The sequence below is a fragment of the Bacteriovorax sp. PP10 genome, assembly GCF_035013165.1.
Taxonomy (GTDB): Bacteria; Bdellovibrionota; Bacteriovoracia; order Bacteriovoracales; family Bacteriovoracaceae; genus Bacteriovorax; species Bacteriovorax antarcticus.
In genome coordinates, this window is record NZ_JAYGJQ010000002.1 from 575,980 (window position 1) to 806,665 (window position 230,686).

General features: G+C 37.8%; 224 protein-coding genes, 1 tRNA gene and 1 other RNA gene (2 of these 226 running past the window's edge). 148 read left to right on the plus strand and 78 right to left on the minus strand.

From position 1 onward, the window contains the following. The 5 genes from miaB to SHI21_RS12750 form a co-directional block, all read left to right on the plus strand. Positions 1–1,058 carry the 3' portion of a tRNA (N6-isopentenyl adenosine(37)-C2)-methylthiotransferase MiaB gene (gene miaB / locus SHI21_RS12730; protein WP_323576974.1) on the plus strand. The gene continues 421 nt to the left of window position 1, outside the view, so only the last 1,058 of its 1,479 coding nucleotides appear in the window; its start codon lies beyond the left edge, outside the window; its stop codon occupies positions 1,056–1,058. A gap of 167 nt (positions 1,059–1,225) precedes the next feature. Continuing rightward, the gene (locus SHI21_RS12735) at positions 1,226–1,837 is read left to right on the plus strand and encodes a hypothetical protein (RefSeq protein WP_323576975.1); all 612 of its coding nucleotides are present in this window, start codon (positions 1,226–1,228) and stop codon (positions 1,835–1,837) included. Continuing rightward, a complete protein-coding gene (locus tag SHI21_RS12740) occupies positions 1,825–2,901 on the plus strand; it encodes an aminopeptidase (RefSeq protein WP_323576976.1) in 1,077 nt (358 codons plus the stop codon). Before SHI21_RS12735 ends, SHI21_RS12740 begins: the two co-directional genes overlap by 13 nt. Before the next feature lie 9 nt (positions 2,902–2,910). Beyond that, the gene (locus SHI21_RS12745) at positions 2,911–3,858 is read left to right on the plus strand and encodes an ATP-grasp domain-containing protein (RefSeq protein WP_323576977.1); all 948 of its coding nucleotides are present in this window, start codon (positions 2,911–2,913) and stop codon (positions 3,856–3,858) included. A gap of 11 nt (positions 3,859–3,869) precedes the next feature. Continuing rightward, entirely contained in the window at positions 3,870–4,133 is a 264-nt protein-coding gene (locus tag SHI21_RS12750; RefSeq protein WP_323576978.1) for a hypothetical protein, read from the plus strand. On the opposite strand, the gene SHI21_RS12755 is transcribed toward SHI21_RS12750, so the two are convergent. The 3 genes from SHI21_RS12755 to SHI21_RS12765 all read right to left on the minus strand — a co-directional run bounded on the left by SHI21_RS12755 (position 4,130) and on the right by SHI21_RS12765 (position 7,164). Next, positions 4,130–5,674 carry a methyl-accepting chemotaxis protein gene (locus SHI21_RS12755; RefSeq protein ID WP_323576979.1) on the minus strand — a complete coding sequence of 515 codons (1,545 nt, stop codon included), beginning with the start codon at positions 5,672–5,674 and terminating at the stop codon, positions 4,130–4,132. The genes SHI21_RS12750 and SHI21_RS12755 overlap by 4 nt on opposite strands. Before the next feature lie 24 nt (positions 5,675–5,698). Further along, complete coding sequence (locus SHI21_RS12760; protein ID WP_323576980.1) at positions 5,699–6,238, minus strand: hypothetical protein; 540 nt, start codon at positions 6,236–6,238, stop codon at positions 5,699–5,701. A gap of 155 nt (positions 6,239–6,393) precedes the next feature. Next, entirely contained in the window at positions 6,394–7,164 is a 771-nt protein-coding gene (locus SHI21_RS12765; RefSeq protein ID WP_323576981.1) for a hypothetical protein, read from the minus strand. 206 nt (positions 7,165–7,370) lie between these two features. On the opposite strand from SHI21_RS12765, the gene SHI21_RS12770 reads away from it, so the two are divergent. Next, positions 7,371–7,868, plus strand: a complete 498-nt coding sequence (locus SHI21_RS12770) for a hypothetical protein (RefSeq protein WP_323576982.1) — start codon at positions 7,371–7,373, stop codon at positions 7,866–7,868. A gap of 10 nt (positions 7,869–7,878) precedes the next feature. Further along, positions 7,879–8,322, plus strand: coding sequence for a hypothetical protein (locus tag SHI21_RS12775; protein ID WP_323576983.1), 444 nt, complete (start codon positions 7,879–7,881; stop codon positions 8,320–8,322). Here SHI21_RS12775 and SHI21_RS12780 read toward each other — a convergent pair. Beyond that, positions 8,315–9,274 carry a hypothetical protein gene (locus SHI21_RS12780; RefSeq protein WP_323576984.1) on the minus strand — a complete coding sequence of 320 codons (960 nt, stop codon included), beginning with the start codon at positions 9,272–9,274 and terminating at the stop codon, positions 8,315–8,317. The genes SHI21_RS12775 and SHI21_RS12780 overlap by 8 nt on opposite strands. 127 nt (positions 9,275–9,401) lie before the next feature. On the opposite strand from SHI21_RS12780, the gene SHI21_RS12785 reads away from it, so the two are divergent. Further along, positions 9,402–10,856 carry an ATP-binding protein gene (locus SHI21_RS12785; RefSeq protein ID WP_323576985.1) on the plus strand — a complete coding sequence of 485 codons (1,455 nt, stop codon included), beginning with the start codon at positions 9,402–9,404 and terminating at the stop codon, positions 10,854–10,856. Here the strand turns inward: SHI21_RS12785 and SHI21_RS12790 are convergent. After that, the gene (locus tag SHI21_RS12790) at positions 10,849–13,650 is read right to left on the minus strand and encodes a hypothetical protein (RefSeq protein WP_323576986.1); all 2,802 of its coding nucleotides are present in this window, start codon (positions 13,648–13,650) and stop codon (positions 10,849–10,851) included. The genes SHI21_RS12785 and SHI21_RS12790 overlap by 8 nt on opposite strands. Positions 13,651–13,896: 246 nt before the next feature. On the opposite strand from SHI21_RS12790, the gene SHI21_RS12795 reads away from it, so the two are divergent. The 11 genes from SHI21_RS12795 (at position 13,897) to SHI21_RS12845 (ending at position 32,268) form a co-directional block, all read left to right on the plus strand. Further along, a complete protein-coding gene (locus SHI21_RS12795) occupies positions 13,897–14,460 on the plus strand; it encodes a hypothetical protein (RefSeq protein WP_323576987.1) in 564 nt (187 codons plus the stop codon). Positions 14,461–14,489: 29 nt separating this feature from the next. Next, entirely contained in the window at positions 14,490–15,098 is a 609-nt protein-coding gene (locus SHI21_RS12800; RefSeq protein WP_323576988.1) for an RsmD family RNA methyltransferase, read from the plus strand. Between the two features lie 97 nt (positions 15,099–15,195). Beyond that, entirely contained in the window at positions 15,196–16,428 is a 1,233-nt protein-coding gene (locus SHI21_RS12805) for a pyridoxal phosphate-dependent aminotransferase (RefSeq protein ID WP_323576989.1), read from the plus strand. 69 nt (positions 16,429–16,497) lie between these two features. Continuing rightward, a complete protein-coding gene (locus SHI21_RS12810; RefSeq protein WP_323576990.1) occupies positions 16,498–17,478 on the plus strand; it encodes a hypothetical protein in 981 nt (326 codons plus the stop codon). Further along, on the plus strand, positions 17,478–18,623 hold the full coding sequence (locus SHI21_RS12815) for a hypothetical protein (RefSeq protein ID WP_323576991.1): 1,146 nt from the start codon (positions 17,478–17,480) through the stop codon (positions 18,621–18,623). Before SHI21_RS12810 ends, SHI21_RS12815 begins: the two co-directional genes overlap by 1 nt. 84 nt (positions 18,624–18,707) lie before the next feature. After that, entirely contained in the window at positions 18,708–20,018 is a 1,311-nt protein-coding gene (locus SHI21_RS12820; protein ID WP_323576992.1) for a PhoH family protein, read from the plus strand. Positions 20,019–20,025: 7 nt separating this feature from the next. Beyond that, the gene (locus SHI21_RS12825; protein ID WP_323576993.1) at positions 20,026–20,595 is read left to right on the plus strand and encodes a PilZ domain-containing protein; all 570 of its coding nucleotides are present in this window, start codon (positions 20,026–20,028) and stop codon (positions 20,593–20,595) included. 264 nt (positions 20,596–20,859) lie between these two features. Then, a complete protein-coding gene (locus SHI21_RS12830) occupies positions 20,860–26,649 on the plus strand; it encodes a beta strand repeat-containing protein (RefSeq protein WP_323576994.1) in 5,790 nt (1,929 codons plus the stop codon). Beyond that, a complete protein-coding gene (locus tag SHI21_RS12835) occupies positions 26,650–28,818 on the plus strand; it encodes a delta-60 repeat domain-containing protein (protein WP_323576995.1) in 2,169 nt (722 codons plus the stop codon). Between the two features lie 172 nt (positions 28,819–28,990). Continuing rightward, on the plus strand, positions 28,991–31,162 hold the full coding sequence (locus SHI21_RS12840) for a beta strand repeat-containing protein (protein ID WP_323576996.1): 2,172 nt from the start codon (positions 28,991–28,993) through the stop codon (positions 31,160–31,162). A gap of 113 nt (positions 31,163–31,275) precedes the next feature. After that, positions 31,276–32,268, plus strand: a complete 993-nt coding sequence (locus tag SHI21_RS12845) for a hypothetical protein (protein ID WP_323576997.1) — start codon at positions 31,276–31,278, stop codon at positions 32,266–32,268. 176 nt (positions 32,269–32,444) lie between these two features. Here the strand turns inward: SHI21_RS12845 and SHI21_RS12850 are convergent, their stop codons facing one another. Then, positions 32,445–32,726, minus strand: coding sequence for a hypothetical protein (locus SHI21_RS12850; protein ID WP_323576998.1), 282 nt, complete (start codon positions 32,724–32,726; stop codon positions 32,445–32,447). A gap of 491 nt (positions 32,727–33,217) precedes the next feature. Between SHI21_RS12850 and SHI21_RS12855 the strand changes: the two genes are divergently transcribed. The 5 genes from SHI21_RS12855 (at position 33,218) to SHI21_RS12875 (ending at position 41,500) form a co-directional block, all read left to right on the plus strand. Beyond that, positions 33,218–33,838, plus strand: a complete 621-nt coding sequence (locus tag SHI21_RS12855) for an ATP-dependent Clp protease proteolytic subunit (protein WP_323576999.1) — start codon at positions 33,218–33,220, stop codon at positions 33,836–33,838. A gap of 53 nt (positions 33,839–33,891) precedes the next feature. Continuing rightward, the gene (clpX, locus tag SHI21_RS12860; RefSeq protein WP_323577000.1) at positions 33,892–35,205 is read left to right on the plus strand and encodes an ATP-dependent Clp protease ATP-binding subunit ClpX; all 1,314 of its coding nucleotides are present in this window, start codon (positions 33,892–33,894) and stop codon (positions 35,203–35,205) included. 488 nt (positions 35,206–35,693) lie between these two features. Further along, positions 35,694–37,271, plus strand: a complete 1,578-nt coding sequence (locus SHI21_RS12865; RefSeq protein ID WP_323577001.1) for a HAMP domain-containing methyl-accepting chemotaxis protein — start codon at positions 35,694–35,696, stop codon at positions 37,269–37,271. Positions 37,272–37,601: 330 nt separating this feature from the next. Further along, on the plus strand, positions 37,602–40,016 hold the full coding sequence (gene lon / locus SHI21_RS12870) for an endopeptidase La (RefSeq protein ID WP_323577002.1): 2,415 nt from the start codon (positions 37,602–37,604) through the stop codon (positions 40,014–40,016). A 209-nt stretch (positions 40,017–40,225) separates the two neighbouring features. Continuing rightward, positions 40,226–41,500 (plus strand): HD-GYP domain-containing protein, encoded by a 1,275-nt coding sequence (locus SHI21_RS12875; RefSeq protein WP_323577003.1) that lies wholly within the window; start codon positions 40,226–40,228, stop codon positions 41,498–41,500. Between the two features lie 28 nt (positions 41,501–41,528). On the opposite strand, the gene SHI21_RS12880 is transcribed toward SHI21_RS12875, so the two are convergent. Continuing rightward, a complete protein-coding gene (locus SHI21_RS12880) occupies positions 41,529–41,954 on the minus strand; it encodes a hypothetical protein (RefSeq protein ID WP_323577004.1) in 426 nt (141 codons plus the stop codon). Positions 41,955–42,211: 257 nt separating this feature from the next. Here SHI21_RS12880 and SHI21_RS12885 point away from each other — a divergent pair. Both SHI21_RS12885 and SHI21_RS12890 read left to right on the plus strand, forming a co-directional pair. Continuing rightward, positions 42,212–42,287 (plus strand) — tRNA-Val (locus SHI21_RS12885). Positions 42,288–42,362: 75 nt separating this feature from the next. Then, positions 42,363–43,058 carry a hypothetical protein gene (locus tag SHI21_RS12890; RefSeq protein ID WP_323577005.1) on the plus strand — a complete coding sequence of 232 codons (696 nt, stop codon included), beginning with the start codon at positions 42,363–42,365 and terminating at the stop codon, positions 43,056–43,058. A 4-nt stretch (positions 43,059–43,062) separates the two neighbouring features. Here SHI21_RS12890 and SHI21_RS12895 read toward each other — a convergent pair whose 3' ends face one another. Beyond that, positions 43,063–43,641, minus strand: coding sequence for a MarC family protein (locus SHI21_RS12895; protein WP_323577006.1), 579 nt, complete (start codon positions 43,639–43,641; stop codon positions 43,063–43,065). 113 nt (positions 43,642–43,754) lie between these two features. Here SHI21_RS12895 and SHI21_RS12900 point away from each other — a divergent pair, with 113 nt between their 5' ends. Further along, complete coding sequence (locus SHI21_RS12900; protein WP_323577007.1) at positions 43,755–45,026, plus strand: L,D-transpeptidase; 1,272 nt, start codon at positions 43,755–43,757, stop codon at positions 45,024–45,026. Between the two features lie 144 nt (positions 45,027–45,170). Then, entirely contained in the window at positions 45,171–45,962 is a 792-nt protein-coding gene (locus tag SHI21_RS12905) for a phosphatase domain-containing protein (protein ID WP_323577008.1), read from the plus strand. Here the strand turns inward: SHI21_RS12905 and SHI21_RS12910 are convergent, their stop codons facing one another. The 3 genes from SHI21_RS12910 to SHI21_RS12920 are packed head-to-tail and all read right to left on the minus strand — an operon-like array spanning position 45,963 to position 48,594. Beyond that, the gene (locus SHI21_RS12910; RefSeq protein WP_323577009.1) at positions 45,963–46,358 is read right to left on the minus strand and encodes a cytidine deaminase; all 396 of its coding nucleotides are present in this window, start codon (positions 46,356–46,358) and stop codon (positions 45,963–45,965) included. A 13-nt stretch (positions 46,359–46,371) separates the two neighbouring features. Beyond that, positions 46,372–47,193, minus strand: a complete 822-nt coding sequence (locus SHI21_RS12915) for a purine-nucleoside phosphorylase (protein ID WP_323577010.1) — start codon at positions 47,191–47,193, stop codon at positions 46,372–46,374. Positions 47,194–47,196: 3 nt separating this feature from the next. Further along, entirely contained in the window at positions 47,197–48,594 is a 1,398-nt protein-coding gene (locus tag SHI21_RS12920; RefSeq protein WP_323577011.1) for a thymidine phosphorylase, read from the minus strand. 119 nt (positions 48,595–48,713) lie between these two features. Between SHI21_RS12920 and SHI21_RS12925 the strand changes: the two genes are divergently transcribed. The 11 genes from SHI21_RS12925 to SHI21_RS12975 all read left to right on the plus strand — a co-directional run bounded on the left by SHI21_RS12925 (position 48,714) and on the right by SHI21_RS12975 (position 57,303). Next, complete coding sequence (locus SHI21_RS12925) at positions 48,714–49,130, plus strand: hypothetical protein (protein ID WP_323577012.1); 417 nt, start codon at positions 48,714–48,716, stop codon at positions 49,128–49,130. Positions 49,131–49,247: 117 nt separating this feature from the next. Beyond that, complete coding sequence (locus SHI21_RS12930; RefSeq protein WP_323577013.1) at positions 49,248–50,843, plus strand: Rne/Rng family ribonuclease; 1,596 nt, start codon at positions 49,248–49,250, stop codon at positions 50,841–50,843. 5 nt (positions 50,844–50,848) lie between these two features. After that, positions 50,849–51,430, plus strand: coding sequence for a GNAT family N-acetyltransferase (locus SHI21_RS12935; RefSeq protein ID WP_323577014.1), 582 nt, complete (start codon positions 50,849–50,851; stop codon positions 51,428–51,430). Continuing rightward, entirely contained in the window at positions 51,424–52,281 is an 858-nt protein-coding gene (locus tag SHI21_RS12940) for a carbon-nitrogen hydrolase family protein (RefSeq protein ID WP_323577015.1), read from the plus strand. The genes SHI21_RS12935 and SHI21_RS12940 overlap by 7 nt, the downstream gene beginning before the upstream one ends. A gap of 129 nt (positions 52,282–52,410) precedes the next feature. Next, complete coding sequence (locus SHI21_RS12945; protein ID WP_323577016.1) at positions 52,411–53,667, plus strand: NAD(P)/FAD-dependent oxidoreductase; 1,257 nt, start codon at positions 52,411–52,413, stop codon at positions 53,665–53,667. Beyond that, positions 53,661–54,419, plus strand: coding sequence for a DUF1365 domain-containing protein (locus tag SHI21_RS12950; RefSeq protein ID WP_323577017.1), 759 nt, complete (start codon positions 53,661–53,663; stop codon positions 54,417–54,419). The genes SHI21_RS12945 and SHI21_RS12950 overlap by 7 nt, the downstream gene beginning before the upstream one ends. Then, a complete protein-coding gene (locus SHI21_RS12955) occupies positions 54,409–55,593 on the plus strand; it encodes a cyclopropane-fatty-acyl-phospholipid synthase family protein (RefSeq protein WP_323577018.1) in 1,185 nt (394 codons plus the stop codon). The genes SHI21_RS12950 and SHI21_RS12955 overlap by 11 nt, the downstream gene beginning before the upstream one ends. Positions 55,594–55,674: 81 nt before the next feature. After that, positions 55,675–56,067 (plus strand): MerR family transcriptional regulator, encoded by a 393-nt coding sequence (locus SHI21_RS12960; protein WP_323577019.1) that lies wholly within the window; start codon positions 55,675–55,677, stop codon positions 56,065–56,067. 66 nt (positions 56,068–56,133) lie between these two features. Continuing rightward, a complete protein-coding gene (locus SHI21_RS12965) occupies positions 56,134–56,574 on the plus strand; it encodes a hypothetical protein (RefSeq protein WP_323577020.1) in 441 nt (146 codons plus the stop codon). 194 nt (positions 56,575–56,768) lie between these two features. Further along, positions 56,769–57,044 (plus strand): type II toxin-antitoxin system mRNA interferase toxin, RelE/StbE family, encoded by a 276-nt coding sequence (locus SHI21_RS12970; protein ID WP_323577021.1) that lies wholly within the window; start codon positions 56,769–56,771, stop codon positions 57,042–57,044. Beyond that, entirely contained in the window at positions 57,034–57,303 is a 270-nt protein-coding gene (locus SHI21_RS12975; RefSeq protein ID WP_323577022.1) for a helix-turn-helix transcriptional regulator, read from the plus strand. The genes SHI21_RS12970 and SHI21_RS12975 overlap by 11 nt, the downstream gene beginning before the upstream one ends. A gap of 26 nt (positions 57,304–57,329) precedes the next feature. Here the strand turns inward: SHI21_RS12975 and ileS are convergent, their stop codons facing one another. Continuing rightward, positions 57,330–60,485: an isoleucine--tRNA ligase gene (ileS, locus tag SHI21_RS12980; RefSeq protein ID WP_323577023.1), complete on the minus strand. Its 3,156-nt coding sequence runs from the start codon at positions 60,483–60,485 to the stop codon at positions 57,330–57,332. 107 nt (positions 60,486–60,592) lie between these two features. On the opposite strand from ileS, the gene SHI21_RS12985 reads away from it, so the two are divergent. Both SHI21_RS12985 and SHI21_RS12990 read left to right on the plus strand, forming a co-directional pair. Then, on the plus strand, positions 60,593–62,035 hold the full coding sequence (locus SHI21_RS12985; RefSeq protein ID WP_323577024.1) for a hypothetical protein: 1,443 nt from the start codon (positions 60,593–60,595) through the stop codon (positions 62,033–62,035). After that, positions 62,022–62,639: a Maf family protein gene (locus tag SHI21_RS12990; RefSeq protein WP_323577025.1), complete on the plus strand. Its 618-nt coding sequence runs from the start codon at positions 62,022–62,024 to the stop codon at positions 62,637–62,639. The genes SHI21_RS12985 and SHI21_RS12990 overlap by 14 nt, the downstream gene beginning before the upstream one ends. A 2-nt stretch (positions 62,640–62,641) precedes the next feature. Here SHI21_RS12990 and SHI21_RS12995 read toward each other — a convergent pair whose 3' ends face one another. Next, entirely contained in the window at positions 62,642–62,836 is a 195-nt protein-coding gene (locus SHI21_RS12995; protein ID WP_323577026.1) for a hypothetical protein, read from the minus strand. A gap of 352 nt (positions 62,837–63,188) precedes the next feature. Between SHI21_RS12995 and SHI21_RS13000 the strand changes: the two genes are divergently transcribed. Genes SHI21_RS13000 through SHI21_RS13020 form a run of 5 tightly spaced genes read left to right on the plus strand, consistent with a single transcriptional unit; the run spans position 63,189 to position 68,537 of the window. Then, positions 63,189–64,169: a TRAP transporter TatT component family protein gene (locus SHI21_RS13000; protein WP_323577027.1), complete on the plus strand. Its 981-nt coding sequence runs from the start codon at positions 63,189–63,191 to the stop codon at positions 64,167–64,169. 24 nt (positions 64,170–64,193) lie between these two features. Then, on the plus strand, positions 64,194–65,165 hold the full coding sequence (locus tag SHI21_RS13005) for a TRAP transporter substrate-binding protein (RefSeq protein ID WP_323577028.1): 972 nt from the start codon (positions 64,194–64,196) through the stop codon (positions 65,163–65,165). An 11-nt stretch (positions 65,166–65,176) separates the two neighbouring features. Further along, positions 65,177–65,695, plus strand: a complete 519-nt coding sequence (locus SHI21_RS13010; RefSeq protein WP_323577029.1) for a TRAP transporter small permease — start codon at positions 65,177–65,179, stop codon at positions 65,693–65,695. After that, entirely contained in the window at positions 65,692–66,954 is a 1,263-nt protein-coding gene (locus tag SHI21_RS13015; RefSeq protein WP_323577030.1) for a TRAP transporter large permease, read from the plus strand. The genes SHI21_RS13010 and SHI21_RS13015 overlap by 4 nt, the downstream gene beginning before the upstream one ends. Next, positions 66,954–68,537, plus strand: a complete 1,584-nt coding sequence (locus tag SHI21_RS13020) for a hypothetical protein (protein ID WP_323577031.1) — start codon at positions 66,954–66,956, stop codon at positions 68,535–68,537. The genes SHI21_RS13015 and SHI21_RS13020 overlap by 1 nt, the downstream gene beginning before the upstream one ends. Before the next feature lie 55 nt (positions 68,538–68,592). Here the strand turns inward: SHI21_RS13020 and SHI21_RS13025 are convergent, their stop codons facing one another. Together SHI21_RS13025 and SHI21_RS13030 are read right to left on the minus strand one after the other, a co-directional pair. Next, complete coding sequence (locus tag SHI21_RS13025; protein WP_323577032.1) at positions 68,593–69,240, minus strand: hypothetical protein; 648 nt, start codon at positions 69,238–69,240, stop codon at positions 68,593–68,595. Positions 69,241–69,485: 245 nt separating this feature from the next. Next, on the minus strand, positions 69,486–70,157 hold the full coding sequence (locus tag SHI21_RS13030) for an HAD family hydrolase (protein WP_323577033.1): 672 nt from the start codon (positions 70,155–70,157) through the stop codon (positions 69,486–69,488). Between the two features lie 68 nt (positions 70,158–70,225). On the opposite strand from SHI21_RS13030, the gene SHI21_RS13035 reads away from it, so the two are divergent. Both SHI21_RS13035 and SHI21_RS13040 read left to right on the plus strand, forming a co-directional pair. Then, a complete protein-coding gene (locus SHI21_RS13035) occupies positions 70,226–70,693 on the plus strand; it encodes a hypothetical protein (protein ID WP_323577034.1) in 468 nt (155 codons plus the stop codon). Between the two features lie 9 nt (positions 70,694–70,702). Beyond that, a complete protein-coding gene (locus SHI21_RS13040; protein ID WP_323577035.1) occupies positions 70,703–71,545 on the plus strand; it encodes a sterol desaturase family protein in 843 nt (280 codons plus the stop codon). Positions 71,546–71,552: 7 nt separating this feature from the next. Here the strand turns inward: SHI21_RS13040 and SHI21_RS13045 are convergent, their stop codons facing one another. Further along, a complete protein-coding gene (locus SHI21_RS13045) occupies positions 71,553–72,566 on the minus strand; it encodes a DHH family phosphoesterase (RefSeq protein ID WP_323577036.1) in 1,014 nt (337 codons plus the stop codon). A 159-nt stretch (positions 72,567–72,725) separates the two neighbouring features. Between SHI21_RS13045 and SHI21_RS13050 the strand changes: the two genes are divergently transcribed. From SHI21_RS13050 to SHI21_RS13090, 9 genes are all read left to right on the plus strand, one after another. Continuing rightward, the gene (locus SHI21_RS13050) at positions 72,726–73,571 is read left to right on the plus strand and encodes an ABC transporter ATP-binding protein (RefSeq protein ID WP_323577037.1); all 846 of its coding nucleotides are present in this window, start codon (positions 72,726–72,728) and stop codon (positions 73,569–73,571) included. Beyond that, a complete protein-coding gene (locus tag SHI21_RS13055) occupies positions 73,568–74,311 on the plus strand; it encodes an ABC transporter permease subunit (protein ID WP_323577038.1) in 744 nt (247 codons plus the stop codon). Before SHI21_RS13050 ends, SHI21_RS13055 begins: the two co-directional genes overlap by 4 nt. Positions 74,312–74,321: 10 nt before the next feature. Next, a complete protein-coding gene (locus tag SHI21_RS13060) occupies positions 74,322–75,863 on the plus strand; it encodes a GldG family protein (RefSeq protein ID WP_323577039.1) in 1,542 nt (513 codons plus the stop codon). A gap of 2 nt (positions 75,864–75,865) precedes the next feature. Beyond that, complete coding sequence (locus tag SHI21_RS13065; RefSeq protein WP_323577040.1) at positions 75,866–77,278, plus strand: hypothetical protein; 1,413 nt, start codon at positions 75,866–75,868, stop codon at positions 77,276–77,278. Then, entirely contained in the window at positions 77,275–77,892 is a 618-nt protein-coding gene (locus SHI21_RS13070) for a hypothetical protein (RefSeq protein ID WP_323577041.1), read from the plus strand. The genes SHI21_RS13065 and SHI21_RS13070 overlap by 4 nt, the downstream gene beginning before the upstream one ends. Positions 77,893–78,014: 122 nt before the next feature. Next, positions 78,015–78,653, plus strand: coding sequence for a thymidine kinase (locus SHI21_RS13075; RefSeq protein WP_323577042.1), 639 nt, complete (start codon positions 78,015–78,017; stop codon positions 78,651–78,653). Between the two features lie 42 nt (positions 78,654–78,695). Then, on the plus strand, positions 78,696–79,223 hold the full coding sequence (gene hpt / locus SHI21_RS13080) for a hypoxanthine phosphoribosyltransferase (RefSeq protein ID WP_323577043.1): 528 nt from the start codon (positions 78,696–78,698) through the stop codon (positions 79,221–79,223). Next, positions 79,216–80,229 carry a GHMP family kinase ATP-binding protein gene (locus SHI21_RS13085; protein WP_323577044.1) on the plus strand — a complete coding sequence of 338 codons (1,014 nt, stop codon included), beginning with the start codon at positions 79,216–79,218 and terminating at the stop codon, positions 80,227–80,229. Before hpt ends, SHI21_RS13085 begins: the two co-directional genes overlap by 8 nt. Then, the gene (locus SHI21_RS13090; protein ID WP_323577045.1) at positions 80,226–81,182 is read left to right on the plus strand and encodes a hypothetical protein; all 957 of its coding nucleotides are present in this window, start codon (positions 80,226–80,228) and stop codon (positions 81,180–81,182) included. Before SHI21_RS13085 ends, SHI21_RS13090 begins: the two co-directional genes overlap by 4 nt. Here SHI21_RS13090 and SHI21_RS13095 read toward each other — a convergent pair whose 3' ends face one another. Both SHI21_RS13095 and SHI21_RS13100 read right to left on the minus strand, forming a co-directional pair. After that, positions 81,183–81,653, minus strand: coding sequence for a hypothetical protein (locus SHI21_RS13095; RefSeq protein WP_323577046.1), 471 nt, complete (start codon positions 81,651–81,653; stop codon positions 81,183–81,185). It abuts the gene before it with no gap. Beyond that, entirely contained in the window at positions 81,650–82,171 is a 522-nt protein-coding gene (locus tag SHI21_RS13100) for an RNA polymerase sigma factor (protein WP_323577047.1), read from the minus strand. Before SHI21_RS13100 ends, SHI21_RS13095 begins: the two co-directional genes overlap by 4 nt. Before the next feature lie 97 nt (positions 82,172–82,268). On the opposite strand from SHI21_RS13100, the gene SHI21_RS13105 reads away from it, so the two are divergent. From SHI21_RS13105 to SHI21_RS13115, 3 genes are read left to right on the plus strand one after another with little or no spacing between them, the layout of a single operon-like run. Further along, on the plus strand, positions 82,269–82,913 hold the full coding sequence (locus SHI21_RS13105) for a hypothetical protein (protein ID WP_323577048.1): 645 nt from the start codon (positions 82,269–82,271) through the stop codon (positions 82,911–82,913). 10 nt (positions 82,914–82,923) lie between these two features. After that, positions 82,924–83,199, plus strand: coding sequence for a heavy-metal-associated domain-containing protein (locus tag SHI21_RS13110; protein WP_323577049.1), 276 nt, complete (start codon positions 82,924–82,926; stop codon positions 83,197–83,199). Then, positions 83,186–83,569 carry a hypothetical protein gene (locus SHI21_RS13115; RefSeq protein WP_323577050.1) on the plus strand — a complete coding sequence of 128 codons (384 nt, stop codon included), beginning with the start codon at positions 83,186–83,188 and terminating at the stop codon, positions 83,567–83,569. The genes SHI21_RS13110 and SHI21_RS13115 overlap by 14 nt, the downstream gene beginning before the upstream one ends. Here SHI21_RS13115 and SHI21_RS13120 read toward each other — a convergent pair. After that, entirely contained in the window at positions 83,529–83,954 is a 426-nt protein-coding gene (locus tag SHI21_RS13120; protein WP_323577051.1) for a hypothetical protein, read from the minus strand. The genes SHI21_RS13115 and SHI21_RS13120 overlap by 41 nt on opposite strands. A gap of 77 nt (positions 83,955–84,031) precedes the next feature. Between SHI21_RS13120 and SHI21_RS13125 the strand changes: the two genes are divergently transcribed. Continuing rightward, positions 84,032–84,310 (plus strand): hypothetical protein, encoded by a 279-nt coding sequence (locus SHI21_RS13125; RefSeq protein ID WP_323577052.1) that lies wholly within the window; start codon positions 84,032–84,034, stop codon positions 84,308–84,310. Between the two features lies 1 nt (position 84,311). On the opposite strand, the gene smpB is transcribed toward SHI21_RS13125, so the two are convergent. Genes smpB through tsaD form a run of 4 tightly spaced genes read right to left on the minus strand, consistent with a single transcriptional unit; the run spans position 84,312 to position 87,953 of the window. Then, entirely contained in the window at positions 84,312–84,764 is a 453-nt protein-coding gene (gene smpB / locus SHI21_RS13130) for an SsrA-binding protein SmpB (protein WP_323577053.1), read from the minus strand. Positions 84,765–84,766: 2 nt separating this feature from the next. Further along, positions 84,767–86,077: an OmpP1/FadL family transporter gene (locus SHI21_RS13135; protein WP_323577054.1), complete on the minus strand. Its 1,311-nt coding sequence runs from the start codon at positions 86,075–86,077 to the stop codon at positions 84,767–84,769. Continuing rightward, positions 86,074–86,889, minus strand: a complete 816-nt coding sequence (gene rsmA / locus SHI21_RS13140) for a 16S rRNA (adenine(1518)-N(6)/adenine(1519)-N(6))-dimethyltransferase RsmA (protein WP_323577055.1) — start codon at positions 86,887–86,889, stop codon at positions 86,074–86,076. The genes SHI21_RS13135 and rsmA overlap by 4 nt, the downstream gene beginning before the upstream one ends. Beyond that, the gene (gene tsaD / locus SHI21_RS13145; RefSeq protein WP_323577056.1) at positions 86,889–87,953 is read right to left on the minus strand and encodes a tRNA (adenosine(37)-N6)-threonylcarbamoyltransferase complex transferase subunit TsaD; all 1,065 of its coding nucleotides are present in this window, start codon (positions 87,951–87,953) and stop codon (positions 86,889–86,891) included. Before tsaD ends, rsmA begins: the two co-directional genes overlap by 1 nt. 92 nt (positions 87,954–88,045) lie before the next feature. Here tsaD and SHI21_RS13150 point away from each other — a divergent pair, with 92 nt between their 5' ends. The 9 genes from SHI21_RS13150 to SHI21_RS13185 all read left to right on the plus strand — a co-directional run bounded on the left by SHI21_RS13150 (position 88,046) and on the right by SHI21_RS13185 (position 99,229). Further along, positions 88,046–88,516 (plus strand): DUF3015 family protein, encoded by a 471-nt coding sequence (locus SHI21_RS13150; protein WP_323577057.1) that lies wholly within the window; start codon positions 88,046–88,048, stop codon positions 88,514–88,516. Between the two features lie 175 nt (positions 88,517–88,691). After that, positions 88,692–90,464, plus strand: coding sequence for an Lnb N-terminal periplasmic domain-containing protein (locus SHI21_RS13155; RefSeq protein WP_323577058.1), 1,773 nt, complete (start codon positions 88,692–88,694; stop codon positions 90,462–90,464). Next, positions 90,448–91,257: an alpha/beta hydrolase gene (locus SHI21_RS13160; RefSeq protein WP_323577059.1), complete on the plus strand. Its 810-nt coding sequence runs from the start codon at positions 90,448–90,450 to the stop codon at positions 91,255–91,257. Before SHI21_RS13155 ends, SHI21_RS13160 begins: the two co-directional genes overlap by 17 nt. A 246-nt stretch (positions 91,258–91,503) precedes the next feature. After that, on the plus strand, positions 91,504–91,587 hold the full coding sequence (gene kdpF / locus SHI21_RS20695) for a K(+)-transporting ATPase subunit F (RefSeq protein WP_410198829.1): 84 nt from the start codon (positions 91,504–91,506) through the stop codon (positions 91,585–91,587). 9 nt (positions 91,588–91,596) lie between these two features. Next, on the plus strand, positions 91,597–93,288 hold the full coding sequence (gene kdpA, locus SHI21_RS13165; RefSeq protein ID WP_323577060.1) for a potassium-transporting ATPase subunit KdpA: 1,692 nt from the start codon (positions 91,597–91,599) through the stop codon (positions 93,286–93,288). A gap of 11 nt (positions 93,289–93,299) precedes the next feature. Further along, positions 93,300–95,318, plus strand: coding sequence for a potassium-transporting ATPase subunit KdpB (gene kdpB / locus SHI21_RS13170; protein WP_323577061.1), 2,019 nt, complete (start codon positions 93,300–93,302; stop codon positions 95,316–95,318). A gap of 9 nt (positions 95,319–95,327) precedes the next feature. Continuing rightward, positions 95,328–95,864 (plus strand): potassium-transporting ATPase subunit KdpC, encoded by a 537-nt coding sequence (gene kdpC, locus SHI21_RS13175; RefSeq protein ID WP_323577062.1) that lies wholly within the window; start codon positions 95,328–95,330, stop codon positions 95,862–95,864. After that, positions 95,857–98,553: a sensor histidine kinase KdpD gene (locus SHI21_RS13180; protein ID WP_323577063.1), complete on the plus strand. Its 2,697-nt coding sequence runs from the start codon at positions 95,857–95,859 to the stop codon at positions 98,551–98,553. Before kdpC ends, SHI21_RS13180 begins: the two co-directional genes overlap by 8 nt. After that, positions 98,546–99,229: a response regulator gene (locus SHI21_RS13185; protein ID WP_323577064.1), complete on the plus strand. Its 684-nt coding sequence runs from the start codon at positions 98,546–98,548 to the stop codon at positions 99,227–99,229. The genes SHI21_RS13180 and SHI21_RS13185 overlap by 8 nt, the downstream gene beginning before the upstream one ends. Here the strand turns inward: SHI21_RS13185 and SHI21_RS13190 are convergent. The 4 genes from SHI21_RS13190 to SHI21_RS13205 are packed head-to-tail and all read right to left on the minus strand — an operon-like array spanning position 99,221 to position 102,065. Then, positions 99,221–99,904 (minus strand): polysaccharide deacetylase family protein, encoded by a 684-nt coding sequence (locus SHI21_RS13190; RefSeq protein WP_323577065.1) that lies wholly within the window; start codon positions 99,902–99,904, stop codon positions 99,221–99,223. The genes SHI21_RS13185 and SHI21_RS13190 overlap by 9 nt on opposite strands. After that, complete coding sequence (locus SHI21_RS13195) at positions 99,894–100,625, minus strand: beta-ketoacyl synthase chain length factor (protein ID WP_323577066.1); 732 nt, start codon at positions 100,623–100,625, stop codon at positions 99,894–99,896. The genes SHI21_RS13190 and SHI21_RS13195 overlap by 11 nt, the downstream gene beginning before the upstream one ends. Next, positions 100,618–101,805, minus strand: coding sequence for a beta-ketoacyl synthase N-terminal-like domain-containing protein (locus tag SHI21_RS13200; protein WP_323577067.1), 1,188 nt, complete (start codon positions 101,803–101,805; stop codon positions 100,618–100,620). Before SHI21_RS13200 ends, SHI21_RS13195 begins: the two co-directional genes overlap by 8 nt. After that, on the minus strand, positions 101,805–102,065 hold the full coding sequence (locus tag SHI21_RS13205) for an acyl carrier protein (protein WP_323577068.1): 261 nt from the start codon (positions 102,063–102,065) through the stop codon (positions 101,805–101,807). Before SHI21_RS13205 ends, SHI21_RS13200 begins: the two co-directional genes overlap by 1 nt. 87 nt (positions 102,066–102,152) lie before the next feature. On the opposite strand from SHI21_RS13205, the gene SHI21_RS13210 reads away from it, so the two are divergent. Genes SHI21_RS13210 through SHI21_RS13225 form a run of 4 tightly spaced genes read left to right on the plus strand, consistent with a single transcriptional unit; the run spans position 102,153 to position 106,885 of the window. Then, positions 102,153–102,722: a LolA family protein gene (locus SHI21_RS13210; protein WP_323577069.1), complete on the plus strand. Its 570-nt coding sequence runs from the start codon at positions 102,153–102,155 to the stop codon at positions 102,720–102,722. Continuing rightward, the gene (locus tag SHI21_RS13215; RefSeq protein ID WP_323577070.1) at positions 102,712–104,832 is read left to right on the plus strand and encodes an MMPL family transporter; all 2,121 of its coding nucleotides are present in this window, start codon (positions 102,712–102,714) and stop codon (positions 104,830–104,832) included. Before SHI21_RS13210 ends, SHI21_RS13215 begins: the two co-directional genes overlap by 11 nt. Then, positions 104,829–106,403 (plus strand): C45 family peptidase, encoded by a 1,575-nt coding sequence (locus tag SHI21_RS13220; protein ID WP_323577071.1) that lies wholly within the window; start codon positions 104,829–104,831, stop codon positions 106,401–106,403. The genes SHI21_RS13215 and SHI21_RS13220 overlap by 4 nt, the downstream gene beginning before the upstream one ends. Then, positions 106,400–106,885 carry a hypothetical protein gene (locus tag SHI21_RS13225; protein ID WP_323577073.1) on the plus strand — a complete coding sequence of 162 codons (486 nt, stop codon included), beginning with the start codon at positions 106,400–106,402 and terminating at the stop codon, positions 106,883–106,885. Before SHI21_RS13220 ends, SHI21_RS13225 begins: the two co-directional genes overlap by 4 nt. 113 nt (positions 106,886–106,998) lie before the next feature. Here SHI21_RS13225 and SHI21_RS13230 read toward each other — a convergent pair whose 3' ends face one another. After that, the gene (locus SHI21_RS13230) at positions 106,999–109,032 is read right to left on the minus strand and encodes an LpxL/LpxP family acyltransferase (protein ID WP_323577074.1); all 2,034 of its coding nucleotides are present in this window, start codon (positions 109,030–109,032) and stop codon (positions 106,999–107,001) included. Beyond that, positions 109,029–109,784 (minus strand): 1-acyl-sn-glycerol-3-phosphate acyltransferase, encoded by a 756-nt coding sequence (locus SHI21_RS13235; protein WP_323577075.1) that lies wholly within the window; start codon positions 109,782–109,784, stop codon positions 109,029–109,031. The genes SHI21_RS13230 and SHI21_RS13235 overlap by 4 nt, the downstream gene beginning before the upstream one ends. Positions 109,785–109,815: 31 nt before the next feature. Here SHI21_RS13235 and SHI21_RS13240 point away from each other — a divergent pair, with 31 nt between their 5' ends. Genes SHI21_RS13240 through SHI21_RS13255 form a run of 4 tightly spaced genes read left to right on the plus strand, consistent with a single transcriptional unit; the run spans position 109,816 to position 113,572 of the window. Beyond that, positions 109,816–110,562, plus strand: a complete 747-nt coding sequence (locus SHI21_RS13240) for an SDR family oxidoreductase (RefSeq protein WP_323577077.1) — start codon at positions 109,816–109,818, stop codon at positions 110,560–110,562. Beyond that, on the plus strand, positions 110,559–112,040 hold the full coding sequence (locus SHI21_RS13245) for a phytoene desaturase family protein (protein ID WP_323577078.1): 1,482 nt from the start codon (positions 110,559–110,561) through the stop codon (positions 112,038–112,040). Before SHI21_RS13240 ends, SHI21_RS13245 begins: the two co-directional genes overlap by 4 nt. A 22-nt stretch (positions 112,041–112,062) precedes the next feature. After that, entirely contained in the window at positions 112,063–113,319 is a 1,257-nt protein-coding gene (locus SHI21_RS13250) for a beta-ketoacyl-[acyl-carrier-protein] synthase family protein (RefSeq protein ID WP_323577079.1), read from the plus strand. Positions 113,320–113,326: 7 nt separating this feature from the next. Continuing rightward, positions 113,327–113,572 (plus strand): acyl carrier protein, encoded by a 246-nt coding sequence (locus tag SHI21_RS13255; RefSeq protein WP_323577081.1) that lies wholly within the window; start codon positions 113,327–113,329, stop codon positions 113,570–113,572. Here SHI21_RS13255 and SHI21_RS13260 read toward each other — a convergent pair. After that, positions 113,565–113,933: an ApeI family dehydratase gene (locus tag SHI21_RS13260; RefSeq protein WP_323577082.1), complete on the minus strand. Its 369-nt coding sequence runs from the start codon at positions 113,931–113,933 to the stop codon at positions 113,565–113,567. The genes SHI21_RS13255 and SHI21_RS13260 overlap by 8 nt on opposite strands. Before the next feature lie 27 nt (positions 113,934–113,960). Here SHI21_RS13260 and SHI21_RS13265 point away from each other — a divergent pair, with 27 nt between their 5' ends. Genes SHI21_RS13265 through SHI21_RS13290 form a run of 6 tightly spaced genes read left to right on the plus strand, consistent with a single transcriptional unit; the run spans position 113,961 to position 120,072 of the window. Beyond that, complete coding sequence (locus tag SHI21_RS13265; RefSeq protein WP_323577084.1) at positions 113,961–115,103, plus strand: beta-ketoacyl synthase N-terminal-like domain-containing protein; 1,143 nt, start codon at positions 113,961–113,963, stop codon at positions 115,101–115,103. Then, positions 115,100–115,654, plus strand: a complete 555-nt coding sequence (locus tag SHI21_RS13270; protein ID WP_323577085.1) for a hypothetical protein — start codon at positions 115,100–115,102, stop codon at positions 115,652–115,654. Before SHI21_RS13265 ends, SHI21_RS13270 begins: the two co-directional genes overlap by 4 nt. Continuing rightward, a complete protein-coding gene (locus tag SHI21_RS13275; protein WP_323577086.1) occupies positions 115,654–117,219 on the plus strand; it encodes an HAL/PAL/TAL family ammonia-lyase in 1,566 nt (521 codons plus the stop codon). The genes SHI21_RS13270 and SHI21_RS13275 overlap by 1 nt, the downstream gene beginning before the upstream one ends. Next, a complete protein-coding gene (locus SHI21_RS13280; RefSeq protein WP_323577088.1) occupies positions 117,206–118,396 on the plus strand; it encodes an NAD(P)/FAD-dependent oxidoreductase in 1,191 nt (396 codons plus the stop codon). The genes SHI21_RS13275 and SHI21_RS13280 overlap by 14 nt, the downstream gene beginning before the upstream one ends. Continuing rightward, the gene (locus tag SHI21_RS13285; RefSeq protein WP_323577089.1) at positions 118,397–119,638 is read left to right on the plus strand and encodes a class I adenylate-forming enzyme family protein; all 1,242 of its coding nucleotides are present in this window, start codon (positions 118,397–118,399) and stop codon (positions 119,636–119,638) included. Next, positions 119,635–120,072 (plus strand): hypothetical protein, encoded by a 438-nt coding sequence (locus SHI21_RS13290; RefSeq protein WP_323577090.1) that lies wholly within the window; start codon positions 119,635–119,637, stop codon positions 120,070–120,072. Before SHI21_RS13285 ends, SHI21_RS13290 begins: the two co-directional genes overlap by 4 nt. On the opposite strand, the gene SHI21_RS13295 is transcribed toward SHI21_RS13290, so the two are convergent. Genes SHI21_RS13295 through pal form a run of 6 tightly spaced genes read right to left on the minus strand, consistent with a single transcriptional unit; the run spans position 120,058 to position 125,059 of the window. Next, positions 120,058–121,284, minus strand: coding sequence for a serine hydrolase domain-containing protein (locus SHI21_RS13295; RefSeq protein ID WP_323577091.1), 1,227 nt, complete (start codon positions 121,282–121,284; stop codon positions 120,058–120,060). The two genes, SHI21_RS13290 and SHI21_RS13295, sit on opposite strands and share 15 nt — an antisense overlap. Positions 121,285–121,289: 5 nt before the next feature. Then, complete coding sequence (locus SHI21_RS13300) at positions 121,290–121,733, minus strand: hypothetical protein (protein ID WP_323577092.1); 444 nt, start codon at positions 121,731–121,733, stop codon at positions 121,290–121,292. Positions 121,734–121,742: 9 nt separating this feature from the next. Beyond that, positions 121,743–123,332, minus strand: coding sequence for a multiheme c-type cytochrome (locus SHI21_RS13305; RefSeq protein ID WP_323577093.1), 1,590 nt, complete (start codon positions 123,330–123,332; stop codon positions 121,743–121,745). A 25-nt stretch (positions 123,333–123,357) separates the two neighbouring features. After that, a complete protein-coding gene (locus SHI21_RS13310; RefSeq protein WP_323577095.1) occupies positions 123,358–124,170 on the minus strand; it encodes a tetratricopeptide repeat protein in 813 nt (270 codons plus the stop codon). 45 nt (positions 124,171–124,215) lie between these two features. Further along, positions 124,216–124,518 carry a DUF4398 domain-containing protein gene (locus tag SHI21_RS13315; protein ID WP_323577097.1) on the minus strand — a complete coding sequence of 101 codons (303 nt, stop codon included), beginning with the start codon at positions 124,516–124,518 and terminating at the stop codon, positions 124,216–124,218. A gap of 16 nt (positions 124,519–124,534) precedes the next feature. Beyond that, a complete protein-coding gene (gene pal / locus SHI21_RS13320) occupies positions 124,535–125,059 on the minus strand; it encodes a peptidoglycan-associated lipoprotein Pal (RefSeq protein ID WP_323577099.1) in 525 nt (174 codons plus the stop codon). Between the two features lie 112 nt (positions 125,060–125,171). Here pal and SHI21_RS13325 point away from each other — a divergent pair, with 112 nt between their 5' ends. Beyond that, complete coding sequence (locus SHI21_RS13325) at positions 125,172–128,027, plus strand: hypothetical protein (protein ID WP_323577100.1); 2,856 nt, start codon at positions 125,172–125,174, stop codon at positions 128,025–128,027. Here the strand turns inward: SHI21_RS13325 and SHI21_RS13330 are convergent. Both SHI21_RS13330 and SHI21_RS13335 read right to left on the minus strand, forming a co-directional pair. Then, positions 128,024–128,374 carry a YkvA family protein gene (locus SHI21_RS13330; protein ID WP_323577101.1) on the minus strand — a complete coding sequence of 117 codons (351 nt, stop codon included), beginning with the start codon at positions 128,372–128,374 and terminating at the stop codon, positions 128,024–128,026. The genes SHI21_RS13325 and SHI21_RS13330 overlap by 4 nt on opposite strands. Positions 128,375–128,395: 21 nt before the next feature. Then, complete coding sequence (locus tag SHI21_RS13335; protein WP_323577103.1) at positions 128,396–128,830, minus strand: hypothetical protein; 435 nt, start codon at positions 128,828–128,830, stop codon at positions 128,396–128,398. A 151-nt stretch (positions 128,831–128,981) separates the two neighbouring features. Here SHI21_RS13335 and SHI21_RS13340 point away from each other — a divergent pair, with 151 nt between their 5' ends. From SHI21_RS13340 to SHI21_RS13355, 4 genes are all read left to right on the plus strand, one after another. Beyond that, positions 128,982–129,830: a hypothetical protein gene (locus tag SHI21_RS13340; RefSeq protein WP_323577104.1), complete on the plus strand. Its 849-nt coding sequence runs from the start codon at positions 128,982–128,984 to the stop codon at positions 129,828–129,830. A gap of 82 nt (positions 129,831–129,912) precedes the next feature. Continuing rightward, positions 129,913–130,311: an FHA domain-containing protein gene (locus SHI21_RS13345; protein WP_323577105.1), complete on the plus strand. Its 399-nt coding sequence runs from the start codon at positions 129,913–129,915 to the stop codon at positions 130,309–130,311. A gap of 45 nt (positions 130,312–130,356) precedes the next feature. After that, positions 130,357–130,730: a transfer-messenger RNA gene (gene ssrA / locus SHI21_RS13350) on the plus strand. Between the two features lie 287 nt (positions 130,731–131,017). Then, positions 131,018–134,167 (plus strand): type ISP restriction/modification enzyme, encoded by a 3,150-nt coding sequence (locus tag SHI21_RS13355; RefSeq protein ID WP_323577106.1) that lies wholly within the window; start codon positions 131,018–131,020, stop codon positions 134,165–134,167. Between the two features lie 543 nt (positions 134,168–134,710). Here the strand turns inward: SHI21_RS13355 and SHI21_RS13360 are convergent. Together SHI21_RS13360 and SHI21_RS13365 are read right to left on the minus strand one after the other, a co-directional pair. Further along, positions 134,711–135,709, minus strand: coding sequence for a hypothetical protein (locus SHI21_RS13360; RefSeq protein WP_323577108.1), 999 nt, complete (start codon positions 135,707–135,709; stop codon positions 134,711–134,713). A gap of 87 nt (positions 135,710–135,796) precedes the next feature. Beyond that, the gene (locus SHI21_RS13365; RefSeq protein ID WP_323577109.1) at positions 135,797–136,588 is read right to left on the minus strand and encodes a hypothetical protein; all 792 of its coding nucleotides are present in this window, start codon (positions 136,586–136,588) and stop codon (positions 135,797–135,799) included. Between the two features lie 456 nt (positions 136,589–137,044). Here SHI21_RS13365 and SHI21_RS13370 point away from each other — a divergent pair, with 456 nt between their 5' ends. From SHI21_RS13370 to SHI21_RS13385, 4 genes are all read left to right on the plus strand, one after another. Continuing rightward, positions 137,045–137,959, plus strand: a complete 915-nt coding sequence (locus SHI21_RS13370) for a retron St85 family effector protein (RefSeq protein ID WP_323577111.1) — start codon at positions 137,045–137,047, stop codon at positions 137,957–137,959. Further along, positions 137,956–138,939, plus strand: a complete 984-nt coding sequence (locus SHI21_RS13375; RefSeq protein WP_323577113.1) for a reverse transcriptase domain-containing protein — start codon at positions 137,956–137,958, stop codon at positions 138,937–138,939. The genes SHI21_RS13370 and SHI21_RS13375 overlap by 4 nt, the downstream gene beginning before the upstream one ends. A gap of 539 nt (positions 138,940–139,478) precedes the next feature. Next, positions 139,479–140,381 (plus strand): hypothetical protein, encoded by a 903-nt coding sequence (locus SHI21_RS13380; protein ID WP_323577115.1) that lies wholly within the window; start codon positions 139,479–139,481, stop codon positions 140,379–140,381. A gap of 332 nt (positions 140,382–140,713) precedes the next feature. Continuing rightward, a complete protein-coding gene (locus SHI21_RS13385; protein ID WP_323577117.1) occupies positions 140,714–142,615 on the plus strand; it encodes an NACHT domain-containing protein in 1,902 nt (633 codons plus the stop codon). A 133-nt stretch (positions 142,616–142,748) separates the two neighbouring features. On the opposite strand, the gene recQ is transcribed toward SHI21_RS13385, so the two are convergent. The 3 genes from recQ to SHI21_RS13400 all read right to left on the minus strand — a co-directional run bounded on the left by recQ (position 142,749) and on the right by SHI21_RS13400 (position 146,917). Next, positions 142,749–144,548, minus strand: a complete 1,800-nt coding sequence (gene recQ / locus SHI21_RS13390; RefSeq protein WP_323577118.1) for a DNA helicase RecQ — start codon at positions 144,546–144,548, stop codon at positions 142,749–142,751. A gap of 51 nt (positions 144,549–144,599) precedes the next feature. Further along, positions 144,600–145,718, minus strand: a complete 1,119-nt coding sequence (locus SHI21_RS13395; RefSeq protein ID WP_323577120.1) for a DUF2252 family protein — start codon at positions 145,716–145,718, stop codon at positions 144,600–144,602. 116 nt (positions 145,719–145,834) lie between these two features. After that, a complete protein-coding gene (locus SHI21_RS13400) occupies positions 145,835–146,917 on the minus strand; it encodes a lactonase family protein (protein WP_323577122.1) in 1,083 nt (360 codons plus the stop codon). Positions 146,918–147,282: 365 nt separating this feature from the next. On the opposite strand from SHI21_RS13400, the gene SHI21_RS13405 reads away from it, so the two are divergent. After that, positions 147,283–148,770, plus strand: coding sequence for a hypothetical protein (locus SHI21_RS13405; RefSeq protein ID WP_323577124.1), 1,488 nt, complete (start codon positions 147,283–147,285; stop codon positions 148,768–148,770). A 142-nt stretch (positions 148,771–148,912) separates the two neighbouring features. On the opposite strand, the gene SHI21_RS13410 is transcribed toward SHI21_RS13405, so the two are convergent. From SHI21_RS13410 to SHI21_RS13420, 3 genes are all read right to left on the minus strand, one after another. Beyond that, positions 148,913–149,494, minus strand: a complete 582-nt coding sequence (locus SHI21_RS13410) for a hypothetical protein (RefSeq protein ID WP_323577125.1) — start codon at positions 149,492–149,494, stop codon at positions 148,913–148,915. Between the two features lie 83 nt (positions 149,495–149,577). Further along, entirely contained in the window at positions 149,578–150,699 is a 1,122-nt protein-coding gene (locus SHI21_RS13415; RefSeq protein ID WP_323577126.1) for a hypothetical protein, read from the minus strand. 153 nt (positions 150,700–150,852) lie between these two features. After that, positions 150,853–151,944 carry a DUF2914 domain-containing protein gene (locus SHI21_RS13420; protein ID WP_323577128.1) on the minus strand — a complete coding sequence of 364 codons (1,092 nt, stop codon included), beginning with the start codon at positions 151,942–151,944 and terminating at the stop codon, positions 150,853–150,855. 162 nt (positions 151,945–152,106) lie between these two features. On the opposite strand from SHI21_RS13420, the gene SHI21_RS13425 reads away from it, so the two are divergent. Both SHI21_RS13425 and SHI21_RS13430 read left to right on the plus strand, forming a co-directional pair. Next, a complete protein-coding gene (locus SHI21_RS13425) occupies positions 152,107–153,210 on the plus strand; it encodes a hypothetical protein (RefSeq protein ID WP_323577130.1) in 1,104 nt (367 codons plus the stop codon). After that, a complete protein-coding gene (locus SHI21_RS13430; RefSeq protein WP_323577131.1) occupies positions 153,210–153,746 on the plus strand; it encodes a hypothetical protein in 537 nt (178 codons plus the stop codon). The genes SHI21_RS13425 and SHI21_RS13430 overlap by 1 nt, the downstream gene beginning before the upstream one ends. Before the next feature lie 54 nt (positions 153,747–153,800). Here SHI21_RS13430 and SHI21_RS13435 read toward each other — a convergent pair whose 3' ends face one another. Further along, positions 153,801–154,712 carry an alpha/beta fold hydrolase gene (locus SHI21_RS13435; protein WP_323577133.1) on the minus strand — a complete coding sequence of 304 codons (912 nt, stop codon included), beginning with the start codon at positions 154,710–154,712 and terminating at the stop codon, positions 153,801–153,803. A gap of 93 nt (positions 154,713–154,805) precedes the next feature. Here SHI21_RS13435 and SHI21_RS13440 point away from each other — a divergent pair, with 93 nt between their 5' ends. Beyond that, positions 154,806–155,705 (plus strand): LysR family transcriptional regulator, encoded by a 900-nt coding sequence (locus SHI21_RS13440; protein ID WP_323577135.1) that lies wholly within the window; start codon positions 154,806–154,808, stop codon positions 155,703–155,705. 50 nt (positions 155,706–155,755) lie between these two features. On the opposite strand, the gene SHI21_RS13445 is transcribed toward SHI21_RS13440, so the two are convergent. Further along, positions 155,756–156,685, minus strand: a complete 930-nt coding sequence (locus SHI21_RS13445; protein WP_323577139.1) for a class I SAM-dependent methyltransferase — start codon at positions 156,683–156,685, stop codon at positions 155,756–155,758. A 186-nt stretch (positions 156,686–156,871) separates the two neighbouring features. On the opposite strand from SHI21_RS13445, the gene SHI21_RS13450 reads away from it, so the two are divergent. Further along, positions 156,872–157,606, plus strand: coding sequence for a substrate-binding periplasmic protein (locus SHI21_RS13450; RefSeq protein ID WP_323577140.1), 735 nt, complete (start codon positions 156,872–156,874; stop codon positions 157,604–157,606). Positions 157,607–157,718: 112 nt separating this feature from the next. Beyond that, a complete protein-coding gene (locus SHI21_RS13455) occupies positions 157,719–158,210 on the plus strand; it encodes a hypothetical protein (RefSeq protein ID WP_323577141.1) in 492 nt (163 codons plus the stop codon). Positions 158,211–158,275: 65 nt separating this feature from the next. Here SHI21_RS13455 and SHI21_RS13460 read toward each other — a convergent pair whose 3' ends face one another. Next, positions 158,276–158,863 carry a hypothetical protein gene (locus tag SHI21_RS13460; protein ID WP_323577143.1) on the minus strand — a complete coding sequence of 196 codons (588 nt, stop codon included), beginning with the start codon at positions 158,861–158,863 and terminating at the stop codon, positions 158,276–158,278. 358 nt (positions 158,864–159,221) lie between these two features. Here SHI21_RS13460 and SHI21_RS13465 point away from each other — a divergent pair, with 358 nt between their 5' ends. Further along, entirely contained in the window at positions 159,222–159,998 is a 777-nt protein-coding gene (locus SHI21_RS13465; protein ID WP_323577144.1) for a trypsin-like serine peptidase, read from the plus strand. A 52-nt stretch (positions 159,999–160,050) separates the two neighbouring features. After that, the gene (locus SHI21_RS13470) at positions 160,051–160,926 is read left to right on the plus strand and encodes a 3'-5' exonuclease (protein WP_323577146.1); all 876 of its coding nucleotides are present in this window, start codon (positions 160,051–160,053) and stop codon (positions 160,924–160,926) included. 85 nt (positions 160,927–161,011) lie between these two features. On the opposite strand, the gene SHI21_RS13475 is transcribed toward SHI21_RS13470, so the two are convergent. The 3 genes from SHI21_RS13475 to SHI21_RS13485 all read right to left on the minus strand — a co-directional run bounded on the left by SHI21_RS13475 (position 161,012) and on the right by SHI21_RS13485 (position 162,903). Continuing rightward, positions 161,012–161,335: a hypothetical protein gene (locus tag SHI21_RS13475; protein ID WP_323577147.1), complete on the minus strand. Its 324-nt coding sequence runs from the start codon at positions 161,333–161,335 to the stop codon at positions 161,012–161,014. 155 nt (positions 161,336–161,490) lie between these two features. Further along, positions 161,491–161,832 (minus strand): hypothetical protein, encoded by a 342-nt coding sequence (locus SHI21_RS13480; protein ID WP_323577149.1) that lies wholly within the window; start codon positions 161,830–161,832, stop codon positions 161,491–161,493. Between the two features lie 228 nt (positions 161,833–162,060). Further along, a complete protein-coding gene (locus SHI21_RS13485) occupies positions 162,061–162,903 on the minus strand; it encodes a hypothetical protein (RefSeq protein ID WP_323577150.1) in 843 nt (280 codons plus the stop codon). A 150-nt stretch (positions 162,904–163,053) separates the two neighbouring features. Between SHI21_RS13485 and SHI21_RS13490 the strand changes: the two genes are divergently transcribed. Genes SHI21_RS13490 through SHI21_RS13505 form a run of 4 tightly spaced genes read left to right on the plus strand, consistent with a single transcriptional unit; the run spans position 163,054 to position 167,176 of the window. Continuing rightward, positions 163,054–163,848: a patatin-like phospholipase family protein gene (locus tag SHI21_RS13490; protein ID WP_323577151.1), complete on the plus strand. Its 795-nt coding sequence runs from the start codon at positions 163,054–163,056 to the stop codon at positions 163,846–163,848. 10 nt (positions 163,849–163,858) lie between these two features. After that, positions 163,859–165,616, plus strand: coding sequence for an ABC transporter substrate-binding protein (locus tag SHI21_RS13495; RefSeq protein ID WP_323577152.1), 1,758 nt, complete (start codon positions 163,859–163,861; stop codon positions 165,614–165,616). Positions 165,617–165,671: 55 nt separating this feature from the next. Then, positions 165,672–166,319, plus strand: coding sequence for a hypothetical protein (locus SHI21_RS13500; RefSeq protein ID WP_323577153.1), 648 nt, complete (start codon positions 165,672–165,674; stop codon positions 166,317–166,319). Next, entirely contained in the window at positions 166,319–167,176 is an 858-nt protein-coding gene (locus tag SHI21_RS13505; RefSeq protein ID WP_323577155.1) for a J domain-containing protein, read from the plus strand. Before SHI21_RS13500 ends, SHI21_RS13505 begins: the two co-directional genes overlap by 1 nt. Here the strand turns inward: SHI21_RS13505 and SHI21_RS13510 are convergent. Further along, positions 167,166–167,390, minus strand: a complete 225-nt coding sequence (locus tag SHI21_RS13510; RefSeq protein ID WP_323577156.1) for a hypervirulence associated TUDOR domain-containing protein — start codon at positions 167,388–167,390, stop codon at positions 167,166–167,168. The genes SHI21_RS13505 and SHI21_RS13510 overlap by 11 nt on opposite strands. Before the next feature lie 214 nt (positions 167,391–167,604). On the opposite strand from SHI21_RS13510, the gene SHI21_RS13515 reads away from it, so the two are divergent. The 4 genes from SHI21_RS13515 (at position 167,605) to SHI21_RS13530 (ending at position 170,481) form a co-directional block, all read left to right on the plus strand. Next, complete coding sequence (locus SHI21_RS13515; RefSeq protein WP_323577157.1) at positions 167,605–168,342, plus strand: phage tail protein; 738 nt, start codon at positions 167,605–167,607, stop codon at positions 168,340–168,342. A gap of 213 nt (positions 168,343–168,555) precedes the next feature. Continuing rightward, entirely contained in the window at positions 168,556–168,933 is a 378-nt protein-coding gene (locus SHI21_RS13520; protein ID WP_323577159.1) for a hypothetical protein, read from the plus strand. Positions 168,934–169,024: 91 nt separating this feature from the next. After that, positions 169,025–169,927: a M14 family metallopeptidase gene (locus tag SHI21_RS13525; RefSeq protein ID WP_323577161.1), complete on the plus strand. Its 903-nt coding sequence runs from the start codon at positions 169,025–169,027 to the stop codon at positions 169,925–169,927. 311 nt (positions 169,928–170,238) lie between these two features. Further along, entirely contained in the window at positions 170,239–170,481 is a 243-nt protein-coding gene (locus tag SHI21_RS13530; RefSeq protein WP_323577163.1) for a hypothetical protein, read from the plus strand. Positions 170,482–170,530: 49 nt separating this feature from the next. On the opposite strand, the gene SHI21_RS13535 is transcribed toward SHI21_RS13530, so the two are convergent. After that, complete coding sequence (locus tag SHI21_RS13535) at positions 170,531–170,962, minus strand: CBS domain-containing protein (protein WP_323577165.1); 432 nt, start codon at positions 170,960–170,962, stop codon at positions 170,531–170,533. Positions 170,963–171,144: 182 nt separating this feature from the next. Then, positions 171,145–172,671: a fibronectin type III domain-containing protein gene (locus SHI21_RS13540; RefSeq protein WP_323577167.1), complete on the minus strand. Its 1,527-nt coding sequence runs from the start codon at positions 172,669–172,671 to the stop codon at positions 171,145–171,147. Between the two features lie 329 nt (positions 172,672–173,000). Between SHI21_RS13540 and SHI21_RS13545 the strand changes: the two genes are divergently transcribed. From SHI21_RS13545 to SHI21_RS13560, 4 genes are all read left to right on the plus strand, one after another. Beyond that, complete coding sequence (locus SHI21_RS13545) at positions 173,001–173,504, plus strand: hypothetical protein (RefSeq protein WP_323577168.1); 504 nt, start codon at positions 173,001–173,003, stop codon at positions 173,502–173,504. A 107-nt stretch (positions 173,505–173,611) separates the two neighbouring features. Beyond that, positions 173,612–174,049: a hypothetical protein gene (locus SHI21_RS13550; protein ID WP_323577170.1), complete on the plus strand. Its 438-nt coding sequence runs from the start codon at positions 173,612–173,614 to the stop codon at positions 174,047–174,049. A 163-nt stretch (positions 174,050–174,212) separates the two neighbouring features. Beyond that, positions 174,213–174,782, plus strand: coding sequence for a DUF1554 domain-containing protein (locus SHI21_RS13555; protein ID WP_323577171.1), 570 nt, complete (start codon positions 174,213–174,215; stop codon positions 174,780–174,782). 45 nt (positions 174,783–174,827) lie between these two features. Continuing rightward, positions 174,828–175,454, plus strand: coding sequence for a response regulator transcription factor (locus SHI21_RS13560; RefSeq protein WP_323577173.1), 627 nt, complete (start codon positions 174,828–174,830; stop codon positions 175,452–175,454). On the opposite strand, the gene SHI21_RS13565 is transcribed toward SHI21_RS13560, so the two are convergent. Beyond that, positions 175,432–175,602: a hypothetical protein gene (locus SHI21_RS13565; RefSeq protein ID WP_323578345.1), complete on the minus strand. Its 171-nt coding sequence runs from the start codon at positions 175,600–175,602 to the stop codon at positions 175,432–175,434. The two genes, SHI21_RS13560 and SHI21_RS13565, sit on opposite strands and share 23 nt — an antisense overlap. On the opposite strand from SHI21_RS13565, the gene SHI21_RS13570 reads away from it, so the two are divergent. Next, positions 175,541–177,154: an ATP-binding protein gene (locus tag SHI21_RS13570; protein ID WP_323578342.1), complete on the plus strand. Its 1,614-nt coding sequence runs from the start codon at positions 175,541–175,543 to the stop codon at positions 177,152–177,154. The two genes, SHI21_RS13565 and SHI21_RS13570, sit on opposite strands and share 62 nt — an antisense overlap. A gap of 33 nt (positions 177,155–177,187) precedes the next feature. Here SHI21_RS13570 and katG read toward each other — a convergent pair whose 3' ends face one another. Continuing rightward, the gene (katG, locus tag SHI21_RS13575; protein ID WP_323577174.1) at positions 177,188–179,353 is read right to left on the minus strand and encodes a catalase/peroxidase HPI; all 2,166 of its coding nucleotides are present in this window, start codon (positions 179,351–179,353) and stop codon (positions 177,188–177,190) included. Positions 179,354–179,600: 247 nt separating this feature from the next. On the opposite strand from katG, the gene SHI21_RS13580 reads away from it, so the two are divergent. Beyond that, positions 179,601–180,029, plus strand: a complete 429-nt coding sequence (locus tag SHI21_RS13580; RefSeq protein WP_323577175.1) for a cold-shock protein — start codon at positions 179,601–179,603, stop codon at positions 180,027–180,029. Positions 180,030–180,035: 6 nt separating this feature from the next. On the opposite strand, the gene SHI21_RS13585 is transcribed toward SHI21_RS13580, so the two are convergent. The 3 genes from SHI21_RS13585 to SHI21_RS13595 form a co-directional block, all read right to left on the minus strand. Continuing rightward, positions 180,036–180,527 carry a hypothetical protein gene (locus SHI21_RS13585; protein WP_323577176.1) on the minus strand — a complete coding sequence of 164 codons (492 nt, stop codon included), beginning with the start codon at positions 180,525–180,527 and terminating at the stop codon, positions 180,036–180,038. 53 nt (positions 180,528–180,580) lie between these two features. Then, positions 180,581–181,846, minus strand: a complete 1,266-nt coding sequence (locus tag SHI21_RS13590; protein WP_323577178.1) for an outer membrane protein — start codon at positions 181,844–181,846, stop codon at positions 180,581–180,583. A gap of 127 nt (positions 181,847–181,973) precedes the next feature. Next, positions 181,974–182,327, minus strand: coding sequence for a DUF4156 domain-containing protein (locus tag SHI21_RS13595; RefSeq protein ID WP_323577179.1), 354 nt, complete (start codon positions 182,325–182,327; stop codon positions 181,974–181,976). A gap of 178 nt (positions 182,328–182,505) precedes the next feature. Between SHI21_RS13595 and SHI21_RS13600 the strand changes: the two genes are divergently transcribed. Continuing rightward, positions 182,506–183,237, plus strand: coding sequence for a S1 family peptidase (locus SHI21_RS13600; protein WP_323577180.1), 732 nt, complete (start codon positions 182,506–182,508; stop codon positions 183,235–183,237). A 2-nt stretch (positions 183,238–183,239) separates the two neighbouring features. On the opposite strand, the gene SHI21_RS13605 is transcribed toward SHI21_RS13600, so the two are convergent. Continuing rightward, positions 183,240–183,554, minus strand: coding sequence for a helix-turn-helix transcriptional regulator (locus SHI21_RS13605; RefSeq protein WP_323577182.1), 315 nt, complete (start codon positions 183,552–183,554; stop codon positions 183,240–183,242). Between the two features lie 622 nt (positions 183,555–184,176). Here SHI21_RS13605 and SHI21_RS13610 point away from each other — a divergent pair. Further along, positions 184,177–186,414: an AAA family ATPase gene (locus tag SHI21_RS13610; RefSeq protein ID WP_323577183.1), complete on the plus strand. Its 2,238-nt coding sequence runs from the start codon at positions 184,177–184,179 to the stop codon at positions 186,412–186,414. Positions 186,415–186,422: 8 nt separating this feature from the next. On the opposite strand, the gene SHI21_RS13615 is transcribed toward SHI21_RS13610, so the two are convergent. Further along, on the minus strand, positions 186,423–187,388 hold the full coding sequence (locus SHI21_RS13615; protein WP_323577185.1) for a WYL domain-containing protein: 966 nt from the start codon (positions 187,386–187,388) through the stop codon (positions 186,423–186,425). Positions 187,389–187,520: 132 nt separating this feature from the next. Between SHI21_RS13615 and SHI21_RS13620 the strand changes: the two genes are divergently transcribed. From SHI21_RS13620 to SHI21_RS13630, 3 genes are read left to right on the plus strand one after another with little or no spacing between them, the layout of a single operon-like run. Beyond that, positions 187,521–189,413 carry a DUF2779 domain-containing protein gene (locus SHI21_RS13620; protein ID WP_323577186.1) on the plus strand — a complete coding sequence of 631 codons (1,893 nt, stop codon included), beginning with the start codon at positions 187,521–187,523 and terminating at the stop codon, positions 189,411–189,413. Next, positions 189,400–192,072 (plus strand): DUF262 domain-containing protein, encoded by a 2,673-nt coding sequence (locus tag SHI21_RS13625; protein WP_323577187.1) that lies wholly within the window; start codon positions 189,400–189,402, stop codon positions 192,070–192,072. Before SHI21_RS13620 ends, SHI21_RS13625 begins: the two co-directional genes overlap by 14 nt. A 40-nt stretch (positions 192,073–192,112) precedes the next feature. Next, on the plus strand, positions 192,113–193,228 hold the full coding sequence (locus tag SHI21_RS13630) for an HNH endonuclease (protein ID WP_323577188.1): 1,116 nt from the start codon (positions 192,113–192,115) through the stop codon (positions 193,226–193,228). Positions 193,229–193,284: 56 nt separating this feature from the next. Here the strand turns inward: SHI21_RS13630 and SHI21_RS13635 are convergent, their stop codons facing one another. The 3 genes from SHI21_RS13635 to SHI21_RS13645 form a co-directional block, all read right to left on the minus strand. Further along, positions 193,285–193,941, minus strand: a complete 657-nt coding sequence (locus SHI21_RS13635; protein ID WP_323577189.1) for a hypothetical protein — start codon at positions 193,939–193,941, stop codon at positions 193,285–193,287. A 3-nt stretch (positions 193,942–193,944) separates the two neighbouring features. Then, positions 193,945–194,958 carry a hypothetical protein gene (locus SHI21_RS13640; protein ID WP_323577191.1) on the minus strand — a complete coding sequence of 338 codons (1,014 nt, stop codon included), beginning with the start codon at positions 194,956–194,958 and terminating at the stop codon, positions 193,945–193,947. Between the two features lie 272 nt (positions 194,959–195,230). Next, positions 195,231–195,854: a TetR/AcrR family transcriptional regulator gene (locus tag SHI21_RS13645; protein ID WP_323577192.1), complete on the minus strand. Its 624-nt coding sequence runs from the start codon at positions 195,852–195,854 to the stop codon at positions 195,231–195,233. A gap of 79 nt (positions 195,855–195,933) precedes the next feature. Between SHI21_RS13645 and SHI21_RS13650 the strand changes: the two genes are divergently transcribed. From SHI21_RS13650 to SHI21_RS13670, 5 genes are all read left to right on the plus strand, one after another. Beyond that, positions 195,934–196,443, plus strand: coding sequence for an SRPBCC family protein (locus SHI21_RS13650; RefSeq protein WP_323577194.1), 510 nt, complete (start codon positions 195,934–195,936; stop codon positions 196,441–196,443). Positions 196,444–196,452: 9 nt separating this feature from the next. Then, positions 196,453–196,866, plus strand: a complete 414-nt coding sequence (locus SHI21_RS13655; protein ID WP_323577195.1) for a VOC family protein — start codon at positions 196,453–196,455, stop codon at positions 196,864–196,866. Between the two features lie 9 nt (positions 196,867–196,875). Further along, the gene (locus tag SHI21_RS13660; RefSeq protein WP_323577197.1) at positions 196,876–197,478 is read left to right on the plus strand and encodes a glutathione S-transferase family protein; all 603 of its coding nucleotides are present in this window, start codon (positions 196,876–196,878) and stop codon (positions 197,476–197,478) included. Beyond that, positions 197,479–197,952, plus strand: a complete 474-nt coding sequence (locus SHI21_RS13665) for an SRPBCC family protein (RefSeq protein ID WP_323577198.1) — start codon at positions 197,479–197,481, stop codon at positions 197,950–197,952. A 191-nt stretch (positions 197,953–198,143) separates the two neighbouring features. Continuing rightward, a complete protein-coding gene (locus tag SHI21_RS13670; protein WP_323577200.1) occupies positions 198,144–198,671 on the plus strand; it encodes an SRPBCC family protein in 528 nt (175 codons plus the stop codon). 35 nt (positions 198,672–198,706) lie between these two features. Here the strand turns inward: SHI21_RS13670 and SHI21_RS13675 are convergent, their stop codons facing one another. Both SHI21_RS13675 and SHI21_RS13680 read right to left on the minus strand, forming a co-directional pair. Next, a complete protein-coding gene (locus tag SHI21_RS13675) occupies positions 198,707–199,714 on the minus strand; it encodes an ABC transporter permease (RefSeq protein WP_323577201.1) in 1,008 nt (335 codons plus the stop codon). Then, a complete protein-coding gene (locus SHI21_RS13680) occupies positions 199,711–200,391 on the minus strand; it encodes an ABC transporter ATP-binding protein (RefSeq protein WP_323577203.1) in 681 nt (226 codons plus the stop codon). The genes SHI21_RS13675 and SHI21_RS13680 overlap by 4 nt, the downstream gene beginning before the upstream one ends. A 256-nt stretch (positions 200,392–200,647) precedes the next feature. Here SHI21_RS13680 and SHI21_RS13685 point away from each other — a divergent pair, with 256 nt between their 5' ends. Both SHI21_RS13685 and SHI21_RS13690 read left to right on the plus strand, forming a co-directional pair. Continuing rightward, the gene (locus tag SHI21_RS13685) at positions 200,648–201,271 is read left to right on the plus strand and encodes a 3'-5' exonuclease (RefSeq protein WP_323577205.1); all 624 of its coding nucleotides are present in this window, start codon (positions 200,648–200,650) and stop codon (positions 201,269–201,271) included. Between the two features lie 67 nt (positions 201,272–201,338). Continuing rightward, on the plus strand, positions 201,339–201,845 hold the full coding sequence (locus SHI21_RS13690) for a hypothetical protein (RefSeq protein ID WP_323577207.1): 507 nt from the start codon (positions 201,339–201,341) through the stop codon (positions 201,843–201,845). A gap of 15 nt (positions 201,846–201,860) precedes the next feature. On the opposite strand, the gene SHI21_RS13695 is transcribed toward SHI21_RS13690, so the two are convergent. The 3 genes from SHI21_RS13695 to SHI21_RS13705 all read right to left on the minus strand — a co-directional run bounded on the left by SHI21_RS13695 (position 201,861) and on the right by SHI21_RS13705 (position 203,347). Then, on the minus strand, positions 201,861–202,175 hold the full coding sequence (locus tag SHI21_RS13695; RefSeq protein WP_323577209.1) for a helix-turn-helix domain-containing protein: 315 nt from the start codon (positions 202,173–202,175) through the stop codon (positions 201,861–201,863). Further along, positions 202,165–202,446, minus strand: coding sequence for a type II toxin-antitoxin system mRNA interferase toxin, RelE/StbE family (locus SHI21_RS13700; RefSeq protein WP_323577210.1), 282 nt, complete (start codon positions 202,444–202,446; stop codon positions 202,165–202,167). Before SHI21_RS13700 ends, SHI21_RS13695 begins: the two co-directional genes overlap by 11 nt. Positions 202,447–202,672: 226 nt before the next feature. Then, positions 202,673–203,347 (minus strand): hypothetical protein, encoded by a 675-nt coding sequence (locus SHI21_RS13705; RefSeq protein WP_323577211.1) that lies wholly within the window; start codon positions 203,345–203,347, stop codon positions 202,673–202,675. Between the two features lie 152 nt (positions 203,348–203,499). On the opposite strand from SHI21_RS13705, the gene SHI21_RS13710 reads away from it, so the two are divergent. Both SHI21_RS13710 and SHI21_RS13715 read left to right on the plus strand, forming a co-directional pair. After that, on the plus strand, positions 203,500–204,378 hold the full coding sequence (locus SHI21_RS13710) for a PhzF family phenazine biosynthesis protein (protein WP_323577213.1): 879 nt from the start codon (positions 203,500–203,502) through the stop codon (positions 204,376–204,378). A gap of 104 nt (positions 204,379–204,482) precedes the next feature. Further along, positions 204,483–204,986: an SRPBCC family protein gene (locus SHI21_RS13715; protein WP_323577215.1), complete on the plus strand. Its 504-nt coding sequence runs from the start codon at positions 204,483–204,485 to the stop codon at positions 204,984–204,986. A 52-nt stretch (positions 204,987–205,038) separates the two neighbouring features. On the opposite strand, the gene SHI21_RS13720 is transcribed toward SHI21_RS13715, so the two are convergent. Further along, on the minus strand, positions 205,039–207,177 hold the full coding sequence (locus SHI21_RS13720) for a FecR family protein (protein ID WP_323577217.1): 2,139 nt from the start codon (positions 207,175–207,177) through the stop codon (positions 205,039–205,041). Positions 207,178–207,242: 65 nt separating this feature from the next. Next, complete coding sequence (locus SHI21_RS13725; RefSeq protein ID WP_323577218.1) at positions 207,243–207,374, minus strand: hypothetical protein; 132 nt, start codon at positions 207,372–207,374, stop codon at positions 207,243–207,245. A 63-nt stretch (positions 207,375–207,437) separates the two neighbouring features. On the opposite strand from SHI21_RS13725, the gene SHI21_RS13730 reads away from it, so the two are divergent. After that, a complete protein-coding gene (locus SHI21_RS13730; protein ID WP_323577219.1) occupies positions 207,438–207,728 on the plus strand; it encodes a hypothetical protein in 291 nt (96 codons plus the stop codon). Positions 207,729–207,766: 38 nt separating this feature from the next. On the opposite strand, the gene SHI21_RS13735 is transcribed toward SHI21_RS13730, so the two are convergent. Then, positions 207,767–208,255: a methylated-DNA--[protein]-cysteine S-methyltransferase gene (locus tag SHI21_RS13735; protein WP_323577221.1), complete on the minus strand. Its 489-nt coding sequence runs from the start codon at positions 208,253–208,255 to the stop codon at positions 207,767–207,769. A 163-nt stretch (positions 208,256–208,418) separates the two neighbouring features. Between SHI21_RS13735 and SHI21_RS13740 the strand changes: the two genes are divergently transcribed. Then, entirely contained in the window at positions 208,419–209,789 is a 1,371-nt protein-coding gene (locus SHI21_RS13740; RefSeq protein WP_323577223.1) for an alpha/beta family hydrolase, read from the plus strand. A 49-nt stretch (positions 209,790–209,838) separates the two neighbouring features. Here SHI21_RS13740 and SHI21_RS13745 read toward each other — a convergent pair whose 3' ends face one another. The 3 genes from SHI21_RS13745 to SHI21_RS13755 all read right to left on the minus strand — a co-directional run bounded on the left by SHI21_RS13745 (position 209,839) and on the right by SHI21_RS13755 (position 211,119). Then, positions 209,839–210,315: a hypothetical protein gene (locus SHI21_RS13745; RefSeq protein ID WP_323577225.1), complete on the minus strand. Its 477-nt coding sequence runs from the start codon at positions 210,313–210,315 to the stop codon at positions 209,839–209,841. A gap of 153 nt (positions 210,316–210,468) precedes the next feature. Then, a complete protein-coding gene (locus tag SHI21_RS13750; RefSeq protein ID WP_323577226.1) occupies positions 210,469–210,735 on the minus strand; it encodes a hypothetical protein in 267 nt (88 codons plus the stop codon). Between the two features lie 30 nt (positions 210,736–210,765). Further along, the gene (locus SHI21_RS13755) at positions 210,766–211,119 is read right to left on the minus strand and encodes a hypothetical protein (protein ID WP_323577227.1); all 354 of its coding nucleotides are present in this window, start codon (positions 211,117–211,119) and stop codon (positions 210,766–210,768) included. 237 nt (positions 211,120–211,356) lie between these two features. Between SHI21_RS13755 and SHI21_RS13760 the strand changes: the two genes are divergently transcribed. The 13 genes from SHI21_RS13760 (at position 211,357) to SHI21_RS13820 (ending at position 224,894) form a co-directional block, all read left to right on the plus strand. Continuing rightward, positions 211,357–212,112: a hypothetical protein gene (locus SHI21_RS13760; protein ID WP_323577228.1), complete on the plus strand. Its 756-nt coding sequence runs from the start codon at positions 211,357–211,359 to the stop codon at positions 212,110–212,112. A gap of 2 nt (positions 212,113–212,114) precedes the next feature. Continuing rightward, positions 212,115–212,645 carry a P-loop NTPase family protein gene (locus SHI21_RS13765; RefSeq protein WP_323577229.1) on the plus strand — a complete coding sequence of 177 codons (531 nt, stop codon included), beginning with the start codon at positions 212,115–212,117 and terminating at the stop codon, positions 212,643–212,645. 193 nt (positions 212,646–212,838) lie between these two features. Further along, positions 212,839–214,314, plus strand: coding sequence for an aldehyde dehydrogenase family protein (locus SHI21_RS13770; RefSeq protein ID WP_323577230.1), 1,476 nt, complete (start codon positions 212,839–212,841; stop codon positions 214,312–214,314). 15 nt (positions 214,315–214,329) lie between these two features. Then, positions 214,330–215,601 (plus strand): GTP cyclohydrolase II, encoded by a 1,272-nt coding sequence (locus tag SHI21_RS13775; protein WP_323577232.1) that lies wholly within the window; start codon positions 214,330–214,332, stop codon positions 215,599–215,601. Next, a complete protein-coding gene (locus SHI21_RS13780) occupies positions 215,594–216,805 on the plus strand; it encodes a URC4/urg3 family protein (RefSeq protein ID WP_323577233.1) in 1,212 nt (403 codons plus the stop codon). The genes SHI21_RS13775 and SHI21_RS13780 overlap by 8 nt, the downstream gene beginning before the upstream one ends. 21 nt (positions 216,806–216,826) lie before the next feature. Continuing rightward, positions 216,827–217,459: a uracil phosphoribosyltransferase gene (gene upp, locus SHI21_RS13785; RefSeq protein ID WP_323577234.1), complete on the plus strand. Its 633-nt coding sequence runs from the start codon at positions 216,827–216,829 to the stop codon at positions 217,457–217,459. 10 nt (positions 217,460–217,469) lie between these two features. Continuing rightward, the gene (gene udk / locus SHI21_RS13790) at positions 217,470–218,075 is read left to right on the plus strand and encodes a uridine kinase (protein ID WP_323577235.1); all 606 of its coding nucleotides are present in this window, start codon (positions 217,470–217,472) and stop codon (positions 218,073–218,075) included. Between the two features lie 120 nt (positions 218,076–218,195). Further along, positions 218,196–218,714 carry a hypothetical protein gene (locus SHI21_RS13795; protein WP_323577237.1) on the plus strand — a complete coding sequence of 173 codons (519 nt, stop codon included), beginning with the start codon at positions 218,196–218,198 and terminating at the stop codon, positions 218,712–218,714. Beyond that, on the plus strand, positions 218,711–219,451 hold the full coding sequence (locus SHI21_RS13800) for a transporter substrate-binding domain-containing protein (protein WP_323577239.1): 741 nt from the start codon (positions 218,711–218,713) through the stop codon (positions 219,449–219,451). Before SHI21_RS13795 ends, SHI21_RS13800 begins: the two co-directional genes overlap by 4 nt. 157 nt (positions 219,452–219,608) lie before the next feature. Further along, positions 219,609–220,871, plus strand: a complete 1,263-nt coding sequence (locus SHI21_RS13805) for an APC family permease (RefSeq protein ID WP_323577241.1) — start codon at positions 219,609–219,611, stop codon at positions 220,869–220,871. 144 nt (positions 220,872–221,015) lie between these two features. Next, the gene (locus tag SHI21_RS13810; RefSeq protein WP_323577243.1) at positions 221,016–222,428 is read left to right on the plus strand and encodes a L,D-transpeptidase; all 1,413 of its coding nucleotides are present in this window, start codon (positions 221,016–221,018) and stop codon (positions 222,426–222,428) included. 64 nt (positions 222,429–222,492) lie between these two features. Further along, a complete protein-coding gene (locus tag SHI21_RS13815; protein WP_323577245.1) occupies positions 222,493–223,479 on the plus strand; it encodes an arginase family protein in 987 nt (328 codons plus the stop codon). A 113-nt stretch (positions 223,480–223,592) separates the two neighbouring features. Further along, positions 223,593–224,894, plus strand: a complete 1,302-nt coding sequence (locus tag SHI21_RS13820) for a cyclopropane-fatty-acyl-phospholipid synthase family protein (RefSeq protein WP_323577247.1) — start codon at positions 223,593–223,595, stop codon at positions 224,892–224,894. A gap of 30 nt (positions 224,895–224,924) precedes the next feature. Here SHI21_RS13820 and SHI21_RS13825 read toward each other — a convergent pair whose 3' ends face one another. Together SHI21_RS13825 and SHI21_RS13830 are read right to left on the minus strand one after the other, a co-directional pair. Then, positions 224,925–226,739: a M3 family oligoendopeptidase gene (locus SHI21_RS13825; protein ID WP_323577248.1), complete on the minus strand. Its 1,815-nt coding sequence runs from the start codon at positions 226,737–226,739 to the stop codon at positions 224,925–224,927. Between the two features lie 117 nt (positions 226,740–226,856). Beyond that, positions 226,857–227,720 (minus strand): pirin family protein, encoded by an 864-nt coding sequence (locus SHI21_RS13830; protein ID WP_323577249.1) that lies wholly within the window; start codon positions 227,718–227,720, stop codon positions 226,857–226,859. A 182-nt stretch (positions 227,721–227,902) separates the two neighbouring features. Between SHI21_RS13830 and SHI21_RS13835 the strand changes: the two genes are divergently transcribed. The 4 genes from SHI21_RS13835 to SHI21_RS13850 all read left to right on the plus strand — a co-directional run. Next, positions 227,903–228,757, plus strand: coding sequence for a sulfite exporter TauE/SafE family protein (locus SHI21_RS13835; RefSeq protein ID WP_323577250.1), 855 nt, complete (start codon positions 227,903–227,905; stop codon positions 228,755–228,757). Next, positions 228,754–229,035, plus strand: a complete 282-nt coding sequence (locus SHI21_RS13840) for a DUF1634 domain-containing protein (protein ID WP_323577251.1) — start codon at positions 228,754–228,756, stop codon at positions 229,033–229,035. The genes SHI21_RS13835 and SHI21_RS13840 overlap by 4 nt, the downstream gene beginning before the upstream one ends. A 97-nt stretch (positions 229,036–229,132) precedes the next feature. Further along, the gene (locus tag SHI21_RS13845) at positions 229,133–229,765 is read left to right on the plus strand and encodes an NAD(P)H-dependent oxidoreductase (protein WP_323577252.1); all 633 of its coding nucleotides are present in this window, start codon (positions 229,133–229,135) and stop codon (positions 229,763–229,765) included. Between the two features lie 138 nt (positions 229,766–229,903). Then, on the plus strand, positions 229,904–230,686 hold the 5' portion of the coding sequence (locus tag SHI21_RS13850) for a M23 family metallopeptidase (RefSeq protein WP_323577253.1). Its footprint extends 339 nt past the window's final position; the window shows 783 of its 1,122 coding nt (coding positions 1–783); it begins with the start codon at positions 229,904–229,906; its stop codon lies beyond the right edge, outside the window.

Consider the following 230,686-nt stretch of genomic DNA (forward strand, 5'->3'; position numbering starts at 1 on the left):
ACGTTATCGATACGATCAACGATATGGTCTTCCGTGTTTATGCCGGGGACTCAAAGTTCACGATCAATTCATGGGATCGCTCAGAAAACTTTTCGATCGAAACGAAAGTCTCTGCCGACTCTCCACAAGCATTCGTAAACATCATTAAAGGCTGTAATAAGTATTGTACGTACTGTATTGTCCCATACACACGCGGAAAAGAAAGAAGCCGTCTAATGGCCGAAGTAGTAGAGGACGTTAGAAAGCTGGTTAAGTACCAAGGCATTCAAGAGGTCACTCTTTTAGGTCAGAACGTAAACTCATACGGAAAAGAAAATGGAGAGACTCTTGCCATGCTTATTACTGAGCTGGACAAGATCGACGGCCTTGAACTGATCCGTTACACGACTTCTCATCCATACGATGTCTCTGATGAACTGATCGCGGTTCACGGAACGTCTAAAAAATTGTCAAAACACCTTCACCTTCCAGTTCAGTCAGGATCGGCAACGGTTCTAGAAAGAATGCACCGTGAATATACACCAGAGCACTACCTTGGACTTCTTGAAAAACTAAGAGCAGCTCAACCAGAGATCGTTTTATCGACAGATATTATTGCTGGTTTCGTAAACGAGACGGAAGAAGAGCACCAGGATACTTTGGATCTTCTATCAAAAGCTCAATTCGACTTCATTTACTCATACACTTATTCGCCAAGAGCTAAAACTCGCGCCGATAAAATGGAAGATCTACTTCCGGTTGATGTAAAAGGAGCGAGACTTCGCCAGATTCAGGCCCACCAATTAGATATCCAAAATAAAATTCACCAGACGATGATCGGAAAAACTTATCGCATGCTTGTGGATTCTGATGGCCACATGGGTGGTACAAAAAAATGGAAAGGGCGTACAAACTGTAACAGAATCGTCCACTTTGTTCCTGAAACCATCGAACAAGATTACAAATGGCATTGGGTTGACGTTAAAATCACGTCGGCAACTGCACTTTCTTGCCAAGGTGAGCTGGTGAAAGATCTTGGAAAGACAGCTCCTTCGTTATCTCAATCTTTACTTCAATAGCTAACTGAAAAAATGCTCCAGTGGAGCATTTTTATTAGTTTAAGTTCAAGTAAAGCAATAAATTTCGTTTTAAGAGTTCAGTTAGCAAGTACCTTCGAGGGGGAAAATCTTCCCCCTCTCAATAATAAGACTTACAAATTGATAGAATAGATCCTGAAGGGGATCCTATGAAAAATCTATTATTCGTCATGCTCGCCATATTTCCAATTTCAAGTTTTGCTATCGTGAACGAAGTCGCTTTCGACTTTGGGTACGACCGCACGGTATATGGGACTTCGAGGCAAAATAATACTGTGACCAGAAGTTATTCAGGTGTTCTTTCAACTTATATTTTCGATTACACCGCTATCGACTTAAGTGCTTCACGCACTCAGGATACTACTTCAGAAAATGAACGTTATACTGTGGCGACCGGAATTGATTTAGTCGGCCAGCAAAACCGTGTTCGTTCCTCTGTTTATGGAATCGGGCTTAAGCAAATGTTTGCTCCAAGAACGGCCAGACTTATTCCTGGTATCTCGGTGGGGTATGCAAAGCAATTTTTAGACTATGAATCAGATGTTACAGTTGAAGATACAGTTTCCAAAGCTCGCTTGAAGATCAATAATGGTACTAAGAAGCAAAGAATCGATTCAGTATTCGGAACTTTTTCACTCCAATTAAGAATGACTGAGAGATTATCTTTAAAAGGATCTGTTAAGACATTATTTCCGGCCTTCGAAATGGATAAAGCGCGCGATAACGTTAAATATGCATTCGGCTTTTCATGGGTATTTTAAAAAAAGTATTAAAACTTACTATTCTTGTGACTCTACTTCTGACCTTTGGGGTGAGTTGCGCTAAATTTAATTATCTCTACGAGCAGGGAATGGGGCAGATGGCGCTGCTTTCGACCGGAAAAGATAATAAAGATGTCCTAAAAAACGTCCGAGTGTCAAAAACTCAGAAAGAAAAAATCAAAAAGATCGAAGAACTCAAAAAATACTTCTATAGATACTGGGAAAAGAAAGAAACCAGGATTTATTCTCAGACAACAATGCTCAAGCAGAGGGCCGTTACCTATCTTGTCATTGTTTCGCCTCATCAAGAAATTAAAGCAATGGATAATTGCTTTCCACTCATGGGATGTTTTCCTTATTTAGGATTTTTTAATTTAAATTCGGCCAAACAATTTGCTAAAGAGCAAGAAGTTGAAGATATGGTGACCTGGATTCGCCCGGTTTATGCTTATTCAACATTAGGCTATTTTACTGACACCATTCTTTCTTCGTTTTTTGAATATGATGATTACGAATTATCAGAGCTTATTTTTCATGAACTCTTCCATACGATCTTTTTTGTGAAGAATCAGGTCGATCTAAATGAAAACTTAGCAATGTATTTTTCAGAGCACATGCTGGAGCAGTATTACATTTCTATTAATCAAACAGAGTATATGAAGTTTGAGCAGAAAAAAGATGCGGACAATAAACAGATCAAAACTTTAGTGGTTCATTTAGCTAGCGAATTACAGAATCTATATAAGAGCCTTCTGCCAAAAACCAAAGAAGAATCAGATGCTATTTTAAATGAGTTTCTAGAAGACAGATTTAAAGTTGAGGTTATGAAAAAGTGCCAAGCACTGGATATACAGCCTAAAGATTGTTTCCCTCTTGAACGTAAATGGAATAACGCAAGTTTCGCTGCCTTTTTAACCTATGAGAAGAAGTCTAATGACCTGGCAAGTCTTCAAAAAAAGCTTGGGCTTGATTTAAAAGGCTACTATAATTGGATTGCTAAGAAGTACGATGATTTCCTCGAGCAAGATGAGGAAAAAGACTTCGAGGTGTTCCTCTTTAAATAGGTCAATCTCATGAAACACATTCTCTTTATCGATCCCATTGAAAAACTAAATCCAAAAAAAGACAGTACTCTAATGCTTGCTACGACAATGAAAGAGCAGGGAATTGAAGTTTATCTTCTTTTTGAAAAAGACTTTTATGTTTCAAATAAAGCAAAGAGCATCCTGAAGCTTTATAATTTTGAGTCGCACTTCTATGAAGATGGCGCTTATTTAAAGTCATTCGAGCTAAAAGAGTCGGTGAGTTTAGAACTACACAAAAATGATATGATTCACATGAGGATTGATCCTCCTTTCGATACTAGATACCTTCGTTACCTTTGGATGCTTCGTTATTACACGCTTCAAGGGATTAAAGTTGTGAACTCACCAGATGGGATTTTACGATTTAACGAAAAACTTCACGCTTATACTCAGAAATCTTCACTTGAATCTTACGTTGGAAGCAGCGTGGACGGATTCATGCAGTTTGTGGAGATCATGAAGAAGGATCATCAGGAACTTATTCTAAAACCGCTGGATATGTATCAAGGTTTTGGAGTTGAGAAAGTTTCGATCAATGATGCTAATTTAGCTTTTAGATTTGAAGAAAAAGTAAAAGAGAATAATGGAGCTATCGTAGCGCAGCCGTTTTGTGCTGATGTTGTGAATGGTGAGATTAGATCGCTTTATTTTAAAGGAAAAGAGCTGGGATCGATTTTAAAAGTTCCGAAGAAAGGGGAGTTCCTGGCGAATATTGCTCAAGGGGCGGCCTTTCATGCGATTGAGTTAACTCCAGCGATGAAGAAAGAGTGTGATGATATTTGTGCTGAGCTGATGGCCGAAGGTGTGGACTGGGTTGCTTTTGATATTATGGGGAACCATGTGTCGGAGATCAATATTACTTGTCCGGGGTTGTTGGTTGAAGTGAGTTTTGCGCATAAGAAGAATTTTGGGTTGGATATTATCAAGGCGCTTTAGGATACTTTTAATTGATGGCTTTTTATATAAAATATTTAATTTCATTTGTGATGGTTCCATTGGGAATTTGGATTGTTGGAAAAGATTTAAAGAAGCATGACCAAATTATGAAAGACCTTAAAAAAGAATTAAGGGAAGAGGAATCAAGGAAAAATTTATTAATGCCTTACCGAAGAAGCATCGCTGCTGCAGGAGGAATTATTATTATTGTTGGCTGCAAGTTTTTTTATCAAGGAACAACCGATGTTCTAAGATTAATCGGCTGGATTGATTAGCTGGCCTTATTTCCATCAAGCATAGTCATTAATTCATCCACAACTTGCCCAAGCGACTCAGACTGCTCGCCAAGTTTAGCTGACATTTGCTGCGATTCCTGCGCCACTCTCTGACTATTATTAGCAACATCATTCAACTGAAGCATCGATTTATTCACTTCTTCAATCCCTTTACTTTGCTCTTGGGTTCCATTGTTAATTTCTTCTAAAATACTGCAAATATTCTCTGATTCAGCACTGATCTGATCGAAGATGATATTGCAATTTTCAGCGTTTCTATTTCCTTCAACAATCGTATCTTTTCCACTCTCCACGATCGTTATCATCGAAGATTGTGAGTGCTTTACGATGTCATTAACTCTTTGAACACTTGAATTGAGAAGCTTTGAAATCTCATCAGCAGACTGGCCACTCATCACGGCAAGTTTACCAATTTCTTCCGCAACAACTGCGAATCCTTTTCCATTTTCTCCAGCGCGAGCGGCTTCAACAGAAGCATTAAAAGACAGGAGTTTTGTCTGGAAAACGATGTCATTGATGACTTTCGTTTTATCATCGATATCTTTAATAACTGCGATTACTTCAGCAAACTCAGCATCATTTCTATTGATCTGATCAATCATGTGTTTATTAGAGTCGCTAATCTGATTTATTGATTTAATCATCTGAGAAATCGCTGATTTTCCTTCTGTGATTTTCGTCTGACTTTGTTTGGCGTTTTTAGTAGAGATCATAACGTTGTTGCGGTTAATTTCTGTCATAGACGAAATCTCTTGAACCGCTTGAGATGTTGCCTGAATACTCGCATTCTGGTGATTCGATGACTCCGATAAGAAGTCACTTGTTGTTCCTACTTTCGTAGAGGTTTCATGGAGAGTAGAGGTACTTCCATTTAATTTTTCTGAGATCTGCTTTAGTACCTGAACCAGTCCTTTTCTAAATGAAAGACCACCTAGGATGATCACAAAAATCATGAAGGCACTTGAGGCAATGATAGCAATTTTTAACTGTAGTGCTTGCTCTTGAGATTTTTTAATTGAAGCTTCGGCGTCTTTTTTGATAGTTTCGCCACGAGCTTCCAGTTCTGTCATTGATTGAAGATAAATGGGACTTACATCCTGAATAAAGTATTCAATCGCTTCGGCCGTTTTTCCCAGAAGTATTTTTTTGTCGATAAGTTCAGTTACTTTCTCCTGATATTGTTTATCGAGTGCGGCTACTTTTTGGCAGTCAAAACGACATTTTTCGATATCACCTGAAACTTCTTTGATTTTGTCTTTGATCTTAATAATTGAAGCTTCAAGAACGTCCGGGTCTTTCTCGGTTAAAAGAGGTGAGAGACCTGATTGAACTGAAGAGATATCGATAGAAAGCTCAATAATGCTTGTGCTACTTCCAGTGCCCTCTTCAGTAGCAGCAAGAAGTTCATTCATATTTTTCTGAATGTAGATCACGGTAAAAAGAGATGAAAGGAAGCTAAGTAATACAACTCCAAAAACAATAAATAATAAATATTTCTGTAATCCAAATTTCTTAAGCATCTTTCATCTCTGTGAGTGTTCTAATTATTTAAGTTTCGTAACTGAAAATCCAACAACCATTGATCCGATCGCTTTACCACCGTCCATAACTGGAACAGCGACCTGAACACTTTTTAGTCCAGTAGAGTCGTCCATTTCAACAGATCCTTGCCATACCTTACCGGCCATTGGATCGTCGTGTTTTGGTTTTCCTTTGTGTGACCAGTTTGATGTTTTAGATAAGAACGCAACTTTTGTTCCGTCAGCAGCATTAACAAACATCTCTGTCGTCATTTCAGTTTTTTTAGATTTTAAAAATTCAGCTAGAGGATTCTTGCTGAAGTAACGTACTTTTGGATCAAGAACAGGAAGGTCTTTCCACTTATCCTGAGTCATGTCTTTATAGTCTGCAAGAGCTGTCGCGTTTACAGCTTTAACTGCTTCAACAACTTTTGGATCAGATCCCATTTTTTTTAGTTCTTCTACTTTAGCTGCAAGAGCAGTTGTTTGCTCTGGTGTAAGTGCTTCAGCAAAAGCGCTCGTTGCAAGAAACGTCGTTAGCATAACGCTCAAGAAAAATTTCATGATGACTCCTATTAGATTAGAAAGGTTGCAGGCTTATCGAGATAAATTTAAGGAACTGTTTAGCAGTGGAGTAGATTGAGACAAAATTAAGGTATTTAAATAAAAAAAAGAGAGGATGAACCTCTCTTTTTATATTCGTAATTTTTTTTGATTAACTATGGAAGGTCGTAAGTTGAATCAGTCGAGTATTCAAGTGTAATCCCTGCACAGCTTGTAAGTGCATCTGGGTAAGCTGAAGAAACAACCAGTGGGATACTTCCCCAATATGTTCCAGCAGTACATGCAGCTTTTTCGTTAGCAGATAATGATCCGTAAGCAGCATTACATCTATGGTCAGTTGCAATACCTACAACTTCTAAAATGTATGGTTCAGTTGTTCCACCAGGAATTGAAAGCGCTGTTTTTGTAGAGTAAGCACCAACCTTCGCAGTAATTTCTTTATAAGTTGTAATTGAATCGATCGTTCTTCTTAACATTAAATAAACTTTCACTCTGGTAAAATTGTAGGCCATTGGACCTGAACATAATCTTCCTTGTGCTGAACGTGCATTCGCGTTTGGATATGAAGGTTTAATTCTTACTTTAAAAGTAGCATCAGTGACAAAGCTGTTTTGAGAGTATGTGCTTGGAAGACTTGTTCTAGAAGACCATAAAACAGGTCCGATAGAAACACCTGTACTCGTCGAAGTTCCACTTAGGGTAAAAGTAGGAATGTCAGATCTATAACAAGAAGTTGCATCAGCTCTATAAACACCATCACATCCATCTAGTGTCTGGTTTCCTGTACTAAGATCGATTGTCCCAGTACCAGTAGAAGAATTACTAGTTGAACTCGATTTTTTATTAGTCGAAGTTTTCTGCTGGCAACCAACGGCCATCATCAAAACTAAGGTCATAAAAAGCGATGTCTTCATTAAATTTTTCATAAAATATTCCTGCCTATTAAGGTCACTCTTGATACTAATCGACCGTTTCAGTAAATTTCTTGAAAATTAAATGTATCTTAAGCTTATTTGATCTTACTCTTGTTGTAAGGGCTTGAATCCACGTCGGCGTCCTAGTTGTAAACAATTTGGGACAGGAGTAGAATATAGAGATCGGGACCAAGGACTGGCCGATTCAAGAATGAGACATGAAAACTTTAGAACTCGAAAAACTAATCCAAAATTTAAGCACTGAACTTTACAGCTTCGCTTTTATTTTGATCCCAGACGACCTTCAGGCAACACAACTGATGATTGATTCAGTTAGCGCATTTATTATTCAGAAGAGAACTCTGATTGATAAGTGGAGTTCTACGAGTGAGTCGGAACTGGTTCACAATTCTAAAGATATCAAAATCCATCTTTATAGATCAATGTATGAACTTGCAAAAAAGCGCTACAACCAATTGCGTATGAGTTTTAAATCCATCGAAGACAATTCGGGATTTTTTGCTCTGGAATTTGATGATAAGGCAGCTCTATTTTTAAAAGAGAGAACTGACTTTCCCATGGATGTAATAGAATTTATTTTGGGACAATCGCGCGGCGAAGTCCTGGCACACTTATACTCAGCTCGTATTAAAATGGTCAACAATGTACCAGCTCATTCTGAAGCAATTCAAAATGATGTTAGAAACCACAACTAAGGATTAATGATTGGATAGGCGTAACGTTCAGGTTTTATCAGCTTCTGGAAATTCACTTAAATCTTGTATACACACTAAAAGCATTTTCTCTTTAATTGATCTTGATTTCGAAGACGAAGCTTTTGTCAGCATTAACAAACATGCAGACAAATGCGAAGCATGTAGTACGGCACTAAAGAATTTTGAACTACAAAATCAACAAGCGACATTTTTCATTCCTAAACCTCAGATTGATGCTGATACAAAAGCGTCTTTTGAGAGGGAAGTGCACGATGTGTTCAGAGTTTTTGAACTCAATGAAAAAGAGCAACTGCGTTTAAAAATCAAAAAGAAGATTAAGAATATCGATACAGCAGGTACTGAATTTCTAAAAAACTTAAGCTCAAAAAACATGATCAAGACCTACGTACTTGGATTAATGCTTTTTGTGGTTCTAAGACAATTCTTTAGTTAATTTGTAATTGATAAAAAATTGAAAATTGCTTGCGGTTTTTTGTAAAAACCTTAGGTGGATTGGGCTGAGTTAACTGCTTTAGAGTCTCTTCAAAGAAGTAGTGAAGGTCATCGTTCTCAGACGACTTAATAATCTTCACTGTCACAATATTTCCATTCTCATCGTAGTCGATTTTCCCAATGAGTAAGTGCTTTTTATCGAAGACACTGGCAAGACCTGGTCTTTCGATCACGATCTTTTCATAGTTAGCATAAATTTTTGAAAAGTAATTTTGGTAGCTTCTTACATAAAAAGAGTAATAGGCCTTCTCATCAGAGTTTAACTCATCTTCTGAAACACCTTCTGGTCTCTCATAGCGGATTTCGAAATTTGAAATTCTATCTGTCGCTTTATTTTGTGGGGCCGTGAAGTTTTTAGCGGCCTGAGTTTTTAAAATTTCCTGCTCTGCCGAAGGACGAATGACTTTTTCAGCTCGTGGATTAAAGTAAAAATGGCCTGGATCTGTTGAAGGAGTTGCTCCTAAAAGTTTCTGTGCCATTGGGTTTTGTGGCTTGAGAGTTGGCGGCTCAATCGGTTTTTTTGCCATTTCGGGTTTAGGTAAAACGGGTGCAAGTTTTTCCAAAGACAGGGCCGGGGCCTGACCTGGACTTCCTTTTTGAGCTTTTGACGGAGGTGGACTCGGACGTTTGATGGCAAGATCCGGTCGCTGCAAATCTTTTTTTCCGTTCTTAATTCCCACACGTCTGATCTTTTCAACTTCACTTTGATTAATAAAATCAATCTTATCTAACTTAATTGGACGAGTTTCTGTCTTCGCAATCTTTGAAAGCAAGGCCTTGTACTCGGAATTATTTAAATCACTGTGAACAAAGGAAAGAATTGCCGCATGGAGGATAAGTGCAGCAAGAAGGGCGTAGTAAAATTTAGATTTAGAATCGGTATTCCTGATCATTTCGATATCTTACAACTTCCTCCTAGGAAAACACAGGTATTTTTATCCTATATGTTGACCGAAATTCGGGGGGGAGTAGAATTATAGAGGGCGAGAATGTCCTAAACTTTGCAAGGATTGCAATTTCATGAAAAAGCTAATTAATGTTCTGGAAAATAAGAGAAGCATCGCAGGCCTTTTTATATTGGCAGGATTGATCTTCACTACATACAGCATTCAAGAAAATTCCGGACAGGTGAAACGTCTTACAAATTTTGAAAGTGGAATTCAAACTTGTTTTACAAGAGTGAATCAAACATACACTGCCAATCTTTTAGGTGACACAACATCCACTTACCTTACACAAAATTTCCAAAATTTAACTGAAGAGTGCCTTGCAGAAGGAATTTTAACAGTTGAAAATTCTTTCCAGAAAGAGCTTTCGGGAACAGCAAAACTTCTAAGCAACCTTGCTTCTAACGTTCACTGGTTCCATGAAGATATCCTTGCACCAAACGGAGCAAAAAATTTTGCTGCTAACGCGGGGGCAAGAGATGTTGGGTCTCGTTTTGAAAAAATCGAAACGACTAAAGATGAAATTTTAGAATCGACAAACACTTACAAAACTCAGATAACTAATTCACAAAACGTACAAAAGAATTTTTTCTTCATCTCAGCGACTCTTTTAGTTATACTAATGATTGCTGAATATATGGGACTGACTCGTCGTCGCCTTTCAAACAATGCTCGTGAAAACGAAGCTCACGCTGAACTTCTTAATAATGGGGGAGGAGCGAGTGTTAAGGTTGGCGAAATTATCAGAGTGGCCCTTGAACAAAACAACCTGATGAACTGCTCTAAGCTTTTCTCAAACTTTCATGCTTATGCTATTTCGGAAAAGGGTAGAAATAAAATGTCTCTGGAAACTTTAGTGACTCCAATGGGAGTCGACTCTAAAAAAGCGGCCTTCACGATTGATAAAATCTGGGAAGACGACTCGATCGGTGTTTCTGCAGATAATACTGCGGCCATCAAACTTCATAACATCAATCTTGAGAGTATGAGCTCAAACGTAGTTGATTTACTTGCTGAGAAACTATTCTCACAAGGTGTGCAAATCGATATGAATATCTCTGAGACGCTGGAAGTATGTGCTCGTCAGGAAGAACTAGAGCAAACTCTATTTCATTTATTCTCATACGCTATCAATTCAACTCAATCATCTAATAATGGTGAGAAGAATATCTCAGTTTTCGCTCATAAACTGGGTGACGTTGTGGCCTTCGATCTTATCCACTCAGGTGGCGGATTTGAAGAAGCAATCCTTAAACAAAGAGTTGGTTTAGGAGATACAGGGACGGCCCTGGATCTTGACCTTCAAATTTGTCAGTCATTATTAAATGAAGTTCAGGCAAAAATCCAACTGGATAACAAGCTTGATCAGAATGGAGATGTGATTGGTGGACGAGTAAAAATCATCTTTAAAGCAGCTGTCGCTTCTACTGAAACAGGTATTAATCAGGGACGTCTGGTTGATTTAAAAGTGGGAAGTAAAAAAGAAATTCTGGCGGCGATGTCATCAGAGTCTAGTTCAACTATCTAGAAACCTCAGATCTTAAAATATTAGCAATCAGCTCTTCTGATTCTTTCAGAAGGGCAGTTTGTGTTGTCTTTAAATTCTCAAAACTTTTTGTCGTTTCAAGTAAATCTTTAATCGTTGGAACTTTAAGGTTTAGTAGAATATCAGCGATCTTAATCCCATTAGCAGTCTGAAGAATAAACTTAATGAAATGAATCATTACAGCTGTTGAATGAAGATGAATAACGTCTTTATCCTGGTTTTTGAATACCAACACAGACATATCATCAGTCGTTAAAATCTTCATGCTTGTAAGCGGAAGTTGAAGATCCTGATTGTTTTTAATCTTATATTCAACGTAAACGTCGTCATTTTTTGGATAAATGGCATACGACTTAAGCTTCATCAGTTCATTGGAAATAAGTGGATTACTGAAGTTATAGCTTTGTGGTTTTCCGTCTTCCAGCTCTTCAACCAAAGTCTTCACTTGTAATTTAAAGTGCGAAACAAGGCTTAAAAGATGCCAAGGATAAACCTTAGAGTGTTCTGCAACCTGATTTTTTACAGCGTTGAATTTCGATCTTAATTCATCCGGGTGGAAGTTTCTTAGATCGTTTGTATCCAGGTCTAAAAAGTTAAACTGAGTTTTCAAGTTAGCTGGCATGAACTGAGTTGAAGCAAAAAAGTTCGGAACTAAAAGTGATCTTAGTTTTGCTTTTAATTTTGCCGGCCCATCACTTAATTGAAGTTGAATGATCTGGTGACCTAACATTGAAGAGAAGTACTCTCTGAAAACGTTAAGGTTGATTGCCGGGTGCTTTGGAATTAATCCAAAATAGTAATAGAAAGCTGTTCCGTATTGGTTGAGCTTTCCTCTGTAGGCATCGATCGGTGAAAGTTCAATTTTCACGTCCATCGGGTCGTTTTGGTTAACGATTAATAGAAGAGGGTATTGTCTTTCAGGTCCTGATTTAAGGCCTAATAGAGACGCTGATATACTTTGTTTTTCAGCATTGAAGTCATCGTGAGCGATCAATTCAATATTGAAGAAAGTGTCTAGTGATGTAGAGCTTTTTGTCAGGTTCTTGAAGAAACTAGGGTGTGGAAGATGTCCTGCATCTTTGCTTGCTACTGAAGAAACTAATTTTCCGTCCATGATAGCGTCAGTGTGGAATTCAAAGAAAATATCTTTTTCAATTTCATTAACGAAGATCGGAGACGTGATTGGGTTTTTGTTTTTAATAAAAGTCTGAAGCTCTTCAACCAGTTTATTGAACTTGTTGAATCGTGTCAGGTTACCGCGGAATTCAAATGATAGACATGTCTCTTTCATTTTGCGGTTCACTTCAAACAGGTGTTTGTTTAAAGCTGGTTCAGCTGTTCTTCTTGTTAATACGTAAGCGTAATGAGCGATTTCGCCCTTACCTTTTAGCTCTTCCATATTCAGACTTGCTTCGACTTTAAAGTCTTTTAAAAGCTGCTCAACACGGTCAGAGTGTGATGGAACAAAGAGTTTTTGGTTTGTGAAAACGTAAACGATCGCATCTTTTTTCAGGTAAGCTTTTTGGGCCTGGATCTGTTGAATTAAAAAGTGGTGCGGGTTCGTTTTTGGAAGCTCAGTCAGGTTTAAAACAATACGGCTATAAAGTGTATCGTTTGAAGAAGGAATCTCACCAAGGTTAAAAAACGATGGTTGAGCAAGACCGTCATCCGGTGAGTTCTTATATTTTTCGCGCATGATTTTACAAATGAACGGGATGATCTCGTATTTGTGTTCAGCTGCGATTCTTGTAAGGAAACTTAGGAATTGAAGTTCCTGGCAGATCTTTAAGAACTGACCATCGATAAATTCCAGTCCTTCGAACTCTGGACAAATTAAATTGTTCCATTGAGAAATTTTAACGTTGGTATCCTGAGCAAGCCAGTGAGACAGGGCCATCGATGAAACGTGGTTTCCTGCAAAACGTGTGTTGATTGTTTTTGGAAGAACACACAGTTTCTCATTCGAGAACATTTTCTTTTGGCTTTTGCTTTCTGGTTTTAACCATGTCGGGAACTTGATTAACAGTTCGTTAACTAATAAACCGAATGATAAGTGAGAAAGCGAGTGAGAGTAGTTTCTGATCGAGTAAATCTTATCGTCTTTTGGTGTAGAGATAATTTTAATTAATTCAGTTAACGTCACACCTTCGAAAGCGTCTTTTAATTTTAATAGTGAATCTTTGTACTCATTTGTCGGACGGTACCAGCTGTACTGGTTGATCTGAAGTGAATCGCAAAGAAGTTCAGTTGAACTGTCTTTAACAAAGATTTTCCCTAAGAACGACAGTGGGTTCATCAGAACGTCTTCAGTAACATTCAAGCGGTGTTCTTTAGCTAAATCCATAATGAATTTAATTCTAAATAAATAAATCGCTACAGCTCTGAAGCAGTGAACTTTTAAAAAGTCGTCGATAGATTTTTTAAGGGGAGAAGTCTCATCCTGAACGTGCAGCCAGAAATCCTGGTGCTGAGTCAGCAGACTTGTATCTAGTTTGGCGTACTCAGCAAAATGCAAAAATTCATTGTAAGTTTGCAGCTTCATCGACTTGCTTGTTGAACAAGTTTTTTTAAATAAGGCCTGAGCATCAATTGAAAGATTGCTTAAAGAATTTTTGATGACGATTGCCGAAGCAGTGATCAGGCCTTCGCCTTTCCAGCCCGGAATAAAAAATTCAGAAGGATTAAACTGGGCAATAGTCGACGTCTCATCACGAAGTGATGACGTTTGGCCTGCTTCCGGCCATGACTGTTGTGGTTTAACGTTGTTGTAATCCAACTTTTTAATCCTAAAAAATAACCAACCAAATTAATTTGTTTTTGGCATAAAATAGTTACAAAACTGAAACCGGAAGTCATGGAAAAAATTCATTTTTTGAAGATTTTTTTCAATATAAGCCTAAGGATTTACTGGGATATGAGAAACATCTAAAGAACTCTACAAAGTTGGTCGATAAGTTGGCAATAAACCCGCATTAAATGCGTAGTTTCATTAGTGGTTTTTTGTTTTTTACGAGGGGCGTCTATGGACGATATTTTTGACGATGTAGATTCAATTTTAGATGGCGACGTTTCTTCTGAAGAGGAAACAACGAACTTTAATGAATCAGAACTTCACGACATTATGTCTGAAATTGAAGACCTCGAAAAAGAATTCGAAGCTGAAGATGTGCCTATGACTCTTCAAGAAAAAATCGATGCAGAGTTGGCGATGGAGCTTGAAGAAGCAGCATCTGAAACATCAGCTGTCGTTGAAGCGACTCCTCTTGCAGAAGTCGTAGAGACTAAAGCGCAGGTTCTTGCTTTCGAAAAAGTAGCGCCAGTTGCAGTGGCGACACCATCAACAAATACATCATCAGGCGTGAGTTTTGCGGCCCACGGTCAAATGAGTCTGAATCTGGATTTCATGGTAGGGCAGGAAACTGCAAAGCTTACTATCGATCCGGTGAAAGGCCTTGTAGTTACTTTATCTGGCGTTGAGCTTTGTATCAGCGAAGATTCGGGATGCACTGTCTCGATGGAAAATGGAATGAAATTTACTATTCCGCTGACTTCATCTGCAAATTCTACTAAAAAGAAATCAGCTTAATTTCTTTTTAGTGGAGCATAAGAGCTAAAGTGAGTATAAAAATTCTAGGTGGGTTCGCCCGCGGCCAGATTCTTGACGTTCCAAAGGGTGATTTGATTCGCCCGACATCTATCATGCTCAGAAGAAGAATTTATGATTTTTATCAAGACTTAGGTGATGTCACTTTTGTTGATTTATGTGCTGGTTCCGGAGCGATGGCGTTTGAAGCGTGGTCGAGAGGGGCAAAGCGAGTTTTTATCAATGAAGTGAACCGTCATGTTCTAAAAATTTTAGAAGAAAATAGAGAGAATTTACTGGTTCGCAATCACCATAAAAAAACTGGCGAGATCCACTGTTCATATTTTCCGGCAGAGAAATGGATCAAAACTTTTCGAGCTGAATATGAAAAATTTAGTGAAGCCGAAAAAGGTGAGACGGTTATATTCTTAGATCCTCCTTACTCAGAAAAACATATTTATTTAGATATCGTAAAATTCCTCAAAGAAGAGTCTTGGTATTTTGGTCAACTTTGGATTGAATCAGATCCTAAAAAAGGGTTGAGTCAGGCGCAGATAAGTGAGTTGGGACTTACTCCTGCTAAGGTTTACGAACAAGGCGATAACTTCATCTACGTGACAAATTTTCCACAACAAACCTAAAAAATGCGTTAGCATTTTTACTAGTGATAAAAAAAGGATGAGTCTGACTGCTTTTTTAAGAGTTAGGTTTGTCTCTCTACTAGTTTGAAGGAATTGTATGGAATTGAGCTCTCGTGTAAAAGGCATGGCCGAAAGTGTAACTTTAAAACTCAACTCAAAAGCAGTTGAGCTAAGTGAAGCTGGAGTGCAGGTCTACAATCTGACAGCAGGACAACTTCCATTCCGTCCACCACAAGGTTTTTTAGATGCCATCAGAGATGAACTCGACTTTTTAAAGTCGTATCAATACAGCCCTGTTGCAGGCTTCGTCGATCTTAGAAAAAAAATCGTTCACCACATTGAAGAGACTCGCGGAATTAATTTTTCAGCAGCTGAGCTTGATGGTGAAGCTTTTGATTGTGTTATTTCTAACGGTGCCAAACACTCGATCTCAAATATTTTAGGTGCCATTGTTGATCCAGGAGATGAAGTCATTATCATCGCACCTTACTGGATTTCTTACCCTGAAATGATCAAGTTCTGCAGGGGAGTTCCGGTTATTGTTCAATCATCAATCTTTGATGTTTTTACACCGCCACTTCAAGAAATTAGAAAAGCTATTTCAGAAAAAACCAAAGCAATCATCATTAATAGCCCGAACAATCCAGCTGGTGTTCACTACTCAAATGAGTGGATGAGTGACTTCGCTGATTTACTTTTAGAGTATCCACATGTGGCCGTGATCAGTGATGAAATTTATTTCGAAGTTTGTTATTACGATCCAAAACCAACATATTTTTATCAGAAAAAACCTGAACTATTAAAGCGCACAATCATCGTTGACGGGATCTCAAAGGCCTTCGCTTCAACAGGTCTGCGTATCGGATATTGTGTTGGACCGAAGAATATTTGCAAGGGGATCGAGAACCTTCAAGGACAGTTAACCAGCAGTGCAAACTCACTGGTTCAACGTGCGATGATGAGTTACAACTTCGCCAACTCATCTCAGTTTTTAATTCCAGTTAAAGATCACTTGAGAGACAACGCGACGATTATTCGCGAAAAATTAAAAGATAACAATCTGATGAAATGCTGGTATCAGCCGACTTCAGCTTTTTATTTCATGATCGATTTCACTCAGACACCAGTCTTTAAAAAATACCAAATCGATAAAAACGACAAGACAGACTACGCAGTAAAAATCTGTGAAGACATGTTAAATAGTTTGGGTGTCGTCATAGTTCCAGGGACAGATTTCGGAATGATGAATTCCGCTCGAATTAGTCTGGTACTGCATAAGGAAGTGTTTTCAGAGGCGATTACGAAGATCGTGCACTTCCTGAATCACTAAAGACGGAGAAATATTCCCCTAATATCATGTTGTGCCCTGTGAAGGCATAATATTATGAGGGGTACTTTGATGTCATTTCGCTCTATCAAATCAACATTTCTAATTGCAGTTTTAATGCTGTCGTTTTCTTGTGGGAAAAGTAAAGAGCAAGAAGTTAAAGATGCTATTTTAAGTGCGAATATTTATCTAAGTACAAGACAGTGTCAGCCAGCGATTGATTTACTTGAATCAATGGGAAGACAAAATACTAATGCTCTTTATTTAAAAACTCTATCGACAGGTTATGCATGTAGAGCAGGCTATTCGACAACTTCTTTTTTCGCTGATGATATTTCAAAGACTGCAACTCCATCACCACTTGGTGGAATGACGACTTATAAAACATCACTTGTGACAACGACATCTCCTTTAACCGATGATTCAAGCTTTAGAGATTTACAGACTGCTATTGATATCTTGCTTTATGCTGGAGGAATTGCGGAAACCACAGATCCAAGCGCCTCTGAACGAGCGAAGCATTTTTCTTTTAATCAGGCCGGTGATATTAACTCACAACTTGCTTTTATGATGTTAGTGCAAACTGGAAAATTAATGAAAGTTTATGCTGATACAAATGCTGCTGGCGTGAAAGGTGGTGGAAGTGGATCTAATACGTGTTTTACAGATTACACAACGACAGATCCTTTAGTAAAGGCCTATCTCTTAACAGGTAACACTGGTGTATGCGTAACAGACAATTCTTCTAATACTCAGCTAGCTTTAGGTGTATCAGACCGTCGCAAAAGATTATGTGAAGGGACCGTTTTACTTAATAATATTCTAGATATTCTTCCAAGCGTAATTGCAACAGCGGGTGGGGGAAAGTTGGATGACATCACAACAATCACAACTCAAATTAATGCCAAGAAAGCGGCCCTTGAAGGAATTGATCCAGACTTTACTCCCACAGCAACAGTTTTAAGCCAGACTAATTGTGAAAATGATTCAGATATAGATGAAATAACACTCTCTTCTTATTATGCAGTTTTCTTCGAGAGTTTAGTCAAATAATGAAAAAAACCTTCTTAATTCTATTCATCTTACTGAGTAACACTGAAGTTTTTTCTCAAGAGATTGGTTACATCGGAAGAAGCCCTCGCGCCCAATTAATGGGAGATGCTTACACCGCAATTGCTGATGACGAATACACTTTATTTTATAACCCAGCTTCATTGGGAAGAAATAAAGGCGTATCTCTTACACCGATTAATCCAAGTCTCGGTGGAACTAATGCTATAAAAGATACAGATAGATTCAAAGATTTTCCCAAGAGTGATCCTTCGGCGATTGCCGATAGAATTTTAAATTATCCGGTTTCTCTTCAGGCATCAGTTTTTCCAGGTTTAAAAATGGCAGGATTTGGAATGAGTCTCTTTGCCAGTTCAAAAACGAACATGGTTTTAAGAAATGCCATTCATCCAATCTTAGATGTTGATTACCGTTATGACCGTGGTTTTATCGCTGGATATGCTCATAATATTGGAAGTGGAGCTTTTGCTTCAAGAATCAAAAAATCAGCTAAGCAAAAAATTGTAACCGGGCAGAGAGTTTCATTTGGGATCGCCGTTAAGCATATCAACCGTGAAGGGATGAGTGATCAATACGATCTTTTTGGAACGACACTACTTAATAAGATCAACTCTGGATCAACTAGCATGAGCGATCTTAAAGAGGCCTTAGGTTACTCAAAAGGAAAAGCTTGGGGAGTAGACCTTGGAACAGAGTACGCTTACGCTCGCGGACGCGGCCTTTTCACAGCTGGTTTCTCAATATTAGATATCGGTGACACTCGTTTCAAAAAGACTGAAGGGATTGGAGAAGTTCCCAATCAAGCAATGTCGATCAATACAGGTATCGCTTATAAAGAAGACTTCGGATTATTCGACTACACATTATCCGCAGATCTTCGCCCGTTAAATAGCACCGAAGCCTTCGCACGCAAGTTTCACTTTGGTTCTGAATTCTCTTTTCCTCTCATTACATTGAACGCCGGATGGAGTGAAGGTTATGTTTCTTACGGTGGATCAGTTAAGTTATGGCCAGTAAAACTCACTGCCGGATTCTACGGTATCGAAGTGGGTTCAAAATTCCGTGAACAGGAAGCCAAAAGATTCATTGTTTATATTAGTCTTTTTGACTTTTCTTTCGACATCTAATTCTCTACAATTTTTATCAAGAGACATCGAAATCAAGTAAATTAACTGACTGTTTCGCTCTGTCTTTAATACACGGAGGTATTGTTGAAAAAGACTTATGTACTGGACACTAACGTCCTTCTTTTTGACCCTGCTGCATTTAGAAAATTTGGCAAAAATACAGTCTTTATCCCTCTTATCGTTATCGAAGAAATTGATCGTTTCAAAAAAGATCAAAATGAGAACGGAAGAAATGCGAGAAACTTTTCACGCTTCATTGATGATTTAAGATCTCAAGGTGCACTATCTAATGGTGTAACTCTAGAGAGCGGTGGAACACTTATTGTGTCTGTCGATCTTTACGTAAATGATAAATCACTTCCAATTGATGTAACTTTAAATGACAACTTGATTCTGTCGAGTGCCCTTGCTCTAAAGCTTAAAGGTGAAGACGTTCTTCTTGTTACTAAAGATATCAACCTTCGTTTAAAAGCAGATATCTTAGGTGTTCCGGCAGATGACTACGGTCAGATGGATGTAACGTTTGAAGAGCTTTACTCTGGGCAAAGAACTTTTGAAATCTCTGGTGAGAGATTAAAAGAATATGAAGCCAATCGTTTTCTTGCACTAGATGAAGATGAATCTTTAGGTGTTTTTCCTAACGAATATTTTGTTCTTCAAGAATTTCACAATCCAAGAAGAAGACTTCTGGGAAGATTCCACGCTGGGAAAAAAGGAATTGTTCCTCTAATTTCTCTTCGTGAAGGTATTTGGGGAATTTACCCAAAGAACGTTGAACAACAATTCGCCCTGGATTCTTTATTAAATGATGAGATCGCTCTTGTGTCTCTAGTTGGTAAAGCTGGTACTGGTAAAACATTATTAGCAATCGCAGCTGGTCTTGAAAAAGCAATCGTTCAGGGGAAATACTCTCGTTTACTAGTTTCTCGTCCAATCCAGCCGATGGGACGCGACCTTGGTTATTTACCAGGTGACGTAAATGAAAAGTTAGCTCCATGGATGCAGCCGATTTTTGACAACATGGACTTCCTATTCAACCAGAATAGAAAACAAGCAGGGACTTCATACGAAGAACTTATCAACCAAGGTATGTTACACGTTGAACCTCTGACTTATATCCGTGGTCGCTCGATCCCAGGTCAGTACTTGATTGTCGATGAAGCACAGAACTTGTCTCCGCACGAAGTAAAAACAATTGTTACAAGAGCGGGAGAAGGAACAAAGATCGTATTAACAGGTGACCCTCAGCAGATCGATAGTCCATACCTGGATGAAACGAATAATGGTTTAGCTTACGTTGTTGAACGTTTAAAAACTGAAGATATTATTGCTCACACAACATTAAGAGTAGGTGAGAGATCTCCACTATCAGAAGTGGCCTCAAAACTTCTATAAGGTTTAAATGTCTGATCCGCGACTGCAAAGAAAATTTTTACGTGCTCCCCTTAAATCAACTGCACTATATGTTGATGGGGAGCATGTCTTTAAAGCACGTACACTGAATCTTTCAGAAGGTGGACTGCTGTTATCTGAACTTCCACATATTCCTGAAATCAATTCTCTTCCAATTGCTGTTAACCTGATTCAGTATCCGCGTTTTCAGGGAATGTCGCTTGATGATGTGAAACAACTTTCAACTGATGATTTCGCACGCACAATTATTAAAACGAAAGTGCGTATGGTGAGATCATTTGAAAATCAAAGTAACGTTGATAAAGTTTTTATCAACTTTATTGGATGTGAGTTTTACAATCCTGATCCGGAGTTTAAACTTGCAGTGTTTTCTTATGTAGAAACATTCGCTAAGAACACAGTTTATCTTTTAAGTTTATTTGAATCGCTCGGGAATCGTACTGAGCAATTAGAGCTCTTAAGAAGTGTGGCCCATCTTCTAGGTTATGATCGTCGAATGAAGGTTCCTCTCTTACGAGCGAAGGTTTTACACGATTATCAAAGTCTCGGAAGTCTTTAATAAATCATTCGGTATACAAATAAATTAGACGCAAATTAAGGACTTTGAGAAGTGATGCTCATTTGTAGGGCTATTGTCCGGATAAATTTTCCTCATTCCACTAAGCATAATTTTGCTTATCCATGAAAATACAGGAACTCTTAAGATTGTAAATAAATAATATTAAATAGATACCTACGTATAGGTTTTTCTAAGGTCATAAAATTAATTTTGTTGTTTATATTCCATGAAAATAAACAGGATTCGACGATAATCATAATTACTATGGTTAAAATAAAAACGATTTATCGACATCAGCTATTTACCTTTTTGACCCTCACGCTATCAGTCTTTATAGCAGGATGTGTTCCTAAGAGTAAGATCTCAGTCAATATCCCCAAACTAGGAATAACTGATTTAAGTATCAGTATTACAAATGTTAAAGTCGTTAATCATCAAATCATCATTACTGGACATAATCTAAATACAGTTACTAATTTCAAAATACGTGAAGGTGCAACTAATAATGTCCTTCAGATCGAATCACAAACTAAAACTTCACTTGTGGCCAATACTATTTCGAACGTAACTTTTGCGGCCGGAAGAGTGTTTGATTTTATTTTATCGAATGCTAGTGCAGCTTCAACTTTTACAGTTGATTTCTCTCTTTGTGATTCAACACTTGGTGGAAAGAGCATTGCTTGTAATATTGCACCAACAGACAAACAAGTTTTATCTTATGATGCTGCCACAGGAAAGTGGAGACCTCGTTCGGTAAATGGACTTGGTTATAAAGGAGTATGGGGTTCACTTCCAGCTCTACCGGCAGTCGGAGCATTAGTTCCAGGTGACTATTTTATTATTAATGTTGCTCATGGTGCATTCAACGTTGGGGACTGGATTGTTCTTAATGATGATGGTGTGACATTTGAGCAGGTTGAAAATTCAACAACAATCGTAAGTGTATTTGGTAGAAGCGGAGCTATCGTAGCTACTAAAAACGATTACCACTTAGATTTAATGGGTGATGTCGATTTAACGACGAGTCCTCCGATTGTAGGAGATGGTCTTGTCTATAATGGTGTGAAGTGGGTTGCTGGACCTGTGACTAGTGCCGGAGCAACTGGGGCCGCTGGAGGAGACTTAAGCGGAACTTATCCAAACCCAACAATCGGTAACAATAAAATTACAGATGCTCATATTGCAAACGCTGCGATCTCACAAACAAAGATCAATGGTCTTGCGACATCACTGTCCGGAAAAGAACCAAGCATTACAGCAGCAGCAACTACAACGTATTTTCGTGGCGATAAAACATTTGTCACTTTAAATACAACTGTAGTTGCTGAGGGGACAAATTTATATTTTACAAATGCCAGAGCACTTGGTGTTCCGCTAGCAGGATTTAATAATGCTTTAACGGGACAAGTGGCCGCAACGGATTCAGTACTGCAGGCATTCGGAAGAGTTCAAAATCAAATTAACTCTCTGACTAGTGGTGGATCAAATTATTTAATTAAAAATGCTCCGGATACTTTATCGGGTGCAATCTCTCTTACGAATGTCATCACTGCCACAGGCGCAGGTGACATTGTTGTTAACAGCGTTCCTCTAACAATGACTTCGGCAGTTAATAAAACTTATGCTGATGGAAAATTAGACAAAACTGCAGGTGGAACTGTTGCTGGTGTTGTGACTCTTGATAACGATTTAAAAGTTAAAGGTGGAACGAATTACGTGACAATTAAAGGTCATGCAACTTCTGCCAATTATAATTTAGTACTACCTTCAACAGCTGGTACAGCAGGATATGTTTTATCAACTGATGGAAGTGGAAACACTTCATGGATCACTGCCGCTGGTGGTGGAGCTCCAACTGGAGCTGCAGGTGGAGACTTAAGCGGGACTTATCCAAACCCAACAATCACAGCACTTGATGCTGCTAAAGTTGGTGGTGGAGCCGTTTCAAATACAGAGTTCAGTTATCTTGATGGAGTGACGAGTTCAATTCAAACTCAGTTAACTGCAAAAGAGCCAGCGATCACAGCTGCTGCAACGACAACTTATCTTCGTGGTGATAAAACTTTCGTTACTTTAAATTCAACAGTGGTTCCAGAAGGAACAAATTTATATTTTACAAATGCCAGAGCACTTGGACTTGTCTTAGCTGGTTTCGATAATACGTTAACAGGTCAAGTGGCCGCGACTGATACAATGTTGCAGGCATTCGGAAGAGTTCAAAATCAAATTAATTCACTTTCAAGCGGTGGAACAAATTATTTAATTAAAAATGGCCCGGATACAATCTCTGGAGCGATCACTCTTACAAGTGTGATCTCTGCGACAAGCACAGGGGATTTACTTGTTAATAGTGTTCCTCTTACATCAACATCAGCAGTGAATAAGACTTATGCTGATGGAAAATTAGATAAGACTGCTGGTGGAACAGTTGCTGGAGTGGTGACTCTTGATAATGATTTAAAAGTTAAGGGTGGAACGAATTACGTGACAATTAAAGGTCACGCAACTTCTGCCAATTATAATTTTGTTCTACCTTCAACAGCAGGTACGGCCGGATATGTTTTATCAACTGATGGGAGTGGAAACACTTCATGGGTAACAGTTGGTGGTGGAGGCGCTCCATCAGGAGCTGCAGGTGGAGACTTAAGTGGAACTTATCCAAACCCAACTATCACAGCACTTGATGCTGCTAAAGTTGGTGGTGGAGCCGTTTCAAATACAGAGTTTAGTTATCTTGATGGAGTAACGAGTTCAATTCAAACTCAGTTAACTGCAAAAGAGCCAGCGATCACAGCTGCTGCAACGACAACTTATCTTCGTGGTGATAAAACTTTCGTTACTTTAAATACAACAGTGGTTCCAGAAGGAACAAATTTATATTTTACAAATGCCAGAGCACTAGGACTTGTCTTAGCTGGTTTTGATAATACGCTAACAGGTCAAGTGGCCGCGACTGATACAATGCTGGAAGCATTCGGAAGAGTTCAAAATCAAATTAATTCACTTTCAAGTGGTGGATCAAATTATTTAATTAAAAATGCTCCAGATACTCTTTCAGGGGCCATCTCTCTTACTAACGTGATCACGGCCACAGGCGCAGGTGATATTGTTGTTAACAGCGTTCCCCTAACAATGACTTCTGCAGTTAACAAAACTTATGCTGATGGAAAGTTAGACAAGACCGCTGGCGGGACAGTTGCTGGTGTTGTGACTCTTGATAATGATTTAAAAGTTAAAGGTGGAACGAATTATGTGACGATTAAAGGTCACGCAACTTCTGCCAATTATAATTTAGTCTTGCCTTCAACAGCTGGTACAGCAGGATATGTTTTATCAACTGATGGAAGTGGAAACACTTCATGGATCACTGCCGCTGGTGGTGGAGCTCCAACTGGAGCGGCCGGTGGAGATTTAAGTGGAACTTATCCAAACCCAACAATCACAGCACTTGATGCTGCTAAAGTTGGTGGTGGGGCCGTTTCAAATACAGAGTTTAGTTATCTTGATGGAGTAACGAGCTCAATTCAAACTCAATTAAATGCAAAACTATCTGCTGAAACTGATCCGTCGGTTACAGCTTTCGCCAAGGCCGCTCTGCCAAATTGTTCTGCTGGCCAGGTTTTAAAAGGTGATGGAACAAGTTTAACTTGTGTGACTGATAATGCCGGAGCAGGAGCGTACACAGGTGGAAATAATTTTGTTGTTGTAACAGATGGGTCAGGAGCTCTTAGTGACTCAACTATAACAACTACCAAGTTAGGTTATTTAAGTGGTGTGTCTTCTGACATCCAAACTCAATTAAATGCTAAACAAGCTACGATCAGTAAAACAACTACACAAGATGTAAGTAAGATTCGTATCTATGGCGCGAACGCTACAAATTACGTAGAGCTAACAGCTGCGACATTAACAGGAAACAGAAGTCTTATTTTTCCAGATTCAGATGGAACTAATGGACAAGTTTTATCTACAAATGGTTCAGGTACTTTAAGTTGGTCAACTGTAGGTGGCGGTCCAACTGGAGCTGCTGGTGGAGACTTAAGCGGAACTTATCCAAACCCAACGATCACAGCACTTGATGCTGCTAAAGTTGGTGGTGGTGCCGTTTCAAATACAGAGTTCAGTTATCTTGATGGAGTAACGAGTTCAATTCAAACTCAGTTAACTGCAAAAGAGCCAGCGATCACAGCTGCTGCAACGACAACTTATCTTCGTGGTGATAAAACTTTCGTTACTTTAAATACAACAGTAGTTCCAGAAGGAACAAATTTATATTTTACAAATGCCAGAGCACTAGGACTTGTCTTAACTGGTTTTGATAATACGTTAACAGGTCAAGTGGCCGCGACTGATACAATGTTGCAGGCATTTGGAAGAGTTCAAAATCAAATTAATTCACTTTCAAGTGGTGGATCAAATTATTTAATTAAAAATGGCCCGGATACTTTATCTGGTGCAATCACTCTTACTAATGTTATTACAGCATCAGGTGCAGGGGATATTATTGTTAACAGTGTTCCTCTAACAATGACTTCGGCAGTTAACAAAACTTATGCTGATGGAAAGTTAGATAAGGCCGCTGGTGGAACAGTTGCTGGAGTTGTGACTCTTGATAATGATTTAAAAATTAAAGGTGGATCAAACTACGTGACGATTAAAGGTCATGCCACTTCTGCTGCTTATAATTTAGTATTACCATCTAGTGCTGGAACAGCAGGATATGTTTTATCAACTGATGGAAGTGGAAACACTTCATGGATCACTGCCGCTGGTGGTGGAGCTCCAACTGGAGCGGCCGGTGGAGATTTAAGTGGAACTTATCCAAACCCAACAATCACAGCACTTGATGCTGCTAAGGTTGGTGGTGGGGCCGTTTCAAATGCAGAGTTCAGTTATTTAGACGGAGTGACAAGTTCAATTCAAACTCAGTTAGCTGCAAAACAAGCTACGATCAGTAAAACAACTACACAAGACGTAAGTAAAATTCGTATCTATGGTGCCAATGCTACAAATTACGTAGAGCTTTCAGCTGCGACATTAACTGGAAATAGAAGTCTTATTTTTCCAGACTCAGATGGAACTACCGGACAAGCTTTAACGACAAATGGTTCTGGTGTATTAAGCTGGACAACAGTAAGTGGTGGTGGTGCTCCGACTGGAGCTGCAGGTGGAGACTTAAGCGGAACTTATCCAAACCCAACAATCACAGCGCTTGATGCTGCCAAAGTTGGTGGTGGGGCCGTTTCAAATACTGAGTATAGTTATCTAGATGGAGTAACGAGCTCAATTCAAACTCAATTAACTGGAAAAGAACCTGCAATCACTGCAGGAACGACAGCACAATATCTTCGTGGTGATAAATCGCTTGCAACTTTTGCTACTGATGTAAGAGCAACAACTCTTACTGGATTATCATCGACAGCAGGAACAATTGCAGCAGGTGATACTGTTCTCGCTGCATTTGGAAAAATGCTAAACACTCAGTCTGATTATGTTTCTAAATCTGGTTCTACTACAGTTACCGGAAGTTTTAATATCGTAGGGATCACGGCCTTCTTAAATATTCCTACTCCAACTGGAGCAACGCTTAATGAAGCGGCCAACGTTGATTATGTAAAAACATATGTAGATGCTTATGGGCAGTGGACGAAGAGTGGAAGTGATGCTTATCGCTCAACTGGTAACGTCAGTATCGGTTCAACTCCAGTGACAAATACAAAACTAAACGTTGAAGGACAGATAAGATCAAAATCTTTTTCTGGGACTACAGGGGCCATCGATTGGGCCAATGGGAACTCAGGAACAACTAGTTATAGTTGTGCTGCAAACCTAACTTTCGCCAATCTTCGTGATGGTGGTAGTTATATTCTGGCCGTCACTAGTACAGCGACGACTCAATGTAGTTTTAGTACAACAACAACAGGTGATGATGCTGGAACCGTTTCTTATCGTTTTATTCCAGCAAATGCTGTTCGAACAGCAAGTACACATACAATTTATTCATTACAAAGAATTGGTTCAGTTGTCTATGTTTCATGGATAACAGGATTTTAAATGTTAAAATATATTTCAATTTTTTTATTTTTCATTAGTACTAATCTTTACGCTCAAAGAGTGAATATTGGTTTTTGGAAACCTGCTGCTACAGTTAGTTGTACTGTAACTTATGGGCCAGCCGTTAGTGTAAATGGTGAAGTTAGAACCATGTTAGTTGATGGAACAACAACTTATATCGGTGGAAGTTTTACAACTGTTCAAGGTGTTGCTCGAAAAAATCTAGCAGCGATTGATTCTACAGGTGCTGTATTACCTTTTAATCCTAATGTGAACGAAAGAGTACAGGCATTAGCAATGTCTGGAACTACGTTATATGCTGGCGGATATTTTACCGCGGTAAATGATATGATTGATACTCAGGGGACTCAGATTAATGCTGCTGGAGTTGTTAATACCGCTTTTCCATCAGTGAATGGATTTGTCGGAGCTGCTATTCCCGATGGAGCTGGTGGTTGGTATATCGGTGGCTATTTTACTCAGGTTGGAGGTGTTGCTCGCAATAGAATAGCTCGAATCAATAGTGATGGAACTCTTCATCCTTTTAATCCAAATGCTAATAATGATGTTTATACTCTAGCTCTTTCTGGAACAACTTTGTATGTAGGTGGAATTTTTACAAATATCGCCGGCGTAGGACGAACTCGAATAGCTGCGATTGATACAACTCTGGACACTGCTAATGCGACAGCTTGGAATCCAGGTGCAACAGGTGGTTCAGGTTACGTTAATACCATGATTGTTTCCGGTACAACTTTGTATATCGGTGGAAAATTTTCAACGGCAGGTGGAGTATCAAGAACTAATATCGCGGCACTTGATATGACAGTTAACACTTCTAATGCGACAGCTTGGAATCCTGGTGCGAATAGTGACGTATGGACGATGGCACTCTCGGGTACAACTTTATATGTCGGTGGAAAATTTTCTACACTTGGCGGGGCAGCCAGAAATAGTCTAGGGGCAGTTGATACAACCATTAACACTGCGAATGCGACTGCGTTTAATCCAGGTCCAAACAATTCCGTTAGGACGATATTAATTTCTGGGACAACTTTATATGTTGGTGGATATTTCAATAGCATTGGAGGCCAGTCAAGGTATTATATCGCGGCCGTTGATACTACAACTTCTAATGCGACAGCTTGGGATCCAGATGCATATGATTACGTCGAAGGTTTAGGACTGTCTGGTACAACTTTATATGTCGCTGGAAGTTTTAAATTAATCGGTGGGCAAACAAGAAGTGGATTAGCGGCCCTTGATACAACTGTTAATACTAATAATGCGACATCGTGGAATCCAAATGCCGGTGGTGACGCTTTTACAATAGGAATGTCTGGCACAGATGTATATGTCGGTGGAAACTTTACAAGCATCGGTGGAACAATAAGAAATTTCGTTGCAGCGTTTGATACAACAGTTGCCACGGCCAATTATACAGCTTGGAATCCTGGTGCAAATGGCTTTGTCTATGCACTCACTTTGTCCGGCACAACATTGTATGCAGGTGGAGGATTTTGGAAGTTAGGAGGATCAAATCGTAATTACATTGGAGCTCTGAATACAGGAAGTAACACTGCAACCTCATGGAACCCAAGTGCAGATTGGTATATTTATTCTTTAGTACTTTCCGGGACAACTATGTATGCCGGTGGAGAATTTACAGTAATCGGTGGGCAATCAAGAAGTAAAATAGCAGCACTGAATACAGCAAATAATAATGCAACTTCTTGGAACCCATATGGAGATGATTTTGTTGAAACGATGGCACTTTCTGGGACAACTATGTATGTCGGAGGAAATTTTACATATCTCGGTGGTCAATCAAGAAGTAAAATAGCAGCGCTGGATACGACAGTTGCTACAGGTAATGCGACAGCTTGGAATCCAGGTGCAAATGATTTAGTGATGGGTGTAGCAGTGGATGGTACAAAATTATATGTCGCTGGGAAGTTTACAACCATAGCTGGAGTCACAAGAAATCGATTAGCGGTTCTTAATACAACAATTAATACTAGTAATGCGCTAGCATGGGATCCCAATGCAAATGCACAGATGAATAACGTAACGGTGAATGGGGCAACTTTGCAAGCAGGAGGAATATTCACTTCGCTCGGAGGTTCTGGTACTCGCGCAGGATTTGCAACAATGAATACTTGCCCTTAAAAATTAATTACTCAAGAATACTGTTGTAAAATAAATATTTTTCTCTTGATTGCAATTAGTTCATAACTCAAACTATATAAAACATCTGTGAACGCTTCAAAGTTCACATACAATTTATTCATTTAAAAAATTAGATTAGTTTTTTATATTTCATGAATTAAAGGATTTAAAAATGGCAAAATTTTTTGCAATTTTTTTAATTTTGATAAGCACAAATCTTTACGCTCAAAGAGTTAATATTGGATTCTGGAAAGGAACCGCTCTTCCAAGTTGCACTGTAACTTATGGCCCGGCAGTAAAAGTAGTTGGTGAAGTTAGAACCACGTTAGTTGATGGAACAACAACTTATATTGGTGGTGAGTTTACAACTGTTCAAGGTGTTGCTCGAAATAATTTAGCCGCGATTGATGCTACCGGAGCAGTTCTACCTTTTAATCCTAATCTAAATGGTTTAGTGCAGTCATTGCAAATGTCAGGAACTACCTTATACGCTGGTGGCATGTTTACAACTGTTGGCGATTATATGGCGACCCAAGGGGCCACTGTTAATTCTTCTGGAGTTGTTAATATCGCTTTTCCTGCAGTTACTAATGGAAAGATCTCTGTTGTAATACCTGATGGAGCAGGTGGCTGGTATATCGGTGGTAATTTTACGAAGATTGGACTAGCAACTCGCCGTGGAATCGCACGCATCAATAGCGATGGCAGCTTACATAATTTTGCCTCCAATACTAACGGTACAGTTATGGCCTTAGCTCTTTCTGGAGGTACGTTATATGCCGGCGGGGACTTTATCGTTATTGGGACTCAAGGTAGAAATAGAGTAGCAGCACTTGATGCAACCACGGGAACTCCGACAAGTTGGAATCCAAATATAAATGGTGATGTTTATAGTTTAGCAATTTCGGGCACAACTTTGTATATCGGTGGGGATTTTACAAGGGTAGCTAGCACGGTAGTAAGAAATAGAATAGCGGCACTTGATACAACAGTGGATACTGGTGTTACGACAGCGACAGCTTGGAATCCAAACGCAAGCGGCATTGTACGTACTTTAGCGATGTCTGGCACAACCTTATATGCTGGTGGGAACTTTGTCACAATTGATGGGCAATCAAGAAATTATCTGGCCGCACTCGATACAACAGTTACTACTAGTATCGCGACTGCTTTTGATCCCAGTCCTAATAGCGAAGTACATACGTTATTGCTTTCTGGTACAACTTTATTTGCAGGTGGATTTTTTACAAGTATTGGGGGACAGGCAAGAAATTATATAGCGGCCATCAATACAACACTTAACACTGCCAATGCGACAGCTTGGAATCCAAACGCAGGTTCTTACGTTGAAAATTTAGCACTTTCTGGCACAACTTTGTATACAGCAGGACAGTTTCTCAGCATCGGTGGGAAAGTAAGAAACCGACTAGCGGCGCTCGATACAACAGTTGATACAAATAATGCGACAACATGGAATCCAAATCCAAACAACACTGTCTGGGCCGTAGCGGCCTCTGGTTCCGATGTGTATGTAGGTGGAGATTTTTTACAAATTGGTGGAACAGCAAGAAATCGCATCGGTGCATTTGATACAACTATTAATACAAGCAATATGACATCGTGGGATCCTGGTTCAGATGGTTTAGTTTATACACTCTTGGTGTCTGGATCGAATATATATGCAGGTGGAGAATTTTTAAATATTGGTGGAGCAGCTCGAAATAGAATAGCTGCAATTGATTTGACTACTGGGGCCGCGACAGCTTGGAATCCAAATTCTAATAATAAGATTTATACACTGGCAATGTCCGGTACAACTTTGTATGTAGGTGGACAGTTTACTAATATTGGTGGGGCAGCTCGAAGTAGAATTGCTGCTCTTGATACAACCACGGGAGTTGCGACAAGTTGGAATCCAGACGCTGCTGATTATATTGAAACGATGGCACTCACTGGAACAACCTTGTATATCGGAGGAGATTTTACATTAGTTGGTGGGCAAGTAAGAAACCGATTAGCTGCTCTCGATACGACTGTTGATACTAATAATGCGACAGCTTGGAATCCCAACGTAAATTCGTATGTAACGGGTCTCGCAGTTAGTGGGACAACGGTATATGTCGGTGGAGGTTTTTCAACTATAGCGGGAGTCACAAGAAATAATATAGCGGCGATTAGTACAATAACTAATAGTAGTAATGCGCTGGCGTGGAATCCAAATGCAAATACAGATGTAAATAACATAACGGTGTCAGGTACAACAGTAATGGCCGGAGGATCTTTTACTACGCTTGGTGGATCCAGCACTCGAGCAGGCTATGCAACTATGAACACTTGTCCTTAAAAAATAAAAACACTCAGTTATTTATATTCACAAAAGAATATTTTATCCTTGATCGAAATTAGTTCATAGCTCAAACTATGTTCAATACATTTTCATATCAAGGATTGATATTTATGAAAGCTCTCACTCTTGCGACAGTATGTCTTCTTGCAACTTCTTCTTATGCTCAGGATACTTATAACCAGCCAGCAATGCCGGTAGCGAATCCAACACCAGCTCCAACGACAACAACAATCATTACGCCTGCACCTCAGGCCGCTCCAGTAGTTCTACCAGGACCTCCTCCTGTTCCTCAAAATCAGGCCGTTGCTCCTGCTGTATTTTACGCTCCAGCATCAGGAGATAGAACGGTAACTCCTCAAGCTTTGGAAGTTGAAGTGCCGGTGTACGCACCTTCTCAAATAAAAGCTAAAGTACAAAAAATTTATACAGAAATATCAACATCGCAATTTTTCGTAGAGCTTAATCCACTAAGCTTAAAAATTTCAACACTGGATTTTCAATCCAATTATATGGAAGATGGAAATCGTGCACTGGAGTTTGATACAAATGATTTTAAGGCCCGCTTAGTGCCTCTCGATTTTAAATTTGGATTTGAAAATCAGGGATGGGGGAGCTTTGCAGAGGTTCTCATTTCTGATGGAGAAGACTCTTCGGATCTTACTATTTATGCAAAACTTGGAGAACACAAACTTGGTGGAGGAATGGTTTTAAGCAGCTACGATTATGATGCAAAAATTAAACGTTTTGGAGCGACGACTGGAACAGGTTCAGCTAATTCAGTGGAAGTCGGATCCTATTTCTATGCTTCATTTCAATTAAGCAATGACGATTCTATTTCTGTTGAACAATGGAATAAGATTGGTGGTTTTTATGAAGATACATCAGGCGGTGGCGTGACGGTTAAAGGCGTTTCATTTGTCTTTAATCCTGCTTTAGATATTATGTTCAAAATCAATCCCAAGCTGCAAATTGGTACAGGGATGGAGTTTGAATACAGAAGATTTAGTGGCGATGTTCAAGTGAATAGTCTTCCAAAACGTGATGGAGTTGGAAATTCATTCAGCTTTGAATTGAATCTGATTAAAACAAAATTTCTGTTTTAAATCGGTTTAGAGGGCCTTTGTGGCCCTCGTGATAATACAGTCGCGCCCATCAATTGCAGGCCGATATAGAGCTAGTAATGGCTTTTCAGAGTGCTTTTAAAATTGAATTGAAATAGGTGAGTGATTGATTAGAAATTCTCTTCCTCTAATGGTCAGAGGAAGAGAGTTGCCACTTCTTAGTGAAGCTTGTCTTCGATAGATTTCTTTAGATCCTTAACCGAGTCTGCCAGGTGTCTTGATTCTTTTTCCAAACGTAACGTGAACTCATTCATCATGACTCTCGTTTTAGAAAACAGGTCTTCCACTTCTTCACTGCGCTTCAACTGATCCATCAGGCTGTCTGATTCGTTAATAAGATCATTGAAACTTAAAACTTTAAGGTAATCAGAGAAGTTTCCTTCTCTCTTTTGGTTTTTCCACTGATCTAGTCTGACTAGATTTTCCCCGTCGATATTCATTTGTTCCCATCCCCCAAAGATTTGTCAGTCCTTATCCACCACCCAGGACGACTTTTCAATTTTAATTTCGGGGACTGAAGAAATTACAAGATAAGTTCAAGGTAGCTAAGAGAAATATTGTAGAAAACCATTTTTCCCTATGAAGAATTTACTTTCTAATTAAGAATTCCTTTCTCTAAACTTTGATTGTGTGTCTTCAAAAGTTGGTTTTTGACCAAAAAGGTGAGGAATGAATCAGGTCAGATGCAAGTTTGAGTGCTTTGATCAGGCCTTGCATTCATTAAACTCGATAAAATATAACTAGGGAAAGGTAGGTTCGCAATTGCTAGAACTTCCTCTAAATGTCCATAAAAACCTGAGAAACTAGGTACTTATACCTTGTCCTTTTTTGTTAAAAGAGTAAGCTTTATATCTAAAGATCTTAGAGTCCTGTGCCGATAAATTAACGAAATGTAATAAAAAACGAATTAACCGTTTCCGTGGAGAAAAAAATGGATCCAAAAGCCTATATTCCTAATCCAATTGTTATTGAACAAACTGCGAGAGGGGAGAGACAATACGATATTTATTCAAGACTTCTTCTGGATAGAATCGTGTTTTTGGGAACAGAAGTTAACGATACAGTAGCTAACCTTCTGATTGCTCAGATGCTTTTTCTAGAACAGTCTGATTCAGAAGCGCCAATTCACTTTTATATCAATAGCCCAGGGGGATCGGTTTACGCTGGTCTTGGGATTTACGATATTATGCAACACATTTCATGCCCGGTTTATACGTACTGCGTAGGTATGGCCGCTAGTATGGGGTCTTTACTTTTAACTGCAGGAGCAGCAGGATTCAGACATTCAATGCCACATTCGCGCATTATGATTCACCAGCCATTAGGTGGAGCACGCGGACAGGCTTCTGACATCCAGATTCAAGCAAATGAAATCCAAGATCTAAAGAAGCAATTAAATGGTATCTACGTTCGTCACTCTTCATCAGGAATGACAATGGATAGAATTGAAAAAGAAACTGACCGTGACAACTACCTTAGCCCATACAAAGCAATTGAACTTGGGTTGATCGACGTTGTTATTGATAAATCAGAAAGAAAAATTAAAAAGTAATTGAGAAAATATAAATAGGTCAGTTGTGTTTCGCGAGTATAAGGAAAATTAAAATGACAAAAGAAAAAGCAAATTTCGGAAGTGCTCTTCACTGTAACTTCTGTGGGAAATCACAAAAAGAAGTTAAAAAGCTGATCGCAGGTCCAGGATGTTATATTTGTGATGAATGTATCGAACTATGTAATGACATCATTTTTGAGGACTCTCAAAAAAGTAGTGCAAAAGCAGTAGTTGATAATGTTCCTAAACCTCATGAGATTAAAGCTCACTTGGATAACTATGTTATCGGTCAGGACAGAGCTAAAAAAATCATCTCAGTAGCGGTTCACAACCACTATAAGAGAATTGCTCACAAGACTGGTGACTCACGTAAAGGTGATGCAGTTGAACTGGCGAAATCAAACATTCTTCTAGCGGGGCCAACAGGTTCTGGTAAGACGTTGATCGCTCAGTCACTTGCAAAATTCCTAAACGTTCCTTTCGCTATCGCTGACGCTACTTCATTAACTGAAGCAGGGTACGTAGGGGAAGACGTTGAGAACATCATCCTTAACCTTTTACAAAACTGTGACTTCGATGTTGAGCGTGCTCAACGCGGAATCGTGTACATCGATGAGATCGATAAGATCGCTCGTAAATCTGAAAACCCATCGATCACTCGTGACGTTTCAGGTGAAGGTGTTCAGCAGGCACTTCTAAAAATCGTAGAAGGAACGATTGCTTCTGTTCCGCCAAAAGGTGGACGTAAGCATCCTCAACAAGAATTCATTCAAGTTGATACAAAAAATATCCTTTTCATCTGTGCGGGAGCTTTCGTAGGTCTGGATAAGATCATCGAAAAACGTATGACGAAAAGACCAATGGGATTAATCGCTGAGAAATCAGAAGCAGAGCAATCTGTGATTGAAAAACTTGGTGGGATCGAGCCTGAGGATCTTTCAAGATTCGGTTTAATTCCAGAGTTCATCGGACGTCTTCCAGTAAACGCTATGCTTACTGAACTAGATGAAGCCGCTCTTGTTTCAATTTTAACTGAGCCAAAAAATGCTCTTACAAAACAATACGCAAAACTTTTTGAGTACGAAGGGATTGAACTAGAGTTCGAACCAGCAGCACTTAAAGAAGTAGCTCGCCAGGCACTTGATAGAAAGACCGGAGCACGTGGTTTAAGAGCGATTTTAGAGCAGTCTATGTTAGATGTTATGTACGATGTTCCAGCAAACGAAAAGGTTTGTAAGGTTATCATTACTGTTGAATCAGTAACTGGTAGAGGAACTCCGAAAGTTGTTGAAGGGCCAAGAAAAACTCCAGCTGTAACATCGGGAACAGCGACAGTAGCTCCGAAGAAAAACATCGAATCAGCTTAAGTTTACAAAAATTAAAATGATTTCAAAGAGGCCACCTTCGGGGGGCCTTTTTTTTTGAGTCGCGATCTAGTTAACATGAATTAAAAGCATTAAATATGCCCTTAAAGGCCACAAACGATCTGACAGCGATAAAATGGTCTAAGATGGCCAATAAGCAGCTAAAAAGGGCCCACACACTTACAAACGATAGAAAACAGCAACTGAAGCCAAGTTAATGAGATTCTAATTAAAACTCAAAAAATGGTCATAAATTTAAAATGTTTTTTTTTAAAGCATACTCATTTATGAATGAGTTTATGAAGGAAACTTGACAGTTGTGCACCACTAGTAAAAAAATCAAAAAAATAATTTTTTCTTCCTATAAAAAGGCCACTTTGAGAGGCAGTTTTATTCTAAACTGAATTTGTCAAAAATTAAGTTTCAATTAATTTTTTCACTATGACCCTTAACCGATAATGATTAAGTACAGAGAACATACAGGGGATATTATGTTTAAAAACAAAAGTTTGAACTTCAAATTGAGAGCTTCTTTTGGATGCTTAATTTTATTACTTCTTTTTATCGGTGGAGTGAATATTCAGATGTTGAAAAAGACTTCATCTGAGTATGAGCATGTAACGAAGATAAACCTTCAAAACTCGATTTCACTAAAAAACCTTGATTCAGGTTCGCGTGAAACTTTAAGAAGAATGCTTCAATACACTATAAGAGGAAATGAAGAAAAGGATTTTGAAAGAATTGATAAGGCCATTGCTGAGCAATTGGAAATTTATGAAAAGGCCCGTGTTAAATATGAAGCAGTACCTTTTGTAGAAGGTGAAGCAGAGCTTTATAAGAATGTGAATGATAACTGGCAGGCGATGCAACCATTGTTTAAAGAGATGCCTCAATATGCAAAATCTAAGAAAGAAGAGGATCAGATAAAGTTTGGAAATATGTATAGACATGATTTAAAGACATCTCGAGACTCTTTTTTCGCAGCACTTGATAAATTAACAAATTTTCAAATTCAGCAATCAGAAATCTGGTCAGCAAAAGCAGAAGAGACATCGGCCATGGCAGATAAGATCACGATGGTTACAGTGGCCCTTGGAATTATCTTTGGAAGTTTTATTGCCTACTTTATTTCAACTGGTCTTACAACTCAGCTTCGCAATCTGGCCATTAGTTTATCAGAAGGATCAGAAACGGTGTCGAAAGCGTCAGATAGTATCGCCCATTCAAGCGAAGAGCTTTCTTCAAGCGTAAACGAGCAGGCCGCTGCAATTCAAGAGACAACAGCTTCTACAGAAGAGCTCTCGGCAATGGTAAAAAAGAACCAGGAAAATGCTTTTCAATCGAATATTGTTTCTAAGAAAAGTGCTGATGCGGCCAATCTTGGAAAGCAATCAGTTGAACAAATGATTACGGCCATCGAAGATATCCACCAGTCAAACCAAAACATGATGACGTCGGTTGAGCATAGTAACTCTAATATTGAAGAGATCATCAAAGTTATTCATGAAATTTCTAATAAGACTAAAGTCATTAACGAAATCGTTTTTCAAACTAAGCTTCTTTCATTCAATGCTTCAGTAGAAGCAGCACGTGCGGGAGAACATGGAAAAGGATTTTCGGTGGTAGCTGAAGAGATTGGAAATCTGGCAACTATGAGTGGAACTGCTGCTCAGGAAATTGCTACAATGCTTGGAGAGAGTACAACAAAAGTTGTGTCAATTGTTAACACTACTAAGTCAGAAGTGGGAGCATTGATGGTCGAAGGAAAGAAAAAAGTTGAGATGGGAATCACTGTCGCAAAACGATGCAATGATGTTCTCGATGATATCGTAGGGCACGTTCAAGAAGTCGATACGATGGTCTCTGATATCACTGTTGCTTCAGAGGAGCAGAGTAAAGGGATTATCGAAATTTCAAAGGCAATGGGACAATTAGATCAGGCCACACAAATGAATGCGGACTCTTCAAGACAGATGGCCTTCTCTGCAGAAGAGCTTTCCGGGCAGTCTCGCAAGTTAAATGGGCTTGTAGAAGACCTGAAGAACACCGTCGAGGGTAAAGTAGGCTAAAAAATTCACAGTTAAATTCAGTCGGATATAGGTGCATTTTTGCACCTATACGACTGGTTTTTATTCAACTTACACTTCCTTACAATCTGCCCCTACAAACAAATTCAGGAAATACATTTAGTTAGCGTGTAGATGGTTTTAATACACTATAAAAACTAGTCATATTCAATTTGTTTTATTGTCGAAAAAAAGCAATTTATACCATTTCTTTTATTTTGCAAAAGGAACGATTTATATGTCATCATTTTATTAGACCCTCCATATCCCAAAAGGAAATCAGGAAGTGAGCCTAGGGATAGGGAGGAGGTAACAAATAGTGCAGGAGGTACTATGTCTCAAGGTTTTTCAGAGTCTAAAAAGTTCCCATTATTACCACTTAGGGACATGATCATTTTTCCACACATGGTAGTACCTCTATTCGTGGGGAGAGAAAAATCAATCTCTGCTTTAGAAGAAGCACAAAGAAACAACAATGAAATTTTTCTAGTCACACAAAAAGACGCCAGCGTTCTAAATCCGGACCGCGAAGATATCTATGAAACAGGTGTTGTAGTCAACATCATTCAGATGCTTCGTCTTCCAGACAATACTGTAAAAGTATTGATCGAAGGAAAGTACCGCGCAAAAATCAAAACTTTTGAATCGGGTAGCGAAGGCTATTTCGCGGAAGTCGAGAAATGCGTTTCAGAAACGAAGGACCCAGTTACTCTTGAAGCTACCATCAGAAGCATCAAAGGAATCTTTGAACAGTATGTGAAGCTAAATAAGAGAATTCCGCCTGAGCTTTTGATGAGCATTTCTTCGATTACGGATCCTTCTCGCTTAGCAGATATCATGGTTGCTCACTTAACTATGAAAATTTCTGAGAAACAAGAAATCCTTGAAGCAGTTGAAGTAGGAAGACGTTTAGAACTTCTACTTGAAAAAATGCAAGGTGAAATCGAAATCATCAACGTTGAAAGACGTATCCGTACGAGAGTAAAAACTCAGATGGAAAAGTCGCAGAAAGAATACTATTTGAATGAGCAAATGAACGCTATTCAAAAAGAGCTTGGGCAAAAAGACGACGGTAAGACTGATATCCAGGAAATGGAAGAAAAGCTTGCTGCTAAGAAAATGCCAGAAGAAGCTCGTGAGAAAACTGCGAAAGAAATTAAAAAACTTAAATCAATGTCTCCAATGTCAGCTGAATCAGCTGTTGTTAGAAACTACGTTGATTGGATGCTTTCACTTCCGTGGGATGAGTACACTACAGATAACAACTCTGTTGCTCGTGCAAAAGAAATTCTTGATGACCACCATTACGGAATGAAAGATGTAAAAGAAAGAATCACAGAATATCTTGCTGTTCGTTCACTTCTAAAAGGTGAAGGAAAAGGAACTATTCTATGTCTATCAGGACCTCCAGGTGTTGGTAAGACATCTATCGCTAAGTCTCTTGCTGAATCTCTAGGAAGATCATTCCAACGTATCGCCCTTGGTGGAGTACGTGATGAATCTGAAATCCGCGGACACAGAAGAACTTACGTAGGAGCAATGCCAGGTAAGATCATGATGGCCATGAAAAAGGCCGGAACATCTAATCCACTTATCCTATTAGATGAGATCGATAAAATGTCATCTGATATGCGTGGCGATCCTTCAGCAGCAATGCTTGAAGTATTAGATCCTGAGCAAAACAAAAACTTTGCTGATCACTATATCGAAGTTGAATACGATCTTTCGAAAGTTATGTTCGTAATGACAGCTAACGATTTAGGAAAAATCCCAGGTCCACTAAGAGACCGTATGGAAATCATCCATTTATCTGGTTACACTCCACAAGAGAAACTAGAAATTGGGAAACGTTACTTACTGAAAAAAGCAGTAGCAGCTAACGGATTAACAGAGCACGAAGTACAAATTGGTGATTCATGTATGACTGATGTCATCCGTGGATGGTCAAAAGAAGCTGGTGTTCGTGAGTTCGAAAGATTGCTTAACACTGTAGTAAGAAAAATCGCTACTGAAGTTGTAACGAAAGAAGTACCAGCTGGGAAAAAATTCAATGTAACTTCAAAACAACTTGCTAAATATCTTGGACCTCGTCGTTTCGACCAGACAGATATCGAAAGCGGAGCTCAAGTTGGTCTGGTAAACGGATTAGCATGGACGTCAGTTGGTGGTGAACTTCTTCACATTGAAGTAGTAACTGTAGAAGGAAATGGAAAAATCCAAATCACTGGTAAGTTAGGTGAAGTAATGCAAGAGTCGGCGAAAGCAGCTCTTTCTTACGTGAGAGCAATCTCTCCAAAACTTGGAATCAGTGCTGAATGGTATACAAAGAACGATATCCATATTCACGTACCAGAAGGAGCGACTCCAAAAGACGGACCTTCAGCGGGTGTGACAATGGTTACAGCTCTAACATCAGCGATCACGGGAATTGCAGTTCGTCAGGACGTAGCAATGACTGGAGAGGTGACAATTAGAGGTAGAGTACTTCCAATCGGTGGTCTAAAAGAAAAACTTCTTGCTGCTAAACACGCAGGAGTTAAAACGGTTATCATTCCAGCTAGAAACGTAAAAGATTTAGCTGATATTCCTGAAGAGATTCAATCAGGACTGGAAATTTTTCCATGTGACCATGTAGACCAAGTATTAAAAGTTGCTCTAGATCTTACGAACCCAGAAAAGTTCCTTCAAGCAGTTACTCCGAACCTTACGGTTGTGGAAGGTGCAAGAGGAATGGAAGTCGCTAACTAAAATTTTCTGAAACACTTTTTTAATAATCGGGCCTCCTTTGGGAGGCCCTTTTAGTTTGTGATACATACTTCATGTTACGATAAGGTATGACTCAAGTATTAATTGCATTCAATGACAATCAGCTACTCGCCAATGAAATTCAATCCTACCTTTCTGAAAGTTTTGGATTCGAAGTTATCGTACGCTACGATCTTTTAGACACTCTAACCATGTTAGAAATATTTTCTGAAATAGATATCGTTATCTGTACTGAAAGTTTCTCCACTAAAATTTTTGAAAACCTGATTAAAAATTACGAAGAATCCAAAAAGGCCATCGATGTCCTGGTATTAGGAAATGTGAGAACACCTTACCCACAGGCCAGGTCAATTAAGTATCCATCAAGTCCAAGAAAGATCATTAATTCACTAAAAGAGATTTTAGGTATAAAGGACGAAGTAGAAGAGCAGGGCGATGTTAAGTTGCGCACCTTAGTTGGTGAAGCCCCGGCAGCGATAACATACTCTGCTATTAACAGGCTCTATTTTAAAGAATTACATCAAGTAAAATTTCCTTTCAATGTTTATAGCAGAATAAAAAAGAATAGCGGGTTTGAGTACCTCTTAAAAATTTCAGCAGGGGCGACATTATCAGAAAATGAGATGGAAAGGCTGATGCTTCGAACAGGTAAAGAATTTTTCGTCATGGATAAAAACTTTGAAGAGGCTTCTTTATTTTTGCATGAAAATTTAATGAATAAGTTTCATCAAGAAAATATAACAACTGAAAAAAAGATGCATCTCAACTCTGATTGTTTTGAAATCATTATGGATCTTTTTAAAAATGAAACAATAGATAAGTCGATTTCTATAGTTGTAAAACAACTTATTAGTTCATGGAAGCAGGCAATCGTCGATCCGGAATCCTTGAATAACTTTATAAGTAACCCCATTAATAAAAAACTGTTTTATGGTTACAGACATAGTTATATGACTTGTTTGTTAATGCTTCAGTGCTCTAAGCATTTTGTCTTCAGGATTGAAAGAATCGAAATTAAAATGCTCTATCTATGTTTATTTCATGACATGACTCTTCAAAATGAACGCCTGCTAAAGCTTCATCATAATTTCGAAAAAGAACGTGGACAGTTATCCGAAGAGGAAATGATTATAGTGCTAGAGCACTCTCATCGGGCAGCGCTCAAGTTGGAGTCGATGATCAATTCTCCAGAAGAGCTGATTTCGCTGATTCGAGAACACCATGGAATGAAGAGTGGCAAAATGTTTGCGGATAATCTTAGTTTAAGTATTTCACCGTTAAATATGGTTTTTATGGTGGTTGAGGATTTTGTCACAAATTTCATAAATGCTTGGGATAAGTCAGCGGATGAGAATTTAGCACAAGAGCAGATAGGCGTGATAGTAAATGAGTTAAAAGTTAAATACAGTAAACTAATTTATAAAGATGCAGTAGATGCCTTAGAAAAAATAGTGAATGCCGGATAACTAATTACCCGGCATTCAAATTTAAAAATTACTTAGCAACATTACAAGTAGCGTATGAACTTAAATCATCGCCTCTGTGGTTTGTAGCGATTGTTGAAATGTAAACTTCAACTTCATCGTTATCATTCGTTGTCATGTTAAGAACCTTAGCAGCACCTTGAAGATAGTGAGGTGCAGTTAATTTTTGAGTAGCTGATACTTCACCTGTCACTTCATTAACTGAATAGTTTGAAGATGAATCTACAACTGTAAATCCAACTGAGTTTTTCTTAGTTGTGATGAAAACTGAAACAGCGTCTGAAGCTGTTACAACTTTAACTGAACATTTTTCAGTCCCGTTAGTTCCGTAGTATTCACCGTTAGCAAGTAGTGCCGTTACCGCAGTAGTAGCTGGAGTTGCTGCCATTGCAGAAGCAGATAGAGCAAAAGTCATAGCAAGTAATAATGATTTCATTAAAATTCCCCTCGTGAAATTAATCTTGGTTTTTATTAGATTTGTTTTTTTGTGATTTATCGTAGAAAAAATAATGCGACAAGCTCACGGGCCGAAAGCTTAGGGGATCGGGAATTAATTACACAATTCCCTCAAGGTGCCCTCATAAGAGACTGAAAATAATATTCATTGTTTAAATTTTTTTTCAAAATGCTGATTTTTAGAATTGACATATCTTAGGGCTTTGACTATCTTTGACACCATTCAAGTATGGAAATGGGAGTTTAGCTCAGCTGGTAGAGCGCTACCCTTACAAGGTAGATGCCGGGGGTTCGAGCCCCTCAACTCCCACCATTTTGTTACTTGTCCGACCTTCATCCCTAATCAAAAAATCCTTTAAATTAACAAAGTCTCAATGCATAATGAATTATGTTTATTAAATCTATTCATACTTATGTTGCAATTATTGGTGCCTTGGCGCTCTTCCAAGCAAATGCTCGCGCAGAAGATTTAGTTAATCAGACTGCATCCGTAAGTCTGGGCTATGTAATCGCAAAATATAAATTATCCGCATCTAATGTCGATCAAACCATTGATAGTGATACCTTGAAGTTAAAAGGGGCCTACTCGAGACTTCTTAATCTTAAGTACGTTCTTTTTTCTACGGCCCAACTTTATAAAGTGACGATGGCAGACTCGGCAACAAACTCAGAAAAAAATGAACTGATGGGTGGATTAGAAGTAGGTGTGAGGTATTTAATTAACCCGCGCTTTTCAGCAACTCTAAGTGGAGAGCTTCAGCGTCTGGTGTTTTTTAAAGCTAATAACACGACTGTATCAGGCGGCGGGCACTGGTCGCCAACTATAAGTGCGGCCGGATTCTATCAGGCCATTTCACGCGAACGCTTCAGCATCATCCCTTCAGTCAAAGCATCGCTGATTCTAGGAGCAGGAGACAGTAAGACGGGAATCGCTTATCTGGTGAATGCCACTTATAACCATTATTTGCCAGAATTAAGGCTAAGCGCCTCGTTAGGGTATGAATCCCGTACGCAAAAGTACAATGAGCTTAAATTGACTGAATCAGGCCCACAATTGACGGTTGGTGTAGGGAAGTCGTTTTAAGATTCTAGATTCCGACAATGTTCTTTTTAATTAAACGAATCGCCATGGCCAGAAGGATTGTTCCAAAGAACTTTCTTAGAATGATGCTTCCAGTGACTCCCACTTTTTTATCGATAAAAGCAGAAGCTCTCAACACAAAAAAGACAAAGATCAGGTTAAAGAAGACTCCCAGGATAATATTGATCCTGTGGTATTCAGCGTTCAATGAAATAAGTGTTGTCATTGATCCGGCACCCGCAATTAACGGGAAGGCCAGAGGAACGATAGGAGACGATTGAGAAAGTTGAGGATCGTGTTTGAAGATTTCAATGTTCAAGACCATTTCTAATCCAAGAAAGAACATGATCAGACCACCGGCAACGGCGAAGGATTGAACATCAACTCCAAAAAGAGTCAGGATGGACTCACCAATAAACAAAAAAGAATAAAGAAGAAGACCAGACACAATGGTGATCTTTAAAGCATCTATTTTTTTAAATTTTCTTTTCAGGTCAATAATGAATGGCAAGGCACCAAGGATATCGATGACCGAGAATAGAATAAGTGTAACTGAGAAGAATTCTTTGAAATTTATTGCATCCATATAGTGATGCTAACTCATTATCTGTAAAAAATACACTGACATAGATTTGTTTTTTAAATTCGCCCCCGGCCTGATACATGAAGGTTAACTTAAGCTTTCCCAGGGGGGATATTATGATTAGAAACATTTTTGTTTCATCAACATTAGCAGTCGTTTTAGCATTGGGAGCACAACCTGCTTCAGCTGGACTTCTTGATGGCATATTTGCTAACAAATACGAAATTACGCTTCCAGAAGAAGCAGTAAACAAAGTTATTGGTGTAAGACTTGAAGACGTTGTTAATAACTTTTCAAACCTTGTTCCAGGACTTGTGAATCTTTCAAACCACGTTAAAAAAAATCCAGCTCTATTCTTTAAGAACGGAGAAGTTCTGGTTGTTCATAATGTTTTCATGAGTAAACTTCCGGAAAACAGAGATGGACAGGTAACGGTTAACCTTACTGCATATGTTAAGTATAAAGGTGTATCGAACTTCGAAAAATTAACAGTTAACTATAGCAACCGCGCTTTAACTCCAGCTGATTTATCAATCGTAACTGACGAAGTGATCAACTTAAAAACTATGGCCTTCAAGGTTCAAGTTGGTTTAGTTGATAGAAAAGTGATCGTGACTGACGATGCTGATAAAGTAAAAATGGTTTTCCCTAACGGTGTTGGTGGATTCGACGAAGGTGTTTTAAACGAAGGAACTGTAAGTCTTCTTACTCCACGTTTCCACAATGGATTTCTTGACCAAAGAGCAGTTATCTCTAAAAGAGAAAAGCCAAGATACTTCGATGGAAAGCCTTTCATCAGAATCTTAAAAGGACCTTCGCTAGTTGACGATATGACAGCAATCGGATTTCACACTGAAATCAACGATGAATTCGTAAGAGGATTTGACTCTCACGGATGTATGAGACTTCGTCTTCCGGATTTAATGATGCTTCACGATCTAATTATGGATGGTGGTGTTCAACAAACTCCAATCACTGTTCTTTATAGAACAAAAGATCAGGCAGATCACCCTGCTGGAAAGAGAAACAAGCTCTACAAAACAGTTTCAAACACTGGAACAGTAGAAAGCCCATTCTTTCCTCTTGATAAGGACAATTTAGTTCAACTTAGATACAAAGAAGCAGTAGCTCCAATGGATAAGTTAGTTGACCTTAAAGACGATAACTACGAAGACGTGTTCAGCTACGATACTCAGCTTCAGCTACAAGACCAGAATGCTCGTCGTAAAAATGAGTGTAAGGCAAAACTTATGGCCGGTAAGATCGGAACAAAAGAAAAAGACATGGAAGCTTGTTTGAACGCTGGTAAACGCCAGGGATCAGCAACTGACGGGATCTATAGAAAGTGGATGGGAATTGGATATATCGGAAGCCCAGACCTGTTTTAATTAAGAAAAAAGTTTCTGTCCTAGAATATATAAGGCCTTAGAAGATTGATAAATTTTACATGATCTGAGTTAAAGAACCATAACTTGGATCATAATAAGAGATATCTTTTTTTTAAGGTCTTTTTTTATTTTAAGGAACTCGTTATGAAAACTACCATTTTTTCGTTCTGCGCTCTTCTTGTATTATCTTTTAACTCTGCATCCGCGAGGACAGTTGTTATTAGTGATATCGACGACACAATCAAAATGACAGGTGTTTTAAATAACAAACTTCATGTTGGATTTAACGGACTATTTAGTAAAAGAGCATTCGCTGGAATGAGCGAGTTGTATCATGAGTATCACGATAGAGGGTACGGTATTTATTATGTAAGTGGATCTCCTAAGATGATCGATTGTCGCATTGAAGACTTCCTGGTTGAAAAAGACTTTCCTCAAGCAGATCAAAGATTCTTAAAAGATAAAATCAGCAGCGATACATATAAATTTAAAATGGAATCGATTAGAAATGTTATCGCCAAAGAAAATCCAACAAGCCTTATTCTAATTGGTGATGATACGGAACACGATCCAGATGTTTATAATGATATTTCAAAAGAGTATCCTGGATTAGTAGAGGCCATCTATATCCGTGCAGTTCAAGATGCAAAATTGCCAGTAAGTACATTGATGAGAAATTTCTTTTCTTCAGTTGAAATCGCCGCTAATGAAATGATCAGAGGTGAGTTGGATTATAAAGGATTAGATAATGTTGCTAATGGCTTTGTTGAACAAACTAAGGACAGTGGAATTCAGTTAGATGACTTCTACTGCCCAAAATCTGGAAGAGATGAAATTAATAATTTAATGTCACATAGCAAATTATCAGATACAAAAATTGTTAAGCTTTTATTGCGCGTTCAAAATAAAATCATGAAGACGTGTAAAGACAGATAATTATTTTGTAAGGTGATCTGGCGTAAACGATAACGGCATTAAGTCTGAAAACTTCATGACTGTTTCTTTTCCGGCCACGTCACCAATGATAACTTCCATATCACTCGTTGCGAACTCACTCATTACCTGACGGCACATTCCACATGGTGGCCATCCTTCTTTGGTATACACATACACTTTTTTGATTTGCATTTTTTTGTCTGAAACAGCTTTCAGGATAGCTACGCGTTCAGCACAGATTGTTCCACCGTAACTTGCGTTTTCGATATTGCATCCAGTGTAGATACTTCCGTCGCTCATTTCAATCGCACTACCAACTTTGGCGTGAGAGTAAGGAGAGTAGGCAGCTTCTGAAGCTTCTTGAGCTTTTTGACGAAGGACTTTTTTGATTTCCATATTTACTTCCTTACTAAAATTTAGCGATGGCATTGTTTAGAAGAGCTGTGAAGTTATCCATAACTTTTAGCGCTTCGTCTTTAATGTCTTCATGTTTTAATTTTTGATCGATGATACCAGCACCCATGTTTGTTACACATGAGATCCCACAAACTTTAAGTCCAATGTGGTTAGCGATAATCACTTCGTGAACTGTACTCATACCAACAACATCACCACCAAGAATTCTGAACATTTTGATTTCAGCTGGTGTCTCATAAGTTGGCCCTAGAACTCCCATGTACACACCTTGCTGAGTTTTGATTTTTAAATCAGCACTCACTTTTCCTAGTGTATCGATTAATTCCTGGTTGAAAGCGTGACCCATATCAGGGAAGCGAGGTCCCATTGATTCATCGTTTGGCCCCATTAGTGGGTTTCTTCCTGTGAAATTGATTTGATCAGTTAAGATCACCAGATCACCAGGTTTATAACCTAAGTTCACACCACCAGCAGCGTTTGTTAAAACAACTGTGTCGATACCAAGTTTATGAAGAACGCGGATAGGGTAAACAACGTCGGCCATATCGTGACCTTCGTATAAGTGGAAGCGGCCTTGAAGAGCTGCAACTTCGACACCGTTAACTGTTCCCAGGATCAGTTTTCCATCGTGGCCTTGAACTGTGACTTTTTTGAAGTGTGGGATGTCGTTGTACGAGATGATGGTTTTGTTTTCCATCTTCTCAACGAAATCTCCCAATCCTGATCCTAAAACCACTCCAACTTTTGGAGAGCATTTTTTGATTGAGTGAATGTACGCGACTGTCTGATCTAATTTTTCTTTAAGAGCTTGCATATTTTACTTCTTTGCCTTTTTTGCAGGAGCTTTAGTTTTTGCCTTAGCTTTTGCAGGTGTTTTTTTAACTGGTGCAAACTTCGTCTGCACTTCAATGATTAATTTTTTCTTAGCGCGAGGTTTAGTTGCACTGATTGTAATATCTCTCGAATTTACAAGTAATGCGATTTCCTCAGCGATCTTCATTTGGTGGTCGTGGCAGTGAATCGTCATCAGGCTTTCACCCTTAGAAACTTTATCACCAATTTTTTTGTTCATAACGAAACCAACTGCGAAGTCGATTTTATCTCCGGTTTTTTGTCTTCCACCACCTAAGCGTACGCAGTGTTTTCCAAGTTCCGTACATTCCATCTTTGTAATGAATCCAGCTTTCTTTGATTTTACTTCGAAAGTTGATTCTGTTTGTGGAAGCAGGTCGTAGTTATCGACAACGTGAGCGTCTCCACCTTGGTTCGAAATAAGTTCACGGAATTTTTCTAGAGCACTTCCATCATCAATAGATGCTTGTGCTTTTTTAATACCGTCTTTAAGTGTTTTTGAAAGTCCGGCAAGATAAATCATCCCACCAGCAAGAGCAACTGAGAGTTCAGTTAAATCTTTTGGACCACGACCTTTTAATGTCTCGATACTTTCAATAATCTCTAGCGAGTTTCCAACAGCTAGACCTAATGGCTCTGACATATCAGTAATCATCGTCATCATGTTTTTATCAAAACGTAATCCGGTTTTTCTAATACTGTCTGCTAATTTTTTAGCGTCACTTAATTTTGACATGAAAGCACCGTTACCAGTCTTAATGTCCATGACGATCCCTTTAGCACCTTCAGCAAGTTTTTTACTCATGATTGAAGCAGTGATTAGGGGAATAGATTCTACAGTTGCTGTTACATCTCTTAGAGCATAGATTTTTTTATCAGCAGGTGCGATGTCTTTTGTTTGTCCGATAAGAACTAAACCGCGCTCTTTTAAAAGGCGTTCAAATTCCTCGAGAGGTAAATCTGTTTTGAAACCTTTGATAGATTCAATTTTATCGATTGTTCCACCAGTGTGACCAAGGCCACGACCTGCAATCATTGGAACTTTTACACCACAAGCAGCTGCGATAGGCGCCAGGATGAAAGAAGCTTTGTCGCCAACTCCACCGGTAGAGTGTTTGTCGATATAGTGCTGTTCTGGAAAGTTGAGAACTTTACCCGAGTATAACATTGCATCGGTCAAGTATGAGGTTTCTTCAATGTCCATTCCACATAGGAAAATGGCCATTAAAAGTGCGCTCATTTGATAGTCTTCAATGTAGCCTTCAGTAAGACCAGTGATGAACCAGTTGATTTCTTCTTTAGTAAGTCTTCCTTTATCTCGTTTCTTTTGTATAATGGAATAAGCTGAGAATTGTTGAGTCATGGATCCCTTATTTGGTTTTGGTTTAATCGCTAAAAAATTGAGTAAGAGGGAGATTATAATAAATTGACTCACGAAAATCAAAAATAATGCGTGGCAAAGGTTCAAGGAAAAAAAATCAAATGAAATCTCTATTAACTTTAATTATAACTGCAGTGATTCTTATTAATCCAACTCAACAAGTTTATGCGCAAGACAACACGTCGCAAACGGGAGTTTTGGATGAGTCGCTTGCTGACTTAACTTTAGTTTTAGGGGCCGGAGCGGTTGGTGCTATTCTTGGTCTATCGACACTGTCATTCGTAGATAAACCTAAGGATAAGTTAGAAAATGTTGCTATTGGTGGTGCTGTTGGGATCGTTGTTGGGGTAGGGATTGCTCTTTTTGGGCAAGCTACAAAACAAACTGCGGTTATCACGCAATCAGCTCCTCAGGATGCAAATTCAGTTGAAAGCTACGCTCGCCTAGATTTCTCAAAGCAGAAAATTGCTGAGTCCTATTTAGTTCAACCTACTGTTGGTTACAATTTTAGCTTCTAGTTCGCTCTCTAACTTTTTTTTAAATTTTTTTTAGAAAAGCGCGACATTTTCCTCCTTTGTATCTTCGTTCTTCATAAGGTATCCTGAATAAGATTTGTAAGATTTAAAGGATTTATCATGGCCAAACAGTTAATTATCAACCAGACACTCAATGAGTGTCGGGCAGCTCTTATTGAGAACGGTGAAATTCTCGATTTTTTAATGGAGCGTTCTTTTCACCATAACCCAGAAAATAATCATGTCGATTTTCCGTTTGTAGGGGATATCTACAAAGGAAAAGTTGTGCGCGTTCTTCCCGGAATGCAGTCAGCTTTCGTTGATATTGGTTATGAGAAAGCAGCTTTTCTCTATGTAGACGACGCTTACATTCCGACTATCGAAGAACAACGAGATATGGCGGAAAAAAGTAAAAAGTCTCTGGAAGGAAAAGACCGTCTTGGAGAAATTATTCCAGACGAGCTTTCAACTTTATCAGAAGCCGTTAACATGCGCTTTCGTCCGGATGTGAGTATTGAATCTTTCATCAAGGAAGGAGACGAAATTTTAGTTCAGGTGGCAAAAGAGCCGATCTCAACTAAAGGGCCGCGTGTTACCAGACACATCACTTTCGCCGGAAGACATATCGTATTCATGCCATTCATTGAGCACACTGGTGTTTCAAGAAGAATTGAAAGCGAAAAAGAGCGCGAACGTTTAAAAGAAATTTTAGAAACAGTAAGACCGGAAGGAACTGGAGTTATCGCTCGTACAGTTGCAGAAGGACAAAGCTATAAGACACTAAAGTTCGACTTCAATATGCTAGTGAAGATCTGGAAAGATGTTTCAAAGAAAGCTGAGAAGGTAAGAGCTCCAACTGTTGTTCACCAGGATTTAAGTTTCATTCAAAGAGTCTTCCGTGACATTACGGATGAAGATGTTGATGAAATCATCCTGGATTCAAAAGACAATTTAAAAGAAGCTGAAAAGTTCGTGCAGAAGTTCCTTCCTACAATGAAAGGAAAGTTCAAACACTATGCTGATGAGTCGATTCCTATTTTTGAAAAATTCGGGATTGATTTAGAAGTAGAGCGCGCGATTGATAACAAAGTATTCTTGAAATCAGGTGGATCACTTAACATCGATCAAACGGAAGCTCTTGTTTCTGTCGACGTTAATACTGGTAAATACATCGGAAGAAAAACTTTCGAAGAGACGATTTTGAAAACGAACCTTGAAGCAGTTAAAGAGATTGCTTACCAGTTACGTTTAAGAAATTGCGGTGGGATCATCATTATCGATTTCATCGATATGGAAAAAGAAGAAAATAGAATTACTGTCTACAATGCTTTACTAGAAGCATTGAAGAAAGATAGAGCAAAGACTAACGTACTTCCGATTTCAGGCCTTGGTCTGGTTGAGATGACTCGTAAGAGAACACGTGACACTTTATCTCGCATTATGTGTGAGCCATGTCCTTACTGTGAAGGGACGGGAAGAGTGAAGTCTACGTTGTCGGTTTGTTATGAACTGATTCGTGAACTAAACAAGGTACTGGCTAAATCAAAAGGGACAAAAGTTTCAATCTACGCTCACCCTGAGGTGACGGCGACTTTAACTGGCGAAGACTTTGATTTGATCGATACACTTGAAGAAGCTCACGGTAAGTCGATTCAGATTCGTTCTGAAAACAACTACCACATCGAACAATACGAAATTTTTCCACAAGAGTATTAAAGGTTATGAGAGTTGAGAGTTTTTATTATAAAGACATCTTAGCTCTCATCCCCAAGCTTGCCGAACTCCGCATAAAAGTTTTTCGTGATTACCCTTATCTTTATGAAGGCAGTCTTGATTACGAAAAAAATTACCTGAAAATTTATACATCAAGTACCCAGAGTGTAATCGTCGCTGCTTTTGACGGCGATGAACTCGTTGGGGCCGCAACAGCGATTCCTCTTCGTGATGAAGCAGACTACATTCAAAAACCGTTTTTAGATGCGGGGATAGATGTCACTGAGATTTACTATTTCGGTGAGAGTGTTCTTTTAAAAGAGTACAGAGGTCAGGGGATTGGTCATAAGTTTTTTGAAGGAAGAGAATCGGCCGCTTTAAAATTTGGTTTTCATACGACTTGTTTTTGTGCAGTGGAGAGACCGGCAGGTCATCCAATGATGCCAGCTGATTATAGTCCGCTTGATGAGTTCTGGAAGAAACGTGGCTACGCCAAACATAATGAATTAAGAAGTGAGTTCTCATGGCCGGATATCGGAGAAATTGAAGAAACACTAAAGCCTATGATCTATTGGATGAAACAATGTTAAAAATAGCAGCAGCTCAGTATTTACTTAGTCCTCATAACTCGCTTGAAGATTTTAAAATCAGCGTAGAAAAATGGGTGAAAGAAGCAAGTGATAATGGGGCCAGGCTATTAGTTTTCCCCGAGTATGGATCAATTGAGTTAGTTTCGCTCTTATCAGAAGAAGTTCAAAAAAATTTAGCTCAGCAATTAAGTGACATTCAAAATTTTAGAGATGAATTCATCCAGCTTTATGTTGAACTTGCCAAGAAGTACGACGTTTATATTGTGGCCCCAAGTTTTCCATGGCTAGAAACTCCAGATTTTTTTGTGAACCGCGCTTTTTTAATCAATCCTAATGGGCTTTACAGCTATCAGGATAAACAGATGATGACTCGCTTTGAAGATGAGCAGTGGATGGTTTCAACACCAAAAGAGAAGGTTTTAAACTCATTTGATGTTGATGGCGTGAAAGTGGGAATTTCCATTTGTTTTGATGTTGAGTTTCCGGATTTCGCTCGCGAACTTGCAGCTGAAGGTGTGGAAGTTTTAGTGGCACCATCATGCACAGAAGGTTTGGCAGGGATGAACCGTATCCACGTAGGAGCTCGCGCTCGCGCACTTGAAAATCAATTTTATGTTGTCGTTTCTCAAACAGTCGGGATGGTTCATTATTCAGAGGCCATCGATAAAAACACTGGAATGGCCGCAATTTATTCGACATGTGATTTAGGTTTTCCTGACGATGGAATTATTGTTCAGGGAACGTTAAATGTTCCGCAATGGGTTTACGCTGAAATCAACACAAAACTGGTTGAAGACGTACGAAAAAATGGCCATGTTTTTAATTTTCAAAAGATCAAAGCTTTAAGATAACCTTTTTAAATTAAGGGCTTTGACACTGGTTGGACGAGCGCTGTCTACGCCTTGTCTCAACAAAAACCGAATACATTAATGCTATAAATTCTAAGAGGATTTAATTTCTTTCTCCCTTAGGAATTTATAATGAAAATTGCCGTTATTGGATCAGGAATTTCAGGCTTATCGAGTGCATGGTTATTAAACCGCACAGAAGGCCATGAAGTGACTTTATTTGAGTCTATGGATTACCTTGGTGGTCATTCAAACACAGTCGACGTAACGCTAAATGGAGTAACGAGTCCAGTGGACACTGGCTTTCTTGTTCACAACCCCAACACATACCCAAACCTGATTGCTTTTTTAAAACTGCTGAATGTCGAGGTGATTGAATCTGATATGACTTTCAGTGTGAAGTTAGGCGAGAGAAAAATTGAATGGGCCGGAACAAATTTAAGAACAGTTTTTTCTCAAAAGAAAAATTTAATAAGCCCTTCATTTTGGAAAATGATTTTAGATATCATGCATTTTAATAAAAATGTTCATGCTTACCTGGAAGAATCACGCCATAAGAAATTAAGTCTTGGTGAACTCTTACATGAAAAACAATACTCACGTGAGTTTTGTGACTGGTACCTGATTCCCATGGGAGCGGCGATCTGGTCAACATCAACTGAAGACATGAAAAAATTTCCGGCCGAGAATTTTATTCAGTTCGGGATTAACCATTCCTTGTTTCAGGTAGAAGGCAGGCCTGTCTGGAGAACTATTAAAAATGGTTCGCGTGAATATGTTAAGAAGATAGCTAAAGATCTACCGCGTGTTTTTCTCAACGAGCCGGTACTTGCAGTAAGACGTGGTGAAAAAGTTGAAGTCGTGACAACACAGAGAACTGAATTTTTTGATAAGGTTATCTTTGCGACCCATACTGATATAACGGCCAGTATTCTTCAGGATGCAACTCCTGCTGAAAAACAAATTTTAAGAAAAGTTGAGTACTCGGAGAATATCGCTTATTTGCATTACGATGAATCACACTTACCGGATTCAAAGAATGTCTGGTCAGCGTGGAATTATTTTAGTGAGACGGATGCTAATAGCAAGCAAGCAGTGGCCGTGAGTTATTTAATTTCGAAACTGCAGCCGCTTCCTTTTAAAGTCCCCATTATTGTGACACTCAATCCGGTAAGAGTTCCAGATCCATCAAAAACAATTAAGACTATTATTTATCATCATCCTTTGTTTGATCAGAAGGCGATTGATGCTCAAAAAATGTTATCTGAGATTCAGGGAGAAAATCATACTTACTTTGCGGGAGCGTGGTGCGGGTATGGATTTCATGAAGATGGTTTAAAGTCCGGCATTGCTGTCGCAAAAATGCTGGGAGCGAAAATCCCATGGTAAACAATTATATTGTTGAAGGGGCGGTCTACCATGAGAGGCTGAAGCCCTTTAATCACAAATTTTTATATAATGTTTTTCTTTTAAAATTTCCCTTGGATGAAATCGAACAATTGAAGAGTCCGTTATTTTCCTTTAATCGCTTTAATTTGTTTTCTTTTTATTTCAAAGATTACCTCGATGGAAGTGACAGGCCTTTAAAGCAAAAAATTCAAGAGGTATTAAATGCTGAAGGGATTAAAGCAGAAGGGAAGATTGTCCTGCAGACCATTCCTCGTATTTTAGGATACGGGTTTAATCCGGTGAGCTTTTGGTACATCTATGATCTGGAAGACAAACTTGAGGCCATCTTATCAGAAGTGAATAATACTTTTGGTGATAGACACTATTATCTGCTCCAAGGATTTTCTGAATATAAAAGAATCACCATGCAGAAGGTTTTTCATGTATCGCCATTTTTTGATATCGAAGGTGAGTATCAGTTTTCTTTTACCCCAAAGAGTGTTGTGATCAATTATTTTGATCCTAAAGAGAATGATTATTTTTTCAAGAGCACTTTAAATGTAGTTCACAGTAGAGAATTTTCTACGAAAAATTTATTAAAAATGTTTTTTAAATACCCCATGATGACTTTTGTTGTGATGGGAAGAATTCATTGGCAAGCAGTAAAGCTCTTTTTTAAAAAGGCACAGTTTTTTTCTCATCCACCGCCACCAGAGAAAATATTATCTAAGGAAGTACGTCATGATGGGTAAACATTCATTTAAAACAAAATTATTTTTAAAGATTATGGACCAGATCCAGGTCGGACACTTTGCTTTGGTTATGCCTGATGGTGAAAAGAGAGACTATCACGGAAAAATACCAGGCAGGCGAGGAGAATTAATTATTCATGACTATGCGGCCATTTCTAAAATTGTGGCAAGTGGAGATATCGGTCTAGCAGAAGCTTATCGCGATGGCATGATTGATTCACCGGATATGACGGCATTACTGCTTCTGTGTATTGAAAATCAGAGTGCACTGGAGGCCGTATTCAGAGGAAATTTCTTCGGGATGATTTATTATCGTCTTCGCCATCTTTTTAGAGGAAATTCAAGAAAGGGGAGTAAGAAAAATATTGAAGCTCACTACGATCTTGGAAATAGTTTTTATAAATTATGGCTCGATCCAACTATGACTTATTCTGCGGCGATTTTTAAACACGCAGATGAGTCTCTTGAAGAAGCTCAGAGAAATAAATACCAAAGAATCATTGATACGCTCAAACCTAAGAGTACGGACCATATTCTCGAAGTAGGTTGTGGATGGGGAGCATTTGCGACAATGGCCGCATTTCAGACGGGGTGCAAGGTAACTTGCCTCACACTGTCACAAGAGCAGTACCAATATGCCACAGACCTAGTACGTAAAATGGGGCTAGATACTCAAGTAACCATTAAAATCTGTGATTATCGCGATGAGATAGGTACCTATGATCACATTGTCTCGATTGAGATGATTGAAGCTGTTGGCGAAGAATACTGGGAGCAATATTTCGACATGATTGAGGCCAAACTTCGTCCTGGCGGGAAAGCAATGCTGCAATCAATTTATATTGTGGATGATTTATTTGATAACTATAGAAAATCAACAGACTTCATCCAACAGTACATTTTCCCTGGGGGAATGGTACTAGCTCCGCAGGTTTTCGAGAAGTATTCAGTAAAAAACAACTTAGAGATTAAGGACTTTTATAAGTTCGGATTAGATTACGCTCAAACACTTAATTTATGGAGAAAAGAATTTAAAGAGAAGTATGAACAGGTAAAACAAATCGGTTTTGACGACGCTTTTTTAAAGATATGGGACTTTTATTACATTTACTGTGAAGCAGGCTTTTTATCACGCAGGATTGATGTGGCACAGATCGTGCTTGAGAAAAGATAAGAAAATCTCAAGGGGGTTTGCTGTGAGTCTATGTAATTGTTGTTTTTGTCACAGATTTCAATAAAAAAGGAAGGTACTGACATGTTTCCAATCAACGTTGTAGAAAAAGAAACCAACATAAGTAAATATTTACTTAGAATGTGGGAACGCCGTTATTCTTTCCCAAGACCTGAGCGCGATCAAAAAGGCGAAAGAGTCTACACGAGCGACGACATTGAAAAATTAAAGCTGGTAAAGAAGCTGATGGAAGAAGGTTATAGACCTTCAAAAATCATCGATCAGGCACTTCCAGAACTGCGTGAGTTATCCAAGTCATTTGCGGCCAATAAAACCGCTCCAGAGGCCGATATTGTGGTCCTGGTGACGAGTTCTGATCTTGAAGAAGACGTCATTCGTGCCCTGGGAAATCATCAGGTTAGAAAGATCATTGTGATCAACGGCCAGGATGATATTCAAAAGTTAAATTTACATTAAGGAAGTCGATACTCTTTGACTGAAATTAGGGGACAAGGTAACTTGTCCCTAATTTTGGAGGGTATTATGAAAACTTTAATTGCAACTGCATTGATGATTCTTTCGATTTCTTCTTTTGGTGCTGAACTTGGATCTGTGGATTCTTTTTTATCGGTTCTTCCAGTAGGTAGCTACTTAGGACATGACGATAAAGGCGTTGAGTGCGTAGTGAATGTTAATGAAGTTAACTTTCCTGCAAAAGCACTTTTAGTTTCAGCAACTAATGACAAAAATAAAACTACAAAAGTAATTAAAGACGGGTCTGAATTTGTTTTCAGAGCTTATAAGCAAGAGTTTATTCAGACTGATCGTTATTATGTTGATGCTTCTAGAAACGCTTATGTTGAGAAGATTGTGAGAACGGTTAATGCTGGTATAAATCGTTTGTATGTTGTGGTGTCGAGTGAAGTGACGATTAATAGAGATCGCAGTGTTGAAACTGTTGAATGTGTTGTTAATCCTAAATAGTTCTTCAAATAAAATTTTTAAGATTTAAAATGCAGCTTAGGCTGCATTTTTTTTGTCCATTTATCATTTTTTGATCTCCATCTATATTTCATATTTTAAAATCCAATACTTAAAGACTAAGCCCATCTAGGCTCCGTGCTATTTCTTAGTTGATATTGACTTGTACGTAAAAAATACGTACTTTGAGGTGTGGCTTGGAAATTATCTACACAAAAAAAGCTGTAAAAAACATTGAGAAATTACCAAAGCATATCCAAGCAAAAATGTTTTTTTGGCTAGATTTAATAGATGATGTGGGGCCAGTTATGTCCCGCAAGTATCCAGGCTTTAATGATGAAGCTCTTCATGGAAAAAGAAAGGGGCAGCGATCTGTCAGACTATCAAAAGGGTACAGATTATTTTATCAAGAGCTGCCGTGTGAGTATGCAGTCCTTATTGAAATATTAGAGGTAAATAAACATGACTATTAAAAAACCGAATTTAGGATTGGCATTATTTATAAAAAGTCATCGTTTAGGGGAAGAACTTACTCAAGCTCAGATGGCAAAATGTCTTGGAATATCTAAGCAAAGATTAAGTGATATTGAAAATGATCGAAACAATGTAAGTATTAAATTATGTCAGAAGTTTGCGAAAAAGTTAGGCTTTCCAGCAGAATGGTTAGTTAAGCTTGCGCTTCAAGATCAAATTAATAAAGCAAAGCTAAATCTAAAAGTAGTTCATATATAAAAAAAGGGAGCCGAAGCTCCCTTTTTTTAAACTTTCGTTATAACAAAACTGCCAACCACTTCATCATCGATATTCACTTCTACCGATAATCCAGAAAGAGTTGCTTGAGCTTTAATTGCCTGAGCTAACGTTTGATCCTGGATATACTTCGAGTGAGTCGGGCTCGACATAATTTCATTGAATTTATCGTTACCTTTAAAATCAATATTAATTCTGTCGTCAACTTTTAGGTTGATTGTCTTTCTTTGTTTTTGAATAGCACTTGAGATCTCTCTCGCAGTCCCTTCATCAATCAGAGTCTGATCAAGTTTCGTATCAATATCAACCGAGATAAAGCGGTTACTCATCGCTTCTGTCCCTTCTTTTGCTTCTCTAAAAATTAAGATCTCTTCCGGGAAGAATTTTACATCTTCGATCATCAGTGACCCTTCATCTTCAAGCTCGATTAAAGCAGCACCGTCTAGTTTTTCAATTAGTGCTTTGTATTTACCCATTTCTTTCCCAAGTTTTTTACCTAGAAGAGGAAGGTTCGCTTTAGCGTATAGCTTGATGAATTTAGATTCATCGTGAGACAGCTCAATGTGTTTAACGTTTAGTTCAGTCTGGATGTACTCAGAAAGTTTATTGATTTCCTGAAGTAATTTTTCATCTTTGTGAATGATCGTTAAGCGCTTAAGCGGAGTCTTAACTTTAATCTGAACTTGATTTCTCTTCTGTCTTCCAAGAAGGATAATCTGTTGCATTCTTCCAACGGCCACTTCAAGGTCGCTGTTGATTAGTGTTTCGTCAGCAATTGGGTAAGAGCAAAGGTGAACTGAAAGTGGTTCAGCTTTATTCATCTTACGAAGCTCTTGGAATACGTGTTCAGAGAAGAATGGAGTGAATGGTGCCATTGAAATTGTAAGCTCTCTTAGAGCTGTATACAGAGTCGAGTAGGCAGCACACTTATCATCGTTAAGGCCGTCTCCCCAGAAGCGAGCACGGTTAAGTCTGATGTACCAGTTTGTTAAGTCTTCAATGAAAGTAAATAGGGCCGGTACAACGTTGTACAGGTGATACTCTTCCATTTCTTTTGTAATATTTTTCTTCATTGTTTGAAGGTTAGATAATAACCATCTATCAACGATGTTGTCTGAAGTTTTGAAGTTTTCAACTGGCGACCATCCATCAACTTCCGCGTATGTCTGGAAGAATTTGAATGAGTTTTGCCATGGAAGAAGTGCTTTTCTTACCATGTCTTTTACACCAGAGTCCACGAAGCGTTGCTCTTCACCTTTTACTAACCCTGAGTTGATTAGATAAAGTCTTAAAGCATCAGCACCGAATGATTCCATTAAATTTTCTGGTGGCGTGTAGTTGTTTAAACTCTTAGACATTTTTTTACCGTCTTCGGCCATAACCAGACCGTTAACGATAACGTTTTTGAAAGCGGGCTTGTCATATAAAGCTGCCGATAAAACTGTTAGAGTGTAAAACCATCCACGAGTTTGATCTAAACCTTCAGCAATGAATTCAGCTGGGAATCCATTTTCGAACATTTCTTTATTTTCAAAAGGGTAGTGAAGTTGAGCGTATGGCATTGAACCAGACTCAAACCAGCAGTCTAGTACTTCTGGAATTCTTCTATAAACACCTTCTTCACCTTCGTGAGTAAACGTTAAGTCATCAACACTTTCTTTGTGAAGGTCAGTAACTTTTGTTCCTGTACGAAGGTATAGATCATCGATTGAACTGATGCAAATTCTGTTGTTTGTTTTATCGTTGATCCAGATAGGAATCGGTGTTCCCCAAATTCTGTTTCTTGAAATTGACCAGTCACGAGAACCTTCAAGCCATTTACCGAAGCGGCCTTCTTTAATGTGAGAAGGAGTCCAGTTGATTTGAGCGTTCGCAGCTAATAAGCGGTCTTTGATTTTTTCTACAGCTACATACCAAGATGGAATTGCTTTGTAGATTAATGGAGTATCTGAACGTGGGCAGAATGGGTAACTGTGAACAAGAACGCCTTGATCATAAAGTTTCCCTTCGTCTTTTAATTTTTTGATAATGTCTTTATCAGCAGTCTTAACGTGAACACCAACGAAGTCTGTGACTTCTGCTGTGAACTTTCCTGCGTCGTCTACCGGACACTCAAGAGCAGAAATTCCCGCTTCTTTCATAATACGATTATCGTCTTCCCCAAATGCAGGAGCGATGTGAACGATACCTGTACCGTCAGTTGTTGTAACGTATCCGTCGTTTAATACAACGAAGGCTCCAACGTCTGCATCTTTTTTGAAGTATGGAAACAATGGCTCGTAACGAAGACCTTTTAATTCAGCACCCGTGTGAGTTGAAAGAACTTCATAGTTTCTTTTCTTCGAGTAAGCTTCAACTCGCTCTTTTGCGATGATGAACTTAATGTCTTTATCTTTATCGTGAATTTTTACGTATTCAATTTCCGGACCCATACATAGAGCAAGGTTCGATGGAAGTGTCCAAGGAGTTGTCGTCCATGCAGCGATATGGAAGTCTTGGTCTTTTACTTTGAAGAGAACAGTAACCGCCGGGTCTTGAACGTCCTGGTAGTTTGAACTTGCTTCGAAGTTTGAAAGTACTGTTCCTAATGCTGTTGAGAAAGGAACAACTTTTGTTCCTTGATAGATTAAATCTTTATCCCAAAGTTGTCCGATAACCCACCAAACAGATTCCATGAATTCTGGATCCATTGTTTTGTAATCGTTTTCGAAATCAACCCAACGGCCGATTCTTGTGATTGTGCGTTCCCACTCTGAAGTGAAACGTTGAACAATTGAGCGACACTCATCGTTGTAACCTTTTACACCAAGTTGTTTAACTGCATCTTGAGCAGACATACCTAATTTTTTATCGATCTGATGTTCGATTGGAAGACCATGACAGTCCCAACCAAAACGTCTTTCAACGTAGCGACCTTTCATCGTGAAGTATCTTGGAATGATATCCTTTAACGTTGAAGCGAGAAGGTGACCGTGGTGAGGAAGACCTGTTGCAAATGGAGGCCCATCATAGAAAATATAGGGTTTACCTTTTCTCGTTTGATCTAGCGACTTCTTGAAAATTTCATTTTCTTTCCAAAAATCCAAAATCTTGTGTTCGCTCTTAACGAAAGAAAAAGAGGTATTCTCCGATTCATTTACTTCGGTATTGACATCATTTGACACGTGCAAGGCTCCTTACTGTTGATTCACGGTGCAAATTTTATCATTAAGAGGGGGATTTTGGAAGTGATTAGCTACACTTCTAGAGGGAGAATGCCGAATAATGATGTATGAAAATGAATCTTCTCACTGCATTGATTGTCTTAACGACTAGCTTCTTTTTTGAAGTGCGTGCGGATGAACCAAAGGTTCCCGCCAAAGTCGAATTCAAAGATCAAAAGCAAAGTGTCACGCCTTGGGGGAGTATCCCGTTGAATTCTTTTTTATCATTCAAAGAATGGAAGGAAGAAAGTGATATTAGGGACCAGGTTCCTGAATGGGAAAAGATCATCAGAGAGAGAAACCACCGTGAATTAGTGGGCCGCATTTACCAATGTATTGGAACGTGCCGCATTGATCGTGGGGAGAGCTTTTTTAATGGCTCACACCGCACAGGTCTATACGAAGGCGATGAGATTCAGACGGTAGGCGATAGTTACGCTTGGATCTTTTTGTTTGATGGGACGATGGTGAGACTGTCTCCGAGATCATCAATAACTTTTAATGAATTGAACATTGGTGTAAATGAAAATTTTTTGAACGCGAGATTTAACGCCGGAAATATTTTGTGGTTGTCTCGTAATGAACAGACTTACCAAGAAAGCAATGTCAGAGAAACTGACGTGATGTTTTTCCCTTATGCTGAATATGAATCTCTGCCGATTACTGAAAAGAAATTGTATATGGAAGACGATTTAATTGAGTTGCTTGCAGAGAGTAAGTCGCAATTAAATCATTACAAATCTTTGAATGAAGCGGTTCTTGCCAATAATAAAAGAACACATGGAAAACCGACTTATGCTTTTTTAGTTATGCCCAATGCAACACTCATGGGAGTTTCTCCAAGTGTAGAAGTGGTGACGTTAATTGGTGGAAAAACATTTCTAAAAAAACGATCATCACAGACTTTAGGTTTAGACGTAAAAGATGAAATTCCCAATGATGTTTTTTTACAACTAAGGGGTTTTGATAATAAAACGCTGACAACAATCCAGGATGATTTATGGATTACTGTCGATGAAAAAGGGCGCAATTACGCTCAAAGTGAAGACGTGCGCTGGCTTGATGTTGGTGAATTTATCACCAGAAGAATTCCTAGTATTATGCTTGGACGTGAAATCTTTTTAAAACGTTATTCAGAATTTGCTTTCAGAGAAAAATACGATCCGGTTGTTCTTGCGAGGGCCGATGGTTATCGCATGTGGGGCAAACTGACATCAACTGAAGGCGCTCCAAAAGATGATCTTGAGCTTCGTTTGGAATTCTTAAAAGAGTATTTCAGAAGAGTCGAGACTTCCAATCTCCTTACCAGTTCACGTTTTAGAGAGCGTTTTGAAAAACGCGGAGAAACAAATGTAACTACAGAGTATGGTAATTACTTTTTTATCACTGCACTCAACAAATATTACAAGTTTGGCGAAGTCTTAAACGAAAAATCTAATGACAAAGAAACCGGAGAAGTTTTAAACTCAACAACAAAACTTCTTTGGAAAAAAATGCATGGAATCAGGTAAATTTAGTCTTGTACTGGGATCTCAAAGTCCTAGAAGAAAAGAGCTGCTGTCGTGGCTTAATATCCCTTTTAAAATTATCACAGCTGATCTGGCCGAGATCTCAAGCGAGACGGTGTCTGAAAAGATTGCGATGGATATTGCTTCTCAAAAAGCACACGCTGTTTTAGCTCAGGCAAGTGCCGTGTTAAATCCTTTCATCATTTCATCGGACACGATTGTTGTTTTAGATGAGAAACTTTATGGCAAACCAAAAGACAGAGACGACGCCAGAGTGATTTTGTCTGAGCTTTCAGATAAAACTCACAAGGTGGTAACGGGAGTAAGCTTTTTATTCCACGATAAAAATACCAATAAAATGCGTGAGCATCTTTTCTATGATCTTACTGAAGTGACTTTTAATGAGATTACGAATGATTTGATGGAGAGTTACATTGCGACAGGGGATTCATTGGATAAAGCGGGAGCTTACGGTATCCAAGGCCCTAGCTTAACCTTTATTTCAAAGGTCAATGGTAGTTACTCGAACGTAGTCGGCTTCCCGCTTGATAAAGTCGTAAGTGAGCTTGCCATCATCTTAGGTGATGACTGGAAAAAGAACTTCTAATCCTATCTCGATTTTTTAGCAAACGTAGGCTTGAAGCTATTGTTCTTCTTAACAGACTTCGTAGGTCTTAAGCTAAGAGTTTTCATAGCGTTCGTTGCCTTGTCTACAGCTTTAGAAGAGACGTTTCTTCCAATAGACGTGGCCTTCGAGTAGGTAGTTTCTTCAATTGAAATCGTTGTTTGGTTGTCAGTAGTCATTGCATCCTCTTTTGTTAAATCAGTTAATGTTTGAAAACGGTTTTTTCTGTAACCATTTCAACCAATAACAAATTCCCAGAGGAGTGTTGTAGAAGGTTCGAGTAGGTTACTTACTAGGTAAAGTCGCCAATAGGTTTCTCCTTTTAATAAGAGCAAAACCGACTAAAGTACTCCCTTATCGGTTTTGATTACTAAGTTCTTAAGTGAATTATACTCCTCATCACACCTTTTTCCTACCCCCCCTGTAATAGGCAAACTTTCCCATTGTGATTCGGTTGTAAATCATTGAAATGTAGGGCAATCTAATAAGCAAAATGGATTTTATATTGCCAACAAAACAAGGAAAGCTTGTATGAATAAGCTTCGTTTAATCGTAGCGACTGTCACTTTCGGGACCCTGTTATCTTCATGTTCGACATTCAATAAAGCAGCCGTAGGTGGATCTTCCGACCTTATCTACAATGCAAGTAATGCTCTTCTTGGTGAATCAAACTTCGATATTTTCAAAAATGGTGTAGCTGGAAATCTGGTATTGATTGAAGGTCTACTTGCCCAATCTCCTAGGAATCAAAATCTCCTGGCAACTCTGAATAAGGGTTATGCAGGTTATGCATTTGCAGTGAATGAAACGCAAATGAATGAAGAAGAGTGGAGTGAGGCCAAAACTGAAGATGGAAAAAAGCAGGCCTTGTTTAATTACACGCGTTCGCTTAATTTTGGGATTCGTTATTTAAAAGAAGAAGGGATTGAGTTTAGCGATATCATTGCCCGCATGAATGAGCCGCAAGGAATTCACCAGATTTTAGATAAGAAGTTAAGCGACGATAAACGCGATTTAGAAGTGGTACTTTTTACTGCTCAATCGTTTGCTGCTTTAGTTAATCTACAAAAAGATAATATGGGATTTGTTTCTCAACTTTCGGCCGCAAAAGGAATGTTTGATTGGGTTTGCCAAAAAGATCCATCAATCAACTACGGGACTTGCGATATTTTCTACGGAGCATATGAAGCGGGAAGACCTACTATGCTTGGTGGGAATCCACAAAAAGGGCGTGATATTTTTCTTAAGGCCATCAGCAAGCATCCACACAACTGGTTGATCAGAACGAGTTACATGCAGTTTTATTTAATTCCACAAAATGATGAAGACGGATTCAAAGAACAAATGCTTGCTCTAAAAGTTTTCAATGAAGAGTTTAGCAGATACTACATCTTCGATAATGAATCGAGAGTAGAAGGGCCGTGGACCAGAGAAGAAGGCCTGCGTTTTTATCAGACGCTCGCACTTAAAAGATATGACTTAATGACACATTTTCAAAAGAAGTTTTTTTAATAGGCATAAAAAAAGGTATTACAAATGAAAACAATTTTACTCTCTCTGACAATGCTCGCATCTCTTAATCTTCACGCTGCGGTTAAAGTAGGGGTTCTTGCTCCTGAAGGAACTGGTTGGGCAAAAAATATTAAGAAGATGGCCTCTGAAATTAAAGACGCTACCAAGGGTAACGTTGAATTTAAAATCTACTACGGTGGATCTCAAGGTGATGAGCAGGACGTTTTAAGAAAAATCAGAATTGGACAACTTCAAGGTGGGATCTTTACTGGAAAGACTCTTGGAGAAATCAATGGTGACGTTCGTGTTATCGAAATCCCATTCACATTTAATCACAACCGTGAAAAAGCTCTAAGAACTCTTCAGGCAATGGAGCCGTTCTTTGATCAAAAATTCGCAGAGAAGAAATTTAAAAGTTTAGCGACTTTTGAAATTGGTCAGGTTTACTTTGTAACTCAAAAGAAAGTGACTGATCTAAACGGAATTAAGAACTTAAAAATCTGGTCATGGGATGGAGATCCAATCGTAACAAATATGTTTGAATCAATGAACCTTACAGGTGTTCCTCTAGCTCTACCGGACGTTCTTGCATCTTTATCGACAGGAATCATCGACGCTGCTTACGCTCCACCAATCGGGATGATTGCTCTTCAGTGGAACACAAAAGTTAAGTACATGATCGATTTCCCGGTTTCTTACTCAATTGGTGCTTTCGTTATTACAAGTGATGCATGGGCAAAAGTAAGTCCAGCTGATCAGAAACTTACAATGGAAATTGCTAAGAAGTATGAAAAAGAAATCAACCTTGGAAACGCAAAAGATAACGAAGATGCACTAGCTGCTATGAAAGCTCAGAAAATTGAATTCGTAAAATTTAGTGATGCTGAAATTAAAGTGGCCCAAGGTTATAGAAATGCCATGGTTAAGAAATTAACTGGAAAGTTATTTACTCCAGATGCATTAAAGAAACTTGAAGCAGAAATAGCTAAGAAATAGGGGATACTCTAGTGATAGTATTTAAAAAAATAGATAATTTCATTGATAAGTTCGCATCGTTCTTTTTAGTTCTATGTGTGCTTTCGGTTTTATTTTTAAGTTCAGGTGCCATCATCCTTAGATGGTTTCACATCAATCTTTATTGGATTGACTCTTTTGTCCGTCACACTGTATTTCTGTCTGCCTTCTTAGGTGGAGTAGTGGCAACGGGAAGATCAAACCATATTGCGATTGATTTAATCAGTAAATTTTTAGAATTAAAAAAGAAAGAGCACGCTCGTATCATCATTCATAGAATCATTTTAGTTTGTTCAGGGATCATCCTATTGTGGCTTTTTAAAGCTTCAATGGATTTCATGAAGATCGAAATGGAATTTAGCAAAGAAGAGTTCTGGGGAATTGGAAGTGGATACTTAGTTGGGATCATCCCGGTTGGAGTAGCGTTGATGACGATCAGATTCTTTACATTGTTTATCATCAGTTTTGATAAAGATGCACCGGCACTTCATAGCGTGGGAGAAATTAAATGAGTGGAATTGTAGCTACAGTCGGGATTTGCTTACTGGCAAGTCTTGGAATCCCTTTATTTATCATTATGACTCTCGCATCTCTTGTCGCTTTTTCTATGGCCGATGTTAACGTTTCAATTGTGGCGCAGGAGATTTATAAAATCGCTGCTCAACCAACAATTGTAACGATTCCTCTTTTTACTTTTGCCGGATACCTGATTGCTGAAAGTAAATCTCCACAAAGATTAATGAGACTTGCTGAAACTGGTTTAGGCTGGATTCCTGGTGGGATCTCAATCGTGACTCTAATTGTGTGCGCATTTTTTACGGCCTTCACGGGAGCGTCTGGAGTAACGATCATCGCTCTTGGTGGTGTTATTTATCCGATCTTAATTAAAGAAGGGTACTCAGAAAAGTTCACGCTTGGAACAATCACAGCTTCTGGATCTCTTGGATTATTATTTCCTCCATCACTACCCATCATCCTTTATGGAATGGTAGGGAAGGTTGATATTGATAAATTGTTTAAGGCCGGGATCATTCCTGGTTTTGTTATCATCATGATCCTTGGAGCATGGTCGATTTATAACGGGCCTAAAAATTTAGAAACAAGAAAGTTTATTTTAAAAGATTTTTTAAGTGCACTAAAAGAAGCATGGTTAGAAGCGATTCTGCCGGTTGCTGTTTTAGTGGGTATCTACGGTGGATTCACGACTGTAACTGAAGCTGCGGCCTTTACAGCTCTGTATGTTCTTATCGTAGAAGTGCTAGTCTACAAAGATTTAAACCTGTTTAAAGATGTTCCTAAGATTGCAGTCGATGCAATGAGCTTAGTTGCTGCGATCCTTCTGGTTCTTTGTTGCGCTCTTGCTTTCACTAACTGGATGGTTGATGAAGACATTCCTCTAAAGATCTTTGATCTAATGAGAACTCACATCGACAACAAGTACACTTTCTTACTGTTCTTAAATATCTTCTTACTAATCGTTGGATCGGTAATGGATATCTTCAGTGCGATCGTAGTAGTTGTTCCTTTAATCCTACCAATCGCTCGTGACTTCGGAGTTGATCCGGTTCACATGGCGATGATCTTCTTAACAAACCTTGAAATTGGATACCTTCACCCGCCCATTGGGATTAACCTCTTTATTGCGAGTAACAGGTTTAAGAAACCCATTACGGCACTCTATGCGGCCTCGATACCGTTTCTGGTGTTAATGGTTATTGCACTGGCCATTATTACTTATGTGCCGTCTCTAAGTTTATTCTGGTTTCAATAATGATTAGTGCCCAAAAAATTAAATCAATTGTCCTAACTCTCGCCGTGCTTAGTAGCACGGCGGTTTTTAGTGCAGAAGATAATAATTTAAATGAATACTACCTTGGTGTATTCATGGGTGAAAAGAAAACTCCCAACTATTCAGGCCCTCTTGACCCTCGCACTGAAATTTCATCGGGCGGTCTTATTTTATTAGATGATATTTTTAAAGACCAATACCTGAATCAACAGATTCAGGATGTACCTTTTTCACTTCACCGTTACTGGTTTAATGAAGTGGTAGAGAAGTCGACTTGTCCTGATTCTACACTTAATGAGAATATGGATTATATCCGTTATCTCTACCGTCTGGTGACGATGAGTTATTTATTTGAAGGGGTAAAACTCAACAATAAAATGGCCAGTCAATTAGGTGGAAAGAATATTTGCTCGATCTCTTTTAAAGATGTCTTTCAGGGGTGTACTCCTGAATCGACGGATATGAAGAAGTTCTATGAAAGAGTGTATGGGAAATTTGTAAACGAGATTGAAAAGTCTCACACGCCACAGTTGTCTAAAAAAGATATGGCCACATTTATCGATGAGTTTCAGGGATCGACGTCACTGACGAGTAACCCGACATTCTCGAGACTACATGACTGGTGTATCGCTAATAAGAAAAATTGCAGAGCTCTTAAAATTGAAGAAATCAAAGAGGCCTTAGGTGGCTTTTGTAATGATGATAAAAAAATGATGAAAGTCCTTTGTTCTGAAAAGGATAACTTTTATGGACTCTCAGGAATTAGCATTGCGACTGACCTGATTAAAACATCAAATGCTTTTAACTTGATCAACCAAACGGGGATGGGGGAAGAGTGTTTACGTCGTTATGGAAAATTATTTCAAGGTAAAGAGTCGCCTTATGCGTCTTTATCAAAGCAGTACCCATTAATGTATTCTTACCTGTTAAAAAATAATACGACTTATCCACAAGGTGAATTGTTTCTTCCAGGGGCACTTAAAGAATTTGATATGAAAGGTCTGAGTGACTTTTTATCTGCGCTTAAACCGCCAAAGGTTGAGCCTGTAGTCATTGTAAGGCCGAAACCTAAACCGAAGCCAAAACCGGTTGTGGTGATAGCTCCTAAAGTAGAAGAGAAAGCTCCTGAAGTGGTTCCAGTGGTGGTCGCTGAGCCTGAAAAACCACATGTTTCAGAATTTGAGCATGGGGTTCTAGAGATGAAAGAAAAAAATCTTTCTTCATACTCATTGGATATGGATACTTTTAGGGATGACTTCGAATTTACGTCGGCGATGATTGCGGAATTGTCAGGGCCTATTAAGAAATTCCAGACTAGATCGGCATTAAACGATATGAAGTCTTATGATCTACTGGGGTCAGCGGAAGCGCCGGTTGGATTAGTGTTTTTGAAGTTTTTAATTGATACTGAAAATCATCAAGGTCTCTATAACATTGTTCAGGTTTTAGGAGAGAAGTTTTACGTCTCAAATGATATTGAGAAAAAGACGACTGCTCATTACATCGAACTGAAGAATGATGCTTCTACTAAAAATCGCTGGACTATTATCATGCTTAAAAAATAAAAAACCCGGAAGAACTCCGGGTTTTTTTATAAAGAATATATCGGGAAAGAATTTTCTATTTATATTTTTTAGCTACAGATTTCAGCTGAGTTTGCGTCGTTGAGCTCATGTCCAGCATTAAAAGAATCCCAGCGTTTTCACCGTTTGCATCTTCTCCAACAAGCGAGATATTTCCGATGCGGTCTTTACCTGTATAGTATCTAGCAGTAATGATCGATGTTCCGATTCCTAAAGTCTTCACCGGGATGAACACCCCGAAAACCTTTGGGCCTAAGTAGAAACCCATGTTTTTAAACTTTTCGATTGAAAAAGCTACCGCAGGTAACTTTCCACCGGCAACACCCGGAAGGGAGCGCCCACCAGGCAGAGTTGCCGGGTTTAGTTGTTGAAGGCTTGTATTAAAAACGTCTTGAAGAGAAACACTGATGGCCATAAGTGTACCAGCAGATGCTAAGTCAGGAGAGATTTCCAGGTACGAATTTGGGTACTTTGGAATGTTGTAACGAAGTCCACCATCAAGTTGAAGGCCATCGAATACCATCGAGATTAAAACATTGTCTTGAACTAGAGTCACAGACATGTTGCTTACTCCAGGAACCTGGATGTTTGAAGCACTAGTACCATCACCACATGAAGTAGACAGGATACCAGCTGTAAGTGCGACTGAGAGAACGAGAGCTTTTGTGTTTGAGAAAATATTCATTTTTGATCCACGAGAAAGCTTGCTGTGATTTTTCTTAACAACGAATTCAACTTGAGCGGACGTACCGTAGAAAACTCACAAACGTATTCAAATTTTTGTATTGCAAGATTACAAGTGAATGGTGTGAACTTCAACGGACGCAAGTGTGAATCCATTTTTAATAGGTTAGGAAAACTAAATAATAAAAAATCTGCCCACAATTAGTGGTTCTTTAAGATAGGGTCCGATAAATACAGGAAAAATATTTAAATCAAGAAGTCGACCACCTCAACATATTCACCCTCAATTGTTTGAGAGGAAGTTGTGTGAGCGAAGGCCATGATTCTGACGACCGAAGCACGAGAAGCGTATGCAGATTTAATTCCAGTGGGAGAGTCTTCGAAGATAATTGTACTATCGTAAGTTGTTCCCAATCTTTTCATTGCTTCAAGATAAGGATCTGGATGAGGTTTTGTCAGTACCGTTTGATTTCTTCCCATTTGAAGTTCCACGAATTTATCGATGCCAAAACATTTAAGAGTTTCAAGCACGATGATGTCTTCACTTGCACTAACGACAGCGCATTTTTTATTTTCATCTTTTAGGTGTTGTAAAAAAGGGAAGAGTCCTGGAGTGATGTAGTTTTCTTTTTCGTGATCAGGAAGATTATTAAAGAGCTTTATTAACTGAAAGTTTTTTTGCTCGATACATTTATCAATTTCGGCATCAGTTAAATGCGGGCAAACTGTTTTTAAAACGATGTGATCGGTCATTCCGTAGAATTGATCGATTGTGGCCATAAGGTCTACTTCAACACCAAGATCGCGTAAAACGATGACGGCCGCTTTGGCATGCAGAGGCTCAGTATTAACTAATGTCCCATCCATATCAAAGATAATCACGTCTTTATGTTTTACCAGAGCTTTTAGGTCAGTCATGTTTTGCCTGCTAATGTTATTCATCAAAATAAGCTATCATTGTACATAGAGCGAACCGGGATTACACCATGAAAATCTTTCCAAAAGACTCGACAGTAAATACTTCTGCGCCAGCGCAAAGGGCCACTACTACTAAAGAGGGCAGTCCTTCTAAAAAGAAAGTCGCTGCACCAGTAAAAAAAGAAATGAGCGCGGCGGCGATTAAAGAAAAATTAGCGGCACACGTAGAAACTTCTGACGCTGCAAAAAACATGGCCATTAAAAATACTAAGAGATTAGGTGATAATTTTATGAGTGATACAATCAAGCCGATTGTAGACACTGTCTCTGTTGATGCACCAAAGCTTGGAGCCGCGTCCGGTGAAGAAGAAATCAAAACACCAAATACAAAAGATTTAACAATCAAGAGTGATATTGCACTCAATGATCCAAAAGACACTAACACTCAGGAAAAGCTGAAAACGGCTTTAACCAGAGGTGCATTTAACTTTAACCCTAAAGAGCGTGAAGCTCTCGAAAAAATCTTAGCAGGCTAATCAATTAATATGTCGAAATATATTATTTATCCATTTATTGTTGGTTGCGGATTTTTTATTTATTTTTTGCTATGGAAGTTCACGACACTATCAGTGGTCTTACTTCCTAGTGTGAGTTTCTTTGCATTCCTTCCCATCGTTTTATATTTTGAACATAAGTACCCATTCAAAGAAGAGTGGAATCATAATCTTGGTGATTTTAAAGCAGACGTGATCACCACACTTATTATTCTTCCAGTGCTGACGGGAGCGATTGAAAAGATAGAATTGTATATGAACGATTCATTTTTACGTTTTTCATGGGCAGAGCATTTTTCTTTCTGGCATCAGTTCTGGATTGTTTTTTTCACCAGCGAATTTTTATTCTATTGGTATCACCGCTATTCTCATAAGCAAAAAACTCTATTGAAATACCATAGTGTCCATCATGGTGCGGGCAGAATGTACTGGGCCAATTCCGGAAGATTCCATTTTATGGACATCATTATTCAGTTCATTATTTATTTTATTCCAATTTATTTATTTAAGGCCTCGGTCGATGTTGCAGCGATGCTTTTAATGATTACGGCCGTAACTGGAACGATGGAGCATGCAAACATCAGATACTCGACAATCTATTTATCGTATTTTTTTAATACAGGTGAACTTCACCATCTTCATCACTCGCCGGATATCAAGGTGTGTAATAAGAACTTTGGTAAAGTGACAATTATTTTTGATTTGATTTTTGGGACATACATGAAGTCGGAAGAGACTCGTGAAAATCTAAAACCAGGTCTGCCATTTAACAAATACATGCCAGTTGATCTATTAGGTCAATTGAAGTTTCCCTTCGTAAATTCTAAGAAATAAAAAAAGATTAAGAATGACCTTTTGCGAGTTCTTTCGCTTCAGTCATAAGAAGCATTTCGTGAAGCTTATCAACAGTGGTCTTGATAACTGAATCAAGAGTTCCTTTGATGATTGCTGCAGCAGAGTGATCGTGACCACCACCACCAAGAGCGCGTGCCATAATTCCTACATCCACAGTACCGATTGATCTAAGTGAAACTTTGATCTCCGCTCCCATTTCTCTAAACATTAAAGCGACTTTGATATTATCTAAAACCAAAAGATGGTTGATGAAAGCTAGAGTGTCTTCAGTGTCTACGTGAAATTTTTCTAAAAGGTCTTCTGTTAGTGTTAACCAAGCGACTTTTTCGTCTTTCGTCGTGTGAGCACTTGCCAGGACTTTTCCTAAAAGCTTCATATACGTAAGCTTTTTAGTTCCGTAGATCATATTGTAAGCATGCGGTGGACGCACGCCTGTATCCATCAAACTTCCAATCAAACGGTGAGTGTTACCAGTCACAGTTGGATAACGGAAACTTGAAGTATCAATTAAAATTGCAGTGTAAAGAGGTAATGCCATCTCGCGGTTAAGCGGAATACCAAGAGACTGGATCAGTTCTCCAGCTAGTTCACCAGTTGCTGCTTTACTCGTATCGATACAGTTTTCTTCCATCACTTCTTTCGGGCATGGATGGTGATCGATAAATAATAAACTTGGAGCAGTTAGTGCGATAGCTTTCATACCATCACCGATACGCTCAAGAGAGTTTGTATCAGTCACAATGAACAGATCAATTTCTGCTTCAGCGTAGAAAGACATATATTCTGAGCGAGAAATAACAGTATTGTCGGGGTCCAGGTATCTGTAGCGCTCAAGAAGGGGCTCTTCGTTTACACAAATAGCATTCTTTCCTTGAGATCTCAGTGCCAGACATAGAGCGATTTCACTCCCGATTCCATCAGCATCAGGAATGATGTGAGTAGAGATCACGATGTTGTCAGCTTTTTGAGTGAAGAATTTAAATCGTTCAGTAATATTCATAGCAATAATAATTTACACTAAATTTTTTTCAATTGCTGTAATTTTTGTTACGATTTTCCTGATAAGTCGTCTTTTTATTGGCTTTTTACTAAATAACAGCGTGGTCCTATGGAATTAGCGATTGAAATTGAGAATTTGTGCAAGTCCTATCCTGGACGCATGGCTTTAGATAATATTTCCTTCTCCGTCAAAAAAGGAAGTATTCATGGATTTCTTGGGCCTAACGGCGCAGGTAAATCTACGACAATGAAAATTTTAAGTGGTCTCATTCCTGAAACGAGTGGCCGCTATAAAGTGAATGGGAAAGTAGGATTTCTTCCAGAACATCCTCCGGTTTATCCCAACATGTCAGTGTATGATTATTTAAAGTTTGTGTTTTCCATTTACGCAGGTGCAGTAAACGAAGCGCGCATTGATGAAGTCATGTCAAAAACAGGACTTACCGATGTCAGTTCTCGCCTCATTGGGAATTTATCTAAGGGATACCAACAAAGAGTGGGTATTGCCCAGGCCATTATTCATTCACCAGAAATTATCATCCTTGATGAGCCAACAGTGGGTCTTGACCCTGTTGCTATCGCGGATATCAGGTCTCTTATTTTAGAATTAAAAAAAGAGCACACCGTTTTATTTTCATCTCACCAGCTTCACGATGTTGAACTTCTTTGTTCAGATATCACACTTATTAATCGTGGAGAGATTGTTGTCTCAGGTGCGATTGATACGATTCTTGCCAGCTTAAAAACGAATATGATTTTAAAGGCGAGAGTGCAGAATTTTTCAGAAGAACAAAAAAAGAAACTCATCAGCACCTTTGGTGTGGATTCAATAGAAGTGACTCAGGATCTTGAACAAAAAAATACATTGTTAAAAATTGCGACTAAAGGCAAGGCCGATATTCGCGCTGAACTTGCACGCCACTTAGTAGATCCATCGATTGGACTATTGGAGTTTATGGAAGAGCGTGGGGATTTAGAAGATTTATTTAAACGGATGCACGAATGATTTATACAAAAAAAGTCATGATTTTAGCTCGAAAGGAATTGAAGGATGCTTTTTCTTCTCCTCTTATTTACATTTTATCTGGGCTCTTCTCGCTGATGATGGGATGGTTATTTTTTAACTATCTGATCCAGTCAACACAGATGACGACCACGACGATGACCCAAGGGGTGATTACACCGATCTTCGGGAATATCAATTTTATTTTTATTTTCTTATGCCCTCTGATCACGATGAGATCGTTTGCAGAAGAAAAGAAACAGTTCACATTGGATCTTCTTTTAAGATCAGAACTAACAGAGATGCAGATCATTCTTGGGAAATTTATTTCCAACGTGGCCATGGTTCTCTTCATGTTATCGCTGACACTTTTATTCCCGTTGATTCTTTCATTTTCTGGTTACAGTGACTGGGGAGTAGTTGCCAGTTCATACCTGGGGATTGTGTTGTCTCTTATGGCCTACACAGCAGTCGGATTATTTTGCTCAAGCCTGACAGATAATCAAATCGTGGCCAGCCTTTTAACTTTTTGTATTTTACTTGGGTCAATGCTTTTGGTTATTTCAGTGAATGCGACAAATAATTATTTATTCGCTCTACTGGTTCAGTACACGACGATTCCTTTTCACTATGAAGGGTTCACTCGTGGAGTGCTCAAGTCCTACAGCTTTGTGTACTTTGCCTGCTATTTAACGTTTTTCTTTTTATTAACCCTGAAGTCTCTTCAGTCGAGAAAATGGTAAGGGGATAAAAATGAAAATGAAAAAATGGTATAATGTTTTACTCGCAATCGTGACCAGCATTCTTTATCTGGTGGTTGTGGCCCTGTGGATTTCGATTCCAGATGAGTTGACACTGAATCTTGCAGTGACTGTGCTGGCGATGGCCGTGACTCTTGTTTTAATCTTCTTAAACCGTCTTCCTTTGAGTGTTTATTATCACAGTAACCAATTTAAAAAGCTTCAAGAGACCATTGTCTTTTTTGGGCTTTTATTTTGTATTTTTGGAGTAGTGAACTACTGGACTTATAAACATCCTAAGCAGTTAGATCTTTCAGTTATCAAGCTGAACTCTCTAACGGATCAAACGAAGAATATTTTAAAAGAGATGAATGAGCCTCTGACTTTTAAAATGTTTGCCAGAAAGAATGATTCACTGGCGTGGATGGCCTTATTAGAATTCTACCGCACAGAAAAAAATAATATTCAGATTGAAAAGATCGATATTGATGTTCGTCCGGATTTAGTAGGGGATTATCACATTAGTGATGCTGCGACGTTGGTGATTGAGTATAAAGGCAAGCGCCAGAATGTAACGGAGAGAGATGAATTAAATATCACGAATGCTTTAATTAAGATTTCTCGCGGAAGTGACCCGGTTGTGTACTTTGTTCAAGGGCACGGCGAAGGGGATATCAATTCTCAGGAAAATGAAGGTTTAAAGTTTATCTATGAGACGGCGAAAAACTCAGCACTTGATATCAGACAGATTAATCTATTAAGCACTCAGGAAATTCCATACGATGCTAAAGCACTTGTTCTGTGGGGCCCTAAAACTGCGCTTCAACCAAGTGAAGTGGATGTCATCAAGAGATTCTTAGAGAGAAAAGGGAATCTGATGATTGCCCTTGATCCGGATCTTAACGGCGATCATTTTGAAAATGTCAGAGCTCTAATGCGCAATTATAAGATCATTATGAGAAACGATATGATCATTGATCGTAAGAGTTTCGTAAATGGATCTAATGGATCAATTCCACTAGTAGATCATTTTGATAACAGCATTGAGATTACAAAAAACTTTAAGGGACAGATTTTCTTCCCATTAGTTTCTTCTCTTGAGCAAATCCCAGATGAGATTCTTCCAGGTGTTAAGGGGGTCGTGAAGACGATTACTGGTTCAACTCCTTTTCCGGATTCATGGGGAGAGACGAGCTTAAAAGAAATGGCCGCTCAGGATATGAGTTATACAAAAGGGACTGATAAACCAGGGCCGCTTTATATGACGATGTCGTACGAGAGTCCCGATAATAGAATTGTGGCCTTTGGTAACTCAACTTTTGTTATCAATGCTTATTCTAAGTTTGGAGCAAACTATACATTCTTCTTAAACTCACTTTCATGGACAGTGGGCGAAGACAGATTGATCTCGTTTAACCTGCCAATCGTTCAAAGTCAGCCGATCTTTATTTCAGCACCTCAAATGGGAATTATTTTTTACTTCTCAGTATTGTTTTCGCCATTAGTTCTCTTTGGATTAGCGGTCTATATGTACAGAAGAAAAAGAGACAGATAGTTATGAAAGAAAAAATTCTTAAGCACAAAAACCTCGCACTTTTTTTAGTTTTAGTCCTGGCACTTGCCGGGACTTATATTTTTGAAGAAAAAAGTAACCGTACTGCAGAAGCTGAGCATGCTAAAAAAACTCAGTTATTAGATACGGAAAAACTAGGGGACATTCAGGGGATTCAAGGGATTAAGTTGAACTTTGAAAAAAGAGGAAATCTCTTTTTTGATAAGGACACAAACCTGCAATTATCTGAGCCAAGGCTTGATGAGTTCTTTCAGATTCTCGCTGGGCTAAAAGTTAAGACATTTTTAAACCAAGCTGAAGTCGCTAAAGTCGGAATGAATTTTTATATTCCTGATCCTTCAATGAAGATGACGTTTCGTTTTGAAAAAGGTGAGCTGACTTTTACATTGGGGAAAAAACTGGATTTCGATCAGTCGTTCTATATGGAAGTGACGAGAGATGGTGTCTCTCAAGTCGTGATCGTGAATGATGAATCACCAGACCCAAGTGTTTACCAAAGTGATGAAGAGTATAAAAAATCAGATGTTAAATATAAGCGCATACAAATCGTTTTCCTTTTAACTAACAAATACTTCTACGACACCAGAGTCTTTAAAGAATTTAAATACACAGATGAGAGAATTAACTTTAAGACGATTTCTATCGCTACGTTTAGAAATAAAAAATATGCCATTGATTTTGAAAAATCTCAAACGATTCCACCTCCACCAAAGGGGATTGGTTACTACGAAGACAATTGGGTTTCCTTCCTGGAGTTTTTAACGAAGCTTGAAGGAAAAAATCTTTATTACCCGGCCGATCCAAAACTTCTGACAGAAATTCTTTCAGAGTTTGAAGTGGTGGATAGAGAAGGGCGCAAGTACACGCTGGATGTTTATAAGAAATACGGTGAAGAATCGGGCTACTTTTTGAAGACGACTTTAGACAATATCGTTTATCAGTTAAAACCTGCAGATGCTCAGTACTTCTTTGTGAATGTACAGGATTTCTGGCAGAAACGAATTATGCCAAAAGAAAAAGAGTTCAATTTTAAAATTACGTTTCTGGATAACCAAACAGAGACGGTAAAGATCTCTGACAAGGAACTTTTCAAAGTAATGCCTACGGATTCCAGATTCACAGAAGGAACAATCCGCGCACTAGAGTTTAAAAGACTGATCGAATTTTTTAAGACAGAAGGAAATCACGTCACAGAATTAACGGAAAGTCCGAGTGAGATACTCAAGAAAAATATCCTGAGAGTTCAGTTTGATAATAGAAATTTGAGTGTTATCCTAGATGAGAATGGCGCGAGTATAGTAGATTTTGATCAGAAGATCATGGTCCATTATTATCTTGGGGCCAAACTTCCATTTAGTATTAAACACGAAGATTACTTTATAGCAGCGAAAAAATGATTCAATCACTCTCTCTTTTTTTTCATACGTTCCTAGCTCCCACTAAACGCTCAGTTGATGGGGAGAGAATAACGTATTTTGAAGTGATGGGGATTTCGTGGTCTCTGCACATCATTTATGCTTTTTACTCGATCTTTGCCCTTTACCTGGGGATCGTGAGTTATGAGTATCTTTCAAACTCACAAAGCTACACCCATTTATTATTCGAATCATTCTCTGTAACGACTCAGAAAATCTCTTTGATGATGACGCTCGTTCAGGTAATTTTTTATCCCTTCATTTTCCAATTCGCTTTTAAGTTCTGGGCCTATCTTTTAAGATTTTTTGCTCAGATTTTTGACTACGATGGGGACCGTGAACTGGATGTGGAGATCGAAGAGTTATTAAACTCGATTTTTACGGCCAATATCTTCTTAATCATTCCTATTTTTGGAAGTGTCCTTAGTACTTTGGCCCAAGCGTATTACATGTTCATTGGTCTGCGTGCAAAATTAGGATTTACGAGAGTGCAAGCAGTTTTAGTGCTTATGACGCCACTATTTTTGATGTTTTTAATCACTGTACTCATCGCGTCTTACTTTACGCTCCTAATCTCGCTGCTGCTAACAACTTAAATTTTGTTGATGTTAGAAATTGCTAGTGAAACCTCATTGAAAACTTTGATTTGATCTGCCAAGATGGCAGAACACACACACAATTGTTACTGATATTTTTGAGACATTTTGGGGAGAAATCTATGACTCTATTTGCAGGGATGACAGGTAGTTCTGGGAGTATTGAGGTCGTTTGCGGTCCGATGTTTTCTGGGAAGACCGAAGAGCTAATTCGTAGACTAAAAAGAGCGCAGATTGCTCGCCAAAAAGTTCAAATCTTTAAACCAGCTATTGATAATCGTTATCATGAAACTGAAGTTGTTTCACACTCTTCACTTTCAATTGAAGCGACTCCAGTAAATACATCAATCGAAATTCTGCAAAAAGTTTACGATTCAACGAGAGTTGTAGGGATTGATGAAGTTCAATTCTTCGACGAAAACATCTCTGTGGTAGTTGAGAAACTAGCTCGTAGAGGGATTCGTGTGATCATGGCAGGCCTTGACCAGGACTATATGGGAAAACCATTTGGGCCGATGGCAAACCTTCTAGCGATCGCTGACAGTGTTGATAAAATTCACGCTATCTGTACTGTTTGTGGAGCTCCGGCACCTAAAACTTTCAGAAAAAATCCCAATAATACTGACCAGGTTTTAGTTGGTGAGACTGATTTGTACGAAGCGCGCTGCCGTGCTCACGCTGATTTCTTCGGTGAAGACCAGGATCAGTTAGCATTCTTCGTGAATTTAAACGAGTCTCGTTCCAAAACTCAAAATTTATAGTACACTTATAGGCATTATCACTTCCTCCCCATAAGGATTAGGATGACTCAGAGTAATGCCTCTATCGGTGAATTCATTTCAGAAGCTAAAATCCAGGCGCGAGTTAAAGAACTTGCAGCGATGATTAACAAAGACTACGCAGGTCAGGAAGTTATCATTGTTGGTGTTTTGAATGGTTCATTTATTTTCTGCGCGGATTTATTCCGTCATCTTACCATTCCATGCCAAATTGAATTCGTCTCTCTAAGCTCTTACGAAGGAACTGAAAGTTCTGGTGAAGTGAGTTTTAGAATGGACGTTAAACAATCACTGGTTGGAAAAAACGTGATTCTAGTCGAAGACATCGTCGATACGGGTCTGACGATTACTTTTTTACTAAAACACATGAAGTTAAAAAACCTTAAGAGTTTAAAGCTGTGTTCACTGCTACTAAAGCGTGCGCGCTTAAAAGTAGAAGTGCCAGTGGATTACTTAGGATTTGATATTGAAGATAAATTTGTAATTGGTTATGGATTGGATTTTGATGGTCGCTACCGTGAACTTCCATATATTGGAGTGTACGGTGAGTAAGATAACGACAGTAGAGGGTTCAGTTCGCGTAGATTTACTAGGGGGAACCCTGGATCTGGTGCCTATTAATTTAATTCTTCCAGATGTTGTTACATTGAATCTAGCGACGTCATTAAAAGCAAAAGTTGTGATCACACCGATTGATTTTGATGGTGTTGAAATCGTTTCAAAAGATTATAAGACAACTGATAAGTTTAACTCGAGAGATTTCACTGCTGAGAATTTCCAGAATAAGTTTTTTGGAAACCTTGAGTTCATCGCTCGCATTTTACATTTATTTGGGCTTCATTCAGGTGTTCGCATGGAACTTGAATCTGGATCACCTCCAGGTGCTGGTCTTGGTGGATCGTCTGCCATGGGAGTGACTTGTTATTCTGCTATCGCCACTCACATGAAAATTCCTTACGAGAGAGTGGAAGCCATTCAGAAAGTGAATGCGATTGAAGCTCTTATTATTGATTGCCCAGCTGGTTATCAAGACTATTACCCTGCTTTATTTGGAGGAGTACTAGGATTAAAACCAAGCCCGGGAAGAGTTGAAGTGATTCAGCTTTTTACAGAAGAATTAAAAGAAATTTTAGAAAGCCACGTGACACTTGTTTACTCAGGTGAAACGAGAAACTCTGGAATTAATAACTGGGAAGTTTATAAAGCATTTTTTAACAAAGATGCAGCGGTAAGAGCAGGCCTTGCTGAAATAGCCAACCTTTCTAACAAAGCTCTTAAAGCAATCCAGTCAAAAAACTATGAGGCCTTAATTCCATTAATTGGAGCTGAAGGTGAAGAGAGAAGAAAATTATTTCCAGGGATTTTAACTCAGAATATGAATCAACTTCATATGGTTTTAAAAGATCAGGGACCTCACTTCGGAATGAAAATTTGTGGAGCAGGTGGTGGAGGATGTTTCCTTATCACTCACAGGCCATCAGATAGAGAATACATTGATCAGTTACTAGCTAAGTTCCAAATGAAACGTCTGCCGTTTAAAGTGGAGAGACCCCTTTGACTGAAATAAGCAACATCGGAAGCTTGAGCATGAAAGGTGGAAGGAACGATAACTTCTACTTCTGTCTGATTGAGTACTTTCCCGATAGCAAAAGATGGTTCTTAAAATCTCTTTTACCCGTAAAGGAAGAAGAGGCCGCTGATAGCAACGAAGCGATTCATGCCTGGATCTCAAATTTCAACATTAAGCAGTTGGTTGTGGATTTTCCTCTTTCAAAACCTGTGAGCGAGTCGAATAACTACGATGATCAAGGGGTTTTGAAATGCTCGGACAATACTCTGGAGATCGTGCAGGAAAAAATCAAACATCTTTTAGATGAAGACCAAAGACTTGTGAACGAAAATCCTAAGCGCTATGAGCAGGAAAGAAATAAGGCCGATGAGATCGTCTATAACCGCGATATTTTCTCGAAAGAGACAGCTCATCACCTTCTATCAAGATCATTTAAGAGACGCCTTAAAAAGGGCTTTCTTCCTTACTGGAACCGCTCGCTGGATTTCTGGGTTTGGAAATACTACTACGATCAGATTTTAGAACTCTTCAATACGTCTTTTGATTCATTTGGAAACGTTTCATTAATGATTCTTTTCCGCTTCAACTATATTAAGCGTCAGTTCCCAAAGGACCTGGAGTTTTTTGAAGCGAATGAACAGATTATTTTAGTTGAGTTACTAAGAGCTAAAATCATCCTGAAAAAAGACATTTCACTTTTAAATGACGTGGATATCGGAATTGAAGCAAGACTTGATACGATTAAAAAGATTGAAAGCAAGCTTGATATCTTTATCTATAATCACGACCTGGAAATTCTGGTAAAAAATCCTAGAGCTTTCGATTCATTCTTGTTGGCGCTGGCAGGACAAAACGTTCTTCAAAAGAAGAATGTAAAGTTGCCTGACTGGACGAAACCAGAAGATACAAAGTTCATCATTCCTAATTTTCACTTAGATTAATTAAGCGCGAGCTAGAATTCGGCCGCTCACTTCAAGTGTCATCACTACACCGGTGATGGCACCGATTAACCATAACATTGAGAACTCTAAGAAGAAGTTGGGATTCATAATTCCGAAGAATCCGATTGAGCTTAGAATTAAGGCAGCAGCAGCTAGAGTTTTATGAAACTTTAGAGCGCGGATTTCGTCACGTTGTAAAACGATTGCGGCCATGGCCGTTGAAGTGGCCGTGAAGAAGAGTCCACATAGGAAATAACAAGCAGGCATACCAAAAACCATGAACTCGTTCATTAGGTTAACTGGAAGCTTGAAGATTTTAAATCCGAACTGAGGGCACACTGAAAGAGTGATAACTGCTGTCAGTAAATGAACAGAAAATAGTTTCAAAATCAAATGACTAAGTTTTGGATGAAGTTTGGCACGAACAGTCCCCAGGATTTGTTCTGTAATATGATTTGGTATTTTATTCATAGTGCTTCACCTTTTTTTAAACGCCCCACCATGCGGCTGAGAGTTTTTCTTAAAGAGACTTCGCTCTTATTAACGATCTTGGCAATTTCCTGATACGAGAGTTCATCAATGAACTTCATCTCTAAAAGTTCCTGTTGATCGCTGTCTAGATTTTTAAGTAGAGACATATCAACTTCCGAGGACTCAAGGACTTCAGGTTCATAATTGGCCATTCGGTCCTGGTATCTTTTGTTGGCCCTGAAATAATCCAATGCCTGTGTTCTTGCAATGACAAAAAGCCATTGCTCGAACTTATACTTAGCGCTGTAAAGGTGCTTGCTTTCGTGAATCTTGATAAAAACTTTCTGCAATAAATCTTCACCATCGACAGAGTTTTTAACTTTTTTATTCAGGAAATTAAACACGCGCTGACTGTAACGAGAGTAAAGCTCATTAAAAGCAGCGTAGGCTTCATCGGGTGAATGTGTTTGGTATCGGAGCATAAGCTCTTCTGCCGTTATTTCTTTTAAGTCTCTCAAGTAGATCCCTGAAGCCCTTTTCTAATAGGTATACGTCACAAATTTGAAATGTGTGACGTATGGTTATTGATTCACATAATCTTAGCAAGGGGCGGACGTGTTCACCAAACTTTTAACAGTTAGTTGTCTATTTTTATCCATTATGGGGACGAAAGCAGAAGCGCATCCTGTGGCATTTGCAGGGTCTTACTCCATTATGACCTGGAACAGTAAGGAGATGAGCGACTGGATGTTCACTCATAGCTTTACATCGAATTATTCACTTGCGGCCCGCTACCTGCGCCTTGATACCAAAGATGGGGAGAGAACTTTCTATATTCCTCAGGTGAACTTCCTGCTTAAAAGATGGAATGAACTTGATAGCCAGGCCAACATTTATTTGAGTCTTGGGCATGGGGGAGAGAAAGTTAACTCGTCATTTAAAAACACATCATCAGTTGCACTAGAAACTGATTGGGAATCAAGAAAATACTATGTGTCTTTTAGAGAAGACGTTTTAATTTCACATAAAAATTCAGACCGAAATGTTTATCAGACTAAGGTTCGCGCCGGTTTTGCTCCTTACTTAGCTGAATTTAACGAAATGAATACCTGGTTTATTTTACAAGGGGATACTTCCAATACAATGGATAAAGACTTTAAGCTTACTCCGTTTATCAGACTCTTTTATCACAACGTCCTGACTGAATTCGGTGTGAGTTCAAAAGGCGATGCTCAATTTAACTTTATGGTTCACTTCTAAGGAGATATAGATGAAAACATTACTAATGGTCCTGGCACTGACTCTAACGACAACGGCCTTTGCTGCTGAAAAAATTGAAATCACAGTAAAAGGAATGGTTTGTTCATTCTGTTCACAAGGGATTACAAAAAAGTTCAATGAAGAAAAAGTAAAAAGTGTAAACGTTGATTTAGGAAAACACCTTGTCACTTTAGAGCTTAATGAAGGCCAAAAACTTTCAAGTGAAAGAATCACGGAAATCTTAACAGACTCAGGATACGGAGTAGAAAAAATTGAAATCAAATAACGATTTACAAAAAAACATCTGGATTTCATTTTTTAGTTTATTCACTTCGATGAGCACACTTATCTGTTGTGCGCTTCCGGCCTTATTTGTTTCAATAGGGTTGGGCGCGACGATGGTGGGATTGGTGACAACTTTTCCTTCACTCATCTGGCTTTCGGAAAATAAACTACCGGTCTTTGCCGGGTCATTTCTCATGTTGAGTTTTAGCTCTTATATGCAATACCGAGCGCGCTTCTTGCCGTGCCCGATTGATCCGAATGAAGCACGTGCTTGTACGACGGCCAGAATGTGGTCGAAGCGCATAACGATCTTTTCAATTGTTGTTTGGGTTATAGGGGCGAGCTTTGCACTATTGCCGATGATTCTTTAAGTAATTTAGAAAACACGTAATACCCGCCAATGTAAATGAGCATTGGCAGTAGGGCGTAAGCAGAACTTAGCACCGCTATAACAAATGCCACGACAAATCCAAACACCGCAAAGAATTTCAAGTAGAGATAGGCCGCTCTTTTTTTCTTCCAGGCCATGATGTAAACCACAGTTTGAGCAGCAAGAAATAACAAGAGAGCAAAGGTCAGGCTTTGCAGTAGCACTTTATAAAGCTGGATTTGGAAGTCTGGAGAGTCGACTTTCCCTTCAAGATTGTGAGTGTAGCGCCCGTAGTTGGTCGCTCTAAAATAGAGCCAGGCAATCAGAGTCAAGTCCGTTAGGTAACAGCATGCCATCGCCAGTTTTTTTTGTTGAGATCTATTCATCCTCAAAGTATAGGAATTTTAAAAATTAATGGATAGTTTTTTGATGTTTTAATTTTAAAATTGGCGATAATTGACTCATGAAGAAAATTTTTATCGTCCTTTTAGTTACCATCATCTCCACAGCAGTAGGTTTATACTTCAGACCGAGTTATGCCTTAATCGGCCAGCTTGATTGGATCAATGTACTTACCAAAGGTTATTTCGTGGGTTCTATTTCAGGGTTTTTCAGCCAGGGCTATCTGGATGAATCATTCTGGTACGTCATGAGATACACGATGGGGGGACTCATTGTAGGAATGATCTTAATGTCGTTTGTTGGTGGATCGAAGAGTTCGGGAAAAGCGAAAAAGAAATAGGCTAGTCGTTATAGTCTCTTCTTTGTAGTTTTCTCTGCACATCTTTCTCTTTATCAGACTCACGTTTATCGTGAAGTTTCTTTCCTTTCCCTAAAGCAAATTCAAGTTTCACTTTTGAGTCTTTGAAATAAATTTTAGTTACGACTAGAGCGAGTTGCTGAGTTTTCATCTCGTGATGAATACGATTGATTTCAACGCGATTTAAGAGCAATTTTTTAATCCTGCTCTCTGAGTGGTTATTGATGTTTCCGAAGGCGTACATCGGTATCATGACGTTATAGGCCCATACTTCACCGTTGCCATCGATTGCAACGTAAGCTTCCGATAAAGAAACTTTTCCTTCGCGCAGAACTTTAAGTTCTGTCCCTTGTAACATGATGCCCGCTTCAAAAGTTTCTTTTAAAGAATAATCGAAGCCTGCACGTTTATTTGTCCCGATGATTTTAATGCTCATATTTAAAAATTAAATTTCACTCCCATACTTCCAGCTAGGATATACCCGCCAATATCGTAGCCAGGGGCCCCGATTTTTGGTCCTGCCGTTCCATTTTCCTGGTTCGCACTTTTTGTAACGTGCTTATCCATAATATGATGATACTGAAGAGACGCTCCTAAGTGAACATCTTTCGACCAAATGACCATACGATATTGAATTCCCCCCGTTCCAATCACGGTGTCAGCGTCGATTGAATTTCCACTGCCGCTGAAATCTCCCTTTAGTGGAGTCATACGGTATTGCGCACCTAAAAGTGTGCTCCATCTGTTAGTGATATTGTATTTAACTCCAACTCTTGGATTGATCGTGTCTCTAGTTTGAAGTTTTTCATAGTTCGCACTTGGAACAATAACCCCACCGTTTTTTACTACTTCCATTGTCGGAGCTTTGTAGTTAGTCCACATCTGGTACTCAAGACCAGCGTAGTACTCAAAGTTGCCGCCAGAAAATTGTGTTCCTAGACGGAAAGTGTGTGGATCATAAAAAATCATCGAGTTCATCGACGAATCAAAAAGTGCCAGAGAAGGGTTAGTGATTTCCCCGTGAACGATGGCCTTAAGATTCGATTTCATCTCTTGTTGGTAAGTGAAGTATGCCGTCATGAAGTCAAAGCGTTTTGTCACAGAAACAATAGCACCTAGTGAAGGTGAAACTTTCGACTGACCGCTGGCCCATGATCCGTAACTCGCACCATTTAAACTCATGTTAGTAGAAACATCGGCCGTTGCCTGGAATCCTAAGATTGTTCCAAGAGAAAAGGCCAGAGTGTCATTCCACTTGGTAGCGAAGTTAATGAAGGCCGACGTTCTTTGATGACGAGAGCGATACATAACGTATTCAGGTTTAAAAGCGTCACCTGAGTTTGATCTAACGATATCCCCAATTGGTAAAAATACTGAAAGAGCAAGTGTCCCTAAATGGTTTTTTCCACCAACAGGCACAGCTGCGTGAAGAGCAGTCCCATAAAATTTTGGATAATCAGTACGTGCACTTCCCGTTGTCGGAGAATTGTTTGAGTTAATACTGTTTGTCACTGTGATGTTATTAATTGGTTTGAAATGAACCGCTGTTGATGTCGCCTGAAGAACAACGTTGAAGTTCTCAGAGAAACCTAAAACTGAAGGAGCGTAGTAGTTGTTACTTGGATCGTTGGCATCAAGGTTGGCCTGATTTCCAATTCCCGACGTTGTAAAACTAGAACCGAAAAGTTCAGGGTAACTTGCATGAGCATTCATTGAAACTAAAACTAATAAGACAGCGAGGATTCTCATTTTTTTAACATCCTGTAGAGATTAAGAACCTGATCAAGTGTCAGTGCTTCCCCTCTAATCGTTAAAGGTACATTGATGGACTCAAAACTTTGTTGAATCAATTCAATTGGGAAAGAGGCCTTAAGCATTCCACCTAATTGTTTTCTTCTTTGAGAAAACAGGAGTCTTAAGAATTTTTCTAATTTATGAAACTCTTCCATTGGCACTAGAGGAATTTCTTTTCTCGTCATCGTTAAAACAGCTGAGTCAACTTTTGGTGCTGGAACGAAAGCTCCTGGTGGAACTTTAATTAAAAGAGCACTGTCGAAGTAGGCCTGGTTTAGAGCGTGAAGAGATCCCATGAAGTTTCTCGTTGTCGAAAAAGGGAAAACCTTATCTGCAACTTCTTTCTGGAACATCAACGTCATGAATTTAATTTCTGTCGCTTGAAGAAAGTTAATTAAAAGTGGAGTTGAAATATTGTAAGGAAGGTTAGACACCAACCAGATTTTTTTATCTGCAATTCCTTTTTCTTTGAACCATTCACTAAGATTAACGGCAAGAGCATCTGTCATCGTGATTTGATCTTCATGAATAAACTGGCGAAGGTAATCAGGAAAACGGTCATCTTTTTCAATAACAAAAAATGGAATACCTTCTTCTTTCGCGCGAGTTGCAAGCGACTCAGTTAGAATACCAGGGCCAGGCCCGATTTCTACGATAGCTTCTGCTTCGCCTTTGAAGTCTGAACAAATGCGAGAGATCACACCTTGGTCTTTTAAAAAGTGTTGTCCTAAGCTTTTATTCGCTAATGGTAGTTCTAATTTGTTCATTATAATTTTTCGCCTTTACGTTGCTCTTCAAGTTTATGTTTTTTAGATACGAACTGTCCGCGAGCATCCAGTGCCAGGCATTCAGGAAAAGAGATGGCATGATGAAAAATACGAAGAGCGTAGTTTGCAATCATGGCACCGTTGTCTGTACAGAATTTTGGAGCAACGAAATGAACGTTAGAAAAATTCTTATGCAGGTTTCTTCTTAGTTCAGAGTTACAAGCAACACCACCACCAACAACAATTGGAAGATTTTGAGCGTTACCAATTTCTTGTGCCTTTTTTAGTTTGCGAGAAAGTGCTTCAACAATCGCGTGTTGATAAGAAGCACACACATCTTCCATTTTAAAATCTTTATCCGGGTGAGCTTCGATGAAATTTCTCAAAGATGTTTTTACACCTGAGAAACTTAAAGTTGCATCGCCTGAATCAAGCATTGAAATAGGGAATTTATATTTTGTAGCATCGCCGTTTAAGGCAAGGTCATCAATAATTTTTCCGGCCGGGTATCCAAGGCCCAAAAGCTTGCCACCCTTGTCAAAGGCTTCGCCGGCAGCATCATCAATCGTATTCCCCAGAATTTCGAAGTCAGTTGGAGAAGTCACTTTTAAATAAATACTGTGCCCGCCGCTGACTAAAAGTCCCAAATAGGGATATGGGACATTTGTGGTAAGGTGAATTGCCTCAAGGTGAGCGTAGAGATGATTCACTGACGCGATTGGAAGATTGTGCATAAGCGATAAAGTTTTTGCACAGTTAATTCCAGTCAGTAATGGCCCTAATAGTCCTGGGTGAGTGGTAACTGCCACAATATCTATGTCTTCGATAGATATTTGGGCCTGTTTGAAACATGAGTCAAGCAGAGGCGTGATCTTCTCAAGGTGATTACGCGCAGCGATTTCCGGAACAACTCCTCCCCATTTAGCAAGCATCAACTCTTGTGAGAAAGATTGATGAGCAAGGAGTGTAGGAATTTGCCCCAAATCATCTGGATTTCCCTTGATAAGAGCAAAGGATGTGTCGTCGCAACTGGTCTCGATTCCGAGTATTATTTTTTCTTTCATCTTTAGAATTTGTAGTTTTTTTATTGAGTTTTTCGCCATAATACATCAACCTAATCAGAATGAAAAACATTCATGGTTCAAGGAGGACTTAAATGAAATTAATTATCGGACTTTTGGCACTTGTAGCTACTACTTCTGTATTTGCAGCTGACTCATCTTCGGGTTGTGGAATGGGTTACGAAGTTGCTCCTAAGCAATCTCTTGTATCTTCTTCAACAAGAGCAATCGTTAACGCTACTTTTTCAAACTCAATCGCTATGACGCTTGGGACTTCTGGATGCGCTAAGCACTCAATCGTAAAGAACGACGCAAAAGGAATCCACTTTGCTGAAGCTAACATGAACCAACTTGCTGTAGAAATGGCACGTGGAAATGGGGAATTCGTAGCTTCTTTTGCATCTGTTTACGGATGTAACAACTCTGAAGCTTTCGGATCAATGGTTCAATCAAACTACGAATCAGTTCTTCCATCTGCAAACACAACTGGTGTTGAACTTTACAACAATGTAAAAGCTCAAATCAGAAACAACGCTGCACTTTCAGCGTCTTGTTCACTTATCTAGTTTTTAATCGCTGCCGAGAAATCGGCAGCGTTCTTCTTTTCATCTGACTTTAATCCGCATATGATTTTCCCATCTAGCTTATTTGATCCCAAGGACCAGATTCATCATGCGTTTTTACTCATTTGCATTTCTATTTTTAAGTATTTTTTCAGTCGCGAGTCTCCAAGCTAAATCAATGGATTTTGATTACAAGTATTGGGAAAAACTTCTGCACTTTAAAAAAGGTGAGTCTCTTGCTGATGGTGAAAAGTTTTTCCTATCTCCTAATGGAAAGAAAAATCCCGAAGCAGAATTACGAGCGACGATTTCAGCTTTTTTTGATCCTAATATGAAAGTGGGCTGGTTTAATTATCATCCTCAGTGTGTTTTTAGAGCGCGCTATGAATTTTTTAAAGAGTCTGGATTATTAAAAGATGCTCCAGTTATTGCTTGTCCTGAGCTTGATGAATGGAAGGCCGGTCTGAATGCTGAATCAATCACTTTGATCTTTTCTTCTTCCTATCCAAACAATCCATCATCGCTTTTTGGGCATACTCTTCTAAGACTTAATCAAAAAGATAAGAAGAATGACTTACTTGATTACGCTGTCGCGTTTTCTGCTGTTCCTGAGAAAGATGATCCGGGGCTTATCTTTGCTTTTAAAGGATTCTTCGGTGGATACAAAGGACTTTTTGAAGTCACAAAATATTATACGAAAGTTAATGAGTACAATAATGGAGAGTCGAGAGACCTGATTGAATACAATCTTTCAATGACTCCTGCAGAGCTTGATAGAACGATTAATCACCTATGGGAATTGTATCAGACGACGTACTTTGATTATTATTTCGCTGATGAAAACTGCTCAGCAGTTCTCGCTGATTTAATCGCTGTTGGTTACAAAGATGATGTCCGTGTGAACGCTCATGCCAGATGGTATTATCTTCCAGGGGAGATGGTAAAACACTTCTCAACTTTAGATGGAAGAATTAAATCGACTAACTATAGACCAAGTTTGAAAAAACAAGTCGCAAAGATGTGGGAGCATTTAACGCCTGCGGAAATTAGTGAAGTCAAAGACATCGTTGATATGGATGAATTGCCAGAAGGAATCACGAATACAAAAGTTTTAGATGCAGTGATTGGATACCTGGATTTCACTCACTATCGAATAAAACATAGCTTAAGTGAGGGGCAACAAAAGATGCTTCGTAAAGCGCTTATTAAGCGTGCGACACTTCCCAAGGCCGAGATGGTTAAGGAAATATATGATCAATCAAATATGCCTGAGTTCTCTCATAATCCGCAAAAGTTTTCATTTTTCACTCGCGTAGAAAATCACAACACACTTGCTGGTTTTGAAATTAAACAGGGTTATCACGATCTCATGAGCAATGATCGTGGCTTTGATGCTTTTTCTCAATTCGATTTTTTAAATGCTTCTTTAATTTACGACTTTAAAAATAAGAAGGTGGATTACGATAAGATTACTGTCGTCGATCTGATATCACTTCATGAATATAGATTCTATGATCCACAATTGTCCTGGAGAGCAAAAGTTACCAATGAGCGCATCTATGATTTAGACTGCAAGCTTTGCCATAAGGTTAACGGAAATGCTTATGGTGGATTGTCGTTTAGATCTCCTAAGACTGTTTTTAGTGTGATGTTAGGAGTGTTCGGAGAAGTGAGTAGCAATTTAAAGAAAGGATTCCGTGCAGGGCCAGGATCAGAAATTTCTTTCTACGCTCAGCTGGGAGAAATGTATAAAATCGGTCTTTATAATGAAATCCGTTTTGATGCTACTAAGAAGATAGCTGATGATTACTACAATCAGTTTGGTCTTCGCCATTCATTTTTTACAGATAATAAAAGAGACTACCGATTTGAAAGTTCTGTTGTCTCGCAGTTTGGAAGCTTTAAGAAAAATACAGTGATCCACCAGGTGACTTATGGGCAATTTTTCTAAAATACTTTTTGCATGCTTGTTTTTAACAGGATGTACGTCACTTATTTATCAACCTGATAAATACCTGTACGCGCACCCGGATCAGTTTAAAACTAAGTTTGAGGCCTTCACATTTAATTCTCTTGATGGGACGAAGCTTTCTGCCTGGAAGTTATTTTCTAAAACGAAGAATCCTAAAAACCTACTGGTGTTTTTTCATGGGAACGCTCAAAACTTAACTTCTCATTTTGTGAATGCTGTCTGGATGGCCGAACATGGTTATGACATTCTCATTTTTGATTATAGAGGTTATGGATTAAGTGAAGGAAAGCCTTACCCTAAAGGTGTATCGGAAGATGGGCTGGCCTTTTTAAATTATGCTTATGGTGATTTTAAAAAAGGTGGGTATGAAAAGTTCATCGTTTACACTCAGAGTTTAGGAGGGGCGATTGCTCTTAGATCATTAGAGGATTTTAATCACAGAGATGAAATCTCACTTCTGGTTTTAGATTCAACGTTCTTAAGCCCGAGAGAAGTCGCTCGTGAAAAAACCAACAGACTCTTTAAGTATCTTATCAGTAATGACTATACGGCCAATCCAGAGCTCAAGCATTTAACGATGCCTGTTCTTTCTATTCACTCAACTGAAGACTTCGTGATTGCTTATTTCTTAGGGCAAGACTTGTTTAATAAAATCCCAAACCCACATAAAGAGTTTTGGACTTTTAATGTACGAGGGCATGGGGATGTCTTTTTTGTTGAAAACCAAAAGTATCGCGACTTATTTTTGAAATATGTCCAAAATCTAAAATAATCTTCCACCAATTTATAAAGTTCTACAAATTAGTTTAAAACGACATTGTTAGGGCCATTTTAAGGTTAGATATTGAGCTAATTTTAAGTAACTTATGTCCTAAATAAAGTTGTAAGATTCCAAGGATCTCAACAGTTTGGATCATTTTTACTAAATCTTTACGGGAGAGACTCCCAATCCTTACTAAATCTTGATCCAAATTTCGCTAGTATGATCTTGTGTTCAATATGATTCTCGGAGGTTTTTATGGACTTCATTTTGACCGGGCTAATTTCGGTTGGTGTGTTTATCTATCTTTTTTACTGTTTGATTTATCCGGATAAATTTTAGGAGTTTTTTATGAATGGTTATGATTTTTTACAAATCATTTTTGTGTTATTTGCCTTGGTTCTTTTTACTCCTATTCTCGGAGCATTTTTTCACAAGTCGCTTTCAGGACAATCAAATCTTTTAACTAAGATCGGTTCTCCTTTTGAAAAGCTACTTTATAAAATTTGCTGTGTCGACGAGAAAGAGGAAATGGGATGGAAGCAGTATTTGCTGTCCGTACTTGTTTTTAATTTTATCGGATTTTTATTTGTCTTTTTAGTTCTTATGTTCCAAGGCAGCTTGCCTTTGAACCCTGCCCATCTGCCAAACTTAAGCTGGCACCTATCATTAAATACGGCCATTAGTTTTATGACCAACACTAACTGGCAATCATATGCTGGTGAAGCGACGATGAGTCACTTCTCGCAGATGGTTGCTCTTGCCGGACAGAACTTCTTTTCTGCGGCGACAGGGCTTTCTGTCTTATTAGTGCTTATCCGCGCTTTCAAAAATAACCAGTCAAAGAAGCTGGGGAATTTTTGGCTAGATTTAAATCGCTCGATTATTTATGTACTTCTTCCCTTATCAATTCTTTGGGCCGTCGTTTTATCTTCAGAAGGTGTGATTCAAAACTTTTCTGCACCAGAACAGGTGAGAACACTGGAAGGTAAAGAGCAAATGATTTCTCAAGGCCCAGTTGCTTCTCAAGTTGCGATTAAACAATTGGGAACAAATGGTGGGGGATTTTTTAATACAAATAGTACACACCCTTATGAGAACCCAACTCCGTTATCGAACTTCTTTCAATTGTTAGCTCTTCTGTTAATTCCAGCGGCACTGACTTTAACTTTTGGTTACATGATTAATAAACCAAAAGAAGGATGGATTTTATTTTCGGCCATGATGATTGTTCTTGTGATGGGGCTCAGTGTTTCGTTGTGGTCTGAATATCAAAGTAACTCTTTGACTGCTAACCATTATGCCATGGAAGGAAAAGAAGTACGTTTTGGTGTAACGAACTCAATCTTATGGTCAACATTTACCACAGCAGCAAGTAACGGTTCTGTAAATGCTATGCACTCATCTCTGACTCCATTAGCAGGAGGAGTGGCGATGCTGAACATGCTTTTTGGTGAAATCATTTTTGGCGGTATCGGAAGTGGGTTATATGGGATGCTTCTTTATGTAATCCTGACAGTTTTCATTGCAGGACTTATGGTTGGACGAACTCCAGAGTACCTGGGAAAAAAGATCGAAGCTTTCGATATCAAGATGGCCATCATCGGAATTCTTGCTCCAAGTTTTGTGATCCTATTCGGGACAGCTTTTAGTCTTCTGACTCCATCGATTATGTCGAGCTTGATGCATAAAGGTCCTCATGGATTCAGTGAAATCTTTTATGCCCTAACTTCGGCCGCAGGAAATAATGGAAGTGCATTCGCAGGACTTAATGCCAATACTCCCATTTTAAACTGCCTTTTAGGTTTTGGGATGTTAATGGGACGATTTGCCGTTTTAATTCCAGTGATGGCCTTAGCAGGAAATCTTTCTGGGAAAAAGATTATGCCAGAGTCATCAGGGACTTTTAAGACAGACAACTTTTTATTCGTTTTTCTTTTGGTCAGCGTAATTGTCATTGTTGGCGCACTGACATTCTTCCCGGCCTTAAGCCTTGGACCGATTGTTGAGCAGATCATGTTTATTCAGGAAAAAACTTTTTAATAGAGATATATATGAAACAAAAAATACTAACAAAAGAAATATACTTACAAGCAATAGGGGATTCATTCATTAAATTGAATCCTAAGACCCTCATTAAAAATCCAGTTATCTTTATCACTGGTATTGGGGCCCTGATCACAACATGCATTTTATTAACAAATACGTTTAACTGGTTTGAGTTTCAAATTGCCTTATGGCTTTGGTTTACTGTTTTATTTGCTAACTTTTCAGAAGCAATTGCTGAAGGGAAAGGGAAAGCTCAGGCAGACTCTTTAAGAAAATCCAGAACTCAAACGTTGGCGAGATTGCTTAAAGGTAAAACAGAATCCCAAGTGAATGCAACGGAATTAAGAAAAGGGGACCTGGTTGTTTGCGAAACAAACGACATCATTCCAGCTGACGGTGAAATCGTAGAAGGTTTAGCTTCAGTTGATGAGTCGGCGATTACAGGTGAGTCTGCTCCGGTAGTAAGAGAAAGTGGTGGAGATAGAAGTGCAGTAACTGGTGGGACGAGAGTTCTTAGTGACAGGATCGTGATTAAAATTACGATGGATCCGGGAGAAGGATTTTTAGACCGTATGATTTCTTTAGTAGAAGGAGCAAGTAGACAAAAAACTCCGAATGAAATCGCTCTATCACTTTTATTAACTGCGCTGACATTAGTATTCTTAGCTGCAGTTGTGACTTTAAAGTTCTTTGCTGATTATGCTGGTGAACATGTGAGCATTCCGGTTTTAGTATCATTACTAGTTTGTCTAATCCCAACTACGATTGGTGGACTTCTAAGTGCCATTGGTATTTCAGGGATGGACCGCTTGATTCAAAAGAATGTTATCGCCCTTAGTGGACGTGCCGTTGAAGCAGCAGGCGATATTGATATTTTATTATTAGATAAAACAGGAACAATCACTTACGGAAACAGAATGGCGACTGAATTTATTTCAGCTCCTAATGTTGATGAAGTTGAAATGTATAGAATCGCACACCTTGCTTCAATGAGTGATGAAACTCCAGAAGGGCGATCTATTATTGATTTCGCTAGAACAAAATACGCTAAGCTTGACCGTGAAAACGAAGTCCTAAAAGTTGAGTTCGTTCCTTTCACAGCTCAAACACGTATGAGTGGTGTGAACCATGAATCAAAACAAATTAGAAAAGGTGCCCTTGATTCTATTGAGAAATTCATTGTGAGTCTTGGTGGGAAAATGCCTGCCGAAACAGTGAAAGCAGCAGAAACGATTGCTAGAAGTGGTGGGACTCCCTTAGTTGTTTGTGAAAACGAAAAAGTTATCGGAGTGATCTATTTAAAAGACGTTGTTAAAAACGGCATTAAAGAGCGTTTCTTAGAGCTTAGAAAAATGGGGATTAAAACCGTCATGATTACTGGGGATAACCCATTAACTGCGGCCTCAATCGCAGCAGAAGCTGGTGTCGATGACTTCATGGCACAAGCAACTCCTGAAATGAAATTAAAACGTATTCGAGATGAACAAGAAAAAGGTCACCTGGTCGCAATGACAGGGGATGGAACAAACGATGCTCCAGCACTTGCCCAAGCAGATGTTGGAGTAGCGATGAATACTGGGACTCAAGCAGCAAGAGAAGCTGGGAACATGATCGATCTCGATAGTAACCCAACGAAGCTGATTGAAATTGTCGAAACAGGAAAGCAAATTTTAATGACTCGTGGATCGCTGACAACTTTTAGTATCGCTAACGACGTTGCTAAATACTTTGCAATCCTACCTGCCTTGTTTGCTTCTCTATACGCAACTAATAATGGAGCTGGCCCGCTTTCCGTGCTCAATGTGATGCATTTAGTTTCTCCAAAGTCTGCTATATTGAGCGCGGTCATATTTAATGCTTTAGTTATTGTTGCTTTAATTCCATTAGCTCTTCGTGGTGTTGCTTATAAACCAATCGGAGCGAGTGCATTACTTAGAAGAAACATTCTTCTGTATGGAGTTGGAGGATTAGTCACTCCATTTATTGGGATTAAGCTGATCGATATTATGATTAATTTGATTTAAGAGGAATTTATGAAAACTATAAAACAAGGTCTGTTAATTTTCTGTACGCTGACAGTGATTGTCGGTGGGATTTATCCTGCATTCGTTTATGGGATTTCCCAAATATTCTTTGCCGAAAAGGCACGCGGCGGAATCGTCATGTACAAAGACCAAAAAGTTGGTGCACGTCTGATCGCTCAAGAGTTTACAAACGATAAGTACTTCTGGGGAAGACCGTCGGCCGCAGGATACAATGCATCTGCAAGTGGTGCTTCTAACTACGCTTTAACAAATAAAGATCATCAAGCTGCTGTTAAAGAAAGAAAAGACAAAGGGTTAGATTATGATCTACTTACGACTTCAGGCAGTGGACTCGATCCACATATTTCTCCCGATGCGGCCTATCTTCAAGTTGAGCGTGTCGCAAAGTCTAGGGGATTAAATCCTGAGGTGGTTACTAAACTTGTGAAAGAAAATATTGAAGGAAGACAACTAGGTTTTCTGGGTGAAGAGAGAGTAAATGTGCTAAGGTTGAACCTAAGTTTGGAGACACTAGTTCATGAATGATAATAACGATCGCCCTAATCCAGAAGATTTACTGAAGGCCGTGAATCGCATGGAGCCTCAGAAAAAAAGAGGAAAGCTTAAAATATTTTTAGGTATGTGCCCTGGTGTTGGTAAAACATACTCCATGCTTAAAGTGGGAGCTGAGAAAGTTGCTCGCGGAGAAAATGTTTTTATCGGAGTCGTGGAAACTCATGGCCGTGCTGAAACGGAATTAGTGAGCCAAGCGATTCCTAAAATTCCAAAAATTTCTGTATCTTATAAAAATACGAATGTTGAAGAGATGAACTTAGAGGCGATTCTTTCACAGAAACCAGATTTGGTTTTAGTGGATGAACTGGCCCACAGTAATATTGAATCATCGAGGCATAAAAAGCGTTATCAAGATATTGAAGAGATCCTGGCAAAAGGGATTGATGTTTATACGACAGTTAACATTCAGCACATCGAAAGTATCAAGGACTCGGTTTTAAAAATCACTGGAGTCAATGTTAGAGAGACTGTGCCTGACTATTTTTTCGATCTTGCTGATCAGATTGAAATTGTCGATTTAGCACCAGAAGAGTTGCTCCTTCGTTTAAAAGAAGGAAAAGTTTATCTGGGTGATAGAGCAGATCGTGCCGCTGAGAACTTTTTTAAGATCGAGCATCTTATTGCTCTAAGAGAATTAGCTCTAAGATTTATCGCTGAAAAAGTAGATCATGAGCTTCAAGACCAGATGGTGCTTAAAGGTTTAAGTGGTGGCTGGAAGACCAGTGAAAAACTTTTAGTTGGTATTAGCCATAGTCCATATTCAGAAAGACTTATTAGGTCGACGAGAAGAATGTCTTCAATGATTGATTGTCCTTGGTTCGCTCTTTACGTGCAAACAGGAGAGAATCTTTCTGAAGAGGATCAAAAACAGCTTCGCGCTAATATTGAGTTAGTCCAAAACCTTGGTGGTGAGTTGATTACCAGCATGGATACTGATCTTCTAAATGCTTTTAGAAGAACATGTAATGATAAACGTATTACGCAAATCATTTTAGGGCGCCCTGATAAACGCTTGTTCAAAGATCTTCTCCTGGGTGGAAATATTCTCGATCGCTTAGTTGATTCAAAAAGCGAAGTCGACATTCACGTTATTCGCTCTGAAAGACTTCCGGTCTACAAAGGATTGACTTCAAAAATCTTTAAGGCACTTCCTAAAATTAACACTTCTTTTTATAGCTACTACGGAGCGACTTGGCTTATTTTAGCTATTTCAATTGTGGCCTATGGGATTACTCCCTTTATGGGCTATCGCTCGATGGGATCTTTATTCCTGGTGGCCATTTTATTCTTTTCGACTTTCTTAACGAGAGGTCCATTAATTTATTGTGCTTTCTTAAGTGCTTTCATCTGGAACTTCTTTTTTATTCCACCTAAGTTTACCTTAGCGATTCAGACTAAAGAAGATATTCTCATGGTCGTATCTTATTTCATCGCGGCCTTGGTTGGTGGGATACTTACTTCTAAAATTAAGCGTCAGGAAGAAATTCTTGAGCGCAGAGAAAAGTTAACCAGAACGCTTTATGAATTCACGAAAGAGCTTTCTTCTCAATCTGATGAAAAGAAAATCATTCATTTCCTAAGAGGAACACTGGAAGATAACTTTGGAACAAACGTTAAGATTCTCGTTAGTGACCAAAGTGAAAAAACATTAATCAACGATCTTTTATTAAATGAGAAAGACTACTCGGTTGCGATCTGGTCATATCACCACAACAAAAAGGCCGGATGGTCGACAGCGACCTTATCAGCTGCTGATTGTATCAGTATGCCGCTATCAGGTGAGAGTGAAGTGTTAGGAACAGTTTTATTTTATCCAGAGGATAAAAAGAAGCAGTTTAATATTGAACAGGAAATCTTAATTGACTCTCTAATGAAGCAAGCTTCTTTGGCACTTGAGCGCGTAATCTTCGGAAGACAAGCTCAGAAACTAAAATTAGCTGAAGAGTCTAAAAAACTTCACGAGACATTACTTAACTCTGTCTCTCATGAAATGCGTACACCACTGACCGCATTGATTGGTTCAGCTTCTGCTTTAACGAATAAAGTAGTGGTCGAAAATGCAGAGACACGTGAGCTTCTAACTGGAGAGATTATCTCTTCTGCTAAACGACTTAACCGAGTTGTTGAAAATCTTTTGGACTTAAGTCGTCTTGAACGCGAAGGTTTTTCCCTAAAGCGTGAGTGGTTTAGTTTTGAAGAATTCTTCCATGATCTAAAAAATCAAGGGAGAGATGAACTTGGTGCTAAAAATATTCAAATCAGTGGCAATCAAGCAGATCTTTTGGAAGCAGACTTTACGTTGCTTCTTCACGCTTTTAGCAATTTAGTTTCAAATGCTATTCGTTATGCCGGGAAAGACGCGGAAATAAGAATTATGCTGGAAGATGACAGTCAAAAAGAATTCACTCTTTATTTCACTGACAATGGGCCTGGGATTCAAAACAAATATAAAGATGATATCTTTGAAAAGTTTTTTAGACTTCCCAACTCAGCGGCCGGTGGATTAGGATTAGGTTTAGCTATCGTGAAGAACATTATTGAGCTTCATAAGGGGCATATTGAGCTTTCTGATAAATTTAAAGGGGCCTGTTATAAAATAACACTTCCAAAGAAAAAGATCCCAACCTCTATGACAGAATTGGTGAATGAAAATGAATAAGATTTTAGTTATCGACGACGAAACATCTATCCGCAAATTTTTGAAAGTCTCACTTGAGGCCAGTGGCTTCGAAGTACATGAAGCTCAAACTGGGCAGGAAGGACTTCAAAAAATTATTGAAGTGAAACCATCCTTAGTGATCCTGGATCACGGTCTGCCGGATATGAATGGAGTGGAAGTTCTTATCAAACTCAGAGAGTGGTCGACAGTTCCGGTTATCTTTTTAACCGTGAGAGATAATGATGAAGATAAAGTTCTCGCTCTTGATAACGGCGCAGATGACTACCTGACAAAGCCTTTTAGTTTACCGGAGCTTTTGGCAAGAATCAGAGTGGGAATCAGGCATTCTAAGACAGAAGAGACGAGACCGGTTTTAACTTTTGGGAAACTAAGTTTAAATCAGGCCACCCATAAAGCGACTTATGCTGATCATGAATTAAAACTCACTTCGACTGAATATGACCTGCTTAAAATCTTATTACGTAATGGTGAAAAGCTGGTTCCTCATAGAATGATTCTAAAAGAAATCTGGGGACCCAACTCTGTTGAGCACACTCATTACCTGCGCGTGTATTTCGGGCAATTAAGAAAGAAATTAGACAGCGCGAGTGCTGGTGCAGGGGAAATTATTGAAAATGAATCAGGGGTCGGTTATAGGCTTAGGCCACTAGCTTAGTTGAGAATACTTTTCAGCAAAACTAGAAGTGATCATGGATTCTTCTAAAGGAAGAAAACTCAGACCTTTCTTTTTGCATTCAATAATCAAATGCTCAAGTGCTAGTAGAAATTCGTTTTGTTTAGACGCTTGATGACTGTCATGTAAAAGAACAATACTTCCAGATGAAATAGACGGAAGCTTTTTATTTACGGCCTTTACACTTAATCCGTATTTCGTATCATAAAAGCGCACATCCCAAAGAATTAACGGAATGTTTTTCTCAGATAAAATTTTATTAAGAGGCGGCGTCTTGATTCCTACCGGAGAGCGAAAGCCAATCGTTTTGATCTGAAGCTTTTCAAAAATCTCTTGTGATTCTTTTAACCAGTCGGTCATTCCAGCAGCGCCAGAAAAATACCTTTTTGTATTGTGATCAATCGAATGATTCCCAATATGATGACCTTCTTGTTGAATTCTTTTTGTAAGTTCAAGCTCTGCTTTGGCCTTATTCCCAATGAGAAAGAAAGTCGCACGCACTTGATGCTTTTTTAAAAGATCTAAAACTTGAGGTGTACACAGGGGATTTGGGCCATCATCAAAAGTTAAATAGACTGCATTTTTAGGCGAGTCTTTATAAGCAATTCGACGAATGCATTTCCCAGTGAAGTAATCATATAAAGAGTTATTCAACATGGGCACTAATCTGAATCTGGTAGTTTTGAGGACGATTAAAAGAAAACGATGAAGAAGTCTTTAAGGCCTCATGAATAAGCTCAAGACCATTAGATGGATAATAAGAAGGAAAAAAATCAGTGTGAGTCGTCTTGCTGTTTTTGATTTGGATATCAGAAATCGCAGGAGCAATAAATTGATCGTAGAAAGGAGAGCTTGTCGGAATAAAAAGACCAGCACAAGAGCCGCTGACTAAATCAACTTGCTCATGATAAGTGTTTTGCTTTTTAATCTCTAAAGTCTTTTCACTATAAACATCTGTCCCAATAATTAAAATCGGGTTACTTGAAGTAGATGCCAAAGCAGAGTCCAGGGCCATTTCAAAAGAGATGTCACCATTACTAAGGGTTGTCCCTGAAGCAATGTGAGAGACCGCAAGTGAAAGAGCGCCTAATGTTGAGTTGTGAAGACTGTTTTGGAAAACTAGTGGTCTCGTACGTTCACCATTGGCTAAATTTTTATAAAACTCAAAAGTTTGAGAAAGTTCACCTTCACCAGTGCAAAAAATAACATCGATCAAAGTATTCTTTAAAAAGTCATGAGTTTTTAATTGCTCAAAAATATCATTAGCGGCAGCGATCGCAAAAAGCATATTCGATGATTTCTTGCGGTTGCTTTCATCATCAAGCTCACTTTGCAGATCAATAGTTCTTTTTTTAGAAAATGCGACTAACTTAAGCATGGGCCACCTTCCCAATAATAAAAGCAGAATTCACTCCACCAAAACCAAGTGTGGTTTTAGCAATAAAGCGAATGTCTTGCTTTACTGTTTCCACTGGAAGATTTAGAGCAATTAATTCATCCTGATTTACTAAACCAGTGACAGGTGGAATCACACCTTCATTTAAAATCTTCAAACAAATCCCCAGCTCAATAGCACCACTAGCTCCCAGAGCGTGGCCATGAACACCTTTTGTACTGATGGTTGGTGGTTTGTGAGAAAAGATATTTAAAAGAGCGTGAGACTCAGATTGATCATTTTGAATAGATCCTGTGCCATGAGCATGAACCATTGAAATATCATCTGGAGAAAGATTGTTTTTCTTTAAAGCAGAAAGCAGAGCTTTTTGCATTCCCGTACCTTCAACACTAGGTGAGGTCATATGGTATGAATCTAAAAATGTATCTCCTGCATATAAATAGGCAAGAGGAGTGACCGTCGGATGTTTTTCAATTGTATAAAACGCAGCACCTTCAGAAAGATTAATTCCCACTCGGGACTGATCAAAGGGTCTACATGGTTCAAGACTTAAAAGTTTTAAACAATTAAATCCATTGATTGTTAATTCACTTAACTCTTCAACTCCACCAGCAATCGCTCTTTGTGCTCTATTAGTTGCAAGATAATTGTGGGCAGTGATGATCGCTTGAGTCGAAGCGCTACAAGCAGAAGCGAGAATGAGAATTTTTCCAGGAAAATTCAATGCACTCTTTATGCTCTCAGCAAGACTTTGCATCGGCTGCCTTGATAATTTATCAGTATCAACCGGCAGAGGGGATTCTACTTTTAAAAGTTGGATCAACTCTTTTTCCCATAAACTAATCTGGCCGGTTGTCGTTCCAATGATAATGACATCGGTTTCATTAAGTGAAGTCCATGCAGCAAGATCAATAGCATTAGTAATCGAGTGCAGAGTAAAAAGTAGAGACCTTGAAAAATAGGCAGGTTTATTAACCAACCATTTCGAAGTTAATAATTGATTCCAAAGTTCTTGAATATCATTATCGGAAATATGGCCAAGACCCGCTTTAATAAAGCTCGTGCTATTCAGGCAATTTTCCCATAACGGATTAATGCCACTGCCAGCAGGAGTGATTGACCCCATACCTGTAATTGAAAATGAGAGTTGAGATGAATGCATTATTTTTTTGATTTTACGAAATCAGCAATTGTTTGCAGACTTTGAAAATGCTTTGCACCATCTTTAGCGTCGACGATGTAAACTTTGTATTTTTCTTCAATAGTTGCAACAGATTCAAGAATATCAATAGAGTCGAGGTTAAAAGGATTTTCAGTCAGTTTCGTTTCACCAGTTACAGATGAAAGGTCGATATTTTTTTGTCCTGTGGCTTCCGAGATTAATGTCGCAATTTCTTGAATCAGTTTTTCGTCGCCAGTCATAGAACTTCCTTTTTAGCTTTAGATATGGATATAATCTAGGGAATTATAATAAATGAAACTAACCTAGTCTATAACCATGGTCACCCGATGACGCGTCGAAACTTTAGTATTTTTTTTCTTTGCCTTATTTGTTTAATTCCAAACTTGGGATTTCCGCTGGATATTTGGCAAAAATACGCAAAATTAAAAAAACTTTCAGCTAATTTCTCTCAAACCAAAGAATTAAAAAATATTGGTGTGACACTTAAATCTAGCGGGACAATCCACTTTGAAAGGCCAAATCTTTTTGAATGGAAAGTCGAAAGCCCTAAAAACTTTGTTTTCCAATTTAAAGACGACAACATTTCCTTAATGGAAGAGGGTAAAGTCATTAAAAATGCTGACACAGCAAAGTTTGATAAAAAGATGCTGGATGCTATTTCACACTTAAAAGCGTGGATGATGATTGATCAGAAATTCATTGAAGACAATTATACGATCAGGCCGGTTTCAAATACTGTCTATGAATTCACTCCTAAATTAGAAGCAAAGATGTTTAAGAGTATTTTAATTGAACTTGGTAAAGATGCTCCGATCAAAAAGATCTCTCTAACAGAAATTAGCAATGACTTAATCGTGATTGAGTTTTCTAAAAGTAAACTGACTTATGAAAAGTAGTATTGCCATCCTTTGTGCTTTAGTTTTATTTCTGGCCGTTAAGCGCACAGATATGATCGATACTGGACAGAGTCTATTCTTTCCTAAAGACACTTATGAGAAAATTCATGACTTCAGTTTATTTCAACTGGGCCAATGGAATAATGTTATTGTTCCCAATGAAAAAGATGCCCTTGGCCTTTGCCAGGAGCTTAGACAAAACAAACTCGTTCTAAAAGTTTTGTGTGAGCCTGCGCTGACAGATTTTTCTCCTTTAGTAAAAAGCTATCTTGGAGATCAGTTTTTTAATTATAAAGCTCCCACAAAAATTGAGTTTGAAAATTTATCTAATGGTGAGTTGGCAAAACTAAGTGTCCTTATGGGGCCACAAGGTCAGGAACTTTTAGAGTTCATGAGACTGGACCCGGTAAATCATAAAGAAGCTCTGCTTGATAAAGTGAAAACGAAACTCAATGCGAACTTTGAGTGGAAAGAAGGTTTATTAAGGCACAAGGGAAGTCCTGCTATTTTAATTCCCGTACAGTTTTCATATAAACCTGAGCAGATTGAAAAAAGTGCCGAGATTGAAGTGATACTCTCAAAGTACAATGCCGTAATGATAGGTGTGCACCAGGGACACTTAAGCAATCAAGGGACAATTATCAGCGATCTCAACAATGTTGGAATCGTGGGAACAATTGTGACCATCTTCGCTTTAATTTTCATCTGGTACTTTAAATTATTTAAACTCGCAAAGCTGATTCTTCCAAATGCTCTTGGTGTGTGCGTTTCCATCATTATCACATGGCTGGTTTTTGGAAAGGTTCACGCTATTACGATTACTTTTGGTACAGGGATCATTGGTCTTGCGGTAGACTTTGGTCTGCATGCCATTTTCTTAGAAGACAAAAAACAAGTCTGGCATAGTAACCTTTACGGGTTTCTTACGACATTGGCCGTGTTCATTATTTTTATCTTCAGTGAGATTCCACTGATTAAACAAATGATGTTCTTTTCAACAGTGGCATTGATGGGATCTTATCTGTTTACGTATCTACTCGTCGGAAACGACTACATTCCTGTGTCTCACGACATCATCATTAAAAAAAGCCGCTGGCACTTAATCCCATTGATTATTTCTCTGGTTGGGTTATTCCATTTAACAACGTTTAAAATGGATACATCAGTTAAGCGTTTTAACTACACATCGCAAAAAGTAGAAGAGACACAAACCTGGTTTTACTCTCAAATGAAGAATGAGAAGATTTTCTTTAAGATTTATCCCAAGTCAAAATGGGGTGATATTGAGACTGATTTTAAAAAAGGTGAAGAGATTGGAGTTCGTAGTGAGAGTATCTACTCTTTAATTCCGACAGCTAATATTCAAAAAGAGAATCTTGATAGCTGGATTCAATTGAGAGACAGCAAATTTAAAACAACTTCTGATAAAGAAAAAATCTTTGCACCATTCTTTGAAAAGCTTAATGCACTTAGGCCCAATGATCGAATAACTCTTGAGCATCCTCCAGAGTATTTAAAACACATGGTTCAAGAGGATAAAGCGCTTAACCTATGGTTTGTGAAAGGTGGGGAGCTTGAAGAGAAGAAGATCAAAGAAAATATTCCCGGTGCCGAAAGTTTAGTTGAAATCTTTTTAAATTTTACCAAGAGAATGACGGATGAAGTGATTCACTTTATACCGATTACTTTTTTACTTATTTTTGTTCTACTTTTTATTAAATACAGAAGTGTCGTCAAGTCACTAATCTGTCTCATTCCATTCTTATTTGCCCTAGGACTTTATGGGCTTCTATATAGGTATTTCAATTTCCCAATGAGTTTCATGACTCTCTTGGGACTTTTTCTTATTTATGGATTAAGTGTGGATTACGGGATTTTTACAACAGATTTATTCACTGAGAGCAATCAAAGTGTCAAAACAGAATCATCTTTCAATTTTGGGTTAATCTTAACGTGGATCACAAACTTTTTAGGTTTTGCTCCATTGTTATTTTGCAATCACCCGATCTTAAAAGACCTGGGATTAGTTTTAGTCGTAGGAATGATTGGTGTATTCTACGGGACATTTTTTGTGTTGCCGGCAGTTTTTATTAAAGCTGGTAAAGCATGAAAAATATTTTATTTTCTCTTCTTTTAATTGTGTGTTCACTTGGAATTTTTGCCAATTACTTAGGAACGGCCATTCCTCTTGATATCAAAGATGGAAGTGGACCTCCTGCGATCTTTATTGAAAGAACAGCAAACTCTCACCGCCATATCATTTTGCAAGGGGCCAGTTACCATCGTGGACTAGAGTTTGGAAAATACACCTCTGATGTTTTAAGAATGCAAGAGACGTTGATGGTTTCAAAATTAGACCAATTTATTGGAAATAGTTTTGTTCAAAAAATATTCTTTAGTACATTGATGTTATGGTTTCACGATGTCGACAAACATATCGACCGCGATTCACTGGAAGAAATGCAGGGGATTTCCAAGTATGCTCCAGATGAATTCCAAAGACTCACGACTAATTACACCAGACAAATTGCTTATCATGGGCTTCATGAAGTCGGGCAAATGTTTGTCGATGAAGACCGCGTAGATATGGGATGTTTTGTCAGTGCAATTCAATCTGAACAAAACAAATGGGTGATTGGACGCAATTTTGATTTTGATATCGATGGAATCTTTGATCGCGAGAAAGTGATGAAATGGGTTTACCCACAAGAGGGTTACGCTTACTTGTCTGTTGTCTGGCCGGGAATGGTAGGTGTTGTTTCAGGTATCAATGATCAAGGGATCTATGCTTCGATAAATGCTGCTGGATCAGATGATTTTTCAAGAGTAGGAACGCCGACAACAATTGTTGTAAAAAACGTCCTTTTAAAAGCTCGCACACTGGAAGAAGCGATTCTTATTTTTCAAAATGCTAAAACATTTATCGCTGAAATTTTTGTGATCGGAGATCGAAAAACAAATCGAGTGGCCATTATCGAGAAGTCTCCAGCTAGAATGAATGTAAAGATCCTGACGAAATCTGAAGTCACGGCCAATCACTTAGAAAGTGAAATCTGGGCCAAGGATACGATCAATGCTAAAAGAAAAACGGAGCTCACATCTGATTTAAGAAAAAAACGAGGGTTAGAGCTGATCACTGAAAATACTTATAAAGATCCCATCAGCAAGACGGTTCAAATCCTAAGAGACAGATCTCTCTTTGATGGACGCCAAACTCACCTTGGAAATCGTGGGGCGATAGATTCCATGATTGCTTCTCAAAGTCTTATCTACGATATGGAAAAGAACATTCTGTTTGTTAACCTGGGGCCAGGAACAATCGGCAAGTATTTAGGTTATGACTTAACCGCAAGTTTTGAAAAAAAATACCCAGTCGTCGTGAAAGAGCTTTCAGCTGATTCGATGACGACAGCTGAATATATAAGCTGGCAGGATTCAATGATGAAAGTCATTGAAGGAAAAAGACATCTGGCAAAAAACGAATGCCGCCAAACGGGGGAGATCTTAAACCTGTTAACAAAAAAGAGTTTTGTTCATTATGATAAAAGTCGCCTGGCAGGGGACTATTCTATGAAATGCTTAGATAACAGCGCCCAGGCCAAAATTTATTGGAAAGAGGCCCTGGCCTTTTATCCTCCCTATGAAAAACAAAGACGATACCTAGAGGAAAAACTGAAATGATAAAATACCTCGCTCTCTTATTTTTATTTTCTTGTGCCTCAACACCCAAAACTCCAGTAGTAAAACTATTTCCTTTTGGGACTTATCATCACAACGTAAAGGTCACGACTAAAACCAATGAAATGAGTTTTGTGGGGATCAATCAATGGACTAAAGAGCGTTTTGTCGTCGTGGGTCTGGGCCCCATGGACATGACGATGATTAAGTATGAAGAAAACAAAGTCGCTTACACAAAAGACCTCTACATTAATAGAGAGCTCATGCCATTAGAAGATAGACATGCCCTGCAATTGCTTTCATTGATTAAAGACATGTACGACTGGGATAGATCTATCTGCGAAGGCCAGCACTGCTCTAAACGCGTGTGGGGGATTCCTGTGAAGATAGAACTCAACACAGAAAACCAGGTTTCACAAATATCGGTAGCAAAAGATAATATTACGGTCGTGGTGGATGTAACTGCTTATGAAAAAGTCCTTTAACTATTTTTTACTGGTGATTTTGGCCATCCTGTCAGTCGCAATTATTTACCTGCGTATGAAAGGAAGTATTCCTAGTCAGATTCCTTCATGGCTTATGGTCACTGTTATAGGGATTAATAGTGGGTGGATTTTTTGGAATTTGCGAGGGCCTCTTCTGAAGGAAGAGCAGACCAGAATGGAAAGAAATTAAACCACTGAGTCGGGTAAATCTTTAAGAAATGCTCCAGTGTCTCAGTGTACTTCGTCGCCATCTCAATTAAGGCCATCTGTTTGCCTTTCACTAAAAAATCTTCCGGCATTAAGGGGTCTGTAATGAATAAATCATAAGATTGATTTTTTCCTTTAAACCCTAATGTAAAAGATAAAGGAGACTTCTTTGCCAAGGCAATTTTAAATGGAGTCGAGTCGATAGCAGCAAGTTTTCCAAAAAAGAGAATCAATTCTGTATTGTGATTAGTAACTCGATCACCCATAAAGATGACAGCTTCATTTTGGAAAAGGGCATGATTGATTTTGAAAATCGCTTCTATATCAGAGTTTTGAATAAACTTTAATTTCGAGTTTTCAATTTTATTTTGAGAGTTTTGTCCTGCACCAGTGTTGAATTCGACAACATTGATTGGAGGAAGTTTCAGGTTTTCAGAAGTATCGATATCAAAAGTTTTTGCTGAGAAAATCCATCCACCAACGTGAGCACCAACCAGGATTAATCCTTTTTTGTGTACCAGTGTTTGTTCCAGATGGTGTCTACCGGTGCGATTCAAAGTGAAAAGAGCGTAACCTTTGTTGGCCGTATAAATATTATCAATGAGAACTTGCCCCAACTTAAAGAATGTTTTCATTACCAGAACCTGGCGTTTGAAAAAACCTACGTGCGGGTAGAGTATTTTAAAATACTGATTGTGAGAGATAACTGCCTTTGGAGCACACAAGTAAAAGTACGGGCAGATGAAATATAAAAAGAAGTAGGCCGTCTTTGGGCCAAAGTGAGTGGTCATTTGTCTCATGAAGAAGTTTCCGAAACGACCTCCACGAGTTTTTCCCGTCCATGCTTTTTTTCTGCCTCTTTTTTTCGTGACGACAAAAGTTAAGAGACCAGTAATCGCGGCCAGCGCCAAACCTAAAATAATAGATCCGACAAATAAAGTAGCGAAGAAGTTTTTAGCATTTTCAACGATGTGTTCATCAAGTGAGAAGATAATCGGTGTCTCAATGATCTTGCTTCCAATTTTCAGACTAATGAAAGTCCAGATGGGAATAAGTGGAGGAAGTGAGATATTCCCGGCTAAAAACATCAAAGGGAAATTAAGTCTGAATAAAAAGCTTACTAATGCCGCTGCAAAAACCTGGAAGCCATAAATGGGCATGACACCAATAAAGACTCCAATAGACATTGAAGCAATGATTTTTCCTCGAGAGATGTTCGATTTTAAAAGCGATACAATCACGAGAACTGTATTGAGTAGGGAGATCTTTACATTGTCGCGGAATTTATCAAAGTGAGAAACGCGCTCTTCAGGAGGCGGATAATAAACATCAATTCCCACTTCTTTGACTTCAACTTTATTCCAAAGCAAGCGAATCAGGACTTCAATTTCGAAATCATATTTTTTTGTATAAAACTTTAAGTGTTGAACATAAAAGATTGGATAAGCTCTAAATCCACTTTGAGAGTCTTCAATCGTCTGATCAGTTTGATACTTGACCCAGAAATTTGAAAAAGCTCTGCCGAATTTAGAAGACCCAGGCACGTGGACGCCATCGAGTTTTCTTTTTCCAATAATCATCGCCCAAGGTGAAGTGACGATTGCATCAAGGAGAACGGGAAGGTCAGAGGCCTTATGTTGAGCATCTCCATCCATCGTAATGATGTGAGTAAAGTTCATGGCAAGAGCAAGTTTGAACGCTTGCTGGATGGCCGCGCCCTTTCCTTTATTTTCACTGAAGCGGTGAACTGTTAAGTGAAGTGAATCCAGGTGAGGAATTAAAGAGCTGTCTTGTCTTAATAAATCAATCACCGGCGTATCAGAGCCATCATCAATTACAAGCACAGGTAAGTGACTTAGCGTAAGCGTTTCTTTCACAACGGCAACAATACTTCCGCTGTTATTATATGTGGGGATACAGACTAAACACCTAACGATCATGCACTTATTTCCAGTAATTTTTTTTCCATGATGTCATGAACGTATTGACTTAATTCTGCGCTCGAAGAGAACTGATTTGGTGAAACAGCTTCAAGAGAAACGATAGAGATCTTATGTCTAAAATCCATTTCACGTTTACCGCGAGGCCAGACATAGTCAGTTCCAGAAATCACAACAGGGATAATTTGGATGTTATTTTCGCGTGCAATCTGGAAAGCAGTCAATCTAAATTTTTGAATTCCTGTTTCGCCTTGATCACAACGAGTCATCTCGGGGAAAAATAAAACGGCATGCAGTAGGGTGCAAGCTTCTTTAATTGCTTTTAGTGTTTTTTTATAAACCTCAACATCTCCTTTTTTCATCGGAAAGTGTTTGGACATTTTCATCATCTGACCAAGTACCGGAATTCTAAAAATTCTGGAATTGGCCACAGCGCGAAGCTTGTAGACGTTAGCGAGCATAATAAACATATCAAGATGTGAGCGGTGATTTGCGACCACCATAAAACCATCGTGAGAAAGATCAGAAATGGGATCAATTTGTTTTAGTGAAAACTTCAGTGGGCTCAGAAAAATATAAAATTTGGCCGCATAAAGTAACACAAAATAATAAGCGCTCATGGCAATGGGAAATAGCAGTGAAATTGCTGCAAAAAGCATCAAGGCAGGGATAATTGACAAGAATAAAAACCAGCCGATGACGGCAAAGTATACTAATGACAATTGCTTTATGAATTTGCTACTATTTTTCATTTACGATTAACTCTTTTGTGTAGACGGAATTATGTCATCAAAAAATAATGTTGTCATTGTTACAGGTGGGGCCACAGGTATTGGCCGTGCGATTTCTTTGAGACTCGCTAAGGACGGCTATTTCGTTCTTATCCATTTCAATTCAAGTGTAGAAGCAGCGAACTCTCTGTTGAGTGAGATCACTGAGTCAGGTGGAGCAGCAGCTTGTCTGTCATTTGATGTAAGAGATAGAGTGGCGGGTGAAGAAAAATTATTTGATTTTTTCACGAAACATCCCGAGCTTTCTCTCTATGGATTAGTCAACAATGCTGGAATTACCAAAGACACACTTGTTGGTTTGATGAGTGATGAAGAATTCACTGATGTCATCGAGACCAATGTCTACGGGGCCTTTTATCTTATGCGTTGGGCAGTGAAAAAAATGCTGATGAAAAAATCAGGTGCCATCGTCAACATGTCTTCAATCTCTGGGCAGACTGGAAATGCAGGGCAATTTAATTACGCAGCAAGTAAGGCAGCCGTGATTGCGATGACAAAATCTCTCGCTCAAGAAGTGGGAAGAAAAGGAATCAGAGTTAATGCAGTTGCTCCTGGTGTAATTGAAACGAAAATGACGGAAGTCGTACCGTTTCTAGAAAATATTAAAAACAATATTCCCATGAAACGCTTCGGGAAAGCTGAAGAAGTGGCCGCTGTGGTTTCATTCTTACTTTCACCAGATGCTTCATATGTGACCGGACAAACCATCAGTGTGAACGGCGGATTGTTCTCGTCATGAAAAAAAATGTCCTCATAATGGGATCAGGGATTAGTTCACTGACCATGGGAATCTTACTTTTGAAAGCGGGTTTCAATGTCCGCATTCTTGAGCAGCATTACCGCGCGGGCGGATACCTACATTGCTTCAAAAGATTTGGATTTAATTTCGAAACCGGAGGCCATTATATGGGCGCTCTTGGCGAAGGATTACCTTTCCAAAAAATCCTAAATTACCTAGGTGTTTTTCATAAAGAAGACTATATCGAACTCGATCAAAACAATCTTGATCAATACCAATTTGATGGATGGAAATTCAGCTACGGTATCGGTTACGAAGAAAATATTAAAAAATTAATTAATGAATTTCCGTCGGAAAAAGAAAAAATTGTGAAGTACTTTGAGATGATCAAAAGTGCAGCCGAGGCCTTTCCGACTTATTATTTTAAAACTAATTACGACCAATCTGTCGTTATGAAATACCTGGAACTTTCTCTTGCTCAAGGTTTCGATTTATTCGGAATTAATGGAAGATTGAGAGAAGTTCTGCAAGCTCCCTGCATTTTACACGGAGTCGCTCCACAAGATGTTTCATTGGGGATTCACGCCATTTTAATCGATTCCATCATGATTTCTTCTCACGGATTTAGTTCAGGTGGGGAAGTGCTGGCCGATCGTTTTGTAGCAAAAATTAAAGAGCTTGGAGGAGAAGTTTTACTTAATCACAAAGTTTCTGAAATCCAGGTTGCAGACGAAGTGGTGACAAAAGTTATTTGTGAAAATGGAGCAGAGTTTGTTGCTGATGAGTACGTAGCAGGGATTCATCCGAAGATTGTTTTTGAAATGATTGGTGCGGAAAATCTTCGCCCAGCTTTTAGAAATCGTTTGATGATCGCCCCTGAATCGACTCCTTTTATCGGTGCTTATTTAGTACTCAAAAATAATATCGGGATTAATCCGCGTTCAAATTATTATTTCATGCCAAAAGATGCCCAAGATCATTTCCGATCAGATGACTTAAAATTTGATAATCAATTTGGTTTTTTTGCCAGCCCAATGAGAAATTACGCAGGTAGTGGTGAATTTCCACTTTCTGTTCATGCTTCGTGTCCAGCGTTGCATTTTGCCTCGTGGAAGCCCGGTAAGAAAAAAAACATGGATTTAGAATACCTTGAGCAAAAAGAAAAAGTATTCGCATCACTTTTTCGCAAAATTGATCACTTATTTGATGGATTTTCCGAAGCAATTGTTGATAAATGTTATAGTTCAAATTTAACGAATATTCGCTACAACCCATCCCCAAACGGATCGGCGTATGGCCTGTATCATGACGGGAAAGTTACCGGCGCCCGGGCCCTAGGTCCACGCACGCATTTTTCTAATTTATATTTGACCGGACAAAACACTTTATTTCCTGGTTTGTTGGGAGCAACAATTTCTGGTCTTAGGACGAGCAATTTTTTTACCGGAATTAAAGAGATACTAAAAGAATTGGAATGAGAATTGTAATAAAGAGTAGAAAATGGAAAAAGTAGTCATAACAGGAATGGGAATCATTAGTTCATTGGGGAATTCTCCTGAACTTATGTTCGAAAATCTTGAAAAAGGTGTCTGCGCTTTTCGTTCTGAACCTGAATGGGAACAGTACGTAGGCCTGGAAACTCATGTCAGTGCTCCAGCTCACGCCTACGATGTTTCAGCGCTGCCAAGACAGTGCAGAAGATCTATGTCTCCAATGTCTGAAATGGGCTACATTGCGGCCGTTGATGCGCTTAAAGATGCACAATTAACTGTTGGCAGAGACCCGGATATTAACAATCCATTTTTCCGTCCTGATCCAATGAAAGTCGGACTTATTTTAGGAAGCACTTCAGGGTCACCGGTTTTTTTAGAAAGTTATTTTAAAAAAATGTTTGAAAACGGCGGGCCGAAAGGTCAGATGTCGACTTCGTTTTTTAAAGTGATGAATCACAGTGTGGCGGCCAACGTTGCTTTAGCACTTGATTACTCAGGCCCTTTAATTTCTCCTTCATCGGCGTGCAGTACATCTTCACAGGCCGCGATTTTAGCAATGCAACTTATTCGTGCTGGAGTTTTTGATGTGGCCATCGTTGGTGGTGCTGATGAACTTCACTACACATCGGTTGCAGTATTTGACACCGTTAAAGCGAGTGCAAAAAATTATAATCACAATCCTCAAATGATCCCGGGGCCGTTCGCTGCTAATCGCGATGGTCTGGTTGTTTCAGAGGGAGCGGGAGTGATTATTTTAGAATCTGAAAGTCATGCTAAGAAAAGAAAAGCAAAAGTGTACGCTGAAATTTCTGGTGGAGCTTATTTCTGTGACGGAATTCACATGAGTCAGCCACAGGCCGATCAAATGGCCGTGACAATGAATCAAGCATTAAAAGATGCCGGCCTTTCTGCTTCCCAAATTGACTACGTCAACGCTCATGCAACAGGAACACAAGTTGGCGATGAACAGGAAGTAAAAGGGATCATGTCAGTATTTCCTGAGCAAAAAATCCCAGTAAGTAGCTTAAAAGGTCACTTCGGGCACAGTTTAGCTGCTTGTGGTGTTATAGAAATTATTGCTATCATTGAGATGATGAAAAATAAAAAAGTCATCGGTAATAGAAATGTGACTGAAGTTCCGGAAGGATTTAACAAGGTCGACATTCTTACTGAAAATAAGAAAGCTGCGATTCAATACGCGCTTTCGAACAACTTTGCTTTTGGGGGAATGAACACCTCACTAATTTTGAAGAACTTGCTTTAGGAGCACCATGCAGCGTCAAGAGATCGTAGATATTGTTAATAAAACTCTAATTGAGAACTTCGAACTAAAGGCAGAAGACTTAACTCCAGACGCTCTTATTGGCGAAAATTTAAAGCTAGATAGCTTGGATGCTGTTGATATGTTGGTTCACCTGGAAGATCGTCTAGGAACAAAATATGACATCGAAAAATTCAAAGAAGTCCGTAAACTAAATGATATTTATAATTTAGTTGAAGAAGCTATCTCTAAGTAATCTGAAAAACTAACTTACTCACAATGACATCATTTTGATTGGTAAAATCCATCGACCAGGATTGATTTGCAGAGTCGCGTTTCACTCTGACAGAAAGCATATCTTCCGGCCTTATAACTTCAGAAAATTTAGATGATTTGATAGTCAGAAACATGCTTTTTACTTTAGAATCTATTCGATTTGCAATAACTAAACTTAAGTCGAGCAGAGCGACCGCCGGAAGGACTGGATTGCCTGGAAAATGACCTTCAAAATAAGGCAGATCTTTTGGCACGTTCCAATTGATGTGAACTTCATTGTCGGCATTAAGAGCAAATGATTGGTCAGCATTAAATGTGAAAATGTTTTCTGGATTGATCATGAGAAATGGTAATGAGTTTTTAATATTATGAAAAGCCGAATCTACATTGAGGCCTTCGACTGTGTGACGAGCACGGGTGCTAATCCAGAATTATTCTGGAGCGCGCTTGATCAGAATATTTCTGGAGTCAATCGTACAAACGTAGACGCCTGGCCAGATCGTTTTCAGAAATTCTGGAGTGATCAAAATCATTCGCCCATTTCATGTACGATTAAAAATCATTTAACGAATGCAACTGAGACACTTTCTACTTTTTTAAGTAAGAGTGCGCTAAAGACATTAAACGATGTGAACCCAAATTCTAAAATGGGAATTATCTTTTCTAGCACTAAGGGTGCGATTGAAGATTTCGTCTGGGAAGAAAACCTTTCAAATGATATTGACCCTCTTAATATCGTGCTTGTTGAAACAATAAAAAAATTACCAGCATTCACATGGACACTTAAACAAGTGGTCAGCAACTCATGTGCTTCTTCGCACGCTTCGATAGCACTTGCGCAGAAGTGGATTGAAGCTGGGGCCTGCGATAAAGTTTTAATTATTGCCGGTGATTTAATCGGACCTTTCATTCACAGTGGTTTTCAAACTCTGAAAGCACTTAGTGGAGAAATGGCCAGACCCTTTCAAGACGAACGTGATGGATTAGTTTTAGGTGAGGCGATGACCGCGATTCTTTTATCAAATAAAGAATCAGAGTTTGAGTTACTAGATTGCCAGATTTTTAATGAGGCCCATACCGTGACAGGAGCTTCTCCTGAAGGTCGTGGACTCCTTGAGTGTATCAAACGTTTAAGAATTGAAAATCCTTCTCCTGACTTTGCTATCGCTCATGGAACAGCTACCCAATTAAATGATCAGATTGAAGATCTGGTTTTATCAAAAACTCAAAAGTTATTTGATCGTCCTTTTTATATCACTGGTACAAAGTGGTCCGTAGGACACACTCTTGGTGCTAGTGGATCAGTGGATCTCATTGCAGCGATGATGAGTCTTCGTCATCAAAGAGTTTTTTCTTTGAATGCCAAAGCTGGTGTGGTGAACACTCAGTGCCTGGCGCAGAATTATATGAGTGATAAATCTCAACCCGCCAAACTTGAATCAGCTTTGATTACATCGCTAGGTTTTGGTGGAACGAACGGTGCCTTAATTGTTAAAAGGCACGGTGTATGAGTTTAAATATTTCTTACCAGTTTAATGATATCACCTTAGATAAAACCATTACACCAATATGGGCAGAACAAATTAAGCGCTGGAGTCAGCTGGATGAGGCCTCTTTTGTTTTAGCAGAAGCTGTTTCAAAGAATATGGATTTCTTCGGGGAAGGTTTTGATCAGTTGGTTGTTGTTTCTACTCAAGGATCTCTTCATACCGATCGCCTGTTCGTGAATGATGTAAAGATCTCACCATCAAATTTTGTTCACACACTACCAAACGTGCGATCAATCGTGTTTTCAGTTCTGACTAAATGGGAAGGACCGCTATTTTGTCTTTCACAGGGAACTCATTCTCTTGTTTCATTTTTAAATGAAGCTAGGCTGGTTCATCAGGATCAAAAAACGTTAGTGATCAGTTTAAATAAATTAAATAATATCCATCAGTGTGACTTTTACCTGGTTGGAAAAAATTGTAAGAACTCTCAGTACACTTTTACAAGTGCCGACCAAATCGAAAGTGATTTCACTTTTAGGTCGAAGCTGATGAGCTTAAGGAAGATGAATTAATGAAATACGTAATCGGCGCAAAACATATTAGCTTTGCAGACGTGCTCAAAATGCACCATGAAGAAGAAATTGATTTCGATCAAGAACTTATCGAGAGAGTGAATAAGTCTCACGAAAACTTTAAGCGCCATTTCGCTAAAGAAATTCCGATCTATGGAGTGACGACTGGTTTCGGTGACAGCTGCCACCGCTCTGTTCGAAATGAAGACTCGGAAATCCTGCAAGACAACCTTGTGTCTTATCTGATGATGGGAACAGGAAAGAATTTATCTAAAGACGTTGGTGCTTCAATGCTACTTTTTAGAATCATCTCACTTTCACGTGGGTATTCTGGAGTTTCAATTGAACTGCTTAACAAAATGAAAGAGCTCTACAATAAAAAAATCTTCCCAGTGATTCCAAGAGAAGGATCTTTAGGAGCAAGTGGAGATTTAATCCCACTAGCGTACATTGCCAACAATGTTCGTGGCCAGGGAAGAGTTTATTATAAAAATGAAGAATGTGACCTTGAAACTTTAGTGGCCAGTGGAGTGTACACACCTCATAAGCTGCTACCGAAAGAAGGTCTGGCCATGGTTAATGGTACGACAAGTATGACGGCACTAAGCTTTCACAACTTCCAGCTGGGAACTTATCTAAACGAACTAGCGATGCTTTGCTCGGGATGGTTATGTTTAACAATCCATGGAAGAGTTGAGGCCTTCGGAACACTTGTTAACAACGAAGCTAAAAAGTTCGCAGGACAAAGTTTTGCTGCTGAAAAAATCACTGAAATTCTAACGAAAGAAAATTATACAGGTGTAAGCTACCACGCGATCAACAAAAACGCTGAAGATGGTCTTACAACTCACTTGGTTCAAGATCCATACTCACTAAGATGTGCTCCACAAGTTTTAGGCCCGGTGTCTGATACTCTAAGCATGATTGAGCAGTGGATTGAAATGGAAATCAACGGCGTTTCAGACAATCCTCTTTTTGATCAGGAAGACCGACTTGCTAACGGTGGAAACTTTTACGGTGGCTACCTTGCTCACTCAATGGATTATCTAAAAATCTGTATGGGAAATATTGCTGACCTAATGGACAGACAATTAACTCTTTTAATCAGTGAAAAAACCAATCGTGGGTTAACTCCCAACCTTGCGAACTGGGAAGGAATTGATATCGAAAAACGCCACCTGTCTCACGGACTAAAAGGCGTTCATCAAAACGTTTCAGCGATCACCTCTGACATCATGGCAAAGTGTATCCCCAATACAATTTTCAGCCGCTCTTCAGAGTCACATAACCAGGATAAGGTTTCTCTTGGTATGACGGCCGCAGTTCAAAGCAGCGAGCAGTTAGAAGTATTAGTGACAGTTTTTGCTTGTTACTTATGTTGTCTTGCTCAGGCCGTAGACCTGAGAAAAATAAAGCTTCAAGGTGAAGTCTCAAAAAGATACTACGACCTTGTTCGCTCACAAATCCCGTTTGTTGAAAAAGATATGAGATTAGATATTGGCATTATGAAATTAAGAGACAGATTGCTTGTTGAAGCAAAGGAGAGAGGACATGTCTTCGTATGATGTAATTGTTGTTGGTGGTGGCCCAGGTGGATGCACGACTGCAACTTATCTTGCTTTAAAAGGGCATAAAGTATTATTGATTGAAAAAGAAGTTTTCCCACGTTTTAAAATTGGTGAATCTCTTCTTCCATTTTCTATGGAAGTTATGAAGGAAACTGGTTTTTATGATGTGCTTTCGTCAGGAAAGTATATTCAAAAAAATGGCGCCTACTTTTTTGATTCAGTAACAAACGACAATATCTACTTCGATTTCGCCAATGGTGGAAAAGCAGAATTCCCTCATGCTTATGAAGTGATCCGCTCTGAATTTGATAAAGACCTTCTTGAGTACGCTCAGAAAAAAGGTGTAGAAGTCAGACAACCGGAAGAATTCGTCAACGCTGAATTCAGCGATACAGGCGTCATGGTAAAAACCAACAAAGGGATTTATCACTCGAAGTATATCGTTGATGGAAGTGGAAGAGCTTCGATTGTAACGAGCCCATTCCAAAAGAAAGTTAAAAACCCATTCTATATAAATAACTTTGCCGTTTTCGCTCACTTTGAAGGCGTTGACCGCAGTTACTTAAAAAGTGAAGGGGATATCTGTGTTGGTATCTTAAAAAATAAAGCATGGTCTTGGACTATTCCATTTAAAGGAAACACGACTTCAGTGGGAATCGTATCAACTCAGGAATTTGTAGTTGAAATGCAACAAAGTGAAGAGTTTTTCGACCAACGTGTAGCTGACAATCCATTTTTCCACCAGATTATGAAAAATGCGAAACGCACGTCACCTTTCATGATTCAATCAAACTTCTCATACGCTAACGAAAAATTTGTCGGCAACAGATGGGGAACAGTTGGGGATGCCATGAGCTTCCTTGATCCAGTATTCAGCTCTGGAGTTCACGTTTCATTGATGTCAGCAAAATACCTTTCAACAAATATCGACTTCGCTTTAAGAAACGGTGAAATCGGCCTTGATGATCCGGCCAACGTTCATAATTATGAAGAGCTGATGAAAATGGGTGTTGGAAGATTCCATAACCTTCTGCAGATTTTTTATGAAGGAGACTTCATTAATAAAATTAGAAATATCGAAGGCAAGGAGCACTCAATGGGTGCCATGATTGCAGCAGTATCAGGTGGAATGTGGCGTGACTCAAACTCGCTTATGAGATTTGGTATTCTATAAATGAAAAAAATAATTATCTGGCGAGGCCACCACGGAAAGGAGATCTTTGATTTAATTCAAAGCACTCTGAACTCGCCCGATAATTTACTTATTTTGTGCCCGCCTCGTATTGAAGCTCTGGAAGACTATTTTTCTTTTTTACCGGATGGGATGATTGAATTTAGAGGAGAGCTTTCAGATCGCTCGAGTCTCATCAATCAATCGAACGTAAACTATCCGGAAAACCCAAGCTTCGGTCTTTTTAGTTCAGGAACGACGGATGCCGGTGCAAAGTTGATTTTATATTCTAAGAAAAACTTAGAGTCAGCTTGCGATGGAATTTTTTCTTTCTTTAAAGATCTCAACATCACAAATGTATTTTCTTACCCTCAGCCCTATCATATTTTTGGTTTGTCACTAGGGTATATCGCTGCGGCCAGATTCGACTGGAAGCTAATCTATGAAGATGGGAGCTACTCAAGCGCTCATCATGAAAAATGGGTTCAGGCCGTAGAGACACAAGGTGCGAATCTTTTAACTCTGGGAACACCGACACACTTTTTAGATGCGATTACATACACTACTAATAATAGAATTTCTTTAAAACCAAGTAAGGCCTCGATTGCCGGTGGAGCAAAAGTGGAAGTCTCACTTTGGGACAAAATGCAAAGTGAACTTCGTATTACTAACCCAAGTGTTGGTTACGGTTGTTCAGAAGCAAGCCCAGGTGTCACTCATTTAACTCCAGGACTTCGTCCGGAAGAAGATGGCGACTTAGGATTTGTTTTACCCAATGGAAAGCTTCTAGAGACTCCAGAAGGTTTTGTGTATCGTGGAGACAATGTTTGTCTGGCGATTATTCAAAATAAAACGATCACGTTTCCAGCAGGACAATACTTATTGTCTGATACGCTGGCCTTAGATTCAAAAGGTCACTATCACTTTAAGAAAAGATCAGACCTGATTCTTAACCGCGGTGGAGAGAAATTCTCCCTGGAAGAAATCGAATCAGAAATCAAAAGAACTTTTCAAATCAACTGTGTCGCAATACCAGTTAAAGACCATAGACTCGGCGAAGAGTTAGGAATTGTTTTTGAAGGGGCACAAAACCTGGATAAAGATATTCACTACAAAGTAAGCGACGTTTTTAAGCGCAATTTTAAGATTGAATACTTTCTTGGTGTAGAGGCAATCCCCGTGAATGCTAACGCTAAATTCGACCGCAGGAAATGCTCAGAACTCATGATGGAGAGGTTAGGATGAACACAATGACTTCCACTCAAGACCTGGCAGGTTTTTTACCACACCAAGGCCATATGGTTTGGATTGACTACGTTGTTGAAGCAAATGAAACAGGTGGAACATGCCTGGTAATTGTTGATAAAAATAAATATTATTTTGGAGAAGAACAAGTCAGACAGTCATCGTTCATTGAATGGATGGCACAGGGATTTGGTTTTTCCAATGCACTAAAAGTAAAACAAGGTCTGGCACAAGGATCTGTGACTAATGCTTTTTTAGTAGGCTTTAATAATGTGAAGTTTGGTGACACTCTACCGCAAGAGGCAGAAGAGCTTTTGATCACGACGAACGCCACTAGATCCATCGGCCCCATTACTTATATTGAAGGAAAAGTTCAATCAAAGGTGAGTGGAGTGATCTATTGCGAAGCTCAGCTAAAATTATTCTCTAACTGATGAAGTAATACCTTTAAGCTTAAAATCAAGACCACGATTGTAGTTGTAAACAATTCTATCCAGAAGTTGTTTTCCAATATCATTTTTCATGTTCATGGTATTTTCTAAAACCACAACTCCCACTTTAGAGTTGTTATCAAAGCCCATAAAGCTTGTGTAGCCACTGATGATTCCATTGGCGTAAATCACTTCACGTCTTGATTTCGTAAGTGTTTCAATAAACCATCCAAGACCAACACTTCCTTCTGGAGTTTTAGTTCGTCTGGCATGGGCCACATCAAAATTCATCTGAACTGGTTCTTTGCTGATCCCCATATTCATTTTTAAAAAGTTAATTAAGTCAGGAGCAGTAGAGTAAAGACTTCCAGCTGCGCGCAGTCCTCTTTTAATTACCCAAGGCTCCATGTAACGGCCTGCTCTCATAAATGGCGGAGCATCCCCACTGTAACCTGAGGCCACGCGGGAAATTTGTTCAGGAGTTAAGTCAAACTTTGTGTCTTTTAAGTGCATAGGAGAAAGGATTTCTTTTTCCAATAAGGCTTCGTAATCTTTTCCGGGAACAGCATAGTTAAGAAGATTCCCCAGGAGAATATAACCAACATTAGAGTAGCGGTAACGTCCGCTATGAATGGTTCCGAAATCAAATTCATTAAAGAAGTCCCACATGTCTTTTTCATCGAAGGTCTTCCAGATATTTTCGCCTGTCCATAAAAAGCTCAGCGTGTTTCCAATCATCGTAAATGACTGGTGTTCTCCCGGAAGTCCAGAAGAGTGGCCAGAAAGGGATTCAAACGTTAAATCACCCAGGTTTTTAGTGACCGGATGAAATTTATCAGGGAATAGTTTTTTAATAGGATCTTTGATCGAAAAAACTTTTTGTTGATCAAGTCTCACCATGAGAGAGCTGGTAAAGATTTTTGTTACTGACCCAATCTGAAACAAAGTATCGGGAGTCATCGGCTCGTTTTTTTCAACGTCCTTATACCCATACGAGTAATAACTTTCACCTTCAGGAGTGACGACAGCAATGACGATTCCTTTAGCGTGATGGGTAATGAGTTGATCTTGGGCCAGGTTATCAATGACTGTTTTGATATCGCCGTTGTTGGCCAGGAGTTTTGCCGACTCTTCAGCGGTAAAAACTCCTGGTGAACTTGAACATGAAATAACAGAAAAGCAAATTGTTGCTAATAGAAAAATCTTTTTAAACATGGGGACTATTTTAGAACTAACTTCACATCCGAAGCAATAACTTTATCAGGCTGACCTGCGTTGTTAGAGTCATAAACGTTCTTAATTTTTACAAAATAATCACCTGTCGCAGCAAGAATTTCTTTGTTACCGCAGTAAACGTGGAATTCTTTGAAAGACTCAGCAGGCAACATGATGTATTGGTCGCTTACTTTACCGATTCCTCTGACAACACCAACAGTTTCTCCTCTTCCGCATGTGATTTCGTCTTTTCTAATAACAACAGACTTTCCAGTCGCGCTGTTACCATTAAGAGCTAAATCAAACCCTTTAGATTTAGTTTTGAAAAAAAGCACGTTCATTTTCGCAACATTTGGAACAGAAAATTCTTTCGTTTGAAGCGGAACGACCACGCTTGAGCACGATGCAGAAAGTAATAGGGCAAGTGATAGAGAAAACAGCTTTTTCATGACGACTCCTTAATTGATTCTAGGACAACTCATTTTCTTATAGTTCTCGTTAAATTTCTCATTCACTTTTATTCCACTGTCATACCACTCTGGAGATTGATCTTGAGTGTGACAGCCTAGGCACTTATTTTTGATATTAAATTCGATGTCTTTTTGCGCAAGCTTCTTCGTGTCTTTAGTAGGAGAGAGCTCTTCCACAGCGTGACAGCTTAAACACTGAACGTTGGCGAAGTTACTTTTAACTCCTGCTTTTTTATCCAGAGCAAACCATTGCACAGAAACTTTCTTAACGTCAGCAGGACTTGCTTTTCTTACTGATTCAACATGAGCACTGATTTTTTTGACTTCATCCCAGTATCCTTTCATCGGTTTGCCTTTGAAAGTCACCATGTTCTTTTGAGTTGTGTATCCACGAGGGTCATTGAGTCCAAGAGAGTGGCATCCGATACATGAAAGATTATTGGCCTCATTAACTTTTATTAGAGTCGTGTAAGCAATGGCGTGAGGAGTACCTTGCCAGAACTCAGCTTGTTTTTTATGAGACTCTAAATAGCTTGCAGCGGTCTTAAACTTCGTTACGTTGGCATTAACTGATTCGTGAAGAGTTTCACTCATTCCCATTTTAGCTTGCTCTTTAATCTGCAAGTCATTCATCTTTGCTTTATGGTCGTCAATGAAAGCTCTCAGCGGATTCGGCTCGATATTTCTTTCCAGTTCATCGCGAACTTCGTGCAGCTCATAAGTATCAGTTTGTTTCTTAGAGTTTAAATCAATCTTGATATCACCGATGTAATGATTTTTAGAAAGTGTCTGAACCATTTTTACATTCCCTTCGTCTTTTGAGTAACGAAGGAAGCTTTGTGAGTGAGCACCGATAATCCAGTCAATAAAAGGAAATTGTTTTGCCAGTTGCTCATCCGGATCAATTCCAGCGTGAGATAAAATAACTAAGCGGTGGTAGTCGTTCTTTTTGTCGTAACCAGCTTTTGTGATCTCTTCAATAATTCCAGGAAGAGCGTCTGCTGGTTTCGTAAAGTAATGAGCTGCCGGGCCATTGAAGGCTTCAGGATCAACTAAACCCACAAGAAAGATTTTTGTCTTGTTTCTATCAATGATGGCAAACTTTTTGTGCTTAAGAAGATTCTCATCACTTAAGTTCCCAATTAAGAATTCAAACTTTCTAGAGTTCGCTACACCCTGAAGAAACTGCACACCCATGGCAAAGTCCTGGTCTCCAGGAACGAAGTACTTAAGTCCAACCTGATCTAAACCAATCGCCAGGTTATTAGCTGCAAAAGTTAATGAGTCTTTCATTGAAACAGGAACAACTGATGACGGAAAAAAAGTATCTCCCGTATCAACATATAAAAGTTCACTGTCGTTTGAAATTTTTGCAAAAAGACCTGCCACTTGCGGAAGCCCACCTAAAGGAAAGTTCCTGCAACCACATGGATGAGTTTCACCACTGATATTGTGAGAAAAAAGTAATGAAAACTTCTTCTCCTGTGCGGCCTTGGGAACACTCGTTTTATCGATCTGATCGATAAAGTTTGAGCAAGAGGCAAGAGTCAACAACAGGGGAAGAATAAGTTTTTTCATAATGAATCTCTTTGAAGTAAATCTTTTACTTTCTTAGTTTGGCAGCTTCAGTTGCTTCTTTGCTTTTTGGAAAGCGAGAAATCAATTCATCGTAAGTCATGTTGGCCTCTTCTTTCGATTTAGTGGCCGTGAATGTCTTACCAAGGTTAAGTAGGGCAGCTGGAGCAAAAGATGAATTTGGATTGTCGCTGAACACTTTAGAGAAGTGCACTTTTGCAGCGTCATAGTTTTTAGCTTTAAGCTCGATCATTCCAAGATAGTGAGTCGCACCTTCACGGTTCTTCTTACTAGCTTTTTTGTTATCTGCGACTTCTTTAAAAATAGCTTTAGCGCTTTCTAAGTCTTTTGCCTTATAGGCCTTTAGTCCACCATCAAAAGTCGCAGGAGCATCATCAGCATCTAGTTCAACACTATCTGGATTTACTGCTTTTTTTTTTGAACTAGACGGAGCTGGTTTCTCAGAAAGTTTTGCAAGAGAGGCGATAACTTCTTCGATGTAACCACTTTGGTTGTTAACTTTTTCAGTTAACGCTTTTAAGTATTCAACTGATTTTTTATTAGCTTCTTCCAGAGCATTGATGCGCTCTGAGAGTTGTTGGTTTTCTTTTAATGTCTGAGCACGGTTGTGATTAGACTCTTCAACTTGACCTGTCAGCCTTTGCATTTGCTCTTCAATTGACTGAAAGCGTGAGTTACCAGAAGCTGCGGTCTTTTTTGTTTCTTGAATTTCTGAATTTAAGTTTTGAACAGTTTGTTCGCGACGAATGTCTTCCTGAGTTTTACAACCAGCAAAAGTTACTAAAAGAAGAGCACAAATAAAGATTTGAGAACGTTTCATGAAATACCTCGTCCAATGAGTCATAAAGAATTTAAAAAATATTACTTATAAATTTTCTAACGTCTTCTTTCTGATTGCAACATATTCCGCTCTTTCAGAGTATTTTTTGGATAGAAGTGCGTATTGTTGAGCTTTATTGAAGTACTTACGTTTGTATGAGGATTTGGCCTTTAGATAATAATACTCGGCCTTTCGGTAAAGCCCTGGAGCTTTGATATCTGCTTGAGCTTCTTTTGCGGCCATGAAGGCCGTCTGTGCCATGGACATTTCAAGTTTCGGGCGTGTGGTCGTTAAACCACACGCTGAAACAAATAGAACTATGAAAATAAGAAAAATTTTATTTTTCAAAACTGCCTTTCGCTAACTATTTTTCAGTTACTACGAAGTTACCTCTACGGTTTTTTGACCAAGACTCTTCATCGTGTCCGAAAGATACTGGTTTTTCTTTACCAAGAGAAATGATCGAAAGTCTGCTAGAAGCGATACCTTGAGTTAGTAAATAATCTTTTACAGATTTCGCTCTTTTTTCTCCAAGTGCAAGGTTGAATTGAACACTTCCGCGCTCATCACAGTGACCTTCTACTTGAACTTTTACAGATGCATTCTTCTTTAAGAATTCTGCGTTAGCATTAAGTGTATCACGAGTTGATCCAGTGATAGCAGCTGAGCTGTAATCGAAATAAACAGTTTGTAATGCACCAGCACGGTTTGAATCAGAGTCACCGTTAAGTTCTAGCGCTACACCACCAGCATTATTTCCATTATCCAAAGTAGTTGAGTCAACATTAACGTTGTCTCCGCCATCAGTTTTTTTCTTGTTACTAGCACAAGAAGTAAGCGTTAAAGTCGCAGCAAGGATAGTTAAAATAAGTACCGATCTAAGTTTCATGAATAAGCTCCTTTATAGTTGAAAAACGCACAAGATTAATTCAAAAGATTTCCAAATGGTTCTAAAGACAGCTATGATTATGCCTACTTTACTGTATGAAAGGAAGAAAAAAATGGTCGGGTTTCGCGTTTCTGTCGTTACGTTCGTCTTTTGTTGTGCGCTCTTTTCTCCAATGGGATTTGCAAAAAGCGTTAATCTGAAAACCATAAAAGTGAATTTGCCTACCGATTTTGGGACGCTACAAACAGAGATTCATTTTGACGATAGAGATCTAGATGTCGCAATGAAAGTGAAGAAGATCGTCGAGCAAGACTTGATCAAAGTAATCAACTACTTCAAGTATGTTCCTAGAAATACAGTTCATTTTAACGTTGATCCTTACTTGCGTCTGACAAATGGTAACGCGACACCTTTCCCGACTAATACCATCAATCTTTATAATTTCCCTGCAAGCAACAGCGATCACCTCATTATCATGCAAGACTGGTTAAGAGGATTAGTGTTTCACGAGTTCACTCACATCACTCATCTAGATCAAACAAGAGGCTATCTCGAAGTGGGCCGCCAGATTTTCGGATCAATCGCCAAAATCCCGGCCGGCATTACACCACGCTGGTTCACTGAAGGGATTGCTGTTTGGAGTGAATCACATCTTATAGATGGTGGACGTCTTAACAATCCATTATTCAGAAAAGAGTTACTCATCCAATTTTTACGTAAAGAGTACTGCGAGACAATCGACTGTCTTGATGAGCCTGGAGTTTATCCTGGTGGACAACTTGCTTACTGGGCCGGATCTCATTTCATTGAATATGTTGAAAATAAAAAACCAGGTGCTGTTAAATGCTTAGTGCATGATAACGCTGGAAATGTTCCGTTCTTCTTAAATCAATCTTTCAAACTTTGTACTGGGAACAATGCTCAGGCCATGTTTACTGAATTCCGCGAAAACTTCATTAAGGATCAGCCGGTAGAAACGGCGGAGAGTGAAGCGTGGGGAGACAAGATCAGCAATGCTTTTGGGAGTGATGATCTTCAAAAAGGAATTTACTTAGATGGAAATACACTTTTTAAAGTAGAAAAAGAAAGACTAAGCGAAGCTCTCGTTAGTTATGACTTAAAAGAAAACGTTAATATGATGATTGCCAAGTATCAGTATCCCATTGCTGATATCTCAGGAATCACAACTGTTCCCAACGCTGATATTGAACAAACGGACCAAGGGAAATTCCTGATCGTCTCTTTCAATGAAGACCCACGCTACAGAACTCAAAACCGCGTGTGGAAATTAATCAATACAGAAACTCTTTTAATCGAAGCGACACTGCCATTTAAGAATGACCCTTCATATGTCATCGGTCTTGGAAACAACCGCTACCTGACTGCAAGTTTCATTAACAACAAATGGATTATTGAAAAACAAAGAATCGATATGGGCGCAAAGTCTGTAAGTGATTCAGAAGTTGTTCGTTACTTTGGTTTTGATGTGAACCTGACTTACTTTAAAAAAGAAGGTCAGAAGATTTATATCAAACTCAATAGAGGAGACCTGGGGAATGCACTTTATGTAAGTGATCTGACGCTAGAGAATTTCTATAAGATCTATGAATCAAAAAACTATTTTGATTTCCCGGCCATCAATGAAAATTTCGTTGTGGTAAGAGATCTTAAAGAATTAAAGCTTATCGAAATCAGCGAAGACATGAAGAAGATGACAACGAGTGATATCGCTAAAGGTGTGATGGATCGAGTGACTTTTTCGGAAATCACGACTGATAGAATTTTGGTTTTAGACACTCGTTTGAAAACAAAAGAGATGGGTCTTCCTGAAATCATGGCCTACTTAAAAAGGAATGTGGGGAAGCCGGTAACCAGCAATATAATTACTGCTAACTTTCAAGATGTTGTGGCACCAGATACTTTAGCGAATACGGATGCTGAAAATTTTCCACAATTTCGTCATATGCTGCCTCACTACTGGTTCTTTGCAACAGGATCAAATGAAAATATTTCAAGCTTCGGAGCGATGACAACGTTTTCAGATCCAATGAATTTGAATGTTTTAAATGCGACAGCATTAATTTATCCAAGTGAAAGCAAAGTTGGTGGTAATTTAGATTTTCTTCATAAGTTTTCAAGCGTGAGTGATCTGTGGACAGCGAATGCATTTTTTAATAAAGAATACTCAAAAACAGACTTCAATGAAAAGATCAGCGAAAAGACCGAAGCCTCTATTGGAACTCAATATGCATTTTTACTAAAGCGCTGGACTGTTATGCCAGGTGTTTACCTGGGAACAACAAAAACCAACGACTTCATCTCTAATAGAACAGTCGATACTGTCGGAGTAAGTACAGTTGTTACTTATGGTGCTGAAAGCTTCGATGACTTTTTCCAAAGCTTAACTCTGCAAACAAAGTTTCAACAAGACAATCCGGACGTAGGAGACAGTTTCCTTAATACTCAAACAAGAATTGCAGCAGAAGGAAGATTCCATGAACGTTTAGTAGGAGGAATCAAATCTTCGTACGGAAAACTTGTGAAATCAGGTTTTGCAGGCGGAGTTTTATACGGTGGTGGAAGTTCAGACATCTCTAATACACGCTGGCACGAATTCTACGGAATCCCATACAGCAACGCTTATGGAAATGAGATATTCACTTTCAGAGCTTATATTGATTGGAACTTCTGGTACATTTACCGCGGTAGTGGATTCGCCCCATTCTTCTTAAAAGAGGCCCACTTATTATTAGGCCGCGAGTTAATGAGTGCAGACCGCATCTGGCTTGGAGGAAAAAGATATGACAACAAAACCGTTCACTCGTTCTTCGTAGGCCCGGTATTAAAGACAAATCTTTTCTACTACGTACCAACAGATATCGAATTCATCTTCTCGACAATCAAGCGCCCAACAGGCAACGGAAGTGTGAATCAGTTTGAAGTGAATATTAAAGCAAACGTTTTCTAGAATGGATCTCTCGTATACTTCCAAAGATTATCTTTGATAATATTCGGAACGAAAAAAGACAGTACGCCCGCAATTCTTCTAATGCGGGCGAAACTTTTCATCCCCCACGGATAGTGCGAAAGCAGAATCGTCTGGTCTAAGACCTCAAAGAAATAATCCATAATTAAAGCAAGAATAATCAGGTCATCGAGTAACCCAATAACTGGAATCCAGTCTGGGATGATATCGATTGGGGAAATGAGTAGGGCAACCATAGCGACAAGGACCTTCTTGTCTCTTGATGGAATGCGCTCATCATTAGCTGTTTCTGTTAAAAAGTTTTTAAGTTTTACAAAGAAGTTTTTCATGAGCGCTATATTAGCAATTTATTAATCAACAAAGAAGCAATTACTTGCACGAACTAAATGCCCGCGAGATTCAACCCACTGAAGCCCGTCATCACCACGACCGTGCTTAATTTCGATACTTCCACAAACCTTAGTGAAAGATTGTGGGGGAACGTAAACACCAGCATGGCTTTTGTTTGCGATCACTTCGTAGTCTTCGTTAGTCCCACGAGAGCTTGTAATGTCGATATTGCAACGGATCCCACGAGAGTATGGATTCGTTAAAGAGGCATCATAATAAGCAGTCGCACGTCTTGAAACCAGGCGGTCATCAACGCGAGTGATGTTAATTGAAACTCCGTTATATCTTAGATACTCAGATTGCTTTGGAGACATCATTCCATGGCCGTAATCTTCAGCATGAAGGTTCATTGCCCCAGTTAAAACTAAAATAGACGCGAGTAGCATTTTTTTCATAATTCCTCCGAATAAAGATCCTCGAATTTTTATAACGAAGGCGGGGAATCAAGCAACGATTAATAAGTTTAGCGCTGCGTAGATTAAGATAATACAGCTTCTTAACGCATACATGTTGTCATAGCTACTCGAGCGTGTTTACACTTAAAACATGAAAAATCATCTTAAAGCTACATCGACACTGTTTTTCCTAGGCCCTATCCTCGCAACAATCATGGGATTAATAGCTGTTCGCTATTTCGACATTCCATCGAATGTATTTTTTACGAATGCCATTGGTATCATCGTCGGAATCCCATTAGCGATGTTGATCATCTTTAAGTGGAAAAAAAGAATTAAGAAAGAACTCTTAATCGCAGCGTTCTCATGTATCGCTCTATTGGCGATTTGTTTTTTCTTCCCTGGCATCAACATGGTTTACCGTTGGATCCAACTAGGCGCAGTTGATATCAACGTTTCAATGATTGTTCTGCCTTTAATTTTATATTGTATCAATCAACTCCTTCGCGAGAGTTTTGTTACTTACGCTCTAATCATTCTATGTATCACAGGATTGATTCTTTCTATGCAACCAGACGCAGGTCAGGTGAGTGCATTCGGAGTCGCATCTCTCGTTTTATTTTTCATGAACAATGTTAAGTGGAGTATCAAGCTAGCTGCTGTTTTAGTCATCGCTCTAATTGGATTCTTAGGATGGAACAGAGTTGATTTACTTGAACCCGTTGATCAGGTTCAAGACGTTCTGGTTATGATTTACGACTTCGGACCTATTGGATACTTTGGTCTGTTTATCGTTTTAGCTGCTGCTTTTTACCCATTCGCTTGGTTTGCAGTTAAGGGTGAACGTACACTTTCAGTCGCTTTTATTTTGTACTTAATTGTTCAACTAATCGTAACTGAATTTGGAAATTATCCTGTTCCTTTACTAGGAGCGGGCGGTTCTGCCATTATCGGTTGGTATTTGATGTTGGGTCTTGCACCTAAAAACAAACATATCTAACTGAAACTTGTTCCTACTAGATTTATTTCATTTATCGGTGATAATGGAGATTCCACAGTACTGTTAATGTGAGGATATCTTCATGGCCGTGTATCTGATTTTTACGTTACCCGACGGGGAAGAGACAAAAGTTCATTTATCATCATCACTTATTGTAGGCCGAGCTGAAACCTGTGACGTCGTATTACGTGAATCTGGTGTCAGTTCAAACCACTGCAGCTTTGTTATCGATAAAGACGGAAAAGTGCAGGTACAGGATTTAAAGTCTTCTAACGGTACGTTTAAGAACGGCAATCCCATCAAAAAAACTTTTCTTCAAGTAAATGACATACTGAAAATCTACAAAGTAAAAGTGTCGATTGACGGGCGCAAGCTCAATCAGGAAGAACGCGATAGTATTGGTTTTACCAAAATCGTCGACGTTGACATGGAGCTCACTCTTCCGGGCCTAAGTGTTACAAAAACTAAGAAGCCTACTTAGTTAGATTTCTCACATCATCTATGCTACACTGATCTATCTCTAAATGGGGGTGCACCGGTTTCGACAGGGGGTACTGAAATTTGGTGGGCGTGTCCAGGTTGATCGGCATGGTCCTGGTAAAAAGTCGATCAAAAATTAAATGCTGAATCTAACGATTTTTCATACGCGATGGCTGCTTAATTAATTAAGCCCGTCTGTTGAGGTGGTTACGACCGATAAAAAAAATGTGACACCCCTTGTGCTAGTGAAGATTAAACATTAGCTGGAGAGTCGCCGGGAAGACTCCATAAAAAATCGCCGGGGTTGTTGGTGTACAAACCATCTAGTCTTCGCTCTGAGACCATAATTCAGAGATACACACGTAGTCCGCTTTATAGATGTCCTTTTGGACAAGGGTTCGATTCCCTTCACCTCCACCAAATTAAAGAATGAAGGAGCCACCGGAAGGTGGTTTTTTTATTTTTATCAATAAAAAATACTCCATTTCTAAATTTATCTAATTTTTTCAAGGAAGCCGAATATAAATCTAAGTTTTGTAATTTAAAATCTAGAGAAGTTATAATAGTTGAACTATTTGCTCCTGTTATTTTTTGATTCGCCCTTTTTTATTTTGAAATAAAATATTGCAGAGTGGTGGTCATTCTTGCCCCAGCCAATCTCGAATTCATGTATGAGATAATAAATAGGTAAAACTCGAGGATACTCTATGCAATCTTATTTCAAATATGTGAAAGGAATTAATGAAGTTTATGCAGAAGATGATTCTACAAATGAATTGTCCTACAGGTTGTTGCTTCATGATTTACTAAAAAAAATTACAACTAATTTAAATGCAAATATAAAAATCATTCATGAAGGCAAGTCTATCAAGAAAGCTGGTAAGCCTGATTTCTTTTTAAAGGATAAAAAAACTCTTTTAAACTTAAGCTTTATTGAAACAAAAGGAATATTTTCTAAAGAAATTGAAGAGCAGCATCATCAAATCGGTAGATATGTTCAAAATTTAGATATTGTTTGTACTACAGATTATTGTAACTTTAATCTTTTTATAAAAGGGAAAAAAGTAAAAGAAGTTGCATTGCTGTTGAAAAAAAAGAATCAATTTTTTTTAGATGAACAAAAAGTGCAATCTTTCGAAGAATTAATTTCGAAGTTGCTACAGCATTCGTATCAAAAAGAAGTAAGTTCACATGGTCTTGCTTTGTACTTAGCTTCTAAAGCGAAATTGATAAAGTCAACTCTAGAAGATTTGATTGATAGTCGAAAGCCTGAATCCCAAAAAATAATAATAGCTTTCAATTATTATCAAAAATCATTAAAGCCAGATTCAACAATTAATGAGTTTGTAAGTAATTACGTTCAGTGTTTGATATATGGATTATTCGTAGCAAAGATTGAGAACTCTACAGTAGAGATTAAAAAAGAAAATATAACTAATCTTTTATCTTCTAAGCAAGGCATTTTGAAAACCTTGTTTGGATTTTTGAATGAAGAGGAGTGTCTTGGCGAGCAAGTAAATTGGATATTGGACGATGTTGCAGCTTATTTGAATATTATTGATATCGATGCGATAAAAAAAGAATTTGATTATAATAATTGGAAAGAAGATCCAGTTATACATTTTTATGAAACCTTTATTAAGTACTATGATCCTAACGAAAAAACGGAGAAAGGTATTTTTTATACTCCTGACCCAGTGGTTTCGTATATTGTTGAGTCTGTAGATTTAATACTACGAAATCCTGCAACATTTAATAAAAAAACAGGTCTCGCTTCTAGCGGTGTTACTCTCTTGGATCCAGCAGCTGGAACAAGTACTTTCTTAGTTAAGTCTTTAAAAAAAGCATATTCTAATATGATGGATGAATCTTATCAGGGAAAAGCAAAAAAAGATTTAACGGAAAGTGTGTTGCCTAATTTTTTTGGAATGGAAATTTCATTAGCTCCCTACGTAATTTCGCATTTAAAATTATCGAAAATGTTAGAAGATTTTACTATTGAAAATAGTCAGGATAAGCATTTAAATTTATTTCTTACAAACACCTTGTCTATGAAAGAAGGTGAAAGTGGTGAGCTTGAATTTATGAAAGAGCTTGCAAAGGAAAATCATCGAGCAAATAGAGTAAAAAAAGAGCAGCCAATATTAGTAATTATAGGAAACCCTCCTTACTCTGCTTCTATTTCAAATTCTAAGTCGAAATTTATGGATAATTTAATCAAAGACTATAGGAAATTAAATACAAAAATAGAGAAAAATTCAAAAGCGCTTTCTAATGATTATGTGAAATTTATTAGATGGGGGGAATGGAAATTAGCTCAAAGTAGTAATTATGGAATTTTAGGTTTTATCACTTCAAATTCCTACCTAGATGGTGTAACGCATACCGGAATGAGGAAGCACTTGATGGCGAATTTTGATGAAATTTATATTCTTAATTTGCATGGAGACAATAGGCTTCCCAAATTAAACGGTGAAGAAAAAGATGAAAATGTTTTTGATATTAAAGAAGGTGTTTCTATTATATTTGGATTAAAAACTAGCTCAAATACCGCTAAGGCAGCAAAGGTATACTATCATGAAATTATTGGATCAAGATCACGTAAATATTTACATCTTCTTAATAAGAACATCGTAACAGATGAGTATGAGGAAATGAAGCCGTCTGCGCCATATTTCTTATTCAAACCCCAGTCTAATATATTAAGTATTGTCGAGGGAATGTCATTAGATTCAATCTTTATAAGTAAATATCAAGGTGTGAAAACACATCGAGATCATTTTGTTGTATCACACGATAAAGAAAACTTACTCAATAGACTACATATTGCGTCTTCAAAAAGAAAAACAGTTGATGAGATTTGTGAAGAGTTAGAATTAGAATCATCTGAAACTTGGTGCTCTAATGAGGCAATTATAAGATTGAAAAAAGATGGGTATTCAGAAGAAATCGTTCATTCATACGGCTATCGTCCATTTTTTAATTCTTTTATATATAATGACTCAAATTTAATTGATCGTCCAAGGAAAGAAATGCAAGATGACGTTCAAGTTAAGAATAATAGATTCTTGATCGTAGGTCGTTCAGGGAAAAATATTTCTGGTTCTTGGAATTTGGTTTTTTCTGCAGAAACTTTGGTTGATACTAATTTCTTCTACAGAGGTGGGGCGTACTGTTTTCCTGTATATAGTTCAAATGCTGACAAGCCACTTCTAGATACATATGAATCTAATATAAATATAGAGTTTATTAAAGATGTAAGAAAAAAATATGGATTGAATCAAATTAACGATATGGATGTATATTTTTACATTTTAGGTCTTTTAAATGATGAAAATTATATCGAAGAAAATAAAGAGCAACTTAATATTGATTTTCCTATTATCCCCATTAAATCCAAGAATAAATTTCTTCTTTATAGAGAATACGGTGAACTTATCGATGAATTATTTCTTAAAGGTATAGATCCAAAAGAAGTGGGGTTATCGTTAAAGATCTGTGGGAAAAATTTAAAGGTCGAAGAATTTAAATATATGGATTCAAAGCTGTATTTTAATGAAAAATCGTACATTGAAGGTTTATCAAGTGACCATTTAAATTTTACTCAAGGTGGTTATCCGATTATTGAAAAATTTTTCAAAGATCTGAAAAAGCAAGAACTAAGTCTAGATAAAAAATTTTTGAATGGCCTTGAAAGAGCTGTGGCATCGAAAGAGTTATTAATGGAAATTAAAGATGACTTAAAAGCGGATATATTAATTCTAGAAGAGTCTGCTCAAACTTCAAATTTAATACAGGAAAAATTATTGAAAAGATTGAATAAGCTAGAGAATAAAATAAAACTTAAAATTAGTTAGCGAGTAACTTTAAATGCTTTCGAGAGAGAGGGAGCTGAACTTTTTGAATAAGTTTTCCCTCACTTTGAGGAGTTTTAATTAGCACAAGAGTTTTGCGCTTTTTGAATTTTCTATACTTTAGATATTCAGCTAGTTTCATATTATTGTTTTAATCATTCCCTGCATGCATAGTAAAGTATTATAACAACTATGGTCTTAATGAGTTTGCATATGAAAACTAACGAGATTTGGCTTGCGTCAAGTTGTTGAGAAAACTATTGAAATAGGGGCTAATACACTTTTCTGGGTGCGGTGATACAAGATAAGTGTGTTGGAGTCGCCAGGAAGGCTCCATAAAGAATCGCCGGGGTTGTTGGTGTACAAACCATCTAGTCTTCGCTCTGAGACCATAATTCAGAGATACACACGTAGTCCGCTTTATAGATGTCCTTTTGGACGAGGGGTCGATTCCCTTCACCTCCACCATGGTGGGTATCTTCCCAAAATTATTCAGGAATTTTTTTAGAAAAAATGGTGCGTGCCAAATATGTGTCACGACTTATTTTATGATTCATAAAAATCGTAATCGTTTGAGTCGTAATCATCTTGATTGGAATAGAAGACACCTGTACGAGAGTTTCTTTGGCCATTAGCACTCTGTTCGAGATTCGCATCAATGTCTTCATTAAGATTTTTCGCAAAATCTGTACAAAAAATTGAAGAGTCATAAAAATTAAACTCTGGATAAGCATCAAAAAGTGTAGCTTTTAATCCAATACTCAAAGAGTATACCTGCAGGTTGCGAAGATTCATTTCTTTAAGATTTAACCTTTCCACAATTGGTTCATGAAATCCAAATCCCATTATGAAAAGATAGTTGGAGCGACGTATGATATTTCTTGCTTGCTCATAGTGTTCGTTATCATCATGAATGTCAGCCAATGAATTAATGCCGGTAGCGTGCTTGTGAAGAGCGTGGCCATCGAGGTTATAATCGCCATATGGTAAAGAATGACTTTCTTGTATTTCAAATTGTAAGGGTGGTAATCTCCCATGCAAGTGGAGAATCTTAGGCTTGTGACTTATTCCTCTGTTTAAAGAAAATTCATGAATAAAGTGTTGGAGAGATCGATCATAATTCAAGGTGATAAACGTAACATTACTTAATTTATGAATTAAACCTTCTTTTTGGATTGTAAGAAAAAAAGGCATGTACCAATGTTTATTACTAAAGAAAGTATCATTATTGCTAAGATCTTCGTGAGCTAAAATACATCTTAGAATCGCCATTTTTCCAAGTACTGCATATTTTGTAAAACTGTTAATTAATTCATCAATCGTAGAGTAGCCCCCACGAATTAATCTTGTTCTAAATTCTAAGCAGTCTTCCTTGGTAAAGCCAACTGCTTCAAAGTTTTTAATTATATTTTCGTTGAGCATATAATCAGCTACATTATCTCTTAGTTGTGTGTCAGTAGGAAAGCCGGCACTAACGCTGGAGCCAGCTCCCAGTAAAAAAGTAATTTTTTTATCTTCCCTTAGAAGATCTAAAAAAGATGTCATAGAAACTCCTTTAAAAGTTTGTGCTTAAGTTCCAATATATTTCTCTAGTCACTGAATAACTAGAAAGGTGTGATGAAGCTGTATTGGTTAAAATTTATCTAATTCGAGATAGTCATAAACATTTGTAGGTAATCTAAATTGAACTGTAATGAAGTCCTCCTTGAATTGTGAGTCTAGATATTCTCCAATAGCGATAATAGGGGATTGAGGGCAGTCAATATGCTTTTCGATACTGATGCTATTAAGTGAAAAGTTGAGTGTACAACTTTCTATTTCTAATTTACCCTGATTTCTTAATTCGGGTCTTATTGCTGGATTCATAGGTATATAGACACTTACTATTGAGAATTTTTTAAGCTCTTCAACTTTTTGTCCACCAGGATAGTCATCAAATATATCTGCATGGCCAGTATAGAAATATGTAATATATGGAAATGCATTCTCATTTAAATGTTTAAATGTCTCAGCAACACTAAGATAAGAAAATGAAGTAGGTTTTTGAAAGAACCGAACACTAGATTTATCATCACTTATAAATGAGACCAATACCGCTGTTTGATACATTTTTGGAACGTTTATGATTTCCTTACTGTGAAAACGGAATTTGACATTAAAAGCAACTCTGAAATCTCCTACCTTCGATTTATATTTCTTAAAACCTTTATCAAGTAATGAGCTTTTCTTTTCTAGAATTTCAAGTTGAGCGTTGAGTTCTTGTGTTGTACTTTTAAGTATTAGTTCATTTTCTTTTCTTAGGAGTACTTCCTTTTGAAGATGAGTAATAATTTCGTTATTTTTAGAAATCATTTTTTGATTATCATATTCAGTTTTAGGGAACAGATAAATATTTACAAAAGCAATCAATAGACCGATCAACATTAGGAGATATTTTACTCTGTTTTTCTCAAAGCTATAGTTGCTTCTAAAATCGATATAGATGAGAACGAAAGAAATGATAGTAGTACTCAATATCCAATATAAATTTGGATTTTTAATGAAATCTTTCATGGATACCTTTAAGTTAGAGAAGTAGAGGCGTTTCCGCTCAAAATTCTTTCATGTTCGATATTGTTCATTCTTCTACATACTTTTCATACTCATTTAGATTGGTCAAATAATCATTAATCGCAGTGGAATATTTTTCCATGTAACTATTTATTTCTAAGTGGTTATAATTATCTCATATGCACCTAGCGATTAGGATGATTCCAAGGGGCTGGGATTCCCAGTTTCCGTAATGAACTTTTACTTTTCCTTGCGAAATCTTTGAATTTACTCTTTCCCTTCGGTAAAGAGCAAACCCAAAGATATCGCCGGCTATTACAGTAGGTGTGTATGCTTGATCGTTTAAGGGCGCCTAAGAGCGCCCTTTTTAAATCAGTAATCGAATTAAAAACATGTATCGCTGCTGATGGCGTGTTGACTCCTCAGTTAGAGCCGCTCATTTTTTTTGTGTGTGGTGCAAGTCGTTTTTGTTCTATTAGTAAAAAGAATGTTCCTTCCTTTAGAAGAGAAGATTTAATTAATTTTCTAGAAACTAATTTTAAAAATACACATCCTTTCTTGGCTGAAAAAGTTTTTGAAAAATTACAGGAAAAGCAAAAAAGAAAGAATATTTACGATTTAGAGAAAGAGTTATTTGAGTTGTCGGACTTTGTTATTATTGTACTTGAAAGCAATAGCTCATTCTGTGAGCTTGGGGCATTTTCACACCGAATAGAATTAAGAAAAAAACTTATAGTCATTAACGATAAAAAATTCATTGATTCCAAGTCATTTATAAATACAGGGCCACTTGATCTTATAATGGACGAGGATAGAGATGAGGAGAGGGTTCTTTGGTATAAAATGAGCAATACTGATTATGCTGCTGACAGTATTGGCGACACTTATGAAGATCTAGAAAAGTTGGTTAATGGTATTAAGGGAAAAAATAGACAAAAAATTATCTTGAACCATGCATCGATGTCGAAAAGACAAATGCTATTCTTATGTGACTTAATTACTCTTTGTGGTCCAATTCGAAATAAAGAAATAATTGAAATTTTGAAAATTGTTTTTGGAAATCATGACTTCATTAATTTTACAACGATGCTGGCCTTGTTGGAAACTGTAGGCTTAATAAGCTACGACGAAAAAGAATTATACTACTCTAAGGTAGAAAATCTATTCTTTGAGTATAGGGGATTAAAAATTGCGAGTTTTAAATCTGCCTTTAGATTAAACGCACTACGAGAATTAAGACTATGATAAAAAGCCATATTCTTGAATTAATGATGAAAGACCTATCCTTAACGGAAGCCGATATAAATCAAATTATTTATAAAAATAAAATTTACAGAAGATTTCTTATAAAAAAACGATCTGGTGGATTTAGGTTAATCCATAGTGCGTCTCCGGAAGCAAAAATGATTCAAGTTTGGCTTGCAAGAAGATTTTTTGCCCGATTGGATAAAAGTAGTCATGCATTTGCATTTCGAAAGAATTGTTCAGTTATAAAAAATGCAAATTCACATAAAGATAATTTATATTTACTTAAGTATGATGTTAAAGATTTTTTTCCATCCATAACATACTCTCATTTTATGAAATTCTTAAATTATAATAAGTCTATTTACTCGAAAGAGGAGCAAGATGATTTTAAAATGCTAGAGTATTTGGTTAAAAGTTTTTGCTTTCTTAAAGAAAGAACGCTGCCTCAAGGTTTTTGTAGTTCTCCAATTATTTCTAATTCATTCATGGGGTATTTTGACATACAAATTGAAAATGCTTTAAAGCAAATATCTCCAGATTGTACTTTCACTCGCTATGCAGATGATATCTCTATTTCATTTAACACTTTGTCCAAGAGAAAAGAAATCAATGACTTTATTGTCAATTTCTTTTCTAGTACGTCATGTCCATTTAAGTTAAATCAGGATAAAACGCGCTTTGGTAAACGTAAGTCTGGCTCCATGTTTGTCAATGGTATTAAAATTTGTGAAAATGGTCGCCTTACAATTCATAGGGATTATAAAGATAAAATCAGAAGATTGTTTTATTCGTATGGTAAAAAAAAATTACCTAATTCCGAAAAGTTAGCCCTCTTAGGGCATTTATATTATCTACGTTCAGTAGATCCATTCTATTTTAATAAGCTATTTAAGAAAAACCTCATACTAATTAAAGAGTTAAGAACGGAAATTTCTGATCTTAAAAAGAATAGTAAGCAAATTATTTCTGCTAGTTAAAACAATAAATATAAGAGATCAATTTCATAATAAATCTCTTAACAAAAAATATGAATGAATAAAAATTGTTCTTCATGAGTATGATGTTCTTCTGCTAGAGCACACAGCACCTGCTCTAGCAAGTTCCGAGTTCACTGTTGTCCTTGCTGAGCGCTATAATGACGAAGTACTTCATGGCCAGAATAGTAATTTATTAGATAATGCTGCTAGAAAGATATTTAAGACTTGTGGTGATCTGCATGTTGCATGCAAAAAGAAACTTAAGATGTAAAAGAAAAGAGAGAAAGGTTCCATCACACTTTTCTGGTCGCACGAGTAAGGTAATTTGAAAATATTCCAAGAAGGCGATACACCTAAAATAAATTTTAAGATTCATCAAGAAGATTTTTTTGATCATAAATTAGAAATTGAGAATTTAACGTACAGGATACAGTCGGGCGCAGATATTACTTACCGCGAGGAACTTTCAAACAACTTAAGATTGATCTGTTAGCGATAAAAAAGAAATGCAGAATAAAACTAAAACGGATTCAATATAGATGAAATATAACTTAAAAATAAATATATTTAAAAAGAAGAGTAAAGCAAAGCAAGTCGAATTTATGAGAAACTGGTTTAGTGAAAGGTTTGAAGATCCTGCGCATGGAACTCCATATGACTCTTCCGAAGGGGGTTACCAGTGGATATATGGTGGCCCGTACGATGCTGAGGAAATATTAGATGGTAACTTTGCTGAGTTTGCGAAAAAGGGTGCAATCGAAGAATTAAGTGAGGAACTAAGTTATGAATGCTCTCATTGGACCAGGACGCGTTATTACGATGATGAGCTTTATCCCGACGAAGAAGATTGGGCATTTGATTTAGTATTTGAAGATTTTCAAATTATAGATAGAGCTAAGGCGAGTTTATCTTCTATAGAGAAGCTTTTGGGAAAAAGAAAGTTAGCATATGAAGAAAAAAAATTTAATGAAATGATGACTTTTAGTTTCTGCATCACGATTATGGAAACTTATCTTTCAGATATTTTTTTAAGAGTTATTTTAAAGAATGTAGACTTGAAGAAAAAATACTTGCAAAACGATAAGATTCTTTCAAAAACAAATATTTCTCTTGGGGAATTATTCGATAAATATGACAAAGTAGATGCAATTATGCGTGATCGAATTCACAATACTTCATTTCATAACTTAGCCACAGTTAAAGCCATTTTTAATACGGTGCTGGGAATAGATATAGGAGATATTTCAGTATTATCTAAATATGTTGAAAAAAGGCATGATTTCGTACATCGCGGTGGAAAGTCCAAAGAAGGACAACCGGTAAGCACGAGTGAAAAAGAAATTAAGGAACTTGTTCGACTTGTTCGACGTTGTTGCCTAGATCTGGACAGTAAAATCATTAACAAAAAACTTATCAAGGTTTCCGAGAACGAAATTGAATAGATAATACTCATATTGGATAAAGATTTAACCTAGAAGTTCTTGTTGTAGCTATTTGGGGCTACGTAGCCCACTGAAGGTGTTTTTTTTATTTCTAATAAAATAAATAACCTAGATATTAGTAATTCACTTTTAATATTACCTGAAGTCATCGCAAATCACCCATAGTTAGTTTTTGATTTAAGTATTTTTAATTCCTAACCGAATAGATGGCATCGAGAAATTGATCATCGACTATGCAATAAACGTTTGAGAGTAATGAGATTTTCTACGTTACCGTTACCGTTGCATTTGATTTTGTAAATATGTAGCTTAAATAACAATTGGAGTAGTGAATGATTGAAGCCTCTGCAACTTTATTGGGTTTGGCAAAGGGGGCTATTGCAATTGCAAATATTGTAAATAGTCTTTCAAGTATTAGTGGAATTGAAAAAAACTCTAATGAATCTTTAGCATTAATAAATTACTTGAAAAAGGTAATGGATGATACAAAAGCAATCAAAAGCTTACTTTTTAATCATGCAAATATTAACTTTGACTCTATTTATTTACCTCATCAAGTTGTTAAGTGCATTGACGAGAGTGTTAATAAAAAAGAAGTAATAACTTATAATAATTTCAATGAGCAAATTGAAATTTTTTCATTACATAAAAATATTACTTTCATTGGTAAAGCAGGTGTTGGGAAATCTACCTATATTCAATATATCACGCGAGAAAGTATTAAAAATGAATTTAGAATACCTGTTACAATTGAACTAAGGAAAATACAAAAGTTTACTGATCTTGATGTAATTGAATTAGTTGCGAGCAAGATAAACTCAGTCGTTGATCCCAAATATAGTATTACGGCTGATACATGTAAAGAGTTATGCAAGAGAGGTAAAGTTCTATTAATGTTAGATGGGGTAGACGAAATACCTTATGATTTACTTTCAGATGGATTTGATTTTATCAATAAAATTAAAATAAAGTACGGCGAAATGATCTTGATTATTACAAGTCGCCCAAATTCTAATACTGAAATATTAACTGATTTTCATTGCTTTGAAGTTATGGGACTTACGAAAACTCAAATTAATGAATTTATTAAAAATCTAAAATTATTAAAATATGATAAAGAGTTAATTGAAAACTTATCTAAAACTATTAATAATACAAAAAATAAAATTCTAGCTGAGTTTATTACAACTCCTTTATATTTAAACTTATACATTATGACGTTTAAAAATAAAACATCAGATGTGCCACAAAAAAAATACAAGTTTTACCAAAATATTGTTGAAGCGTTGATGTATTACCATGATACGAATTCCAAAAACTCATATAACAGATCTTTGGATTCCAAAGTTTCAAAAGATGATTTGGAATTAGTCTTAAAGGACTTTTCTTTGATTCAAACTTTAAAAAACGAATATGATTTTGACAAAAAAACTGTTAAGTCTAATTTTGAAAACATTAAGGCAAACGAAAGTCTTAAGTTTGATAATGAATTATTATTGATGGATTTATTAAGGGCAATTCCTTTATTCGTAAAGGGACAAGGTGATGTTTATAAGTTTTGTCACCGATTGTTTCAGGAGTATTTTTTTGCTTGTAAATTAAAGGAATTCTCTTCTTATGATGATAAAGAGCAGATTTACAATGTGATTTTTTCGTTAAAACGAACGCGCAATTTCGAGATTCTTGAGTTTTTAGAAGAGATAGATAGAGTGCATTTTAGCAAATATTTATTAAGCATTTTAATAGATAGAATTAAAACCATTAAAAACATTATTAAGAATAAAAATAATTTGCATCTATTTTTTCATGAAAATTCAGGTTTTTTAGTTTACAAGCACAAAGTCGGAAAGAAGCACGAGGTTGCTTTCACTGTCATGTTTAGTAGTCTCAGTGCGAGTAATTATATCGAGTTGAAAAATGTAGAACTTCGTAAGTTTGAGAGGGTTATTTATAACTTAATCGGCAATGAAATTTTAAATAAAAAAATTGAATTTGAAAAAGTTGGGAAAAAATTAAAAAATTCTAAGATAGCAAGTGATCATTTCGAATTTATTTCTCACAAAGAATTTAAAGAGAATATTTCACCAGCTTTTGACAATAACGAACAATTGTTTCTTGCTCTAAGTGAATATCTTTCGACACTTAAAAAATCTCAAGAAAATTTAGAAAAAGTTATATATCAAAAGAATGCCAATAGCTTAATAAAGAATATATTGGCAAAAAATAAGTCTTAACTTTTTTAAGAAAAGTGGGCGTAATTTTGGTTCCAGCACACTTCTCTGGTTGCGATGATACAAGAAAAGTGTGCTGGCTGGAACCTCAAGTAAGTTGTTGCAACTGCCATTGATTAACTGAACCCAAAATCTTCTACAAATCAAACTCCAAAATAGCATCAATAAAAATCTTCCCAAACTTCTTAAGTTTCTTAGGCCCAACCCCAAAAATATTTTCAAGTTCTCTTAAATCTTTTGGTTTTGTCTGCGCCATCTCTAAAAGAGTTTTATCCGGAAAAATTTTATAACTCTTGGTTCGTTTCGTTTTTGCCAGATTCGTACGAAAGACTTTGAGATTTTCAAAGAGCGTTTGCTCCGTCCCAGCAGCCGTTTTAAATTCTTTTGAAATTGCAGCCGTTGATTTCTTCCTAATTTTCTTTTTTGTAATTTTCTTTTTTACGAGTGGAGATTTTTTATCAACAGTCTTTTTATAATCGGCCCTAAGAAAAACTTCCTCTTTACCTTCTAAGACAGTAATCGCTCTGCGAGTGAGCTTTAATTCTGACTTACCATCCATCAGCATTTTTAAATGGCCTTGAGCGATCAGTTGGCGGTAAACGGAAAACCAAAGAGACTGCTCGCCCTCATGGCGATTAACCATGTACTGTACGTTGTATTTTTGCTTTATTTCGTAAACCGCACGCAGAGCCTCAATGGCCAATTGAGTGGCATTGATTTGTTTGGTAGAAGGAGCAAGACATGCATCGCAGTTTTCACAAGGGCCAAGATACGAATCATCAAAATAACCAAGGAGAACTTCACGTCTGCATTTTGTAGTCTCACAAAAACCTAATATAGCATCAAGTTTTTCATCGTTGACTCGTTTTCTAGCCGCGGTTTTTAATCCCTTATTTGTAATGCGTTTTAATAGAACCAGATCTGCAAGTCCATATAGCATCCATGCATGTGATGGGAGTCCATCTCGGCCAGCTCGACCTGTTTCCTGGTAATAGGACTCCAGGCATTTGGGAAGATCCATATGGGCCACAAAACGTACATCTGGTTTATCGATGCCCATTCCAAAAGCAATGGTAGCAACCACTATGACAGATTCTTCTTTGATAAATTTTTCTTGGACACTGTTACGATATTCCTGGGCGAGTCCGGCGTGATAAGGCATGGCCTTAAGGCCTGCCTTCGTAAGGAAGGCCGCGACTTCTTCCGTACTTTTTCTCGATAGACAATAAACAATGCCAGCATGATTTAGGTGTTCTTCTTTAATAAATTTTAAAAGCTTATCTCTATTGTCAGCTTTTGATCCTTTCTTAGAAACACTATAGCGGATATTTGGACGATCAAAAGAGCTGATATAGACGGGAGCATCTTCTAGAGAGAGGCAACTGATAATTTCTTTTTTGGTCGCGGCACCTGCAGTTGCCGTGAGTGCGATTCTTGGAGTGTTAGGGAAACGTTCAGATAACATCGAAAGTTCCATATACTCAGGTCTGAAGTCATGGCCCCATTGGGATACACAATGGGCCTCATCGATAGCAAATAGAGAAATTCTTATCTTGTCTAAAATGTTTTGAAAAAAAGAAGTCATCATTCGCTCAGGTGAGACGTAGAGGATTTTTAAATTTCCTTGAAGAAGTTCTTTTTCAATTGATCGTTGTTCTGACTTTGTTATGGATGAATTTAAAAAAGCAACTTTGATATCTTTTTTTAGGAGAGCATCCACCTGGTCTTTCATCAGAGCGATCAGGGGAGAGATGACTATTGCGGTTCCAGTCCTCGCTAGTGCCGGGATTTGATAACAAAGTGACTTTCCGCCACCCGTCGGCATTAGAATAAGGGCATTCTCACCAGCGATCACGGAGTTGACAATTTTTTCCTGATCACCGCGGAATTGATCAAAGTTAAATATGTTTTTTAAAATGGTGCGAGAGTCGAGCATTTATCAATTTTTGATTATTTTTACTGGTTTTGATAGTAAAATTTAATCCAATTATTGCTTTAGTTCATTATATTTTTTATTAAACAAATTAGTGAAGGCGCCGATATCATCTTCCCAGTTCTTAGAATCCATATTGTCGAGGGCCTTAGTATAATCTTTTACATTAACAGAATTAGCGTGAATGCGTCCAAGGATGTAGGCTTCAAAGTTAATAATTTCTTTGTTGTCCTTATCGCTTGAGTCAGCAAGTGTGACACCCATGTTTCCAGAGAATTTAGGACGAAGTAACATGTTTTTTCCCTGAATGTTAAACACGTTATAATAATGAGAAGAATTATCTCCCTGAGTAATTTGTAGCGTTTTTTTCATGCGAGAATTTTGATCAGGAATGGGAGCAGTCGCAACTGGAACAATAGAAGGCGCGACCAGTTCTTTTAACTCCAGTTGTATAAGTTGATTTTGAGTATTAGTAATAAGAATTTCATATCTTTGAAGACCACCTGAGCCTCCTCCAACTTTTGAAGTCGCAACCATATCTAATACACGTAAGTTTTCGCTTTTATATTGTGCCTGAAGAAGTGAAGTGAGTTGTACTTTGAGATTTTGTCCAACTTCTTCCATTGTGCTTTTTCTCTTAAATGCATTTCCTTGAAGTTTTTTAGCAGCGATTTGCATACCTGCTTTCGTTGCATCTTTATCCATTGATAGAATCGCATCGGGAATCTTTGCGTTTTTTCCCTTTAATCCATCACTGTAGGAGTTAAGAATGTCCTGAGAACTGATGTTGGGCATATATAAACGCGAACTCACCAGAATACGAAGTAGATCATAGGCAACCGGGCAAGGCCCAGAATCATCCAGATCATTCATCGTGAAAATAGTAGAATTATCATCTTGAATAAGAATTCCAAAGTTTTCGGGATGAGCATCACCAACACACCAGCCATTGAATGAACCTGCTTTTTTAGCGATATTAAGCGAGTCTGTATTTTTAGCGATTACTCCAAAGTAATAATCAACGAAAGACCTTAAAAAGAAAAATGAGTTTTCACTGGCATTCACTTTAGTCTGATCAAAATTATAATTGATATCTTGAAGTGAACTTGTCCTAGCAAGTGCCACGTTTGAAAGAAGCATTAATCCAGTAGTAAGTGCAATAGCCTTCTTCATAACATTCATAAAAACTCCAAACGAAAACGTGACGAGAAAATGACTCATCCTTAACACGGCTTTGGTTGAAATTTTATTTCATGTAAAAAATATAGGGTGCTTTCAATTCATCTCTCTCAAAGACTTTTAATCAACGCCTTCCTAGGCCCGGCCCCACTTTGAACACCACCCGAAGTAAAAGGAGTCATTATTCCGTCAGTCCCCAAGCTAAGTGGAAAAATCTTATCTTCGACATAATCCATAACGTAAGCAAATTTACCAGTGCCATCAACAACTATAGACTCTAGTTGAGTGCCTACGGCCACTGCAGCTTGAGTGCTCGCTTGTAACAATCCATTACTTCCGATAGTGAACATCGAGACAGTGCTATCTGCCATATTCGTTGTATAAAGAAAGTTTCCAGAAATCGTCATATGTGATGGTAGAGCTCCTGTGCTCACGACTTGCTCTGAGTGAAGCGTTCCATCATTAGCAACAGAATAAGCTTCAATCTCATCTGTTGAGCAACTAAGAACATAAATGAAATCAATTCCACTTTTTGATTGTGCCGATAAGATTGGTCCCGAAGGACAGCCGCGCGAGGATACTGTCGCCGGAGTTAATGGAGTAAAAGAACCATCTGCCGCTACTCTATATTGAGAAATATCTGTGATCGCATCGTTTACCATATAAGCGAACTTTCCCGACGAAGAAAAAGTCATTGCTACGGGATTGTTAGGATAAGTCCAATTGTTTAAAAGAGTCAGTTCTCCATCTGATCCCAAACTATATTGAGAAATATTTCCATCATATCCAAGTGAATAAAGAAAGCGATGATCTAGAGACATCACGAGGGATTCTGTAAATGCACTTGAAGCAATTGGCGTTGTTAATTCAGATAAAGTTCCATCTACTCCAGTTTTATATTGTGTAATTGTTTGGCTCCCAATATTTGCCACATACAAGCTGTTGTGTTGTTCATCCATGGCCATCGCTCTTGGGTAATCGTCAGTCGCGATTGATGGAGCTAACGTCGTCAATGTTCCATCACTTCCTATTTTCCACTGACCGATTGTGTTGTCGGCAGAATTTAGCACATACATCACTTGTGTTTTTGGAATGGGGATTGGCATTGGCATTGGGTTTGGGATGCTAAAATTTTTTGGGCTGCATCCGATTAAGCAAATGAACAATGGTAAAATAAGTTTTAGTGTTTTCATAAGCAGTTTAAAAGCACGAAGAGTGCCAATAGCTTGTTGGTGGTAACTGCTTGGAAAATCAATTTTTAAAATGATCTCTGCCGGGAAATCGGCAAGTGAGCTTGGTGGGATTTCGGAAGATGTCGGAAATTCGGCAAGTGGAAGTTGTGAAGTAGGAAGTTTTAAAGGCTAGAGTTCAATTAGCTCTCTTGTTGGATGAATTACACTGCTATACCACATGTCTGCTGGCACCATACCACCATTCCATGCATTAATTTGTGCAACCATGATTACCTGAATGGTGCACTCTTTTCGGAGTTTTTTTGTATCTATTTTTTTAATTCCAAATAGAATTAGTTGTGGAGTTTAAAAAGCGTTGGAGTTTTATGATGATTTTACGTCTATTGAGTATAATTGGCCTGTTAACTTTTTCAAAGGTTCACTCAGAAGATATAATGAATGAATCTATGTACAACTTACAAAAAACTCTAAAAGAGAAATGTTCAAAAGGAGAAGCTGTACCTTTTTCTAAAGATTTTTTTCCACAGATTATCGATTTCACAGTGTTTACGAAACAGTTGGAAGCATTGTTAATCTCAAAGCCGTCCAATGCGTGTGATTTTTTAAAGCACCCTCAAATATTTTCAGCAATAAGTGTATTGCCTCAAATGCAGTATGATAAAGAAGCTAAGAGTGTGAATTATGATTATTTAAAAAAATTAGAAATAGAATATAGTAGAAAGTTTTATATATCCAAATTACTAGGGTTAAAGGAAAAGTTCTTAAGTGCTGAAAAAGAATCAATAGTAAAAAAGCAAGCATTGAATAGTACTGATTTTTACTTGAAAGGCCTTGTAGCATGTATTGATTCAAATTGTCCTGAATCTATTTACCAAATAATCAAAGATAAAATACCCAAAAAAAACTCTCAGCTAGTTTATGATGAGAATATAAAGAAGATATTTCTAGATGAAAACAATCTGGAAGCTTATTTTCGTGTCTCTTATTCTTTCGAAGATGGTGTTGATCTAACATATAACGGTTCTAAAGCTATGAAGAATTCAATCTTCCGCTTACCTTCAAAAAAATTACAGAAAACATTACAATATATAGAATCTTATCATCCGAATACTTTTGCAGTGATTAACGTGAAGGAATGGGTGAAATATCTATATAGTATGAATGAAATGAAGGAATCTTTTATCGAAATTAATGAATTGAAGTTTGATAAGTTTATTTCAAAAAATGTAATCGGGTTTGCTGAGCCATCGTCTAGGTTGTGGGAAATGGCATACGACTCTAGTTCTCAAAGGAAAGATTTTTTTGATACAATTAAACTTCTGAAAAAAGTTTATAATGCGGAATTAGTTGTTTATGAAAAACCAGATTGGAATAGTAGAGTTATTCATCCTAAGTTCGACTCACCTTTTAAGAAAAAAGAAATAGATTATGAAATTGATTATTATAACATTTATGGAGTCGTGAATTCTGAAAGTGGAAATTGGTTTTTATTAAAAGATGAAAACAATAAAGAGTTTTGGATTCACCAATCTCAATTTAATAGCGGTAAAAGTATTTCTTCAATCTTGCTAGATTCTAATCTTGCAGATGACGTTAGCTTTTACGAATCTCCAGATGGTACAAAGACAAAAAAAACAAGCTCAAATTTAATTTATCATGGATTTAATGCCAAGGCTTTTAGATGGATTAAAGATCAATTATGGATTTTAGTTGATACAAAGAATTTTGAGCCTTGTGATGGAGGAGAAGAGGCTGACCAAGGAGGGACGAATGTTCCAGTCAAAGATCTTTGGATTAAAGCATTTAGAGATGATGGAAAATATAATTTTTTGCATGCATCTAGAGGGTGCTAGAGAATGATGAAAGGCTAGAAATTGTTAACATCAATTAGGGTACCAGCAGACTTGTGGTAGCTACACTGCTATACCATAAGTCTGCTGGCACCCATATGAGGCATTTTGTCTTGTCTCCCCTAAAAAATGGGGTATAGGTCATTTAGTAGTTTGATCGTTCTCTAATCGTAAAAATCACGACAGCTTTTGAAGGAGCACCTTCTTTTTTAATAATCTGAAAATCTTCGGATCTCATAGAGTCTTTACTACGTTTAGCAAATTCTGAATTTAGTTCAGCAGTTGGGGTATGAAACATTCGTGCAACCATGTTTGAGCCTTCTGCCATGTTAAAAACTTTTACATGACGTGTATGTCCAATATCTTTTTTAAGAATATCTTTAATATGAGTTGCGCGATTTTCTGCCAATGTTATATCGGGTTTTGAAAGATCTCCTTTTGCAGGATGTTCTTTATCTGACCATACTGCCACTTCAATTTTGGTTATCTCTCCTTTTTCTTTTGCAGATTTTACCAAGTTATTAAGTTTGTCTTGATCCATCGTGCTTAAACTAGCTGTATCTTTATTAAAATCAAGTACAGCATTTTCAGTCGTATGTTTATAATACTTAGTAGATTTGGATTGCATATTTTTTTCTTTCATATGCATTGTCTCAGCATGGACAACAGGATTACCGACAATGAACGATGAAATTAAAATGGTTGCGAACAGGTTACACGTTTTCATAAATACTCCTTTTGAATTATTATTAAGTAGGACCTCTTAAAAATAAAACAGCAAGAATAAGGCCAAAGTTTTAATGATTCACTTTATTTTGAATAGAGCTTGTATGTTAACCATCGGTCAAAAGTTTTTGGTGATCTAGGGGAAATTATTTTGGATTGCATAAGAATGCTATCAGCAAAAGCTTCCGCAAACCATTCGTGCGCGTTAGTGTATGAATAATCAGAAACAAAATTATTTTTTTTTGCTTTTTCGACAGAGTCACTGTCAGGATGTTCTCTGAAAAAGGGCGAAGAGTTAAATGAAGTTATGACTCCATTGTCAAAAACCTCTCCCCATCCAAACTTTTCACAGAGTTCTTGAAATTCTTCGGGTTTAATGGCCCCTAGTAAAAATGCATGCCCGATTTCATGAGCAAGCGTTGATAAGAAATCAATCCTTTTTTTACCGACAAGTTGATGTGTATAATAGTTTGATCCACCAATACTTATTGCATGGGCTGCAAAGTGAAATGCAGCAATGTTATTTTTGTCATCATGATTTTGAAAGGCGTAGAGATATTTAATTTCATTAATCCATAAAGGTAATTTTCCAGGAAACATTTTCTTTAAAAGGTAAAAAAACTCTTTAAGCACATACGAAGAATGGTTTGTAGTATGCTCAATCGCTAGAATTTTAAAATGTTTCCAAAGTTCATACTGCCAATGTAGAACATCTTTTGTTGAAGACTCGAGGTGCTTTGGGAATGCATTTTTATCTACTGGAAAAATATTTTTTTGAAAAGGGTCGGGGTCAAGAATGTTTTCAATACCATCACCATCTATATCTGTGTCAAATGGATAGAGTATACGAGCTGGTTTTTCATCTGATTGAACGGACCAGTCAGGAAGCCCGTCCCCATCTGTGTCGATTTGAACGTAATACAGTAGGCACTGTAACCAAGCATGAAGATCAGGAGGGGGGACAAATTGCTCCGAACTTTTCCAATGCCAATAGATTTTTTTGAAAGTTTTATCATGTGCCGATATTTTATCGACAAGAGAATTCTCCCAATTCTGTGCAAGCACGCTATTCTCGCTGAAGCTTGGAGGTGTAGGAAGTGTAACCTTTCGATGAATACGAAATGGCTGACATGCTGGAAGCTCTGCCAATGCAACTTGATAAAAAACCAAGTAAAGGAGTATGGAAGAAAATATATTTTTGTACAATAAATAATTATAACAAAAAAAGAAAATTGGTGTTTGAAATTAAATTTTATTTTACAGAGCGATCTTACCAAAAAACTCAGGCAACAAATAGGCGAGTTATATGTGCCAGAAGTTATATAGAATATATTTATTGATTAGAGTTTTCAGCTATTTTTATCGCTCCAAAACCTTAAACGTTCTCGATGGTGCTTGATCAACTTTAACTACATTAAAATAAAGACGTGAGATCTCAGCTCCTGAACTTGTCTCAACAAGAATTTTCCATTCTCCAGCATCAAAATTAGATTTAAATGTAAAGGCCCTAAATCCTTCTTCGCGGCCGCCTCTAATCGCAACTGGAACCTTATCCATATTTTCCCAATCGCCCTTATTATTCTTTCTAAACCAGTGAACGATAACTTTATCTGAAATTCTCCCTGGAGAAAAAATTTGTGAATAAAAATAAATTTTATCACCTGGCTCAGCGTGGAAAGTTGTTTTACCAAAATCCCAAAAACTATTTTCATCCATTTCAGCATACAGATAATAATGAGAATCTCTCTTCTCCAGCTTATGATAAATACCCTGTTCCTTTACACTTAGGGGAACAGGTGGAATCAAGCCTAGAAAAAAGAAGCTTGTAAAAATAATCACTACTGTAACAACTGGAGCAAAGATCGCATGAAAGAGTAAGCCGGGCTCTGTTACTAAATTTCGTAATGATCTTAATTGCACAAATAAAATTGCAAGAGTACTCAAAACAGAAAAACAAAAGGGCACTAATCCAATGAATCCGAAGATAAGTGGATAAACAATAGAGAAGAACGAGAATAGGCAAATTGAATAGAGGCCGACTTTCAAGTTAACTTTTGTTGATTTTTTTACAAAGGGCAGCTCGTTCATGAAAATCATGAGGATCATTAAGAAGAGAAAAGCTGCACTACTGAATATTGAGGCACTTTTTATATAGAATAGGGAATAGACATTAAGCAAAGTTCCTAGGCAGAAATGAAGGGCAAAGTTTTGGTAGGGCCAAATCTTCACAGCAAAATTTGAAGGGTGCCATTTCTCTAGCCTGAAAAGCAATTCATAATGAATAAGCATGGCGATAATAAATAAGTATAAAGCTTGTTGAAGTATGACTAGAGGCTCATCTGGGAAGGCAACCATCCAGGCGTCAAAAACAAATCCACATATAAAAAATGTGATATCAAGTTTAGCTTCGTTTTTCTTTCTAAATTCTGAGAATTGTTCTGTCCATTTCATATAGCTTATCTTTCAGGTGAAATGGCGGAAATACAACTTTTATTCACCTCATACCTCAAGTAAGTGAAAGAAATCACATTAGACAAACTATGTAATATTTATGTTTTCCAGCCCTTAAAACTCAATCCATGCTAAGTCTAAACCTCAAATTCGAGGTACACAATGATCAAAACATTAAGCACAATCATAATCCTATCAATCTCATTTAACTCTCAAGCGAGTGAGAAGTTCGCAGGCATATATTTCGATTCATCACTCCCAGCTTCTCAGCTTAGAACAATGAAAGACGATCTCACTTATCTTTACAAAAATCCTATAACTGACTTCGATCCTGAATTCCAAACAATGGCCGAACTTCCAAAAGTAGACGGTCCACAAATGTACAATTGGATCTACAACCGAGTGAAATACATCATCGGCCAGGATTACCAATTCTCAGGACGTAATTTAGTAAAAAAAACTGGACACGTATTTCCTGCAACTCCTCTTCCGCCTTCAATCAGCAATCGTGCAAATGCCCTGGCCGGCATTATCATCATGTCTAATACTGGAGCCGACCTTTATTTAACAGGTAAGCGAGATAATATTTTAAGCGGTATAAAGCTTGATGGTGATAGTGTATTTGCTCCTTCTCCAAGAGTTGGGATTTTACAAGTCGGTGAAGGTCTCTTCCTGGAAAGATTAGCGGTCAATAAAGATCAAAACTCAGAAGCGAATAAAATTAAAAGAATCGGAACTATTTTTCATGAGGCCCGTCATAGTGATGGTCATGCGAACCACATTGGCTTTATCCATGATGAATGTCCTCCAGGGCACAATATGTCGGGATTTGAGGCATGTGACGGTTCGAGCAATGGATCTTATTCACTAGAGGCAGTTGCACTGAAGTCACTACTTCTGAATTGTTTAACATGCTCAAATGAAGATAAGACTAAATTGTCTGTGGACATTGCAGATTCATTCAATCGAGTGGTTCTTCGCACGCATGTTAAAACAGAAGCGCAACTAAAAGAGGAAATGGAGACTTACCAGAGGGTCATTGATTTCTATATCGGATATATTCCTCAAGTATCTAAAGAAGCAGCTGAGCCTTCTATTAAAGAGCTTAAGAGGCTGCAAGATTTGATGAAGGTGTGTGAGGCGCAGTTAAAGGAGCTTAAAACTCCATTAGTACCTAAAATATTAGATCCTAAACCTGAAGGACCATATGTTGAAGTTCCAGTTGAGACGTCATCTCAGCTCATGAACGCCTCAATTGCAAAATAATGAAAAAGCTTAGTATCGCAATTATAGTTTTGATCGGAGTGGCCCTTCTTTTATGGAAGGCTGCAACGACATCGAATGTTTCTAACGTTAGTGATAAATCTAATTCACAAGAGATGAGCACTTCAGTCGCACTTGATCGAAAGGATGAAGGCATTGTTAAAGAAAATAATAGTGATTCAGTAACTGAATTTTCCGATTATCAAAATAAACTTGAACGCGACTTTAAATCCCTGGCCACTGTTGATGATTTAAAAAGTCTTACGGCCAATGAAGTCCACCACACTCCTGAAGTACTAAAAAATGGGGGAGATCTTATTGGAAAAATTCATGACGAAGCTGAATCTGATCCTGTAAAGCGAGTTGATGCTTTGAATTTCTTTAAGAGATGTGCGGAGGATGGGCAGATAGCGACGGCCATTAGAGCTGTTTGTTTAAGCAAAGTTTATAAGCTTATACCGGAGTGGAAGCTTCCTGTTCCGTTGAGTGAAGAAAGGATTTCGCGTGAAGTATCAGAGCTTGCTATGAAGCTTCCTTAAAAAGGTTCCAACACACTCAAAATAAGTGTGTTGGAACATGTACTAGATAACAAATTAGTTCGCTTTATCTAAAAAAATTTCCAGCGCTTCAACAGTCGCAACTGGATTTTCTTCCATTAACCAGTGCCCAGTATTCTTAAGAGTGATCCCTTCTGCATGAGGTGCTACGATTTTCATTGTAGCTGCAAGTGGCATTCCCATCGCTTTTTCACCACCAATAGACAGAACTGGCATTCTTAAAAGAGTTTTCGAAAGTTCTTTATTATCTTTTGCATCCTGAGGGAAAGCTTTAAACCAATTCATTGCTGCTCTCATGTGTCCAGGAGCTGCGTATTGTTTTGCGAAGTAATTCTTTTTAGCATCAGGAAAGCTTGCAGGATTTGCTGAGAACGAAACCCATAAGTGATCGAGGTATTGTTTCTCACGGCCTTTCACTAAATTCTCTGCATTTTTTCCATAAAATCTAAAGTGCCAAATGTCTGGGCTGTTGTAAATGTCATCTCCAGGTCCAACACCAGGTAGGAATGCATCCATTACAGTAAGTGTCTGAGTGCTCTCAGGGTATTTTGCAGCAAAAGCATAGGCAACCATAAGGCCGATGTCATGACCCACAATATGGGCTTTATTAATGTTGTAATGATCAAGCAATGTTTTTACATCTGCTGCCATTTCAACTTTAGAGTATCCAGTTTCTGGCGCTTCACTTAATCCACCACCACGAAGATCGGGGACAATGATTTCGTATTTTGATGAAAGTGCTTTCATCACTGGTTCCCACATTAGGGCCGATTCACCCATTCCATGAAGAAGAACAACTGGCTTTCCTTGACCGCCTTTATAGACGTTCATTTTAAAACCGTTGATCTCAATTTTTTCCTGGCGAAACCCTTTTGGGATTTCAATCGCGTGAAGAGATAAGCTAGTTAAGCTAAGAGTTAGTAGGCTAGATAGTAGTAATGTTTTCATATAAGCTCCTTGATTGCTTGTTTGTTCCTAAAACTAGACTACGCCCCCTCAAAGTATTTGAGTATCCCCGAAAAGTGGTACATACTGTCCTTCATGAAGGACAATAAAGGTCTGATTGACCTAACTCAAGAAGGTATCATTTTCTATCACGTGGCCCTGTTACATGGGTTTAGGGCGGCCGCTACCCATTTAGGATTATCTAAATCGATGGTAAGTAGTAAGGTAGCCTCTCTAGAAGGGCGCCTTGGAAGGAAGTTGCTGTTTCGCTCTACTCGAGATGTAACATTAACTCCGGAAGGAGAGATCTATTTTGAATCATGCCGAGTTTTATTTGCAGCTTCGCAAAAATTGCAACTGAGTGAAACGGGTATTCAATCAGGACTTGCTGGAAATTTTACAATTTCAGCACCGACTGACTTTATGAGTCTAATGCTCATTCCGCTTTTGCATAAATTTCAACTGATGCATCCGAAGATTCGCTTCAATCTTGTATCTGCCGATCAAGTCATGAATTTAGAAAAAAATAAAATTGATCTTGCGATTCGCGCAGGAGCAGATGGAGATAATCATTTATTCCGTACTCCTTTTATGAAAGTCAACCTGGGGCTTTATTGCAAACCCTCACTGCTTGTTGGAAAGAAATCAGAAAAAGACTATTTGGATCTTATTAAGAAAGAAGGTGTATTGGCATTTAGGCCTGGACGAGAAAGTTCATTTCAGTTAAATGGAAAAACTGAAAATGTTCAATTGCAAAGTAGATTTCAAGTTCATGATGTCTTATCGCTTAAGAGTTTAGTTATGGCGGGATCAGGGATTGGAATTTTGCCTGAATTCTCTATTACGAATGAAGTTCAATCAGGAGAACTAGTTCAAATTCTACCTAAGGCACAATTTAAAGTTATTCCTTTTGTTTTCTTATCTGGTTCTAAAAGAAAAGAAGATGAGAGACTAAACAGTGTTATTGAGTTTTTAATTCAAGAAGTAACAAAATAAGTCCTGTTAACGATTTACAGGAGACAAATATGGAATTGAATTTGCTACTTCTACAAACGATTAAACCAGATAGCTTCATTATCGTGATGAGCGACTAATTTTAAAGTCTCACCTTTAGTAAGGTTCATAGGTTTCGGTAACAGCTGTACGGCCTGCTTCCAGCAAGACAATTGCGGAAGGTAAGGAGCTGTACTAATGATTGTATCTTTATCAAGCTGCAACTCATACCAGTAAACAACTGCATGACAAAGACCTGACTCAGTTACTTCAAACGTAATCTCAACAGATTCATCTTTAGTATCTTTTAGAAAATCAAATTCAAAGATAGAAGCAATCTTACTTAGGGCCTTATGCTCCGACTTCTCAATATGGTATCCACTATATTCGTAAGATGAGAATTGATTAAAAGCGGACAAATCAAACCCTGATATTGTTTCCACACGATGATTCTTATAAATCTCACTCGATTCAATGCACATCGCATATACACGAGCACCACAAGGGATTAGCTGCGCATTCGGTTTCAATAAATGTTTTCTCGCATGCTCAATGGCCACAAGTGCATGCTCACCCAACAGACCATTATCAAATATCTCAGTAACTAAAATATCAGCACGCTCTGGAAAATCAGTTCCAGGAACAAGGGTTGTCGAAAGTTTATTAATAACCTGGATCTTATCTGCAAACCCATTGCGAGCTGTGATAATTTTAGCTTTCTCTGCAACCATCTCTACAAAGTCACATGTCGTGATGTGTGAAGCCCCATGACGAGCGGCCATCATCGAAAGCAATCCAGACCCTGACCCAATATCAAGAACAGTTCCACCATTCTTCAAAGCGGCCTTAAGCGCCTTCTCATAAGCATCATTACGAACATTGTCGTTCATCATGGGAAAATGCCATGGAACAAGCTCTGATGTTATGGCTACGTCGCCTGCAGCTATTTCTTCTGGAGTAAGTTCATCGATTAAATTGTTCATGATAGGGGCCTTATTGTTGGTTTAACATCACGATACTTATCTGGTCACTTGAAGTCCAAAAAAAAAGGGCTTAGTTCATTAGATAACTATATCAATATTTCACTTGCCCCTTGTCTCGCATCTAAATATTTTATATTGTTATTAGCTATGGGTATTTTTCCAGGCCCAAGCCAGGATAACAATTAGATGTTAAGAAATTTATTAGTTCTTACTGCTTTATTATTTTCATTCCAAACACTGGCCGTTGAAACGTGGAAAATAGCTTCTCTTGATTGGAAGCCCTACACGGGGGAGTCTCTCCCTGAGGGTGGTATTGGTATCGTCATACTTCGCGCGGCACTTAGAGCTGAAGGAATCGACCTTGTTGTAGAGTTTTATCCATGGACTCGCGCAATCCAAAAGGCCAGGGACCCGGCCTACGCTGGCCTTTATCCAGCATGGGATGAAGAGATTCTGGCCGGTTTTCTTAAATCACCGGTACTATTTAAATCTCCAGTTGGTTTTGTCGAACCAAGAAGCAGACCACTTGTTTGGACCAAACTAGAGGATTTGAAAGGTAAGACAATTGGAGTCGTGCAAGATTACGGGAACACTCTTGAGTTTATGGCACTGATAAAAAGCGGTGTGATTAAAACTGAAGTTGTTGTTTCTGATCTCTTTAATGTCAGAAAAGTTGCAGCAGGAAGAATTGATGGAGCATTTATTGATTTAAATAATCTTAGCTATCTTTTAAAAAACGATGCAAAAGATGTTGCTCACAAGGTACAGGCAAATCGCAAGGTGATTGATACAAAGGATTTGCTTTTGGCAATCAACGCTAAATTTAAAAATAAAAATGCATTCAGTATTTTACAAAGAGGTATCTCAAAAATACATCCTGATAAAATCATCAACGATTATAAGAAAAAATACATGAAATAAAGTGGCATGACTTCTGATGTAAAAGTTGATCGATTAAATTTTTCATAAGTAATTCAAACATATTTAAGAGCCCTTGGCTGTTCTAAGTTTGAGGGTTAAGCTAAAACCAGGTATGAAATTATTTTTATATATCATCATTTCTATTTTTTTTATCCCAAATGCTTTTAGCTTTGATCTGTCGTCTTTTGTGATGATTGGTTATGGCTCATATGAAAAGAAAGCAGGTGCTGAAATAAGTCTGGGTCTGCAACTGAGGCCATATGAATCGCTTAAAATAGAAATTTTACCTCTAACAGGAATTTTTAAACGTAAAGATGACCCTCGTTACTCGAGAGAAAAGGACGACGATAATAAGAGAGTCTGTAAAGACAAATCAACTGGAGAAGTTGTTGACACAAAATACTGTGGCGTGAATTTTACATATGCATTTGAGTCCTCTGTTAAATATCAACTTTCCGAAAAACTTGATATTGGTGCAGGGACTAGAATTGCAGACAGAACTTTAGTTTATGGTGTTGCTGTTTTTAGATTTACTCCTAGTTTTGGTCTCGAAGGTAAAGTGGGTGATAATTATAACAGTTTATTATTCAGAGTTGATTTCTAGCTCCAGCACACTTGTCTAATGCACTTTGAAACAAATGGCTTTGCAGATACCTAGCGCATAAATCTTTACTTATTTTTTGGAATATTATTCAAATCTGTTTTGCTTACAATTATTCCTTTTGATGGGAATGGAAATACTTTTTCTTGGTTTTCAAAGTTTACCGTCAATACTGCATAGAAATCAAAAGTACTAGGCATGTTATTTGTTCTACTGAAAAGTTTAAAAGTAGGATGCGATTCATTAAAGAAAACATACTTATAAGGGGAATCAGGTCTATTAATGCCAGTTTTAATTATTTTTTGAAGTTCAGTCTCATTTCCTTTGAATATTAAATCCCAATTTATTTTATCTGGATTTAAATAGTTTAAGTAGCTATATGGAGCCACAGTTTGATTAATTTCTCCTGAGCCTGAAATACCGACCTTATGATCAGTAAAATCATATCTATTAATAAATATAGGTTTTGGATTTCCATTATAAATTACAATATAATCATTAGAGGAAAACCTAATGATTTTGATATTTTCATCCCAGTTTCTAGTTTTTAGATAATCTAGGAGACTATTAGGAACTGAGATCAAAACTGTAGTTGCAGTAATTAAAGATGCTAATCCAATTACTACTATACTTAACGATTTAATTTTTTCTTTCATTATTTCCACTTTTCATTATTTTTTATTAAAAACATTACTAGCATGTATTCTAGGATTTCGGTAGTACGATAAAATGTTCTGCAGCTCCTCTACAAATGGTGCCAGCAGACTTTTCTGGTTGTAGTTCAGCAAGAAAGATATGTTGGAACCAGGAAAAGAAAGAATCAGCAAAAGCCTATTGGACCCTCTTAGAGTCAAAATCAAAAAAAATCACACTAATAAATGCCAGTAACTCCCCAAAAGCAGAGAATCCTCTAGACAGACATACCCTTTTTTCATAAAAACCCACTAAGCTAATTAATCCACTGATCCCTAGGTTAACGACATGTTATTTTCTAAGAATTTATATAAATTAAAAATGATCGCTCTAACGTGTTTACTTCTATCAGGTTGTGTTCCAAATCAGGACAACACTAATCAAAATGTAAATCTAGTTACAGGCTATAACGTCTTCGGACATAACGATAAAGAACTTGTGACTTCAACAGAGCGACAATTCAAATTAGTTGGAAGATTGATTGCACCAGATGGAACTTATTGTACGGCGAGCCTAGTTTGGAAAAATCTTATTTTAACAGCGGCCCACTGTGTATTCAAAGACGGTGAATACTTAAAAGGTAAATATCAGTTTCTTCTTGGCGCATCTAATGGAACTTCAGTCGCTGAAAGTGGAGTCTCATATATTTGGTGGGGGACTTCAGATCAACAAGCAAATAGAAACCAGGATTGGGCCATTCTAAAACTTGAAAAACCACTAGGGGAGAAGTTTGGGTATTTTGGATGGAAGTCTTCTACAGAAGAGAACTTAGAAAATATTATGCAAGCTGGTTATGGAAGTCTATTTTATCAAGGTAAGAGCATGACTGGTGTGCAAGAGTGCAGCGCCAAAGCATTTCTTCCAGAGAAAGGATTCATCTATCATGATTGTGATACATCTACAGGTGATTCAGGATCGCCATTATTTATCTGTGAGCAAAAAACATGCTTCATAGTTGCCCTACACGTTGCCGAACATCGTAACGGTGGGAATACGACCCTTGTACTGGATGAATACAACGACAAAAATGCAAACATTGCGATCTACACACAAAGCTTTGCGGCCAAATTAAAAGAGTTACGAGACGCCAATCCATAGGTGCCAGCAGACTTGTGGTAGCAATAGAGCGTTATTTTCAAAAGGATAAACAATGAAGACTTTTTTTATTAATAAAATTTTTAATGAAGATAAGAGCGTAACCATTCGCGAATTTAAAACTTTATCTCCTGACTTATTTAACAAAACAGTCGAAATGAATTCTGATTTGGGATTTTGCACGATCCTAGATACTGAAACAACCGGCCTTGATCATAACAAAGATGAAATCATAGAGATCGCTATCAGAAAGTGGATTTATCACAAGAGAGAGCATCACTTAATTAAGCCAGTTGAAGAATACTCAGAACTAAATGAACCAGTTCGCAATGAGATATCAGAGACCATTACTGAGCTTACAGGAATTACGAAAGAAGACGTTAAAGGCAAAAAAATTGACTGGAGTATTGTAGCTAAAATGATCGGGGAATCCGATTTTGTCCTTGCTCACAATGCAGGATTTGATAGGCCTATGATTGAAGCTGTCGCGGAAGTAAGTAAAGTATCATCAGCAAAGATTTGGACATGTTCATTTAAGCAGGTTGATTGGGCCCAGATGGGATTTTTATCAGCGAAGCAGGAACTACTAAGTCTTTTTCATGGTTTTCATTATTCAGGGCATAGAGCGCTTACTGACATCGATGCTCTGGCCAATCTAATACTGCAAGGGGATTACTTGAAAGAAATTTTAGCGAACGCTAAAACTAAGCAAGTTTGTGTTGATTGTGTTCAAGCTCCATTTGAGGCCAAAGATCTTTTAAAGAATAATGGGTTTTCATGGGATGCTCCAAATAAATTTTGGACGAAACTGGTTTCAGAGTCTGAGGTTGATGAGATGAAAAACTTTCTGACTGAGGAAGTTTATCCTAAAGGGAAGATGAAAGCTGAGTTTTCAACAATTGAGTTGAGAGATCGTTTTAAACCTTTGTAAGAAAAGAGTGAGAGTTCCAATACATCCTTCTTGTAATATTGTGACAAAAAAGTGTATTGGAAGCTCGTTGAAAAAATCTTAATTATTAAGCGACTTCTCTCTTAACATTAGAATGATTATGTACTGGATCTACAAAACCAATTCCCATCATCTGTAGTTGCATTTTATCTTGATCAGAATCAGGTTGATAACCTTGCTCAAGAAGATATTTTGCATAATGCTTATTGATTAAAAATGGAAATACAAGGCCAGAAAATCCGAATGTGACAACTGAGGCAATAAGACAAATTGCAGAATAAATATACCATCCTCTCAATAGAGGAACAAAAAAACCAAAAAATAGAGTTGTCCAAGAAAAACCTGTAGGTGTTTCTTTAAAAAAACCATTTGGATGCTTAAATCTAACCATTCACTAACTCCTTATTTTTGTTTGCAATGTATTCTTTTCGGAATAGTTGTGGGGTTGCTTAAATAAATATTTATTTAGATCCGTTCAATTAAATTAAAAAAGGTTCCCAAAAAGGTTCCAGCAGACTTCTCTGGAACCTGAATCTGTCGCTTATCCTAATTGAAGCGTATACGAATTTCGTCTTTGCGAAATGGATAGCCTTCAAGATTCATCAGCGTAACTCCTACTGCTAAACCCGCTCTGCCTTCAATCCCAACCTGCATGCCCGTTGCAGTAATTCGAGTTTCTGTAGATCCCAAATCACTACCCCAAGTCCTAACGCTGTCACATTTGCCGAAAGGCATCTGAATAATCACGATATTCGTATTGGGAGCAAAGTAAGCATGAGCTTCACAATTAGGCGTGTTGATATCTGGGTTTGCGGGTGAGAGTTCCATGTCTGCAAACGCCGTAGTTGTTGAGAGAGAAATTGCTAAAACCATTAAAAACTTTTTCATATGTAGCTCCATTTATTTTTTTCTTGGCAACTCGTTGTGAGATGTCTTTGTAAATGACTATTTCAATAGGTGTGCCAAAATCAAAAACTATTATAAATAGCTAGTTAGGAATCAGATGTTATGTCGGAAATTCGGCAGTGCCGGGAAATCGGTAAGCTTGTTGTCGGAATAGCGGCGGTGAAAATGTGGTCCACATTTTGTGTAGACCACATTTAATAAAAAATAAAATTACTTAAGTTGTGTTTCTGTTTCAGAAATAAACTCACTGGCCATTTTTCCACCGTGAGCGATAAAAAGTTTTTCGTACATTGGCGGAGGAATAATACCAGTCACAATTGGTGCTGATGCTTTTGAAAAACCAAACCATTGGCGAACATTCATAACACTTTTCATCTCTTTATTGATAAGAGTTACATTAAATGCCGATCCTGTAGAGGCAGAACCTGTTCCACCGATACAAGCTTCACATGAAAATGAGTATCCCATATCGTTAATAACCATAATGGCATCAACATTCAAAATTTCTAAAGATTTTTTTAAAAATTCTTTTTCTTTTTCTGTTTTCATAAGTGCGTCTGAATCTTGCCAGTTTTTATCAATCCCAAATGTCGCGATCCCTGCAACAGTTGTTGAAGAAGGTGCATCTTTTGTGTTAGCGAAACTTTGAAGTGTTCCCATCCAACCTGTAGCTTCAGCAGCGACTGGTGTTTCTTTTTTAAGAGTTGAAGTAACTAGTTCTTGAAACTTAGCGTTTTTTCTTAATTCTTCAAGAGTTAAGGCCTTGAATGGCAAGTGAGTTGAAGTATTGATAGATTTTACAAATTCGTTATATGAAAGTTCAGCTGCTTTTTGTCCATCAACTTCAGTAAAGTTTTTAGCAACCATTTTTACAAGATCCATAACCCCTGGTTTGTTTTGTTGTTTCGGATCGTCTCTGAATTCAATTTTTTCTGGAATTGAATAAGCAACGATTGCAACTCTTTTAATCGAAGTCACTTCGTCTTTTTTAAATGTTGCAGATCCACAACTTAACAACACTGATAGTAATGTTAAAAGTAATACATTCTTCATAAATAATTCCCCCAATAAATTTTTAATAATTAGATAAAAAGTTAGATAGATTGTCTATAGATACTTAAACGTGCCAGCAGACTTGTGGTAGCAATAGAGCGTTATAAAGTTTTTGTAGTGACACCGTTCTAGAGTCAGTATGATTAACCCATGAATTCCAACTCAAAGCTTAAAGATATCTTAAAAGAAGAACCTCTCCCTATTGCACTGGGAGCAGGTTTTTTTGGTTTCTTTGCTCACCTTGGTTTCATCGAAGCATTGAAACAAGAGGGAATTGAATTCTCTATGATCTCAGGCTCCAGCGCGGGTGCATTAGTTGGCGCCATACTTGGTTCAAATATTTCAACACCCGATGCTCTAAAATTACTCGCTGAAGTTCCGGTAAAAGATGTTTGGGATCCAGGATTTGGACTGGGTTATCTTAAATGGAAGAACGTAGAGAATATTCTCAGAGCTAATCTTCATCCAAGACTCGAAGAGCTGAGTCTTAACATTGCTGTATCAACATTCGAAGTTGGTACATTTAAGACCAAAATTTTTACTGAAGGCGAAACAGCTCCTATCGTCCGCGCTTCTTGCACTCCACCTTTTTTAGTTCACCCTGCAAAGATCAATGGTAAAAGGTATTTTGATGGAGGCATTTTTGATAAGCCTGGCATCATGGGAATCCCAAAAGAGAAGCGCTCCGTCTCACATTTTTTAATGTCCCATTTACGAGATAGAAACTGGGACTTCTCGCATAATCTAAAAAAAAGACGCCCCAATCAACTTATGATCTGCTTTTCTGATCTCATTGCAGTGAAGCCGAGTAATCTTAGTGTTGGATACGAAGCATTTGCTAGATGTTTTGAAAATACTATAAGATTATTAAATACAGATATAAGTGATCTAAAAAACCATAAGAGTTTTTATGGTGATCTAAAAGAATTTACGAATAGCATTTAAGAGGTAATATATGAATGGCCCAAAGTTTCTTTCGATCGTAATTATCATCGCATTAAGTTTCTTATCTGCTTGCAGTAAACATCAAGATTCAAAAGAAAAAGTTCTGACTGTTATCGCCGCCAGTGACATAAAAGGTTTTGATCCTATCATGTCGAGCGATGTAGGTTCAGCTGCACAAATCGCAAAAATTTATGAAGGGCTCCTTAGCTATCACTGGCTAAAGATTCCTTACGAACTTATTCCCAATCTTGCAGAAGAAATGCCCGTTATATCTGCAGACGGTATGACCTATACATTTAAAATAAAAAAAGGCGTGCACTTCCAAGACGACATTGCTTTTCCTAATGGTAAGGGAAGAGAGATGGAGGCCGCTGATTTCGTTTATTCAATTAAGCGACTTGCTGACACTAAAAACCAAGCAACAGGTTGGTGGATTCTTGATGGGAAAATCAAAGGACTCAATGAATGGAGAAATAAGTATCAGACGCAACCTTCTGCAAACTACGACGAAGAAGTTGCCGGCATAAAAGCGATTGATAAATATACACTTCAGTTTCAACTTTCTAAGCCCTTCCCACAATTTTTGTATTCACTGGCCATGCCTTACACTTTCGTTGTTCCAAAAGAAGCTGTAACAAAATACGGACCTGAATTTATCAACCACCCAGTTGGTACAGGCCCATATGTTTTACCTGTCTTTGATCAAGGTAAGAGAGTTGTCTTTACTAAAAATCCAACTTTCAGAGAAAAATTTTATCCAAGTGAAGCTTCTCCAGAGTACAAACATTTCCTAGGTGATGCTGGTAAAAAGCTTCCTCTAATAGATAAGATTATCGTCAATGTCATGGTTGAGTCGCAGCCAGCATGGTTGAAGTTCAATAAAGGTGAGATTGATTATTTGAATATTCCCAAAGATAACTTTAGTTCGACAATCGTTGGTAATAAGTTGTCTCAGGAAATGCTTGATAAAGGGATGAGCCTTACTATTATGCCAAGCCTAGATGTATATTATATCGGCTTTAACTTTGATTATAAGATTTTTCAGAACGTAAATCTTCGTCGAGCAATGAGCTTAGCTTATGATGTAAAGACTGCTAATAGACTATTCTATAACGATACAGGATTTCCTGCACAGTCAGTTGCTCCTCCGGGACTTGCTGGAAACGTTCCAAGTTTTAAGAATGAGTGGAAAGGTCCTAATATAGAGCTAGCTAAAAAGACTCTAGCTCTTGCTGGTTATCCAGAAGGAAAAGGACTTCCTGAAATTACTTTGGATACGATGAGTTCAACTACTGCTCGCCAAAAAGCGGAATTCTTCCAAGCGCAAATGGAAAAAATTGGCATCAAGATTAAAGTCGTGATGAATCTTAATCCTGAACTGCAAGCGAAAATCAAAAAGAGAGCTGTGCAGATGATCGATTACGGTTGGATTGGAGATTATCCTGATACAGAGAATTTCCTTCAAATCTTTTATGGGCCCAATTCAGCTCCTGGTGCCAATAGTGCGAATTACAACAATCCACAATTTAATAAGGATTTTGAAGTAGCAGTTAAGATGCAGCATTCTCCTAAAAGAACGGAATTGTATGAGAAGTTAAATCAGTATCTGGCCAATGAAGCTGTTGCTATTTTTACAGTTCATACACAGAGCTATATGCTACAGCAGAAATGGGTGAAGAATTATCATGATAGTGATTTTATCTTTGATTACCATCAGTATATGAATATTGATCAGTCCCAGAAGATGGATTATTTGAAGAAGTTTTAATTTATTCGGGCAATCCTTTCCTTAATCGATAAAGATTTTTATTAAAAGGTGAAATATGCAATGTTTAGCTACTCAAGAATTATATACTAATTTTTTGCCTTATTTTATAAGGATTTTTTCTTTATGTACATTACTTGCACTTGTTATGCTGTTTATAGTTCGTTATAGAAATAATGGACGTGAGATGCAATATTTGAAAAAATTTTTCATCGTAATTGATCTCCTGTTAATTTTATCTGTACTAGCTAACATCTTAATGCATACAAATCAGTTGAATAATAGTGTTACAGGAATGCGAATTTCAAATAGTAATGACTTTATAAATAAAGCTAAAGAACAAGCTGGTGAAAGCTTGAATTCTATAAAAAAAGAGTGTCCTTTAAATATTGCAGGATGTGAAATTTTAATAAGTACCTTGCAAGAGAAGATTGATAATGACAATGTACCGAAGGAAATAACTGTTTGGGTTGATGAAAAAATTTCTTCAAATAAGGTAATCAAAAATTTATTAACAGATTTTAGCCAAGAAATTAATAACTATCGATACAATAAGATACAACTAGAAACTAATAAAAAATCAATTAGAATGTTGCCGGAAAAAGATGAATCAAATATTAGATTGATATTTATTCTTCTACTTGCTGTTTTAACACCGTTCAAAATTGCTAAACACATTGATGATTATATGTCGGTAAATAATTGATGAACATTCCAAGCACAACAGGAAATCGACGAAAATTAGAGTTTGATAAAAAATTAAAGCAAATTGAAAGTGATGAGCTGAAGTTAAAGACGCTTGAGCAAGAACTTATAGTTCTTCAAGTGAGAGTGGCCACAGAGGCCACACCGATAGTAGATGAGTTTTGCGAATTAAGATTTGAAAATCTTAACAGACTAAAACAACATCGCACTGATTCTTATTTTAAGAAAAAAGAGAAACGTCAGATTATTCATCTAATGGTTGAGCTTGCTTATGGATTACAAAGCATGGGGGACGAGCGAGCAGAAGCTTTTCTTGATGAGCTTCTTCCAGAACAGGAGTCAGAGGCTGAAGAGAATGTTGATGAACCTGAGTCTTATACATATAAACCATCATCTCCTACACCGGCACAAACCGATGGTAAGCTTGAAATCAAATCTCTCTTTAGACAATTAGCTAAGGCCTTTCATCCGGATAAAGAGCCGTTAGAGCATCTTAAAGAAGAGAAGACGTCTCTCATGAAGAAGATTACGGCAGCCTATGAAAATCAAGATCTCTATGGACTTTTAAAACTTGAAAAAGAACATATGGGACCGAGAGAGTTTTCGGAAGACAAGATCGAGCTTTATATAAAGCATATTAATGATCGTTTGAAAGAGCTTAAGTCTTTTGAAGCCCAGTTGAAAAAGCATGGGCCACTGTCGACGATTTACAAATTTATCTACTCAAGACAAGTTACGACTCAAGAATATAATATTAAAAATGAGCTTTCGAAGATCGAAGAAGAAGTTCGTAAAGAGAAAGTGCTTCAGCAGATTATTTGGGATAGTGGATCGCTGAGGAATTATTTTAAATCTTAGTTAATTCGGTATGAAGTTTTAAAGCAATATTTCCAGCTTCCGATTTTACCTGATAAGCAGGTTTTTCAACTGAACCATTACGTTTAATTTTTGACCCCTTAATAATTTTTTCAATCGGAGCGAAGTGAACTTCTTCGACTTGGCCTTTAATCGTTCCGCCGGCCCAGTTCCAAGTCACTTTATCGCCAATTTCAAATGGTGTTATGTTTTTCATATAAGCTCATTATAAAAAATAAGAAATGCTCTTTACAGTGAATTGAAGACGGTAGAAGCGTTGTCGAGTTTGCCGATATCCCACCAACTCATTACCGGCTCACCGGCATCTGCCGAAATTTCGGCATGTTAAAACCAGCTAACTGTTTGATTTTGTAGATGAACGCAATGGCATTTCAACTGCAATATGAATTACATAGCCTTTGGAGGAACATATGAACAAATTATTTTTATTAGCTTTATTATCACTAGCAACTACTACAGCATTCGCTACACCTGGATGCGGACTTGGTGAAGTTCGCGCTTTTTCTAAAAGCGTAAACCCTGATGATGAAATCTGGACTAAGGCCGATGGAAGAAATTTACCTATCGTAGACAATCAAACTCTCTTCTCTTTAATCGGTGGTGTGTATGGTGGAGATCAACAGACTAATTTCAATCTTCCTAAAGTCGATGATCTTGAATTGAATGGAAAAAAATATCCTTACTATGTTTGCACACAAGGTGAGTACCCAGCTGGAAGAGTAGGAGCGGTTTCTTATATCATTCAATACCCAAATGTTTCTAGCTATGACATTGTTGAAGATTTTGGATTTGTGAATATGAATGCATCGGTTATGCTGCCATACTCTCAGCACGCGGCATATGCGGCCCTTATGCCTTATGAATTTTTCGATCAAGATAAAAATATTTTAGTTCCACAGGCCGTTCTTTCTGAAGTTGTAAAAAATGGTCCGGCTAAATTAAGAAACTATATGAGTGTTGATGGTGATTTTGTGATTGATGATTTGTATGATTGTGAGCAAGGTGGAATTTATTTTACTTTGACTACAAGAGCAGTGGAAGCTGGATCGAACTATAAAGAAATTTTTAGTGATAAAGTAGTGGGTGAAGTTTTGAAGGATGGTGTGAAATTGGATGCAAAGGTTAGAATCATGCAATGTGGAAGATAAGAATATACATGGGCCTCTCTTTTTTATAAAGAGAGGCTTCTCATTAATTAGCCGTCCGCTTTAAGCATATTAAATAAACGCCATAACCAAATATTAGCGAGCTCTTACTATTGTTAACTAAAGGTTAAGAGTAGATAACCATAATTCAATTTTAGTTAAGTTAGTTGAAAGATATATTGCCTCTACTTAGAAAATAATTTCAAGAGGGCAATTATGAAAAAGTTAATTTTATTCGCATTTCTAACAATCAGTTCATCAGTTTTTGCTGAAGATATCTATGTTTTAAGAACAACGATTGGCGATCATGTCTATAACGACATTTTAACTTACGAAAGCTGTACTCCCACTATGGTTATAAAAGGAACTTTAACTGTTCCAGGTAAGTTTACTTCTCAAATCGAAGATGGAAAATGCCACTATTCACATCGCAATGAACATCTTAATTTTAGAATATTAGTTCGTGAAAATAATGAAGAGTATTATGCTACTTATGGGCTTACAATTGCAGGCAAATCAATCGGCGGAAGAATTCTTAAAAATGGTGTAGAAATGGGCACGATTGAAGGTGAGTTAATTTACGAAGGTAAATAATTAATACAATAATAGGATCTCATTTTTTGAATGTTGTTTAACTATGTTTTTCGTTGCAAAATAATACCAAACTTTAATTGGTGGAAATATTATGAGCAACGAAACACAGACCCTTCCATGGGGACAAAAAGAAAAAGATCTTTGGTTTAAAGAGCAAGTCATTAAACGCTCATACCTGGAAGAAGTGGTTACTAAGATTAATAAACTTAGAGACACCTTTGAAATTTCACAATACGGCTCACTTTCAATTGATCCAAATAAATACCCAGTTTTTTTAATGAAAACGAAAAACTTTGATTCTTCAAAACCAACTGTTCTCATTACTGGTGGCGTTCATGGATATGAAACGAGTGGAGTACACGGCGCTCTTCTTTTCATGGAAAAACACATCTCGAATTATTCAAACGATTTTAACTTCATTTGCGCTCCTTGTATCAGTCCTTGGGGCTATGAAACAGTTAATCGCTGGAACAATCTTGCCATCGATCCTAATCGTTCATTCTATCAGGATAGCCCTGCCGAAGAATGCAAACTGTTTTTGAACGCCATCTCAGCGCTTAACATAAACCTTTTTGCTCATTTCGATCTCCATGAAACAACTGACACAGACAACACTATTTTCAGAATCGCACTTGAACAAAGAGATGCTATCAAGAAAGAGTTTTCAGAAATCCCCGACGGCTTCTACGTTGTAGGTAGTACTCATAAACCTCAGGGCGAATTTCAAAAAGCTGTTATTGAATCTGTAAGAAAAATTACACACATTGCTCCAACAGATGAAAGAGGGATGCTAATCGGTAAAAAAATCGAAAGTGAAGGTGTCGTTAATTACGATATGAAAAAGCTTTTCCTATGCGGTGGTTTTTCTGATGCTGAATATTCAACGACTACTGAAGTTTATCCAGATAGTCCCAAAGTGACTGATGAGATTTGTAATCTTGCTCAAGTCGCAGCTATCTGCGGTGGTTTAGACTTTATAAAGAGATGTAAATAGGCAGCAGCTGTGTCCGGCTTTGAGAAGGGCATCTTAGTAAAATGCTTCGAGAAGAATTCATTGGGAATTTGAGCATTAAGTAGTGAATTTAATATTTTCATAATAAATAATGAGAACACAGTGCTGCCGATAAAAAGTCCATGTGATTTTGCCCCCGAGACACAGGACTAATCTTCAAAAACTATTTACCGAACTAAGAGGTTCGGGTCAAAAAAAGAAAACCTTAATTTTATTCTTATGTCCTTGAGCGCTTCTATTTTTGTGGCATCTGTATTGCAAATTTTATTAAAAAATAAACCAGAGGAAGAAGTATGGTAGCAAAAGCAGCAATGTCCAAAAAAGGTAACAAGAGAGAAACAAAAGCTTTAGAACGAGATTACGCTGATTCTTATAGTAAATTTAAAGAATTTGAAGATCGGCGTTATGCTGGGATGAAAAATAGTAGAAGTCGAAAATGGCATTATGAACCGGCCGACTGGATAGAAAAAACAATCGCACAGGAAGAGTGGGAAATTAATTATAAGAATCAAAGTGGAGAAGGGTGTAGAACTTAATCAACAAATAAGACGTCCATTAAGACAATGAACGTCTTTTACTTTTAATTTACTTTCTAAAGTTTGGTTTACAGATTTTATCCATAGCTCCTTTTATCTGACTCGGATTAAGATCTCGAGAGTGAGTCAAATCACCAAGAGATAAAATTCCGACGAGTCTTTTGTCACGGTTTAAAACAGGGAGCCTTCTGATTTGATTATCACCAAGATTTTCTATGACTTCATTTAAGTTTTGATCTTCAAAACAATAAAGGACTTTATCAGTCATGATTTCACCAACGTGGATTGATTTACAATCACGTCCTTCGGCCACGCATCTGATGGCGATGTCTCTGTCTGTAAGCATGCCTACCAAACGATCATTTTTTTGAACAGGAAGGAGCCCAAAATCCCCATCGCGCATTTTTTTTGCAGCTGCAGCAACATTCATGTCAGGCGTTACTAATTCTACTGATTTCGTCATACAGTCTTTTACAATCATAATCTTCTCCTTGATATTGTTATGGCCCCATGTTTTTTCTTAGGCCTTCAGTGTTACTTCCTTTTTATTTTGATCCTTGCCATGACTACTTCCTAGCATATCTGGTGCCAGAGTATAGAAAGCAGTATCTGATAAGAAAAAAGAGGAGAGATAATCAAGGATAGATTTGTGTGCTTGTCGCACTAGAGGCGATAAACGCAGCGAAACCCAAGAATTCCATACGAGGCATTTGGCTCAGAGTTCACATCCAATGTATAAATACCAGAACTGTCTCCATACCAGAAAGCACCACCGCGTACAGCATAACCACCGGTTGAATTAATTCCTGGATCATAACGTCCGATCCCGTCTGCACCAGTTAAATTTAGAAAAGTTGGCTGCCAAGTAGAAGGCTTCATTTCATCTGTCGCACCAACATTTACATCTAAATCTCTAAATTCTTCAAAACCTTGGGCCGTATTAATCGGGCGAGCAGCGACATAGGCCTTATTGGCAGGTGTAACGATCCAATCAATCCATTCCCAAACACTTCCAGCAAGATCCCAGATCACTTCACCATTAGAGAGAGTATGAGTTCGTCTGTATTTAAATGCGCCAGTTGCAGCACACGTATCGCTCCCGGTATTATAGAGGCAGCTCGCGTCTGTGGAAGGTGCTGGGCCGCTATTTAAAGCAGTCCATCCAATTGGTAAGACCCCTGAGCCAGCAGTTCCACCTGACCAGTTCGAATCAACACTCTCTATATTTCTGGCAATCGTCATCCATTCAGGATTTGAGATAAGATAAAACTTATTACTAACACCATTAATAGCATTCAAGTTGGAACAAGCAGTAATTGAATCGGGATGATTAATATTCGTCCAAGGTGTACCACTGGATTGTGATGTGGCAACGGCATTTACTCCCGGAGTAGATGTTGGACAACTTGCTCCCACACATCTCATTTCATATTTGGCCACACAGAAATCAGTTGTTGTTCCGACATTTGTATTAAAAGGAACTCCAAGAAAATTAGCAGGACATGAACTTATCACGTAGGCGACTGTCGCACTAGAGCAAGCAGAAGTATGAGTATAGGTGTTGGTTGAGTTGGCATAAAATGTATAAGCAGCAACTGCTAGAGTGGAGGTTGTTAAATCGATAGTTGTTCCTGCGGCCGTACCACTTGCGACCTGAGCAGTACACAAACTATTCGTGAAAAGCTTTACAACATCGCCACTCTTGACACCACTTACTCTTATTGTTGGAGTGCTCACTAAAGAAGGAGACGCTGATGGAGTTTGTAATGCAATTCCACTTGGAACATTTGGAGCAAGATTCGTTGTTATTGTTTGAGTTGTCGTATTAACATCAGTGGCACCTGTTGAGTCGAGTGCTCTCACTCGAAAAGTGTAAGAGGTATTTGGAGTGAAGCCTGTAAGAGTGAGAGTAGATGCAGGTGCAGGGATAGTTGTTATATACGAAGGAGTTCCTGCAACCATTCTATAAATTTGATAAGCAGAGGCGTCTGCATTATTCGTCCAGTTAAGTCTCATTGTTGTGTCAGTGACTTGATCAATTGAGGTAAGACCAGCGAAGACGATATCTGAGCTTCCTACTGTGCCGATTTCTCTTTGAAGTGCTTTAGGGTTTACTTTGATTTCATTGCAACCCGAAAGGCCTATGATAAGGCAAAAGGTGAAGAGTGAAGATCGAAAATAAGATAGCATCTTTAATATGTCCCATCATCAAAATGACTATTTATTAGCATAGTGAGGTTTCCTTCTATTTTCGTCATTTACTCAATAATAATTTAGTCAAGAATACCTCAAGTGTCCGGAAAGGAAGTAAATACCAACATTTAAGACAGTTGTAAGATGATTCAGATGCTATTAAAAATTTCCATAGACTGCTCATTAAGGAAGTCACCACCAGGTGAATATGGGCCAGCAAAAGGAATAGATTTGAAGCTGCACAATCTGAGGTTTCAAGTATCTTTTGACGAAAGCTTGCGGTCTACTTTAGACTGTGAGGGCCCTAAAATTGTACCGAGGTCCTAATGCAAAAATTGATTCTATTTTTAATCGCTGGTTTGATTTTGTCTTTCAATGCTTTTTCGCAAGAAGAAGTTCTTTCTGTAACAGACAATGACGACAATACTGAAATTTATAAACTTGTCGTTAAAGTAGACAAGAAAACGCAATCGTTAAAAGAAATTTATAAAGATACATATTCTGCTGATGGCGTGAAAATCAAAAGAACTGTTTTGAATCCGGAAGATCTTACTACTGACCACGGTGTGATCATGGAAGAGAGAGATGGGTACAATGTTCTTAATTTGAAGAGTGATAACTTTGATCATGATCGTGGTGGAAGGATTACGATTGATACGCTTTATAATGGGTTTACTGGAGAGCGTAGAGGTTATGATGTTGAGCTTGCTAAAGATAAAGTAGGCTGGAAGTTATTTGATAAGAATAAAGTCGTTACGAAATTTCATATTAAAGTTAATCGAGTCATCATGCTTGGAGTTGTAGGGATTAAAACTCTTATAATGGAATAAGATTTTATGAAGTAGTACTGCCCACCAATTGAGGTAGGGAAGTATGCTCTTTTCGGGCAAATATATCAAAATTATGATCAATTCCTTCATCGAGCTATAATACGAGCATGAAGAAAATTGATTTTAATAAATACAAATTTAAATTGAGAAGTCTTCCTAATTCCAAAACCGCTTCAAGGTACCTTGAGGCTGTTATTTACTTTATTATAATTTTTGTGATTTATAATTTTATTAATATCTGCTTATTTTCAGACGGCTTCATGCCCACTCTTCCTGCGCTACTTGTTCTTGCTCTTCCCATTGGTTTTATACATGTCTACAGCACTATAGAAACTGAATACAAAAATGTGAAGCGTGATACTTTTAAAGAAGTTATTGTTCATATAAGGCTGAGACAAACTCAATCATTGATAGAAAAGCTGGAAGACAATCCTGAAATTCTTAATGAAAAATATCAAAAGAAAAGTCTGCTCTACTGGGCAAAACACTACAAAAATATCCAGGCAAATTCGATAATCATCGAGCAAATGAAGAAGCCCAAGTAAAGGAGTAAAGGTGCCAGCAGACTTGCGGTAGTGATAAAGCGTTAAATTTTTAGTTAATAAACTCTTTCAATCTCATCCTTGTCATCCTTTAGTACGACAGACTCCCCGTCATTTTATGTGAAAATAATTAATTATTTTTACTCATCTTGCTCGGAGATTAATTATGTCAAAATTCAATATGGCAATCATCCTCACTTTGATCATGGTCATTTTATTGGGCCTGGCATCCTGCGGGGACAGTACTAGTGGGATAAATGGAACTGGTGCAACCAGTACTAGTTTTAAAAAAATTTACTTAGCAGCAGGAGTATTTTCCACTGGAGATTATGGAGTGGGTGATATTGATCTAACATGCAGCTCAGGATATCAGGCATTGATAGGAACGAGTACACGTCACCCAGATATAGGTTCAGGAGCAGCGAACTGGATTTTGCAGGCGAATACTGAATACCGTAGAGCAGATGGTACAACTGTAATTGGAACAACAAACGCGAGCGCAGTTTTTACTTTTCCTTTAACTAATTCTTTTGGGAGTAGTGCAGGGTCGTATTATACAGGAATAGAGAGTAATTGGAGTGTAGACCAGACCAAAAATTGTGGTGACTGGGGAAGCATGGCAGACGATAGAACTTACGGTAATGCGCTTTCTACAACTTCAGCGGCCATTAGTGCTGGCGTACATAATTGTGGAACATCAGGGCCTGCTGCTTTCGTCCTTTGTGTTGAGCAATAAGACGATTTTCTTGAAGTAGTCATCTCATGCAGGTATATTTTTTTTATGAATTCTATTACCGACGTTATTATTTGTGATGATCATTATATAAGTGCTGTCGGTATAGAGAGTCTTCTCAAAAAAATCTTAAATGAAAAAATCAGAACCAGACTTTCTTCTAGTGGAGAAGAAGGGCTGGCCTTGTTTCATGAGCAGGAGCCTGATCTTATGTTACTTGATTTAGGACTACCTAAAAAATCAGGACTTGATGTCTTGAAAGAGGTTATTCCACTTAGTAAAAAGTGCAAGTTTGTCGTTCTAACAGGAGCAGATGACCCTGCCCTTTTTCAGCAAGTTCTAAAGCAGAATATTCATGGCCTTCTAAGAAAATCTAATTCTGAACAAAACATTCGCGAAGTAATAAATTTTTTTGAGGAAGGTAAAGCTGGTGTTTATATTGATCCATCCGTAGCTGGGTTACTAAAGGTGGAATCAGGATTTCCTCTTACTCCGAGAGAGTATGAGGTCCTGGAATTAATGTCGAGAGGTCATACTAGCCAGGAGATTGCAGATTTATTGTCGTGCTCATTATCGACAATTAAAACTTATCGTATGCGTATTATGAATAAGTCAGGCGCAAGAAATTCTTCAGAAATGATAGCCTGGTTTTTTAAAAAAGAAGTAAATCGATGACCGTCCCGATAGTTCTTTTATTATGCAACATCTTAGTCTTTGTGGGCGCTTTTGCGACCATTGGGTTTGTCGCTAGTTCCTGGAAGATGCCTTCGATTCGTTGGTTAACAATATTAGTAAGCTCATTCTGTGTTGTTTCTTTTTGCACCCTGGGCGTCTACATTGCCCGTGATATAGAAACTCAAATTATTTTTTCCAGAATGAGATTTCTCACACTCGGATTATTAGCACCTAGTTGGTTAATGTTTTTATCTTCTATTTATCAAAAACCTAAATGGCTACAGCGACCGATTACTTCGCTCATTATTTTTACTCCAGGGTTAATCTCAACAGTGCTGACAATTGTTCCATCATGGCGAGATTATATTCTTAAAGATTTTTCTTCCCTAAGAATAGATCAATTTACTGTATTGCAGTTTGATAACGGTACATGGTTTCAATATCATTATTTTTGGGCGATGTTTTTAGTAGCAGCATCTCTTGCTTTAGGCGTTTATCTTTTCTTTAAAGAAAAAGGACTACGACGTCATCAAATTATTATCCTTACTGTTTGCAGTGTACTTGCTGCGGCAGTTGATATCTATTGCGTGCTTTTTAATCCACCTATGCGCTGGTTAATGCTTGCTAGTGGAACTTTCTTTATCAGTTTACTAGGAATCATTTTTTCTACAGTGAAATTAAAACTTTTAAATGTAACCACACTTGCTTTAGGGAGAGTTTTCCAAGAGTTTCCAGATCCCGTTATTGTTATAGATGGTGATAAAAGAATTCGTATGGCCAATAAAACGTCAGGACGGTTTTTCGATCTCAATAATCTTCCAGGGAGAAAGATATGCGAGGCCCTTCCTCAAATCAATTTAGTGGAAGGTGAAATAGCTCTTTTAGATCATAATGGAGAAAAGCATTTCTTTAACCTAAGCTTAGAAAAATTAGAAACAGATGTAGAGCATTCTTCCGGGCAAGTTATCTTTTTTCGTCAAATTACAGTGCAAAAAAGTATTGAAAAGCGCTTGAATGAAAACTTAGAATTTAAAGCAAGACTTCTTTCGCTAATCACTCATGATTTTATGGGACAAATTGAAGCCCAAACCCTGGTTTCAGCTTCTCTGCATGAAGATGTTATAGACTCTTCAATGAAGGAGAAGATTGATCTTCTGACAACTTCAACGAGTGCATCACAAGGCTTCATGGAAAATGTTTTAAGTTGGGTTAAGTCTCAAAAAGATAATTTCGAAGTGATTAATAAAGATTTCGAATGGAACACTTTAGTTAAAGAATGCATCGAGGAACAAAGTAGTCTTTGTAAGATGAAAAATATAAAAATCGATTTTCAATCCGACTCCTGGCCTTTAATCGGTCAAGGGGATTCAAATATGCTGGCTTCCGTTATTCGCAATTTACTTACAAATGCCATTCGAGCTACTAACAATGCTCAGTCTATAAAAGTAAATTTATATTCTTCTAATCAAGTCGTGAAAGTTGAAATTATTGATAGAGGAGTGGGAATGAATGAAGATGTATTACAAAAAATAAGAAATCTTTCTTCTTCATTTATCTTTGTTAATGAGAATCAATCAGAGTTTGGGAGTTTTGGAATCGGACTAATGATTGTAAAGCATTTCTTGAGTCTGCACAGGGGAGAGCTTTTTATAGAATCTACATTAAATCAAGGAACGGTTGTTTCTTTTGAAATAAAATAAGGCCCCTCAAAAAGAGGGGCCTATCGAAAATCTTTATTTGTAAGACGGATCTAAGTCATAACGATCAAGCTCCATCACCTTAACCCAGGCCTTCACGAAATCCTTCACAAATTTCTCTTTTGCATCTGCTGAAGCATAAACTTCTGCAACCGCACGAAGCTGAGCATGCGAACCAAAAATCAAGTCAACTCTCGTCGCAGTCCATTTCTTCACATCTGTCTTACGATCAGTCCCTTGAAACAATTGCTCAGTATCATCAACAGGAGTCCACTTAGTATTCATATTCAAAAGATTCACAAAGAAATCATTCGTCAGAACACCAATCTTATCAGTAAACACTCCATGCTTAGATCCATCACTATTGGCCCCAAGTACACGCATCCCACCAATAAGCACTGTCATCTCAGGCGCAGACAGCTTTAAAAGCTGTGCTTTATCAATAAGCAGCTCTTCTGCAGTTAAGCTATACACTTGCTTCAAATAATTTCTAAACCCGTCAGCAATCGGCTCAAGAGGCTCAAACGAATGAGCATCTGTTTGCTCCGCCGATGCATCCATACGTCCAGCTCTAAATGGAACAGTCGTCGCATGCCCTGCATCTGCCGCTGCTTTTTCAACGGCCGCACATCCTGCAAGAACAATCATATCTGCAAGAGAAACTTTTATCCCAGAGTCTTTACGAACTTTTTCAAGAATTTCTAATTCTTCTTTTAAAAGCTTCGGACGATTTGCTTCCCACTTATTTTGTGGTTCTAAACGCACGCGAGCTCCGTTAGCTCCACCACGTTTATCAGATCCACGAAAAGATGAGGCAGATGCCCACGCCACAGAAACTAGTCTTGAAACAGACAATCCTGAAGCGAGAATTTTTTCTTTAAGTATCTTGATATCATTTTGCTCAAGCGTGTAATCACACTTTGGAATCGGATCTTGCCAAATTAAATCTTCCTTCGGAACTTCTTTCCCAAGGTATCTAACTTTTGGCCCAAAATCTCTGTGAGTAAGCTTGAACCAGGCACGTCTGAAAGTTTCAGCGAAAAGTTTTGGATCCGCATGAAATTTACGAGCGATTTTCTCGTAAATAGGATCCATCTTCAGTGCCATATCTGCAGTCGTCATCATCGGAGCATGTTTCTTTTTTGGATCGTGAGCATCTTCTACAAGTGTGTCAGTTGCACGATCTTTTGGTCTCCACTGATGAGCACCAGCTGGAGATTTTGTTAACTCCCATTCATTATTTAAAAGCGTGTCTAGGTAACCCTGATCCCATCTTGTAGGATGTGGTTTCCATGCACCTTCAATTCCACTTGTGATGGCATCAACACCATGACCAGTGTTCATTGCATTTTTCCATCCTAGACCTTGATCAATTAAAGTTCCTGCGGCCGGTTCGCGACCAACATTTTTTGCATCTCCGGCACCGTGAGCTTTTCCGAATGTATGTCCACCAGCTACAAGCGCAACTGTTTCTTCATCGTTCATGGCCATACGAGCGAATGTTTCGCGGATGTCACGGGCCGAGCCAACTGGATCTGGAACTCCACCAGGTCCTTCCGGGTTTACATAGATAAGTCCCATCTGAATGGCAGCAAGAGGATCATCCATTTTTTTATCTTCAGTGATACGAGTATCACCAAGCCATTTATCTTCAGAGCCCCAGTAAATATCTTCTTCAGCTTCGAAAATATCAACGCGTCCACCACCGAATCCGAATGTGCCAAGGCCCATTGATTCAAGAGCGCAGTTTCCTGCAAGGACCATTAAGTCTGCCCATGAAATTTTCTTTCCGTATTTTTGTTTAATCGGCCACAGAAGCATACGCGCCTTATCCAGGTTGGCGTTGTCAGGCCAGCTATTCAGTGGTGGAAATCTTTGGCTTCCAGATCCTGAACCACCACGGCCATCTCCAGTACGATAAGTACCAGCACTATGCCATGCCATTCTGATAAATAGAGGACCGTAGTGTCCGTAATCTGCAGGCCACCAGTCTTGTGAGTCTCTCATTAAAACATTGATGTCTTTTTTGATTGCATCGAGATCTAGCTTTTTAAATTCATCAGCATATTTAAAATCTTCTCCTAGTGGATTTGATTTTGAAGTGTGTTGGTGAAGAACACTAATATTGAGTTGCTCTGGCCACCAGTCTTTGTTTGAGCGGTGTTTTCTTGATTTGTCGTCTTTGATTGGGTTGTTACTCATATGATCCTCCATAACTTTTAGCAAATTATAGGGACTATATTGGGGGATATCAAATAGTTTAAATTTAGTTGTCGATAGATGTTCTCGATGGTAACTCCCTGCGTAGGGTGCTGTAAGGTGCCCTGTAAGGTGCCAGCAGACTTATGGTAGCGATAGGGCGTTAAAGTCATATTTACATGGGCCGAGTTAATTTTCCATTTATCACATAAGTTTGATATACAGCTTTTAAATAATGATGAGGAAATAGATGAAAAAGGTAAGAGTTCAGTTTGTAAAATACGATATGACGAAAACGAAGAATCGTAACAGAAAAGATATGCTTGTAGATAGCAAGAGTGAAGATGCAGTTATTGCTCAACTTGAGAGAATCCACAAAGGCGAAAAAGTCGTTAAGATTCATGAAATCAATTGGGATGAAAAACAGATTCAAGAAGTTGTTCGTAAACAGAAGATAGACGATAGACATACATTCTCAGGAACTGTGAATTTCTTTGATATTGAAAAAGGATTTGGATTTATCCAGCCTGACGAAGAAATGGATGATTTATTTTTCCATAAGTCTGCATGCACTGATGGAGTGCCTTACGATAAAGATAGAGTTGAGTTTAGAATCAGCGAAGGGCCAAAAGGGTTGTGCGCGATTCATATTAGGATTGTAGAATCAGAGTCTGTCTAATCGTTCTTATTTCTTGCAAATACTCTCGCAGTTTTTATCTGCGCTTCCAGCGCGAGCACCAAGGATGGTGGCATCGTAATCTTTCTTTTCAAAAGAAGTATTCTTCGAGCAATCACTTGCATCGGCCAATTCTTTAAACCATCCAACTAAAACAGCAGACGGATAATCTAATTTTTTAGCGACATAACATCCAGCTAAGCAGTGACGGATTTTATCGTTGCCGCTTTCCTTTCTCGCATAATTTCTTGCTTCATTCGCAGTCGTTTCGATATCGGCTAATTTTTGCCATGATGGAAGATCAGGTTGGATTTTAATCCAATCTCTCACATCCATTTTAGATTTAGGATCTTTTTCAAGAGGAGAGCATAAAAGTGCTTTCTGATAAACTTGATCAACTTTTTTTTGAAATATAACTTTTGCAATTCCATCGCCGAAGTCAGCAAAAGAGGGTTGTGAAGCTATTAATAACAGCGTTGTGAGAAGGAAGGAAATTTTCATGATCTAAGTGTAATCTACAATGAAAAAATGGGCCAGAGGATAGCGAGAGGATCTTAAAAAGACACAATCATTCCAGTCGCAAATACTAAGTGACCAGAGTTACCAATATCGTGCGCCAGTTTTTCTGTCGAGTATTGGGAATATGTTTGTGCATAAGTCGGAGTGTATGAAGAAGTTGAAAATGGCCTGACATATCTTGCTTCGAAGTTGAAACCGATACCTCTTGTGAACATCAAATCTATTCCACCCATCACTTCACCATTTAAAGTGTTCATGTCACTGTCGTTATCATTGACCTGCATATAGCTTGTATGTTTAAGATTACTTTTTAAATATCCAGCTCCGGCACCAATGTAAGGTTGAAACCTTAGGTCTGAAAGCAGATAAATCTTAGTGTAGAGATCAACTCCATAACTTGAATAATCAAATTGGGAAATCACTTCTTCTTTTATTGTCATTGAACTAATCGTGAGTCCAAATCCTGTTACGAATCTTTCGTTGATTCTTGTCTCGGCCCTAATGCCTGCAGTGTATGTGGATTCATAGTCAAATTTGTTACTACTATATTGGGTCATACCAACAAAAGGTGTGATCTTGAAAGTTTCGTTGTAGCCCGTGTAAGATACGACATCATTATTTGCAAAGAGATATTGCCTGTCTTCGCCTCTGAAGCGCGCCAGAAGAATGTTTGCCTTTTCTTGGTCTGCAGACATTGAGATTACTTGCTGCTCTAATACTCCGTACATTTCTGCCGTCGCTCTTTCGGCATATTTCAATGCTTTCGCTCCAGCTAAAGTAGCATCGCCAGCATCCTTATTCAGAGTTGTATGTGAACATTTCCTCGCAGGTGTCGTTGAGTCTGGGTAATAGCCGCTTGTAAGGCCATTCATCATGTTCTTTGCGGAACAAGTGACGTAGCTTGCGGGGTTAGTAAGGTTTAAAAGGTCTATAGGTTTTCCGGGCATGTATTCGACGTAATTTGTATGGGCGTAGAAGTCCTGCACAGTATGAGTGATGTATCCGAAATTGGCCCTTGCGGTTTTCATGTCTCCGCTGATTATCGCAGTGGCCGCTATTTTCATGCGTGAACGCATAAGTGCTGAAGCAGCTTCAAAGGATTCGCTGTCGGCGTGTGTGGCCGGGTTGCTGCCTTCTTGTCTGTCTATATAGATGTTTGCGTCTGAGATCTGATCGATGGTGTTGATGGAAAAACCTATAGGCGAGAGTGCACGTGCCGTTACTGACCTGTGTAGGCTCCAGTCAAAGGCGTAGGCCTTTGGAAGGGTTGTGAATAGTAAGAAGAGCAGTAACTTCTTCATTTGCATCCATTCGTAGTGTTTTCACACAGGTGTATAAACTATCAACAGTTAGAGGTATCTAAGTTGTGATAAATAATAAGTATTAAATGTCTTAGGGGTTAGAGTGCAGGTTGAGGGCCAGTGATGCTTATTTAGCAGCTGACTTAAAAACGATATGAGGAGGGCATTTAAAGACAATTCCTTCTCGTTCTGATCCAGTGATAACAGATTCTTTGTTTTTGTAGATATAAAGTACTTGTCCGAATTTAGCAGCTTGATTTCTCAACTGAGTTAATGAATTTGAATTTCCAATTGATCCCATGAGTGGATTTCCACCACTAAGAAGATTTGAAGAGCTTGCAAAAACTCGCGCAACAGGTGTGCAGCCTTGGGCATATTTAACATCATTGATAATGATTAGTTTCTTCGATTCAGGAGTCACCGATGTACTCGCACATGACGAGAGAGTGATCATCAAAAACATAATGCTTAATAGTCTCATGAGTCTTCCATAGAAAGGTTTTTTAAAAAATATCACGGGAAGAGGGGGCGGAGAGCATTTTTGGAAATAATTATCAGGTGCTTAAACTTTAAACGCCTCTGAAAACGACCTCATCTTAGGGTGTAAAAAATATAGAGGTAAGTGCCATCATAGTAGGCGAATGATATCTAACCCTTAAATGAAATTCCTAATTCTACTTACTCTTCTTGTTTCAAGCCAGCTCTCTGCTTCAGAGACGGCCTTTGATATTTTCAATACCTACTCAGCATCAGTGGTTCAAATCCATTCAAAACTGAACGCTACTGGTACTGGTTTTTTTGTAACTCCAAGACTAATTCTGACAAATCGCCACGTGATTAGAAGCTTCAAGAAAAAAACAAATCAGTGGGATGCTCCTAGAGTTATCGTTTTAAAAGACGGAAGACAGATTACTAAATTCACTTCTATTCATTGCTCAGTGAGAGTTGATCTTTGTGCGATTAGTGTAGAACCTCAGGCCATTAAAGCTTTTTCTAAATTAGCGATTGCGCCTTCAGTTGTTGGACAAGATGTATATGTCTTAGGTCACCCGCAAGGATTATCAAATCCTATTATCAGTTCAGGTATTGTGAGTTCTGAAAATGTTTTGATTCCAGGGCAAGATCATAACGGGAAAGATATCGTCTTTAAGGGTTTTACTACGACAGCTGCAGTTTCTCCTGGAAGTTCAGGGTCTCCGGTTTTAAGTAAGTCAGGAGAGATTCTAGGGATCGCTGTTGGGATTCTTCGTGGTGGGCAGAATTTAAATGTGATCATTGGGTCTGAAGAATTGAGTATGTTTGCAAAGCAGATTGCGAAGCGTGATACTGAAGCTGTGTTTACTATTAAAACTGATGTTCAACCAAGTGTTAATCTAGTCTCATTAAAATAAGGCTAAGCGGCCTTTTCCAGTATTACTTTAAAATTTAATTTTGCTCTTCTGATTTGTTCTTCAAGAAGGATCGAAACAAATGATTCAGGAAGGTAGCCCATAATTTTTGCGAGTTTTACAGCTAACTCAATCGATGCATCTCTTCTACCTTTTTCAATGTCACAGATTAGTCCTTTCGAAACTTTAGCCCTTTTTGCTAAGTCAGTTTGAGAAATTTCATCTGTAGTTCTTAGCGAGTGAATCATTTGACCAAATGTTAATGGGCCACCCAACAGTGATTCAAAAAAAGCAATGGTTTCGTTACTATTAATAGTCATGTTTATTTACCTCGATAATTTCAACAAACTCAATTTGTCCGTTGAGTTTTACTATGTATATGGCCCGATAAGCTCTATTTAATCTAATTGAGCGTTGGCCTCTTCTTTTTCCCACTAGAGGTTCATCGTGAAGGCCTTTATTAAGTCGAACTTGTTGTATTCCAAATTTCATTACAGATTTGATCCACCAAAAAAGCTTACTCTGAACTTGCAATGGGATTTTAATAATGTCTTTTTGAGCTTTCTTGCTGAGGATTACATCCATGCTGGCCGGTTCTTGTAATGGTACTCGAAAATGAGTACTTGGTCAATTAATTTATTAAAAGGAACAATTACATGCATCCTTTTAAAGTTTTCAAGTTAAACATTTGATTATTAGGAGGGAGAGGAAAATGAATGAAAAAAAATGACATCAAAGATGACAACTTTTCCTTATATCTATTGATAAGCCTTTAAAGTTAAGTGCGCTATCCTAGCTTTAATCTCCTGTGTCTCTGTTACTTCTTGTTTGATTATCAACGACTTGAAAATGTGTATTGTAAATAATTCAGAGATGTTCGGCGATCTCATTTTTTGAGACTACCGATAGGTAAGATTTGATCAAATCAAATAGGAGCACTAAATGAATAACGATAAATATCTTAATAAAAAGATAGCAGAGTACTTACTTTTAAATATAAAGAAAAAAACTAAGAATGGAATGGAAGATGAATTCTTTACATTGGTTCATCAGATATTGACGTTGAAAGAGATTAAAACTCTTACAGATTTTTTTATAAAAGATTTGAATGAGTTTATTGAGAGGAGAGGAGTTAAAAAGAAATTAAAAAATGTTTCGAAGGAAACTTCTTATCAATATAGAGAATCTAGATTAAGAGATAAAATAGAGGAGTTAGAAGAATCTTATAAAGATACAGAGACATGGGGATATAAAATAGAGAGTTTGATAGAGGCAAATTCTAACGTTAAATCACGTTTTATAAAAGAAATAGGAAAAACGATATCTAGAAAAAATCATTATAGAGGCACTTCTGTTTATGAAAAGCATTTAAAAAAACTTGCATCAATATTTATGTTGAATCAAAAAGAACAAGATCTTGTGACTTTGTTCTATCTAATTTCAGTAGATGATCGCGTAGAGAGCTTTTTCACGCATCTGGGGCTTCGTCTTTCAAGGATGAATGGTTCAGCTAGAGTATTGTATCGCTTTTTCGATTACACACCCGCAAGTTTAAGAACGCTTCTTAATAAAAAATCAAACTTAGTGAGATCTGGTATCCTTACTAAAGAGAAGACAGACAATGGATCTGTAGGGTTGAATACGAGAATAGAAAGCTTTCTAGCTGGATTTGGTGAAGAAGATATTATCAGTACTTTTTTCAAGCTTGAAAAGGATACTAATCGTTTGAAGCAGGATGATTTTTTGGTAAGTGCCGATATGATCTCATCAACAAAAGACCTCCTCAGGTCTGACAAAGGAGTGAATATACTTTTGCATGGAGTTCCAGGAGCAGGGAAAACTGAGTTCTCTAAATTCCTAGGTACTGAATTAGGAATGAAAGTTTATTATATTGGACAAAATGATGATGATGGCGAAGAAGATCTGAATTTTAGAAAAAGTGGTATTGTTGCTGCTCAAAATATTCTTGATCCAAAAAATACAATTATTGTTGTAGATGAATGTGATAATATCGTGAACGTGCGTGATGCTTTTTGGAACTGTGAAGTGGAAAAAGGTGGCGATAAAAAAGCATGGATTAACTATTTGTTGGAGAGTTCGAAACATAATATTATTTGGATTTCGAACAGAGTCAACGGAGTAGACGATTCAACCAAAAGACGATTTTCTTATTCAATCGAATTTAAAACCTTTACTGTTAAACAGAGAATGAAGATCTGGGAAACTATCATTAATAAAGAAAAGATTGATTTTATTTCGAACGATCAGATTGAAATGCTGGCCCAAAAATATAAAGTGAATGCCGGTGGTATTTCGCTGGCGATTCAAGATGTCATGGCAATGCCTCAATTGATTTCTAAAGAGGATAAAATCCAAAGAATTGATGCACTCTTGGCGCAACATCAGGAATTTGTTTTTGGGTTATCCACTGATATCTCCATGATTAACTCACATTACAAATTGGATCTCCTAAATTGTGATATGAATATGGATTTAGTTGTCAGCAGTGTTCAACATTTTTTGAAATATATTTCGGATAAAAAGAATACGGATATTCAGAATATGAATTTCTTACTTCAAGGTCCACCTGGGACTGGTAAGACTGAGTTTGTTAAATTCCTGGCAAAAACAGCTGGTGCCGAGCTTCTTGTGAAACGATTAAGTGATATAAGATCAAAATGGTATGGAGAGAGTTTACAAAATATTGCAGCTATTTTCAAAGAGGCCAGTGCTGAAGGAAAAATTTTATTTTTGGATGAGGCCGATTCTTTCTTCACAGATCGAGCTAATTCTTCTGAACATTCTGTCGCAGAAACGAATGAGCTTTTAACTCAGATGGAAAACTTCAAAGGGATTTTAATCTGTGCGACAAATTTTTCATCAATGATGGATCCAGCGAGTATGAGAAGATTTAACTTTAAAATTAAGTTTGATTACTTAAGTAATGACGGAAAGCTTCGTATGTTTCAACAACAGTTTGGAAAATATATTAAAGAATCGATGCCTATGGAATTTGAAAAACGAGTTATGGGTATTAATTATCTAACACCTGGCGATTTTAAAGTTGTTTATCAAAAGAATGCTTTTATGGAAAATGTGGCAATTGAAACTTTGATTGGCCAGTTGGAAATGGAGGTGAGTTATAAGAAAGGAGTGAGTAAACCGATTAGACTTGGTTAAATTGAAACTCAGGAATTTCTTTTTAAAATGAGCTCAGCTTTTTCTTTAAATGCCTTCTTTAAATCTTTATCAGAGATAATTTCAATATCCTGGCCATAAATGAAGAGAAGACCAATGAATTCGTCAATATTAGTAAATTGACATGTATATTCATCATAATCTTTAGTTTGTTCAGTTATTTCAGCATTAAAGATCCTTTTTTCTGAAAGGATCTTTTTAGAATCGCCATATACTCGAAATTTTGCTTTTTTCTCGACACCTGAAATGATACCTGATGTATTTTTGAAATACTCTTTAGGATTCCAGTTCTTCTCAAGTGGATACTTAAAAGTATCCTTAAGATCTTGAACTTTTTCTATTCGGGAGATTTTGTAAGCTCTGATATTTTCCTGTTTGATTTCTTGTTTGTATGCCATTAGATAAAGATCGTCTCTATACTGAGTAATAGTAAGAGGATAAATATCTATCGTTTTTCCTTTAAGATCTGAATTCCCTTTGTAATCAATAAGAAGCTTCCTGTTGCCAACGAGAGCTCTTATTATAGTCTCTAGATGGTTGTCATTTTCGCTAGCAGGATCTTTTACTTTTATCTTACAAAGATAGTGGAATTTTCTATCGAGATGTTTTGATGAAGCAGTGATTCCATCGGTATCAATTTTAGGAAAGAGGTGTCCGAGTTCTCGGTAAAAATTTAAAATAAATTGTATCTCTTGTGTACCTTCGAGATAATTGTACCAATCACATTGATTAAGTTGATAAGATATATTTCCCTCATCATCTTTCATCTCAAGTAAAACTGCTTTTCTTTGTCCTGAATCTTCCAAAAGTTCTTGTTTGAGTTTATACCACTGGGCCCTTGAAGGTTCACCTAATATGTCTTTAACTTTTTTTTCGGATAAAGATAACCGTGGAGATCGGCAAATGGTTTGAATAAGGAGGACGACTCTATCAGTTTTGTTACTATCTTTTTTCATGCAGAACTTTCGGAATAAGTAATTTTTACTTTAATACTAGATCGTTTAAGTTTCTCATTTCTTGAGACAAACTTGTAATAAGCTCCAATCAAAGTTCTTTAGCTTGCGGTAATTAATCCGAAAGGAATGGATATGAGATATTTAACAAAATCGCGATTTAAAATGGCTCTAGAGTGCCCAACGAAGCTCTATTACACTAAAAAACCAAAGGAGTATGCTGACAGCTCGATTGATGATCCATTTATGGAAGCACTCGCCAAAGGAGGGTTTCAGGTCGGGGAGCTGGCGAAGCTTTATTATCCCGACGGTGTGGAAGTTAGAGGCCTTGATTTCGATAAAACCTGGGAAGAGACTCAGGCGTTATTGAAAAATGAAAATGTGATTATTTACGAAGCTGCCATCAAGTATAAAAATCTTTTTATCAGAATAGATGTCTTAAAAAAGACTGGAAAAAAAATAGAGCTAATTGAAGCAAAATCAAAGTCCTTTAGCGGAAGTACTTTTGCGACGGATGTTTGGCAGAAAGCCAAACTTAAGAAAAATGAATATCAGGTCGCTTCTGATTGGAAACCTTATATCTTTGACGTGGCCTTTCAGACCTATGTCCTTAATCTGGCATTTCCAGAGTTTACAGTCATTCCATTTTTAATGTGTGCAGATAAAGATTTGGTCGCATCTAGTGATGGTTTGAATCAAAAATTTTTAATTGGAAAAGATGAAAAATCTAGAACGAAAATTACGATCATGGGAAAAACTGATTTATCCTCATTGGGCACGCCTATTTTGACCGCTGTCGACGTTTCTGAAGTTGTAAGTAAAATTCATAACAATACTGAAGAAAGTGAAATCTATGGTGAATTAAATTTTAAGGATGCAGTTGCATTTTTTGCTGATCATTATGAAAGAGATGTTCGCATTGTTTCAGAGGTGGATAAAGCGTGCAAGGGGTGTGAGTTCAGAACTGATGATAAGAAACTTAAAAATGGTTTTAACGAATGTTGGAAAGCTCATGGATTATCAGCGGAAGAATTGAATAAAACTTTTGTGTTTGATATGTGGTATGGCCCAAAAGTTTTGAATGATAAAATTTTTGTTGAAGATCTTGATGAAAATGATTTTGAAGTAAAAGAAAATGAGCCCGGCGTTGATGGCCTGAACAGGTCTCAAAGACAATGGCTTCAGATGGATAAAATTATCAGAGATGACGGATCTGAACACAAAGACCAAGACGGTATTAATAGAGAGTTTTCAACTTATACCTTTCCATTGCATTTTATAGATTTTGAGACAAGCATGGTGGCCATTCCGTTTAATAAGGGGAGAAGGCCTTATGAGCAGATGGCTTTTCAATTCTCACATCATGAAATGGATAAGGATGGAAAGTATCATCATGCAGGTGAATGGATATCTACGACACCTGGAGAGTTCCCAAATTTTAATTTTGTAAGGGCATTAAAGAAACAGCTCGAAAATGATAATGGTACTATTTTTAGATATTCTAATCATGAAAACACAGTTCTTAGTCAGATTATAGTTCAATTACAAAAATCTCTTGAACCTGATCGTGAAGAACTAATCAGCTGGATTAAAACAATTACCAAAAACAACGATAAAGTCGGCGGCTGGAAAGGCGATCGTTGCATGGTTGATCTTTGTGAAGTTGTTAAGAAATTCTACTATCATCCTGAAACTCACGGATCTAATTCGATTAAATATGTTCTACCTGCAGTTTTGAAAATGCAGGGGAAGGATCCTGATCCTTATGGTTCGTTACCAGCTATTTTTAGAGATTATGATGCTTCGACGATCGATTTCATTATGAAAAATGATGATTCGGGAGATGGTGGGGAGCAATTATCTAATGGTGGAGCTGCGATGATGGCCTATGCATTGATGCAGTTTACGGAAATGAGTGATGAGGAGAGAAGGCTTATTAAAGAGGCGCTTTTGAGGTATTGCAAATTGGATACTGAGGCGATGGTTTGGATATATCAATACTTGAGAGGAACGAATGACGATAAATAGTTCTATCGAATACACTATAAAAGAAATTTACGACTCAGTCACAAAGATGTTGGAAAATGCTAAAATACCTGCGGTTTATTTAAAGAATGAACATCTTGGATTTGATACTAAAGATGGTAACTATAGTGAGATGAATCCTGTTTTCAGCTTATTTCAAATTTTTGAAATGGTAGAAAATAAAAGTATTAAACTTCCTACTGTTCAACGTGGTTTTGTATGGAAAGCTAATCAAATTGAAAATCTATGGGATTCACTGTTAAGAGGATATCCTGTTGGCTGTTTTGTGTTAGCACCAGGACTAGATGGCTTTGATTTGTTAGATGGGCAGCAACGAGCAACTGCTCTTTGTCTTGGTAATTATCATCATGAAAAAGCAATTGCTGAAGGCGATATTTTGAATAGCTCATATGAGAAAATAAGAATATTCATAGATATGGAAAAACCATCTACCGATGATGAAAGTCGTAAATATTTCATAAGGGTGATTACACATTCTCATCCATGGGGATTTCAAAAGAAAGAAAACCATAAGACTTTAGAAAGTAATAAAATTCGACAGGCATTAAAAGCATTTAACCTTGATGATGAAAATTACTTTGATCAAGATCTGGGGAAAATGTGGCCCTTTGATTCAAAAAGACCAATACCTTTAGGGCTTTTTATTGATGCGGCCTTAAATGGTATATCACTTGAAAAATTGACAGAAACTATTTCAAATTGGGAGAATCAAAATAAAGAACTAGTTAAATTTTTAAATAAATCATCTAATGATCAAAATTTGAATCATGAAATTTTAGAAAGTGATTATCAAGATCCAAATGAAGAGATAAGCAGCATAAGTAATACCGAAAATCTTTTTATTAGAATGAATGCTGGTGGCACTCCTTTGAGCGGGGAAGAGTTAAACTATTCAATTTTAAAATCAAATATTAAACTAGAAGTGACAAATATATTAGAGAAAAGCTGTGCTGGGTTTATTAGACCTTCTCGTTTTATTACAATTGCCTATAGACTTTTTCAAAATGTGAATTTGATTTCTAGTCCTCAATTAAATAAACGAGAAATTCTTTCAATGAATGTGAAACCTCGACAGTTTCAAGGTGACATTAGAACAAATAGCGAAGCATTTGGGGAATTTCTTTTAATTTTAGTAAAAGATTTTAAGATCATTGAGAAGGTTAAAAATATTTTAATTTATGATAAAAACAACGAAAAAGATATTGGCTTACCAATAATTACAGCTTCAAAGTTTACGGAAAATTCAGCTGAAATAATCTTTATTCTTTTTTATAGATTATATGTGATGAATGATAAAATTGATTCGATAGAGAGTCGTCGAAAAGTTATTGGAATAGTTACTTTATTTTCATGGTTTGGGAAAAGTGGAAAGCAAAAGAATCATGCCGCTTTGTTGCGCAATGTCTGGCCTTGTGTAACAAACATTAAAGAGATGGCACGGTTTTGGTCAAGGGAGACTGTCGCTCGTGCAGGGTTGAAAGATTACGGGAAAGACGTTTTTATTAATGTTCCAAAATATAAAGAATTAGAAAAAATTGTAACAACAAATTATTTTAAAAACAAAGAAGACTATTCGAAAAATATATATAGTGAATTTATTTTTAAAATGTTTTTTAATAGAGATGCTATCTTGTACTCTCAAAGAGAGTTTTTATGTACGCAGTATGAGAATCTTTTTAAATCAAGCATAATGAGTGATATTAATCTCCCTTTTGATTGGGATCATATTTCTCCAAGTGAGAGAATAGATGGGCAAAGAAAAATCCCTGCAGCGATTCGTGACTGGTATGGCTCAGTTGGAAATTTTAGGGCTTGGCCATATGGCTGGAACAGGGCAGATGGAAGTAAAAGTCCTAAAGAAAAATTATCTGACTTAAGACTTGAATTAAAAGATGAAGAAGAAAAATGGTTCAAAAGGGCTGGGCAGCATTCGAAAAGCATTGAACGCTCTGAGTTTCGTCGAAATCTTCCGAAATTTTTATGCTCTTGGTCTTTTTGTAATAGTGCTTGGAAGGATTTTGATTTTAAGACAGACGAAATTCAGGGAAATACAATTGTAGCAAAGAAACTTAATAAGCTTATTATGGATAGAAACTTAGATGTCGCAAGAGAATGGTATGAAAAATTAAAAATTGAAGATCTATTGCTTGATTCTGAGTTTGATAATGTTAATTTTTCTAAGTTGTTAGATATGAGATCATGGCGTTCAATCAATATTAAAAATGAAAATCCAGAATATTGGGATAAGACAGATGTCGGAATTGAATTGCCGGTTAGTTTAGATGATCAAGTTACCTTGTTGATTTCTTATGTTGATTCAAAAGATCAATATCCAGCAATAAATCTTTCGGAGGAAAATATTTATGTAGCTTTGAGATTTCAAAGAAATGAGAGAAATTATTTTTGTAAAGATATGCCAGGTTATATAAGAGATCTTACTGATGCCAATGTTTTCTATATTACGACAGAGGAAAAAATAAATCTTTTATCATTTTCAGATGAATCTCATTATCACTTTCTTTGTGATGTTAAAAAATGGATTGAAAATATTCCGGATGAATATTTGGTGAAGTATGGACTTGATAAAGGATATATACTTGATCGATTTAAGTTCAGAGTTGTGAATTCAGCTTCAAAGTAGAGTAGCTTTAGGGCTTAGTTAAGTTTTAAGGAAGTTATTAATGAAGAAAGTAGAAGATTTTAGCAACGACATTCAGCTTGAATTAATTAAATTATACTTAAGCACATCGAGTTGGTCACATCGTAAGTTACAACGAGAGATTCTTGGAGTTGAGGCACATGAGCGAGGTGGTGGCTTCCTTGCCTTGAGAATATTAAGGGCCAATGGAATACTAGACGATTCATTAAAAGGGATCTTTTTAAAAGTTTTTACGAATGAAGAACTTATACAAAAATTTAATTCTACTAATACGACAGTAAGAGCTAGAGACATAATACAGAATATTTTTAACCAGACTGAGATGCCAACTCTTGCAAGGAAAACGTATTTATTAACTTGGAATCCTGAAAAATGGAAATGGAGCGATTTAAAAGAAGATTTAAATGAATTTCAAAAAGAAGAGAAATTTATTCGTCCTTGGGGATGTGGTAACAATAAATCAATTAAAGAAGGAGATCGAATTTTCTTTATAAAGCTTGGTAAAGAGTTACCCAGGGGAATAATGGCATCTGGATACGTTGTTAAGGAATCATACTTAGGTAATCACTGGAACGGAGAAAAAGAAAAAGAAGGATTATTTGTGGACGTTGAATTTGATGTTTTTCTCGATCCAGAAAATGAACATGAAAACTTTATTAAGTATGAACAGCTTATGGAAGATGACGTTTTTAAATTAAATAGTTGGTCCGTCCATGTATCGGGAACAGTTATAGCTGAAGCTGTAGCATCAAAGCTTGAAAATGAATGGCATCCGCGATTTTTAAAAAATATAGGTAGACGTTTTTCCTTAAAAGGAAATTATCGAGAAGGGAAATCATCTGAATATATTAGTAAAAAATATGAACGTGATGAAAATGCACGAAAGGAGTGTCTGCGAATTAGGGGAGTGATATGCCTTGCTTGCGAAATAGATTTTCAAGAAAAATATGGCAAAATTGGAAAAGGGTTTATTCATGTTCATCATGTAATACCTCTTTCGGAAAGAGATGCTGAATATAGTCCCGACCCTGCAACAGACTTAATTCCTCTTTGTCCAAATTGTCATGCAATGATTCACAAGCTAGGAAAACCATATTCTTTAGAAGAATTGATAAAAATTTTAAAATTAAATAATTAAAGGTTTATAGAGTATAGACGTGTAAGTAGCAGCAGACCAGTGATCGCAATTAGATATTAAAGCTTATGTTTAATTAAAAAAATAAATCCTGTTGCGATAATTATCCATAAAAATAAAAAACCTGTCGCTAGTTTAATTAATTGATTATTCTTTTTTTGGATAATATTCATTTCATTTGTAATTTTTTCGAGCTGTATTTTAAATTCTTTTTTAGATCGTTCATTCTCTTTTATAAAATCCATTTCAGATACCGAACGAGTGTTTATTAAATCCTTCAGTTTTTCTTGTTCAGACACTTGGTTCTCAATATATAGTTTTAATTGAGTTATGGAGGTTTGTTGCTTGTTAAGGCTAGAATAAAGCTTCTCAGTTATTTCTTTGATATTTATATTGTGCTCAGCAAGATCTGAATGCAGTTTCTCTTCCAATACTTCCATGCTTAAGACGACATCCTGAGTTGTCCTTGTGTTTTCTAAGGATAGTAGTAAGCAATTTGTAATGACTTGTGATTGCATTTTTGTAGCAATGGACAACATTTCCTGAGTGTTTGCAATATCTTTTGTATTGTTTGCAAAGATTCGATCAACACAATTTCTATTTCCAATCTGCACTGATCTAGTTATGGATGTATGGATCAAGTTATCTGTCTGATCCATATGCTGCTTAAGTTTACTTATATTTGTCGTAGGAGATATTTTTAAAGCATTGCTCATTTTTTAACCTATTTTTTTTATGGAATTATTTAAAATCTGAGATTTGTCAAAAGCAACGAGCATTAGAAGGTCGTTCATCTTTATGTCTAATAAATTATCAGCGATACGTAAGTGATTTTTAGATTTTAAGTTGTTTGTAAATTTTGTATTTTGAATAATTACATTTGATGCTAATGATAGTGTTCTCATAATCTCTGAGTAGTTTATTAAGTATGGATTCTGAGCTAGATAAGATTTTGTTAAATTACTACCTGAAACAATTGAATGAGAAAGTAGTAGAATTTCATTTCTTTTGTGATTAACAATTTCTCGATCATGGTTTGTATTATAATATTTAATAAAAATATAAGATCTAATTATTATCTCTGGAATTACAGCTGATATTGTATGGCCCGTTATTGTTCTAAGATTGAACTCCTTCTCTATGTAAGCATCCTCTAGCCAACTTGGCATTTTATTGCCATTTAACTCAGCAATTAATGTGCTACCAGGTATAGGTAAACTCCTAGAAGTGAAAAAATCTTTGTAAAGATGAAGAAAAAGAATGATCATTGCTTGCTGTATTGATATGTTTGTATTCCAGTTTGGATGGAGAGTCCCTTTCAAGATACCATGAACTGAATCGATACCAATTTCAGAAGAGTTTCCTCTCATTAAACTGATTGCCTTTGAGATTCGAGTTAAATCATGTCCATAAGAATAAAGTCGATGATCACCTAAAGAAGCACCAGGAATCTGTTTGTCTATTGGATTATTTTTTAAATCATAATCTTTTAAAAAGTTTGGTGTACTTGCTTCAGAACAAGATGCTTTAAAATCTTTTCGGTCTGCTCCTCCAACGATTAAATAGTCTGCAGCAGCTCCTGAAAAACCTGCAAGAAAGGCAATGAGGAAGTCGTACTTATCCCAAGGTAAAGAGGAAGTCTGTAGGCCCTTGATTTGGTTTTCTAATTGGTTTTTTAACTCGAATATTTCTATTAATTTGGTTTCTATGTTTTCGTCTTCGTGTTTTTTCATTGCCTACATTCCTTTTTTGTTTTCGACATATTAGCAGGCATTAATAAACACTATCGATCTATCACCTCAATTCTATCTTTCTGGGTACTTATCTCTTTAAATCGTAAGTTAACAATGTTTAAGGAGACACTAAACTGCCATACAAGTATGGCTATTTATCTTAAGATTGAGCCTAACAGGAATGACTCCAATTTCTGAATGTTATAGAGTAATTTTTGATTTAAAGGTATTTAACCATCGAACATTTGGGAGTCTGAACTTAGCCTAGAGCCTTATTTTTTCAAAGTCTCAAAATATCTCTTAAGCGAATCATATAAAGCATTAAACGCTTTCGGATCATTCAACCCTTTAAGCATTCCATAAAACCCTTCATGGGCCATCACTACAAAGTGGGCCACTTGTCTGGTATTAACATCTGCACGCAAATAACCGTCCTTCTTAGCGCGATTAAGCTCTTTCTCCATTCCTTCTATCCAATAAAGTAGAGCAGCTTGTAATCGCTCTTTAAAGCCTTCATCAACCGGCGCCATTTCTTGAACTAAATTATTAAGCGGGCATCCATAACGAAGCTCTTCAGGAGAAGCCTTACCAATAAGCGTTTTCATTTGAATAAGAATCCCATCTAAAGGATTTTTAAACTCCTTTAAAGGATCAATCCACCTCGAATAGGTCATAGGTTTAATCACATCATCTACCAATGCATACCCAAGATCGAGCTTCGTTGGAAACTGATGATAGAAGGCTCCTTTCGTCATAGAAGTCTTCTTCACAATGTCATCTATACTCACACCTTGAAAGCCGCGCGTGAAGACTTCCCAAAAAGCAGCATCTAAAATCTCTTGTCGGGACTTCTCTAAGTTACGGGTTTTCTTGATAGTTTTAGTTTTTTTAACCATGGATTCATTCTAGCAGGTTGTGACCATCTTTACAACATACCATTTAGTATGTTAGTGTGTAAGTAACCAAGGAATCATTATGAAACTTAAAATCTTTTTCTCTCTCCTAAGTGTTCTCGTTTTATTTCTTATTTACGTCTCTACAAGAGAAGGTAAGTTTAATTATTCAGTCACGATGCCAGTGAATGCTCCCGTTGAAAAAATCTTTCCTTACTTAAGTGACCTTAAGCTCGGTAGTGAGTGGTCGCCATTTGAAAAAGTCGATCCTGACATGAAGAAAGAGTATGTCGGTAATAAGCTTATCTTCGATGGAAATAGCAAAGCAGGTTCAGGCAGTGTTGAGATTCTAAAAGTTGTTCCTAATGAAAGTGTAGAATTGAAACTCATTATGACTAAACCGTTTAAAGCAGAAAACTTGATTACATATAAAGTTGTTCCAACGCAAAACGGAGTCGATTTCACTTGGAGTATGTCAGGTGATGGTGGCTACATGGGAAAACTTATGAACGTATTTATTGATTGTGAAAAAATGATTACAGATCAATTTAGATCAGGAATTAATAACCTTAAACAAATTGTAGAGAAATAAGGAGTTTTTATGAATGGCCCTATTTGGATTAATTTACCTTCGACAGATTTACCTCGTGCAAAGAAATTCTTTACTGAAATTGGTTTTAAGATAGATTCAGCTCACGAAACTCCTTATATGGTGAGCATGTCAGTGGGACAAAATCAGGTTGTTATGAATCTTTTTGATTCAAAAATGTTTCAGGGTTTTATTGGCGGACAAACTGTGACTGATGCAGTGAAGTCGACTGAGGTTTTATTTTCTCTTGGAGCAGAGTCTCCTGAGGAAGTTGATCAGCTAGCACGTAAAGTTAAGGCGGCCGGTGGAACAATTTATGCAGAGCCTGGTTATACAGATGGCTGGATGTACGGTTTTGGTTTTATAGACCTTGATGGGCATCGCTGGAATGGTCTTTATATGAATATGGCGAAGATGCCGAAATAGGATTTGAGTATGATGAAACCAATACTGACTACGCTTCGTTGGGTGCCACCGTTTGCTCATGGTTATGTTAAAGATTTACGCGTTCGATGGGCGCTAGAAGAAATAGGTATTGCCTATGAAACTAAGCTTATTGGGCCTGAAGATCAACCAACAATGGAGTACCGTAAGATTCAACCTTATGGACAAGTACCGGCCTACGAAGAAGATAGTTTAAAGATTTTTGAATCAGGAGCGATTGCTCTTCATATTGCTCATAAATCAGAATTGCTTTTGCCAGTAGAAGCGACTGCACGTGCTCGTGCAATTGTATGGATGTTTTCTGCTCATACTTCTATTGAACCTTATATTCATAATATTGGATCTGAAATGTTGACGTCACGATTGAAAGACCTGACGAGTTGGCTTGAAGGAAAAGATTATTTAGAAGATCGTTTTACCATTGGTGATCTTATTATGACGACAGTCCTAAGAGACTTAGGTGATGACGATATTATTATGAAGAATCCAGTACTACTAGCTTACAGATCTAGATGTGAAGGACGCCCTGCTTTTAAGAAAGCTCTAAACGATCAGCTTGAAGTTTTTAATAAACATAAACCTAAGGAAGCTTAAATGAATACAAATCCCAAATTAGATTTAGTTCTTAATAAAATTTTAGACATCACACCCGAGCAAGCGTGGAAGGGATGGACTACACCTGAGCTTTTCGGTGAATGGTTTTGTCCGAAACCTTGGAAGGTTGTTGAAGCAAGACTTGATCCGCGTCCAGGTGGAGAGTTCTTCACGATGATGCAATCACCAGAAGGGGATAAATTTCCAAATACGGGATGTATTCTTGAAGCGATTCCTGGGAAGAAACTAGTTTGGACAAGTGCTTTATTAGAAGGTTTCAGACCTTCAGAAAATAAAGACATGTCTTTTACTGCAGTTATTCTTTTAGAACCGTATGGAAAGAATCAAACGAAGTATATAGCGATTGGTATGCATGGAAATGAACTAGATCGCAAAAAGCATGAAGACATGGGCTTTGAACAAGGTTGGGGAATTTGTGCTGATCAGTTAGAAGCAATGATGAAGAGTTTATAAAAATACAAGACATCGGAATTTTTTATTCCCAAAATAGTGCCAGCAGACTTGTGGTTGTGCAGCTGCGCTACCACAAGTCTGCTGGCACCTTTTAACCTTTTAAAGCAAATAGATTGGTTATTTTCGCAAATAATTCATGGTACAGAATTTGCATTTTATATTAAGAGGCAAATATAAACCAAGGAGCATTTATGGATACAAATCTTAACCGTGACACGACAAAAAATAGAACACCTAATTTAGAAAATTCAACTCCGGTTGTAATAAGTAGAACTTTCAATGCTCCAGTTGAGCAAGTTTGGAAAGTATGGGCCAATGCAGATCTTATGCAGCAGTGGTGGGGTCCTGAAAATTATACATCACCGAGTGCGAAAATTGATTTTAGAGTGGGAGGTAAATCTTTATTGGCGATGAAAGACTCTATAGGAGCAGTCGTATGGAGTGGTGGAGTTTATAAAGAAATTATTCCCTTTAAAAAGATTGTAACAACAGACCATTTTGCCGATGAAAAAGGACATGTTATTCCGGCGAGCGAAGTGGGAATGACAGGTGACTGGCCTCTAGAGTGCCTTATTACAGTTGAGTTTAGTAGTCCTGTTAAAGGGCAGACTAAGATGACTATTACCCATAAAGGAATTCCACAAGAAATGCATGATGATTGCGTTGATGGATGGAATAGTTCAATTAATAAACTTCAAAAACTTGTAGAACATCATTAAGTTTTAATATTGAAGGCCATCGAAAGATGGTCTTCTTACATGAGCCATCGTTTTTTCATCAAGACATATGAAATGAAAAAAGTGACCACACCGATTAAAAGTAAATATATCGATCCCATTCCAAAAACATTGAGTTTTCCCTGATCTAATAGGATGGATTTAATCGCTTCATAAAAGTGATAAGAAGGAAGTAGCGGAGCTACGACATCTAATTTTTTTGAGAAGTCCGATAATGCAGAAGGGAGCAAGTGAGGAAGATAAAAAATTATACCTAAAATTCTTGCGCTGGCCTGATTACGACATAAGAAGCCCAGAAAGATTCCATATGAACTAAAGCAAAAGCTTCCTAAAAGAAGTATTGAGATATAGCTTAAATTGAATCCTAATTTAAAATTTCCCATTAGATGAAGTATGAATACCGACGCAGTCGTCAGGATCATACCAGTGATGGCCTTGGCTAAAAGCCATTCAATTTCTCGCATTGGTGTTTGGAGTAAGGAAACGAGTAAGCGCTTTTCTTTTTCTTCAGCGACCTGTGAAGGCATTATAACGAATCCTACGAGTAGGACGAGCATGAGAATCCAGGTCGGCAAACTTTCTTTTTGTATATCTGTCGACTGCATTGCTGTGATATTTGAAATCCAGTTCTTTTTTCCTTCAATCGTCTGTTGAAGGGCATGCATACTTTCGATAATGGAGAGAGTTTTGAGTGATTCTTTCTTTAGAACAATCAATTCTTCAGATTTTAGTAATAATCCATCAAGCTTCTTTTCTTTTATTTGTTTTTTACCATCTTCTATTGTCTCTACATTAACAACATTAAAGATCTTGTCGGCAGATTTAATAGATTTAAGAATAATCGGAGTATAAATTTCATTCTTTATAATTCCTAAATTCATCTTTTGGAATTCAGATTTTTTTGTATCAACTAATTTCAAAGTGAGAAATACAAATAGAGGAATAAAAAAAATCAAAAAGATAGTCTTGTTTTTAATAGCAATAGCTAAATCATTAAGTATAAGTGTCCAAATGTTTTTAATCATTGTAGATAAAGCTCATTGTGAAGTTTTGATTGAAAGTACTTAGTTGGACTTCCGTCAAAAACAATACGCCCTTGATGAAGCACCATAAGTCTCGTGGCCAGGTTTTTTATTTCTTCAGGTCTATGAGTAGTGAAGAGAATGGTTTTTCCAGCGGTATGAAACTCTCTAAGGAGTTTAAAGATTTCTTTGGTCATTTCAAAATCTAGTCCCGAAGTCGGTTCATCAAAAAGAAGTATCGGAGGATCTGATAAGATCGAGCGCCCGATATTCACTCTTTGCTTGAGACCTTTTGATAAGCTTTGGACTTTGGTATTTCGATATGAATCGAGATCGAATTCTTTGAGTAGCTCGTCGATACGGCCCTTTTTAATGTTAAAAAGTTTAGCAAAGAGTTTGAAGTTATACTCAACCGAAAAAAACTCATACAGGTTAGGAGTTTCTGAGACGAATCCAATTTTTCTCACCATCGCTAATCTGTCAGTGAGATTGATACCGTCTATTACAACAGATCCAGAATCGGGTAAGTGAGTGTTAGATAAAATTTTTAATAGAGTCGATTTACCTGCGCCGTTATGGCCCACGATAGCGATGAGTTCACCTTTATCTACATTAAAGCTTGTGGGGAATAGCCCGCGAGTTTCATTATAAACTTTGGTGAGATTTTTGACTTCGATCATTAAACCATTCTTATGATTACTAAAACTAAGATCACGCAAACTAATAGATACAGCATAATTTATTCCTTACAATGAAGTTTTCTGTGTGCCATGCACAGCTACGAGTGTATTTGCAAAACAAGTACCTACTTTAAGTAGACGAATTGTCTACAAAATGGAGAAACCTAGTGTTTTAATGGGGCAAAGTTCCGCTTCGTGCATTTTGAAATCGACCCTATTATGGTAAAAATCCAGCTAAACTAAAATCAGGAACCTTGTGGGAAATTATAACGTTGTCGTCATCGACTTTGAAACTACTGGTCTTTCACCCAACATGGGAGAAAGAGCAATTGAAGTAGGTGCTGTTCTCTTAAACAACAATCAAATCGTCGATCGTTTCCAAAGTTTAATGAATCCAGGAAAGAAAATTTCAGCATTCATCGAAAGCTATACTGGCATTAGCAACAAGATGCTTTCAACAGCTCCTAGTATCGCTGAAGCGATGGGAGAGCTTAAAAATTTTATTGGCAATAATCACCTCGTTGCTCACAATGCTTCGTTTGACTCGAGATTTTTAGATGCGGAGTTTGATAGAATTAAGCATAAGAGAAAAAATGAATTTGCTTGCTCGCTCTTGATGTCTAGACGAATTTATCCAGAAGCTCCTAATCACAAACTCGAAACCCTTGTTCGTTATAAAAATCTAAAAACAGATGGCGTTCATCACAGGGCACTTGCTGATGCTGAAATGACTGCGCATCTTTGGATTAGATTAGTAGAGGACATTAAACAAAAATATAAATTTGATCATGTCTCGTTTGATATCATCCAAAAGATTTCTAAAACGCCTAAAGATAAAATTCCGGAAGTGATGAAGAAGATTAGAGAGCAACTTCATTAGTCAACTTCATAGACTGTACTTAATTCCCCCTAATTGACGTGAATTCTATTCGGCCTAAAATAGACCCATGACTAAACTAATTATGATTCTTTGGCTTCTTTCGGGCCTTATCTCTTGCGCTTCGGCCTCAAGAGACAAACTAGGTAAAATTGAGAATACTGAAGAGATGCTAGATCTCGCTGAAGCTAGTGCTTCGCCTGGCGGGAGAAAAGTTCTTGAAGCTTCAAGATCTATGATCTCAAATCAAGAACTGCATGTAGGTGGTTGTTGGAATTATATCAATGCGGTTTATGACCGAGCTGGATATCAATCAAAGCAAAGAGAGACAGTTTATAAAAGTAAATTTAATGGACCGTATGTTAAGTCAGATGTGATTCAAACAGGGGATTGGCTTTATTTTGTGAATCACTCTTTTAGTGAGTCCGAGCATAGTGCAATTTTTGTTGCATGGATTGATGAAGACAAGAAAGAAGCTCTGATGGTTAATTATGTTGGTGGAAATAAGAAGAAGCCTGGGACCTATAAAAGATTTATTTTAGATGAAGTTTATAATGTTTTTAGGGCGCAAGATTAAAAGCTGCTGCATGATTTAGGCAACTTCTTTAATTACGACTTCACCTTTTATACCCGCTTTATAAAGCTGATCTTGAAGAGCATATTTAGCGAAAGTTTTTTTCGGCATACCTAGGGCATCTGCAAAAGCAATCGCTCGTTCTACGCTCACAAGCTTACGACCTTTTTCGATATTACAAAGATCTTGTTTGGAAATACCTATCATTTCTGCTATCGTAATTTGATTTAATTCTTGTGATTGTCTATGCGCCTGAAGCATTTCACCAAAGCTGATGTGGCCTGTGATTTTTCGGATTGCTGATTTTGCTTTAATTTTATTTTTAGTAATCATGGTTGTTGACCTCAAGAACTTCGACAGTAAGTGAATTCGTTTGCTCATCTAGCTCATAAATAATTCGCCAACTTTTATTGAGAGAGCTTGACCTTTGTCCATAGCGATCACCTTTAAGTGAATGATCGCGGTATCCTCTAATTTTTTGCATTTCTTGATAGCCTTCGTTTTCAATGATCTCTACCCATAAATCAAAAAGAACTTGAATATACCTGGGGATTTTTTTTAGATCCCTCTGTGCGCCTTTGCTTAAGTTTACAATGCTTTTCACGCAACTCCTTGCAGTATACCTTTTTGGTGTACTTTGGTCAATGGTAACTAATTTTTGCATAGATGTAGGAGGATTCTAAAAGCTAAGTATTTGATTAATAGAATGGGATTTAAGTGAAGGTGCAAGAATTGACGTTAAGGTCGTTGATTCTTGCACTATTGAATTAATAGGTTAGTTTAAAAAGATTATCGGTAAAGTGCTAAAGAGATGAGTCTAATCTCTAGTGTTAATGTTTCATACTATTTAGCTTTTTAGAACATTCGTCATGATAACTTTGAAAATTGGCCGGACATTCTTCAGGCTTAGTTTTCCCACCAATACAATCTTCAGTCGTCTGCAGGCAGAATTTTAAGTCTTCAACCTTTCCTGAATTAACAATAGATCTCCAGTAAAGCGCTTCGGCCTTCGCTTCACATTGGGCCATGAGATAAGCCGTGTTTGGATGCTTTAAATATTTCAGAAGTATGCTTTCTTGATTTTCTTTACTGAAGTTTAATTTCTTATAATCCTCAGAGTAGTGCTCTTTCAAATCACTAGTGATCTGTTGCATATTCGTCGTGTGCATCTTCGCGCAGTTCAAGAAATAAGTGTAATCAGTATTAGTGCTAAAATTCTCTTCCAATTTCTTAGCGATAGATAGGTCTTCACATAAGTAAGTGAATCTTGTTTTTAAATCTGAATTAGAAAGATCAAGAATGTCTTTACCGAGAAGACTTGGATTAGCACAGGCCCCTTCAACATTTACTTTCTTAAGTACCAAAGACTCTCTGAGAGAGGCGACAGAAACAGGCTGAGTAACGATGAGTTTTTTCTTGGCCTCAATATTTTTCATATAAAAATACAAAGACGCGATAATTATAACGACAACAATACTAATTGTAAGAATGATATTTTTTTTCATAGGTAAGGAAAATACCATAAAGGAGAGATCAATTCTAGTCGTAATCTGCTGGCATTCCCCAGCCCGCATAAAAAAGTAACTAAGAGATTTTAATGCAGTACCTCTACCACAAGTCTGGTGGAACCTTTAGGCTTATAGCAAGGAGAGTTTAAATGTTTTTAGAAGACAAAAAATATTTTCAAGTGGATGTTTTTGGAAAAAGTGGAATGAAAGGAAATCCCGTCGCCGTATTTTTTGGCGGTAAAGATCTTTCAACAGAAGAGATGCAAAAAATTGCAACTTGGATGAACTTATCAGAAACAACTTTCGTACTTCCTCCAACAAATCCTAAGGCCGACTACAAACTTAGAATATTTGATCCATTATCCGAAATGAAATTTGCAGGCCATCCAACACTTGGTTCCGCAAAAGCTTTTTTGGCCGCAGGTCATGCTTCAAAAGATTCACAAAAGTTGATCCAAGAATGTCAGTTAGGTCTTATTGACGTTTTTATAAGCAGCGATGATATTTTATCTTTTGAGCTTCCAAGCGCTTCATTGATAGAAATTAATAAAGAAGTGAAACGAGAGTTTGCGGATGCACTTAAAATATCTCATGAGATGGGAGATCTTTTATTACTTGTTGATGTTGGTGCAAGGTGGGTGACAGGAGAACTAAAATCTAAGGAAGAACTTTTAAATTTGAAACCTGATATGCCTCAACTCGCTGCTGTTTCTGACTTTCTTGGAGTTGATGGTGTGACTTTGTTTGCCAAGGATCAAAACGACAATGGGCCTATTGAGGTTCGCTCTTTTGCTCCGGCGATGAATGTAAATGAAGATCCAGTTTGTGGCAGTGGTAATGCCTCTGTTGGATTTTATATTTTGAAAAACAAATTAGCGATTGGCCCTAAGTACACTTCTCAACAGGGAAGAGCTATGGGGCGAAATGGGGAATTAAAAATTGAATTAATTGGGGAGCGCGTTCGTGTGGGCGGGCAGACGAAAGTTTGGCTCAAAGGCGAATATAGTACCGATGACCTTAACGGGTAAACTTTAGAGAAGTTGAAGTTGTATTGCGCATATGTGAACGACCTTTCTGGTACGAGAGTTGCACTTTATCTTTTGGAGAAAAATATAAACCAAAGGATAAATCTATGGACACAACTCTCAACAGCAGCACGGAAACAGAAGAAAAAATCCATTTAGAATCTTCGCCCATTGTTAAAGTTGCACGAATGTTTCACGCACCAATCGAGCGAGTTTGGAGAGCGTGGTCAAATGAGGAGCTTGTAAAGCAGTGGTGGGGACCTGAAAGCTACACTGCCCCAAGTGCTAAAATCAATTTTCAGGTAGGAGGTAAATCTTTACTGGCCATGCAAGATTCGAAAGGGAAAATTGTCTGGAGTGGTGGAGTCTATAAAGAAATTGTTCCCTATAAAAAAATTGTGACTACTGATTATTTTTCTGATGAAAATGGAAATATGCCTGGTAAATGGTCACTTGATTATCTTATCACCGTTGAGTTTAGTATTACTGAAGAAGGGCAAACTAAAATGACTATCGCCCATGAAGGTATACCAAAAGAAATACATGATGATTGTGTTGCTGGCTGGAATAGTTCAATTAATAAGCTTCAAAGACTTGTAGAGCATCACTAATAAGGAGAGTGAATTCCAGCAGATTTTTTAAGTCTGCTGGAGTTTACGATTATTAAAAAATATAATTAATTCCAGACGAAAAATTCTGAGAAAGATACTTAAACTTCGCATCAGGAGAGTCTTGCTTCAAGATCTCATATTTAAACAATACCGAAAAACTACTCGCAAACGTTTTAGTAAGCGAAGCACCCAGGAAATAATTCTCTTCGCTATCTCTCTTGGCAATCGTCCCTGTGTTGCTTAGGAAACGAAGTCCACCCCAGATATCATAATTCATATTCCACTTAAGAGTTGTCATGAAGAAATTTAACTTCGTTGACCAATTTGTCGTCGCACCATAACGGTCTTGGAAAATTTTGTTCCAGTCTACTGAAAGTTTCACCAGGCGCGTATCATTAATGGAAACGATTTCAGAAATCTCTATCTGATGTCTTGTCCCGTCGTCATCAAAAGCGCTGTGATAAGTTTCATAGTGATAGTCGAGAGTGGTTGCAAATGTTTTTTGTCCCAGAATGAGTTTTGTAAAACCAAATCTCCACGAGTCTTCTTGGGTCGTAAAATCGTCCTGAAACTCTTGTGCCTGTCTTCTTTTACCTTTTTCGATACTGACAAATGTCTGGTACTTCATTTCTTTGGAAGATGAACTATATCCAAAGTCTGAACCAACGTAATAAGTAATTTGATCAAAAGATTTCAAATAAATATTGCTACCGATGTAGTTGAGGTTTCGAAGTGCGAAGTGGGGACGTACAAAAAAGTTCGTGTAGAAATTCTTTTGAACTTTAAAATTCAGGTTCGTTTCAGAGACAACAGTGTCCTGTCGTACAATATTTCGGTCATACATATTATACTTATCAGTATTGATGTGGCCGAAATCAAAACTTTGATTGAATTTAATTTTTAGATAATTAACTAAAGGAACACTGTCTTTTGCTTCTTTGATTTTAGTTAAGAAAATATCATGAACAGTATAGTTTAATAAATCGGCCGTTTTGTTAAGAAGTAGAGACGAAGTGTCTTCCGCCACGTTAACTCCTGAACCAACCAAGTCAGCACCTTTCCCAACTGTCGATCCAACAAACCCTGTATTCTCACGAAGCATTGTCGCCGAGTCTTTAATGGTGTTGTAAGTTTTCTCTCCTACATTTGTCATAGCGTTTGCAACAGGAGTGATCCCACTGTTAAGAGTAGAGGTCACATTATGAAAACCTTTTTGCAGTACATCCGTTGTGAACATGAAACCTTTTAGTGGATGGAGAATTAATCCTGGAGGTGCCACGTACTCACCAGATTCTTCATCAATCCCTCCAAATTCGACAGGAGGATAGTACAGATCATTTTGAGCATCGTACTCACTGTCTTCCGGCGGATGAATATAGATCCCGGTTTTTAAATCGAGGTAACCACCACTTTTAATCGTGATATTTCCTCTGGCCTGGTCTTCAAAATACTCGTCGTTAAGAAAATTCTTGGGAGTTGGAACGAGGTTGTTATCTTTTTTTGATAAGTCGTTTTCAGATTCGATTGATTTAGATTCTTTTGGTCTGATAATCTTTTGGCCCGAACCCTCTTTCAATTCCTGGTTAGCATCTAATAGTGCAAACTGAAGCGGCGAAATTTTAATAGGGGGTGAAGCTTTGGCAGCGTTATAAAAAACACCGGAGATGTATCCAGGAGGAATGCTTATCTTGTCATGCTTTTCAAATTCTTTCTCAGACATTAAGTCATTTGAAGTATTTTCGGCAAATTCAACTTTACCTTCATAGGTAAGAACGGTTGAAACATTATTGTCAGGATTATAGATGATGTGAAAATCTGTCCCGCGAATTCCCAAAGCGGCCGATTTGGTCTTAATAAGAAATTTGTAATCCTTATTATCTTTTTTATCAAAATTGGCCCTTAATTGCCCTCTTAATAAAGCGAGTGTTGAGATTTTTTGAGCTTTTGCTTTTATGAGCTTGATTGAAGAATTAGGGCCTAATGAAATTCTACCACTATTGGCATAGATGATTTTCACAAAGCTTTTTTCTGAAGTATTGATGACATCATCTGTGCGGAGTTCATCGTTAACTTTGAGAAGATCACCGGTTTTTTCTAGCTTAACTTCGCCCCTCAAAGACTCAATTTTAAAGTCAAAAGCATAAGCGTTAAGTGTTCCAAGAAGGAAGCTGATATATAAAATTTTTTGCATTTCATAATGTTACTAGAGGATCTGATTTGGCACTACATAAATATTAATTGATCATATTAGTGGACCTATTTTAAATTCATTTTGAAAATTTCAATTGTCCTATCCCAAGCAAGTGCCGCTGCTTCTTTGTTATACCTAGGCGTTGAATAGTTTTGATTCATTAAGTAAAGATTAGATAAGAATAATGAGTTTGCCATAGGAGTATTAAGGCATAGAATGATAAAGAAGCTTTTTAGGCTTTATTAAATTAAGGGGTGTGTATGTTAAAAGTTTTATTGGTAAGTTCTGTTTTTTTATCTATGAATGCTTTTTCACAGACACAAAATAAACCTGATCCCAACTCACAAATTAATGCTGACGAACAAGTTAATGGATTGCCTGGTGGTTCGGCAGGGGCAGCTTACTCAGTGAGAACTAAAAAAAGATCTATCAAAGCACCGGCCGTTATTGCACCTGTTGAGAATACGACTCCAGCAAACTGTGCGGATAGTTTAGGCGGGAAAGGGAGTGCTAATTTTACAGCGTGTGAAGCTGCTAAAAGAACCAGATAAGATCATGGCACTGGAGCGCAACAATAAAAGTTGCGCCTTTACCTCATTGATTTGGCCTCAAGATCAAGTAGTAATTCTTTACTTCTAAGTCCGCCAGCAAAACCTGTCAGCTTTCCATTTTTTCCAATGACTCGATGGCATGGAACAACTATAGAGATAGGGTTTTTTCCATTTGCTGCGCCGACGGCACGTGAAGCTTTTGGTGATCCCATTTTTGTCGCCAATTCACCATAGCTACGAGTTTCACCAAATGGAATTTGACGAAGTTCATTCCAAACCATTTGTTGAAAAGAAGTTCCCATTGGATTTAAAGGCAAATCAAATACTTTCCTTTTTCCGGTAAAATATTCTTTTAATTGGTTTTCTGTTTTTAGCAGAATGGGGTGTTTATCCGAGATTCCCATTTTATCTAAACGTACTCTACCTAACTTTTCTTTTTCCCATAAAATCGCAACAAGCGCTTCATCAGTTGCAACTAGTTTTAATTTTCCGACGGGAGAATTGATTTCTTTAAAAAATAGTTTCATACATTTTTCCTTTTTGTGATTTAGAAGCAGTCTACTGTAAAAACTATTCAAGTTCTGGCCATTTTCGGACATCAACATTTTTTACAGTCAATTTGCTATAGTATTGGGCAAATTGGCACATAACCTGCTTCTAATATATAGGAACTTTTTTTAGGAGGGTTGTATGGAAACGATTTTTGAAGACAGACGACAGGCCGGAAAAAAGCTTGCCTCACGAATTAGATTAACCGAGGAAGAAAGATTAAATACAATTGTGCTGGCATTACCACGAGGCGGTGTTCCTGTGGCCTATGAAGTAGCACGTGCTCTTAATTGCCCTTTAGACGTTTTGATCGTACGGAAAATTGGTCACCCTCATAATGATGAATATGGTATAGGTGCCATGACAGAAGATGGTTCTTATTGGTTAAATCCAGAAGCGTCGGTGAGCCATATTCCGACAGAAACAATTGACTCGATTATCAGGAAAGAAAAAAAAGAACTTGAACGCAGAATAAAGAAGTATAGAGATCATCCGCTTCCTTCGCTCACTGGGAAAAATGTTATTTTAGTTGATGACGGTCTCGCGACAGGAGTGACAGCAAAAGTCGCTGCACGATTTGTAAGATCTCAAATGCCTGACAAGATCATCCTCGCAGTGCCTGTGTGCGCTTCTGACTCTGCAAAAAAAATACGCCAGGAACTCGATCAGCTTATTTGTGTGAATGAGACGAAGTATTTTTTAGGTGTAGGTATGTTTTATAAAAAATTTGATCAAACTACTGATGAGGAAGTTATGGAACTTTTATCAAGAAGCAGAGGTACGCAATCTCTTGAAATTGAAATTCCCAATGAAGGCGGAATTAAAACTAAAGGAACACTCACTGTTCCAGATCATGCGAAGGCCATGGTGATCTTTGCTCACGGAAGTGGCAGCAGTCGATTTAGTCCAAGAAATCAGGAAGTAGCAAATGTCTTAAATAAGGCCGGCATTGCGACACTGTTATTTGATTTACTAACTGAAGATGAGGCCCGTGATCGACATAATGTTTTTGATATTCCTTTTCTTGGAATCAGACTTATTTCAGCGACAAAGTGGATTAGGCATCAGGAATTTGCTAAGAATTTAGCGATAGGATATTTTGGTGCAAGTACCGGAGGAGCTGCTGCACTTTGGGCAGCAGGAGAAACGAATAGTAATATTGCGGCGGTTGTTTCTCGTGGTGGAAGACCTGACTTAGCGATGGATAGACTGCCTCAAGTTAGTGCACCGACATTATTAATTGTTGGAGAAGAAGATAAGGATGTTATTAAACTTAATAAACTCGCATTTACTGAATTAAAGAACGCTAAGATCTCACTTATTCCACATGCGACTCATTTATTTGAAGAGCCTGGGACATTAGAGCAGGTTTCGATGGAAGCGACAGAGTGGTTCCTTAAATACTGTGTAGGTGAAGTGAGTGAAGAAGTTACAGAAGAGTATATTCCACCAGAATTTAGTAATGTGCTTCCTTTTAAGAGATATGTAGATCCGAAAAGATATGAACGTTAGTGAAGCTAGCTGATATCTTAGTTAATTAAGATATCAGCTCGCAAATTATCTATAAGTTGTTGCATGTGAAAAGCACTGTTCCACCCATGTGATCACCCGCTTTAAAAATATAACGGCCATCAAATGTCTGGGTCGTTTTTGTTAAATCAATGACAAAAGCGCCCCACATGCCACTTTCTAATCCAGCAGTATGAATGGCGTCGAATTCTTTAAATTGAGTGTAGCCTTTGTATCTAGCAGGTTTATAGTTAAGGTTTGATGAAAGTTTATCAAAAGCAAAGAATCCCAAATAAGAGTTATTAACACCAATCTCTTCATTCTCAATAAACACTTGTTGAACAAAGATATGGCCAATTACATTTGTTAATTCTTTTGTCTCTTTGTTTACTGTAAAGCTGATTTCAGCATCTACTTTCATTCCATTTGGTTCATTTTCTTGAATAGCTTTTTGTGAACGGCAAATGACATCTTCTGAGAAGGCCTGAGTGGCCAGAATAAGTGCAGCAAGGATAATAAGTAATTTCATTTTTGCCCCTAATTGATATGTGACTATGTTTTTAAAATAAAACAGAGTTCTAACTGCAAGGTAGGGGCCGTTTAAAATTGCGGCCAATACGGGGGGACATACTGGCCGTAATTCTATTACGAAAGGGGACATTTACAATGCTTAGTCATTTTATTAAGCAATTTTTCTAAGAGTGCCGTGATCATCAAGTCCTAAGTTCAGTAGGTAGCATTTATAAGTTGCTCCCACTTTGTAAGGCATCTCAATCTTTTCACATCTGATATCTTTTCCGAAGCGAACAGTGATCTTTGGCATATCCCATCCATCAGTAATTTGTTCTGGAGCATCTATCAGTTCGTCGAAAATTTTCTCAGCTTGTTTATGATCAAGCATTAGGTCGATATTTAGGTATGAGTGCATTTTTTTTCTTAAATTTTCCATATATAATTCCTTTCTTTTTTATTTCTATTATTAATATTTTACTGAAATTGTAATCTGGTTATCATTGATGTCAGCTTGCATGTCTTTCGAGTACATATTAAGTTCTTGTGAAAAAGTATTAATTGCTCGACCGTCACATCCATATCCATCTTTTACCTCGGCCTTAATTTCGTATACATGACCAGGTTCGTAGTTATTTAGGTAGGCCATTGAATTTGGCATAAGACATACTGAATCTTTGACTTCATCCTTTTCAGTAACTGTAACTTGAACTCCGTTCATACTTCTCATTTGGTTATTAACAAAAAGATTCTCTGCGTGTGCCATTCCTGAAAATGCTGTGATTAAAGTTGCAAGTGATAGTAGTGATAATGTCTTTTTCATAATGATCTCCTAAGTAATTTTTTGGCGCTCGTTAGTGAGTGTCTGATTTCTATATCGCAAGGTATGTACCAAGACTTAAATCCCGTAAAAACAATTGGTTACGCGCTTTGCAAATGTCGAGTTTTCGGCAGTTGCCGGAGTTTCGGCAATGACCTTGTTGGGATTTCGGCAGAAGTGTTGTCGGAATTTCGACGTTCATGTAATCTTAGATTCATCATTTTCGACAAAGGTATAGATATGAAAGCAACAGTTATTTTTAAGCCACTTGAGTACAGTATTGAAGCTGTAGGAGAAAAATGGCATCAAGGTGATTTACTAAAAGGTACGTTGAAGATTAAGAATCACAGTGCTGAAAGAATTGAATTACCTTTATTAAAGGTTGCTGTGTGTGAAGGTCATTATAAGAAAATTAAAGCAAAAGATGCGAAGGGATGGAAATGCATCTCCGAGAATGTTCTTGCTGAAAATTTAACTATTAATCCTTCCGAAGAAAAAGATTACTCATTTGAATTTAAATTAGCTGAGACATGTGCGATCACAGATAAAACTGGATCTCTCTATCTGGCATTCTTTGATAAAGATGAAGCCATTCCTGCTGGGAATATTGAATTAGTTATTGCACCCAAAATAATCGTAAAGCAGATCCTGGAGATTTTTGAAAACTTCCTTCGCTTTAAAGTTAAAGAAACAAAGTCTGGTAAAGGGATGGTTGAAATAAAACTCGTTCCTCCAACTTCTCGTGAGCTTTCTAATGTCGATGGATTACTTCTAAGTATTTCTGAAGTTGATAAGAATTTAACACTTAAGTATTTTTTCAATTTCCGCATTCTAAATATTGCTGGTGCCACTATGCAGTCAGAAAAAGCGACAAAAGAAGTAGAGCAGAATTTTACTTCGAAGCAGTACCTGATTTATGGGGATTCGATTAACCAGGATTTTATTATTCAGTCAGTTCAGGAAGTCTTGAATGGCGTGAAGACTAAGATGCTTTAAGAATGAATAAAATAAACGTCATTGGCACAAGTGGTTCTGGTAAATCTACTTTCTGTAAAAAGCTTGCGGCCACTTTAGACTTCCCTCATATCGAAATGGATAAAATTTTCTGGGGACCAAACTGGAAATGGCCTAGTGATGATGAGTTCTTTGGGAATTTAAAACAGGCCCTAGAAAAAACCAACTGGATTCTCGATGGAAATTACACTCGTACTGTTCCTATAAAATGGGAGAGTGTCGATGTGGTAATCTGGCTTGATTATTCTTTTTTTCGTACTTTATTTCAGGCCATTAAAAGAGCTGCTCACAGAGCATGGACTAAGGAAGAGCTTTGGGAAGGGACGGGAAATCGTGAATCATTCCGTAAAAGTTTTTTCAGCAAGGAGTCTATCATTTGGTGGACTATTACGACTCATGGGCAGGTTCGTAAGAAATATGAAAGCTACCTGACTAATCCAAAATTCTCACACATAAAGTTTGTCCGTCTAAAAAGTCATAAAGATGCCGAAGCATTTTTAAGAGCACTCTCTTAAACTCAATATTTCCTTAAGCTTAATGGTACTTGATAGTATTTCTACTTCCATTAATTAGATTTGCTTCTATCTTGAGTAATTCATTTTTGCAAAACGCATAATAATGCACTTTTCATTGGCAAATCCATCATCAATAAGCTTAAAATTTTCTTTTTTAAAAAAATAATACGTAAAACCCAATAGAGGTAGATAGATGAGCGTTAAAATCCCAACAGAAGTAATTAACTGCCAGAACTTTGTTAATGGTCAGTTTAAGAATGCAACAGGTGCAAAAGTCGAAATCGTAAGCCCAATCAATGGCAAAAAAATCGGTGAGATGAATAGCACAACTAAAAGTGAAGTCGATGCTGCTTGTGAATCAGCAAATGCTGCTCAAAAATTATGGGCAGAAGTTCCGATGAAAGAACGTACGAAAGTCATGTTTAATTTCAGAAATATTCTTATGCGTGACTTTGATGAGATTGCTCATTTAAAAAGTTCAGAGTCTGGAAAGTGTTTCGAAGAAGGAAAAGCAGGCCTTATGAAAGGACTTGAAGTTCTTGAATACGCCATCGCTCTTCAGAATATGGACCTGGGTGGAAGAACTGAAGTGTCTCGCGGTGTAAGCTGTGAGTATAGACGTGAGCCAGTTGGTGTTGTCGCTAACATCACTCCTTTCAACTTTCCGGCAATGGTTCCTATGTGGACTATTCCTATTGCTCTGACTCTAGGAAACGCTTACATCTGGAAGCCATCTGAGAAAACTCCATTAACATCAATTAAGATTGCAGCAGCTCTAAAAGAAGCTGGTCTTCCGGATGGATTGTTTCAAGTTCTTCAAGGTGGACGTGAAACAGTTGAAGGAATTATCGATAACAAAAATGTTAAGGCGATTGGATTTGTTGGTTCAACGAAAATTGCTAAAACTGTGTACGAGCGTGGAACTCAACTAGGTAAGCGAGTGCTTGCATTAGGTGGAGCAAAAAACCATATCGTTCTTCTTCCTGATGCAACTCCAGATCTTGCTGGTGTTGGTATCAGTGATTCATTCACTGGGTGTGCAGGACAACGTTGTATGGCAGCTTCAGTGTTATTAGCTGTTGGAGATGTTGATCAGCACATTAAAAAAATTATTGAACGCGCTAGTTCTTTGACACTTGGAAAAGATATGGGAGCGATCATTACGAAAGCTCAGGTTGAATTCCTAAATGGTGCTATCACGAGAGCAGAAGCTGCAGGCGCAAAAGTATTACTTGATGGTAGAAAGGCGAAAGCTCCAGCTGGATTCGAAGAAGGAAACTGGATTGGACCAACTGTTCTTGATCATGTTCAACCAGGTAGTGAAGCTGCTGGAGTTGAGTTATTTGGGCCGATCATCAGTATCGTAAGATGCAAAGATATTTCAGAAGCAATGAAAGTTGAAAATAGTGTTGAATACGGGAACGCATGTTCTGTGTTTACACAAAATGGAGCTCTTGCTGAAAAGGTTATCAGAATGGCAAGTGCAGGAATGGTAGGAGTGAACGTTGGAGTTCCAGTTCCTCGTGAACCATTCTCATTCGGTGGGATTAATTCTTCGAAATTTGGTCATGGAGACATCACTGGTCAACATTCACTGGATTTCTGGAGCAACATTAAAAAAGTAACAGTTAAATGGGAAAAACAAAACGACAACAATTGGATGTCGTAAATTTGAGGCAAGCATATGCAAGACACTACTGAAAAGAAATTCAAGAGATCAGCACACGTTGTACTAACATCACACTCAAAACAACTTTATAAAAGTAGTTTGACTGTAAACTGGGGAGCAAAAACTCCTGCAGAAAGAAGCCCGGTTATCGGGTCTCTTACTGATATTAAAGAAAGGAACGCGATCGGTACTCACAGCGGAAGTTATTCTGTTTACCGTGCGCTTTCAATTGCTCAAGGTTCATACGATACAAATCACAGACCTGATTTGCACAATACAGAAAGTCCGGTAAAAATCGGGCCGTACGCTTCGTGGTCAGATCCAGACAAGATGGTATCAATCGATCCATGGGGACTTGATGTTCAGATCAATTTTAAAAAGCTTTACGATGAAGGCTACGATATTCGTCCGACAATTTCGGTGACTCAAGCTCACTTACAATTGCCAGAGATTCATATGGCCATCGCTGCTGGAAGATTAAAAATCGACGGTAAAATTGTAAAAGAAAATATGGACGTAAAGGTAACGAAAGTTGCCCTTGAACCAGTTTGGTACTTACCAGGGATCGCAAAACGCTTAGGTGTTGATGAAGGCGAACTTAGAAAGATTCTTTTCCAGGAAACTGGAGGAATGTTCCCTGAGCTTGTGACTCGTCCGGATTTAAAAGTTATGTTGCCACCTATTGGAAGCACGACTGTTTATATTTTTGGTAACCCACAAGACTTAGCTAATCCTGCTATCGAACTTACTTGTCGCGTACACGATGAATGTAATGGATCTGACGTATTTGGTTCAGACATTTGTACATGTAGACCTTACTTAACTTACGGTATCGAAGATGCTGCTCGTACTGCTCAACGTGGTGGTGTTGGTATTATCGCTTACTACCGAAAAGAAGGACGTGCTCTTGGTGAAGTAACGAAATTCTTAGTTTACAACGCTCGTAAACGTCAGGAAGGCGGAGACTCTGCTGCGACTTATTTCCGTCGTACAGAATGTGTTGCCGGAGTTGAAGATGCTCGCTTCCAGGAATTGATGCCGGATATTTTACAATTTTTTGGAATCACAAAAATTCACAACCTGCACTCAATGAGTAACATGAAATACAATGCCATCGTAAAAAGTGGAATTGAAGTTGTGAATAGAATTTCTATTCCACCTGAATTGATTCCTCAAGATGCTCAAGTTGAAATCGAAGCAAAAAAGGCCGCTGGTTACTTCACGAATGAAGAAGTTAAAAAAGGCGAGGATCTAGAAAAAGTTAAAGGGAGACCAATTGATGAATAAGACAACGAATTATACAGAAAAGGATTTAGACTTCCTTTTATCTCCAGCAGCTGTTCGCCAAAGTGCTGAAGCTATTTTTGAAATGGCACAATCTGGAAAAACTCATTTTCAATATCATCCAGAGAAGTTTGATGAAGTTGTTGATTACGTTATTGACGTGATTAATGAAAATTACCCAACTCATGAAATCCCGTTCCATTCGAGATGGGGACATTTCAAAGCTGGTGGAATCAATCGCGCTGATTTTTTAAATGAAAAAATTAAAAATCGTGATGCAATGGAGCAAGCAAGAATAAAACTTGATTTTGTTATCACTGCTGTACTTCTTGATGCTGGCGCTGGAGCAGCGTGGAACTACAATGAAAAATCATCTGGAAAAACTTTTAACCGTTCTGAAGGTTTAGGAGTTGCAAGCTTCTACCTATTCATGGACGGGGCAATGTCAGAAGATGGATCTCTTAAAGCAACAGCACAAGGTTTACAAAACTTAACTGCAGAAAAGTTAAAAGAAGTTTTCCAGGTAACAGAAACAAATCCTCTTGTTGGAGTTGAAGGGCGTTTATCTCTTCTTAAAAACTTAGGTAAGACTGTTGCTGAGAAAAAAGAATTATTCCCTCTAGGAAGACCAGGAAGCATCGTTGATTATCTTGATCTTCGTTATGGAAAAACGATTACTGGTCCACAACTTCTTAGAGCTGTTCTTGATGGTTTAGGAGAAATCTGGCCAGGAAGAGTTAAGGTTGCAGGAGTGAATCTAGGAGATGCTTGGTTGTACGATAAAGTTCCAGGTGGACTTGCAGTATTCCATAAACTTTCTCAATGGATGACTTACTCTTTAATCGAGCCCTTACTAGACGCTGGTTTCACTGTAACTGATCTTGATAAATTAACAGGCCTTGCTGAATACAGAAATGGTGGAGTGTTACTTGATAGAGATCTTATTACACTTCGCGATCCAAAATTAGCAGAACAAAGCCACAGACCAGACTCTGAGTTAATCATTGAATGGCGTGGTCTTACAGTTGCTTTATTAGATCGTATTGGTGCTCAAGTTCAAAAGAAATTGAATAAAAGTCCAAGCGATTTCCCACTAGCAAAAGTACTTGAAGGTGGAACTTGGTGGGCCGGAAGAAAAGCAGCAAAAGCAAAACGCGCTGACAGTTCTCCGCCACTAACAATCGAAAGTGATGGAACAGTATTTTAAGATTTTACTAAAGGGAATTATATGACAGGTAAAGTGACAGTAATTAAGCATCCACTTCTTAAACACAAGTTGGGGCATTTAAGAGATAAGCACACAAACTCAAATGACTTTAGAGAAATCACAAAAGAGATCTCTAAAATCTTAGCTTATGAAGCGATGAGAGAGTGGGATCAAATGGAAACGGTTTCTATTGAAACTCCGATTGCTAAAACGACAACTGAAAGGATTAAGAATCCACCAGTGGTTGTTTCTGTATTAAGAGCTGGAAATGGAATGTTAGACGCCGTTCTTTCAATGATTCCTATTTCAAGTGCAGGGTTCATCGGGATTTATAGAGATAAGTTTATTAACAACACTGTTGAGTACTATTTCAAAATGCCTGAGAACATCAAAGGAAAAGAAATTCTTCTTTGTGATCCACTACTGGCAACTGCAGATACGATTATTGCAGCAGTAGACCGTTTAAAGCAGTACGAAGTAGGAAAGATTAAGGTTCTATGCATGATTGCAAGCAAGTCAGGACTAGAGCGCCTACATTATTTCCACCCGGATGTTGAAGTTTTAACTTTAAATGTTGAAGAGGAAATGAACGAGTCTGGCTATTTGGTGCCGGGACTTGGAGATGCTGGGGATCGCTTGTTTCAAACTAAATAAAGGATTCAGTATGGTTGCACCTTATGTAATTGGCGTCGCTGGTGGGAGTGGATCGGGTAAAACTTTTTTTGCTCGTGAACTGCAGAAAATTCTCGGCGACGAGCTTTGCACGATTATTTATCAGGATAATTACTATATTGATCAGTCTCATCGTTTTGACGGTGATGGTGGATCAGTGAATTTTGATCATCCTGATAGTCTGGACTTTGGTTTGCTGGCCCAAGGGCTTGGTGAATTGAAGAAAGGGAATTCGATTAAGGTGCCTTTGTATGAGTTTTCGAATCATACGAGAAAGAAAGAAACGATTGACTGTCATCCTAAGAAGATTATTCTGGTGGATGGTATTTTGATCCTGGATTCAAGTGTAGTGAGAGCGCAGCTGGATGAAGCTGTGTTTTTTGATACACCGGAAGAGTTGCGATTTGAGCGCAGGCTGGATCGTGACGTGAATGAAAGAGGAAGAACTGCTGATGGAGTTAGAAAGCAGTTTGAGTTGCAAGTGAAGCCAATGCATAACCAATTTGTGGAACCGTCGAAGGCCTTTGCGCAGACGATTGTGAAGGATTTTGGGGATTACCATGAGGCGATTGAGTTTTTCACAAGGAAACTTACCTAAAACTATTCTTAACGTAATGGCCTCGAAAGAGGCCTTTTTTTATAGTTTTCTATAGGGATGAATTAAACAAAAGTGTGTTAACATGTATGATACAATTTAATATCCTTATAGAGAGCTCTTATGACTAAAAGTTTTGAGATTGATTTACCAAAAGAAATTATGGATGTATTTATCCAATTTGCTTTAGTGGGATTGTGTTTTTTCTCTTCAGTTAAAATAATTAAACATTATGGTTCGTTGGATAAAATCAGCGTTTTGACTGTTGTCGCTTATGGAGTTGCCGTTTGTTTATTGGCCGGTATTTACTTTTTTGTAAATGCAGCGATCAAAAGCATAAAAAGGTATTACAGTGAACTGCCATTGGAGCTTGTCATCTATGACGATAGGATGGAAGTCTTTTGTAATATTAAAAAGTTTTCTCTCTATTCAGAACTTCAACATAAAGTAATCATTTTAGAAACGATTAAGAAAATTTCGTTAAAAGGCTCTCCTGATGCGAATGTTTGTTGGGTTAAAATATTGTATGTGGATAAGGGGAAGTTGAAAAAAGTTTCAATCAATAAGACAGTATTTAAAAGTTCAAAATCATTTAAAGAATTTTTAGAAGAATTAAAAGAAAGACATCTTCTAAAATCATGAAAAAGAATCAAATTCTAATATTAACATTAATTCTATTTTCCTTGAGTCTAAAGGCCGATGAAGTCAGTGTCGCTTTTGGAGAAAAACTTCCACCATTTGTTATGCCTGAATTGAATTCAGGAATTGAAGTCGATATAGTTCGAGAAGCACTTGCAGTCAAAGGCCATGTTTTAAAGGCCGTCTATATGCCAATGGCACGCATTCCAATCGCTTTTAAAAATCATAAAGTTGATGTTGTCATGATGGACGTGGGAGTAGACATGGATCTTTTAGGTGGTTATTACGGAAATCCACCTGTCTTATATGATAACGTTTTTATCACTCTTAGAAAAAAGAAAATAGTTATTAAAAGGCCAGAAGATTTAATCGGCCTTCGAATTAATAGTTTTATTGGTGCACAGAAGAGATACCCTCTCTGGTTGGGGAAATTGAGTGCTGATCACTATATTGAAAAAAATGATCAGTCTTCTCAACCGATGCTTTTAAGTTTAGATCGATTCGATGTTATTTTATGTGATCGCAATATTTTCAAATATTATTCAATAGAATCACAAAAAAAATCTCGGTTTAAAAATTTTGAGGTTGAAGAACATTCTTTTGTTACTGTTAATCCTCAAGATTACCGTCCTGTTTTTTATAATAAAAAAATTCGAGATGATTTTAATTTGGGACTTAAGTCTTTAACTAAAAGTGGCCGCATAAAAGCTATCTACGACAGTTACTTGAAGAAAATTTAAGTAGATCAAATTGGTTTTTTCGAAGGCAAAGAAAATAAGCCATACTTAACAACGCTGAAATTATTGTAATATCGCTTTCATCAGTGTTAACTTTTCACTAGATGATCAATATTTTTGATCACCTCCAAAATAATCTTGTACCAGCGTGGGAGATTTCATGACGGAATTAAAAAGAGTACTTGGTCTTCCTATGCTGACGTTCTACGGAACAGGGATGATTTTAGGAGCAGGAATCTATACTGTCATTGGAAAGGCCGCAGGTGTCGCCGGTGAAAGTATTTGGTTAAGTCTTATTTTTGCGGCCTTCTCCGCGGCCCTTTCCGCCTTATCTTACGCCGAACTCGCATCAATGTTTCCCAGTGTTGGTGGCGTCTATGTTTATCTCGGAGAAGCTTTTCCAAAAACTAAATGGATTTCAAACTCGAGTGGTTTGATGATGTCACTTGCAGGAGTCGCTACTTCTGCAGCAGTTGCTCTCGCTTTTGCCGGATACGTGCAACACTTTATTGAATTTTCACCTGCGCTGATTGCCTGTGCCGTATTAATTATTTTTACCGGTACTAATATTTTAGGAATTCAAGAAACCAGTTGGATGAACGTTGTATTCACCTTGATTGAAGTTTTTGGTCTATTGGTTTTTATCTATCTAGGAACACAATCACCAAAATTTGGAGAGGCCTTATATACGATGCCTACATTCGCAACACTTTCAGGTAGCGCCCTGATTATTTTTGCTTATTTTGGTTTTGAAAATATGGTGAACTTTGCTGAAGAAACTAAAAATCCAGAAAAGACACTTCCTCGTGCGATCTTACTCAGTATTTGTATTACAACTATATTGTATGTATTAGTCGCACTGGCCGCCATCAGCCTTCTTCCTATAGATCAACTTGCTCACAGTAAGGCACCTTTATCGGATGCAGTTCATCCTATTTCCTCAAAACTTGCAGGCGCTCTTGGTGGTATTGCCCTTTTTGCAACGGCGAACACTGTTCTCATTGCATTGGCAACGACGAGTAGAATTTTATATGGGATGGCAAAAAAGAAAGCAGTACCGGCAGTCTTTTGTAAGCTTCATCCAACAAGACAGACACCGTGGGTTGCAGATGTTCTAATATGTGTTCTCTCAATTGCAATACTACCGTTAGGTAAGGTTGAAATCCTCGCCAGCATTTCTTCATTTGCGACAATGGTTGCGTTTTTTGCAGTTCACGTAGCTCTGATTGTTTTGAGGGTTCAAAGACCAGAACTGGAAAGACCATTCAGTGTTCCTTTTAGTTTTAAAGGAATTCCAGTTTTGCCTGTAATGGGTGGATTGGTAACGCTTCTTCTAACTCTGCAATTCGAAAAAACAGTGTATGTCGTCGGTGCAGTCTTTCTCGTTATTATCGTTGTTTCTCAATTGGTGAGAAAGCGCTAGCTTAATGCTTTGCTCGCTCGTTTTATAACGCTGCTCGTGGGAAACAAGCAGAAAAACCTAGGTTTTCTAAAGTTGAAATTGATCTAGGCCCCTGCTATTGATGTTAATTAAATTTTATTTAATTAAAATAACAGAGGGACACAAATGAGGCGCACTTTCACATCACTAATGATCCTAACACTGCTCGGAATTCTCCCACTTAAATCGGCAATCGCTCAATCAATCTACGACGACTACAATTACAACTCGTATGACGATTCAACTTATAACAACGAATACTTTGTTGCTGCCAACGGACTCAGAGTACGTTCATCAGCACAAGACACTGGAAAGGTCATGGGCCTTCTAAATCTTAACGATAAGGTTCAGGTCACGAGTGAATTAATCAACGGAAAATTCGTTGAAATCGAAATCCTAAACTCACAAGCTTCAATGCTTCCAGCAGAAAAGTATTTCGTTGTTAAGGAATTCCTTTCTCAAAAACAAATCGACTATAAAGAGTTCACTGGAAAATATTTTATCGTTGTAAACGTTGCCACTGAAACACTTCGTTTATACGAACGCCAATGCCTGGATAACAGCTGTCCAAATAAAATGATTATGGAAACTGAAGTTGTAGTTGGTGAAGATAAAGACAACGCTGCTTCTGATAAAGGGAAAGGGCGCTCAATTCTTGGATCATACAGAATCACTGGATGGTCGAAGTTCTATGAAGACGGTGAAAAGCATTACCCGGCCTGGTACAAAGAAGGATATCCAATGCCACCAGCTCTTGGTGACAACGATTGGAAAGACTGGGGAAAAAATAAATACATGCCTCCTGGAGTAAACGGAGAACAAGAAGGCAAGATGAGAGGAGCTTTCGGTTGGTATGCAGCTTTCGTTGCTCCACACGCTTACGGCCAATGGACTCACGGTACAGTTGGTTGGGGTGCTAATAAAGATGAGTACATTAAGAAAACAAAAAAGTTCATGATTAACGTTGTGACAAATCCAAGAAGCTCAGGTTGCACAAGAAACAACAATGAGGCCATTGCATTTTTAAGACAGTTAACTGAGACAGGAACACCGATCATTAAAATTTATGCGAGAGAAGCTCTATTAAATCCAAACTACCATGGAGAGTCTCGTTCATGGCAATATGTGATGACGAAAAAAGCAGGTCAGAGAGCTGATCGCGCCGAAGTGGTTAAAGCACTTGGTGTAACGGATGCTGACGTTTCGAAATACTGGAATGCTAAAATGTCAGGTGGAGCAGGTGTGATTGATCCTACTAGTCTGTTGAATCAAATTCTTGAAGTAGGAACTTATACATTAGATACTCAACCGACAGTGTTTCCATTTACTCCTCGTAAGAAAATTTTCGGGAAGTGGAGAGCTACTGGTAGAAACGGTAACGTTTACGGACTAAAAGAAGAAGAGATGTCTCCAGGTGTTTATTATGTAGATGCTGGGTTCTTGAATGGATACCGCCATCCGTATGTGGTTATGCAAGTTTCTGGGTTTATGGATGAAGAGACTCCGCCTTGGATGAGAGCTAGTTTACTAAAAAGATAATTCTAATGATTTAGCACTGCTGAAACTAATGGAAAATTGCTTTCAGCGGTGTTAAGTTTTCACTATGACAATCAATATTTTTTACAACCCAAATAACGATCTAAGACTACTTGATTATGGAATTGAAATTCCCGTGGCGGGCGATCGTGCGCTGAAGGTTTTTGAATCTTTAAAAGAGAAGAATCCTGGGCTTCAGACTTTTGATGGGCATGTTCCTTCGTTTACTCGAGAAGATTTAATGCGCGTTCATAATGCGGATTATGTTTCTCGTCTTTATGACAGTGAAGAGACATTGCTGAATGAATTGATGACATGTTTTGAATTAATCAACAAAGATGGTTCTTATAACCGTTATAATCCAACGATAGCTACAAAAAAACTTAGTGATGCTTTTGGAGTCATTCTTAAGCGAGTGACGATGACTTATGTTTCTTCGAAGTCGGCACTTGAAACTGGATTTAGTTATCACTTAGGTGGTGGATCTCACCATGCTATGAGTTTTGGTGGAAGAGGATTCGGACTGCTTAATGATATTGTGATCACGCTTAGAAAACTTCAGGCCGAAGGTTTGATTAAAACTGCATGGGTTGTAGACGTTGATGCTCATAAAGGTGATGGGACGAGTGAGCTGACTCAGAAAGATGATTCAATCACGACTCTTAGTATTCATATGAGAGATGGATGGCCGCTTGATCAAGGGAATCCTGAAACTGATCCTTGGTTTATTCCTTCGAATGTTGAGATTGGGATTGGAGCTGAAGAAAATAGATCTTATCTGACGAAGCTGAAAGCTGGACTGGAGGAGTTGGAGAGTAAGTTTCCAAAACCTGATCTTGTGTTAGTTGTGAATGGTGCTGATCCTTATGAACATGATGGGCTTCCTAGTTCAGGGCTTCTGAAGCTGACGAAAGAAGAGATGTTGGAAAGAGATATGATGATTTATAATTTCTTCTCAGAGAGAAAGATTCCTCAGACGTATGTTATGTCTGGTGGGTATGGGGATAGATCGTGGGAGATCTACTCGCAGTTTCTTAATCGTTTATCATTGTAAAAAATGGATACTCATTTTAAATTCTATAATATTTCCATCTAATTTTTTCATGGCACCGAATATGCAATATTCCCGCAAGAGGATTTGATGCATACTTATTTCGGAGAGCTAACATGAAAACTCATACTCGCGTTGAAACGATATTTAAAAACAATTCTGCAATCCAAAAATCAGACCAATCCATAGTGTTTCGACTTTTGTCTTCTATTTTTGAAAAATCCATCACTACAGGAAGATTGCGAGTCATTGATGTGTACGGAGGCGTTCATGATTTCGGCAACGGAGCAGGAGATAGGGCCGCTATTCGCTTCCATAAATCATCAGCTTATTGGAAACTTCTTTTAAACCCAGACCTTTATCTTGGTGAAGCTTATATGAATGGCGACATTACGATTACCGAAGGATCTATCTCGGACTTGTTAGATGTCATTCTTAAAAATGTACCGAGTCAAGGTGGGTTTGTTACACCAACTACTCTGGCCTTAAACGCCGTTGATTTTTGTATGAGGCATTTTCCACAGATTAACACTCCCGAAAAGTCCCGTGAAAATGTGAGTCACCATTATGATTTGTCATCCAATCTATATAAATTATTCCTTGATCACGAGTGGCAGTACTCGTGTGCTTATTTTGCTTCTGGTAAGGAAACACTAGAAGAAGCGCAAACAAATAAGATGAAGCTTCTTGTGAAGAAGCTTTTAATAAAACCAGAACATCATGTTCTTGATATCGGATGCGGTTGGGGAGGATTGGCCCGTTACATCGCTCGTGAAACTGGAGCAAGAGTAACTGGCGTGACGCTTTCGAAAGAGCAACTCACTTATGCTGAAAACAGAACCCGTGAAGAAGGACTGTCCGGCCGAGTGAAATTTAAGCTTTGTGATTATCGTCATCTCGAAGGAGTTTATGATCGTATTGTTTCAGTTGGAATGTTCGAGCATGTAGGCATTGACTCTTACCAGACTTTTTTTAACACTGTCCGAAAGCGGCTTAAGGAAGATGGAGTGGCCCTTCTTCATTCAATTGGAAGATCTACCATTCCAGTGGCAACGAATCCTTGGATTAAAAAATACATTTTTCCAGGTGGATATATCCCAGCTCTTTCTGAAGTCATTCCTCATGTTGAAAAGAGTGGATTGATTCTTACTGACTTGGAAATTCTACGTCTTCATTATGCAAAAACTCTAAAAGAATGGAGAAAGCGCTTTAATGAACATCGCAGTAGCGCTCAAAGTATTTATGATGAACGTTTTTGTCGAATGTGGGAGTTCTATCTCGCTTCATCAGAGGCTTCATTTAAATATAGCGGTAATATGGTTTTTCATATGCAACTGACAAGGGATCAAAAAGCAGTTCCTTTAACGAGAGATTATCTCTATGAAAAATATTTGCCGGGTTCTTTGAATTTTAAATAAAAAAAGAGGCCTTTGAAAGGCCTCTTTTTTTTATAAGTTTTTATATTTTTTAACCGAATCTTCAACAATACGAATTGATCTCAACCAAAACTCTTTCTTCGAAATATCTTCGTTGAAATGCTTCAGAACCAATTCTTCAGCAGTCATTCTTCCAGTATCTCTTAAAAGCTCAACATACTTCGAATGAAAATCCGCTCCAAGCGAATCTTTCTTAGCATAAATTCCCATACTGAATAAATACCCAAACAGGTAGGGGTAGTTATAGAAACTTAATCCTGAAATCGAAAAGTGAAGTTTGCTCGCCCAGAACATCTCATCATATTCAGTAAGTGTATTTTCATACCAATATTTCTGACTTGCTATCATTAATTCTTTTGTCTCAGGGACAGTGACATTCTTTTTCATTCGTAGTTCAACAAATCTCTTCTCAAATTCAAACCTGGAAGGAATATTGATCAACAAGCTTTGCGCCGATTGAATTTCCTGCCAAAGAATTGTCTTCAATTCATCTTTTGATTTAGAAGTTCTAAGTAAGTAATCACGCACCGTTGTTTCTGCAAAAATAGAAGCAGTCTCGGCCAGTGTCATCGTATAATGAGTTTCATTGAACGGCAGATCTCTCATTACCCAACTGTGGTAAGCATGGCCAATTTCATGAGCAAGCGTAATCACATTTTTCATACTTCCATCATAAGTCATGAACACGCGTGGCTCGCGTACACTCGGAAATCCTGTACAGTAAGCTCCCTGAGAGCGGTTTTCCGTATCAGCGCAATCAATCCATTTTTTATCCATCATCATTTGAGCAAAGGCACCCATTTCTGGATTCACTTCATTGAAGGCTTCTTTGATGATCGCAATCGCTTCAGGATAAGAAGTCTTCTCAGATGATGTGACTTCAGGTTTCGGCGCCATTAAGTCCCATGGGCCTAATTTATCAATGCTAAGTTCACCGGCCATCATTGAAAGGATTTCTTGACCAACTGAGCGTTTGTCATAAGTCACTTGCATTAATGTATCAAGTGTCTCTCTTGTGATTCCTGAAGTCAGGCAAGATTTATCTAAGTAGTGAAGAGGCTTCTTTGTCGATCGAACCTTGAAATCTTCATTTCGCCATCCATTGATAGAATTTAAAATAGAGCAGGCGCTGATTTCATTTTGCCTCCATCCTTCATTGATCGCTCTATAAGCTTTTTCTCTTGTTGGGCGATCGCTGTGTGAATAAAGATTATTGGCCGTCGCTAAACCTACAAGATTGCCATCAATGTTGACTTTCATTGATCCTGAAATATCTTTATAAAGTTTTCCCCAGGCCGAAATACCATCTTGTTTAAAACCAGTAAGCAGAACTTCTTCGTTCACACTAAGAAGGTGATCAAGTTCTTTTCTTTCTTTAGTCAGTTTATAAGTTAATTCTTTTGTTCTTGGGTCATCTAAGAAGGCCGCGAAGAAATCAACAGGTGATTTCTGAACACAGATTTGTATTGGCTTTAGAGCTTTGGAAAATTCAGTTGAAAGCTGCATCACTTTATCGATTAAAGCTTTTGCATCGTAATCAAGAGCATTGACTGAGTTGCAAGTTGAAGCATAACCCGCGATCTTATAAAAAATGATATCTGAATCAAGCGATAGGCGAGTTAACTCTTTCGTGAGCTCCATCTGCTTATAGAGTTCAGTAAAGTCGTTGTTTTCAATTTGAGTGATAAGTTGAGTATAGAATGCACTTTTTGATTCAAGTGTTTTGGTATTTGTTTCGATGATTTTATAATCTGATTCGATTTTAGGATCGTGCAAATTTGAATAAATGTTTGTGTTGTCCCAAGAAGCTGTTTGCAGGTTTTTCATTGGCATACCTCGATGATGTTTCATTTAGGACGTCATCATAACGTATATGCCAGACTATCGCTAGGGACTAGAGAAGAAACAATGCCCGAAGTCGGGCATTGTGTTGTGAAAATGTTATTAAGAAATTCTTCCCATTTTTCCTTCTTCAAAATCTTTTAGCGCTTGTCCAATCTCAGCTGTTGTATTCATAACAAATGGACCGTAACCAACAACAGGCTCATTAATGGGCTCACCTGTAAGAATGAGCACCTTCGCATTTTTCGTAGCGTTTAAAGTGAAGGATTCACCGCTGCGCTCTAGTAATGCGATCTCTGCATCTCCAATGACTTCGCCGTCATTAAGAGTGACCTGGCCATCTAAAACAAACACTGCTGTCGTTTGCCCCTGAGGAACTTTAAACTCTGTAATGTGTCCCGCATTTAAGCGGACATCCCAAAGATTGATCGGAGTGAAAGTTGAAGCTGGCCCTTTATGATCTTGGTATTCACCTGCAATAACTCTCACCATTCCTGCGTTGTTTGAAATTTCCACAACAGGAATGTCTTCATTTTTAATTCCTTGGTAACCAGGTTTTGACATTTTGTCTTTCTTTGGAAGATTGACCCAAAGTTGAAGCATCTCAAAAGCTCCGCCTTTATCAGCGAAATCTTTCCCATGTTTCTCTTGGTGCACTAACCCAGAAGCGGCCGTCATCCATTGAACGTCTCCGGCCTTAATAAGACCGCCACCGCCAGATGAATCTCTATGTTCAACTTCACCAGAGTAAACGATTGTAACCGTCTCAAAACCTCTGTGAGGGTGTTCTCCAACGCCTCTGATATGTTTTGAAGGTGAGAACTCAGCAGGCCCTGCATAATCCATTAGTAGGAAAGGTGAAATGTCGTTCGCGATATCGTGATAACTGAATATCGAGCGAACGGGAAAACCGTCACCAACCCAGTGTGGAGTATCATTTCGTTGTTTTAGTAAAAGCTTTTTCATACAGTACCTCTTGTGAGAAATGCGTGGAATTTTTCCAGTTAAGACATCTCTCTTTCGACTCTGTTATTATACAACTTTTATTGATTTTTTATTAGATGTTTTATGTGAATTATCTATTCATATAGCTGCATAATCGACTAAAATATAGTGATGTTTTATAGGCAATTTTCAAAGGGAAACTAATGGAGTTTTCACAGGTGTTTTGGCTTATAGCTGTTTCTTTCGGAGCAAGTGCACTGGGAGGAATTTTAGGCATGGCCAGCGGTATTTTCATTGTTCCCATTCTCACAATATTTGGCAAAATTGATATGCACACAGCGATTGGAGCAAGTGTGGTTTCAGTTATTGCTTGTTCATGTGCAGGAGCGAGTTCGTACTTAAGAGCAAAACTTACAAATTTCAGACTGGCGATGGTTCTTGAAATTTCTACGACGTTGGGTGCTCTGACGGGAGTTTTCTTAATCGGCATTATTCCAGTTCAATATCTTTATATTCTTTTTTCAGTCATTCTTTTTGTCTCGGCTCAACAAATGTTTTTAAAAAGAAAAGAATCACTTCCTGTCGAAGCGAAGTCCGATTCATGGGGAAGCAAATTAAAACTCCACGGACAATATCCTGATCACAAAAATGGGGAAGTGAAATACTTCGTCCATAATGTTCCTCTGGGAATGTCACTCATGTATTTAGCAGGATTAATTTCTGCCCTTCTTGGAATTGGTAGTGGTGTTTTAAAAATTCCGGCAATGGACTCAGCATTAAAACTTCCGATTAAAGTTTCATCGGCCACATCGAACTTTATGATTGGTGTAACAGCTGCAGCGAGTGCCGGAGCTTATTTTATCAGAGGGGAGATTTCCTCGGCCGTGACTGGTCCGGTAGTTTTAGGATCGGTTTTAGGGGCCTTGTTAGGTGCTAAAGTTTTAATCTCGATTCCTAGCGAGAAGATTAGAATCTTTTTTGTCATCATTTTAGTCATACTGGGCATTCAGATGTTAATCCATTCTTTTGGAATTAATTTAATGGAGATTAAACTATGAGTGACAATAGTCTTATTGCCAGCAAGCTTGAATACCTATTAGAGCGTGGGACCTGGATTTCTACTGCTGTCGTTGCGGTCGGAGTGATTTTTTCACTTGAATTGATCACGAAGATTGGAATTGCCATGTTTATTCTTATTCCTATTGGGCGAATCATTGGGCTATTAATCAGTTTTATCAAAGAGAAGGATAAACATATGGCGCTGATTGCGACATTTGTTTTGGGAATTATTTTATTGAGTCTTACTGTTGGTGTTGTAACTTCTAAAGTTCATTAGGTAGGATCCACTTTGTTACCTAATCTCTAAAAGATGCGTACTTGTGAAAATAAAATAAAAGACTAATATTGGCCTATAAACTTTCAAAGGAATAATTATGAACTTACTTGAATCTTTTAACTGGCGTTACGCTACTAAAAAAATGAGCGGCGAACAAGTTTCAGCTGATAAAGTTGAGCGCATTTTAGAAGCTGCACGCTTAGCTCCTACATCAAGCGGATTACAACCTTACCGTATTTTTGTTATTACTAATCAAGAATTGAAAGAAAAAATTAAAGCGGTCTCATGGAATCAATCAGTCGTTGCTGATTGCTCACATCTTTTAGTTTTTGCAGCATGGGATCATTACACACCCGAGCGTATCAATGAAATGTTTGATCTAACAAATGACGTGCGTGGATTTAAAAATGAAGGATGGGAAAAATACCGCCAGCAATTGCTTGGCATGTACCCACAACGTGATCCGGAAGTGAATTTCGACCACGCTGCCAGACAAGCTTACATTGGATTTGGTTTTGCTCTGGCAACAGCAGCTGTAGAAAAAGTTGATAGTACACCGCTTGAAGGCTTTGATCCGAAAGCAGTCGATGAAATACTAGATTTGAAATCGAAAGGTTTAAGAAGCGCAGTGATGATGACTCTTGGTTATAGAGAACCGAGTGAAGACTGGTTAGTGAATCTAGTAAAGGTTCGTAACCCACGTGAAAAATTTATTATCGAGATAAAATAAAATGCCCTCAAGACTCTTGGTAAAATTTTATCAAGAGTCTCTTTTAGATCTAATTATAATAAGTTAGAGACCATCCCATTCTAATGTAAGAGTTCTTAATATAGACATGATACCTTACGCATATATAGAATACTCCCTATGTCCAAATTCTTTTTATGCTTCGTGTTTTTAATTTCGTTCACTCAGAGACTTCATGCCTCTGAGAAGGCCTTCAATATTTTGTTGGGTTATGGATTCAAAGAAGACGATTTAGCACATGTTGTAAAAAAATACCCCGAATTAAATGACCTGGAGCTTGCTTCTGGAAGCAACTATCAGGCCCCAGAAGAAAGTGATGAGTCTCATGTTGAGCTAAAACTTTATTCTGAAAAAACAAATGAAGCTTATATCGTTTCAAAGTCTGGTTCAGACATTTCAGTTGAAAGAAATGATGTGCAATTTGATGTTGAAGTTAAAGTGATTGAAGGAGCTATCCGCGAAAGCTTTTATGATTCTGTGATGAGTGAATTTAATTCGCCGGTCGTCGCTACACAAGTTAGCGAAGCCTTTAAGGATGAGTTTACGAATTCAAAAGGATTAAAGACAGACGCACTTTATAGTTTTCAAATTGAGCAGTACTTTGATCACGGGCAATTTATTAAATACGGAAATGTTTTAAGTGCTTCACTGATTGTTGGAAAAGCGATTTCTAAAAAAAATTATCAATTAAACCCGGAAAACTTTTCATGGATGCTCTTATCTGAACATTCTGTTTCTGGTGATAGACCGTTTTACTTGCCAGTGAATTCAAAGAGAGTGACAAGTCTGTTTCAATTAAACCGTCGTCACCCCGTTAAGAGAACTCATCAGCCTCATAATGGAATTGATTTTGGTGCACCTAACGGCACACCCATTTATCCAGCTCTTGATGGAGAGGTGATC

Excerpts from the sequence above, each read along its gene's own strand:
- SHI21_RS13255 (WP_323577081.1), top strand. The coding sequence starts at position 113,327 with ATGCAGCGTCAAGAGATCGTAGATATTGTTAATAAAACTCTAATTGAG.
- smpB (WP_323577053.1), bottom strand. The coding sequence starts at position 84,764 with ATGAGCATTAAAATCATCGGGACAAATAAACGTGCAGGCTTCGATTAT.
- SHI21_RS13335 (WP_323577103.1), bottom strand. The coding sequence starts at position 128,830 with ATGAAAAAAATGCTACTCGCGTCTATTTTAGTTTTAACTGGGGCAATG.
- SHI21_RS12770 (WP_323576982.1), top strand. The coding sequence starts at position 7,371 with ATGAAAACTTTAGAACTCGAAAAACTAATCCAAAATTTAAGCACTGAA.
- SHI21_RS13495 (WP_323577152.1), top strand. The coding sequence starts at position 163,859 with ATGAATGGCCCAAAGTTTCTTTCGATCGTAATTATCATCGCATTAAGT.
- SHI21_RS13750 (WP_323577226.1), bottom strand. The coding sequence starts at position 210,735 with ATGGAAAATTTAAGAAAAAAAATGCACTCATACCTAAATATCGACCTA.
- SHI21_RS13815 (WP_323577245.1), top strand. The coding sequence starts at position 222,493 with ATGACAATCAATATTTTTTACAACCCAAATAACGATCTAAGACTACTT.
- SHI21_RS13470 (WP_323577146.1), top strand. The coding sequence starts at position 160,051 with ATGAAGACTTTTTTTATTAATAAAATTTTTAATGAAGATAAGAGCGTA.
- SHI21_RS12815 (WP_323576991.1), top strand. The coding sequence starts at position 17,478 with ATGAAAAAAACCTTCTTAATTCTATTCATCTTACTGAGTAACACTGAA.
- SHI21_RS13515 (WP_323577157.1), top strand. The coding sequence starts at position 167,605 with ATGAACAAATTATTTTTATTAGCTTTATTATCACTAGCAACTACTACA.
- SHI21_RS13580 (WP_323577175.1), top strand. The coding sequence starts at position 179,601 with ATGAAAAAGGTAAGAGTTCAGTTTGTAAAATACGATATGACGAAAACG.
- clpX (WP_323577000.1), top strand. The coding sequence starts at position 33,892 with ATGACAAAAGAAAAAGCAAATTTCGGAAGTGCTCTTCACTGTAACTTC.
- SHI21_RS12950 (WP_323577017.1), top strand. The coding sequence starts at position 53,661 with ATGGTAAACAATTATATTGTTGAAGGGGCGGTCTACCATGAGAGGCTG.
- SHI21_RS13050 (WP_323577037.1), top strand. The coding sequence starts at position 72,726 with ATGGCTTTAGATAATATTTCCTTCTCCGTCAAAAAAGGAAGTATTCAT.
- SHI21_RS13545 (WP_323577168.1), top strand. The coding sequence starts at position 173,001 with ATGCAAAAATTGATTCTATTTTTAATCGCTGGTTTGATTTTGTCTTTC.
- SHI21_RS13550 (WP_323577170.1), top strand. The coding sequence starts at position 173,612 with ATGAAGAAAATTGATTTTAATAAATACAAATTTAAATTGAGAAGTCTT.
- kdpF (WP_410198829.1), top strand. The coding sequence starts at position 91,504 with ATGGACTTCATTTTGACCGGGCTAATTTCGGTTGGTGTGTTTATCTAT.
- SHI21_RS13530 (WP_323577163.1), top strand. The coding sequence starts at position 170,239 with ATGGTAGCAAAAGCAGCAATGTCCAAAAAAGGTAACAAGAGAGAAACA.
- SHI21_RS13840 (WP_323577251.1), top strand. The coding sequence starts at position 228,754 with ATGAGTGACAATAGTCTTATTGCCAGCAAGCTTGAATACCTATTAGAG.
- SHI21_RS13210 (WP_323577069.1), top strand. The coding sequence starts at position 102,153 with ATGACGCGTCGAAACTTTAGTATTTTTTTTCTTTGCCTTATTTGTTTA.
- SHI21_RS13250 (WP_323577079.1), top strand. The coding sequence starts at position 112,063 with ATGGAAAAAGTAGTCATAACAGGAATGGGAATCATTAGTTCATTGGGG.
- SHI21_RS12905 (WP_323577008.1), top strand. The coding sequence starts at position 45,171 with ATGAAAACTACCATTTTTTCGTTCTGCGCTCTTCTTGTATTATCTTTT.
- SHI21_RS12935 (WP_323577014.1), top strand. The coding sequence starts at position 50,849 with ATGAGAGTTGAGAGTTTTTATTATAAAGACATCTTAGCTCTCATCCCC.
- SHI21_RS13730 (WP_323577219.1), top strand. The coding sequence starts at position 207,438 with ATGTTAAAAGTTTTATTGGTAAGTTCTGTTTTTTTATCTATGAATGCT.
- SHI21_RS13630 (WP_323577188.1), top strand. The coding sequence starts at position 192,113 with ATGAAGAAAGTAGAAGATTTTAGCAACGACATTCAGCTTGAATTAATT.
- SHI21_RS13400 (WP_323577122.1), bottom strand. The coding sequence starts at position 146,917 with ATGAAAACACTAAAACTTATTTTACCATTGTTCATTTGCTTAATCGGA.
- SHI21_RS13450 (WP_323577140.1), top strand. The coding sequence starts at position 156,872 with ATGTTAAGAAATTTATTAGTTCTTACTGCTTTATTATTTTCATTCCAA.
- SHI21_RS13690 (WP_323577207.1), top strand. The coding sequence starts at position 201,339 with ATGACTAAACTAATTATGATTCTTTGGCTTCTTTCGGGCCTTATCTCT.
- SHI21_RS13425 (WP_323577130.1), top strand. The coding sequence starts at position 152,107 with ATGATCAAAACATTAAGCACAATCATAATCCTATCAATCTCATTTAAC.
- SHI21_RS13385 (WP_323577117.1), top strand. The coding sequence starts at position 140,714 with ATGATTGAAGCCTCTGCAACTTTATTGGGTTTGGCAAAGGGGGCTATT.
- SHI21_RS13220 (WP_323577071.1), top strand. The coding sequence starts at position 104,829 with ATGAAAAATATTTTATTTTCTCTTCTTTTAATTGTGTGTTCACTTGGA.
- SHI21_RS12925 (WP_323577012.1), top strand. The coding sequence starts at position 48,714 with ATGAAATCTCTATTAACTTTAATTATAACTGCAGTGATTCTTATTAAT.
- SHI21_RS13715 (WP_323577215.1), top strand. The coding sequence starts at position 204,483 with ATGGACACAACTCTCAACAGCAGCACGGAAACAGAAGAAAAAATCCAT.
- SHI21_RS13420 (WP_323577128.1), bottom strand. The coding sequence starts at position 151,944 with ATGAAATGGACAGAACAATTCTCAGAATTTAGAAAGAAAAACGAAGCT.
- SHI21_RS13155 (WP_323577058.1), top strand. The coding sequence starts at position 88,692 with ATGGATTTTGATTACAAGTATTGGGAAAAACTTCTGCACTTTAAAAAA.
- SHI21_RS12990 (WP_323577025.1), top strand. The coding sequence starts at position 62,022 with ATGGAATCAGGTAAATTTAGTCTTGTACTGGGATCTCAAAGTCCTAGA.
- SHI21_RS13005 (WP_323577028.1), top strand. The coding sequence starts at position 64,194 with ATGAAAACAATTTTACTCTCTCTGACAATGCTCGCATCTCTTAATCTT.
- upp (WP_323577234.1), top strand. The coding sequence starts at position 216,827 with ATGACAGGTAAAGTGACAGTAATTAAGCATCCACTTCTTAAACACAAG.
- SHI21_RS13805 (WP_323577241.1), top strand. The coding sequence starts at position 219,609 with ATGACGGAATTAAAAAGAGTACTTGGTCTTCCTATGCTGACGTTCTAC.
- SHI21_RS13065 (WP_323577040.1), top strand. The coding sequence starts at position 75,866 with ATGAAAGAAAAAATTCTTAAGCACAAAAACCTCGCACTTTTTTTAGTT.
- SHI21_RS12760 (WP_323576980.1), bottom strand. The coding sequence starts at position 6,238 with ATGAAATTTTTCTTGAGCGTTATGCTAACGACGTTTCTTGCAACGAGC.
- SHI21_RS13410 (WP_323577125.1), bottom strand. The coding sequence starts at position 149,494 with ATGAAAACGTGTAACCTGTTCGCAACCATTTTAATTTCATCGTTCATT.
- SHI21_RS12765 (WP_323576981.1), bottom strand. The coding sequence starts at position 7,164 with ATGAAAAATTTAATGAAGACATCGCTTTTTATGACCTTAGTTTTGATG.
- SHI21_RS13195 (WP_323577066.1), bottom strand. The coding sequence starts at position 100,625 with ATGCTTAAGTTAGTCGCATTTTCTAAAAAAAGAACTATTGATCTGCAA.
- SHI21_RS13720 (WP_323577217.1), bottom strand. The coding sequence starts at position 207,177 with ATGCAAAAAATTTTATATATCAGCTTCCTTCTTGGAACACTTAACGCT.
- SHI21_RS13505 (WP_323577155.1), top strand. The coding sequence starts at position 166,319 with ATGAACATTCCAAGCACAACAGGAAATCGACGAAAATTAGAGTTTGAT.
- SHI21_RS13465 (WP_323577144.1), top strand. The coding sequence starts at position 159,222 with ATGATCGCTCTAACGTGTTTACTTCTATCAGGTTGTGTTCCAAATCAG.
- SHI21_RS13045 (WP_323577036.1), bottom strand. The coding sequence starts at position 72,566 with ATGAATATTACTGAACGATTTAAATTCTTCACTCAAAAAGCTGACAAC.
- SHI21_RS12875 (WP_323577003.1), top strand. The coding sequence starts at position 40,226 with ATGTTAGAAATATTTTCTGAAATAGATATCGTTATCTGTACTGAAAGT.
- SHI21_RS13035 (WP_323577034.1), top strand. The coding sequence starts at position 70,226 with ATGAAAATCTTTCCAAAAGACTCGACAGTAAATACTTCTGCGCCAGCG.
- SHI21_RS13705 (WP_323577211.1), bottom strand. The coding sequence starts at position 203,347 with ATGAAAAAAAATATCATTCTTACAATTAGTATTGTTGTCGTTATAATT.
- SHI21_RS13205 (WP_323577068.1), bottom strand. The coding sequence starts at position 102,065 with ATGACTGGCGACGAAAAACTGATTCAAGAAATTGCGACATTAATCTCG.
- SHI21_RS13395 (WP_323577120.1), bottom strand. The coding sequence starts at position 145,718 with ATGAAGAAGGCTATTGCACTTACTACTGGATTAATGCTTCTTTCAAAC.
- SHI21_RS13405 (WP_323577124.1), top strand. The coding sequence starts at position 147,283 with ATGATGATTTTACGTCTATTGAGTATAATTGGCCTGTTAACTTTTTCA.
- lon (WP_323577002.1), top strand. The coding sequence starts at position 37,602 with ATGTCTCAAGGTTTTTCAGAGTCTAAAAAGTTCCCATTATTACCACTT.
- SHI21_RS12840 (WP_323576996.1), top strand. The coding sequence starts at position 28,991 with ATGGCAAAATTTTTTGCAATTTTTTTAATTTTGATAAGCACAAATCTT.
- SHI21_RS13695 (WP_323577209.1), bottom strand. The coding sequence starts at position 202,175 with ATGATTACTAAAAATAAAATTAAAGCAAAATCAGCAATCCGAAAAATC.
- SHI21_RS13365 (WP_323577109.1), bottom strand. The coding sequence starts at position 136,588 with ATGTTGATCGGTCTATTGATTGCTTTTGTAAATATTTATCTGTTCCCT.
- SHI21_RS12825 (WP_323576993.1), top strand. The coding sequence starts at position 20,026 with ATGTCTGATCCGCGACTGCAAAGAAAATTTTTACGTGCTCCCCTTAAA.
- SHI21_RS13245 (WP_323577078.1), top strand. The coding sequence starts at position 110,559 with ATGAAAAAAAATGTCCTCATAATGGGATCAGGGATTAGTTCACTGACC.
- SHI21_RS13340 (WP_323577104.1), top strand. The coding sequence starts at position 128,982 with ATGAAAAATCATCTTAAAGCTACATCGACACTGTTTTTCCTAGGCCCT.
- SHI21_RS13680 (WP_323577203.1), bottom strand. The coding sequence starts at position 200,391 with ATGATCGAAGTCAAAAATCTCACCAAAGTTTATAATGAAACTCGCGGG.
- SHI21_RS13345 (WP_323577105.1), top strand. The coding sequence starts at position 129,913 with ATGGCCGTGTATCTGATTTTTACGTTACCCGACGGGGAAGAGACAAAA.
- SHI21_RS13835 (WP_323577250.1), top strand. The coding sequence starts at position 227,903 with ATGGAGTTTTCACAGGTGTTTTGGCTTATAGCTGTTTCTTTCGGAGCA.
- SHI21_RS12975 (WP_323577022.1), top strand. The coding sequence starts at position 57,034 with ATGACTATTAAAAAACCGAATTTAGGATTGGCATTATTTATAAAAAGT.
- SHI21_RS13645 (WP_323577192.1), bottom strand. The coding sequence starts at position 195,854 with ATGGTTAAAAAAACTAAAACTATCAAGAAAACCCGTAACTTAGAGAAG.
- SHI21_RS12735 (WP_323576975.1), top strand. The coding sequence starts at position 1,226 with ATGAAAAATCTATTATTCGTCATGCTCGCCATATTTCCAATTTCAAGT.
- SHI21_RS13230 (WP_323577074.1), bottom strand. The coding sequence starts at position 109,032 with ATGATCGTTAGGTGTTTAGTCTGTATCCCCACATATAATAACAGCGGA.
- SHI21_RS12745 (WP_323576977.1), top strand. The coding sequence starts at position 2,911 with ATGAAACACATTCTCTTTATCGATCCCATTGAAAAACTAAATCCAAAA.
- kdpB (WP_323577061.1), top strand. The coding sequence starts at position 93,300 with ATGAAACAAAAAATACTAACAAAAGAAATATACTTACAAGCAATAGGG.
- SHI21_RS12940 (WP_323577015.1), top strand. The coding sequence starts at position 51,424 with ATGTTAAAAATAGCAGCAGCTCAGTATTTACTTAGTCCTCATAACTCG.
- SHI21_RS13475 (WP_323577147.1), bottom strand. The coding sequence starts at position 161,335 with ATGGTTAGATTTAAGCATCCAAATGGTTTTTTTAAAGAAACACCTACA.
- SHI21_RS13150 (WP_323577057.1), top strand. The coding sequence starts at position 88,046 with ATGAAATTAATTATCGGACTTTTGGCACTTGTAGCTACTACTTCTGTA.
- SHI21_RS13570 (WP_323578342.1), top strand. The coding sequence starts at position 175,541 with ATGCCTTCGATTCGTTGGTTAACAATATTAGTAAGCTCATTCTGTGTT.
- SHI21_RS12795 (WP_323576987.1), top strand. The coding sequence starts at position 13,897 with ATGGACGATATTTTTGACGATGTAGATTCAATTTTAGATGGCGACGTT.
- SHI21_RS12780 (WP_323576984.1), bottom strand. The coding sequence starts at position 9,274 with ATGATCAGGAATACCGATTCTAAATCTAAATTTTACTACGCCCTTCTT.
- SHI21_RS13040 (WP_323577035.1), top strand. The coding sequence starts at position 70,703 with ATGTCGAAATATATTATTTATCCATTTATTGTTGGTTGCGGATTTTTT.
- SHI21_RS12995 (WP_323577026.1), bottom strand. The coding sequence starts at position 62,836 with ATGACTACTGACAACCAAACAACGATTTCAATTGAAGAAACTACCTAC.
- SHI21_RS13015 (WP_323577030.1), top strand. The coding sequence starts at position 65,692 with ATGAGTGGAATTGTAGCTACAGTCGGGATTTGCTTACTGGCAAGTCTT.
- SHI21_RS13060 (WP_323577039.1), top strand. The coding sequence starts at position 74,322 with ATGAAAATGAAAAAATGGTATAATGTTTTACTCGCAATCGTGACCAGC.
- SHI21_RS12855 (WP_323576999.1), top strand. The coding sequence starts at position 33,218 with ATGGATCCAAAAGCCTATATTCCTAATCCAATTGTTATTGAACAAACT.
- SHI21_RS12830 (WP_323576994.1), top strand. The coding sequence starts at position 20,860 with ATGGTTAAAATAAAAACGATTTATCGACATCAGCTATTTACCTTTTTG.
- SHI21_RS12960 (WP_323577019.1), top strand. The coding sequence starts at position 55,675 with ATGTTTCCAATCAACGTTGTAGAAAAAGAAACCAACATAAGTAAATAT.
- SHI21_RS13020 (WP_323577031.1), top strand. The coding sequence starts at position 66,954 with ATGATTAGTGCCCAAAAAATTAAATCAATTGTCCTAACTCTCGCCGTG.
- SHI21_RS13525 (WP_323577161.1), top strand. The coding sequence starts at position 169,025 with ATGAGCAACGAAACACAGACCCTTCCATGGGGACAAAAAGAAAAAGAT.
- SHI21_RS13110 (WP_323577049.1), top strand. The coding sequence starts at position 82,924 with ATGAAAACATTACTAATGGTCCTGGCACTGACTCTAACGACAACGGCC.
- SHI21_RS13510 (WP_323577156.1), bottom strand. The coding sequence starts at position 167,390 with ATGAAAAACATAACACCATTTGAAATTGGCGATAAAGTGACTTGGAAC.
- SHI21_RS13435 (WP_323577133.1), bottom strand. The coding sequence starts at position 154,712 with ATGAAAACATTACTACTATCTAGCCTACTAACTCTTAGCTTAACTAGC.
- SHI21_RS13845 (WP_323577252.1), top strand. The coding sequence starts at position 229,133 with ATGAACTTACTTGAATCTTTTAACTGGCGTTACGCTACTAAAAAAATG.
- SHI21_RS13610 (WP_323577183.1), top strand. The coding sequence starts at position 184,177 with ATGAATAACGATAAATATCTTAATAAAAAGATAGCAGAGTACTTACTT.
- SHI21_RS12915 (WP_323577010.1), bottom strand. The coding sequence starts at position 47,193 with ATGCAAGCTCTTAAAGAAAAATTAGATCAGACAGTCGCGTACATTCAC.
- SHI21_RS13355 (WP_323577106.1), top strand. The coding sequence starts at position 131,018 with ATGCAATCTTATTTCAAATATGTGAAAGGAATTAATGAAGTTTATGCA.
- SHI21_RS13740 (WP_323577223.1), top strand. The coding sequence starts at position 208,419 with ATGGAAACGATTTTTGAAGACAGACGACAGGCCGGAAAAAAGCTTGCC.
- SHI21_RS13520 (WP_323577159.1), top strand. The coding sequence starts at position 168,556 with ATGAAAAAGTTAATTTTATTCGCATTTCTAACAATCAGTTCATCAGTT.
- SHI21_RS13795 (WP_323577237.1), top strand. The coding sequence starts at position 218,196 with ATGACTAAAAGTTTTGAGATTGATTTACCAAAAGAAATTATGGATGTA.
- SHI21_RS13745 (WP_323577225.1), bottom strand. The coding sequence starts at position 210,315 with ATGAAATTACTTATTATCCTTGCTGCACTTATTCTGGCCACTCAGGCC.
- SHI21_RS12930 (WP_323577013.1), top strand. The coding sequence starts at position 49,248 with ATGGCCAAACAGTTAATTATCAACCAGACACTCAATGAGTGTCGGGCA.
- SHI21_RS12895 (WP_323577006.1), bottom strand. The coding sequence starts at position 43,641 with ATGGATGCAATAAATTTCAAAGAATTCTTCTCAGTTACACTTATTCTA.
- SHI21_RS13120 (WP_323577051.1), bottom strand. The coding sequence starts at position 83,954 with ATGAATAGATCTCAACAAAAAAAACTGGCGATGGCATGCTGTTACCTA.
- SHI21_RS13800 (WP_323577239.1), top strand. The coding sequence starts at position 218,711 with ATGAAAAAGAATCAAATTCTAATATTAACATTAATTCTATTTTCCTTG.
- SHI21_RS13635 (WP_323577189.1), bottom strand. The coding sequence starts at position 193,941 with ATGAGCAATGCTTTAAAAATATCTCCTACGACAAATATAAGTAAACTT.
- SHI21_RS13675 (WP_323577201.1), bottom strand. The coding sequence starts at position 199,714 with ATGATTAAAAACATTTGGACACTTATACTTAATGATTTAGCTATTGCT.
- SHI21_RS13665 (WP_323577198.1), top strand. The coding sequence starts at position 197,479 with ATGAATACAAATCCCAAATTAGATTTAGTTCTTAATAAAATTTTAGAC.
- SHI21_RS13135 (WP_323577054.1), bottom strand. The coding sequence starts at position 86,077 with ATGAGAATCCTCGCTGTCTTATTAGTTTTAGTTTCAATGAATGCTCAT.
- SHI21_RS13265 (WP_323577084.1), top strand. The coding sequence starts at position 113,961 with ATGAAAAGCCGAATCTACATTGAGGCCTTCGACTGTGTGACGAGCACG.
- SHI21_RS13310 (WP_323577095.1), bottom strand. The coding sequence starts at position 124,170 with ATGAAACGTTCTCAAATCTTTATTTGTGCTCTTCTTTTAGTAACTTTT.
- SHI21_RS13460 (WP_323577143.1), bottom strand. The coding sequence starts at position 158,863 with ATGAAAGAAAAAATTAAATCGTTAAGTATAGTAGTAATTGGATTAGCA.
- SHI21_RS13295 (WP_323577091.1), bottom strand. The coding sequence starts at position 121,284 with ATGTTTAAAAAGATTTTTCTATTAGCAACAATTTGCTTTTCTGTTATT.
- SHI21_RS13640 (WP_323577191.1), bottom strand. The coding sequence starts at position 194,958 with ATGAAAAAACACGAAGACGAAAACATAGAAACCAAATTAATAGAAATA.
- SHI21_RS13445 (WP_323577139.1), bottom strand. The coding sequence starts at position 156,685 with ATGAACAATTTAATCGATGAACTTACTCCAGAAGAAATAGCTGCAGGC.
- SHI21_RS13030 (WP_323577033.1), bottom strand. The coding sequence starts at position 70,157 with ATGACTGACCTAAAAGCTCTGGTAAAACATAAAGACGTGATTATCTTT.
- SHI21_RS13760 (WP_323577228.1), top strand. The coding sequence starts at position 211,357 with ATGAAAGCAACAGTTATTTTTAAGCCACTTGAGTACAGTATTGAAGCT.
- SHI21_RS13780 (WP_323577233.1), top strand. The coding sequence starts at position 215,594 with ATGAATAAGACAACGAATTATACAGAAAAGGATTTAGACTTCCTTTTA.
- SHI21_RS13360 (WP_323577108.1), bottom strand. The coding sequence starts at position 135,709 with ATGACATCTTTTTTAGATCTTCTAAGGGAAGATAAAAAAATTACTTTT.
- SHI21_RS13225 (WP_323577073.1), top strand. The coding sequence starts at position 106,400 with ATGATAAAATACCTCGCTCTCTTATTTTTATTTTCTTGTGCCTCAACA.
- SHI21_RS12755 (WP_323576979.1), bottom strand. The coding sequence starts at position 5,674 with ATGCTTAAGAAATTTGGATTACAGAAATATTTATTATTTATTGTTTTT.
- SHI21_RS13660 (WP_323577197.1), top strand. The coding sequence starts at position 196,876 with ATGATGAAACCAATACTGACTACGCTTCGTTGGGTGCCACCGTTTGCT.
- SHI21_RS13215 (WP_323577070.1), top strand. The coding sequence starts at position 102,712 with ATGAAAAGTAGTATTGCCATCCTTTGTGCTTTAGTTTTATTTCTGGCC.
- tsaD (WP_323577056.1), bottom strand. The coding sequence starts at position 87,953 with ATGAAAGAAAAAATAATACTCGGAATCGAGACCAGTTGCGACGACACA.
- SHI21_RS13285 (WP_323577089.1), top strand. The coding sequence starts at position 118,397 with ATGAAAAAAATAATTATCTGGCGAGGCCACCACGGAAAGGAGATCTTT.
- kdpA (WP_323577060.1), top strand. The coding sequence starts at position 91,597 with ATGAATGGTTATGATTTTTTACAAATCATTTTTGTGTTATTTGCCTTG.
- SHI21_RS13300 (WP_323577092.1), bottom strand. The coding sequence starts at position 121,733 with ATGAAAAAGCTGTTTTCTCTATCACTTGCCCTATTACTTTCTGCATCG.
- SHI21_RS12845 (WP_323576997.1), top strand. The coding sequence starts at position 31,276 with ATGAAAGCTCTCACTCTTGCGACAGTATGTCTTCTTGCAACTTCTTCT.
- SHI21_RS13810 (WP_323577243.1), top strand. The coding sequence starts at position 221,016 with ATGAGGCGCACTTTCACATCACTAATGATCCTAACACTGCTCGGAATT.
- SHI21_RS12955 (WP_323577018.1), top strand. The coding sequence starts at position 54,409 with ATGATGGGTAAACATTCATTTAAAACAAAATTATTTTTAAAGATTATG.
- SHI21_RS13535 (WP_323577165.1), bottom strand. The coding sequence starts at position 170,962 with ATGATTGTAAAAGACTGTATGACGAAATCAGTAGAATTAGTAACGCCT.
- SHI21_RS12850 (WP_323576998.1), bottom strand. The coding sequence starts at position 32,726 with ATGAATATCGACGGGGAAAATCTAGTCAGACTAGATCAGTGGAAAAAC.
- SHI21_RS13070 (WP_323577041.1), top strand. The coding sequence starts at position 77,275 with ATGATTCAATCACTCTCTCTTTTTTTTCATACGTTCCTAGCTCCCACT.
- SHI21_RS13600 (WP_323577180.1), top strand. The coding sequence starts at position 182,506 with ATGAAATTCCTAATTCTACTTACTCTTCTTGTTTCAAGCCAGCTCTCT.
- SHI21_RS13430 (WP_323577131.1), top strand. The coding sequence starts at position 153,210 with ATGAAAAAGCTTAGTATCGCAATTATAGTTTTGATCGGAGTGGCCCTT.
- SHI21_RS12880 (WP_323577004.1), bottom strand. The coding sequence starts at position 41,954 with ATGAAATCATTATTACTTGCTATGACTTTTGCTCTATCTGCTTCTGCA.
- SHI21_RS13555 (WP_323577171.1), top strand. The coding sequence starts at position 174,213 with ATGTCAAAATTCAATATGGCAATCATCCTCACTTTGATCATGGTCATT.
- SHI21_RS13380 (WP_323577115.1), top strand. The coding sequence starts at position 139,479 with ATGAAATATAACTTAAAAATAAATATATTTAAAAAGAAGAGTAAAGCA.
- SHI21_RS13440 (WP_323577135.1), top strand. The coding sequence starts at position 154,806 with ATGAAGGACAATAAAGGTCTGATTGACCTAACTCAAGAAGGTATCATT.
- SHI21_RS12740 (WP_323576976.1), top strand. The coding sequence starts at position 1,825 with ATGGGTATTTTAAAAAAAGTATTAAAACTTACTATTCTTGTGACTCTA.
- SHI21_RS13025 (WP_323577032.1), bottom strand. The coding sequence starts at position 69,240 with ATGAATATTTTCTCAAACACAAAAGCTCTCGTTCTCTCAGTCGCACTT.
- SHI21_RS13125 (WP_323577052.1), top strand. The coding sequence starts at position 84,032 with ATGAAGAAAATTTTTATCGTCCTTTTAGTTACCATCATCTCCACAGCA.
- SHI21_RS12985 (WP_323577024.1), top strand. The coding sequence starts at position 60,593 with ATGAAAATGAATCTTCTCACTGCATTGATTGTCTTAACGACTAGCTTC.
- SHI21_RS13765 (WP_323577229.1), top strand. The coding sequence starts at position 212,115 with ATGAATAAAATAAACGTCATTGGCACAAGTGGTTCTGGTAAATCTACT.
- pal (WP_323577099.1), bottom strand. The coding sequence starts at position 125,059 with ATGAAACTTAGATCGGTACTTATTTTAACTATCCTTGCTGCGACTTTA.
- SHI21_RS13540 (WP_323577167.1), bottom strand. The coding sequence starts at position 172,671 with ATGCTATCTTATTTTCGATCTTCACTCTTCACCTTTTGCCTTATCATA.
- SHI21_RS13095 (WP_323577046.1), bottom strand. The coding sequence starts at position 81,653 with ATGAATAAAATACCAAATCATATTACAGAACAAATCCTGGGGACTGTT.
- SHI21_RS13370 (WP_323577111.1), top strand. The coding sequence starts at position 137,045 with ATGCTTGATCGTTTAAGGGCGCCTAAGAGCGCCCTTTTTAAATCAGTA.
- SHI21_RS13290 (WP_323577090.1), top strand. The coding sequence starts at position 119,635 with ATGAACACAATGACTTCCACTCAAGACCTGGCAGGTTTTTTACCACAC.
- udk (WP_323577235.1), top strand. The coding sequence starts at position 217,470 with ATGGTTGCACCTTATGTAATTGGCGTCGCTGGTGGGAGTGGATCGGGT.
- SHI21_RS13820 (WP_323577247.1), top strand. The coding sequence starts at position 223,593 with ATGAAAACTCATACTCGCGTTGAAACGATATTTAAAAACAATTCTGCA.
- rsmA (WP_323577055.1), bottom strand. The coding sequence starts at position 86,889 with ATGAACAAATTAGAACTACCATTAGCGAATAAAAGCTTAGGACAACAC.
- SHI21_RS12900 (WP_323577007.1), top strand. The coding sequence starts at position 43,755 with ATGATTAGAAACATTTTTGTTTCATCAACATTAGCAGTCGTTTTAGCA.
- SHI21_RS13775 (WP_323577232.1), top strand. The coding sequence starts at position 214,330 with ATGCAAGACACTACTGAAAAGAAATTCAAGAGATCAGCACACGTTGTA.
- SHI21_RS13270 (WP_323577085.1), top strand. The coding sequence starts at position 115,100 with ATGAGTTTAAATATTTCTTACCAGTTTAATGATATCACCTTAGATAAA.
- SHI21_RS13305 (WP_323577093.1), bottom strand. The coding sequence starts at position 123,332 with ATGAAAAAACTTATTCTTCCCCTGTTGTTGACTCTTGCCTCTTGCTCA.
- SHI21_RS13500 (WP_323577153.1), top strand. The coding sequence starts at position 165,672 with ATGCAATGTTTAGCTACTCAAGAATTATATACTAATTTTTTGCCTTAT.
- SHI21_RS13235 (WP_323577075.1), bottom strand. The coding sequence starts at position 109,784 with ATGAAAAATAGTAGCAAATTCATAAAGCAATTGTCATTAGTATACTTT.
- SHI21_RS13655 (WP_323577195.1), top strand. The coding sequence starts at position 196,453 with ATGAATGGCCCTATTTGGATTAATTTACCTTCGACAGATTTACCTCGT.
- SHI21_RS13180 (WP_323577063.1), top strand. The coding sequence starts at position 95,857 with ATGAATGATAATAACGATCGCCCTAATCCAGAAGATTTACTGAAGGCC.
- katG (WP_323577174.1), bottom strand. The coding sequence starts at position 179,353 with ATGAGTAACAACCCAATCAAAGACGACAAATCAAGAAAACACCGCTCA.
- SHI21_RS12965 (WP_323577020.1), top strand. The coding sequence starts at position 56,134 with ATGAAAACTTTAATTGCAACTGCATTGATGATTCTTTCGATTTCTTCT.
- SHI21_RS13280 (WP_323577088.1), top strand. The coding sequence starts at position 117,206 with ATGTCTTCGTATGATGTAATTGTTGTTGGTGGTGGCCCAGGTGGATGC.
- hpt (WP_323577043.1), top strand. The coding sequence starts at position 78,696 with ATGACTCAGAGTAATGCCTCTATCGGTGAATTCATTTCAGAAGCTAAA.
- SHI21_RS13200 (WP_323577067.1), bottom strand. The coding sequence starts at position 101,805 with ATGCATTCATCTCAACTCTCATTTTCAATTACAGGTATGGGGTCAATC.
- SHI21_RS13190 (WP_323577065.1), bottom strand. The coding sequence starts at position 99,904 with ATGTTGAATAACTCTTTATATGATTACTTCACTGGGAAATGCATTCGT.
- recQ (WP_323577118.1), bottom strand. The coding sequence starts at position 144,548 with ATGCTCGACTCTCGCACCATTTTAAAAAACATATTTAACTTTGATCAA.
- SHI21_RS13670 (WP_323577200.1), top strand. The coding sequence starts at position 198,144 with ATGGATACAAATCTTAACCGTGACACGACAAAAAATAGAACACCTAAT.
- SHI21_RS13480 (WP_323577149.1), bottom strand. The coding sequence starts at position 161,832 with ATGAAAAAGTTTTTAATGGTTTTAGCAATTTCTCTCTCAACAACTACG.
- SHI21_RS13240 (WP_323577077.1), top strand. The coding sequence starts at position 109,816 with ATGTCATCAAAAAATAATGTTGTCATTGTTACAGGTGGGGCCACAGGT.
- SHI21_RS13710 (WP_323577213.1), top strand. The coding sequence starts at position 203,500 with ATGTTTTTAGAAGACAAAAAATATTTTCAAGTGGATGTTTTTGGAAAA.
- SHI21_RS13185 (WP_323577064.1), top strand. The coding sequence starts at position 98,546 with ATGAATAAGATTTTAGTTATCGACGACGAAACATCTATCCGCAAATTT.
- SHI21_RS13075 (WP_323577042.1), top strand. The coding sequence starts at position 78,015 with ATGACTCTATTTGCAGGGATGACAGGTAGTTCTGGGAGTATTGAGGTC.
- SHI21_RS12865 (WP_323577001.1), top strand. The coding sequence starts at position 35,694 with ATGTTTAAAAACAAAAGTTTGAACTTCAAATTGAGAGCTTCTTTTGGA.
- SHI21_RS12890 (WP_323577005.1), top strand. The coding sequence starts at position 42,363 with ATGTTTATTAAATCTATTCATACTTATGTTGCAATTATTGGTGCCTTG.
- SHI21_RS13485 (WP_323577150.1), bottom strand. The coding sequence starts at position 162,903 with ATGAAGAATGTATTACTTTTAACATTACTATCAGTGTTGTTAAGTTGT.
- SHI21_RS13055 (WP_323577038.1), top strand. The coding sequence starts at position 73,568 with ATGATTTATACAAAAAAAGTCATGATTTTAGCTCGAAAGGAATTGAAG.
- SHI21_RS12910 (WP_323577009.1), bottom strand. The coding sequence starts at position 46,358 with ATGGAAATCAAAAAAGTCCTTCGTCAAAAAGCTCAAGAAGCTTCAGAA.
- SHI21_RS13590 (WP_323577178.1), bottom strand. The coding sequence starts at position 181,846 with ATGAAGAAGTTACTGCTCTTCTTACTATTCACAACCCTTCCAAAGGCC.
- SHI21_RS13325 (WP_323577100.1), top strand. The coding sequence starts at position 125,172 with ATGGTCGGGTTTCGCGTTTCTGTCGTTACGTTCGTCTTTTGTTGTGCG.
- SHI21_RS13620 (WP_323577186.1), top strand. The coding sequence starts at position 187,521 with ATGAGATATTTAACAAAATCGCGATTTAAAATGGCTCTAGAGTGCCCA.
- SHI21_RS13770 (WP_323577230.1), top strand. The coding sequence starts at position 212,839 with ATGAGCGTTAAAATCCCAACAGAAGTAATTAACTGCCAGAACTTTGTT.
- SHI21_RS13375 (WP_323577113.1), top strand. The coding sequence starts at position 137,956 with ATGATAAAAAGCCATATTCTTGAATTAATGATGAAAGACCTATCCTTA.
- SHI21_RS13725 (WP_323577218.1), bottom strand. The coding sequence starts at position 207,374 with ATGGCAAACTCATTATTCTTATCTAATCTTTACTTAATGAATCAAAAC.
- SHI21_RS13455 (WP_323577141.1), top strand. The coding sequence starts at position 157,719 with ATGAAATTATTTTTATATATCATCATTTCTATTTTTTTTATCCCAAAT.
- SHI21_RS13615 (WP_323577185.1), bottom strand. The coding sequence starts at position 187,388 with ATGAAAAAAGATAGTAACAAAACTGATAGAGTCGTCCTCCTTATTCAA.
- SHI21_RS12810 (WP_323576990.1), top strand. The coding sequence starts at position 16,498 with ATGTCATTTCGCTCTATCAAATCAACATTTCTAATTGCAGTTTTAATG.
- SHI21_RS12920 (WP_323577011.1), bottom strand. The coding sequence starts at position 48,594 with ATGACTCAACAATTCTCAGCTTATTCCATTATACAAAAGAAACGAGAT.
- kdpC (WP_323577062.1), top strand. The coding sequence starts at position 95,328 with ATGAAAACTATAAAACAAGGTCTGTTAATTTTCTGTACGCTGACAGTG.
- SHI21_RS13825 (WP_323577248.1), bottom strand. The coding sequence starts at position 226,739 with ATGAAAAACCTGCAAACAGCTTCTTGGGACAACACAAACATTTATTCA.
- SHI21_RS13275 (WP_323577086.1), top strand. The coding sequence starts at position 115,654 with ATGAAATACGTAATCGGCGCAAAACATATTAGCTTTGCAGACGTGCTC.
- SHI21_RS13000 (WP_323577027.1), top strand. The coding sequence starts at position 63,189 with ATGAATAAGCTTCGTTTAATCGTAGCGACTGTCACTTTCGGGACCCTG.
- SHI21_RS13160 (WP_323577059.1), top strand. The coding sequence starts at position 90,448 with ATGGGCAATTTTTCTAAAATACTTTTTGCATGCTTGTTTTTAACAGGA.
- SHI21_RS13330 (WP_323577101.1), bottom strand. The coding sequence starts at position 128,374 with ATGAAAAACTTCTTTGTAAAACTTAAAAACTTTTTAACAGAAACAGCT.
- SHI21_RS12805 (WP_323576989.1), top strand. The coding sequence starts at position 15,196 with ATGGAATTGAGCTCTCGTGTAAAAGGCATGGCCGAAAGTGTAACTTTA.
- SHI21_RS13735 (WP_323577221.1), bottom strand. The coding sequence starts at position 208,255 with ATGAAACTATTTTTTAAAGAAATCAATTCTCCCGTCGGAAAATTAAAA.
- SHI21_RS12945 (WP_323577016.1), top strand. The coding sequence starts at position 52,411 with ATGAAAATTGCCGTTATTGGATCAGGAATTTCAGGCTTATCGAGTGCA.
- SHI21_RS13605 (WP_323577182.1), bottom strand. The coding sequence starts at position 183,554 with ATGACTATTAATAGTAACGAAACCATTGCTTTTTTTGAATCACTGTTG.
- SHI21_RS12785 (WP_323576985.1), top strand. The coding sequence starts at position 9,402 with ATGAAAAAGCTAATTAATGTTCTGGAAAATAAGAGAAGCATCGCAGGC.
- SHI21_RS13755 (WP_323577227.1), bottom strand. The coding sequence starts at position 211,119 with ATGAAAAAGACATTATCACTACTATCACTTGCAACTTTAATCACAGCA.
- SHI21_RS13650 (WP_323577194.1), top strand. The coding sequence starts at position 195,934 with ATGAAACTTAAAATCTTTTTCTCTCTCCTAAGTGTTCTCGTTTTATTT.
- SHI21_RS13625 (WP_323577187.1), top strand. The coding sequence starts at position 189,400 with ATGACGATAAATAGTTCTATCGAATACACTATAAAAGAAATTTACGAC.
- SHI21_RS13595 (WP_323577179.1), bottom strand. The coding sequence starts at position 182,327 with ATGAGACTATTAAGCATTATGTTTTTGATGATCACTCTCTCGTCATGT.
- SHI21_RS13585 (WP_323577176.1), bottom strand. The coding sequence starts at position 180,527 with ATGAAAATTTCCTTCCTTCTCACAACGCTGTTATTAATAGCTTCACAA.
- SHI21_RS13490 (WP_323577151.1), top strand. The coding sequence starts at position 163,054 with ATGAATTCCAACTCAAAGCTTAAAGATATCTTAAAAGAAGAACCTCTC.
- SHI21_RS13260 (WP_323577082.1), bottom strand. The coding sequence starts at position 113,933 with ATGATCAATCCAGAAAACATTTTCACATTTAATGCTGACCAATCATTT.
- SHI21_RS13560 (WP_323577173.1), top strand. The coding sequence starts at position 174,828 with ATGAATTCTATTACCGACGTTATTATTTGTGATGATCATTATATAAGT.
- SHI21_RS13830 (WP_323577249.1), bottom strand. The coding sequence starts at position 227,720 with ATGAAAAAGCTTTTACTAAAACAACGAAATGATACTCCACACTGGGTT.
- SHI21_RS12835 (WP_323576995.1), top strand. The coding sequence starts at position 26,650 with ATGTTAAAATATATTTCAATTTTTTTATTTTTCATTAGTACTAATCTT.